189 protein-coding genes, 2 tRNA genes, 5 pseudogenes and 1 riboswitch (1 of these 197 cut by a window edge) are annotated in these 230,686 nt (G+C 70.0%); of the genes and pseudogenes, 110 read left to right on the top strand and 86 right to left on the bottom strand.

The genetic code is table 11. The annotated features are described in order from the left end of the window. On the top strand, nucleotides 1-591 hold the 3' portion of the coding sequence (locus ACFP2T_RS37585) for a hypothetical protein (protein ID WP_377430623.1). Its footprint begins 228 nt before the window's first position; the window shows 591 of its 819 coding nt (coding positions 229-819); its start codon lies beyond the left edge, outside the window; it ends in the stop codon at nucleotides 589-591. 19 nt (nucleotides 592-610) lie between these two features. On the opposite strand, the gene ACFP2T_RS37580 is transcribed toward ACFP2T_RS37585, so the two are convergent. The 3 genes from ACFP2T_RS37580 to ACFP2T_RS37570 all read right to left on the bottom strand — a co-directional run bounded on the left by ACFP2T_RS37580 (nucleotide 611) and on the right by ACFP2T_RS37570 (nucleotide 6,262). Then, nucleotides 611-1,969 (bottom strand): hypothetical protein, encoded by a 1,359-nt coding sequence (locus ACFP2T_RS37580; protein WP_377430620.1) that lies wholly within the window; start codon nucleotides 1,967-1,969, stop codon nucleotides 611-613. 106 nt (nucleotides 1,970-2,075) lie between these two features. Further along, the gene (locus ACFP2T_RS37575; RefSeq protein ID WP_377430618.1) at nucleotides 2,076-5,858 is read right to left on the bottom strand and encodes an NACHT domain-containing protein; all 3,783 of its coding nucleotides are present in this window, start codon (nucleotides 5,856-5,858) and stop codon (nucleotides 2,076-2,078) included. Nucleotides 5,859-6,019: 161 nt separating this feature from the next. Then, the gene (locus tag ACFP2T_RS37570; RefSeq protein WP_377430615.1) at nucleotides 6,020-6,262 is read right to left on the bottom strand and encodes a helix-turn-helix domain-containing protein; all 243 of its coding nucleotides are present in this window, start codon (nucleotides 6,260-6,262) and stop codon (nucleotides 6,020-6,022) included. Between the two features lie 316 nt (nucleotides 6,263-6,578). On the opposite strand from ACFP2T_RS37570, the gene ACFP2T_RS37565 reads away from it, so the two are divergent. Both ACFP2T_RS37565 and ACFP2T_RS37560 read left to right on the top strand, forming a co-directional pair. Further along, the gene (locus ACFP2T_RS37565) at nucleotides 6,579-7,721 is read left to right on the top strand and encodes a hypothetical protein (protein WP_377430613.1); all 1,143 of its coding nucleotides are present in this window, start codon (nucleotides 6,579-6,581) and stop codon (nucleotides 7,719-7,721) included. A 219-nt stretch (nucleotides 7,722-7,940) separates the two neighbouring features. Then, entirely contained in the window at nucleotides 7,941-9,149 is a 1,209-nt protein-coding gene (locus tag ACFP2T_RS37560) for an ImmA/IrrE family metallo-endopeptidase (RefSeq protein ID WP_377430611.1), read from the top strand. Here the strand turns inward: ACFP2T_RS37560 and ACFP2T_RS37555 are convergent. The 10 genes from ACFP2T_RS37555 to ACFP2T_RS37510 form a co-directional block, all read right to left on the bottom strand. Next, nucleotides 9,146-9,916 (bottom strand): hypothetical protein, encoded by a 771-nt coding sequence (locus ACFP2T_RS37555; protein WP_377430609.1) that lies wholly within the window; start codon nucleotides 9,914-9,916, stop codon nucleotides 9,146-9,148. The genes ACFP2T_RS37560 and ACFP2T_RS37555 overlap by 4 nt on opposite strands. Before the next feature lie 14 nt (nucleotides 9,917-9,930). After that, on the bottom strand, nucleotides 9,931-11,496 hold the full coding sequence (locus tag ACFP2T_RS37550) for a PD-(D/E)XK nuclease family protein (RefSeq protein ID WP_377430606.1): 1,566 nt from the start codon (nucleotides 11,494-11,496) through the stop codon (nucleotides 9,931-9,933). 565 nt (nucleotides 11,497-12,061) lie between these two features. After that, complete coding sequence (locus ACFP2T_RS37545) at nucleotides 12,062-12,970, bottom strand: helix-turn-helix domain-containing protein (protein ID WP_377430604.1); 909 nt, start codon at nucleotides 12,968-12,970, stop codon at nucleotides 12,062-12,064. A 59-nt stretch (nucleotides 12,971-13,029) separates the two neighbouring features. Next, on the bottom strand, nucleotides 13,030-13,287 hold the full coding sequence (locus ACFP2T_RS37540) for a hypothetical protein (protein ID WP_377430603.1): 258 nt from the start codon (nucleotides 13,285-13,287) through the stop codon (nucleotides 13,030-13,032). Between the two features lie 581 nt (nucleotides 13,288-13,868). Further along, the gene (locus ACFP2T_RS37535; RefSeq protein WP_377430601.1) at nucleotides 13,869-14,807 is read right to left on the bottom strand and encodes a hypothetical protein; all 939 of its coding nucleotides are present in this window, start codon (nucleotides 14,805-14,807) and stop codon (nucleotides 13,869-13,871) included. Nucleotides 14,808-16,006: 1,199 nt separating this feature from the next. Beyond that, nucleotides 16,007-16,732 carry a hypothetical protein gene (locus tag ACFP2T_RS37530; RefSeq protein WP_377430598.1) on the bottom strand — a complete coding sequence of 242 codons (726 nt, stop codon included), beginning with the start codon at nucleotides 16,730-16,732 and terminating at the stop codon, nucleotides 16,007-16,009. A gap of 515 nt (nucleotides 16,733-17,247) precedes the next feature. Next, entirely contained in the window at nucleotides 17,248-18,528 is a 1,281-nt protein-coding gene (locus ACFP2T_RS37525) for a hypothetical protein (RefSeq protein WP_377430595.1), read from the bottom strand. Continuing rightward, on the bottom strand, nucleotides 18,525-18,782 hold the full coding sequence (locus ACFP2T_RS37520; RefSeq protein WP_377430593.1) for a hypothetical protein: 258 nt from the start codon (nucleotides 18,780-18,782) through the stop codon (nucleotides 18,525-18,527). Before ACFP2T_RS37520 ends, ACFP2T_RS37525 begins: the two co-directional genes overlap by 4 nt. Before the next feature lie 4 nt (nucleotides 18,783-18,786). After that, the gene (locus ACFP2T_RS37515) at nucleotides 18,787-19,344 is read right to left on the bottom strand and encodes a hypothetical protein (RefSeq protein WP_377430590.1); all 558 of its coding nucleotides are present in this window, start codon (nucleotides 19,342-19,344) and stop codon (nucleotides 18,787-18,789) included. Between the two features lie 26 nt (nucleotides 19,345-19,370). After that, entirely contained in the window at nucleotides 19,371-19,622 is a 252-nt protein-coding gene (locus tag ACFP2T_RS37510) for a YbaB/EbfC family nucleoid-associated protein (RefSeq protein ID WP_377430588.1), read from the bottom strand. 748 nt (nucleotides 19,623-20,370) lie between these two features. Between ACFP2T_RS37510 and ACFP2T_RS37505 the strand changes: the two genes are divergently transcribed. The 7 genes from ACFP2T_RS37505 (at nucleotide 20,371) to ACFP2T_RS37475 (ending at nucleotide 26,118) form a co-directional block, all read left to right on the top strand. After that, nucleotides 20,371-21,027: a Cap15 family cyclic dinucleotide receptor domain-containing protein gene (locus ACFP2T_RS37505; RefSeq protein ID WP_377430586.1), complete on the top strand. Its 657-nt coding sequence runs from the start codon at nucleotides 20,371-20,373 to the stop codon at nucleotides 21,025-21,027. A 78-nt stretch (nucleotides 21,028-21,105) separates the two neighbouring features. Beyond that, nucleotides 21,106-21,531, top strand: a complete 426-nt coding sequence (locus ACFP2T_RS37500) for an HIT family protein (RefSeq protein ID WP_377430583.1) — start codon at nucleotides 21,106-21,108, stop codon at nucleotides 21,529-21,531. 87 nt (nucleotides 21,532-21,618) lie between these two features. Then, a complete protein-coding gene (locus ACFP2T_RS37495; RefSeq protein WP_377430581.1) occupies nucleotides 21,619-23,178 on the top strand; it encodes a PEP-utilizing enzyme in 1,560 nt (519 codons plus the stop codon). A 5-nt stretch (nucleotides 23,179-23,183) separates the two neighbouring features. Next, a complete protein-coding gene (locus ACFP2T_RS37490; RefSeq protein WP_377430577.1) occupies nucleotides 23,184-23,987 on the top strand; it encodes a PEP/pyruvate-binding domain-containing protein in 804 nt (267 codons plus the stop codon). Between the two features lie 21 nt (nucleotides 23,988-24,008). Next, a complete protein-coding gene (locus ACFP2T_RS37485) occupies nucleotides 24,009-24,551 on the top strand; it encodes a histidine phosphatase family protein (RefSeq protein ID WP_377430574.1) in 543 nt (180 codons plus the stop codon). Nucleotides 24,552-24,833: 282 nt separating this feature from the next. Further along, nucleotides 24,834-25,397, top strand: coding sequence for a DUF6444 domain-containing protein (locus tag ACFP2T_RS37480; RefSeq protein ID WP_377430572.1), 564 nt, complete (start codon nucleotides 24,834-24,836; stop codon nucleotides 25,395-25,397). Between the two features lie 70 nt (nucleotides 25,398-25,467). Further along, the gene (locus ACFP2T_RS37475) at nucleotides 25,468-26,118 is read left to right on the top strand and encodes an IS66 family transposase (RefSeq protein WP_377430570.1); all 651 of its coding nucleotides are present in this window, start codon (nucleotides 25,468-25,470) and stop codon (nucleotides 26,116-26,118) included. 414 nt (nucleotides 26,119-26,532) lie between these two features. Here the strand turns inward: ACFP2T_RS37475 and ACFP2T_RS37470 are convergent. The 3 genes and pseudogenes from ACFP2T_RS37470 to ACFP2T_RS37460 form a co-directional block, all read right to left on the bottom strand. Next, a pseudogene (locus tag ACFP2T_RS37470) lies at nucleotides 26,533-26,883 on the bottom strand (transposase); the annotation flags it as partial. 235 nt (nucleotides 26,884-27,118) lie between these two features. After that, nucleotides 27,119-27,964, bottom strand: a complete 846-nt coding sequence (locus tag ACFP2T_RS37465) for a hypothetical protein (protein ID WP_377430568.1) — start codon at nucleotides 27,962-27,964, stop codon at nucleotides 27,119-27,121. Nucleotides 27,965-28,077: 113 nt separating this feature from the next. Next, entirely contained in the window at nucleotides 28,078-28,542 is a 465-nt protein-coding gene (locus ACFP2T_RS37460) for a hypothetical protein (protein WP_377430565.1), read from the bottom strand. Between the two features lie 172 nt (nucleotides 28,543-28,714). Between ACFP2T_RS37460 and ACFP2T_RS37455 the strand changes: the two genes are divergently transcribed. The 4 genes and pseudogenes from ACFP2T_RS37455 to ACFP2T_RS37440 form a co-directional block, all read left to right on the top strand. Next, nucleotides 28,715-29,125: a hypothetical protein gene (locus ACFP2T_RS37455; protein WP_377430562.1), complete on the top strand. Its 411-nt coding sequence runs from the start codon at nucleotides 28,715-28,717 to the stop codon at nucleotides 29,123-29,125. Nucleotides 29,126-29,184: 59 nt separating this feature from the next. Further along, a pseudogene (locus tag ACFP2T_RS37450) lies at nucleotides 29,185-29,565 on the top strand (ComEC/Rec2 family competence protein); the annotation flags it as partial. A gap of 274 nt (nucleotides 29,566-29,839) precedes the next feature. Further along, a complete protein-coding gene (gene holA / locus ACFP2T_RS37445; RefSeq protein WP_377430559.1) occupies nucleotides 29,840-30,814 on the top strand; it encodes a DNA polymerase III subunit delta in 975 nt (324 codons plus the stop codon). Next, nucleotides 30,811-31,236: pseudogene (locus ACFP2T_RS37440) on the top strand (hypothetical protein); the annotation flags it as partial. The gene holA and the pseudogene ACFP2T_RS37440, both read left to right, overlap by 4 nt. A gap of 798 nt (nucleotides 31,237-32,034) precedes the next feature. Here ACFP2T_RS37440 and rpsT read toward each other — a convergent pair. Both rpsT and ACFP2T_RS37430 read right to left on the bottom strand, forming a co-directional pair. After that, nucleotides 32,035-32,301: a 30S ribosomal protein S20 gene (gene rpsT, locus ACFP2T_RS37435; protein ID WP_192771709.1), complete on the bottom strand. Its 267-nt coding sequence runs from the start codon at nucleotides 32,299-32,301 to the stop codon at nucleotides 32,035-32,037. A gap of 152 nt (nucleotides 32,302-32,453) precedes the next feature. Further along, nucleotides 32,454-33,437, bottom strand: a complete 984-nt coding sequence (locus ACFP2T_RS37430) for a phosphotransferase family protein (protein WP_377430556.1) — start codon at nucleotides 33,435-33,437, stop codon at nucleotides 32,454-32,456. Nucleotides 33,438-33,720: 283 nt separating this feature from the next. On the opposite strand from ACFP2T_RS37430, the gene lepA reads away from it, so the two are divergent. The 4 genes from lepA to ACFP2T_RS37410 all read left to right on the top strand — a co-directional run bounded on the left by lepA (nucleotide 33,721) and on the right by ACFP2T_RS37410 (nucleotide 37,609). Next, nucleotides 33,721-35,601, top strand: coding sequence for a translation elongation factor 4 (gene lepA / locus ACFP2T_RS37425; protein ID WP_377430554.1), 1,881 nt, complete (start codon nucleotides 33,721-33,723; stop codon nucleotides 35,599-35,601). Continuing rightward, nucleotides 35,598-36,146 carry an NUDIX domain-containing protein gene (locus ACFP2T_RS37420; protein ID WP_377430551.1) on the top strand — a complete coding sequence of 183 codons (549 nt, stop codon included), beginning with the start codon at nucleotides 35,598-35,600 and terminating at the stop codon, nucleotides 36,144-36,146. Before lepA ends, ACFP2T_RS37420 begins: the two co-directional genes overlap by 4 nt. Before the next feature lie 75 nt (nucleotides 36,147-36,221). Then, nucleotides 36,222-36,509: a GlsB/YeaQ/YmgE family stress response membrane protein gene (locus ACFP2T_RS37415; protein WP_130461060.1), complete on the top strand. Its 288-nt coding sequence runs from the start codon at nucleotides 36,222-36,224 to the stop codon at nucleotides 36,507-36,509. Between the two features lie 296 nt (nucleotides 36,510-36,805). Further along, nucleotides 36,806-37,609, top strand: coding sequence for a hypothetical protein (locus ACFP2T_RS37410; RefSeq protein WP_377430548.1), 804 nt, complete (start codon nucleotides 36,806-36,808; stop codon nucleotides 37,607-37,609). Nucleotides 37,610-37,921: 312 nt separating this feature from the next. On the opposite strand, the gene ACFP2T_RS37405 is transcribed toward ACFP2T_RS37410, so the two are convergent. The 3 genes from ACFP2T_RS37405 to ACFP2T_RS37395 all read right to left on the bottom strand — a co-directional run bounded on the left by ACFP2T_RS37405 (nucleotide 37,922) and on the right by ACFP2T_RS37395 (nucleotide 40,824). Further along, the gene (locus tag ACFP2T_RS37405; protein ID WP_377430547.1) at nucleotides 37,922-38,833 is read right to left on the bottom strand and encodes a phytanoyl-CoA dioxygenase family protein; all 912 of its coding nucleotides are present in this window, start codon (nucleotides 38,831-38,833) and stop codon (nucleotides 37,922-37,924) included. A 233-nt stretch (nucleotides 38,834-39,066) separates the two neighbouring features. After that, nucleotides 39,067-39,927: a hypothetical protein gene (locus ACFP2T_RS37400; RefSeq protein ID WP_377430544.1), complete on the bottom strand. Its 861-nt coding sequence runs from the start codon at nucleotides 39,925-39,927 to the stop codon at nucleotides 39,067-39,069. A gap of 111 nt (nucleotides 39,928-40,038) precedes the next feature. Next, on the bottom strand, nucleotides 40,039-40,824 hold the full coding sequence (locus ACFP2T_RS37395) for an enoyl-CoA hydratase family protein (RefSeq protein WP_377430541.1): 786 nt from the start codon (nucleotides 40,822-40,824) through the stop codon (nucleotides 40,039-40,041). Nucleotides 40,825-40,841: 17 nt separating this feature from the next. On the opposite strand from ACFP2T_RS37395, the gene hemW reads away from it, so the two are divergent. After that, on the top strand, nucleotides 40,842-42,065 hold the full coding sequence (gene hemW, locus ACFP2T_RS37390) for a radical SAM family heme chaperone HemW (RefSeq protein ID WP_377430539.1): 1,224 nt from the start codon (nucleotides 40,842-40,844) through the stop codon (nucleotides 42,063-42,065). Between the two features lie 82 nt (nucleotides 42,066-42,147). Here hemW and ACFP2T_RS37385 read toward each other — a convergent pair whose 3' ends face one another. Further along, nucleotides 42,148-42,777 (bottom strand): DUF4870 domain-containing protein, encoded by a 630-nt coding sequence (locus ACFP2T_RS37385; protein ID WP_377430537.1) that lies wholly within the window; start codon nucleotides 42,775-42,777, stop codon nucleotides 42,148-42,150. A 278-nt stretch (nucleotides 42,778-43,055) separates the two neighbouring features. Between ACFP2T_RS37385 and hrcA the strand changes: the two genes are divergently transcribed. From hrcA to ACFP2T_RS37370, 3 genes are all read left to right on the top strand, one after another. Continuing rightward, a complete protein-coding gene (hrcA, locus tag ACFP2T_RS37380) occupies nucleotides 43,056-44,078 on the top strand; it encodes a heat-inducible transcriptional repressor HrcA (RefSeq protein WP_377430534.1) in 1,023 nt (340 codons plus the stop codon). Nucleotides 44,079-44,145: 67 nt separating this feature from the next. Beyond that, nucleotides 44,146-45,282: a molecular chaperone DnaJ gene (gene dnaJ, locus ACFP2T_RS37375; protein WP_377430762.1), complete on the top strand. Its 1,137-nt coding sequence runs from the start codon at nucleotides 44,146-44,148 to the stop codon at nucleotides 45,280-45,282. Between the two features lie 116 nt (nucleotides 45,283-45,398). Next, the gene (locus tag ACFP2T_RS37370; protein WP_377430532.1) at nucleotides 45,399-46,142 is read left to right on the top strand and encodes a 16S rRNA (uracil(1498)-N(3))-methyltransferase; all 744 of its coding nucleotides are present in this window, start codon (nucleotides 45,399-45,401) and stop codon (nucleotides 46,140-46,142) included. A 49-nt stretch (nucleotides 46,143-46,191) separates the two neighbouring features. Here ACFP2T_RS37370 and ACFP2T_RS37365 read toward each other — a convergent pair whose 3' ends face one another. Beyond that, nucleotides 46,192-48,684 carry a beta-glucosidase family protein gene (locus tag ACFP2T_RS37365; protein WP_377430529.1) on the bottom strand — a complete coding sequence of 831 codons (2,493 nt, stop codon included), beginning with the start codon at nucleotides 48,682-48,684 and terminating at the stop codon, nucleotides 46,192-46,194. Nucleotides 48,685-48,776: 92 nt separating this feature from the next. Beyond that, a complete protein-coding gene (locus ACFP2T_RS37360; protein ID WP_377430526.1) occupies nucleotides 48,777-49,538 on the bottom strand; it encodes an SDR family NAD(P)-dependent oxidoreductase in 762 nt (253 codons plus the stop codon). 125 nt (nucleotides 49,539-49,663) lie between these two features. Here ACFP2T_RS37360 and ACFP2T_RS37355 point away from each other — a divergent pair, with 125 nt between their 5' ends. From ACFP2T_RS37355 to ACFP2T_RS37320, 8 genes are all read left to right on the top strand, one after another. After that, nucleotides 49,664-50,014 (top strand): histidine triad nucleotide-binding protein, encoded by a 351-nt coding sequence (locus ACFP2T_RS37355; protein WP_377430524.1) that lies wholly within the window; start codon nucleotides 49,664-49,666, stop codon nucleotides 50,012-50,014. A 133-nt stretch (nucleotides 50,015-50,147) separates the two neighbouring features. Further along, a complete protein-coding gene (locus ACFP2T_RS37350; protein ID WP_377430522.1) occupies nucleotides 50,148-51,545 on the top strand; it encodes a serine hydrolase domain-containing protein in 1,398 nt (465 codons plus the stop codon). A 180-nt stretch (nucleotides 51,546-51,725) separates the two neighbouring features. After that, nucleotides 51,726-52,787, top strand: coding sequence for a PhoH family protein (locus ACFP2T_RS37345; RefSeq protein ID WP_377430519.1), 1,062 nt, complete (start codon nucleotides 51,726-51,728; stop codon nucleotides 52,785-52,787). Nucleotides 52,788-52,805: 18 nt separating this feature from the next. Further along, on the top strand, nucleotides 52,806-53,273 hold the full coding sequence (ybeY, locus tag ACFP2T_RS37340) for an rRNA maturation RNase YbeY (RefSeq protein ID WP_192771691.1): 468 nt from the start codon (nucleotides 52,806-52,808) through the stop codon (nucleotides 53,271-53,273). Then, nucleotides 53,273-54,700, top strand: a complete 1,428-nt coding sequence (locus tag ACFP2T_RS37335; protein WP_377430516.1) for a hemolysin family protein — start codon at nucleotides 53,273-53,275, stop codon at nucleotides 54,698-54,700. Before ybeY ends, ACFP2T_RS37335 begins: the two co-directional genes overlap by 1 nt. Continuing rightward, a complete protein-coding gene (locus tag ACFP2T_RS37330; RefSeq protein WP_377430514.1) occupies nucleotides 54,693-55,088 on the top strand; it encodes a cytidine deaminase in 396 nt (131 codons plus the stop codon). The genes ACFP2T_RS37335 and ACFP2T_RS37330 overlap by 8 nt, the downstream gene beginning before the upstream one ends. Then, entirely contained in the window at nucleotides 55,085-55,981 is an 897-nt protein-coding gene (gene era, locus ACFP2T_RS37325) for a GTPase Era (RefSeq protein ID WP_377430511.1), read from the top strand. The genes ACFP2T_RS37330 and era overlap by 4 nt, the downstream gene beginning before the upstream one ends. Nucleotides 55,982-56,177: 196 nt before the next feature. Beyond that, the gene (locus ACFP2T_RS37320; protein ID WP_377430508.1) at nucleotides 56,178-57,416 is read left to right on the top strand and encodes an acyltransferase family protein; all 1,239 of its coding nucleotides are present in this window, start codon (nucleotides 56,178-56,180) and stop codon (nucleotides 57,414-57,416) included. On the opposite strand, the gene ACFP2T_RS37315 is transcribed toward ACFP2T_RS37320, so the two are convergent. Further along, nucleotides 57,397-58,191, bottom strand: a complete 795-nt coding sequence (locus ACFP2T_RS37315; protein WP_377430505.1) for a DUF4097 family beta strand repeat-containing protein — start codon at nucleotides 58,189-58,191, stop codon at nucleotides 57,397-57,399. The two genes, ACFP2T_RS37320 and ACFP2T_RS37315, sit on opposite strands and share 20 nt — an antisense overlap. Nucleotides 58,192-58,382: 191 nt before the next feature. On the opposite strand from ACFP2T_RS37315, the gene recO reads away from it, so the two are divergent. The 4 genes from recO (at nucleotide 58,383) to ACFP2T_RS37295 (ending at nucleotide 62,877) form a co-directional block, all read left to right on the top strand. Continuing rightward, nucleotides 58,383-59,222, top strand: a complete 840-nt coding sequence (gene recO / locus ACFP2T_RS37310) for a DNA repair protein RecO (protein ID WP_377430502.1) — start codon at nucleotides 58,383-58,385, stop codon at nucleotides 59,220-59,222. Between the two features lie 8 nt (nucleotides 59,223-59,230). Beyond that, nucleotides 59,231-60,043, top strand: coding sequence for an isoprenyl transferase (locus tag ACFP2T_RS37305; RefSeq protein ID WP_377430499.1), 813 nt, complete (start codon nucleotides 59,231-59,233; stop codon nucleotides 60,041-60,043). Nucleotides 60,044-60,337: 294 nt separating this feature from the next. Then, on the top strand, nucleotides 60,338-60,598 hold the full coding sequence (locus tag ACFP2T_RS37300; protein WP_377430497.1) for a hypothetical protein: 261 nt from the start codon (nucleotides 60,338-60,340) through the stop codon (nucleotides 60,596-60,598). A 332-nt stretch (nucleotides 60,599-60,930) separates the two neighbouring features. Further along, complete coding sequence (locus tag ACFP2T_RS37295) at nucleotides 60,931-62,877, top strand: serine/threonine protein kinase (RefSeq protein WP_377430494.1); 1,947 nt, start codon at nucleotides 60,931-60,933, stop codon at nucleotides 62,875-62,877. Nucleotides 62,878-63,003: 126 nt separating this feature from the next. On the opposite strand, the gene ACFP2T_RS37290 is transcribed toward ACFP2T_RS37295, so the two are convergent. After that, complete coding sequence (locus ACFP2T_RS37290; RefSeq protein WP_377430491.1) at nucleotides 63,004-63,189, bottom strand: CGNR zinc finger domain-containing protein; 186 nt, start codon at nucleotides 63,187-63,189, stop codon at nucleotides 63,004-63,006. On the opposite strand from ACFP2T_RS37290, the gene ACFP2T_RS37285 reads away from it, so the two are divergent. After that, the gene (locus ACFP2T_RS37285) at nucleotides 63,177-64,517 is read left to right on the top strand and encodes an MFS transporter (protein WP_377430488.1); all 1,341 of its coding nucleotides are present in this window, start codon (nucleotides 63,177-63,179) and stop codon (nucleotides 64,515-64,517) included. The two genes, ACFP2T_RS37290 and ACFP2T_RS37285, sit on opposite strands and share 13 nt — an antisense overlap. Nucleotides 64,518-64,583: 66 nt before the next feature. Here the strand turns inward: ACFP2T_RS37285 and ACFP2T_RS37280 are convergent, their stop codons facing one another. From ACFP2T_RS37280 to ACFP2T_RS37270, 3 genes are read right to left on the bottom strand one after another with little or no spacing between them, the layout of a single operon-like run. Beyond that, a complete protein-coding gene (locus tag ACFP2T_RS37280) occupies nucleotides 64,584-65,384 on the bottom strand; it encodes an energy-coupling factor transporter transmembrane component T family protein (RefSeq protein ID WP_377430485.1) in 801 nt (266 codons plus the stop codon). Beyond that, nucleotides 65,381-66,853, bottom strand: coding sequence for an ABC transporter ATP-binding protein (locus ACFP2T_RS37275; RefSeq protein ID WP_377430483.1), 1,473 nt, complete (start codon nucleotides 66,851-66,853; stop codon nucleotides 65,381-65,383). Before ACFP2T_RS37275 ends, ACFP2T_RS37280 begins: the two co-directional genes overlap by 4 nt. Nucleotides 66,854-66,898: 45 nt before the next feature. Beyond that, nucleotides 66,899-67,489, bottom strand: a complete 591-nt coding sequence (locus ACFP2T_RS37270; RefSeq protein WP_377430481.1) for an ECF transporter S component — start codon at nucleotides 67,487-67,489, stop codon at nucleotides 66,899-66,901. A gap of 75 nt (nucleotides 67,490-67,564) precedes the next feature. Next, a riboswitch (TPP riboswitch) is annotated at nucleotides 67,565-67,670 on the bottom strand. A gap of 231 nt (nucleotides 67,671-67,901) precedes the next feature. Here ACFP2T_RS37270 and ACFP2T_RS37265 point away from each other — a divergent pair. The 8 genes from ACFP2T_RS37265 (at nucleotide 67,902) to ACFP2T_RS37230 (ending at nucleotide 76,165) form a co-directional block, all read left to right on the top strand. Then, nucleotides 67,902-68,897, top strand: a complete 996-nt coding sequence (locus tag ACFP2T_RS37265; RefSeq protein ID WP_377430760.1) for a permease — start codon at nucleotides 67,902-67,904, stop codon at nucleotides 68,895-68,897. 73 nt (nucleotides 68,898-68,970) lie between these two features. After that, nucleotides 68,971-69,732, top strand: a complete 762-nt coding sequence (locus tag ACFP2T_RS37260; protein ID WP_377430479.1) for a TIGR03943 family putative permease subunit — start codon at nucleotides 68,971-68,973, stop codon at nucleotides 69,730-69,732. Nucleotides 69,733-69,744: 12 nt separating this feature from the next. Beyond that, nucleotides 69,745-70,494 (top strand): sugar isomerase domain-containing protein, encoded by a 750-nt coding sequence (locus tag ACFP2T_RS37255; RefSeq protein WP_377430477.1) that lies wholly within the window; start codon nucleotides 69,745-69,747, stop codon nucleotides 70,492-70,494. Between the two features lie 280 nt (nucleotides 70,495-70,774). Then, nucleotides 70,775-71,287 carry a DUF6328 family protein gene (locus ACFP2T_RS37250; RefSeq protein ID WP_377430474.1) on the top strand — a complete coding sequence of 171 codons (513 nt, stop codon included), beginning with the start codon at nucleotides 70,775-70,777 and terminating at the stop codon, nucleotides 71,285-71,287. Between the two features lie 592 nt (nucleotides 71,288-71,879). Continuing rightward, a complete protein-coding gene (locus ACFP2T_RS37245; protein ID WP_377430471.1) occupies nucleotides 71,880-72,461 on the top strand; it encodes an RNA polymerase sigma factor in 582 nt (193 codons plus the stop codon). Then, complete coding sequence (locus ACFP2T_RS37240; protein WP_377430469.1) at nucleotides 72,458-74,353, top strand: EAL domain-containing protein; 1,896 nt, start codon at nucleotides 72,458-72,460, stop codon at nucleotides 74,351-74,353. Before ACFP2T_RS37245 ends, ACFP2T_RS37240 begins: the two co-directional genes overlap by 4 nt. A gap of 194 nt (nucleotides 74,354-74,547) precedes the next feature. Next, nucleotides 74,548-75,261, top strand: a complete 714-nt coding sequence (locus ACFP2T_RS37235) for a hypothetical protein (protein ID WP_377430466.1) — start codon at nucleotides 74,548-74,550, stop codon at nucleotides 75,259-75,261. After that, nucleotides 75,254-76,165 (top strand): serine hydrolase, encoded by a 912-nt coding sequence (locus ACFP2T_RS37230; RefSeq protein ID WP_377430464.1) that lies wholly within the window; start codon nucleotides 75,254-75,256, stop codon nucleotides 76,163-76,165. Before ACFP2T_RS37235 ends, ACFP2T_RS37230 begins: the two co-directional genes overlap by 8 nt. A 95-nt stretch (nucleotides 76,166-76,260) precedes the next feature. Here the strand turns inward: ACFP2T_RS37230 and ACFP2T_RS37225 are convergent, their stop codons facing one another. The 3 genes from ACFP2T_RS37225 to ACFP2T_RS37215 all read right to left on the bottom strand — a co-directional run bounded on the left by ACFP2T_RS37225 (nucleotide 76,261) and on the right by ACFP2T_RS37215 (nucleotide 78,537). Further along, entirely contained in the window at nucleotides 76,261-77,178 is a 918-nt protein-coding gene (locus tag ACFP2T_RS37225; protein WP_377430461.1) for a CU044_5270 family protein, read from the bottom strand. Next, entirely contained in the window at nucleotides 77,171-77,785 is a 615-nt protein-coding gene (locus tag ACFP2T_RS37220; protein WP_377430459.1) for an RNA polymerase sigma factor, read from the bottom strand. The genes ACFP2T_RS37225 and ACFP2T_RS37220 overlap by 8 nt, the downstream gene beginning before the upstream one ends. A 140-nt stretch (nucleotides 77,786-77,925) precedes the next feature. Further along, on the bottom strand, nucleotides 77,926-78,537 hold the full coding sequence (locus ACFP2T_RS37215; protein WP_377430456.1) for a TetR/AcrR family transcriptional regulator: 612 nt from the start codon (nucleotides 78,535-78,537) through the stop codon (nucleotides 77,926-77,928). Nucleotides 78,538-78,711: 174 nt separating this feature from the next. Between ACFP2T_RS37215 and ACFP2T_RS37210 the strand changes: the two genes are divergently transcribed. Continuing rightward, nucleotides 78,712-79,815 carry an aldo/keto reductase gene (locus ACFP2T_RS37210; RefSeq protein WP_377430454.1) on the top strand — a complete coding sequence of 368 codons (1,104 nt, stop codon included), beginning with the start codon at nucleotides 78,712-78,714 and terminating at the stop codon, nucleotides 79,813-79,815. Between the two features lie 93 nt (nucleotides 79,816-79,908). Here ACFP2T_RS37210 and ACFP2T_RS37205 read toward each other — a convergent pair whose 3' ends face one another. From ACFP2T_RS37205 to ACFP2T_RS37195, 3 genes and pseudogenes are all read right to left on the bottom strand, one after another. Beyond that, on the bottom strand, nucleotides 79,909-80,763 hold the full coding sequence (locus ACFP2T_RS37205; RefSeq protein ID WP_377430452.1) for an Rv0361 family membrane protein: 855 nt from the start codon (nucleotides 80,761-80,763) through the stop codon (nucleotides 79,909-79,911). A gap of 560 nt (nucleotides 80,764-81,323) precedes the next feature. After that, on the bottom strand, nucleotides 81,324-81,512 hold the full coding sequence (locus tag ACFP2T_RS37200) for a DUF397 domain-containing protein (protein ID WP_377430449.1): 189 nt from the start codon (nucleotides 81,510-81,512) through the stop codon (nucleotides 81,324-81,326). After that, a pseudogene (locus tag ACFP2T_RS37195) lies at nucleotides 81,503-82,131 on the bottom strand (helix-turn-helix domain-containing protein). Before ACFP2T_RS37195 ends, ACFP2T_RS37200 begins: the two are co-directional and overlap by 10 nt. 410 nt (nucleotides 82,132-82,541) lie before the next feature. On the opposite strand from ACFP2T_RS37195, the gene ACFP2T_RS37190 reads away from it, so the two are divergent. After that, entirely contained in the window at nucleotides 82,542-84,542 is a 2,001-nt protein-coding gene (locus tag ACFP2T_RS37190; RefSeq protein ID WP_377430447.1) for an acyl-CoA dehydrogenase family protein, read from the top strand. Between the two features lie 25 nt (nucleotides 84,543-84,567). Here the strand turns inward: ACFP2T_RS37190 and ACFP2T_RS37185 are convergent, their stop codons facing one another. The 6 genes from ACFP2T_RS37185 to ACFP2T_RS37160 form a co-directional block, all read right to left on the bottom strand. Next, entirely contained in the window at nucleotides 84,568-85,515 is a 948-nt protein-coding gene (locus tag ACFP2T_RS37185) for an aldo/keto reductase (protein WP_377430444.1), read from the bottom strand. A gap of 108 nt (nucleotides 85,516-85,623) precedes the next feature. Further along, nucleotides 85,624-86,238 carry a hypothetical protein gene (locus ACFP2T_RS37180; RefSeq protein ID WP_377430441.1) on the bottom strand — a complete coding sequence of 205 codons (615 nt, stop codon included), beginning with the start codon at nucleotides 86,236-86,238 and terminating at the stop codon, nucleotides 85,624-85,626. Nucleotides 86,239-86,386: 148 nt separating this feature from the next. Continuing rightward, entirely contained in the window at nucleotides 86,387-87,427 is a 1,041-nt protein-coding gene (locus ACFP2T_RS37175; RefSeq protein WP_377430439.1) for a hypothetical protein, read from the bottom strand. A gap of 367 nt (nucleotides 87,428-87,794) precedes the next feature. Beyond that, nucleotides 87,795-88,259 (bottom strand): hypothetical protein, encoded by a 465-nt coding sequence (locus ACFP2T_RS37170; RefSeq protein WP_377430758.1) that lies wholly within the window; start codon nucleotides 88,257-88,259, stop codon nucleotides 87,795-87,797. Next, nucleotides 88,234-88,914, bottom strand: a complete 681-nt coding sequence (locus ACFP2T_RS37165) for an RNA polymerase sigma factor (RefSeq protein WP_377430436.1) — start codon at nucleotides 88,912-88,914, stop codon at nucleotides 88,234-88,236. Before ACFP2T_RS37165 ends, ACFP2T_RS37170 begins: the two co-directional genes overlap by 26 nt. After that, the gene (locus ACFP2T_RS37160) at nucleotides 88,907-90,157 is read right to left on the bottom strand and encodes a S8 family peptidase (RefSeq protein WP_377430433.1); all 1,251 of its coding nucleotides are present in this window, start codon (nucleotides 90,155-90,157) and stop codon (nucleotides 88,907-88,909) included. Before ACFP2T_RS37160 ends, ACFP2T_RS37165 begins: the two co-directional genes overlap by 8 nt. A gap of 255 nt (nucleotides 90,158-90,412) precedes the next feature. Between ACFP2T_RS37160 and ACFP2T_RS37155 the strand changes: the two genes are divergently transcribed. Further along, complete coding sequence (locus ACFP2T_RS37155; protein ID WP_377430430.1) at nucleotides 90,413-93,025, top strand: CHAT domain-containing protein; 2,613 nt, start codon at nucleotides 90,413-90,415, stop codon at nucleotides 93,023-93,025. Between the two features lie 57 nt (nucleotides 93,026-93,082). On the opposite strand, the gene ACFP2T_RS37150 is transcribed toward ACFP2T_RS37155, so the two are convergent. The 6 genes and pseudogenes from ACFP2T_RS37150 to ACFP2T_RS37125 form a co-directional block, all read right to left on the bottom strand. After that, a complete protein-coding gene (locus ACFP2T_RS37150; protein WP_377430428.1) occupies nucleotides 93,083-93,490 on the bottom strand; it encodes a Fur family transcriptional regulator in 408 nt (135 codons plus the stop codon). A 47-nt stretch (nucleotides 93,491-93,537) separates the two neighbouring features. Further along, on the bottom strand, nucleotides 93,538-93,837 hold the full coding sequence (locus ACFP2T_RS37145; protein ID WP_377430426.1) for an ArsR/SmtB family transcription factor: 300 nt from the start codon (nucleotides 93,835-93,837) through the stop codon (nucleotides 93,538-93,540). A gap of 250 nt (nucleotides 93,838-94,087) precedes the next feature. Then, nucleotides 94,088-94,963, bottom strand: a pseudogene (locus ACFP2T_RS37140) (metal ABC transporter permease); the annotation flags it as partial. A gap of 151 nt (nucleotides 94,964-95,114) precedes the next feature. After that, nucleotides 95,115-95,876 carry a metal ABC transporter ATP-binding protein gene (locus tag ACFP2T_RS37135; RefSeq protein ID WP_377430424.1) on the bottom strand — a complete coding sequence of 254 codons (762 nt, stop codon included), beginning with the start codon at nucleotides 95,874-95,876 and terminating at the stop codon, nucleotides 95,115-95,117. 22 nt (nucleotides 95,877-95,898) lie between these two features. Continuing rightward, nucleotides 95,899-96,879, bottom strand: coding sequence for a metal ABC transporter substrate-binding protein (locus tag ACFP2T_RS37130; protein WP_377430421.1), 981 nt, complete (start codon nucleotides 96,877-96,879; stop codon nucleotides 95,899-95,901). 117 nt (nucleotides 96,880-96,996) lie between these two features. Continuing rightward, nucleotides 96,997-97,254, bottom strand: coding sequence for a hypothetical protein (locus ACFP2T_RS37125; RefSeq protein ID WP_377430419.1), 258 nt, complete (start codon nucleotides 97,252-97,254; stop codon nucleotides 96,997-96,999). 96 nt (nucleotides 97,255-97,350) lie between these two features. Between ACFP2T_RS37125 and ACFP2T_RS37120 the strand changes: the two genes are divergently transcribed. From ACFP2T_RS37120 to ACFP2T_RS37110, 3 genes are all read left to right on the top strand, one after another. Beyond that, a complete protein-coding gene (locus ACFP2T_RS37120) occupies nucleotides 97,351-97,692 on the top strand; it encodes an antibiotic biosynthesis monooxygenase family protein (protein ID WP_377430416.1) in 342 nt (113 codons plus the stop codon). A gap of 387 nt (nucleotides 97,693-98,079) precedes the next feature. Further along, complete coding sequence (locus ACFP2T_RS37115) at nucleotides 98,080-98,553, top strand: hypothetical protein (RefSeq protein WP_377430756.1); 474 nt, start codon at nucleotides 98,080-98,082, stop codon at nucleotides 98,551-98,553. 225 nt (nucleotides 98,554-98,778) lie between these two features. After that, nucleotides 98,779-100,158: a glycine--tRNA ligase gene (locus ACFP2T_RS37110; protein ID WP_377430413.1), complete on the top strand. Its 1,380-nt coding sequence runs from the start codon at nucleotides 98,779-98,781 to the stop codon at nucleotides 100,156-100,158. Here ACFP2T_RS37110 and ACFP2T_RS37105 read toward each other — a convergent pair. Further along, nucleotides 100,128-101,168 (bottom strand): type IV toxin-antitoxin system AbiEi family antitoxin domain-containing protein, encoded by a 1,041-nt coding sequence (locus ACFP2T_RS37105; RefSeq protein ID WP_377430411.1) that lies wholly within the window; start codon nucleotides 101,166-101,168, stop codon nucleotides 100,128-100,130. The two genes, ACFP2T_RS37110 and ACFP2T_RS37105, sit on opposite strands and share 31 nt — an antisense overlap. 210 nt (nucleotides 101,169-101,378) lie before the next feature. Here ACFP2T_RS37105 and dusB point away from each other — a divergent pair, with 210 nt between their 5' ends. Beyond that, on the top strand, nucleotides 101,379-102,482 hold the full coding sequence (gene dusB / locus ACFP2T_RS37100; protein WP_417629219.1) for a tRNA dihydrouridine synthase DusB: 1,104 nt from the start codon (nucleotides 101,379-101,381) through the stop codon (nucleotides 102,480-102,482). A 106-nt stretch (nucleotides 102,483-102,588) separates the two neighbouring features. On the opposite strand, the gene ACFP2T_RS37095 is transcribed toward dusB, so the two are convergent. Beyond that, nucleotides 102,589-104,328 carry a beta-N-acetylhexosaminidase gene (locus tag ACFP2T_RS37095; RefSeq protein ID WP_377430406.1) on the bottom strand — a complete coding sequence of 580 codons (1,740 nt, stop codon included), beginning with the start codon at nucleotides 104,326-104,328 and terminating at the stop codon, nucleotides 102,589-102,591. Between the two features lie 383 nt (nucleotides 104,329-104,711). Here ACFP2T_RS37095 and ppdK point away from each other — a divergent pair, with 383 nt between their 5' ends. Next, the gene (gene ppdK / locus ACFP2T_RS37090) at nucleotides 104,712-107,420 is read left to right on the top strand and encodes a pyruvate, phosphate dikinase (protein WP_377430404.1); all 2,709 of its coding nucleotides are present in this window, start codon (nucleotides 104,712-104,714) and stop codon (nucleotides 107,418-107,420) included. A 46-nt stretch (nucleotides 107,421-107,466) separates the two neighbouring features. On the opposite strand, the gene ACFP2T_RS37085 is transcribed toward ppdK, so the two are convergent. After that, nucleotides 107,467-108,810, bottom strand: a complete 1,344-nt coding sequence (locus ACFP2T_RS37085; protein ID WP_377430401.1) for a putative Ig domain-containing protein — start codon at nucleotides 108,808-108,810, stop codon at nucleotides 107,467-107,469. Nucleotides 108,811-108,985: 175 nt separating this feature from the next. Further along, a complete protein-coding gene (locus tag ACFP2T_RS37080; protein ID WP_377430399.1) occupies nucleotides 108,986-109,492 on the bottom strand; it encodes a roadblock/LC7 domain-containing protein in 507 nt (168 codons plus the stop codon). A 435-nt stretch (nucleotides 109,493-109,927) separates the two neighbouring features. Here ACFP2T_RS37080 and ACFP2T_RS37075 point away from each other — a divergent pair, with 435 nt between their 5' ends. The 5 genes from ACFP2T_RS37075 (at nucleotide 109,928) to ACFP2T_RS37055 (ending at nucleotide 115,226) form a co-directional block, all read left to right on the top strand. Beyond that, the gene (locus ACFP2T_RS37075; RefSeq protein ID WP_377430397.1) at nucleotides 109,928-110,281 is read left to right on the top strand and encodes a VOC family protein; all 354 of its coding nucleotides are present in this window, start codon (nucleotides 109,928-109,930) and stop codon (nucleotides 110,279-110,281) included. Nucleotides 110,282-110,304: 23 nt separating this feature from the next. Beyond that, the gene (locus ACFP2T_RS37070) at nucleotides 110,305-111,546 is read left to right on the top strand and encodes a deoxyguanosinetriphosphate triphosphohydrolase (protein WP_377430753.1); all 1,242 of its coding nucleotides are present in this window, start codon (nucleotides 110,305-110,307) and stop codon (nucleotides 111,544-111,546) included. A 140-nt stretch (nucleotides 111,547-111,686) separates the two neighbouring features. Further along, nucleotides 111,687-112,811 carry an NAD(P)/FAD-dependent oxidoreductase gene (locus ACFP2T_RS37065; protein ID WP_377430394.1) on the top strand — a complete coding sequence of 375 codons (1,125 nt, stop codon included), beginning with the start codon at nucleotides 111,687-111,689 and terminating at the stop codon, nucleotides 112,809-112,811. 14 nt (nucleotides 112,812-112,825) lie between these two features. Next, nucleotides 112,826-114,172, top strand: a complete 1,347-nt coding sequence (locus ACFP2T_RS37060) for an amidohydrolase family protein (RefSeq protein WP_377430392.1) — start codon at nucleotides 112,826-112,828, stop codon at nucleotides 114,170-114,172. Between the two features lie 19 nt (nucleotides 114,173-114,191). Then, a complete protein-coding gene (locus ACFP2T_RS37055; RefSeq protein ID WP_377430389.1) occupies nucleotides 114,192-115,226 on the top strand; it encodes a LacI family DNA-binding transcriptional regulator in 1,035 nt (344 codons plus the stop codon). Between the two features lie 16 nt (nucleotides 115,227-115,242). Here the strand turns inward: ACFP2T_RS37055 and ACFP2T_RS37050 are convergent, their stop codons facing one another. The 3 genes from ACFP2T_RS37050 to ACFP2T_RS37040 all read right to left on the bottom strand — a co-directional run bounded on the left by ACFP2T_RS37050 (nucleotide 115,243) and on the right by ACFP2T_RS37040 (nucleotide 118,933). Beyond that, nucleotides 115,243-115,785 (bottom strand): hypothetical protein, encoded by a 543-nt coding sequence (locus ACFP2T_RS37050; protein ID WP_377430386.1) that lies wholly within the window; start codon nucleotides 115,783-115,785, stop codon nucleotides 115,243-115,245. Nucleotides 115,786-115,907: 122 nt separating this feature from the next. Next, nucleotides 115,908-117,392, bottom strand: coding sequence for a hypothetical protein (locus ACFP2T_RS37045; RefSeq protein WP_377430383.1), 1,485 nt, complete (start codon nucleotides 117,390-117,392; stop codon nucleotides 115,908-115,910). 14 nt (nucleotides 117,393-117,406) lie between these two features. Then, on the bottom strand, nucleotides 117,407-118,933 hold the full coding sequence (locus ACFP2T_RS37040; protein WP_377430381.1) for an alkaline phosphatase D family protein: 1,527 nt from the start codon (nucleotides 118,931-118,933) through the stop codon (nucleotides 117,407-117,409). A 169-nt stretch (nucleotides 118,934-119,102) separates the two neighbouring features. On the opposite strand from ACFP2T_RS37040, the gene ACFP2T_RS37035 reads away from it, so the two are divergent. The 3 genes from ACFP2T_RS37035 (at nucleotide 119,103) to ACFP2T_RS37025 (ending at nucleotide 122,858) form a co-directional block, all read left to right on the top strand. Beyond that, on the top strand, nucleotides 119,103-120,377 hold the full coding sequence (locus tag ACFP2T_RS37035) for an NAD(P)/FAD-dependent oxidoreductase (protein WP_377430379.1): 1,275 nt from the start codon (nucleotides 119,103-119,105) through the stop codon (nucleotides 120,375-120,377). A gap of 168 nt (nucleotides 120,378-120,545) precedes the next feature. Then, nucleotides 120,546-121,241 carry an SDR family NAD(P)-dependent oxidoreductase gene (locus ACFP2T_RS37030; RefSeq protein ID WP_377430377.1) on the top strand — a complete coding sequence of 232 codons (696 nt, stop codon included), beginning with the start codon at nucleotides 120,546-120,548 and terminating at the stop codon, nucleotides 121,239-121,241. 9 nt (nucleotides 121,242-121,250) lie between these two features. Continuing rightward, nucleotides 121,251-122,858: an MFS transporter gene (locus tag ACFP2T_RS37025; RefSeq protein WP_377430375.1), complete on the top strand. Its 1,608-nt coding sequence runs from the start codon at nucleotides 121,251-121,253 to the stop codon at nucleotides 122,856-122,858. 39 nt (nucleotides 122,859-122,897) lie between these two features. On the opposite strand, the gene ACFP2T_RS37020 is transcribed toward ACFP2T_RS37025, so the two are convergent. Together ACFP2T_RS37020 and ACFP2T_RS37015 are read right to left on the bottom strand one after the other, a co-directional pair. Beyond that, nucleotides 122,898-124,385 (bottom strand): cation:proton antiporter domain-containing protein, encoded by a 1,488-nt coding sequence (locus tag ACFP2T_RS37020; protein WP_377430373.1) that lies wholly within the window; start codon nucleotides 124,383-124,385, stop codon nucleotides 122,898-122,900. A 175-nt stretch (nucleotides 124,386-124,560) separates the two neighbouring features. Next, complete coding sequence (locus ACFP2T_RS37015; RefSeq protein WP_377430370.1) at nucleotides 124,561-124,785, bottom strand: potassium transporter TrkA; 225 nt, start codon at nucleotides 124,783-124,785, stop codon at nucleotides 124,561-124,563. Nucleotides 124,786-124,938: 153 nt separating this feature from the next. Between ACFP2T_RS37015 and ACFP2T_RS37010 the strand changes: the two genes are divergently transcribed. The 25 genes from ACFP2T_RS37010 (at nucleotide 124,939) to ACFP2T_RS36890 (ending at nucleotide 160,308) form a co-directional block, all read left to right on the top strand. Beyond that, on the top strand, nucleotides 124,939-125,781 hold the full coding sequence (locus ACFP2T_RS37010) for a siderophore-interacting protein (RefSeq protein WP_377430367.1): 843 nt from the start codon (nucleotides 124,939-124,941) through the stop codon (nucleotides 125,779-125,781). A 104-nt stretch (nucleotides 125,782-125,885) separates the two neighbouring features. Continuing rightward, nucleotides 125,886-127,763: a DNA primase gene (dnaG, locus tag ACFP2T_RS37005; protein ID WP_377430365.1), complete on the top strand. Its 1,878-nt coding sequence runs from the start codon at nucleotides 125,886-125,888 to the stop codon at nucleotides 127,761-127,763. Nucleotides 127,764-127,771: 8 nt separating this feature from the next. After that, complete coding sequence (locus ACFP2T_RS37000; RefSeq protein WP_377430751.1) at nucleotides 127,772-128,305, top strand: hypothetical protein; 534 nt, start codon at nucleotides 127,772-127,774, stop codon at nucleotides 128,303-128,305. A gap of 125 nt (nucleotides 128,306-128,430) precedes the next feature. Further along, a complete protein-coding gene (locus ACFP2T_RS36995; RefSeq protein WP_377430364.1) occupies nucleotides 128,431-129,363 on the top strand; it encodes an ABC transporter ATP-binding protein in 933 nt (310 codons plus the stop codon). A gap of 1 nt (nucleotide 129,364) precedes the next feature. Beyond that, a complete protein-coding gene (locus tag ACFP2T_RS36990) occupies nucleotides 129,365-130,177 on the top strand; it encodes an ABC transporter permease (RefSeq protein WP_377430362.1) in 813 nt (270 codons plus the stop codon). An 88-nt stretch (nucleotides 130,178-130,265) separates the two neighbouring features. After that, nucleotides 130,266-131,075, top strand: a complete 810-nt coding sequence (locus ACFP2T_RS36985; RefSeq protein WP_377430360.1) for an ABC transporter permease — start codon at nucleotides 130,266-130,268, stop codon at nucleotides 131,073-131,075. Between the two features lie 151 nt (nucleotides 131,076-131,226). Continuing rightward, a complete protein-coding gene (locus tag ACFP2T_RS36980) occupies nucleotides 131,227-132,180 on the top strand; it encodes a YihY/virulence factor BrkB family protein (protein ID WP_377430358.1) in 954 nt (317 codons plus the stop codon). Nucleotides 132,181-132,346: 166 nt separating this feature from the next. Further along, nucleotides 132,347-133,525: an ROK family transcriptional regulator gene (locus ACFP2T_RS36975; RefSeq protein WP_377430356.1), complete on the top strand. Its 1,179-nt coding sequence runs from the start codon at nucleotides 132,347-132,349 to the stop codon at nucleotides 133,523-133,525. Between the two features lie 49 nt (nucleotides 133,526-133,574). Continuing rightward, entirely contained in the window at nucleotides 133,575-135,185 is a 1,611-nt protein-coding gene (locus tag ACFP2T_RS36970; RefSeq protein ID WP_377430353.1) for a sugar ABC transporter ATP-binding protein, read from the top strand. A gap of 54 nt (nucleotides 135,186-135,239) precedes the next feature. Beyond that, nucleotides 135,240-136,376, top strand: a complete 1,137-nt coding sequence (locus ACFP2T_RS36965) for an ABC transporter permease (protein ID WP_377430350.1) — start codon at nucleotides 135,240-135,242, stop codon at nucleotides 136,374-136,376. Between the two features lie 129 nt (nucleotides 136,377-136,505). Continuing rightward, on the top strand, nucleotides 136,506-137,582 hold the full coding sequence (locus ACFP2T_RS36960) for a substrate-binding domain-containing protein (RefSeq protein WP_377430348.1): 1,077 nt from the start codon (nucleotides 136,506-136,508) through the stop codon (nucleotides 137,580-137,582). Nucleotides 137,583-137,636: 54 nt separating this feature from the next. Beyond that, a complete protein-coding gene (locus ACFP2T_RS36955; protein WP_377430748.1) occupies nucleotides 137,637-138,818 on the top strand; it encodes a Gfo/Idh/MocA family protein in 1,182 nt (393 codons plus the stop codon). 878 nt (nucleotides 138,819-139,696) lie between these two features. Further along, nucleotides 139,697-140,866 carry an inositol-3-phosphate synthase gene (locus ACFP2T_RS36950; protein ID WP_377430345.1) on the top strand — a complete coding sequence of 390 codons (1,170 nt, stop codon included), beginning with the start codon at nucleotides 139,697-139,699 and terminating at the stop codon, nucleotides 140,864-140,866. Continuing rightward, on the top strand, nucleotides 140,850-141,749 hold the full coding sequence (locus ACFP2T_RS36945) for an SCO3242 family prenyltransferase (protein ID WP_377430343.1): 900 nt from the start codon (nucleotides 140,850-140,852) through the stop codon (nucleotides 141,747-141,749). The genes ACFP2T_RS36950 and ACFP2T_RS36945 overlap by 17 nt, the downstream gene beginning before the upstream one ends. Beyond that, on the top strand, nucleotides 141,746-142,723 hold the full coding sequence (locus ACFP2T_RS36940) for a sugar phosphate isomerase/epimerase family protein (RefSeq protein WP_377430341.1): 978 nt from the start codon (nucleotides 141,746-141,748) through the stop codon (nucleotides 142,721-142,723). The genes ACFP2T_RS36945 and ACFP2T_RS36940 overlap by 4 nt, the downstream gene beginning before the upstream one ends. A gap of 61 nt (nucleotides 142,724-142,784) precedes the next feature. Continuing rightward, nucleotides 142,785-143,408 carry an EboA domain-containing protein gene (locus tag ACFP2T_RS36935; RefSeq protein ID WP_377430339.1) on the top strand — a complete coding sequence of 208 codons (624 nt, stop codon included), beginning with the start codon at nucleotides 142,785-142,787 and terminating at the stop codon, nucleotides 143,406-143,408. After that, entirely contained in the window at nucleotides 143,408-144,301 is an 894-nt protein-coding gene (locus ACFP2T_RS36930) for a TatD family hydrolase (RefSeq protein WP_377430337.1), read from the top strand. The genes ACFP2T_RS36935 and ACFP2T_RS36930 overlap by 1 nt, the downstream gene beginning before the upstream one ends. Beyond that, the gene (gene eboE, locus ACFP2T_RS36925) at nucleotides 144,301-145,521 is read left to right on the top strand and encodes a metabolite traffic protein EboE (protein WP_377430336.1); all 1,221 of its coding nucleotides are present in this window, start codon (nucleotides 144,301-144,303) and stop codon (nucleotides 145,519-145,521) included. Before ACFP2T_RS36930 ends, eboE begins: the two co-directional genes overlap by 1 nt. Beyond that, on the top strand, nucleotides 145,514-146,923 hold the full coding sequence (locus ACFP2T_RS36920) for an alkaline phosphatase family protein (RefSeq protein ID WP_377430334.1): 1,410 nt from the start codon (nucleotides 145,514-145,516) through the stop codon (nucleotides 146,921-146,923). The genes eboE and ACFP2T_RS36920 overlap by 8 nt, the downstream gene beginning before the upstream one ends. After that, complete coding sequence (locus ACFP2T_RS36915; protein WP_377430332.1) at nucleotides 146,920-147,987, top strand: polyprenyl synthetase family protein; 1,068 nt, start codon at nucleotides 146,920-146,922, stop codon at nucleotides 147,985-147,987. Before ACFP2T_RS36920 ends, ACFP2T_RS36915 begins: the two co-directional genes overlap by 4 nt. Nucleotides 147,988-148,293: 306 nt before the next feature. Further along, the gene (locus ACFP2T_RS36910; RefSeq protein WP_377430330.1) at nucleotides 148,294-151,191 is read left to right on the top strand and encodes a PQQ-dependent sugar dehydrogenase; all 2,898 of its coding nucleotides are present in this window, start codon (nucleotides 148,294-148,296) and stop codon (nucleotides 151,189-151,191) included. A 75-nt stretch (nucleotides 151,192-151,266) separates the two neighbouring features. Continuing rightward, nucleotides 151,267-153,402: a ThuA domain-containing protein gene (locus tag ACFP2T_RS36905; RefSeq protein ID WP_377430328.1), complete on the top strand. Its 2,136-nt coding sequence runs from the start codon at nucleotides 151,267-151,269 to the stop codon at nucleotides 153,400-153,402. Between the two features lie 497 nt (nucleotides 153,403-153,899). After that, a complete protein-coding gene (locus tag ACFP2T_RS36900) occupies nucleotides 153,900-156,791 on the top strand; it encodes a PQQ-dependent sugar dehydrogenase (protein WP_377430325.1) in 2,892 nt (963 codons plus the stop codon). A gap of 143 nt (nucleotides 156,792-156,934) precedes the next feature. Then, nucleotides 156,935-159,013, top strand: a complete 2,079-nt coding sequence (locus ACFP2T_RS36895) for a ThuA domain-containing protein (protein WP_377430745.1) — start codon at nucleotides 156,935-156,937, stop codon at nucleotides 159,011-159,013. Between the two features lie 287 nt (nucleotides 159,014-159,300). Then, the gene (locus tag ACFP2T_RS36890) at nucleotides 159,301-160,308 is read left to right on the top strand and encodes a sugar phosphate isomerase/epimerase family protein (RefSeq protein WP_377430323.1); all 1,008 of its coding nucleotides are present in this window, start codon (nucleotides 159,301-159,303) and stop codon (nucleotides 160,306-160,308) included. A 167-nt stretch (nucleotides 160,309-160,475) separates the two neighbouring features. On the opposite strand, the gene ACFP2T_RS36885 is transcribed toward ACFP2T_RS36890, so the two are convergent. Continuing rightward, nucleotides 160,476-160,859: a hypothetical protein gene (locus ACFP2T_RS36885; protein WP_377430320.1), complete on the bottom strand. Its 384-nt coding sequence runs from the start codon at nucleotides 160,857-160,859 to the stop codon at nucleotides 160,476-160,478. A gap of 271 nt (nucleotides 160,860-161,130) precedes the next feature. On the opposite strand from ACFP2T_RS36885, the gene ACFP2T_RS36880 reads away from it, so the two are divergent. The 6 genes from ACFP2T_RS36880 to ACFP2T_RS36855 all read left to right on the top strand — a co-directional run bounded on the left by ACFP2T_RS36880 (nucleotide 161,131) and on the right by ACFP2T_RS36855 (nucleotide 168,094). After that, nucleotides 161,131-161,203, top strand: a tRNA-Asn gene (locus ACFP2T_RS36880). Between the two features lie 147 nt (nucleotides 161,204-161,350). Next, complete coding sequence (locus ACFP2T_RS36875; protein WP_377430317.1) at nucleotides 161,351-163,525, top strand: MMPL family transporter; 2,175 nt, start codon at nucleotides 161,351-161,353, stop codon at nucleotides 163,523-163,525. Between the two features lie 35 nt (nucleotides 163,526-163,560). Beyond that, nucleotides 163,561-164,859: an FAD-dependent oxidoreductase gene (locus ACFP2T_RS36870; protein ID WP_377430743.1), complete on the top strand. Its 1,299-nt coding sequence runs from the start codon at nucleotides 163,561-163,563 to the stop codon at nucleotides 164,857-164,859. 230 nt (nucleotides 164,860-165,089) lie between these two features. Continuing rightward, nucleotides 165,090-165,163 (top strand) — tRNA-Ile (locus ACFP2T_RS36865). Nucleotides 165,164-165,245: 82 nt separating this feature from the next. After that, the gene (locus ACFP2T_RS36860; RefSeq protein WP_377430314.1) at nucleotides 165,246-166,583 is read left to right on the top strand and encodes a helicase-associated domain-containing protein; all 1,338 of its coding nucleotides are present in this window, start codon (nucleotides 165,246-165,248) and stop codon (nucleotides 166,581-166,583) included. 152 nt (nucleotides 166,584-166,735) lie between these two features. Further along, nucleotides 166,736-168,094 carry a DUF2786 domain-containing protein gene (locus ACFP2T_RS36855; protein WP_377430312.1) on the top strand — a complete coding sequence of 453 codons (1,359 nt, stop codon included), beginning with the start codon at nucleotides 166,736-166,738 and terminating at the stop codon, nucleotides 168,092-168,094. Nucleotides 168,095-168,395: 301 nt separating this feature from the next. Here ACFP2T_RS36855 and ACFP2T_RS36850 read toward each other — a convergent pair whose 3' ends face one another. After that, nucleotides 168,396-168,812 (bottom strand): hypothetical protein, encoded by a 417-nt coding sequence (locus tag ACFP2T_RS36850; protein WP_377430307.1) that lies wholly within the window; start codon nucleotides 168,810-168,812, stop codon nucleotides 168,396-168,398. A 184-nt stretch (nucleotides 168,813-168,996) separates the two neighbouring features. On the opposite strand from ACFP2T_RS36850, the gene ACFP2T_RS36845 reads away from it, so the two are divergent. Then, nucleotides 168,997-169,563, top strand: coding sequence for a Uma2 family endonuclease (locus ACFP2T_RS36845; protein ID WP_377430304.1), 567 nt, complete (start codon nucleotides 168,997-168,999; stop codon nucleotides 169,561-169,563). A gap of 410 nt (nucleotides 169,564-169,973) precedes the next feature. Here the strand turns inward: ACFP2T_RS36845 and ACFP2T_RS36840 are convergent, their stop codons facing one another. Next, nucleotides 169,974-171,668, bottom strand: coding sequence for a hypothetical protein (locus ACFP2T_RS36840; RefSeq protein WP_377430302.1), 1,695 nt, complete (start codon nucleotides 171,666-171,668; stop codon nucleotides 169,974-169,976). Between the two features lie 411 nt (nucleotides 171,669-172,079). Next, a complete protein-coding gene (locus tag ACFP2T_RS36835) occupies nucleotides 172,080-172,640 on the bottom strand; it encodes a DUF6624 domain-containing protein (RefSeq protein ID WP_377430300.1) in 561 nt (186 codons plus the stop codon). Between the two features lie 452 nt (nucleotides 172,641-173,092). On the opposite strand from ACFP2T_RS36835, the gene ACFP2T_RS36830 reads away from it, so the two are divergent. The 5 genes from ACFP2T_RS36830 to ACFP2T_RS36810 all read left to right on the top strand — a co-directional run bounded on the left by ACFP2T_RS36830 (nucleotide 173,093) and on the right by ACFP2T_RS36810 (nucleotide 180,865). Continuing rightward, on the top strand, nucleotides 173,093-173,818 hold the full coding sequence (locus tag ACFP2T_RS36830) for a hypothetical protein (protein WP_377430297.1): 726 nt from the start codon (nucleotides 173,093-173,095) through the stop codon (nucleotides 173,816-173,818). Continuing rightward, a complete protein-coding gene (locus ACFP2T_RS36825) occupies nucleotides 173,815-174,633 on the top strand; it encodes a HoxN/HupN/NixA family nickel/cobalt transporter (RefSeq protein ID WP_377430295.1) in 819 nt (272 codons plus the stop codon). The genes ACFP2T_RS36830 and ACFP2T_RS36825 overlap by 4 nt, the downstream gene beginning before the upstream one ends. 13 nt (nucleotides 174,634-174,646) lie before the next feature. Continuing rightward, nucleotides 174,647-179,635: a carbohydrate-binding protein gene (locus tag ACFP2T_RS36820; protein WP_377430292.1), complete on the top strand. Its 4,989-nt coding sequence runs from the start codon at nucleotides 174,647-174,649 to the stop codon at nucleotides 179,633-179,635. Between the two features lie 124 nt (nucleotides 179,636-179,759). Further along, nucleotides 179,760-180,011, top strand: coding sequence for a hypothetical protein (locus ACFP2T_RS36815; RefSeq protein ID WP_377430288.1), 252 nt, complete (start codon nucleotides 179,760-179,762; stop codon nucleotides 180,009-180,011). 338 nt (nucleotides 180,012-180,349) lie between these two features. Continuing rightward, nucleotides 180,350-180,865 carry a hypothetical protein gene (locus tag ACFP2T_RS36810; RefSeq protein WP_377430286.1) on the top strand — a complete coding sequence of 172 codons (516 nt, stop codon included), beginning with the start codon at nucleotides 180,350-180,352 and terminating at the stop codon, nucleotides 180,863-180,865. Nucleotides 180,866-180,925: 60 nt separating this feature from the next. Here ACFP2T_RS36810 and ACFP2T_RS36805 read toward each other — a convergent pair whose 3' ends face one another. After that, the gene (locus tag ACFP2T_RS36805; RefSeq protein ID WP_377430283.1) at nucleotides 180,926-181,552 is read right to left on the bottom strand and encodes a TetR/AcrR family transcriptional regulator; all 627 of its coding nucleotides are present in this window, start codon (nucleotides 181,550-181,552) and stop codon (nucleotides 180,926-180,928) included. 39 nt (nucleotides 181,553-181,591) lie between these two features. Here ACFP2T_RS36805 and ACFP2T_RS36800 point away from each other — a divergent pair, with 39 nt between their 5' ends. Next, nucleotides 181,592-182,302, top strand: a complete 711-nt coding sequence (locus ACFP2T_RS36800) for a hypothetical protein (RefSeq protein WP_377430281.1) — start codon at nucleotides 181,592-181,594, stop codon at nucleotides 182,300-182,302. Nucleotides 182,303-182,401: 99 nt separating this feature from the next. Here the strand turns inward: ACFP2T_RS36800 and ACFP2T_RS36795 are convergent, their stop codons facing one another. From ACFP2T_RS36795 to ACFP2T_RS36750, 10 genes are all read right to left on the bottom strand, one after another. After that, on the bottom strand, nucleotides 182,402-183,280 hold the full coding sequence (locus ACFP2T_RS36795) for a 3-hydroxyacyl-CoA dehydrogenase family protein (RefSeq protein ID WP_377430278.1): 879 nt from the start codon (nucleotides 183,278-183,280) through the stop codon (nucleotides 182,402-182,404). Nucleotides 183,281-183,341: 61 nt separating this feature from the next. Beyond that, on the bottom strand, nucleotides 183,342-189,689 hold the full coding sequence (locus ACFP2T_RS36790; RefSeq protein ID WP_377430276.1) for an amino acid adenylation domain-containing protein: 6,348 nt from the start codon (nucleotides 189,687-189,689) through the stop codon (nucleotides 183,342-183,344). Next, entirely contained in the window at nucleotides 189,686-190,726 is a 1,041-nt protein-coding gene (locus ACFP2T_RS36785) for an HAD-IIIC family phosphatase (RefSeq protein ID WP_377430273.1), read from the bottom strand. Before ACFP2T_RS36785 ends, ACFP2T_RS36790 begins: the two co-directional genes overlap by 4 nt. 11 nt (nucleotides 190,727-190,737) lie before the next feature. Then, nucleotides 190,738-191,868: an acyl-CoA dehydrogenase family protein gene (locus tag ACFP2T_RS36780; protein WP_377430270.1), complete on the bottom strand. Its 1,131-nt coding sequence runs from the start codon at nucleotides 191,866-191,868 to the stop codon at nucleotides 190,738-190,740. Further along, entirely contained in the window at nucleotides 191,852-192,136 is a 285-nt protein-coding gene (locus ACFP2T_RS36775; RefSeq protein WP_377430268.1) for an acyl carrier protein, read from the bottom strand. The genes ACFP2T_RS36780 and ACFP2T_RS36775 overlap by 17 nt, the downstream gene beginning before the upstream one ends. 68 nt (nucleotides 192,137-192,204) lie before the next feature. Next, complete coding sequence (locus tag ACFP2T_RS36770; RefSeq protein WP_377430265.1) at nucleotides 192,205-193,197, bottom strand: 3-oxoacyl-[acyl-carrier-protein] synthase III C-terminal domain-containing protein; 993 nt, start codon at nucleotides 193,195-193,197, stop codon at nucleotides 192,205-192,207. 2 nt (nucleotides 193,198-193,199) lie between these two features. Then, nucleotides 193,200-198,956 (bottom strand): condensation domain-containing protein, encoded by a 5,757-nt coding sequence (locus tag ACFP2T_RS36765; RefSeq protein ID WP_377430263.1) that lies wholly within the window; start codon nucleotides 198,954-198,956, stop codon nucleotides 193,200-193,202. A 488-nt stretch (nucleotides 198,957-199,444) separates the two neighbouring features. Continuing rightward, on the bottom strand, nucleotides 199,445-200,854 hold the full coding sequence (locus ACFP2T_RS36760) for an LPXTG cell wall anchor domain-containing protein (protein WP_377430260.1): 1,410 nt from the start codon (nucleotides 200,852-200,854) through the stop codon (nucleotides 199,445-199,447). Nucleotides 200,855-201,156: 302 nt separating this feature from the next. Beyond that, on the bottom strand, nucleotides 201,157-202,098 hold the full coding sequence (hemC, locus tag ACFP2T_RS36755; protein ID WP_377430258.1) for a hydroxymethylbilane synthase: 942 nt from the start codon (nucleotides 202,096-202,098) through the stop codon (nucleotides 201,157-201,159). A 32-nt stretch (nucleotides 202,099-202,130) separates the two neighbouring features. Beyond that, nucleotides 202,131-202,820, bottom strand: a complete 690-nt coding sequence (locus tag ACFP2T_RS36750) for a TetR/AcrR family transcriptional regulator C-terminal domain-containing protein (protein WP_377430255.1) — start codon at nucleotides 202,818-202,820, stop codon at nucleotides 202,131-202,133. A gap of 125 nt (nucleotides 202,821-202,945) precedes the next feature. Between ACFP2T_RS36750 and ACFP2T_RS36745 the strand changes: the two genes are divergently transcribed. Then, on the top strand, nucleotides 202,946-203,662 hold the full coding sequence (locus ACFP2T_RS36745; RefSeq protein WP_377430253.1) for a DUF4386 domain-containing protein: 717 nt from the start codon (nucleotides 202,946-202,948) through the stop codon (nucleotides 203,660-203,662). Between the two features lie 58 nt (nucleotides 203,663-203,720). Here ACFP2T_RS36745 and ACFP2T_RS36740 read toward each other — a convergent pair whose 3' ends face one another. Continuing rightward, on the bottom strand, nucleotides 203,721-205,358 hold the full coding sequence (locus tag ACFP2T_RS36740; RefSeq protein ID WP_377430251.1) for a DUF4153 domain-containing protein: 1,638 nt from the start codon (nucleotides 205,356-205,358) through the stop codon (nucleotides 203,721-203,723). A gap of 19 nt (nucleotides 205,359-205,377) precedes the next feature. On the opposite strand from ACFP2T_RS36740, the gene ACFP2T_RS36735 reads away from it, so the two are divergent. Further along, complete coding sequence (locus ACFP2T_RS36735; protein ID WP_377430249.1) at nucleotides 205,378-205,518, top strand: hypothetical protein; 141 nt, start codon at nucleotides 205,378-205,380, stop codon at nucleotides 205,516-205,518. Nucleotides 205,519-206,175: 657 nt separating this feature from the next. Here ACFP2T_RS36735 and ACFP2T_RS36730 read toward each other — a convergent pair. From ACFP2T_RS36730 to ACFP2T_RS36720, 3 genes are all read right to left on the bottom strand, one after another. After that, entirely contained in the window at nucleotides 206,176-207,780 is a 1,605-nt protein-coding gene (locus tag ACFP2T_RS36730; RefSeq protein ID WP_377430246.1) for an MFS transporter, read from the bottom strand. A 56-nt stretch (nucleotides 207,781-207,836) separates the two neighbouring features. Continuing rightward, nucleotides 207,837-208,187, bottom strand: a complete 351-nt coding sequence (locus tag ACFP2T_RS36725) for an ArsR/SmtB family transcription factor (RefSeq protein ID WP_377430243.1) — start codon at nucleotides 208,185-208,187, stop codon at nucleotides 207,837-207,839. Nucleotides 208,188-208,260: 73 nt separating this feature from the next. Continuing rightward, the gene (locus ACFP2T_RS36720) at nucleotides 208,261-208,647 is read right to left on the bottom strand and encodes a VOC family protein (RefSeq protein WP_377430240.1); all 387 of its coding nucleotides are present in this window, start codon (nucleotides 208,645-208,647) and stop codon (nucleotides 208,261-208,263) included. A 205-nt stretch (nucleotides 208,648-208,852) separates the two neighbouring features. On the opposite strand from ACFP2T_RS36720, the gene ACFP2T_RS36715 reads away from it, so the two are divergent. Together ACFP2T_RS36715 and ACFP2T_RS36710 are read left to right on the top strand one after the other, a co-directional pair. Continuing rightward, on the top strand, nucleotides 208,853-209,764 hold the full coding sequence (locus ACFP2T_RS36715; protein ID WP_377430237.1) for a LysR family transcriptional regulator: 912 nt from the start codon (nucleotides 208,853-208,855) through the stop codon (nucleotides 209,762-209,764). A 100-nt stretch (nucleotides 209,765-209,864) separates the two neighbouring features. Next, complete coding sequence (locus ACFP2T_RS36710; RefSeq protein WP_377430234.1) at nucleotides 209,865-210,482, top strand: DUF6000 family protein; 618 nt, start codon at nucleotides 209,865-209,867, stop codon at nucleotides 210,480-210,482. A gap of 68 nt (nucleotides 210,483-210,550) precedes the next feature. Here the strand turns inward: ACFP2T_RS36710 and ACFP2T_RS36705 are convergent, their stop codons facing one another. Continuing rightward, nucleotides 210,551-211,975, bottom strand: a complete 1,425-nt coding sequence (locus ACFP2T_RS36705; RefSeq protein ID WP_377430231.1) for a YibE/F family protein — start codon at nucleotides 211,973-211,975, stop codon at nucleotides 210,551-210,553. Between the two features lie 167 nt (nucleotides 211,976-212,142). Continuing rightward, complete coding sequence (locus tag ACFP2T_RS36700) at nucleotides 212,143-212,973, bottom strand: class II fructose-bisphosphate aldolase (protein WP_377430228.1); 831 nt, start codon at nucleotides 212,971-212,973, stop codon at nucleotides 212,143-212,145. 97 nt (nucleotides 212,974-213,070) lie between these two features. On the opposite strand from ACFP2T_RS36700, the gene ACFP2T_RS36695 reads away from it, so the two are divergent. From ACFP2T_RS36695 to ACFP2T_RS36680, 4 genes are all read left to right on the top strand, one after another. After that, entirely contained in the window at nucleotides 213,071-214,453 is a 1,383-nt protein-coding gene (locus tag ACFP2T_RS36695; RefSeq protein ID WP_377430226.1) for an FGGY-family carbohydrate kinase, read from the top strand. After that, nucleotides 214,443-215,264, top strand: a complete 822-nt coding sequence (locus ACFP2T_RS36690; RefSeq protein WP_377430223.1) for a DeoR/GlpR family DNA-binding transcription regulator — start codon at nucleotides 214,443-214,445, stop codon at nucleotides 215,262-215,264. Before ACFP2T_RS36695 ends, ACFP2T_RS36690 begins: the two co-directional genes overlap by 11 nt. Beyond that, nucleotides 215,261-216,229 (top strand): 1-phosphofructokinase, encoded by a 969-nt coding sequence (gene pfkB, locus ACFP2T_RS36685; RefSeq protein WP_377430221.1) that lies wholly within the window; start codon nucleotides 215,261-215,263, stop codon nucleotides 216,227-216,229. The genes ACFP2T_RS36690 and pfkB overlap by 4 nt, the downstream gene beginning before the upstream one ends. Nucleotides 216,230-216,330: 101 nt before the next feature. Continuing rightward, complete coding sequence (locus ACFP2T_RS36680; RefSeq protein WP_377430218.1) at nucleotides 216,331-217,353, top strand: DUF72 domain-containing protein; 1,023 nt, start codon at nucleotides 216,331-216,333, stop codon at nucleotides 217,351-217,353. Here ACFP2T_RS36680 and ACFP2T_RS36675 read toward each other — a convergent pair. Further along, nucleotides 217,275-218,216: a threonine/serine dehydratase gene (locus ACFP2T_RS36675; protein WP_377430216.1), complete on the bottom strand. Its 942-nt coding sequence runs from the start codon at nucleotides 218,214-218,216 to the stop codon at nucleotides 217,275-217,277. The genes ACFP2T_RS36680 and ACFP2T_RS36675 overlap by 79 nt on opposite strands. Nucleotides 218,217-218,324: 108 nt before the next feature. On the opposite strand from ACFP2T_RS36675, the gene ACFP2T_RS36670 reads away from it, so the two are divergent. After that, nucleotides 218,325-219,047 (top strand): MBL fold metallo-hydrolase, encoded by a 723-nt coding sequence (locus tag ACFP2T_RS36670; protein WP_377430214.1) that lies wholly within the window; start codon nucleotides 218,325-218,327, stop codon nucleotides 219,045-219,047. Nucleotides 219,048-219,426: 379 nt separating this feature from the next. Beyond that, entirely contained in the window at nucleotides 219,427-219,954 is a 528-nt protein-coding gene (locus ACFP2T_RS36665) for a DUF5994 family protein (protein WP_377430212.1), read from the top strand. A gap of 22 nt (nucleotides 219,955-219,976) precedes the next feature. On the opposite strand, the gene ACFP2T_RS36660 is transcribed toward ACFP2T_RS36665, so the two are convergent. After that, nucleotides 219,977-220,150, bottom strand: coding sequence for a hypothetical protein (locus tag ACFP2T_RS36660; RefSeq protein ID WP_377430209.1), 174 nt, complete (start codon nucleotides 220,148-220,150; stop codon nucleotides 219,977-219,979). Nucleotides 220,151-220,691: 541 nt separating this feature from the next. Between ACFP2T_RS36660 and ACFP2T_RS36655 the strand changes: the two genes are divergently transcribed. Continuing rightward, the gene (locus ACFP2T_RS36655; protein ID WP_377430207.1) at nucleotides 220,692-220,976 is read left to right on the top strand and encodes a lipopolysaccharide assembly protein LapA domain-containing protein; all 285 of its coding nucleotides are present in this window, start codon (nucleotides 220,692-220,694) and stop codon (nucleotides 220,974-220,976) included. Nucleotides 220,977-221,041: 65 nt separating this feature from the next. Here ACFP2T_RS36655 and ACFP2T_RS36650 read toward each other — a convergent pair whose 3' ends face one another. The 6 genes from ACFP2T_RS36650 to ACFP2T_RS36625 form a co-directional block, all read right to left on the bottom strand. After that, complete coding sequence (locus tag ACFP2T_RS36650; RefSeq protein WP_377430204.1) at nucleotides 221,042-223,225, bottom strand: MMPL family transporter; 2,184 nt, start codon at nucleotides 223,223-223,225, stop codon at nucleotides 221,042-221,044. Nucleotides 223,226-223,372: 147 nt separating this feature from the next. Next, complete coding sequence (locus ACFP2T_RS36645; RefSeq protein ID WP_377430201.1) at nucleotides 223,373-224,215, bottom strand: DUF4097 family beta strand repeat-containing protein; 843 nt, start codon at nucleotides 224,213-224,215, stop codon at nucleotides 223,373-223,375. A 72-nt stretch (nucleotides 224,216-224,287) separates the two neighbouring features. Then, entirely contained in the window at nucleotides 224,288-224,812 is a 525-nt protein-coding gene (locus ACFP2T_RS36640) for a toxin-antitoxin system HicB family antitoxin (RefSeq protein ID WP_377430198.1), read from the bottom strand. Between the two features lie 220 nt (nucleotides 224,813-225,032). After that, complete coding sequence (locus tag ACFP2T_RS36635) at nucleotides 225,033-225,653, bottom strand: hypothetical protein (protein WP_377430196.1); 621 nt, start codon at nucleotides 225,651-225,653, stop codon at nucleotides 225,033-225,035. Between the two features lie 57 nt (nucleotides 225,654-225,710). Further along, a complete protein-coding gene (locus tag ACFP2T_RS36630) occupies nucleotides 225,711-226,367 on the bottom strand; it encodes a response regulator transcription factor (protein ID WP_377430194.1) in 657 nt (218 codons plus the stop codon). Next, entirely contained in the window at nucleotides 226,364-227,509 is a 1,146-nt protein-coding gene (locus ACFP2T_RS36625) for a sensor histidine kinase (RefSeq protein WP_377430191.1), read from the bottom strand. Before ACFP2T_RS36625 ends, ACFP2T_RS36630 begins: the two co-directional genes overlap by 4 nt. A 218-nt stretch (nucleotides 227,510-227,727) precedes the next feature. Here ACFP2T_RS36625 and sigJ point away from each other — a divergent pair, with 218 nt between their 5' ends. Beyond that, nucleotides 227,728-228,624, top strand: a complete 897-nt coding sequence (gene sigJ / locus ACFP2T_RS36620) for an RNA polymerase sigma factor SigJ (protein WP_377430188.1) — start codon at nucleotides 227,728-227,730, stop codon at nucleotides 228,622-228,624. 18 nt (nucleotides 228,625-228,642) lie between these two features. Here the strand turns inward: sigJ and ACFP2T_RS36615 are convergent, their stop codons facing one another. Continuing rightward, nucleotides 228,643-229,839, bottom strand: coding sequence for an NAD(P)/FAD-dependent oxidoreductase (locus tag ACFP2T_RS36615; RefSeq protein ID WP_377430186.1), 1,197 nt, complete (start codon nucleotides 229,837-229,839; stop codon nucleotides 228,643-228,645). A 292-nt stretch (nucleotides 229,840-230,131) separates the two neighbouring features. On the opposite strand from ACFP2T_RS36615, the gene ACFP2T_RS36610 reads away from it, so the two are divergent. Then, the gene (locus ACFP2T_RS36610) at nucleotides 230,132-230,605 is read left to right on the top strand and encodes a hypothetical protein (protein ID WP_377430741.1); all 474 of its coding nucleotides are present in this window, start codon (nucleotides 230,132-230,134) and stop codon (nucleotides 230,603-230,605) included. Nucleotides 230,606-230,686: the final 81 nt, after the last annotated feature.

Raw genomic sequence — 230,686 nt, 5'->3', positions numbered from 1 at the left:
CTGGCTGACCGGCGCGAGTACGTGCACCGGAACGAACCCTTGGCCGTCGCCGAGGTCACCCAAGCTCTCAACCTGGTTCTCGCGGCCGAAGGCTTCGAGGTCGCTCACAGCCAGGGACGACCCCTTGTACGCCCCTACAAGCCCTCGACGGATCAGGAGCAGGATCCGCCAGACGTCGTGCTCCACGTGTCGATGACAGACCTGGTGCGCGACCCAGATCTCGCCGCCGTGCTTGAGAGCCGGCTGACCGAAGCACGCATCTGCGATCGCAACGGAGCGTACGCGAGCGCGATCATCATGCTCGGCAGTCTCCTCGAAGGAGTGCTGCTCGATGCCCTAAAGGCCCGCATGCCCAACCCTCCGCGTCCACTCGACAGATGGGGCCTGCACGACCTCATCGAGACCGCGCACAAGGAAGAGTGGATTCAGGCCGATGTGCATGGCTTCGCGGGCAAACTACGCGAGTACCGCAACCTGGTCCATCCGAACGCGCAGCTGAAGATCGGTCACGCACCGGACCGCGACACGGTGAGCATGTGCTGGCCGGTTATCAACGCGGCGCTAAACGACCTTGCAGCGACGGCAACCTAGTCCCCGCAGTGACTCGAAGTTACGGGCGGCGTTGTGGCGGCATTGCCGACGGAACCAGAACCGTCCAATGTCCGTTGCCCAGCCCGGTCGACTCTCGGTGTTCTGCGACGCCAACGATCGTCGCGACCTCGCCGGACACATAGCGCACCTGGGCGATACGATCCGCGTTTAGAGCCGCCTGAAGGGCCATGACGGGGACGATCGGAGCGTCGCCATTGGGGTCCATTGCGGTCGTGCTGCTGGTGTTCCCGATCTCTGTAATATGTAACTCGACGACCTGGCGATTGACGGCAACTGAGGTCACGCGAGCAGCCCGATGCGGCGAGGTGGCGACCAGCAGGTTCGATGCGCGATCCGCCACCTTTAGGAGGTCGACCAGGCGCCGGCCTTGTTCAAGCTCAAGCTGATCGGTATAGCGCTTTATCGCCTCGTCGCCCGTCACCAGGTGAATCTGGCCCTTGGGCTGACCGAGCGTTACGAGGCGGGCAACAATTTCCTCCGGGTAGGGATTCACCACTTCGACCGTCTTGGCGCCAGCGGCAAGGGCATCGGCGAGCATGCCCGAGGTCACCAAGTCCGTAGGCGGGATGGAGTACCCTACCAGCGCGATTCGATCAGCTGCTTGCAAGGCCTCGGCTGCGGAACGCCACAACTCGCGCGCAATAGGGTTAGTATAGAAAGCCGATTTGGCCGCTGCTGGTGGCACGATGTACGGCTCGCGGCCGGGGAGTTGTCGACGGCGTTGCTGTTCGTCGACAGCTTTGGCAGTTCCCCATGTACCCAAATCGTCGCGACGGCTGATAGTTGCCCCTGAACTGTCGTTCTGAACCCAGTACGAATCGAGCGAACCGTGAAGCTTCAGAAGGCGGAAGGTAGCAGCGCCGCGATCAACGATCCATCCGCTGCGGTGGAGAGACGGCGGGATCTCTTGAACTACATTGAACGGCTTGGCGAACCCATGCTCCTTCCAGTCACTGAGCATCAGGTACGGAGCGGTCCGTTCGACCAGCGTGTCATAGTTAAACGTGATCGCGGTTGTCCGGGTTGCATGCAGCAAACCGACAAGGCGCTGTAGCCACCATGGCGGTTTGTCACTCAACACTGCTAGCTCGCGCTCTTGCAACAGTCGGTGCAACTCGGCGGCGATTTGCAGGAACAGTCCATAGTTCGTAGCGTTCTGGGCGGGAGTGAGGTCCGGTTGTGGTTCAGCGAGCCGTGACAGCCAAGCCTCGAAGTAGCCACCCGTGAAGGCACGCGGCATCCGGGTGGAAACTTCTGCGACCCTGCCGCGAATGAGGTTACCCAGCTCGTCCGTTAAGGGCATTTTAGGCGAGATGGCGTATGAAAAACCGGCGCCAAGAACAAGAACGGTCCGCACCTTACTCCCTGCCACTAGGTCGCGATGTTCTGGTTTACTCTACCGCCGGAAAGGTATGGGCAGAAGCCCGGCTGGGAGCATGCCCAGTCGCCCTAAGCCGGGAGGCTCAGGTAGGCCAACTAATGTCAAGTACGAACGGCCGGACTTGGTATCGCGGCGCGACGACATCGGCCAATTGCTGCAATTCGTCGACGAGTCGCTCCTTGCTTGGGTGAACCTTGCTCCACTTGGTCGGGCGCTGGTCGCACCGCACCCAGTACACGAGGAAGACGCCGTGTTGGAGACCGTCGGCCTCCAGGTAGCGCTGGACGAGCTGGTCCTGCAACCCCGTGAGCAACTCACGGTTGCCGACGAGCTTGGCTTCAACGACAACGCGAGCGGCGGCGACGGGTGCGGTCGCGGTGGAGGCGCTCACCGTCAGATCGATGCGCGTGCCGACACCAGCTATCTTACGGCGCTCTACCTGGATCTCCCGGTCGATGAGGCTGCCGCCACCGAGGCGCTCCATGAATCGGCGCCGGACCCAGTCGGAGACGTCATCCTCGCTGGCCGGCTTCTTGCCGTCGGACGACCACAACTCGCGGAAGCCGCCGGTGCGCGAGAGATAGTGCTGCAACTCGCCGAGATGATCCTGAACAACCTGGAGTAGGTCCCCAGCGCCGCGGATGAGCCGTACGTCCGAACGGCCCAGAAGATCCAGCAGCTGAGCGGGCATGGGGCGAGCGAGGGTGCTGTCGGCCACCACCTGCCGTGCTCGACGCAAGTGCTCGCCGATGAACTCCCGCTCGATCGGCGAACGGCTCGTGGCGAGTAGCGTCAGGTCAGTGACGAGGCCACGCATGGACAACAGCTGAACGGTGACGTTCCGGAGCCTGGCCGTGTCGTGCTCGGGGCTATCGCCCCAGTAGCTGGTCAGGGGAGGATCACTGTCGAAGGGGAAGCGGTCGAATAGCAGCCGAGCGAGTCTGGCAAGCCGTCCGTCGTCCAGCCGCTCCGGATCCAAGCCTTGCACCCGGGCGAGGAGTGTGCCGCGATCCGCCACGTGCTCGGTGAGCTGGTCGACCAGGGCCTCCGGCTCGACTGCGGCCAGGTGACGCCGCGCCTCGCGCGCAAGCATGGATCCGTCGTCGACCGCTAGATCCCGGCAAGCTTCCGTCGCTGACGCTGGTGCATGTTCCACCAGGAAGTTGAGCACGCTGACATTCTGGTCGTCGGCGTATCGGCGCTGTCTGAGGTGTTCCATCAACACCGGAACAAGCTCCGGTAGGAAGACCTCGTAGAGCGGCGATGGGCTCCACTCTTCGCGGAGCTCAAGGACACGTCGGAGGGTTTCGAGGATGGCAGCCCTCGCTGATGCTGGCGCGAGTGCGACCAGGGTTTTCAACAGCTCTCTGCGGTCGTGGGCCCAGGCGCCAGCGATGACCGGGGCCCAGGTGGACCAGACTGCCGATGGAACGGCGCCTAGGCGGCCGGGGTCATGTTTGGCGAGTGTGGTCAGCAGGTAAGTCCCGGACCAGTCACGCAGAACAGCCCGAGTTACCTTTGCCTTGCCGAGCCATTCGTCGGGTGCCGGCTTGTGCGTCAGGACGTACCGAAGACCAAGATCGAGGACCTCCTTGCGGTCGTCTTCGTCCAGTAAGGACCAGCCTGGCCGTTCGGTTAGGTCGCAACTGCACCACGAAGAGCCCGTGGTAGCGAGCGCCAGGCTGACGAGCCACCAGGCGGTGACGTCATCCTGCGCACGGGAGATCGTTGTCTTCAGTTGCTCGTGCGCCTCTCCGTCGGCATCGCTTTCTTCTTGATCCTCTTCGTCATCGTTTGGCTCTTCGGGAGTAGCAGCGGCCTTTGCATTGAGCTGGTGAAGGCACTTGACCAGCACATCCTGGGCCTTCGTAAGAGGTGATGCGGCCTGGTCTAGTAGCCAGGCGATATCGCTCTCGGTTATCAATCCCGTACGGATCAAGAGGTACCACTGAGGTTCGTCAAGCCGTTCGGCGACCGCGATGGCGACACGCCTGCGCCGAACGTCGTCCTGCGCCCACGGCCATGGCCGGCGTAGGCGGAAAACCAGGCGGATCAGGGCTTCCGCCAGCGCGTCGCCTACCGCGAGGTCATCGGAGAAGGCGAACGCCCGCTCGACGGTACGCACGGCCAGCCGATCGAAGTGCCGATCCGTACTCACGGTGCCCGCTACTGCGGCGACTGCCCACGCCAGCACCTCCGGCAGATCGATTGCTGGCACCCGACCGACGAAGTCTTCGAGGAATTTCTGGTAATGGCCGATGAAGCGGGGGTTCCTGGGCGGCGTCAGCAGCGCGAGCAGTTCGGTCGTTGCGAGGGCCTGCGGGTAGAGCCCGTCGAGCAGTCCGGCGCGGAGTTCGTCATCCGGGTCTGCCTGTTCGTCGAGCTCCAGCCGAGACCGCAGGGCCGATCGCTCGACGTCGGTCCCCAGCTCGGTGACGACGGCGATTGCGGTTCGACGGGCCCAGGGGAGCCACCGCGGGTTGAGCGCCATCGCGAGCGCCTCCGAGGCGATGGTCGTCACCTGCCCGGCGAGCGCGAGCCGGCAGACCCACCACACCTCGGCAGGGTGTTGCATACCGGTCGCCACGTGCTCGCTGAGTTGACGTTCAAGGTCCGGATGAACGAGCGCAGATAGGTCTAGCCCCCGCTCAGGACGGATGTTTGCTGCTTGCGCGTTCGACAACAACGCTGTGACGACGGCCTCGCGAGCGGCCGGTGGCAGATCGACCTCCGACTCCGCCAGCGCCAGCGCGTTGGCCGGCATCAGCATGTCGGTGAGATCGGGCCGCAGGGCTACCAACCACGCCGCGATGCTTGACATGGCCTGGGGAAGGACGCCGTCTGCCAGGCCGAGCAGCACCGCGAGCTGGGCGCGCACTGGTGAGCGGTCCGTCACGTACCTCGCTGCTAAGTAGTCGGCGTACTCCTGGTGGCGGAAGGCGACGGTCTTGTCGGACACAGCGTCAAACAGCGCGCTCGCCACGACTTCCTCGTACACCTCGCGGCCAATAGTCGCGTCCGGCCGGTCCGGCTCGGGTCGTGACGGTAGATCGGAGATGGCGAGGATCGAAGAGGCGGGGTCCGTACGGAAGGCAAGACGGCCTGCCCCGCAGAACACAGTGATCGCGGCCAGCCTCCCCGCCGCTCGCCGCCGCAAGTCCGCTGGAACCCGGAGGGGCGGGCGTTCGTCTTCCCGTTCCGCGAGGAGACGAGCGACCTCGTATTCCAAGGCATCCACCCGTCGGGCCGGAAGGCGCCTCTGCTCTTGCCATCGCTTGGCCGCAGCCACAAAGTGCAGGAGCGAGCCGCTTAGCCGACTAGGCCCGGTCGTAATGATCGCATCGAGGAAGTCCTCCTCGACCTTGATCGAGGCCAGCAGTTGCCGGGCTGCGTCGCGAGTGAGTGGCAGGAGCCGCAGCTTGGTGATGGGAGGGAGCGCGGCGCCGTTCCAGGCGGCCGGACGGCAGGCGAGACGCCATCTAACGCTCTGGGCTTCCGGCCTGGACATTTCCCGACCCAGCACTCGAAACAACCCAGATTCCCCGGGGACGGCCTCGTCGAGCGCATCGAGGTAGATGGGCCTGCCTGTGGCGACTGCCTCGGCCACGACCTGGCCAATCTCTGCCTTCTCTCGGTCACGCAGATCGACCACGCAACCGTCCTCGTACGCTCGCAGTTCCTTCAGGACCGTAGACTTGCCCACGCCACCCGAGGCGAGGAGGACGAAGCTCTCTGAGCTTCCGGCCAGGTCCCTCACCAAGATGATGCCTGTCGTGCCATCCAGGTCGAGGAAGCCTTCCCGGTCCAAAGGGATGTCCTCGTCGTTGGCATGCTGGACGTGTCGATCAACAGAAGGGGTCGTCAACGCGGGTCCTTCGGGCCGAGGTTGCTCCCAGTCTAGAGACCCGCCAGCGCGACAACTGACTACCCACGCACGCCCAAACGTCAGGCCCTCCAGGTGGGGCGTGTCGGTCCCAAAGGATCACAATTCAGCGGGACGATCAAGCTCTGAGACTGAATGGCCCGTCAGCCGGTTGGCCGGCGTAGTCCTCGAACCAGCTCCGCCGGATCGATCTCTAGACCGGTAGCCAGCTTCAAGAGGTTGTGCAGGCTGATGTTTCGTCTCCCGCGCTCGACCTGCCCGACAAAGGTCCAGTGGAGGCCGGCCTTGTCGGCCAGTTGTTCTTGGCTCAGCCCAAGCTCGTGCCGGCGAGCGCGCACGCGTTCGCCAAACTTCTGGGCTGGTTCGGATATGGGCTGATTTGCCATGGCAGCCCAACTTCATACGTCTCAAGCGCCTAGATCCAGAGACGATGCGTCCCATGACTATGCGTCCCATGACGCTGCGTCCTGCTACTCTCGCTGCGCGGCCGCTCTGCAGTACTCGAAGGAGGTGGCGCGTATGAGCATCCAAACCGGTGGAGAAGACGGCGGGGGCGGCACCGGCGGCTAACGCCAAGCTGCCCAGGGCTACGTGCCTGCAGGCAACAATCACGAGGACCCCGTGCTGCGGCCGACGCACGGGGTCCTTCGTCTCGGCCGCAACTGGGCGGCTTGACCGGGTTGCTATACTTGATCATGAAACATGAACAATCTGCTTGACCGCCTCTACCGGACCAAACTCGTATTGCTTGCCACTCTGTGTACAGGTGCTGGAGCCGCGCTTCTCCTGCTGGCGAGTTCGGGGGACGGCGGCGTGGCCTGGCTCAAGCGCCTCCCTGTGAGCGACTTCGGCTCGGCGTTGCTTACCACCGGTCTTGTAGCCATCCTGTTCGAGTACGTCGACCGGAAGGATGGCGAGACGCGGGCTGCTCGGCGGTTGCGCCAGGTCTTGGCCGATGAGGCGCCGGCGATCCGTGACGCCGTCGTTGATGGTTTCGCTTTCGAGCCGCAGCGGCTCGCGAACGTGGCCTCGCCTGAGACTCTCGACCGCATCATCGGTAACTGTCTCACTGCCCGGGTCGGCAACTCTGCCTTGGCGACCGACACCTACGCCGATATTCGAGAGCAGCTCCTGAGGGCGGCTGAGTGCTGGTACGACCTGCAGGTCTCCGTCGCGCTTGCGCCCTGGATGCGGGGGCCGGCCTCGGGCAGAGGGGCGATGCTCGTGGCCACGGTGCGCCATGAGTACAAGGTGGTACCACCTATAAAGCCGGTGCTCCGCTTCGCGAGCGCGTCCCACCCTGATCGCTACCGAGAGTTGCTACGCGATCCCTCCGTGGCTAAGGCGTGGTACTTCGAACCATTGCGAGGACTCGACGCTGCGTCGTTGGAGGCTTTCCGCCTTGTGCAGTTCACCGCGGACGGCAGGCCGCGCCGGCTACGCCACGCGATGCACGATCAGGGACACTCCTACAGAGTGACCCTCGGCAAAGATCTCGCGAACGACTCGCGTGAGGTTGCCATCAGCTACACCTACCAGGCGCTGGTGCAGCGCAGCGGCCACCTCTTCCATCTGGACATTGCCCGCCCCACGAAGGGGCTGAAGGTGGAGTTCTGGTACGGCGGCTGCGGCATCCGGCACGTCAACGTCCTTGACTACGTTTCCAGTGCTCAGCAGCCGCGCATCAGCCGGTCATCGGCGTCCGCGTCATCGCCGTCCGTGGCGGTGAGCTTCGATGGATGGGTGCGCCCGAAGGCAGGAGTGGCCTTCGTATGGGTGTTGGAAGACGAGGTCAGTCCATCCACTGGGCCGGCCTGCGTGGTCCCTTCAGTCACAAGCAGGTAGAGGTGCCGCCCCAGATAACGCCTAAACCACGACAAAGTAAGTTAACGATCATTGCTCTTGGGTATTGTGCATGTGCACGTGCAGGCAGTGCGAGGAAGTTGCGGTTCAGCGGTATGGGCGAACACTGAGGGTGATTTTGTCGTACGGTGCGGGTAGGCTTGACATCAAAGCCGTTATTGACCAACTACCACACGTGACCGCTGGGACGCAGAGGTAGCGATGAGTCAGGTTGAGGGGTTGCCGGAGTGGGCGGAACGCCTGCGGGAAGCGCTTGCCGTCAAAGTGGAATCGGTTGATCAGCTGTACGGGAAGCTCGGCCTACCGGCCAGTGGTGGCTGGCTCGCAGATGCATTGGCTGGGCAGGTTGAACCACGCCGACAGCAGCTAGCCCAGCTGGCGGTATTCAGCGGCATACCGCTCGCGGTCTTGGTCGGTGATGTTCCGGTGCGGAACCTGGCCGTTGCCCTTAGATCGAGCGTGGATGTTTCGATCGACGAGGTCAGTGCGGCGAGCCGTCGTGCCGAGGACGCTCTGGCTGACTTGGGCCTTCTCCTTTCTTGGTATCCGCAGGAGGCGGCGCGAACGAGCGCTGCGGCAGCCCGCGCTCGACGTGCAGTGGCCCGCGATCCTTATGAAAAGCACGCCGCTATCCGCACTGCTGAAGGCTTCCGAGACTTGTTAGGCATCGAGGACGAGGAGCCGGTCGGCGACCTGGCAGAGCTCCTCGAAAGCCTTGGGGCGGCTGTGGTCTTCGAGCCGATGCCGAAGGCGATACAAGGCATTACGGTACGCGACACGTCCCGGGATGCCTGGCAGGCGGTCGTAGTTGTAAACAGTGATACCTGGTGGGGTCGTCAGCGATACACATTAGCTCACGAGCTTGGCCACCTACTCTATCGGGACGACCAATCATTGTTCATCAACCAGAAATCTTATGATGAGCAGGATCTAGTCGAGTATCGTGCCGAGATATTTGCACGCCATTTCCTGGCACCCGATGCTGCGGTACGTGAGTTCTGGTCGGAGCATGGGCCGAGGCGGGCCGTCGATGGCCTTGGTGTTCCGCTCGCTAAATTTATGATGCACTTCGGCTTGAGCAGGCAGGCGAGCGTGCGGACATTAGTCGAAGTCGTAGGCGTTCCGCGCGACCGGTTGGTGCCCTACACCTTCCCTGGTTGCAGCATCGAGCAGATCATGCGTCAGGCTCGTCTTGGGGCCGAGTGGGATCAGCAGCGCATGTCCCAGCACCAGCCCTCTGCATCGAATTGGATGCTTTCCATGGTTCTTGACGCGTATCGTCAACGACTGGTCGGCGTCCGAGTAGTGGCTCGGGTCTTGGGACGCCCAAATGAGGTCCTGGCGGTCGAGCAGGAGCTGCAGGAGCAGGGATACGGCGCGGGTGGCGGCTCGCTACAGTCGCAGGGTTAGGTGAGGGCGTCGCACTTGAGGCAGATGGCATCGGCCGACACGCATGCCAGGTCAGCAACTTCCGTCGGTCGCGCTCCCATCGGAACGCCCGAAAATTCCTGGGTGTAACTGAACATCTCGAACGCTTCTGATGGCTGGTATTTTCCGGCGCATACGAGTTCGGTGAGTACGTGTCCAAAGTGTCGAGCAGGGACCTCGTATGCCTCGGCGATAAGACTTGCGTCGCCGTCGTTCGTGAGGAAAATCACCTTGTTGCCTTCTCGCGATCGCTGCACACACAGCGCGATCGACATCGCCTCGCCGAGGTGAGATCCGACCGCGACATCCTTACCGTTACGCTCGGCAAGTTCTACCAATTGACGGTGCACCTGATCGAAGATCCTGGCATCGCAGGCCTCGCTCGGCTCGATGACGCCGATCCCGGCATCCAAAATGTGGAACTGCGCCGTCCTAGCAGTCGAATACAGACGGCCGTCCTTCGTGTAGCCGCCGCTGGGGCTCGCCAGTCGACGAATCTCGTCCTCAACGCAATCAGCGATCCGTAGCCGCCCGGAGTAATGGTTTGCGAAGTGTACGATGCACGTCTGCCTACCGCACACGCAGAGCAAGACACCGGCATCTGCGAAGACCACGGATTGGGGCAGCCCTCGCCGCGGGATGTCAGGGCTGAAGGCATGCCGGCGCTCCGGCATGGTCGAAGCCGGGGGAACGCGGTTGATGCGTGGGGGCATCATGCGGGGTGATGGTTTGTTCAGCTCCGTTGACACCACGTCTCCCTTCGTCAGGCAAAGACGGGAGCAGCCGGTAGCGAGGCAGCGGCGCCGGTCGGCCGGTGGGCCCAATCGTCCCGTGACACACACCAGCGGCGGACTGAGCACTGGGTACATCCGGCGCTCGGCTGCGGGCTCCAGGTTGTGTCGGCCAACCACCGTCGACCGAGACGACGGATCCGGCCTCGCGCTATCGCCATGAGCTCGGGATCGTCAGTTGAGTAGGTGTGTACCACCGCCCCGTGGGGGGAGAGCAGTTCGAGCTGCACCTCGCCCCGCGTCGCCCCGAAGTGCCGGGCAACGCCAGCATCGAGCGCGACGAGTCCCCACGAGACTGCGAGAAACCAACTGAAGATGGCGTCCCGGTCGGCCTCCGGAAGTGCCTGGACGGTCTTGACCTCGCGTATGACGAGCCTGTCACCCTGCAACCAGGTTGCGTCTGCCTTGGTGGCGATCACGACGTCGGCCGCACTGTCAAAGGCGTAGAGGGTCCGCTCCGAGACGAAGTGCCCGATCCCCTCAGCCAAGTGAGGACAGACTGCAGCGTGCGAGCGCAGGAAGCTGTGGGCAAGCTCGTAGTCCCGTGGATCAAGGACGTCAGCGCCTACGAGGGGCATGCCCCTCTCTGGTGCTGGTAGGTCCTCGGCCGTGCAGGCCTGGCCGCGCGCGTGTGCTGCCACCAGCCAGCGGTGGACTGCCCGCCCTCGTCGCTGAAACTCGCTTCCCTCTTCATCTCGAGGCAGATGGGCCTCGTGCTCCATGTACCACCGAGAGGGGCACTGGTCATGCAGCTCAAGATCCGAGGCTGAGAGTGACCTCGTCCAAGGGCCCCGCCCCTTCGACTGGAGGAAGCCCGGTAGCGCGATCAGGGCGTCACAAACGCTCGTTGCCCTACAACTGGAACAGTCACGACCGGGGCGGTACGAGCCGCCCTCGACCACGGCGAGCGCCGCCTCCCGGCCGTGGCGCTCGTAGAGGTTGTCAGCTTCTTCGGGAGTGATGCCCTTTAGGACGTGGGACTCGATGCCGTCATGCAAGCCGATCTCGGTGACCCAAATGCGTTGGACGGGCTCGCGGACGAGACGGCGGGCGGCCACCCGGGCGGCGATGTACGCCCAGGCCGTGATCTGCTTACGCGCCGGGGTGGTCCGAAATCGCCGGACCTCACGGACGCCTCCTGGCCCGTCGTAGACCGTCCCCCAAAGGGCAAGGGTCGCGTTGGGCTTCTCCTGGATCTTCATCCAGGACTCGACGAAGCGGAGACGGCCCAGCTGCTCCTGGCGCGCCTCGTGGTAGGCGTAGTACTGCTCAAGGGCGTGCTCCAGGAAGCGCCGCGCTCCGTCGTGCTGGTCGACGAAGGCCCGCTTCTCCAGCTGGACCGCCTCGTCGATAGCAACACCCCTGCTCAGATGCCGTTCCACTCGCTCAATGGCCGACATCAACGCCTTGAGCATGAACGGTCCGTCTCGAACCGCCCAGTCGCCTGTGTCGGGCTTGGTCTTTGGCCTGGCCTTCAGGGCCAGGTGCAGACGGCAGGACTGCTCCCGCATAACGCTCTCGGCGTCCGTGGCGCCCACGCGATAAACCTTTGCGTCGCGCCGGAGGGGTATCCCGGGGTTCCAGTCCAATGCCTGATCCTGCCTCGCTCGTCGCTGTCGCAGACAGCAACTGCAATCGTGCGCAGGCTATTCCCCGGTTCACCTGCATCTTCGCCAACGGGTCGATTCTAGACGGTGCTGTGAATGTTCGGGCTGGCAACAATTCACGCAGATCTAAATACCGATCTGATCCTGCCTACGTGACTCTATCCTGTGGGTCAAACACCTTGGGTGTGCGTGTTTCATGGCTTTGCTGCCCGGCATAGGCGCTGCTCAGGCCCAGTCTCGTCGTGAATGGTTTGGCCGCGATGTGATGTATAACGAACTGGTGTTCGCGATGCGCCCACAGTGGACTTAGTACGTTTGTTCTAACTCGATGGGCATCGGGTGTACAAGAAAGTGCATCCATCGACCTCCGGGGTACACGGCGTCCGTTGTTGGCGTTGCGATGATGGTGGTGGTTGTAGATAACTTTCATTCGCTGTCTTCCGGGCGGCACATTCAGCCACATCGGCGGAAAGGTGTTGACAATGGATGTCGCCCCCTACCCGCCGCTCGTCGGTCGCATGAGGTAGAGCATGATCAGAACCATCACCAAGATGGCAGCAACCACGACTGCGCGCTGCCCGGCGCTCATCGCGCTCCAGTCAAAGCTGGTACGAGGAACGCCTCGAAGCCCTCGTCGCTTCTCGTCCGCCGCGTCATTCCGACTCGATGCTCGGCTAGGCGCTTGCTTGATCAGGGCAACTGACTGGCCAGAGTCTGTTGTGTCTCCGGCTGCGGATGTCGGTGTGACTCCCTCCGAAGGTCTCTCCGACTCGGACGGCTCGTCACCGAACGCGGCGCCGACGGACCTCGCCGGCTGCTTCCTGGCGTTGAGCGCATGCCAGACTTCCAGCCAGACCGCCTGCTGCTGGTCATCAAGGCCGACTGCGCGCATGAAGCTCGTCACGATCCTCCGCCCGGGAAGCGTGGTGCGCTTCAGCGCGCTGCAGAGCGTCGATGCAGCGAGCGGGCGCGGGTACTCCTTGGCGATGACCCCAATATCGCGATAGGTCAGGCCGGACCACTCGCGTAGCCGGTCAAGCGCCGCGTTGTACTCCGCTGGTGTCGTAGCGTCCAGGGGATTGGGCGGATCCACCCCCTGGTCGCGAGCCGACGACCTGTGGATAGCTCCTTTGGCCTCGCTCGCGGTGGCCTTGGCAAGGCTGTTGCGGCGGGCAACCCAGGTCTCGGGGTCGTCACCGCACTCCTCGACGATCGCCCTGACCAGCGCCGCCGACGGAAGGTGCCGGCCCTGGCATGCGCCGTACACCGCGCTCTTTGAAAAGTGCCTGCTCTTGGCTATGACGCCGTAGCTCTTCCCCGCTCGTTGACGCAAGAGGCTCAGGTCGTTCCCAAACCTGGCCACGTTGTCGTCCGGGGTGCCTGCGGTAGTGATCTGCTTTGACATCGTTGTCTCCGCTGGTCCTGGCCCCGGACTCTTGCCGGAGTCCGGGTCCAGGACCGAGCTCAGCCCTCCTGCTTTCGAGGCCTGAGTCGGGCAGCCACACCGCCGGCGACGGCAACAAGCGGGACGATCACCAACGGTTCCACGCCCACGGAGACCAGCAGCACGATGAAGATCAGTACGACAATCAGTACCAGGATCACGGCGGGGTATCGCCGCGGCCAGAGGACGCAGGCGAGCACGAAGCAGCTCAGTAGACCAACCAGTGCCAGCGCCGCCCAGGTGGGCACGTCAGGCGGGTTGAACTCTGTGGGCGCCAACAAGACTCCTTTGTGGTAGGGGTGAGGGAGGTCGGGTCGCCGCCCTCGCCCAATCAATTGACCGGTAGTCCCCGGACGCACGATCTGTGCGGCTCCCCGTGAATAGGAATAGCAAGGTGGACACTCGCGGGCTAGCTACTCTGCGTTCGCAAACACCTGTACGAGTCGTTCGGAGACTTTTGACCTGTTTGCCCGACAGGTGCCCGAACGTAGCTGCCTGAACGAGTGGAACAGAACCCGTGCACGGTCTGCCCGTTCGATTCGGGTGTTCCGAACACACGGTGTAGACCTCGCGTCCGCTTCCGGAGGTCGGGGTGAGGGCCAACAATGTTGTTAGGATCCGCAGGACCGACGCTGCTCGGGCGGCCGCCACCTCGCGGCGGCGGTGCCTCGTGTGGAAAGGCCGGCAGACGTCAGGGCTGGCTGCTGGCCCCCGCTGAGCGGACGTTTGGATATAGCCGCGCTGTGCTCCACATGGAGTGTTGGCTAGGCGAGGAAACGCCGCGCGCGTGCGGCAATGGAAGCTGTTACTGATCATGATTAAGCTCCCGATACACCTGCGACTGCTGCCAGGGGACCTATCAGAGCGAAAGCCCGCGCAGGCTGGCCTCCACCACTCGGACGACGAGGAGGAGCAAGGCCACCGTGAGTACGGCGCCGGCGGAGATGACCAGGAAGCCGCGATGCCTTGACCAGTAGGATCCGGTGTCTTCGGATTCCGGGCTTTCGGGCGCTGCTGCAACTCCGTCGTCAGCTGCTGCTTCCTCTTCTGGTTGGACCGCCTGGCGCGGCTCTCGGTTTGGCTCCTTGTCGCACCCCTCCATGATCAACATAAGCTGGTATCTCGCCTGGATCTCTGCATCGTTCAGCCGGCGCCAATGGCGACACCACTCCACCAGGTCAGCCGCACTTCCCCCACAAGCAGCCACAAGGCGTTCGACCTCCCGTAGCGTCGGGCGGTTCGGCTGCCTGAGCAGGCATCGCACTTGGCTCGGAGGCAGCGTGCCGTCGCTTGCCGGCACTGGCTGGTACTTCGGTCGCGGCATGTTCATCCGCTCGATGAGCGTCGCCGTGTCGAGTTGTTGCCGTGTCGCTATCGTGTCGAGCGCGTCGACGAGCTCCTCCATTGTGGCGAGACCGGCGAGTTCGAGGTCGGGAAGCCGTGGTCCTTGTGGCGTTTGTGCGTCGACGGCAGCCGCAATGTCGGACACAGGCAGCGGTGGGGGAGAGGTCGTCAACTTCCGCAGCTCGACCGCTCGTTTGGTTGACTCCCAGCGAGTTCGCCAGTGTGCGAGCTCTTCGTCCGTCGTGCCGCACGCCAGCACGTAGGCTCGCATGCATTCCCAGGTCGGCAGCTTGTCCCCACGATCTGCCTGGGACAGACCGGTGTGGCTGAAGTTGCCCCGCTTTCCCATGAGCCGGTATGCCGGATCTCCGGCGTTACGACGCAGTGTCCGAAGCTCCAGGGCTAGCGTCGCTGTGGGGCCTTCGGCGATGATCGGTTTCTTGATGCGTCCCATCACTGGCCCCCACACACGTCCGGACTGCTGCCCGAGGGCGTGCCAGCCGGTACGAGCCATGGTGGTGTAGCGCTGGTGGCTTTGCGTAGCGAGAGGGAGCAGAGCCGCCCGTCGGAGCGCATGCCTGGCGTGGCGTAGAGCCTCGGCGTTGCCCCTTCCAGGTCCGCCCTGCCAACGGGCGTGAGGCTGTGGATGGTCATCCGGGCTTGAGCAGCCCGGGATTTTGGGGGAGGTCCGTCTCCCTGCCTTGGACCGGCAGCTTTTCGACGGTCGGGGTTCATGCTGTCGTCCTTCTGGCCTCGTGCGTTGGTGCAGGGCCCCCCGCTCCCGGAAGATTCGGGGGGCCCGTCCGCGGGTTCAGCGGTCATGGGGGCAGGTGGTCGAGCTCTGTTCTGGTTCGCTGGAACTCACCAGGAGGTCGACCCACGTGCCGGGTGAATCATCGCACTTCATCAGTGCGGTTACCTCTGTATGTGACCCCCCTCGGCCAACGCTTTTTTGTTCACGATCAAAAGCATGATCTTGGGGAGCTTGTCAGGGCGACATTGTGAACAAAATCTTGGCAGACCAGGGTCGGATTGTTCACGGCCATTGAGCAGCGCAAACGTCGCGGTCACCGTCCCGTCGCAGATCGAAGCGGCTTCTAGGGGTTGCGTCCTAACCAAAACGCCCGTTACCTAGAGGCCTGTCGCGCGTTCAGTGTCTGGGGACACGTTGAGTAATTGCGTGATCACTGAACTCCGATACGGCCTCGGAAGGGTTCAGCGGTATCGGAAGTAAGGAGGGGGTCCCTCGCTGGAACGGGGGACCCCCGCTTCCGCCTTCCGTCATAACTTCTCATCGATCAGCCAGGATACGCCCTACTCCGCCGTAGGCGCGCTCGATTCTTTGGTCGGGCTTCGGACTTCTCTCGTATGCGCAATCGTGCGTACTTGGTATTGAAACGGAGCGGTTCCGTGCAGGCGTAAGGAATGGTAAAGACTCTTACGCAATTCGGTTTGGCCAGAAATGAGGAGGTGTTGAACGATTGGAAGCGCTCCCAGGAGGGTTGTTAAGTGGCCCCGCCGGAACCTGGGTCGGTGATCTTCGGTGGAAGAGTCGTTGATCATGCAGACCACAAGGGTCCTGTTGTTTTGTGGAGTCGCTGAGGCTCGGCGAACGCGTTACAAGAGCAAGGGACGTTGGCGACCACCTGTGGGTCACGATGGGACGCGGTCGGTCGTCGCCCTGTCCTCGGTCGCGTCCTGAGTATCGCCGTCGACGGCCGGCGGTGCGGACCCTTGTGGAACGACAACCACGGATGGATGGCGAGGCCGGCGACGGTAAGCAAGAGTGCCGAGCGCTGACCACCACATCGTGGTAACACCAACTGCCAGCCACTCGCCGGGCCTCGCTGTCTCCGACCAGACCATGCCTGCTGTTCCGAGGCCGAAGACCACCCATCCGATGCGGGCGCCGATCGTGCCGGCAAATGCCAGAATCAGTAGAGCGGCGCCGGAGACGAGCCACGCCAGCCACAGCACGTCGGCGTTGATGGGCAGGGTGAGGGACCGTTCGTTGATGTAGGCCCGAACAGGGTCCGCCACAACGGCGATGAAGCCCTCGGCAGCCATCCAGTCGATGCCGTCGTCGGTCCAGCCGGCGATCGCGCCCACCGAAGCGGCCAAAAGTGGGATCACGACGTACCCGACGAGGAGCAGGACAATCCCACCGATCACGAAGGCCAGCCACCCTGGCGGCCAGTTGGGCCGGCTTCGATCTGTCGCCTCGTCCCACAGGTGGCGACCGAGCTGCTCCACCGCCTCGGCAAACTCGCTCCAGCGCCGCCGAACAGTGTTGTTTCCGGTGGACCGCGGAGGTTCGTCCGTTGACAACCAAGCCTCCATCTGGCTGACAGTGATGGGTACCTCTACGTAGAGTGCCACGCCGAATGAGTTTCATGTGCCCCGCCGGCTGCCCGGTCCCTCCTCGGGGGAGAGTGGGTCGGGCCTGGCGCAGGGTTAGAGCCCTGGTCTGGCGACTTCGGGACGCGTCACGCTCGGCTCGGAGGTTCACGTCCATCGCGTCGGACCTCCGCCATCGGCCCCAGGTCAACACGACGCGCGCCCGTCCCGACCGTGATTCGGCCGGCGACACGACTGCAGCCTCAAACCACGGAGAGCCGTCGACCGGCATAAAGGTCGCACTGAAGGCGGACCTCCGGTCTTGGGCAGAGATGGACCAGTGTCCGCGACTTGTCCGTTGACGCGGATGCGCGACGAAGCCTTACTGGTCGTGGCTGCCTTACGAACGAGCAGACCCGAGGTGGTGCGGGTAGTCGGTGCTCGCCGACGCCACCCGGACTCGGGTGGTGGACGACCTGATCATCCGGTTCGCCTGCGAGTTCGAAGCCGACCTCGCGGCCGAGGAGGGCTTACTGATGAAGCTGGGTCCCTGCGATTCAAGCTGTCGGGACGCGGCTGCCGGGTCTCCAGCCGTTACCGCGCCACTCATTCGACGGGCTCGCTGGGGGTTGCTTGAGGGCGTGGTTGTTATCGCTGAACTGTGGCGCTCGGTCGATCACTATCTCGGTGACAGACAAGGTGGTCTGAGCCTTCTGGGCCGCCGACTCCCAGCTTGTGATGAGGGATTTGGTTAACGCGGTGACTGCGTTGGCCAAGGCCTCCAGCGGCTTGTCGACGGACTTGCTGAGGCTTCCCGCCACCTCGTTGTATGCCTGAAGTTGCGCCGAGATGATCTTTATGTGCTCAAAGCCGAGGTTCGCGAATGCCAACTGTAGACGGTCAAGGGTTACGGCTGCTTTCACGCCTTCGTCGCCGAGCCAGCGCAGATTGTCCGAAACAGACCCGTAGTAGTTGCCCAGACTCCCGGCGTAGACGACGTACGAGCCGGCGGCGCCAGGCGATGACCAGTACTGCTGCAGGTCCTTGATCTGGCTGCTCAGGTTGTCACGAAGGGCCTGGTAAGCGTTGGCGCCGTGTTTGAGCAAATTGGCGCGGTTACGGATGACTCCGGGCCAGGTGGAGTTGGCCTGGTCGATGAGCTCGAGGCTCGATTCGGCAGGGGCAAGCCCCCATTGCCGGACGATCGCCTCGGCGGTAGCCAGCTCGTTGCCCCACTGGCTGATGAACCTCTTGAGCATGCGGTGGCCCTCGGTCAGAAACTCGGCCTGCAGCAGACCCTGTGGGGTCTTCGAGAGGTCAGCGCCCTGGGGTAACGCAGCTTCACTGACGATCGAGCCGTCCTTCCACAGCAAGTTCAGGTCGTGGGCGTCGGGCACGCCGTCGGGAATGTTCAGCGCGTAAGTGCCGCCGGTGTAGCGGGCCGGGGCGTCAAGGTGGCCCCCTGGCCGGGCAACACGGCCGGGTGGCTGTTTCACGCCGTCGATGAAAGGCATGAGTGGGGTGCCTTGCAGAGTGGAGAAGTCCGAGGCGACCTTGATGTCGGTGTCGGCGTAGTTCGCGGCCACCTGATACAGAGTTTCGCCGACGTCACCGAAGCGTTCACTGGCGAGGCCCGCTTCCTTGACCCGCTCGTCGCAGGCCCCAGCCCACTCCGTCCTCCACTTCTGTACCCAGTCCATCGGGCCCCAGGCGTTGTCGGGGACAGCACCGACGTGCCGGACGTAGTGGCCGATGGCGTCGCAGGCCATGGCATCGCTGTAGCGGCCACTGGCGTGCCGGACCAGGGCGGCGGTTTCAACGGAGAGTGTCCCGTTCACAGGTTGCCACCCCACCGCTGGAAAAGCCGCTCGGAAGTCCGTGAGTAGTCGTGCAGCGCGGCGGTCAGGGCGCCGTGCACCTCGTTGGTGAGTTCCTTGTGGGTGAGTTGACCGAAGGCGCCCCGTTCGATCAGGACGTTGATCTCGCCCCTGTCGTCGCGCTGCACCTCGACATACCCTCGTGGAGAGCGGCCGCGCACCGGGTGGGCGTCCAGCTCGGCCCGGAAATGTTCGTACTGGCTTCGCATGGTCATGTCCTCACAGCATCGCGATCAGTCGCTGGGCCAGGTCGTCGGTCTTCTGCTCGGCGGTGGTGCGTAGGCCGACGTCAGTAGCGTCGGGGTCCCACCACTGCACCCGTACGCGGATGTACGAGTTTTGTGGGAAGCCCACCAGGGTCGCTGACCCGCTGTGCACGCTGTTCGGCTCGTAGCAGAACGTGCCCTGCGGCACCGAGGGTGCGGGCCGCTTCAGGCCCTCGCATTCGTAGCTGGAGACAAAGGTCTCCCCCCACTTCTGCAGCGGCACGCCTTCGTACGGGTCCGTGTCGGGTCGAACCGCGATTACCGTGGCGGAGGCGATACCCGGCGCGGTGATCGGCTCAGGCAGCGCGAATGGACAGTTGATCTCGGTCGGCGCGAGATTGCTCCGCGACGGTGGCTGGACCTCGGGCCGACTCATACCGAGTGACGTCAGCACCGGCGCCAAGGCGTCACAGGTCGGCAGCGACTTGTCGTGTGTGATCGGCTTCGGCCTGTCCGGCCGGGGCGAGCAGGCGAGGAGCGAGGCGACCGCGAGCCCCACCGCGAGTAGCACGCCTGGCAGCCTGCTGCACGCGGTTGTCACCATGCCGCTTGCGCTTCGTCGACGGCCTGTGCGATGGCGCGTGCCTGCGTTTGTTGGAACGCCGCGATCGCGATCCTTGCTGCGCCAGCGATCTGGCGGGCAAGCTCGGCCTCCGTGTGCGTAAACCGCACCTCAGGATCAAGCTCGACCTCCAGTTGACCCCGCCCGCTCAACGTCAATGTCACCGACCGATCCGGCGACCGCCCGACCGCGCGCATCGCGTCGTAGGTGTCGGCAATGGACCCCACGTGTGTTCGCCCCCTGTCAACGAGCTCCCAGCCGTCTCAACTTTCACTACCCGGCAGCCTGACTACTCTCCCCACCGATGTCGTGACGCTGAGCACTGGTTTGAGGATAGACATCGATGACACAGCCGCGCGACCCCCGCCCGCTACGACAGCGGACGAATCTGAACCAGGCCTATAGGAAACCTGCCTAGTCCAAACCCAGACTGCACGGCCTGTGACAACGGCGGGATGTCACATAGAAGGCTTTAGCTTGATCTTCAAGGCCTGTGTAGGCGCGGCTGGGGCGACCGTTGTCGGTACAGCGCGTGTGTACGGCACATTGGCGGTTGGTCGAGCGGTTACGTACCGTGGTCGCCTCGGTGCCGCTGCCGCAGCCCGATGACGGCAGGATCGAGGCGATGTGCTGGCTGCCGCGGGCACACACCTCGCCAGAGCGGAACTGTGTAACGGCCACGGGCGGGCAAGGACAACACCGACTGCCGGGCTGGCAACGCTCCTGCCCATAGGTGCGACATGACCTTGGTCAATGCTTCGACACGGTCAGATTGTCGCGATCGGCGAATGTCGCAGAGAAGGCTATGTCGGATCATGGACAGTTGGGGTGCTCACGGCATTGGCTTCACGAGCATGCCGTCATACTCGGCACCACTACTTCTGGTGCAACGAGGTAGAGAGCTACACCGTTACTGGTTGGCGCGAGTATGAAGTCTCTGCACAACCTTGACTTGACAAATTTAGGGGTTGAGCTTTGGTTCCCAAGCGGAACATCTACGCAGCTTACTTCGTCACTTACGCCCTAGCTGCCGGCGTTCATTATCAACTAACACATGGGTTCGGCACGCCCTTCTCCGGGGTTCGCGCTCTAACCTCGGCAAGTTTCTCAATTGGCCCCGCCTTCCTCGGAGTCCTTTCCTTTGACCGATACCTCTGGAGATTCAAACCCAGCCGAGCCGTATTTGGTATAGAGGTACCCTTTATATCGGGACGTTGGATTGGCTACGTGAGATCCACGTATACCGACCATAAGGTAGAACATCCGGTAGTACTGGAGATTTGGCAGACGCTCTCGTCTGTAGACGTCTGGTACTACGATGAGAATGCCGTAACACATAGTCTGATATCGGGATTCGTGCGCCCTGGCAACGGGGGCCCCGTTCGTCTCTACAGCATCTACTTCAACCAGCCGATCACCACACAATACGCAACGTTGCATGCCCACAACGGCGTGATGGATCTGGTGGTTGATCGATCAGAAACACGGATAACGGGGACGTATTTCAATAACCCGCATCAACGGAAGACCTATGGTGAAATTCGTCTGACGTTACAGCAAAGAAGGCATCTGGGACATTTTCAAGATTCGACTCCAGGGCAAAAGGGAAAAGAAACGGCTAGCTCTGGATAGGGCGATTGTTAATCGGCTAGAATAATGGTAAATTACTAACTGATATGTGTGCCAAGTGTTTGAGAAATGAGGTGAAGAATGGGTGAGATCAGAGAGAAGTTTGACCTAGATGCTTTGAGGGCCGGCACCTTTTTTATAGAAACGGATCTCAACATCTACAGTCGAAGGTTAGTCGGTGAGCCCATCCCCGGCTCCGGAATAATCGTGCCGAAGCGCCACGCAAAAACCGTCTTCGAGCTCACTCGGGATGAATGGCTAGATACACTAGATTTATTGCGGAGGGCAAAAGATAGCCTGGCTGAAGAGTTTCAGCCAGACGGGTACACCATTGGCTGGAACGTCGGATTCGTTGCCGGTCAAACTGTACAGCAGGCACACCTCCATTTGATCCCGAGGTTCGACGATGAGGTTAAAAGCGGGCTTGGTATACGTTACTGGGTTCGTGAGGGTAATCGTCGCCAGAGCCAAGAGGAAAGACGAGATGAGGCGTCGCCACGAGCGTAGGGTCAGTCAATCAGTCAACCATCATTGCAGTTCGTCGTCTGCGAGGTGCATGTACGGCACTCACTAGTTTGATTGGGGAGGGTGAGAGTGACTCTTGTTCCAGAAGTCGGGACGGATTGGATACTGGGCTCAACCAACATTGATGAGGACTTGCATTACTCCTCGTACTTCCTGAGGGCCGCGACTGGGAATTTCGGGAAGGATCGTACTAGGTACGAATCACTCGTTTCCGTCTATAAATCAACGACAGAGCATTATTTTGTGCGGGTGACGGAGGCTGAGATCATTGCCCGACGTGAGATAGAACTAGTTCTGACGGACTCCTCTGACCTTGGCGCAAGACTATTCGAACTACAGGACAGGATAAAAGGTCTTGAGAGATTCGGGCGCAAGTTTTCGTCCGTCTCACACGGCGGATTCAACTCCAGATCTGATGGAGTTGACTTCTACCGGGAGAATGACAAGAGGCTACGGAGACTTTACGCGCTTGCGCGAGTGCCCGAAGTTCTTGATCGTGGGAAGCCGTGGATGACGAACTACCTACGTGAGTATGTTGGCCGACGTGTCAGTGAGGATCCGAACTCGGAAGTGGTAACCCAGGTTTTTCTTAACCATGTTCTTCCTCGGCAACCTGCGATGTCCGTGCGCCGTCTTTTGCGTCGCAAAGATTACGATCTTCTGGTCCGGTCGGTATCAGAATCAGATCTAAGCAACGAAGATATTGAGGAAATTTCCCGCAGCCCTGGCCTCGCCCACCAGTTCATGGACCCTGACTCGCTCTCGCGCATAAAGATCCTATCGGAGGAGATCAGCTATCTTTCGTACCACGGGTACACAAGGCGAACCCTGCCGACATTTGATGAGTTCCTGCAGCGGTTTGTGCAAGAGGTAGTCCGTGCCAGACGGCTTGGTGATTTGACAGTCGGACTTCCGGCACAGCTTCGGGAAGGAAGTAAACTCCCAAACTTTGAACCAGATCCTCCCCACGTGATGCTATTCAACATGTATCGACGGATCTCTGATCTTAAGTTGCGTAGGCGCATGGCGCAGCTTCGGCTGTTTCCTGCGCTGGACGATTTCTTAAGATTCGCTGCGGAATTTATGGGCATTAGGGAGCGTGCTCTTCGATTCGCGCTGCCCGAGGAGCTGATCGGGCTCCTGGCTTGCCCCTCTCGCAGCCTGTTAAACGAGTTGGTTGAACGGTCTAGAGGCTGCGTCGTTGCGTGGGATATCACAGGATGGCGCATAGAAACACAGCCGGAAGCTCTTGGCCGTTGGACTGAGCATGCGGCCCAGGTGGAGGACGGGCCGGGAGGAACAGACTTACAAGGTGAGCCGGTCTACCCGGGAATCGTGCGAGCTAGGTGTGTGCTTGCGGACCGAGGCAGCGTTAGCCCTGGAAACAGGTTCGACGCAGAAAGCTTTGTTCTCGTCAGCGAAGCAACGGAGCTCGACATGCTCGATGTAATGCTGTCTGCGAGTGCGATTGTAACAGCCCGAGGAGGCGTTACTTCTCATGCTGCGACGATTTGCCGCGAGCTTGGCATCCCAGCTGTCGTGGGCGTCCGAGGAGTCACGGATCGCGTTCGGCCGGGTATGATACTGGAAGTAGACGGGGGTCGCGGAACCGTGAGCATTGTAGGATAGGCGAAATGGCATCCGAATCGCAGTCCTACGTCGCCGATCTCGCGTCACATCTAGAATCGCACCAGTACGGAGCAAAGGCATCAAACCTCTCGGTGCTAGCTACTTCTGGGTATCCGGTTCCGTCGGGTATAGCTTTGTCTGTGGCAGGGGCAAGGGGATTTGGTGCTACTGCGGAGGCGAGCACGCGTGAGGCCGTGCTTGCAGAAATCTGCGCTAGCAGTTTCTTTGAATCGCTAAAGTCCGGTGCGGATTGCCTGATTGTTCGAAGCTCCAGCCCTGAGGAGGACGGCGTGAGATCTAGCTATGCGGGCATTTTCCGCTCCGTACCCGGCGTTCCGCCGGACCGCCACTCATTAGCGAGGGCCCTTGATGTGTGCGTCGGAAGCGCAACCTCAGATTCGGCCGAGCTTTATCGGAGAGCTGTAGGATCTAGGCAAATTGGTCGTTTGATGGGTGCAGTTGTGCAATCAATGGTAGACGTTAAAGCCAATGGTGTGATTTTTACGGACGTGCGCTCGAGTATTGGCAATGTGGTGTTAATAGAGTACAACATAGGAAAGTTGTCAACAGTTGTCTCGGGGATGGAGGTTCCAGGGCGTTGTGTCATTAATCGCGCAAACGGCCGTTCTGTCGGATCGTCGCATACTTGCGATTCTTCGATGGGAACGCTTACTTCTGACCTGTTCGCCCTGGCTATTCGAATTGAATTCCAGATGGGAGGGCCGCAGGATATCGAGTGGGTCTACGATGGACGCTCGGTCTGGGTTGTTCAGTCCAGGCCCATCACGCGCGATGTTTTCATTCGCTAGTGATGGCTGGAGGGTTCTGCGGTGATCGCCCTGGTCTATTTCGTTCACGGCACGACAGTGGATAATGAGAATGGCGTTGCAACCGGCTGGCGTCATGGCGAGTTGTCTGCGAAAGGATTGAGCGAGTCCTGTGCTTTAAGTAGGGTCGTATCAGGCTCAACATTCAGTGCGATTTACAGTTCTGATCTGAGACGGGCTCTGAAGTCTGCCACGCTCGTCTTCGGCGACCGATATGACATATTCCCTGACGGGCGGCTCAGGGAATGTGACTATGGTCAAATGACGGGGTCACCCGTCCGCCTGATTCAGAGTGTCATGGTTGATTCTATTAGTAGACCTTTTCCCGGGGGAGAGAGCTACAAAAGCGTCGAGGATCGAGTTGCGCGCTTCCTTGAAGACCTTATTCGAAAATGGAGGACCGGTAGGATTGGAATGGTTGGACACCAGGGGCCTCAGCTTGCCTTGGAGGTCTTGCTCCAGGGCAAAAGTTGGGAGCAAGCTATCGATGAGGACTGGCGTAGGTCAGGCGATTGGCAGCCAGGTTGGGAGTACTCTCTGGCGTGAGTCACCCATGAAGACAGTGCTCTTGGGATCATTGCCACAGCGACCACGTCAATTTCCTCAGGGTTGGTCTCTGCGCCATCAACCGGCAAGGCGGATAGACAAAGGGTGGCGCTCGGACGGATCGGCCGGATGCGTCTTATAGTGTTGGCGACGAAATCCGTTGTTTGCGGTATTGAAGGATCTCGCCGCCACGGACGACAGCACTACATCTGTACGTATTCAGCTTGAGATGAGCCGGCGGCCGGTAGTCCACTCTGGTTGATCGGCTGGCATGATCATGGTGTGTCGTCCGTGCCGCGTGTCCCGCCCTCGTATGAGGAGCTGTTGGCGATGCTGGTTGAGCTGCGGGAACGGGTGGATCGACTGGAAGCCGAGAACGTGGAACTGCGGCGCCGGCTGGGGTTGAACTCGTCGAACTCGTCCAAACCGCCGTCGTCTAATGGGCTGGCGGGGCCACGTCCGCAGCCGGGCGAGAGCAAGGGCAGCGGTAGACGGCGAGGTAAGCAGCCGGGTGCGCTGGGATCGACGTTGGAGTTGGTGGCCGACCCGGATCAGGTGGTGGAGCATCGGCCGCAGCGGTGCGTCAACCCGGCCTGTGGGGCAGGACTGGCCGATGGCCGCGAGTACGGGCGGCAGCGCCGGCAGGTGGTGGAGCTGCCCGAACGCCGGCCGCAGGTCACCGAACACCGGCTCGTTGCGGTGCGGTGTGCCGGGTGTGGGCAGGTCAGCGAGCCGGCGGTGCCGCACGGGTGTCTGGCCGGGTGCAGTACGGCACAGGCGTCAGGGCTGCCGCCGTGTATGCCCGGGCGGCGCAGTTCCTGCCGTACGGGCGGGTCGCCGCGCTGATTGGTGGTCTGCTCGGGGTGGGTGTGTCGACCGGGTTCGTGCACCAGGTGGTCACTGAGGAGCACGTCGGGTGGAGGGCCGGTCGGCGGCCGATATCGACGCCGGTGGGGTGCTGCCCGGGTTCACCGGCGCCCTGGTGCGTGACGGCTACGCCGCCTACCGGCATCTGACCGACGCCGAGCACGCCTGGTGCGGGGCGCACCTGATCCGCGACCTGCGCGGCGTGCACGAGCAGGATCCAGCCGGCCAGGAATGGGCCGAGGTGATGGCCGGCACCCTGCTGATGGCCAAGAAGATGACCGAACAGGCCGTCGCCGCCGGCCGCGACGCGCTCACCACCGACGAGGTCAGCCACATCCGGGCCTGCTATGCCGGGGCGGTCGCCTACGGCCGCCAGCAGAACCCGCCTGACCGCGACGGCAAGCTGTCCCGCGCCGGCACGCTGGTCGAACGTTTCGCCACCCACCGCGACACGATCCTGCGGTTCACCGTCGATCTGGCCGTGCCGTTCACGAACAACCAGGCAGAACGCGATCTACGCCCGGTCAAGCTCCAGCAGAAGATCTCCGCGACCTGGCGCACCCTGCAAGGACTGGCCGACTTCGCCACCCTGCGTTCCTACCTGTCTACCGCCGCCAAACACGGACAGGACGCCCTCGACGTGCTCAAGCAGCTATTCACCACCGGGCCGTGGTTGCCCCAACCGGCTGTCTCAAGCTGAATACGTACCTACATCTGACCAGGTGCTTGAGACCCCTGGTCGTCGAGCATTGCAACCGGGCCAGTCGGGCCAACCCGGGCAGCGGGTTCCCGGTGTACCGGGCGGCACCAGGCGATCACGCGGGCGGCCTCACGGTTGCTTCCGTGAACAGGGCTGGAGCCTGCTCTGCAATGGTGCACGACGGGGTCCAGGACGTCTTCTACCGGCCCCGGGTCTTCGTCGAACCGATGCCAGGCACGAGAGGTCGCTGCGTTGCCTACGGCAGCGGCTCGGCGAGTTGGTGAAGTGTGCGAACTGTCTCGTCGCGGAACCAACGAGGTGCACCAACCTGCGCCCATGGTGCATGCCCAGTGACGGCTTCGGTGATCTGGCTGACGAGACGAATCAGCCGCCACTGCTTCAGATCTTGAAAGGTTAGGTTCGGGGTGGTTCGGGTTCGAGGGTCATGCCGGTTTGGGCGAGGAACCCGGCGGCGAAGTCGGGCCGGTTCTGGATCTGGCGCAGGCGTCTGTTGACGGTCCGGGCGAGGTGGTCGACGCCGTGTGCGGTGAGGTTGGCGATCCGGCGTTTGAAGTGGGACCACACGCCTTCGGTGGGGTTGAGGTCAGGGGCGTAGGCCGGTAGGCGGATGACGGTAAGCCAGTCCCGGGTGTCGATGAGCGCACGCATGGTCTTGCTGACGTGGGTGTTGAGGTTGTCCCAGCACAGCACGATCGGTGCGCCCAGTGTGTGGTGCGCGGCGTCGAGCAGGGCGATGTAGTCGGCTGCGGTGAAGCTTGAGCGTTCGCCTTGACGGCCGCGGTGGCGATAGTGGTGAGGAGCAGCTGGATGCGGCGACGTCGAGTAGCAAGCACGAGAGCCTCCCGAGGCTTTGGGGTACGAAAGTCGTTAACATCCTCGATGGAGGTTACCCTGCTGTAACGGCTAGACAACCGAGCGTTGACGTGTGCAGAGAGGGAAACGCCAATGAGTGGCTTCGGTCGATGACGTACGGAGACTGTCACAACCGTCTGCTGCTCCAGCGTTCTAGGATCCGCGTTAGGTAGGCGGACGAGAAGTGGTCCTTGTACCGCGCGGCTGCGCCGAGTGCGAAGGCGGCATCCACGAGCTGAAGCGCAACTTCGGACGACACGAGGTCGCTCCTCAGCGGTGGGGGCAATTCGGCTGACCGACGGCTGGACACCTTAAGAGCAAGCGGCCGAGCGCGCGCAAGCTCCGGTTTCCAACCCGGGAGGGGTCCGTGGTCATCCCGTCCGAGGTGGTAGCAGGCAAGCGCGTCGACCCAGGCGCGCAACTGCGGTAGCTGGCGGTGCTTCACTTGGTCAAGTTCGTCAAGTAACCGATCATTAAGCGATCCGTCGACTGCGAATCGGTAGAGCGCGGTCTGCGGGTCCCATTGCAAATGAGCAGCGATAAGGCGGGCGATGGGTGCCTTGATGCTCCCTCCTTTGTGTCGTGCTTGGGCGATGCCCCGCTCTATGAGGCAGATGTCGGCCGCCGCCGGATGAGAGGTAGCGAACATGAGGCTGGCGGGGTAGCGGCCAATCGCCGTACAGGGACCGTCGATATCCCTCCATCGCACTTGTACGTCGGCACCTGCCGCCTTCGGGCCGGTGGACATTGGTTCGGTCGCGACGACGTGGACTGGGCCTAATGCTGGCTCGATGACGAAGTCACCGCAGGCCAGTTTGCCGGCGGCACGGGACACGAGCCTAAAGCGGGGCCTGAGCTGGCCGTTGGTGTCATGTGCCAGGCGTGCGAACGGGTTGATGGCCTCGTGCGCCTGGTAGCCGTGGACCGTTGCTGCGGGTTGTATGACCTCCTTCGCGTTTTCGTTGTGCTCCATGGACTGTTCCTGTTTAGAGTTGCTATGTAATTCCGTGCGGGTGGCGCCATTGTCGGGGGATAGCCGCACTGCGGTGGGGGCCAGAGAACCGCCGTTCGATGTGGTTCGTCTGCTCAGCGCGGTGGCTGGGGGCGGATGCGTGCACGGATCGCAGCACCTTCGGCCGGATCGATGGCGACTCGGCCCCCGATGACAAGCTGCTCTTGCCGATCCGCCCACGCAGACCAGCGGTCGTAGACCTCGCGCTCGTCAGTGCCGGCCGCAGCGGCAACCTCGGCAATGGAGGCGCCGGCTGCCAGGGCGCGGTGCATCATCAGGGGCTGCCAGCGCGACCACCAGGCGACGACGGCGGAGGAGAGGGCCAGTTCGGCCAGATCGTGGAGGCGGTCTCGCTCGCCAGAGCGGTAGCGGCTGGCGTGGTCGTGAAGTTCTCGAAGGAGTGCGTACGCACCTCGTGCCTCCGCATCGGCGAAGGTTTGGGGCGTGTCTGTGGGGCTTTCGGCGCAGGGGGCGGTCTGGGATGTCCCGCGGGTAGTGATCTTGCTCCCGGCTCCTCTCGGTCGGTGGGTCTGTTCCATAGTGCATGGTTCCTGTTTAAGTTGGTTGTCGTACCGGCTTCTCGAAGTCCTTCCCCTCACGCCGTACCGTCTGCTCCCGAAACTGGCCGCCGTCGGTGTCACGACCGAAGGCGGAGCGGTGAGCTGACCAGGCTTGCGGGACGGCTAGGGTGGGCTGGTGGCTGGACTGAGCGTGACCGTGCAGGAGACCCTTGTTGGCGAAGGTCTGGCCGCCGGCTGCTTGAGCCTCGGCGTCTCGGCAGTCACCACCGACTTCCAGAGGCTCAATTCGTCGTTCGCCCGTACCTGGCCCGCGTTCCCGCCGGCGGGAACAATGTTCCGGGGTATCAAGGCCACACTGGTGCGCAACGACATCCGGCGCATCCTCGACATGAGTTCGGAGCGTCGATCCCACAACGCCGCCTGGGAGAACCGGGGTGCGTGGTGGGTGCCGTACATCAGCCAGGACGGCTGGAAGCCCGACGACGTCACCGACCTCATCGCGGAGGGCCACGGCATCCCGGCTGGCCTCTGGACATCGCTGGCCGAGGCGTTTGTGACAGCGCTCGGTGATGGACATGTGCGGCGGGTCGACCAGGAGTAGACGCGCATGAGCAGGTCGAGCCGGTGCCGCTCTTGTTCATACCTTCGGCGTGGTATTGCTCCGTGGTGCTGCGCGCCGAGGTGCGTGGCACGAGCATTGTGCTGACCGGGGACGCGGAGACCGAGGAACAGCGGGCGTTGCTCGACCGGTTTCCGGTCAGCGCGTTCCGGGCCGAGGTGGTGAAACTCGCCCACCACGGATCCGCGTACCAGGAGCCGGCGTTTCTCGACGCGGTGCGGCCGGCGGTGGCACTGGTGCCGGTGGGGGTCGACAACGGATACGGGCATCCCAATCCCGGGGTGCTCGCCCGGCTGGTCCGGTCCGGTGTCCGAGTGTTGCGGACCGACACCGACGGGGATGTGGCGGTGGTCAGGGTCGGCGGTGGCCGACTCGGGGTTGCGGTGCGGGGGCTGGAACCGGGTACCTCGTCGAGGCGGTGAACGACCGTCACCGACGCCGACCCCCGTCGGAAATGAGGCTTCCGGTCGCGAACGCCGGGCCGAAATCGGGGCCGATGATGGGCGTCTCCAGCGCGCCGCGCGTCCCCGGTAGACGGTGGTCCGGTGGGTGCGGGTGCGGGCCGGATCAAGTGCGGCGGCAACGAAGAATGTCGGGGTTAAGGTAAATGTCTGGATTTGCGCTTAGTGCAGGGTCAGCCGCAGCGAGCGGGGTGACCAGGCCCGATGGGCACTCGCCGCATGCGACGATGACCTAGTGACCCCCGTCAGCCTCGCTTCCGTCCTACTCGTCCTCGGCGACGAGGAACTGCTTGCCACCCGGGCGATCGCCGGTGCGGTCGACGCGGCCAAGGCCGTCGATCCGGGCGTCGACGTGCATGATCACGAAGCGGGGGCGTTGAATCCGGGGGAGATCGCCGAACTGCTCGGCCCGTCCCTGTTCGGCGGTCGGCGGGTGCTGATCGTCCGGGCCGGACAGGACGCCCGCAAGGACCTGGTCGCCGCCCTGCTGTCGTACGCGAAGAATCCCGACCCGGAGGTGCACCTGGTGGTGGCGCACGCCGGTGGGGCGAAGGGCAAGGCGTTCGCCGACGGACTGCGGGCGGCGGGCGCGGAGGTCGTACCGGCGACGAAGCTGAAGGGGCACCGCGACCGGGTCTCGTTCGTCCGAGACGAGTTCCGGCGTGGCGGTGGACGGTGCACCGAGGACGCGGCCGAGGCGTTGCTCGCAGCGGTCGGGAACGATCTGCGCGAGCTCGCCTCCGCCTGCTCGCAACTCCTCGCCGACACCGACGGGCGGATTGGTGCCGACACGGTGGCCCGGTACTACCGGGGACGTGCGGAGGTGAGCGGGTTCACGGTCGCCGACGCGGCGATGGCCGGTGACCTGCCCGGGGCCCTGGAGGCGCTGCGCTGGGCGCTGCACGTGGGCGTGGATCCGGTCCCGGTCGCCGACGCGATCGCCGACGGGGTGCGGACGGTGGCCCGGGTCAGCTCGGCGGGCCGGGGCAGCGCGTACCAGTTGGCGAGCAGCCTCGGCATGCCCGCGTGGAAGATCGAAAAGGCGCAGCGGGTCGGCCGGGGCTGGTCCCCGGAAGGGCTCGCCGACGCGATGTACGCCGCCGCCGAGTGCAACGCCGCCGTCAAGGGCGGCGCCGACGACCGGGGATACGCGTTGGAACGTGCCGTCGTCGCGGTCGTGGCCGCCCGCAAGGCGAGCGTTTCGCGATGACGTCGGCAGCCGCCATGTCCGTCGAGGAGGAGCGGTTACGCCCGTTGTACGCCAGGGTGCTGCGACTCCGACACGTCGATCCGGGCGGAACGCTGTGTTTCGTCTTCTTCGAGGGCACGGTTTCGCTCGGTCTGCTGCTCGCCCTGGCAGAGCTGGTGAGCTGGTGGGGGGTACTCGTCCTGCCGGCAACCGTCGCTGTCATGGTGAAGGTCAACGACGTGGTCGCCGCCGCGGTGGTGCGGTCGGCGGCGCGGGTGCCCGCACAGGAACGCGAGCGCTTTCGCCGGGAGATCCAGCCGGCGGTGGGACGGGCCCGCGTACCGCGGCAGATGGTGACCGAGCCGGGTCAGGGCGTTCCGCTGACCGCTGTCGGCTCCGACGGGGGCGACGGCGCAGGCCCGTCGTCCGGTACGCCCGATCCGGATCGTCCATCCCCGAACCGGCCCGATCCGGCGGCTCGCCCGCTGGGCATGAGCGCGGCGGTCTGGGCGCGGCTGGGACGTCACGGCCGATGGGGGTACCGGCCGGATAAGGATCTTCGGCCCCGGCCGACCGTGGACATCCCCAACCGCTCCCGCCGCCAGGACGCGGACCGGGTCCGGACCTCGGACCCGTCCAGGCAGCCCGGCAGGAACGCCGGATCGCCCGGTGTCCCGCCCCGTCCCAGCCCGACCCCGATCCCGGGGCGAGCGGCCGAGCGGTCGAATGCCGGCGAGCGGTCGAGTACCGGCGTGGCCGAGCGGTCGAATGCCGGCGAGCGGTCGAGTACCGGCGTGGCCGAGCGGTCGAATGCCGGCGAGCGCGCCAACGCCGGTGCGGCCGACCGGGTGAACGCCGGTGACGCTACGGCCAGTCGGAAGAAGGGGGCTGGCCGGGCCCAGGCCGGAGCGGCACAGAGCCAGCACCCACAGGGCCAGCAGCAGATCGAGTCCCCACCCGGAACCGGAGGCGGCAAGCCGTTGAACCGGGGGCCGAGCGAGCGCCTGGACCAGCGGCCGGTCCGGCGTTGGCTGGTCCGGTTGGATCCGACCGACACCGTCCGGCAGCGCGGACGCCAGTCGGCCAAGCGTCGCTACGAGTGACTGACCCGCGGCCCTGCCGAAGCGCCCTACCGGTACGGCCCTGCGGAGCGGCTCATCGGTACGGCCCTGCCGAAGCAACAACGGATGGCCCCCGAGCCAGTCGGCTCGGGGGCCACGCGTCAGGTGTGTGGTGTTACGTCAGGCGGAGAGCGACTGCAGCCGCTTGGCGATCGCAGACTTGCGGTTCGCCGCCTGGTTCTGGTGGATCACGCCCTTGCTGACCGCCTTGTCGAGCTTGCGCGAGGCGTCCCGCATGAGCTCGGTCGCCTTGGTGGCGTCTCCGCTCTCGCTGGCCTCGTTGAACTTGCGGATGGCGGTCTTCAGCGACGACTTGACCGACTTGTTGCGCAACCGGCGCTTTTCGTTCTGCCGGTTGCGCTTGATCTGGGACTTGATGTTCGCCACGCGACAGCCTCGTCCTGGTAGCTAGCTCAGCCTGGTAGCTAGGGTTTCCGTTTGCTTTGATGCGCGGCGCGACGATGCACGTCACAACGCAGCCGTGTCGGCACGCGCGAAGAGCTACGTTACCAGGTAGCCGGGTTCGAGGCCAAAACGGCTCATCTCCATCCCTGCCGCTCGGCCAGCCAGCCGAGCGACATCTCTCCACTCCACCGCTGGTGTGCCCGGATGTGTGGTGAGCCGGTGCTCGGCCCGGCCGCAGCGCGTACCAGCCAGTATCCGGAGAGCGCGGCGAGCGCGGCGTCCAGGCCGTCGGCCGGTGCGTCGGACGCCGCCGGGTGGCTTCCGAACAGCTCGTCGGCGTCGAGCCCACTGGCGTACGCGGTGACCAGGAGACCGGCCAGGTCGAACCAGGCGGGCCCGAAGCAGAGCCACGTCCAGTCACAGAACCAGGCGGTGCCTGCGGCGCTGAGCAGGACGTTGTCGACCCGGAGATCGCCGTGGATCATGGAGGTGCTCTCGGTGTACCCGGGCAGCCGCGCCTCCAGGGCGGCCAGTTCGGGTAGCCGGTGCCGGGCGACGTCGGGCAGGTTCGGCAGCGTCTCGCGGCCGGCGGCCAGCTCTCCCCACCAGGCGAGATCGGCGCGGACCAGTTCGTCGAGCCGGGGCGCACCGAGCGCGACCAGGCCGGGTGGGGGCTTCCGCAACGCGTCGGCGACGGTCGCGTACGCCGCCAGGGTCGCATCCAGTTCCGCCGGCACCCAGGGAAGACCGGGCATTCGCCCGTCGATGGCGTCCAGACAGATCACGAAGTAACCGGCCGCGGTGAGCGTCCAGCGCGGCCGGGCGACCGCGAGTTCGGCCGGAAGTACGGCGGTGATCGCGGCTTCCCGCGCGTACCAGTCGCTCAGGTGTCGCTGGTCGATCAGCGACGCCGCCTTCACGAAGACCCGGTCCCCGGCCACGGTCTGTAGTACTGCCGCGAACCCGCGGGTGAAGCCGCCACCGGCGGTGCTCGCCCAGTTGACCCTGGCCCCCAGGCGGGCGGCGATCGCGGCGCGCAGTTCGGTCGGGAGGTCGGCCCAGCCGGGCCGTACGGCGGTGGCGTCGTACGGTCGGGGCGGTACCGAAATGGCGGCCATGCCGACAAGTCTGCCCTGGCCCGGCTGCCGTACCCGGTCAACGGCTCGCCGAGCGGTGCCGGATCGGATCATCGGTGATGGGCACGGAGCCGAGTGGGGTGCTGACCGGTTCGCAGTGCCGCGCCGACCCGTTCGGAGGTGGGCGTCGAGTCGGGTGGTGACCGATTCGGTGCTGGGCCGTGACCGAACTCGCGGTGGTGATCCGCCGGCCACGGCCGGGCGCCCCCGGACGGCATGGGAACATAGAAGGCCCATTGTCGTCAGCCAAGCAGAACGGACCGCCGTGCCACCGACGCCCGACCCCGGCGCGAACCTTCCTGGTGCCACCGACCCCGGCCGCATCCGGAACTTCTGCATCATCGCCCACATCGACCACGGCAAGTCGACGCTGGCCGACCGGATGTTGCAGCTCACCGGTGTGGTCGACCCACGGCAGATGCGCGCCCAGTATCTCGACCGGATGGACATCGAGCGGGAACGCGGCATCACGATCAAGAGCCAGGCGGTCCGCATGCCGTGGACCATCCGCGAGGGTGACCGGCAGGGCGAGCAGGCTGTGCTCAACATGATCGACACCCCGGGGCACGTGGACTTCACCTACGAGGTGTCCCGGTCGCTGGCCGCCTGCGAGGGCGCCATCCTGCTGGTCGACGCCGCGCAGGGGATCGAGGCCCAGACCCTGGCCAACCTCTATCTGGCGATGGAGAACGACCTCCACATCATCCCCGTGCTCAACAAGATCGACCTGCCGGCCGCGCAGCCGGACAAGTACGCCGAGGAGCTGGCACACCTGATCGGCGGTGACCCGAGCGACTGCATCCGGGTCTCCGGCAAGACGGGTGAGGGCGTCGAGTACCTGCTCGACGAGATCGTCCGGCAGTTCAAGCCGCCGGTCGGCGACGCGGCCGCGCCGGCCCGCGCCATGATCTTCGACTCGGTCTACGACGTCTACCGGGGCGTGGTGACCTACGTCCGGGTGATCGACGGCCGGATCGAGGCCCGCGACAAGATCAAGATGATGTCCCTCGGCACGGTGCACGAGCTGCTGGAGCTCGGCGTGGTCTCTCCGGAGATGGAGAAGGCCCGGGCGCTCGGGGTCGGCGAGGTGGGTTACCTGATCACCGGGGTCAAGGACGTCCGGCAGTCGCGGGTCGGTGACACGGTCACCATCAACTCCCGGCCGGCGTCCGAGGCCCTCGGTGGGTACAAGGACCCGAAGCCGATGGTCTACTCCGGCCTCTACCCGATCGACGGCTCCGACTACCCGGCCCTGCGGGACGCGCTCGACAAGCTGAAGCTCAACGACGCGGCGCTCAACTACGAGCCGGAGACCTCGGCGGCGCTCGGCTTCGGCTTCCGCTGCGGCTTCCTCGGCCTGCTGCACCTGGAGATCATCGGTGAGCGGCTGGAGCGCGAGTTCGGGCTCGACCTGATCTCGACCGCGCCGAACGTGGTCTATCGGGTGGCCCTGGAGGACGGCACCGAGGTGACGGTCACCAACCCGAGCGAGTACCCGACCGGCAAGGTGGCCGAGGTGTACGAGCCGGTGGTCCGGGCCACCGTACTGACCCCGAACGACTACGTCGGCGCGGTGATGGAACTCTGCCAGGGGCGGCGCGGTTCGCTCCAGGGGATGGACTACCTCTCCGCGGACCGGGTCGAGCTGCGCTACACACTGCCGCTCGGCGAGATCATCTTCGACTTCTTCGACCAGCTCAAGAGTCGTACCAAGGGCTACGCCTCGCTCGACTACGAGCCCTCCGGGGAACAGCGGTCCGACCTGGTGAAGGTCGACATCCTGCTCAACAGCGAACCGGTCGACGCGTTCAGCGCCATCGTGCACAAGGACAAGGCGTACAACTACGGCGTCTCGATCGCGGCGAAGCTGCAGAAGCTGATTCCCCGGCAGCAGTTCGAGGTGCCGATCCAGGCGGCGATCGGCAACCGGGTGATCGCCCGGGAGACCATCCGGGCGATCCGCAAGGACGTGCTGGCCAAGTGCTACGGCGGTGACATCACCCGGAAGCGGAAGTTGCTGGAGAAGCAGAAGGAGGGGAAGAAGCGGATGAAGATGGTGGGCCGGGTCGAGGTTCCCCAGGAGGCATTCATCGCGGCGCTCTCCACCGGTGACTCCGGCGACGGCAAGGCGGGCGGCAAGAAGTGACCCCCCGGGGGTACGGCCCCAGCGCCTCCTTCTGCCCCCGGTGCGCGACCCCGTTGCCGGCACCCGCTCCGACGACCTGCGCTGGATGTGGGTACCAGCTCTTCGTCAACGCCCGCCCCACGGTGGGACTGATCGTGCTCGACCAGGATCCGACGGCCCGGCCACCCGACCCGGCGGGACCGCGCTTTCTCGCGCTCCGGCGGGCGGCGGAGCCCATGATCGGCCGGTGGGAGACGCCGGGGGGATTCTGCGACGGCTGGGAGCACCCGGCCGAGGCCGCCGTGCGGGAGGCCCGGGAGGAACTGGGCGTGGAGGTCAACCTCGGTGACTTCGTCGGGATGTACGTCGGAAGCTACGAGTTCCAGGACGAGGTCCTGCCGGTCCTCGACAACTTTTTTCTGGCCACCCTGGGAGCCCCGGAGATCGTGCTCGACCCGACCGAGTCCACCGAGCTGACCTGGTTCTCTCTGGCGGATCCGCCCCCTCTGGCCTTCGGCACGATGGATGCGGCGATCCGGGATGCCGCGCGACGTCTGCGCCACTAGGTCGGTTTGAGTTTTTCCCCCTCCGGGAATCTAGCTGTCACCACAACAACGTGACGGATCTGAAGGAGGACGGCCGTGGAACTCACCGTCTGGGGTATCATCACCGCGCTCATCGTCGGCCTCGTCATTGGCGCACTCGGTCGTCTCGTCGTACCGGGCCGCCAGGACATGCCGATCTGGTTGACCATGCTCATCGGTGTCGGTGCCGCACTGCTCGGCACGGTCATCGCCCGGGCCGCCGGCATCGCGACCGCGACGCCCGGCATCGACTGGACCGAGTTGCTGATCCAGGTTGTCCTGGCTGCCGTGGCGGTGGCTCTGGTCGCCGGAGTCGGCCGCCGTCGGCGAGTCAGCCGCTACTGAGCACTCCACTTCCCAGCAACGGGGGGCGCCGGCCGACTCGGTCCGGCGCCCCCGTGCTTGCCCGGACCTCCCGGGTCCGACCGCCGATGGTCCCGCTTGCGGTACGTGTCCGGTATCGGGTCTGGCGCACGTTGCCCGGAGCCGCTAAATTCACGACGGTCATACGATCGGATGATCGGCCGATCAGGTGGTCGGTGCCACCTAGAGTGGTGATTATGATATTCACATTTGCGCGAAATGATCTTAGATGTTACGCTCCGTAAGTGTCCGCGGAATCTTTACCGGGAAGCACTAGGGTGTCACACCAACAGCTTTCGTACCGGCACCCCAAGGCGGCGCTGTACCTTGAGGTGTACACGCCGCTGGTCGAAGTGTGGTTCGAGACACTGCGAGATTCCTTCGCGCTGACGGAATTGCGCCGCGCCGCGCCGGGTCGCGATCTTGTCGATAACCTGCAAAGGCTGGACCTGCTATTCCGCGATCTGGTCGACGGCCTCTTCGCCCGACCGGGCACGATTCTGGATCATGCGATCGCGGTGGTGGCCGAACATCGGGACGCCGTCGTCTGGGAAGACCAGATGGTGCCGGCGCCCGGCGCCGACGCTACGGAACTGGCGGCCTCGCTGCGGCACAAGTTCAAGCGCAACATCAGCCTGGCGATGCTGGAGGCGTTGATCTGTCTGGAGTCCGCGCTCGCGTACGGGCGGGACACCGTGGGTCTGTCCGGCCAGGCGCTGGAGACGACCCTCCGGGCCAGCACGCCCCTGCTGGCGAGCCTGTCCGTCCTGCACGACGAGCAGGAGATGGTCCGGATGCGGCACCTCACGGGTGACCCGAGGGAGATCCAACATCCGCGGTTCACCGTTGCGGACATCGCCGGAGGCGCCTTCCGGATCGCGCCGGACAAGTTCCGGATCGTCGGCCCGGAGGGGCAGCGGAAGATCCGGTTCGCCAGCGTTCCGCCCAGCGGGCTCGTGCCGTCGACTCCGACGATGAAGTGCCCGGCGCACCAGTTGACGAACGACAATGGCCAGCGCTTGAACGACGAGTTGTGGGATCTTCTCGTGGATATCTACCGGCTCTCCGGCCGGTTGACGTAGTCAGTTGGACACCGGCGCGAGCGTCGGTGGGAACGTGAATCAAATTGGCCGTCAGTCACGTTCACGGTCGGCGTGCCCAGTTGGCCGCCGACTCGCCGGATCTGTCGTCGCAGCGTGTGGGGCGAGAATCGGATCACGAAAGAATGCCGCGATCAATATCGTCGTCGGGGCCCGATCGGAATTATCGGCGACGTGGCGAGAATTACCCAGGGTTAAAGGATGCTCCGGCGTACGTACCGGCCCTGTCCATTGCCGTGCGACAGGGCCGGTACGTCGGGCCGGTTCAGCGGTCCCGGGAACCGCCTCGGTGGATCAGCGCAGCCAGGGGATGCTGCGGTCGAGCAGACCCCGCTCCTTGAGTTCCTTGCGCAGCGGGATCTCGTCGTCCACGTAGCCGTTCCAGTTGATGCCCCAGTAGTTGGCCGTGTGCGTACCCTCGCCCAGCAACTGGCGCTGGACGGGCGTGCGGTTGGCGTACCACTGGCCGTCCTTGTCCGGGTGCAGCTCGTCCAGCGGACGGATCCACCGGTAGGTGTAGCCGACGAAGAGCATCTTGCGGGTGATGTTGGACAGGTTCGTGGACCGGGAGTGCCACTGCCGCCGGTCGAAGATGAACGCGTCGCCGGGGTTGGCGGTGATCTCGACGGTGCCCTCGGGATCGGGGTTCTGCACCGACAGGTCGGCCGGGCGCGGCAGCGAGTTCCACAGGTGGCTGCCCGGGATCACCTTGGTCGCACCCCGGCCCTTCTCCGACAGGTCGGAGAGCACGTAGGCGACCTTGAGCGAGAACATCGGCCGGGGCAGGTTCGGGTCCATCGTCTCGGGATCCGAGTTCTGCCGGTAGCCGTCCTGGTGCCAGCCCCAGTACGGCTTCTCCGGCTCCAGGGCCGGGGGCGTGACGTCCAGGTGGTTGTGGTGGGTGTAGATGTTCCATCCGGCCAGGCCCCACATGTAGGGGAAGGCGATCGGGTGGGTGAGCAGCTCGCCGAAGAGCTCGTCCCGCTCCAGGAAGCCCAGCAGGTGCAGGGTGCCGTCCTTGGTGGTGTTGCCGGCGGCCTTCTCCTCGGCGTAGACCCGGTCGACCGCCTCCTCCAGGGCCGCGCGGTGATCCTCGGTCAGGACGTTGCGGAGCAACATGAACCCCTGCTCGTGGAACTCCTTGCGATCCGTGTCACTGATCGGCTCGTATCCGGTCCGGCCGCCGTAATCGAACACCGTGTCCATCCCCTCCCCATAAGGGTGAAACTCTTTCTGAGCACACAGGCTGCCGATCCTAACCCTCCCGGCAAGAGCCCGACCCGGGCGCTGCGCCGGCGGATCGGCGAGGGCCATTCGGCGGTACGGAGGGAAGTGAGAGCTTGACTCAGCGTGACAGGTGCCCTGGATAATCGGGGTGAAGCTGCCGGTATGACCGTTTGTGCAATCACTGCGGGTTAGCGAAAGTCGCCAGCCGCCGTTCAGTCGCCGAAGACCTCGGCGATCACCTGATCCGGCGTGCCCGAGGAGCCGCGCACCTGCGACCAGGTGCCGTCGTCCGCCGTCCACTCCAGGTTGGCGAACCGGACCGTCTTCACCCCGTGGTCGTCGGCGTGCGACACGAGCCAGTGTGCGTAGCGCCAGCCCACCCGTACGTCCGCGATCGGTACGGCCAGACCGGTCAACTCCGCCGGGACCGACGTCTCCAGGCGGCCCCAGTCGAGCTTCAGGCCGGCGGTCAGGGCGGCGGCCGCCGCGTCACCGCGCATCGCGGGCTCCCGGCCCACGGTGCAGGCCACCGCGCCGGTGGCGTTGCCCAACAGCGCCCGGGTCAGCACGGTCGACTCGTCCGCCCACTGCTGGTATGCCCGGGGGTAGGCCGAGCGCTGTACCTTCTGCGCCGCGTCGGTGATCTCCATCCGCTCCCAGCCACGGACCTTGCGGAGCGCGTTGTAGAACTTGGTGGCGGCGTAGCGGGGGTCACGGATCTGTTCCGGCGTCCCCCAGCCCTGGCTCGGCCGTTGCTGGAAGAGCCCGACCGAGTCCCGGTCACCGCCGGTCAGGTTGCGTAGCCGGGACTCCTGGAACGCGGTCGCGAGCGCCACCACCACGGCCCGCTCGGGCATCTTGCGCCGGATGCCGACGGCGGCGATCGTCGCCGCGTTGGCCATCTGTTCGGCGTTGAGGGCGACCCGACCGTCCGCCTCGACGACACAGCCGCGCGCGGCGTTCGGCAGGGGCAGGTTGTGCCCGAACTCGCGGGCGCTCAGGTAGACACCGAAACCGGCGACCGCCGCCAACGCGACTCCCGCCGCGACCATCGCCCGAGTCCGCACCGCCACCCCCTGTTCGATAGTGCGACACAGCCTACTTCGCCCAGTCGTAATCTTCGGCACACCAGGTGCGGAACGCCGTATCCGGCCCGGAATGTGCCTTACGGCCGCCCAGGGAACTCAGCTCCCGGGTACCCATCGGGGAGGCCGTTTCTCGCCGAACGCGGCGACGCCCTCCCGACCCTCCTCGGAGTGGAAGTACCGGGTCGACAGTTCGGTCAGCTCGGCCAGTCCGGTCCGGAAGTCCTGTGCCGGCGTACGACGCAGCAGTTCCTTGGCGCCGGCCAGCGCGCCCGGTGCGCCCCGGACCAGGGCGAGGCAGTACGAGGCCACCGTCTCGTCGAGCGCCTCCGCCGTCGTGACCGTCGTGACCAGCCCGATCTCGGCCGCCCGGCGCCCGTCGAAGACGTCCCCGGTCAGGTAGAGCTCCGCTGCCGCCCGGGGTTGCAGTCGGGGCAGCACGGTCGACGAGATGACCGCCGGAACGACCCCGAGCCGTACCTCGGTGAAGGCGAACGTCGCCTCCTGGGCACAGATCGCGATGTCGGCCGCCGCGACCAGACCGACCCCACCGGCCCGGGCCGGGCCGCCGATCCGGGCCACCACGGGCTTCGGGCACTCCCAGATCGCCGCCAGCACGTCACCCAGCATCGCCACCGGCACGGTGCCGTCCCGGTACGCCGCCGCCGTCTCCTTCAGATCCGCGCCCGAGCTGAAGACCGGCCCGGTGTGCGAGAGCACCACCACCCGGACGGTGTCGTCCGCGGCCGCGGTGGCCAGCCCGGCGAGCAACTGGGTCATCAGCGGGGTGGAGAGCGCGTTCCGGTTGTGCGGGCTGTCCAGGGTGAGAGTCGTCACTCCGTGCGTGGTCGACGCCCGGACGAGCGCATCGGGGGCTGAGGTCATGCCGGCACACTAGTCGTATGCCTGGTGTGCTCCCAGAGGGTGAACCCGTACCCGTCGACGGCTCGCTGCCCGACGCCGCGCGCGCGACAGTGGGCGCGCGGGGGTTCGGCGTCTACGTCCACGTGCCGTTCTGTGCGAGCCGCTGCGGCTACTGCGACTTCAACACGTACACCCCGGGCGAACTCGGCGGGAACGCGGACCGGGACGGCTACGTCGACCAGGTCCTCGCCGAGCTGACGTTGGCCGGTCGGGTGCTGGGGGACCGGCCGCCGGCCCGGGTCGACACGGTCTTCGTCGGCGGTGGCACACCCACCCTGCTCCCCGCCGACGATCTCGCCCGGATCCTCGACGGCATCGATCGGCTGTGGGGTCTGGCCGGCGACGTGGAGGTCACCACCGAGGCGAACCCGGAGTCGGTGACCCGGGAGTCGTTGAAGGAGCTGCGGGCCGCCGGGTACAACCGGATCTCCCTCGGCATGCAGTCGGCGGCGCCCGGAGTGCTCGCGATCCTCGACCGGCGGCACACCGCCGGCCGCGCGATCCAGGCGGTCGGGGAGGCGCGGGAGGTCGGGTTCGACCACGTCAACCTGGACCTGATCTACGGAACGCCGGGGGAGAGCGCGGACGACTTCGCGGCGTCGCTGGCGGCGGTGATCGACGCCGGGGTCGACCACGTCAGCGCGTACGCCCTGATCGTGGAGGACGGCACCCGGTTGGCGGCCCGGATGCGGCGGGGCGAGCTGCCGTACCCGGACGACGACGTCGCGGCGGACCGCTACCTGGCCGCGGAGCAGGCGCTGTCCGGCGCGGGTTTCTCCTGGTACGAGGTGTCCAACTGGGCCCGGACGCCGGCCGCGCGGTGCCGGCACAACCTGCTCTACTGGGCTGGCGGGGACTGGTGGGGCCTCGGTCCGGGCGCGCACAGCCACGTCGGTGGGGTCCGCTGGTGGAACGTCAAGCATCCGGCGACGTACGCGGCCCGGCTCGCGGCGGGGACGTCCCCCGGCCAGGCCCGGGAGCTGCTGTCGGCGGCGGACCGCCGGGTCGAGGACGTGATGCTGCGGCTGCGGTTGGCCTCCGGCCTGCCGTTGGCGGCCCTGGACGACGCGGGTCGGGCGGGTGCGGCCGGTGCCCGCGACGCCGGCCTGCTGGCCGGGACGGAGTACGACTCGGGCCGCGCCGTCCTCACCCTGCGGGGGCGACTGCTCGCCGACGCCGTCGTCCGGGACCTGCTGCCCTGACTGCCCCCGCCCCCTTGAAGTCGGCGGTGGCCCGTGCCGGAGCCGGCACGGGCCACTTCGAGGTTCGTACGGGTGCGCGGGGTTACTTGACCATGCGGATCGTCATCGGATAGTGGTACAGCACACCCTCGTTGGCCTTCATGCCGGCCATGATCGAGAAGATGAGCACCACGAGCCAGGTGATCAACGGCAGGAAGAACAGGATCCCGAGCGAGCACATCGCGATGATGACCGCGACGATCGAGGCGATGCCCCAGGTGATCTGGAAGTTGAGCGCCTCGACGGCGTGCGCCCGGACGGTCGGCGACTCGTTCCCCTTCGCCAGCATCGCGACCAGCGGGGCGATGAAGCCCACGACGATCCCGCCGAAGTGGGCGATCAGGGCCCAGGTCTTCTCGTCGTTGGTGGCGTAGCCGGCCGGGGCGCCGTACTGGCCGCCCGGTGGCGGGTAACCACCCTGTGGATAGCCACCCTGGGGGTAACCGCCCGGCGGGGGATAGCCACCCTGGGGGTAGCCGCCCTGCGGGGGATAGCCGCCCTGCGGCGGGTACGCGCCGCCGCCCGAGGTCGGCGGGGGGTACGCGCCGCCGCCGGAGGTCGGCGGGGGATATGCGCCGCCGCCGGAGGTCGGCGGGGGAGCGCCCGGCGAGTACGGGTCGTGTGGCGGACCACCCGGGCCGTAGTCTCCGGGAGGGCGAGGTGGTTCAGTCATGGGGGTCACGGTAGGTGCCCGGATCAAGTGACGCCAGCCACGCTCACGGTCGGATCTGGACAATAGCCGACCGTACCTGTTAGGTCTGCCGGGGTAGGGTGTCCGGGCAAGCCTGTTGTCCGGGCTCAGGCAGCCCTTCCAAACGATCATCGCGTCCGGTGCACCTTGGTCGTAGACTGGCACTCGCTACAGTCGAGTGCCAGGGAAACCGTGGCCCGACCGTCGTGGCCGCCCCGGTCGTATCGGTGCCGGGGCCGGGACGTCGCAGGGAGGTGAGGATGGGTCTCGACGACCGCAAGCTCGACGTGCTGCGCGCGATCGTGGAGGACTACGTCGCCACCCAGGAGCCGGTCGGCAGCAAGGCGCTGGTCGAGCGCCACCAGCTCGGGGTCTCCCCGGCCACCGTCCGCAACGACATGGCCGTGCTGGAGGAGGAGGGCTACATCCGGCAGCCGCACACCAGTGCCGGCCGGGTGCCCACCGACCGTGGCTACCGGCTCTTCGTGGACCGGCTCTCCCGGGTCAAGCCGCTCACGCCGGCCGAGCGCCGGGCGATCGAGCGCTTCATGATCGGCGCGGTCGACCTCGACGACGTGGTGCACCGTACGGTCCGGCTGCTCGCCCAGCTGACCCGGCAGGTGGCCGTCGTGCAGTACCCGAGCCTGGCCCGATCCTCGGTGCGGCACCTCGAACTCGTGCCGATCTCCACGACCCGGCTGATGCTGGTCATGATCGCCGACACCGGCCGGGTGGAGCAGCGCCTGGTCGAACTGCCCGCGCCGATCACCGCCGACGACGTGACGGACCTGCGCCGGCTGGTGAACGAGCGGCTCGGCGGCCAGAAGCTGGCCGAGACCCCGCCGCTGGTCCAGGCGCTGATCGACGAGGTGGCGCCGGGCCTGTGTCCGGCGATGACCACCCTCGCCACCGTGCTGATGGAGACGCTGGTCGAGCGGCACGAGGAGCGGATCGCCCTGGCCGGCACCGCCAACCTGGCCCGAGGGGGACTGCTCGACTTCCAGGGTTCGCTGCGACCGATCCTCGAAGCGCTGGAGGAGGAGGTCATCCTGCTCAAGCTGATCGGTGAGGTCGAACCGAACACACTCCAGGTCCGGATCGGCGACGAGAACGAGATAGACAATCTCCGGGCCACCTCGGTGGTCAGCACCGGATACGGTCCGGGGACGACCATCGTCGGGGGTCTCGGCGTGTTGGGTCCGACCCGGATGGACTACCCAGGCACCATCGCCACGGTGCGGGCCGTGGCACGCTACGTCGGCGACGTGCTGGCGCAGAACTGACCACCAAACCCACCCTGAGACGACCGGCGGACGGTAACGCGAGACAGACATGAGGACACGGAACGCAGTGGCCAAGGACTACTACGGGATTCTCGGCGTCAGCCGGGACGCCTCCGACGACGAGATCAAGCGTGCCTACCGGAAGTTGGCGCGGCAGTACCACCCGGACGTGAATCCGGATCCGGAGGCACACGAGAAGTTCAAGGACATCAACGCCGCGTACGAGGTCCTCTCCGACGACCAGAAGCGGCAGATTGTCGATCTTGGTGGGGACCCGCTCGCTCCGGGCGGCGGCCCCGGCGCGGGCCCGGGTGGTGCCGGGGGGCCGTTCGTGGGCTTCCAGGACATCATGGACGCGTTCTTCGGTGCCGCCGGTGGCGCCCGGGGACCACGGCCGCGTACCCGGCCCGGTGCCGACGCCATCCTGCGGCTCGAACTGGACCTGCCGGAGACGGCGTTCGGGGTCGAGGCGCCGATCGCGGTGGACACCGCCGTGCTCTGCACCACCTGCTCCGGAGCCGGTACGGCGGCGGGCACCCACCTCGCCACCTGCGAGGCGTGCGGCGGGCGGGGCGAGGTGCAGTCGGTGCAGCGCACCTTCCTCGGCCAGGTCGTCTCGTCCCGGCCGTGCACCGTCTGCCAGGGCTACGGCACGGTCATCCCGCACCCCTGCCCCACCTGTGCCGGCGACGGCCGGGTGCGGACCCGGCGTTCGCTCACCGTCAAGATCCCGGCCGGGGTCGAGGACGGCATGCGGATCCGGCTGGCCCAGCAGGGTGAGGTCGGCCCCGGTGGCGGTACCGCCGGCGACCTGTACGTGGAGATCCACGAGCGACCGCACGACGTCTACTCCCGCAAGGGCGACGACCTGCACTGCCGGGTGACCGTTCCGATGACCGCGGCGGCGTTGGGCACCCGGCTGACCATCAAGACCCTGGACAGCGACGAGCCGGTCGACGTCAAGCCGGGGACCCAGCCGGGCTCGACGCTGCGGCTGCGGGCCCGTGGCGTTCCGCACCTGCGTGGCACCGGCCGGGGCGACCTCTACGTCCACCTCGACGTCCGGACGCCCACCAAGCTCGACGCCGACCAGGAGCGGATGCTGCGGGAGTTCGCCAAGACCCGGGGCGAGGAGGTCGCCGAGCTGAGCAAGCAGGGCGGCTTCTTCTCCCGGATGCGCGACGCCTTCAACGGCCACGCCTGAGCACAGCCGGTGGACGGCCCGCCGACCGCGACCGGACAACCGGTCCGGCCGGCGGGCCGCTCCGGTGTCGGGCCACTTCCCGGCCACGGAACTCCCGGTGAGCTAACCTGCTCGCCGTGAGTGCGCCGTTGTTCCTGGTCGAGTCGCTACCGTCCGATGACGTCGTCACCCTCGACGGCCCGGAAGGGCACCACGCCGCGACCGTACAACGACTGCGTACCGGTGAGGAGCTGCTGCTCGCCGACGGGCGCGGCGGCACGGCCAGCGCCGTCGTCACCGCCGTCGGCCGGGGCACCCTGACGGCCACCGTCACCGCCCGGCGGTACGTCGCTCCGCCCGACCCGAGGCTCGTCGTCGCACAGGGCATCGCCAAGGGCGATCGGGCCGAGTTGGCCGTACAGGCGATGACCGAGGTCGGAGCGGACGAGATCGTGCCCTGGGCGGCCGAGCGGTCGGTCGCGCAGTGGCGCGGGGAGCGGGGTGTCCGGGCCCGCGAGCGGTGGGTGGCGACCGCCCGGGAGGCGGCGAAGCAGGCTCGCCGGGCCTGGTTGCCGGTGGTGTCCGGAACTCCGGCGGCACCGGACGAGTCGACCCGGCTGGTCGCCCGGCGGATCACCGAGGCGGCGGCCGGTTTCGTCCTGCACGAGGAGGCGGACCTCCGGCTCGCCACAGTGGACCTGCCGACGACCGGCGGGATCGTCCTGGTGGTCGGCCCCGAGGGTGGTGTGTCGCCAACCGAACTCGGCACGTTGACCTCGGCCGGGGCGGTCCCGGTACGGCTCGGCACCGAGGTGCTGCGGACCTCGACCGCCGGGGTCGCCGCGCTGTCCGTACTCTCGGCCCGCCTCGGCCGCTGGTGAGGCTGATCGCTGGTGAGACCCGGCCGCCGGTCGAGGGACCTGTCCGGGATCAGGGATCAAGAAGATCGAGGTCGGCGGTCAGCCGGAGGTCGGCGACGCTGCGGGCCGCCTCGACCCGGTAGCCGCCGGTCCGGGTCCGCCAACCGTCCGCCGTCCAGACCTGTGCGGTACGCGCCGGCAGGGGCACCCGAACGGTCACCGACTCGCCGGGAGCCGCCTCGACACCGGCGAAGCCGGCGAGCCAGCGGATCGGCCGGTCCGGCTCGGCGACGCGCGGGCCGACGTACACCTGCACCACCTCGCGGCCGACCCGACGGCCGGTGTTCCGGACCGTGACCACCGCGACCGGCCCGTCCGGCCCGGTCTCGACGGTCAGCGACCGGTAGTCCCAGTCGGTGTAGCCGAGCCCGTGTCCGAACGGGAACAGCGGTTCGGCCCGCCAGCCGCGATAGCCGACGAAGATCCCGTCGGAGTAGTCGAGGACGTCGTCCACCGGAGTGGTGTCCAGCGCCGGGCAGTCCTCCGCCCGGCGCGGCCAGGTGGTGGGCAGCCGCCCGCCCGGCTCGGCCCGACCCAGCAGGACGTCGGCGAGTGCGGTGCCCGCCTCCTGACCGGGGAACCAGGTGAGCAGGATCGCCGCCACCTCGTCGGCCCAGGGCATCAGCACCGGGGAGCCGGCGTTCACCACCACGATGGTCCGGGGATTGGCCGCCGCGACCCGGAACACCAGCTCGTCCTGCCGACCGGGCAGGGCCAGCGACGTCCGGTCGAACCCCTCCGACTCCACCTCCTCGGTGGTGCCGACCACGACCACCGCCACGTCGGCGCCGGCCGCCACCCGGACCGCCTCGTCGAGCAGCGCCGCCTCGGCCGCGTCGCCCTGGCCCGGAACCGGGCCACCGTGACCGAGGGTGAACGAGACGTACCCGGCGCGGCCGTCGACCACCCGTCGGGTCAGCCGCACGTCGACTGGCTCGCCGGCGCGTACCGGCACGTCGAAGCGGCGCTCGACCGAGGAGGGGAAGACCGCGTCGGGACCCTCCGCCTCGTCGAACAGCGGGCCGTCGAAGAGTTCGGCGTCGTCCAGGGTGAGGGTGAACAGCCCGGAACCGTCGATCGCGAGTTGATGCGTGCCGCTGGTCATCGGGGTGTACCGGGCGGAGAGTTCGATGCTGGCCAACTCAGCCGGCCGGATCCCGTCCGGCAGGTCACCCATCCAACGCACCGTCGCCCGGTCCAGCTCCGCCCGGTAGAGCACCCGGCCGTCGGCCGCCCGCAGGGTGGCGGTGATCGGAGTCCACTGGACGCCACCGGCGGCCGGCAGTCGGCGCCGGGGGTCGGCGCCCACCGCGTACCCGATTTCGACGTCGGGAAGCGCGGCGGTCAGGCCGGCGAGCGGCGAGATCGCGTGCGGCGGCGCGACGAGCGCGCTGCCACCGCCCTGGATCCGGGCGTCGTCGGCGAGCGCGCCGAGCACCGCGACCCGGCTCAGCCCGCTGGCGTCCAGCGGCAGCAGGTCGCCGCCGTTGCGGGCCAGCACGAACGACCGGGTCGCCACCTCGTGGGCCACGGTGGCGCCGTCTCCCGCGCTGGGCCGCTCGCCCGGGTCCACCGCCGGGGGTACGCCGTCGAGCAGCCCCAACCGGCCCGCGAGCCGGAGTACCCGGCGCACCTTGTCGTCGACGACCGCCTCGGCGACGGTGCCGTCGCGTACGGCGGCGACCAGTGCCGCGCCCCACGGATCGCCGGCGGCCGGCATCACCACGTCGAGCCCGCCGTTGGCCGTCGCCGCGGTGCTCCGGGCGGCCGTCCAGTCGGACACGACGACCCCGTCGAAGCCCCACTCGTCCTTGAGCAGGTCCCGAAGCAGGCCGCCGTGCTCGGTCATGGTGCTGCCGTTGACCCCGTTGTACGCCGCCATCACCGCCCAGGCCCCGGCGGCGACGATCCGCTCGAACGGAACGAGGTAGATCTCCCGGAGCGCCCGCTCGGAGACCCGCACGTCGACGGTGAACCGGTCGGTCTCCGAGTCGTTGGCGACGAAGTGCTTGACGGTGGCGCCCACCCCCAGGTCCTGGACGCCGGTCAGGTAGCCGACGCCGATCTCGGCGGTGAGCAGCGGATCCTCGGAGTAGCACTCGAAGTGGCGTCCGCCCAGCGGGCTGCGGTGCAGGTTGACGGTGGGGGCGAGGAGCAGGTGGATGCCCTTGCGCCGGCACTGCGCACCGAGCAGCCGACCGGCGCGGCGGGCCAGCCCGGGATCCCAGGTGGCGGCTAGCGCGGTGGGGCTGGGCAGCGCGACCGACGGATCGTCCGGAGTCCAGCGGACCCCGCGAATCCCGATCGGACCGTCCGACATCACCAGCGAGTCGAGACCGATCTCCGCGATGGCGGGCAGGGTCCAGAAATCCTGGCCGGACAGCAGCCGTACCTTCGTCTCCAGGTCCAGTGTGGCCAGCGCCCGTTCGTGCACCGCCTCGTCCCGGCCGATGGCCGTTCCGTCCCCGCCCGGCACCGTCTCGTTCCGCCGACCGACCGTCATCCCGCACCTCCGCTGGCCCAGATATCGATCATCCTGCCAGCAGTGTCCGTTCGGCGTGATCCGTCGGACCCGCACCCGAGCCCCGCGCGGGCTCAGGTACGCAGGTAGGAGGCGCCGTTCAGGTCGACGATGGTGCCCGAGGCCCACTCCGCCTCGGGCGAGGCCAGCCAGTGCACGGCGGCGGCGATCTCCTCGGGCCGGGCGACCCGGTTGAACGGGCTCTGCGCCCGGATCGCGTCGCCACGGGGTGCCTTGAGATGTTCGTTGGTCATGTCGGTCTCCACGAAGCCGGGCGCGACCGTGGCCACCGTGATGCCGTACGGGGCGAGGGCGACCGCGAGCGACTGGCCGAGCGAGTTCAGCCCGGCCTTGCTGGCGCCGTACGCCGGCTGGGTCGGCTCGCCCCGGAAGGCGCCCCGGGACGAGACGTTCACGATCCGCCCGCCCCTGTCCCGCAGGTGGCGTGCGGCGCACCAGATCGTGTTGGCCACGCCGAACAGGTTGACGTCGATCGTCCGGTGCCACTGCTGCTGCCACTGCTCGTAGGACTGGTCGAAGATCGGGTGCGCGTCGTCCGCCGCACCGAACACCCCGGCGTTGTTCACCAGCACGTCGAGCCCGCCGAGCCGGGCGGCGGCGTCGTCGACCATGGCCTGCACGGCGGCCGGGTCGGCCAGGTCGGCCTGGACCACGATGTGCCCGTCGCCGGGCAGTGCCGAGGCGAGCTGCTCGGCCAACGGTGCGGAGTCGCGGTGGTGCACCGCGACCCGGTCTCCGCTCTCGGCGAACGCCGTCGCCACCGCACGCCCGATCCCTCGGGACGCCCCCGTCACCAGTACCGCTCGTCCAGTCATCCGATCATGATGCCGGGGCCGCGCCGCGATCCGGCACCCGGCCCTGCCGCCCGTGCCGCCCCCGCGATCGGGCCACCCGGCCCGCCGGCCAACGAACCGGCCCGGCGCACCCTACGATTCCGGGGATGGAAATCGACTGCCTCTTCTGCCGGATCGTCGCGGGCCAGATTCCCGCCACCGTCGTCCGGGAGACGGACACCACGCTCGCCTTCCGGGACATCAACCCACAGGCGGCGGTGCACGTGCTGGTGATCCCGAAGGAGCACTACGCGGACGTGGCGACGCTGACCCAGGCCGACCCCGCGCTGGCCGGCGACGTCCTCGGCACCGCGGCGGTGGTGGCCGAGACCGAGGGGCTGCTCGCCGACGGCTTCCGGTTGATCTTCAACACCGGTCAGTTCGGCGGCCAGGAGGTCTTCCACGCGCACGCCCACGTGCTCGGCGGCGAGCCGTTGGGCCCGATGCGCGCCCGCTGAGCCACCCACCCGCCCGGCCTCCCTCCCACCCGCCCGGCCACATCCCACCTCCCTCCCTCCCTCCCTCCCACCCGCCCGGCTACCAGGTCGACGACCAGGCGATATCATCGGCGATCTTGGTGAGGGGGCAGATGTGACCGAGGTGAGCCGACAGTTCGAGCGGATGGTCCGGCAGGCGCAGGTGGAGTCGCGGATACCCGCGGTCTCCGTCGCGCTGTACCGGGCCGACCGCGCGCCGTGGACCTGCACGGTCGGGTCCAGCGGCGGCGCCGCACCACTCGACGAGCGGACCACGTTCCGGATCGGTTCGGTCACCAAGACCTTCACCGCCGTACTCGTGCTCCAGTGCCGCGACGAGGGGCTGCTCGACCTGGACGACCCGATCGGGGCCCACCTCGACGTGCCCGAGCACGGCGGGCTGACCGTACGCCGGCTGCTGTCGCACACCTCCGGCGTGCAGCGCGAGCCGTACGGCGACGTGTGGGACACCCTGCACACCCCGCAGCTCGACGAGTTCCTCGCCGACCTGGCCCGGGCCGAGCGGGTGCTACCCCCGGCCCGGCGGTTCCACTACTCCAACCTCGGTGCGGCGCTGCTCGGCCAGGCGGTCGCGCGGATCCGTGGCGGAACCTGGGCGGAGGTGCTCGCCGACCGGGTACTCGGCCCACTCGGGCTCTCCGACACCAGCCTCGCCCCGGGGCCGGAGTCGGCGACCGGGTACCTGGTGGACGCGTATTCCGACCACGCCCGGCCGGAGCCGAACACCGACCTCGGCGCGCTCGGGCCGGCGGCACAGCTCTGGAGCACCGCCTCCGACATGGCGCGCTGGGCGGCGTTCCTGGCCGACCCGGCGGCGCTGGACCCGGCCGGCGCGGTGCTCCGGCCGACCACCCTCGACGAGATGCGCTGGCCGCTGACGGTCACCGACGAGATGCTCTGGACCGCCGGTTTCGGGCTCGGCCTGATCCTGGTGCCCCAGGGTGAGCGGTCCAGCCGGGGGCGGTCGGCCGGCGGTGAACGGGTGCTGCACGTCGGCCACGACGGCGCCATGCCCGGCTTCCTGGCCAGCGTCTACGGCCGGCGCGGCGGCGCCGGTACGCCGGGCGCGATGGGATGTGCCGTGCTCGGCTCCTCCGGCACCGGGGTCGCGGTGAACGAACTGTCGCACCAACTCCTCGCCGCCTCGGCCCGGGACGACCCCGCCGACATCGCGCCCTGGACCCCCGGCGAGCCCGCCCCCGAGCCCTACCGGGGACTGCTCGGCCGCTGGTGGGGCGAGGGCTTCGAGTACGTCTTCTCCTGGCACGACGGCACCCTCCAGGCCCGCGGCGCCACCGACCCGCCCGGCCGCCCCCCAGCGATCTTCGAACCCCTCCCCGACCACCCCGACCACCCCGACATCCTCCGCACGATCTCCGGCCGCGAAACCGGCGAACTCCTCCGCCTCACCCGCCACCCGGAACACGGCAACGTGATCAAGATGCACTGGGCGACCTACCGCTTCACCCGCTCCCAGGAGACGTTTGGGTGAAAGGAAGGGCCCCTTCTTATCGCTTTTTGTATAAGAAGGGGCCCTTCCTAACCGCCGGGCGGAAATGGGCAGCGTGCCGTCGGCGTTGAACGGATACGATGACTACAACGTCAGCACGTTGCGCCACCAGGCGCGGCGCCGAGATCGGAAGCAGGTGGCACAGGGCCCCGGGCCCGACCTATGACCGGTACCCCACCCCCCGGGCAGCAGACCCGGGTGCAGACCAGGATCACGGTTCCAGACTCCAAGATCATGGTTAATCTGCTCGGCGCGGGCGACGAGATCCTGCGACTGATCGAGCGGTCGATCAGCAGTGACGTGCATGTCCGGGGCAACGAGATCACCCTTACCGGTGCCCCCGGGGACAACGCGTTCGCCGAGCGGCTCTTCACCGAGCTGCTTGAGTTGATCGAGAAAGGCGAGACACTGACCACCGACGCCGTCCGGCGTACTCTCGGCATGATCGAACAGGGCACCACCGAGCGCCCCGCCGAGGTGTTGACGCTCAACATCCTGTCCCGGCGCGGGCGCACGATCCGGCCCAAGACCCTGGGTCAGAAGCGGTACGTGGACGCGATCGACGGCAAGACGATCGTCTTCGGCATCGGGCCCGCCGGTACCGGCAAGACGTACCTGGCGATGGCCAAGGCCGTCCAGGCGCTCCAGGCCAAGCAGGTGAACCGGATCATCCTGACCCGGCCGGCGGTCGAGGCCGGCGAGCGGCTCGGCTTCCTGCCCGGCACCCTGCACGAGAAGATCGACCCGTACCTGCGCCCGCTCTACGACGCGCTGCACGACATGCTCGACCCCGACTCGATCCCGAAGCTGATGGCCGCCGGGACGATCGAGGTCGCGCCGCTGGCCTACATGCGCGGTCGTACCCTCAACGACGCGTTCATCATTCTCGACGAGGCGCAGAACACCACGCCCGAGCAGATGAAGATGTTCCTCACCCGGCTGGGCTTCGGCTCCAAGATCGTGGTGACGGGTGACATCACCCAGGTCGACCTGCCCGGCGGAACGACCAGCGGACTGCGGGTGGTACGCGACATCCTGGAGGGCGTGGAGGACGTGCACTTCGCCCAGCTCTCCAGCTCCGACGTCGTGCGTCACCGGCTGGTCAGTGACATCGTTGACGCGTACGCCCGCTGGGACGCCGAGCGCGAGGCCCAGCAGGGCCAGGGCGTACACGCCGTACCAGGCCGTACCGCCCATGGCGGCCGCGCCGGCCGTCGCCGCTAAGTGCATCAGGGGAACCAGTTGTCCATCGAGATCGCCAACGAGTCGGGTACCACCGTCGACACCGACGCGGTGCTCGCCGTCGCCCGGCACGCCCTCGACGAGATGGGTGTGAACTCACTCGCCGAGCTGTCGGTGCTGCTCGTCGACGTCGAGTACATGACCGAGCTGAACCACCGCTGGATGGGTGGGGACGGCCCCACCGACGTACTCGCCTTTCCCATGGACGAGGGCAGCGTCGATCACGGGCCGGGCGAGGTGAACGGCGGTGAGCCGGCGCTCCTCGGCGACATCGTGCTCTGCCCCGAGGTGGCAGCCAAGCAGGCCGCGGCGGCCGGGCACTCGTCCGACGACGAGCTGCACCTGCTGACCGTGCACGGCGTACTGCACCTGCTCGGGTACGACCACGCGGAGCCGGAGGAGGAGCGGGAGATGTTCGCGCTACAGGCGCGGCTCCTCGACAGCTGGCGCGCGACGCGGGCCCAGTGATGCCTGGTCACTTAGCGGCGCTGCCCGCGTCCCTGGCATCCGCCGGTGCGCCCGGCGGCCTACCCGATCTCCAGTTGCTGTTCTTCGCCGCCGGACTGGTGGTGCTCGCCGGGATCTTCGCGATGGCCGACGCCGCGCTCGGCGCGGTCTCGCCGGCCCAGGCCGGTGAACTGGCCCGGGACGGCGTACGCGGCGCACGTACCCTCCAGATCGTCGCGACCGACGCGGTCCGGCACATCAACCTGCTGCTGTTGTTGCGGCTGCTCTGCGAGCTGACCGCGACCGTCCTGGTCGCCCTGGTCGCGGTCGACACCTTCGGTGCGGGCTGGACCGCGGCCCTGGTCACCGCGGGCGCGATGACGGTGGTCAGCTTCGTGGTCGTCGGCGTGGCGCCCCGGACCATCGGCCGGCAGCACGCCTACACCGTCGGCCGGGTCACCGCGCCACTGGTCCGCTGGCTCGGCCGGGTGCTGAACCCGCTCGCCTCGCTGCTCATCCTGATCGGCAACGCGGTGACGCCGGGCCGTGGCTTCCGGGAGGGCCCGTTCGCCACCCAGGTCGAGCTGCGGGAGCTGGTCGACCTGGCCGAGCAGCGCGGCGTGGTCGAGCACGGCGAACGGCAGATGATCCATTCGGTCTTCGCGCTCGGTGACACCATCGTCCGCGAGGTGATGGTGCCGCGTACCGAGATGGTCTGGATCGAGGCGCACAAGAAGCTGCCCCAGGCGCTGCTGCTCTTCCTCCGCTCCGGCTTCTCCCGGATCCCGGTGATCGGGGAGAGCGTGGACGACGTGCTCGGGGTGCTCTACCTCAAGGACGTGATCCGGCAGACCCAGGGCGGCGACGCCAGCGCCGACGACCGGGCGGTCTCCGACGTCATGCGGACCGCGACGTTCGTCCCCGAGTCCAAGCCGGTCGACGACCTGCTCTCCGAGATGCAGGCGGCCCGTACCCACATGGTGGTCGTCGTCGACGAGTACGGCGGCACCGGTGGGCTGGTCACCATCGAGGACATCCTGGAGGAGATCGTCGGCGAGATCACCGACGAGTACGACGTCGAGCGCCCGCCCGTCGAACGGCTCGACGACGGCGAGGTGCGGGTCACCGCCCGACTGCCGGTCGAGACTCTCGGCGAGCTGTTCGACGTCGAACTCCCCGCCGACGAGGTGGAGACCGTCGGTGGGCTGCTCGCCCAGGCGCTCGGCCGGGTGCCGATTCCCGGCGCCGCGGCGGACGTGGGCGGGCTGCACATGATCGCGGAGGGCACCACCGGCCGACGTAACCACATCGACTCCGTACTGGTCCGCCGGGTGACCGAGGCCGACGACCGGGACCGTCCGACCCATACCGACCCCGAGCTTCGGGGTACCCAGTCAACTCGGGAGCAGCACTCCCGGTCCGAGGAGAGGCAGCCCGCCGATGCCTGAGTCGTCCCCCGTACCGGCCGCACCGGCCGGGCGCCATGCCCCGTCGGCGACGGTCGACCTGACCGCCGAGGACGCCAAGCTGGTGATCCTGGCCCGAGGCGCCCGTGGCCGGATCGGTGCGGTCGAGGGAGCGGCGGTGCGGGACCAGGACGGCCGGACGTACGCCGCCGCAAGCGTTTCGCTGCCGTCGTTGACCATCACCGCGTTGCAGCTCGCGGTCGCCTCGGCGGTTGCCGCCGGGGCCACCCGGCTGGAGGCCGGTGCGGTGGTGACCGAGGCCTCGACGCTGGACGGGGCTGGCCACGCCGCCGTACGGGACCTGGCGAGCGACGCACCGATCCACGTCGCCGCCCCGGACGGCACCCTGCTCGGCACGGTGCAGGAGTGACGATCCGCCAGGTCGCCGGTTACCGGGCGGGGTTCGCCTGTTTCGTCGGGCGTCCCAACGCCGGCAAGTCGACGCTGACCAACGCCATCGTCGGCCAGAAGATCGCCATCACCTCCAGCAAACCGCAGACGACCCGGCACGTGATCCGCGCGGTGCTGCACCGGCCGGACTCGCAGCTCGTCCTGGTGGACACGCCGGGCCTGCACCGGCCGCGTACGTTGCTCGGCGAGCGCCTGAACGACCTGGTCCGGCAGACCTGGAGCGAGGTCGACGTGATCGGGCTCTGCATCCCGGCCGACGAGCCGATCGGGCGGGGCGACCGGTTCATCACCGGCGAGTTGGCCGAGCTGAAGCCGACGGTGCTGGCCGTGGTGACCAAGGCCGACCTGGTGGACAAGAAGCGGCTGGCCGAGCAACTCCTCGCGGCCACCGAACTCGGCGAGTTCGCCGAGGTGGTCCCGGTCAGCGCGGTCTCGGGGTACCAGGTGGAGACCCTGGTCGACGTGATGACGAAGTACCTGCCCGCGTCGCCGCAGCTCTATCCCGACGACATGCTCACCGACGAGCCCGAGCAGATCCTGGTGGCCGAGCTGATCCGGGAGGCGGCTCTGGAGGGGGTTCGGGACGAACTGCCGCACTCCATCGCGGTGGTGGTCGAGGAGATGATCCCCGAGGGCGGGCTGACCAAGATCTACGCCGATGTCTACGTGGAGCGGTCCAGCCAGAAGGCGATCGTGATCGGGGCCAGGGCCAGCCGGCTCAAGGATGTCGGTACCCGGGCCCGCCAGCAGATCGAGGAACTGCTCGGCACCCGGGTCTACCTCGACCTGCACGTGCGGGTGGCGAAGGACTGGCAGCGGGATCCGAAGCAACTCCGCAAACTCGGCTTCTGACCGCTGAGCGGCAGTCGGCTTCGCTTTGACCGCTGAGCGGCAGTCGGCTGCTGAGCGCAGCCGACTGCTGACTCTCGGCGATTTGCCGCAATTTTGCGGAACGTTCACCTGCGAACGCTCGGTAGGGCGGTTCCGCGAGCGGCCGTAAGGGGTAGGAAGGCTTCCGGAAGATCCCCTCCGGCACAGATGCAGGCTGATGCGAAACCGGTATTTTGATCTACTTCGATTCCTTGCGATCGTCCGAGTCGTCGTCTATCACGTCACCGGCTGGGCCTTTCTGACGCTTGCGTTCCCTGCCATGTCGGTGATGTTCGCGCTCGCCGGGTCGTTGATGGCCGCCTCCTGCGACCGTTGGGGCACGGCGGCGATCGGCCGCCGGCTGCGCCGCCTGCTTCCGTCGCTGTGGCTGGTGGCGGCACTCTTCGTACCGGCGATGCTGCTCACCGGGCTGCCGGTGTCCTGGCGGCTGGTGTTCTGGGTGGTGCCGCTGGCCGATCCACCGGTCAACGCCTGGGGTGCGCTGACGCTGAGCGTGATCTGGTACCTGCGCGACTACCTGTGGTTCGTGCTCGTCTCTCCGCTGGCCCGCTGGCTGTTCCGGCGCTGGCCCTGGCCCACCCTGCTGGCGCCGTACCTGCTGCTGTTCGTCGTCGAACTCGGCTATCCGGGCGCGCCGGCGGTGCTCCGGGACTTCGGGCTCTACTTCGGGGCCTGGCTGCTCGGGTTCGCCCATCACGACGGGATGCTGCGGCGGCTGTCCCGCCAACTGCTGGTGTCGCTCGTGGTCGCGTCGGGGGCCGCCGGAGCCGCCTGGATCTTCACCCACCCGGGGCCACGCGGTTACGACCTGAACGACATCCGGATCGGCAACGCCCTCTGGTCCGCCGCGTTCGTGCTCCTGGTGTTCGGACTCGCTCCCACGGCCGCCGCCTGGGTCGACCGGCGAGCGCAGGTCGGCCGCGCGGTGACCGTACTGAACAGTCGGGCGTTGACCGTCTACCTCTGGCACATGCCCTTCGTGATCGCCCTCGACCCGCTGCTGTCCGGAATCGGCCTGCGGCACTCCAGCACGGCCGGGCTGCTGGCCCGGCTGGCCGGCGTCGCGGTCCTGGTGACGATCGCGGTCATGGCGTTCGGCTGGGTGGAGGACCTGGCGGCCCGGCGGCGACCCTGCCTGCTGCCCGGCGGCGCCGGGCAGGTGCGGAGCACGACGTCGCCGATCGCCCCGTCCCGAACCGTCGCGGCCGGACGTGCGGCGGCGGAAATGCGGGTACCGGCGGGGTCGGGTGCGAACACGCCGGCCCCGGACGTCCGCTCGGTGGCGCAGCGCACCCGGATCCCGGGGTCGGGTGCCGCGCCGCCCGTCCCGACCCGCCGGGGGAGTGGGAAGGCGTCATCCAGGACGGCCGGCGGAGTCAGTTCCGCCCGATGGTGATGTCGCCACTGCCGGTCCGCACGTCGAGTGTGGCGGTCGCGGTGGGGTTGTTCGGCACCGTGACATCGGCCGAACCCGAGTCGGCGGTCGCCCGTACCTGGTAGTCGCCCGTGGGCACGAACAGGTCGACCGATCCGCTCGACGCGTGGGCCCGGACCGATGCCGCGGCGGCGAGGGTCAGCGTGATGTCGCCGGATCCCGTTTCCGCCTGCACCTTTCCGGCGCCCAGGTCGTGGCCGTCGATCGATCCGGAGCTGGCGCGCGCGGAAACCTCGGCCGGCACCCGGACGAGGCTGATGTCCCCGGATCCGGTCTGGGCCCGTACCTTGCCGCTCGCGTCGGTCACGTTGATGTCGCCGGAACCGACCTCGAGGTCGACCTCCGACACCGCGGTCAGCGTGATGTCGCCGGACCCGTTCTCGCCGCGTACCGCCACGCCCTCGGGGGCGAGGACGTCGTACGACACTCCACAGTGCCGGCCGCAGTCGGTGTCCAGGAACAGCTTCGTGCCCTCGATCCGATAGGTGTTCCCGGTCGGCTCGGCGCCACGGTACTGCACCACCCGCTCGATCCGGACGTTCGTCACCGCTCCGGTCCGCACCACCACGTCGCCGGACCCCGGGACGATCTCGATTTCGGTGATCTTGACATCTTCGGTGCGGTCGAAGGTGAGTCTCTGCTCCGCCAGGCCGTCGCAGGCGGACAGGGCGATCAGGGCGATCAGGGCGGCCGCGCCTGCCATGGCAGAGTTGGTGACGGTCCGGGAAAGCAGCATGTCGGAAGGCTATGCCGGTGCGGGCCGGACAGGCATCCGGGCGCCCCACCGACTGACCCCGACCCTGACCCTGAGGTCGGCTCAGGGTCTCGACTCGGGGTCGACCGCACCGACCAGGCCGACCGCGCCGCTCAGGCGACCAGGCCGACCGCGCCGCCTCCGCCGGTCGGCGAGCAGGGAACAATGGGCAGATGCCCGGTTACCGCCGACAGCTCTACCGCGACGACGCGGTGGTGCTGCGTGTGCAGAAGCTCGGCGAGTCCGACCGGATCATCACCCTGCTCACCCGGCGGCACGGCCGGCTCCGGGCCGTCGCCCGGGGGGTACGCCGGACCACCTCGCGGTTCGGAGCCCGACTGGAGCCGTTCGGCCACGTCGACCTGCAACTCGCCGGGGACCCGAAGGGTGAGCTGGGCAGTTCCCTGCACAGCGTCAGCCAGGTCGAGGCCATCCAGTTGTACGGCAAGGGGCTCGTCACCGACTATCCCCGCTACACCGCCGCCAGCGCCATCGCGGAGACGGCGGAACGGCTCACCCCGGTGGAGCGTGAGCCGTCGCTGCGGCTGTTCCAGCTCACCCTCGGCGGACTGCGGGCACTCGCGGACGGGGAGCACGCCAGCACCCTGGTGCTCGACGCGTACCTGCTGCGCGGGATGGCGCTGGCCGGCTGGGCGCCCGCACTGGTCGCCTGCGCCGTCTGCGGCACGCCGGGGCGGCACGGCGCGTTCTCCGTACCGGCCGGGGGGTGTGTCTGCCCGGACTGCCGGCCGCCCGGCGCGGCCCATCCGGCCCCGGCCACCCTCGACCTGATGGCCGCGCTCGTCTCCGGCGACTGGCGGGTCGCGGACGGTGCCGAGCCGCCGCACCGCCGGGAGTGCAGCGGGCTGGTCGCGGCGCACCTGCAATGGCATCTGGAGCGGGGGTTACGCTCGTTGCCGCTGGTCGACAGGGGTTCGGGCGGCGAGCGTGCGGAGCGGGCACGACACGTCCCGCAGCCGGGCGCGACGGACGTAGCGAAGGAAGCGCAGTGATCCGATCGATGACCAGGGGAGATCGCCGGCAGCCGGTGCCGCCGACGCCGCATCCGTCCGGGGCCCGGCCCCCCGCGCTGCCCACCGAGGCGTTGCCCCGGCACGTGGCCGTGGTGATGGACGGCAACGGCCGGTGGGCAAAGGAGCGCGGACTCCCCCGGACCAAGGGGCATGAGCAGGGCGAATCCTCCCTGTTCGACACCATCGAGGGCGCCATCGAACTCGGCATCCCGTACCTGTCGGCGTATGCCTTCTCGACCGAGAACTGGCGGCGTTCGCCCGACGAGGTGCGCTTCCTGATGGGCTTCAACCGGGAGGTCATCCGGCGGCGTCGGAACCAACTGGTCGACCTCGGGGTCCGGGTCGTCTGGTCCGGTCGCGCCGGCCGGCTCTGGAAGAGCGTGATCTCGGAGTTGCAGACGGCCGAGGAGATGTCCCGGGGCAACTCGACGTTGACCCTGCAGTTCTGCGTCAACTACGGGGGCCAGGCCGAGATCGCCGACGCCGCCGCCGCGATCGCCCGGGACGTCGCCGCCGGCAAGGTGAATCCGGACAAGGTCAACGAGAAGATGATCTCGCGGTATCTCTACCACCCGGAGGTGCCGCCGGTCGACATGTTCCTCCGGCCGTCGGGGGAGCAGCGGATCTCCAACTTCCTGCTCTGGCAGAGCGCGTACGCCGAGTTGATCTATCTGGACACTCTCTGGCCGGACTTCGACCGCCGACACCTCTGGTACGCCTGCGAGCTGTACGCGCAGCGGGACCGGCGGTTCGGCGGTGCCCTGCCCAACCCGGTCGCGCCGGAGCCCTCGCGCCACTGACGGACAGCAGCCGACGATCGCCTCGCTGCCTCGCTGCCTCGCTGCCGGCGGTCGGAAATCGGGTGCGTCCGGTCAGGAGTGGGGCTATGGTGGGCGACATGCGGTACTGATTCCCCTTCATCCGAGCCGACCCGCCCCGCCTCCGTGCGGCGTGGGTGTGAGCGCTCCGGGAGTCCGTACCCTTTCTGCCTTCTTTGGCGATACCTCTGGTGACCGGACTTCCGGGGATCCCTTTTCCAGCGCGCCACTGCCGCTGCGAAAGCAGGGGCGGTCCCGACCAGGAGGAGAGCCCGTATGGCTGCCAAGCGAAAGTCCAGAAGTGCCACCCGATCCCGATCCACCGAATCGGGTTTTGCCGCCCGCGCCGCCCGGCAGGATGCCGAGACGGTCGAGCTGGCCGCGCCGGTCGTGCTGCCGGGCGACGACGCCGGGGCGGACCACCAACCCCCGGCGCCGAAGGCCGGTCCCGTGATCCGAGGCGGCGGCCAGTTCACCGGCGTGGGCCGGGGACGCGGCTCCTCCGCGTCCCGCCGGTACGCCTTCCGGCGTAGCTGAATCGCGCCCCGTTTCCGCCTGGCGGGGTCGGCTCGACTGCCGACCCCGCCGGCCGGATCCTTCCCGGCCCTGCCGGACGGAAGCGGGACGGTTCCTCCCTGGCCCCGCCGGACGGAAGCGGGACGGTTCCTCCCTGGCCCCGCCGGACGGAAACGGAACGGCTTTCCCGGCCGAACCTGCGTGCGGGCTGGGGCTGGCGCAAGTGGACCCGCGAGCCGAATCGCCTCGGTGGCCGTCAATCCCGGGCTGCCGACGGCAGCGGTCCAATGTGATACTTACCCGACTTCCGACCATGGGGTGGCTGGACTGCGGGGCAGTGGGGGCGAATCGGGATGACGGGCGACGTCGCGGGGGTAGAGCCGCTCCGGTCCACGGATCCGCGGCAGCTTGGCCCGTGCGAACTGCTCGGGCGGTTGGGCGAGGGTGGCATGGGCACGGTCTACCTGGCCCGCCTGGCCACCACCGGCCGGATGGTCGCGGTCAAGATGATCCGTCCCGATCTGGCCCACGACGCCGAGTTCCGTCGACGGTTCCGGGGCGAGGTCAAGCGTGCCCGGCAGGTGCCGCCGTTCTGTACGGCGGAGGTGCTCGACGCCGACCCCGACCACGAGCCGCCCTACCTGGTGGCCGAGTACGTCGACGGCCCCAGCCTGGCCAGCGTCGTGGCAGATCGTGGTCCACTCACCTCGGGCAACCTGCACGGGCTCGCGGTCGGCATGGCGACCGCGTTGACCGCGATCCACGGTGCCGGGGTGATCCACCGAGACCTCAAGCCGAGCAACGTGCTGCTGCCGCCGGGTAGCCCGAAGGTCATCGACTTCGGCATCGCCCGGGCCATGGCCGGGACCGGGGCCGGATCCGGTACCCGGACGGATCAGCTGGTCGGCACCGCCGCGTACATGGCGCCGGAGCGGTTCGAGTCCGCCAGCAAGAGCGTCCTCACCCCAGCCGCAGACGTCTTCGCCTGGGGTGCGGTGGTGGCGTACGCGGGCACCGGGCGTACACCGTTCGCCGCCGAGACCCCGGCGGCGACCGCCGTACGGATCCTCACCCAGGAACCCGACCTCGAGGGCCTGGACGGTCCGCTGCGGGAACTGGTCGAGCTGGCCCTGGCCAAGGAACCGGGAGAGCGACCCGCCGCGCGCGAGTTGCTGGACCGGTTGCTGGGCGGTGGACCGGAGCGGTCGGGTGCGCTGGCGTCCGCGCTCGCCGGGCAGCCCGATCTGCTGGCCGCGGCCGAGCAGGCGCAGGCGGTCACGGAGCAGCGACCGGTGGCCGAGACCGCGCTGGGCGTAGAGCCGCACCCGGACGACGAACCGGGGCAGGCCGCCACCCGACAGGACAGCCCGCAGGTCCGTGCCGCCGCCCGTACCGGCGCACCCGTCCTGGCCGGTCGGTCGGGTCCGGCGCGGACCACGGCCCCGGGGACCCCGGTCGCTTCGCCGGGATCCCCGGCCGGGCCGGAGCGGCGGAACCGGGTACGTCGGTGGCGTCGGACCGCCATTGCCCTGGTGGCTCTCGTCGGCCTGCTCGGCGGGGGTGTCGTGGCGGGCTACGCCACCGATCTCCTGCCGTTCACGGTGGTGCGGAATGTCCAGCCGAACGTGTCGCCGGGTCTACTGGCCAACGCCGGTACGAGTCCGTCGGCAACCGGGGCCGGCGCACCGACTGCTCCGGTCCCGTCCGGTCAACCCGGCGAGACGCCGTGGGCCGGTAGGGTGGTGGTGGACGACCCGCTCACCGTCTCGTCGTTGTGGGTACCGAAAACGGACGAGACGCATGAGGTCAGGTGCGCGTTCGACAACGCCATGGTGGTGACGAAGCGCAGCAATGGGCCGTACCGGTGTCGGGGGCCGGTGAGCACCTGGCTGGATGTCCGGGTGGAGGTCGAGGTCACCCTGGTGGAGCCGGGCAGTTGTGCCGCGATCTGGGTCCGGTTCACCGACAAGGCCGGCGGTCACGCGTTGCAGATCTGCGCGGACGGTTATTACCTGGTGGCGCACGGAATCGACAGTGAGAATGCGGCGACTCCGGCCGGCACCTACGAGTTCCCGCCCGGACGGACGTTGAGCGCCGGCACTCCGGTCCGGGTCGGCATCGTGGCCCGGGGTGAGGAACTGGAGTTCTACCGGGACGGGGAGTTCGTCGGCCGGGCGCGGGACGCCAGGCCGATCGCCGGGCGGGTGGTACTCGGGGTCTTTCCCAGGACCGACAACGGCTCCGAAAAGCCGCTGTACAAGGTCGAGTTCCGGAACATCAAGATCGAAACACCGGCCTGACGGCCGCGATCGCCACCGGTCAAGCCACTTTGTCGAAGTAGCGGTTGGCGCGCGGCACTCGGTCGGCAGTCGTGCCGTGGCCAGGGCGCTGCGGTCGGCCGTCGCGCCGCGATCGGCCACCGCACCTCAGTGTCGCGAACCGTTGCGGCTCTGGTCGAGGAACAGCCAGGCGCAGCCGCTGTCGGCGGGCGGGCAGGTTCGCGACTGGCGTAGGTCGACCGTCCGAAGTAGCTCGACGGCGTGCTGGGTGAGCCGGTCCGGGATCAGCAGTGCGGCGGGATCAACGAGAGGACGACACCATGACCGACCCATCACGGCGACTCTCCGCGACGTCCGACCGGCGGGCGGTCGGGGCGCTGACCGCGCTCTCGGTCGCGGCGTTCGGCTACGTGACCGCCGAGATGCTGCCGATCGGACTGCTCACCGTGATGGCCGCCGACCTCGACCGGTCCCGGGCCGAGATCGGGCTGCTCGTCACCGGCTACGCGGTCGTGGTGGTGACCGCGTCGGTTCCGCTCGCCCGGCTCACGCAGCGGGTCCCCCGCCGGATGCTCTTCGCCGGAACGCTCGGCGTCTTCGCCGCCGCGATGCTGGTGTCGGCGCTGGCCCAGAGCTATCAGGTCCTGTTCGTCGCCAGGTTGCTCATCGCGCTGACCCAGGCACTGTTCTGGTCGGTGGTCGTGCCCACTGCCGCCAGCCTCTTCGGCCCTGAGGTCCGGGGCAGGGTGGTGGCGCGGATGGGTCTCGGCCCCGCACTCGGCCCGGTGCTCGGCGTACCGGTGGGCACCTGGCTCGGCCAGCAGGCCGGTTGGCGGGCCGCGTTCGCCGTACTGGCCGGAATCGGGCTGGTCACCTGTGCCGTGGTCACCGCACTGCTGCCCGCCGGGCCACCGCCACGTGGCGCTGCCGCGCGCGGAAGTGCACCGGACCGCCGCAGGTACGCCTTCCTCCTGTTCGCCACCGCGGTCGGGGTGACCGGGACGTTGACCGTCCAGACGTACATCACCCCGTTCCTCGTGGACGTCAGCGGGTTCGCGGCGGCGACGCTCGGCCCCCTGCTGCTGATCGCCGGTCTCGCCGGCCTCGGTGGCACCCTCGTGGTCGGCCGGTTTCTCGACCGGCATCCCTGGGCGGCGATGGCCGCACCACTGCTGCTGATCACGGCAGCGTTGCTCGGGCTCTACGCTCTGGGACAGTTCAAGGTGCCCACGGTGGCCCTGCTGGCGGTGGCCGCCGCGGCCTTCAGTGCCCTTGCCGTCGCAGTGCAGTACCGGGTGCTCCAGGTCGCGCCGGTCAGCACCGACGTCGCCTCGGCCGGGGCCGGCTCCGCCTTCAACGTCGGTATCGCGGCGGGTGCCCTGCTCGGCGGAGTTCTGGTCGAGGGTGCCGGGGTACGTCTCGTGGCGCTGGCCGGGGGACTGCTCACCGCGATCGCCGCCGTCATCCTGCTCGCGGAGCTGCGGCCGACCGCGTCCGACGATCTGGTGCACCGCACGCGCCCGGCCGAGCCGGCGCCACCACCGGAACAATCCGCACGGCGACGACTCGGCTGGCCGGTGGCGGTGGGTGCCGGGCGGGGACGGGGTCCCCGGAGTACGGCACCGTCGGCCCGACCGGCCCACCCCGTCCGTTCCCGATGAGCTGACCGTGCCCATGAGCTGGCCGTGCCCACGACCTGGCGGCGACGATGAGCCGGTGGCGACCGGTCAGCCGACCAGCGGCCGGAAGGTGCCGAGCGCGACGCTGACCGCGAGGGCCCCGGCGGCCAGCGCGGTCGCACCGACGATCAGGGCGGCGTCGGCGCCGCCGAACCGCTGACGCCGGGCAGAGGTACGCGGCGAGCCCGAGTCGAAGCCCCGGGCGTCCATCGCGGTGGCCAGTCGGGTACCCCGGCGGATCGCGCCGACCAGCAGCGCGAACGCGGTCGAGCCGAACAGCCGCATCCGGGCCAGCGGGTTGCGTCCGGCGTCGATTCCCCGGGCCCGCCGGGCCATGCTCAACATCTGCCACTCCAGCGCGAGCAGCGGTACCAGGCGGAACGCGGCCAGCGCGCCGATCGCGAATCGGGGTGGAGCCTTGACGTTCTGGATCAGCGCGTCGGTCAGGTCGGTGGGGTCGGTGGTCGCGAATACCAGTACGCCGGGCAGCGCCACCGCGATCACCCGGAGTGCCATCCCCAACGCCGTGACCAGCACACCGGTGGTGACCAGGACCGGTCCGACCTGCAACAGCGTCGGGCCGGTCCGCTCGGCGGCGAAGAGCACCAGGGTGCACAGGATGCCGAGGGCACTGAGCAGCAGTGGCCAGGCCCGCCGGGCCAGTGCCGGATACCCGATGCCGAACAGGGGCACCACGGCCAGCTCGAATCCGATCGCGACCGCCGGCGCGACCGGATCCACCGTCGCGATCAGCGCGATCGAGACGACCAGCGCGGCGGCGAGCTTGGCGACCGGATTGCGCCGGGCCAGTGGCGCGTCGGAGGCCGCGATCGGCTGGTAGGGGATCATCCGGCCCGCCGGGCGGGTCCGTCGAGGGATCCGCTCGGGCCGGTCACCGGGCCGGCGCGGTCGCCGAGCGACACCGTCCGGTCGGCCAGCGCCGCGACGAAGTCGGCGTCGTGGGTGACGGTGACGATGCCGTGCCCGGCGTCGCGTAGCCCGGCGAGCAGGTCGACCAGCTCGATCCAGGTGCGCCGGTCCTGGCCGAAGGTGGGCTCGTCCAGGATCACCAGCCGGGGCGCGGTGGCCAGCGCCGTCGCCACGCTCAGCCGTCGCGCCTGGCCACCCGACAGGGTGTACGGGTTGGCTCCGGCCAACTGGTCCAGCCGAAGCCGGTCCAACAGCTCGTCCACCGTGGACTTCACCGCCGGCTCGGGCTGACCGATCCGCCGTGGCCCGAGCGCCAGCTCGTCGAAGACGGTGCTGCTGACGAACTGGTGCTCCGGGTCCTGGAACACGGAGCCGATCCGGCTGGCCAGTACGGGCGCCCGCCACCGGTGCGGTGCCGTGTTGGCGTACCGTCCGGCGAGTGCCCCGGTGGCCGACAGCCGGCCGGTCCCGGGTCGGAGCAGGCCGCCGAGCAGCAGTGCCAGGGTGGACTTGCCGGTGCCGTTGGGACCGAGTACGGCGAGCGCCTCGCCGGCGCGTACCCGGAGGTCGGTCGGGGCCAGCCGGGGTGCCAGGCCGAGCCGCTCGGCGGCGAGCAGGGTGTCGCCGGCCGGGGCGAGCGCCCGCCGGGGTGCCGGCGGCGGCCCCGGAACCCAGACCCCGGCGGCGGCCAGTGCCGGACCGTGCGCCGCGAAGACCGCCTCGGGGGACCCGTCGGCCCGTACGCCTCCACTCGGCTCCAGTACCACGACCCGGTCGACCAGCGGCAGCGCCTCCGACACCCGGTGTTCGACCAGGATCAGTGTGCTGTCGGCGTCCACCGCCGTCGCGACCGCGTCGCGGACCAGTGCCGCGCCGGCCGGATCCAGGTTGGCGGTCGGCTCGTCCAGCAGCAGCAGACCGGGCCGGAGCGCGAGTACGCCGGCCAGGGCGAGCCGCTGCTGCTCGCCACCGGAGAGTGCCGCCGTCGATCGGTCGAGCCCATAGGGAAAGCCGACCCGGTGCAGCGCGCCGGAGACCCGGGGCCAGATCTCCGGCGCCGGTACGCCCCGGTTCTCCAGCCCGAACGCCACGTCGTCGCCGGCCCGAGCCATCACCAACTGCGTCTCCGGGTCCTGGAAGACGATGCCGACCCGCTCCCGGCCCTTGCGGGGGTCCAGCCCGTCGATCTCGACGGTGCCCTCCTGCTCTCCGGAGTCCTCCGCGAGCAGCCCGGCGAGCGCGGCCAACAGGGTGCTCTTGCCGGCTCCGGAGGCGCCGAGCAGTAGTACCCGTTCGCCGTGCTCGATCCGCAGGTCGACGTCACGGACCGCCCAGGCCCGCCGACCGGCGTGCCGCCACCCGAATCCGCGCAGTTCGACCGCGCTCACCGCAGCACCGTTTCGACCGTGTCCCCGTCCGCGCTCCGTCGCCGGTCAGACGGCGGTACGTTCGCGGCCGGCGGGGAACCGGTCCAGTACGCCGGTCTGGGCCAGGGCCCGGGTCAGGACCCAACTGCCGGCCCCGGCGATGACGGCGGCGCTGACCACCGTGATCAGGAAGACCGGGAGCCGGAACGAGTCGAAGTCGAGCTCGGAGTAGTAGCGCCACTGGTCGAAGAGCGCGGCGACGAGCCCGGCGAGGGTGCCGGATCCGACCGCGACCGGCAGCCGGAAGGAGCGATAACGGACGGCGAGGAAGGCCGCCTCCGCGCCGAGGCCCTGGGCGAGTCCCTGCATGATGGCGACCGTGCCCCACTGGCTGCCGAGCAGTACCGAGACGAACGCCGCGACGAACTCGCAGTACAGCGCGGCGCCGGGCTTGCGGATCACCAGCCCCCCGAGTACGCCGGGCAGCAGCCACACGCCGTAGATGACCGCCTGGGCCGGCGGGAAGAAGGTGAACGCGCCCTCGGTGGCACTCCAGACCATGTTCCAGGCCCAGAAGATGACTCCGAACGCGACCGCGATGACCGACGCGACGACGATGTCGACCGTGCGCCATCGGGTGTTGCTGGATTGCTTCATGATCTTGCCTCCCAGTCGCGCAGCGAACCAGGTAGGACGCACGCCGCAATCCGGAGGGCCCGGACTGCGGCGCGGCTGGAGACTCGACCGAACTCCCTGCGCTGGCATTACCCAGATCAGGTTCGAGGGTCTGCGGGTGTGACCCGCACTCTCAGCGCTGTGCGCTCCCCTGTCGGATGTGCAGTTGTTTCGCAGACGCTAGCACCGGATCGGGCAGCGCCGATAGCGGCGGGGCAGCCAGATGTGGTCGTCGACACCCTGTGCCGGGTTAGGCTGGGTGGCCCAGTTTCGCCACCGATCCGCCTGTTTAGGAGATGTCGTAGCCGTGACCGTGCCGGACCGGGTCACCGCTCGGGATGCCCGGTCGGGCGACGATATCGGCACCACCCTCCCGCCGGTCGACGACGCACCGCTGCCCGACCCGGAGGTGGCCGGGCGGCCCCGTCGGGGGCGGTTCGGTGACCAGGTCGGCTCGGTCGAGGTGCTCGCCGGGCTGCTCATCCTGCTGGTCGTCTTCCGGGGACCGGTGGCATCGGTCATCTCCACCCCGCGGTTGCAGACCTGGACGACGGTCTTCGTCTCGGTGATGGTGCAGGCGGTGCCCTTCCTGGTCTTCGGGGTACTGCTCTCCGCCGTCATCGCCGTCTTCGTACCCCGGTCGTTCTGGGCGCGGGCGCTGCCCCGGCATCCGGCGCTCGCCGTGCCGGTGGCGAGTGCGGCCGGCGTCGTGCTGCCCGGCTGCGAGTGCGGCTCGGTGCCGATCGCCGGGTCACTGATCCGGCGTGGGGTCACCCCGGCAGCCGCGTTGGCGTTTCTGCTCGCCGCTCCGGCGATCAATCCGATCGTGCTGGCGGCGACTGCGGTCGCCTTTCCGAACAACCCGGAGATGGTGGTCGGACGCGCCGTGGCCAGCCTGATCGTCGCTATGATCATGGGATGGCTCTGGTTGCGGCTCGGCCGGGCCGACTGGCTCCGGCTGCCCCACCGCCCCGAGCTGGACGACCTGTCGAAGGGCCGTGCCTTCTGGGCGGCGGTACGGCACGACGTCGTGCACGCCGGCGGGTTCCTGGTGCTGGGTGCGATGGCCGCGGCCTGCATCAACGTGCTGGTGCCCGAGCGGTGGTTGCAGACCCTCGCCGACAATCCGGTGCTGTCGGTGCTCGCCCTCGCCGTACTGGCGGTGTTGTTGTCGATCTGTTCCGAGGCCGATGCCTTCGTAGCGGCCTCGCTGTCGCAGTTCTCGCTCTCCGCCCGGCTGGCGTTCCTGGTCGTCGGCCCGATGGTCGACCTCAAACTGATCTCGATGCAGACCGGCGTCTTCGGCCGCCGGTTCGCGGCCCGGTTCGCCCCGGCGACGTTCGTCGTCGCCGTACTGGTGGCGGTCGGCGTGGGAGCCGTGGTCCTGTGAACCGCGGCCCTGTGATCCGTGGTTCTGTGAACTGCGGTCCTGCGATCCGTGGCGCCGTTGTCGGGGGCGCGCGGTGAGCCGGCAGGCGCAGGCGGTGGTGCTGCTGCTGCTCGGCGGCTCGGTGCTCAAGGCCAGCTTCACCGACGTCTACCTGCGGTACGTCAAGGAGGGGCTGCGCCCGTTCCTGATCGTCGCCGGGATCCTGCTGGTGGCCTGCGCGGCGATGACGCTCTGGTACGACCTCCGGCGCCGGGGGCCGGACGGGCACGGCTCTGACGGGCAGGACGGGCCGGACGGGCACGGCTCTGGCGGGCAGGACCACGATGGGCACGGTCACCACGAGCCACGGGTGGGCTGGCTGCTCATCCTGCCCGTACTCGGACTGCTGCTGATCTCGCCACCGGCCCTCGGGTCGTACGCCGCCGGGCAGGCCGGGACCGCGCTGACCGGTCAGGAGACCGAGGAGTACCCGCCGCTTCCGGAGGGCGACCCGGTGCGGATCACCCTGTTGGACTATGCGGGGCGGGCCATCTTCGACCAGGGCGTCACGCTGCACGACCGTCGGGTCCAGCTCACCGGATTCGTCGCGCCCGGACCCGACGGGGAACCGATCCTGGCCCGGATGATCCTCTCCTGCTGTGCCGCCGACGGCCGCCCGATCAAGCTGGGCATGTCCGGGGACGTCCCGACCGGGGTGCCGGCGGACACCTGGGTCGAGGTGGTCGGCCGGTACACCACGCGGCTCGGCAAGGATCCGGTGAGCGATGTGGACATTCCCTATCTCGAGGTCGAGTCGTGGCGGCGGGTCGCCCCGCCGAAGCAGCCGTACGAGTGAGTCGGAGGATTCGTGACACTGAGCGCGCAGGGCTATCTCGACGTGGTGACCGAGACGATCGGGCGGGTGGCGGCCGGCCAGCGGGAGGGTGTACGTCTGGCGGCCGACCTGATCACGGCGGCACTCCGGACCGGGGGTGTGGTGCAGGCGTTCGGCACCGGGCACTCGGAGGCGTTGGCCATGGAGATCGCCGGTCGGGCGGGCGGGCTGGTGCCGACGAACCGGATCGCGCTACGAGACCTGGTACTGCGTGGTGGTGAGTCGGTCGAGATCCTCGGTCCCACCCTGGAGCGGGATCCGACGGTGGCGCACCGGCTCTACGAGCTGTCCCCGATCGACCCCCGGGACGTCTTCGTGATCGCCTCGAACTCGGGCGTGAACGGCACCATCGTGGAGTTCGCGTCGCTGGTGAAGGAACGTGGGCACGGCCTGATCGCGATCACCTCCCGGGAGCATTCGGACGGGGTGCCCTCCCGGCATCCGTCCGGGCGGAAACTCGGTGACGTGGCCGACGTGGTCCTGGACAACGGCGCCCCGTACGGCGACGCGACTCTGCCGCTGCCCGGTGGCGGTGCGGTCGGCGCGGTGTCGTCGATCACCGCCGCGCTGCTCGCCCAGCAGATCGTGGTGGAGGTGGTTCGTCGGCTGGTCGAGGCGGGGGAGACGCCGCCGGTCTACCTCTCGGCGAACATCCCGGACAGCGACGGGCACAACAACGCCTTGGAGGCCCGGTACGCCGGGCGGATCCGGCGGGGCGCCTGACCGGGACGCCGGAAGGCGGATGCCCGGGTCGGTTCAGGGCGGGATGACCGGGCCGGTTCAGAGCGGGATGATCCATGTCGTCCGTGATCTCGCGCAGCAGTGCGGGATCCCGCCTGTCGTCCGGCGAGCGCGGGATTTGACGGCCGGGTGACCCGGCCGGAGCAGACTGCGTGGTGGTGACACCCGGCGAATTCGCCTCGCGTTTCATGTTCGGCCGCACTGGGCAAACTGCTTCGAACTTCGATCGGGATCGGCCCGATCGGTGGCGGGAGGTGCCCGGGTGGCCGTGGAGACCGAGAAGCAGCGTTGGCAGCGGAACTTCGCCGACCTGTTGCAGGAGTTGCGGGTGGCGCAGACGGGGGTGCAGATCCTCTTCGCGTTCCTGCTCACCCTGCCGTTCAGCAACGGCTTCCCCAGGGCCACGGAGTTCCAGAAGGACACCTATGTCGTCGCGCTGCTCGCCGCCGCCGCCGCCACGGCGCTGATCATTTCGCCGGTCGCGTTCCACCGGGCACTGTTCCGGCAGGGGCGCAAGCCGGAACTGGTCCGGTACGCGCACAGCATGGCCACCGGCGGCCTGGCATTCATGCTGATCTCGATGGTCAGTTCGGTGCTGCTGATAACGGACTTCATCCTGCCCCGCCCGGTGGCGTTCGTGCTCAGTGGGCTTACCGGCGTGTGGTTCCTGACCTTCTGGGCCGCCCTGCCGTTCATGCGCCGCAACTGGGCCGAGGACGAGGATGACGAGGACGACGACGACCTTCCGGACCGCGACGTCCTGCCCCGCTCCTGAATTGGGCCTGGAATTACTCTCTGCAATCCATACTGGACAGTAGCCGTAGTCCGATGATCGGCTTGTCTACGATGTCTGATCGACTGAAGTCGCCCAGCTAGACAAGGCTTTTTTGATCATTGCCATCTTCGCCTCAGCGGGTCGCCCCCTACGCCGACGCCCTTGACGGAGAGTTATACGCGGCACGGTAACTACGGATGGCGAGAGGCGAGGATGGCAGATTTGCTGGGGGGGCTGTCGACCGGGAGTTCGGTGGCAGCGGCCGTGGTGGGCCTGATCGGGGGATTAGGGCTCGGAGGTTTGCTGCGCGGCTACATCCGACACCGGACGCGGATGCAGTCTGAGCGGGAATGGTCGGCGCGGACCCAGGCCCGGACCACGGGTCTGATCCGGCTTGCCGGCGGTGCGCAGGCGGACGTACGGATCGACGAGCGGGACCGCGACGGACACCGCATTGTCGAACTCCGTGGGCTGGAACCGCACGGATCCCGTCGAACAGACGGGAGCAGGGCGGCATGAGCGAGCGTTGCGAGCGGATCGGCTGGCTCGGGGTCCAGACTCATGACGACGCCGAGCGCGGCGAGGTGGCGGCATGAGAAGTGGGGACAATGCGATGGCGCGGGCCGAGTCGGCCGCCCGGTTGGGGGACCGGGGGCAGGCGGAGCCGGACCTGAGCTTCGAGGAGTTCTGTCAGCAGAACATCGTGCAGGTCGAGCGCTTTCTGTCGAGTCAGTGCGCGGACCGTGGGCTGGTCGAGGATGCCGTACAGGAAGCCTTCATCACCGCCCGGGACAAGTGGGAACAGATCCGCGACTACGAGAAGCCACTGGCCTGGATGTACAAGACCGCGCGGTACAAGCTGCTGGTCCTGCGGCGGCGCTACCGCCAGGACGTGGTGCTGGGCCTGGACGAGGTGCCGCCGGAACGCCTCGCCGAGCCGGCCGACTCCGCGGAGGCGCGGGAGTTGCTACGGGGCTGGTTGCCACAGTTGCCGCCGCGTCAGGCGGAGGTCTTCACGATGGCCTTCGACGGCTGGTCCGATCTGGAGATCGCCCAGGTGCTCGGGATCGCCTACAACACGGTGCGCGCCTACCGGCAGGAGGCTCGGCGCCGGTTGAAGGAACTCGCGCAGGAGGCGGGATTCGATTCGCCCGCCGGAAGGGGGCGAGGATGAACCTGGACGACATCCTCGCGCTGGCCTCGGACCAGACGCTCAGCCAGTTGGAGCGGGCCCGGGCCCGACGGGCCACCCGCCGGGTCCAGCAGGAGTACCAGCGCGCGGTCTCCGAGGGCCGGGACCTGATCGACGACATCGACGTACGGGATCCGCTCGCGGCGGACGTCGAGGAGGCGGCCCGGATCAGCCGGGCGGCCCAGCTCGCCAAGCTCGGCACCCTCACCTGGGTACGGGCCAGCGAGGAGCTGAGCTGGTCGGACGAGATGTCACTGATCTTCGGCTACCCGCCCGGAACGGTCCGACCCTCGATCCGGCTGCTGACCCGGCTGATCCATCCCGACGACGCCGCCGAGGTACGCCGAACCGTCGAGGCCGCGTGGCGGGAGCGCACGGTCAAGGAGACGACGTACCGGGTGGTGCGCCCGGATCGGGTCACCCGGTACGTGCACTGCTACGTCGAGTTCGTCGTCGACGGGGACAACCGCCCGTACGGCATCGTCGTCACCGGGCAGGACATCACCGAGGTCGAGTTGGCCCGGCAGGAACGGGTCCGGTTGGCGCGGCGTCGGGAAACCGTGCAGACGGAACTGGCCGGGCGTGACCCGGCCACGGGTCTGCTCAGCCGACAGCGGTTCGCCGACGAGATCGACACCGCGCGGCGGGGCGGATCCGGCGTACTGCTGGTGGTGGCCGTCGAGCCGGTGGCTCCGGCGGTCGGCACCGGCACGGACGACCAGGACCGGCTCGCCTCGGCGGTGGCCACGGTCGTCCGTCGGGCCGCCCGGCGCGCGGACGTCTGCGGCCGTACCGGCTCGGGCGAGTTCGGTGTGCTGATGCACCGGACGACGCTCGACTCCGCCACCGCGCTGGCCGAGGTCATCGTGGCGGGTATCCGGAACCAGTCCTTCCTGGTCGGCCAGGCCCGAGTGCGGCTCGACGCGGCCGGCGGCCTGGTCCGGTACCAGGGCCGGGACGAGACCCGGGGGATCGACCTGCTCGTCGACGCGGAGACGGCCTGGCGGCGGGCCAGGGAGACCGGGGTTCCGTGCGTGGCGCTGGACCAGCCGGCGCCCGCCGACGAGCGCCGGGAGATCTGCCGGAACCGGGTCCGGGCGTACCTCGCCGACGACCGGCTGACCCTCTACACCCAGCCGATCCTGGACATGAGGCTCAACCAGATCACCCGGCAGGAGATCCTGCTCCGGTTGGTGGACGACGGCGGCAAGGCGTACTCGGCGTCGACCCTGCTCGGCGACGCGGAGCGGATCGACGAGGTGCTGCCGATCGACAGGTGGGTCATCGACCGGACCATGGAACTGATCGCGCGGGGCGCGCACACCTCGCACTATCAGGTAAACCTGTCCAGCCGGTCGCTCGGGGACCCGCACCTGCTCGAGCACGTCCAACGCAGTCTCCAGCACTACGACGTCGATCCCGGCCAGCTGACGTTCGAGATCACCGAGACGGCACGGATCGCGAACCTGACCGAGGCGCACAACTTCGCGCACGGGATCCGGGAGATCGGCTGCCAACTCGCCCTCGACGACTTCGGGTCGGGATACGTCCCGTTCGCCTTCCTCACCTACTTTCCGGTGGACCTGGTGAAGGTGGGCGGCGAGTTCATCTCCGGCATCCAGGACTCGGCGGCGAACCGGACCATCGTGCGGTCGATCGTCGACATGTGTCGGGCGCTCGGCATCCGTACCGCCGCCGAGCACGTCGAGGACGAGGCGACGATGAACCTGCTCCGCGACTACGGAGTGGACTTCGCCCAGGGATACCTGGTCGGCAAGCCGAAGCCGGTCAACACTCCGCACCGACCGGTGTCAGCCCCGACCGAAGCCGACTACACCGACCCGGAGCGGGGATTGCGGGCCGCTACGGGATAGCCCGGGGGGCCGGGGGAAGGGACCGGCTGGGCCAGTCATCCGCCCGCCAGCTCGACGGGCCCGAAAGGGCACCTGGTCGAGCCGGGGCGGCGAGTGGCCCAGCCGGTCCGCCGGGGGGCACCGAACGACCATCCCAGCAGGGAGTATTCCCACGCCATGCAACGACTCCACCCGCTCGCGGTGTCGTATGGGGCGTGACGAGTCGAGTAGGGCCGCCGCTGGCAGCGGCAGACAGGCCGGGGCGCATCCGCCTTCGGGTCACGGCGTTTCTGCTGCTGGCGCTGTGGGGAGTCGCCGTTGCGACCGCCGGATGCGCTCGGGACCAGGCGCCAGGATCCGAGGGTACGACGGCAGCGCCGGTTCCGGCGCAGCGGACCGGGTCCACCGGAACGGGCTCGCTCGACGCGGCTCTCCTCCCGTCCACCTGGCTCGGGGCAGGATGGCGGGAGGGCCCGACTCCGCCGGAGGAACCGCCCTGGCCGTGGTTGCAGGCCGACTGCCCGACGTACCGGAACGAGGACTATCCGGCACAGGGGTACCGACGGGACGCGGTGCAGCGCCGCTTCCATCACGCACAGTCGAGCCTGACCGCGACGCACGTCGTCGAGGCGTACGAGCCCGGCTGGGCGGCGCGGGCGATCACGGATGTGCGGCGGGTCGTCGGGACCTGCGCGGAGTATCCGGTCCTGGGCGGAGCCCTCTCGTTCGCCGTTGTCGAGGCGGACTTTCCGGCCGAGGACACGCTCCTCGTCCGAGGACGGATCGAGTCTCCCGGGGCACCGGACAGGGTCACGCTCTTCGTGACCGTACGCCGTGGGGACCTGCTCTCGACGCTGAATTTTCCGGACCCGACGGACGAGCAGGCGGCGTACGCGGCGGCGACGAAGCTGGGCGATCTCCTTGGCTAGCCGGCGCGGGCTGGGCCGGCGGGAAGTTCTCGTCTCGGCCGCCACCACACTGGCGGGACTCGGTGTGCTCGGCACCGGGCTGGCCCGGCGGTGGGCGGACGGGAGCGCCGCCACCCCGGTCCCGGGACCGACCGCGACGCCGGCCCGGCCCAGCCCGACCCCGGACCACCAGGCCATCGCGCGGGCGCGCGTCGAGAGGTACCTGAAGGGGGTCGGTGGTCGGGTCGGATTGGCCGTGCGGGACCGGGTGACGGGCCTGGAACTCACCGTCGGCGCCCGGCGGTTCCAGACCGCCAGCATCGTCAAGGTCGACATCCTCGCGACGCTGCTGCTGCGGAGGCAGGCACAGGGGCGCGCACTCAGCCAGGCCGAGCGTCAGCTCGCCCGATCGATGATCGTGGTCAGCGACAACGACGCGGCGAGCAGCCTGTGGCGGACGATCGGCTACCGCGCCGGACTTTCCGCCGCGAACCGCACGTTCGGGCTACGGGAGACGACGCCGAACTCAAGCTGGGGGATGACGACGACCACCGCCGCCGACCAACTTCGGCTGTTGGCGTCGATCATCGGCCCGACCGGTCCGCTGGACGGCGACGGTCGTGATCTCCTGCTCGGCCTCATGCGTCAGGTGCACCGGGACCAGCGGTGGGGGATCACCGCGGCGGCCGGCGCGGAGAGCACCGCGAGCTACGTCAAGAACGGTTGGACGACCATCGACGCGGACCAGGGGCGCTGGCTCGTCAACAGCGTCGGACGGATCACCGAACCGGGGCGGGACTGGCTGATCGCCGTACTCTCCGACCGGCATGCCAGCCAGTCGGCCGGGATCAAGCTCGTGGAGCGGGTGGCCCGGTACGCGCTGACCGAGCTGCGCGCCGTACCTCCGGCGGCAGCGGACTCCTGAGCCGCTCCAGGGGATCGGGCGGGGGATGTCCGCCGCGGACCGACGGGAGAGCCGGGCGGGCCGCCCCGTGGCGGCCCGCCCGATGGGTACGGGGGTCAGCCGGTCTGCCCGACCTTGTCGACGACGGCGAGGGCCAGTACCGCCGACGCTCCCGAGACGCCGAGGAAGGCGTAGCTCTCGGGATCGAAGACGAGGACCATCTCGCCTGTTCCGCCCGTTGACGGCCAGGCGATTCCGATGCCTGGCCGTCCCGCGCCGTCCGTGACGTTCTCGACGGCGCGTAGACCCGTCACCGTCGCTGCGGCCTCGTACAGCGCGGCCCGCGACTGCGGTCGCAGGTAACCTCCGGCGAAGTAGTACACGTCCTTGCCGGCGGAGTTCACCGAACCCGGCTCGCCGCTGCGATGCTCGGCGAGATAGGCCCCCATCGCCGCCGCGTCGGTGGGCAGGTCGGAGCGGTACCCGGGTTCCGGTGTGCACGGCTCGGTCTGACCCGGAAGCACCTGGCCGCCCTTCACCACGGCGGCCCGCCCGTTCCGGCAGCCGGGAATGACGGCATCGGCAGTGCCGTCGGCGGAGGTCGTTCTCACCAGGCCGTCCCTGGTCCCGTTCACCGACATCCAGCTCTCCCGCAGGTCCCGGCCCTCCTGGCTGCGCGTGTAGATGAACTGGTCCGGGCGAGGGGTCGTGTCGGGCAGCCGGAGCGCCGCAGCCGCCGCGTTCCGCAGCACCTGGCCGGCGTCGGCCCGGGCGGCAGGCACGTCACCGCCGACCTGGTCGGGAGCGAGCACGAGTACCGAGACGATCGCCGCCGCGACACCCGCCGCCGCCACTCCGCCGAAGACGAACCGCCGGCCGCGGCGGGCCCCGCGTCGGATCGTCGCGGGCGCAGCGGGCGTGACGGGCGTACCGGTCATCGCGGCCAGGAGCCGGTCACGGGCCGGCGCCAACTGGTCGGAGGATGCCAGCGGGACCTCCTGACCCACCTGCTGGAGCAGTCGCAGATCATCCATTGCTCAGTGCCTCCTCGATCGTGCTGGTGGAGTCGCCGCCCAATTCCGCGCGGAGCAGCTTGCGGGCGCGGTTGAGTCGTGACCGGACGGTGCCGACCGGGATCGCCAGCGCCGTGGCCACCTCGTCGTAGGTCAACTCCTCCCACGCGACCAGCAGCAGTACATCGCGGTCGCCGGTGGAGAGCCCGGCCAGAGCACCGAGCAACACCTGGCGCAGCGACTGCGCGGTCACCACCGTGGCGACCCGGTCGGCGTGCGACGCCTCGCTCGGCGCCGGGACGTACGCCTGCCGCAGCCGGTATTCGCGCTCTTCCTCGCGCCGGCGCTGACCGACGACGTTGGTGGCGATCCCGTACAGCCACGGCCGGGCATCGGGGTGGGCGGTGTCGAACCGCTCCCGACGACGGAACGCCGCCAGGAACGTCTCGGCGACCAGGTCGTCCGCGACTCCGGCACCGAGCCGCCGCGCCAGGTAGCGATGGATGTACGGCGCATGCCGGTCGAAGATCACCGCGAAGCTCTCGGGATCCCGCACGGACCGCTCGATGACCGCCGCGTCCGTCAGCGTACTGACGTCGACAGCCTTGACCCGTCTTAGACGATTCATGCACGACCTTTCGCGGAGCAGGGCATCATCGCCTGTTATCCGCAGGCCGTAGGGAAACAGTTCACGACCCGGATCCGGTGCCAGCGTGCAAGGGCTGGCGGGCGGTCAGTCGGCGGTGAGGTCGCGGCGTCTGTCGCCGTTCACGAACGACCCGATGCCGTCGAGAGTCGCCGGCTGGCCCGGAGGTTGTCGATGCCCACGTCGAGCGCGGCCTCAAGATGCGTTATCCGGCCGGTCGCGAGCATCACCACCACACCGCCCTGGATGCCTGCGAGCAGGGCGGCTGACGTCTGGTCGGCGTCGAGTCCGGGGTCGACCTCGCCGATTCCCTGCATGTGTCGGATTCCCGCGCTGATCTCCGCCTGCCAGGTGCGGAGCAGCTCGGTGACCACGGCCTGTGCGCCGGGGGTGCTGCGGCCGAGGTGCGCGACGAGGCCGTTGAGCGGGCAGTCCATCCCCTGGCCGAGATAGCGGGCGACCACCCGGTCCCGCCAGGCCGTCCACGCCGGCCAGGAGGTGAGGTCGCCGAGCTGTGGCTGCTGGTCGGTGAGCACCCGGTCGGCCTCGTACCGGGCGACCGCGAGGAGCAGCTCGTCCTTGCCGTCCGGGAAGTAGTGGAAGAGCTGGCTCTTGCTGGTGCCGGTCCGGGCCCGTACGTCGTCGAGGGTGGTTGCCGCGACTCCGCGCTCGCGGACCTCCGCCGCCGCCCCCTCGATGATTCGTTGCCGGGTCGCGGCGCCTTTCTGGGTCAACGTCCTATCCATGCCGTCCCGTCCCCTTGGACTCTCCGGTCCATTCTACGGGCTCCGTCACTCCAGTTTTTGGACTTGCCGGTCCACTTTTTCCGGCGCAGGGTTGGGGACCGGCGGCCCACTCCCGGGCCGGCCGGACGCTCGGGCGACGAGCATCCTCGAAGGAGCGCGTTCATGAACGACTATTACCTGCTCGGCCGGTCGGGGCTTCGGGTGAGCCGGCTGGCCCTGGGCACGATGAACTTCGGCACCGCCGGCTTCCACGCCGCATACGGCAAGACCGAAGAGCAGGCCGAGCCCATCTTCCGGGGCTACCTGGAGGCGGGCGGCAACTTCGTCGACACGGCGGACTTCTACACCGCCGGGGAGAGCGAACGCATCCTCGGCCGGTTGATCGCGTCCGCCGGGGTTCGGGACAAGATCGTGCTGACCAGCAAGTTCACCAACAGCATCGACCCGGCCGATCCGAACGCCAGCGGCAACGGCCGCAAGCACATCATCCGGGCGCTGGACGCGACCCTCCGCCGGCTCGGCACCGACTACCTCGACCTGTACCTGCTGCACACCTGGGACCGGATCACCCCCGTCGAGGAGGTCGTACGTACCTTCGACGACCTGGTACGCGCCGGCAAGATCCGGTACGCCGGCCTGTCCGACGTCCCCGCCTGGTACGCCGCCCGTGCGCAGAGCCTCGCCGAGGCGCACTCGGGGACGCCGATGATCAGCCTCCAGTTGCCGTACTCGCTGATCGCCCGGGGCGTCGAACCGGAGTTCGTACCGATGGCCCAGTCTCTGGGGTTGGGGTTGACCGCGTGGAGCCCGATCGGTGGCGGGCTGCTCACCGGCAAGTACCGGCGGACCGGCGACGGCCTGTCCGGCGACGGCCGGCTCGGTGCGCCGGGCGGGTACCAGCGGCCGATCGGCGAGCAGGAGTGGCGGGTGATCGACGCGCTGGAGGGTGTGGCAGCCGAACTGGGCCGGAGCATGGCCCAGGTGGCGATCAACTGGGTGGCCAGCCAGCCCGGGGTCGGGTCGGCGATCATCGGGGCGAGCAGCCCCGAGCAGTTGGCGGGCAACATGGCCGCACTCGACTTCGAGATCCCGGCGGAGGCACGCCGCCGACTCGACGAGGCCAGCGCCGTGCCGCTGGTGGGGCCGTACCCGATGTTCACGCCCGAATACCAGTCCTGGATCGTCAGCCCTGGCCTCGGCATCGGCGACAAGCCGGCCGGCTACGCCCCGCCGATCTGGAACGGCGTCGCCCGGCCGGTCGCCTGACGCCCTCGCCGGCTCCTCCGGTTCGCTCCGTGCATGAGGAGCCAGGACAGGATTGCCAGGCCGGTTTCATCCGACCCGCCTTGAATCAGCGGTTCAGTCTCCCGTGCCAAACGCACTGCAAACCTTCCAGCCGTCTTCGTTGACGAGCCCAAAATTCCCCTCCAGCGTCTCCGGGGAACGGTCGGCATCCGTTTCGCCTTCAAGCCTGAATTCGATGCGTACGGTAGCGTGACTGCCCGATCTTACTTCGTCGACAATCTTCCAGGAAATCTCGGCACTTGCTAGATCCTCTCGGTCGGACATGATCTCGTTCTCGTCATACTCGCCAAGCATGGCTGCACACGTGTACGACTTCATCCGAGTGATGTCAGACGCAAATGATGCTTCGAGAAACGAGTCGACGACCTCGCTGGGAGTTTCGATAACCGCATCCACGGCAGCCACCCCGACGGCGAGTGCGCCGCCGAAGTAGAATAGCGTGGCCACAATAATTGCGACAATTCCGCCGGTGTTGATCCTGGTCGACCTGACATGGGTAACAATGGCGCCGGCCCCGGCGAGGATGCTGTTCTTGTTGCTGAGAGGCCCAGTAGCAGAGAGATTGATGTTCCCGATGGCGGTAGCACCCGGTCCGATTGCGCCCTGGGTGGTCGAGCCCATCTGGTCGAGGAGGTCCTGTAGCTGTCTTCCGAACTCGGGGTCGCGGCGCACCTCGTCGCCGACGGTCTGCGCCAGCTGATCCACCCGGTCGGCATCAGCGGGAGCGGCTTCGAGGGCATCGAGCGTTCGCGCCCCCAGTGGGGTGGCGCGAAGCCTGGCTGCCGCAAACTGGTAGATCATAGCGGCGGCGTTACTTCGGGCCTGATCGGCGACGAGGCTGCCTAAGCCCTGGAGTTGCCCAGCCATTACGTTTGCCACGCTCGCGCCCAGCTCAGCAATGTCCATCATGAGGAGACCGTTCACCAGAGGGGTGGAGATCGGAGCCCCACCGTAGCGGTACAAGGCAAGCCAATGCGACCCCCGTCTCCCTGCTGGTCTGTCGGATTTCTATCGCTCGGATAGAGCGCTCGGTGGATCGTGGAGATCTTCCTGGATGCGGCAGGTGTTGTGCCAGAGGTATTCGCGGCAGCAGCCAATGGTATTTGCGGCAGCAGCCAATGGTATTTGCGGCAGCGGGCGGTGATCCGGCTGATCTGCCGGGTGATAAAAGATCATGATGTGCACCTGCATGGCCGCCGAACGGCCGAACTCCCACCGTTCACCGACGGGGAAGACCTCGTCGCGTTGAACGCAACCGGCGCCTTCCGGAGGATGTGGACCAGGTCGGTCAGGCGACTCAGGCCGCGTGGACAACGGAACGCGGGCAGGACAGGTCGATAACGAAGCTTTCGCGCTGGGCAGTGCGTCCTTGTCGACCGCTGTCCTACCGGGAGCTTCGCCCTACTCGGAGCAGCGACACGCCGCTCTCACCTGCCAGCTCACGTGCCAGGAGCGCGATGAGAACGGTTTCAGTGGGTGCCGACGGTGTGTACGAAGGCGCGCCAGGCGTCGGGGGAGAAGGTGAGGATCGGCCCCCGGCGGTCCTTGCTGTCGCGCACGTGTACGGCGTCGGAGAGGTTGTCGGCCACCTCGACGCAGGTGTCGCCGCCGTTGGAGGAGCGGGTGGAGGTGCGCCACCGGGCGTTGCTCAGGTCCATGTCTTCACCGCTTCCTTGAGCAGGTCGAGGGACTGCGAGCGCGGCAACGCCTCGCTGCGGACGCATTCCCACGCCTCTTGCAGGCTATCAATCTCGTCGGCACGACCAGCAGGTCGACGTTTGGCAACTCGGCCATCGCGATCAGGTGGTCGAGCTGCTCCCGCATGATCGCCGGGGTTCCGATCAGCCGACCCAGCACGGTGGCGTCCAGCACCGCGAAGAGCTGCACCGGCATCTCCCGGGTGAGGATGGCCTGCCGTTCCAGCCGGACGGTGACCCGGCGCTCGATCTCCTGCTCGGTGAGCCGGCTGCCGGCGGCGATCACCGTCCGGGCGTACGCCTCGGTCTGCAACAGTCCCGGCACCAGGTTCGGCTCGAACGTCCGCAGCACGCGGGCGTTCCGTTCGGCGTCCCGCCACGAGCGGAACCACTGACCGTCCCTGGTGGCGACCCGGAGCAACTCGACGAAGAGGCCGCCGGTGTCAAGCTCGCGGTCCGCCAGGGCCAGGTAGCGGAAGTCCAGCGGGCGGGTGCCGGTCTCCACCGCGCTCACCAGGGAACCGGAGAAGTTGATCCGCCGGCCGAACTGCTCCTGCGACTGGCCGGCGGCGACGCGCATCCGGCGGAGATGCGCCCGGATGAACTCGATCAGCGGGGCCGCGACCGGTCGCTCGCCCTGTTGGTCCTCGCGAGCCTGGCCATCCTGTTCGTCCACCATCCCCCCTCGCCGCCCCGGCACCGTTCCGCCGGCGCCGGTAGCTACCTCGGTCGATTCCTGGACGCACCGTAGTGATTCCTGCCCGGACAGTGAAGCCCCTGGCGACATCCGTGGCGAACTCCAGGACCCTCGTGGAACGGGACCCATCTCATGTAGACGGCTGACCGACCGAAGACATATTTGGTGCTACCGGCGGGTAACAAATCGGCGTAGCGTTGTCCGCACGGACGCAGGAGCGTTAGGAAGGGCCCCTTCTACAACAGAAAACGATAAGCGGGGGCCCTTCCTTACATCCCCCCGAGGAGGTTGCCGTGACCACGACAGAGCGGAACACGCCGGCGGCGGGCGGGTCGGACGGAGCCGGGCCGAGTGGGTCGGACGGAGTCGGGCCGCTGCCGAAGGAGGCCGGTCAGGTCACCGAACGGGAGGCCCGGCAGGTCGCCGAGGCGGCCCGGGAGTCCGAGTGGGGCAAGCCGAGCTTCGGCAAGGAACTCTTCCTCGGCCGGTTCCGGCTCGACCTGATCGACCCGTGGCCGACCGCTGATCCCGAGCGCGCCGCCAGGGCGGAGGAGTTCCTCGGCCGGCTCGGGGCGTACGTCCGGACCGAAGTGGACGGTGCGGCGATCGAGCGCGACGCGTACATTCCCGACGAGGTGTTCCAGGGGCTCGCCCGGCTCGGCGCCTTCGGGATGAAGATCGACGAGAAGTACGGCGGCCTCGGCCTGTCGAACCTGCACTACTGCCGGGCGTTGACGCTGGCCGGCTCGGTCAACCCGTCGATCGGGGCGCTGCTGTCGGCACACCAGTCGATCGGGGTGCCGCAGCCGCTGAAGATGTTCGGCACCGACGAGCAGAAGCAGCGCTTCCTGCCCCGGCTGGCCGCCGGTGAGGTCTCCGCGTTCCTGCTCACCGAGCCCGACGTCGGCTCCGACCCGGCCCGGCTGGGCACCACCGCCGAACCGACCTCCGACGGCACCGGCTACCGGCTCAACGGGGTCAAGCTGTGGGCCACCAACGGCAGCGTGGCGAACCTGCTGGTGGTGATGGCCCGGGTGCCGAAGGCGGAGGGCCGGCGCGGCGGGATCACCGCGTTCGTGGTCGAGGCCGACTCGCCGGGGATCACCGTCGAGCGGCGCAACGCCTTCCTCGGACTGCGCGGGCTGGAGAACAGCCTGACCCGGTTCTCCGACGTGCTCGTACCCGCCGAGAACGTCATCGGTGGCGAGGGACGCGGGCTGAAGATCGCCCTGACCACGTTGAACACCGGACGGCTCTCGCTGCCGGCGATGTGTGTCGGCGCCGGCAAGTGGTCGCTGAACGTGGCCCGGGGGTGGGCCGCCGACCGGGTCCAGTGGGGTCGGCCGGTCGGCGAGCACGAGGCGGTGGCCAGCAAGCTCGCCTTCATCGCCGCCACCACGTACGGCATGGAGACCATGCTCGACCTCTGCTGCCTGCTCGCGGACGACGACACCAACGACATCCGGATCGAGGCGGCGCTGGTCAAGCTCTACGCCAGCGAGATGGCCTGGCAGATCGCCGACGAGCTGATCCAGATCCGGGGCGGGCGCGGCTACGAGACGGCCGACTCACTGGCCGCCCGGGGCGAGCGGCCGGCGGCCGTCGAGCAGATCCTGCGCGACCTGCGGATCAACCGGATCTTCGAGGGCTCCACCGAGATCATGCACCTGCTCATCGCCCGGGAGGCGGTCGACGCCCACCTGTCGGTGGCCGGCGACATCATCGACCCGGAGGCCGAACTGGGCCGCAAGGTCCGGGCCGGCGCGAAGGCCGGTGCGTTCTACGCGAGGTGGTTGCCGTCGCTCGCGGTCGGTCGCGGCCAGAACCCGAGCGGGTACGCCGAGTACGGTGCCCTCGCCGGCCACCTGCGGCACGTCGAACGGTCCTCCCGGAAACTGGCCCGGTCGACGTTCCTGGGGATGTCCCGCTGGCAGGGGAAGCTGGAGCGCAAGCAGGGCTTCCTCGGCCGGATCGTCGACATCGGGGCGGAGCTGTTCGCGATGTCGGCGGTCTGCGTACGGGCCCACGCCGAACGCCAGACCCGGCCGGAGGGCGTCGAACTGGCCGACCTGTTCTGCCGGCAGGCCCGGGTACGAATCGCCGCACTGTTCCGGGCCCTGTGGGAGAACACCGACTCCGTCGACGTGTCGGCGGCGAAGCGGATCCTCGCCGGCCGGTACGCGTTCCTGGAGCAGGGTGTGATCACCCCGGCCGACGACCACCCGTGGGTGGCCCCCTGGCAGCCCGGCCCCTCGACCGCCGAGGACGTACGCCGTCGCATCCCACCGGCCTGAGCCGGCGTCGGCACCGTGTGTTCGTTTACCAGCGCCAGAACTCCTTCGGAGCGGTGAGCGGAGCCAGGGTCTCCCACAACTCTTCCGGGATGTCCCAGGTGGCCAGCCGCGCGGTCTCGGCGATCCGTTCCGGGCGGGAGACGCCGACGATGGTCGAGGTGATCCGGGGGTCGCGGGTGGAGAACTGCAGCGCCGCCGCCGCGAGCGGTACGTCGTGCGCGGCGCACGCCTCCTCCATCGCCCGGATCCGGCGCAGCACCTCGTCGTCGGCCTGTCGGTAGGCGTACTTGGTGAAGGTGGCGGGGCCCTTGGCCAGTACGCCGCCGCCGAACGGCGCCCCGTTCACCACGCCGACGCCGAGCGACACCGCCTCGTCGAGCAGGTCCCCGGCCGACCGGTCCACCAGGGTCCAGCGGTTGTGCGTGATCAGTGCTGTGAAGACGCCGGTACGCAGGTATCGCGCCATCAGGTCCACCGGGCCGCCCGCCACGCCGAGCTGCCCGATGACGCCCTCGCGTTGCAGGGCCAGCAACGCCTCGACCGGCCCGCCCGGCGCCATCCCCTCCTCGAAGCTGATGTTTTCCGGATCGTGCAGGTAGACCAGGGGCAGTCGGTCCAGGCCCAGCCGTTCGAGGCTGCCCTCGGCCGACCGGCGGACCTGCGCGCCGGAGAAGTCGCCGGTCTCGAAGTTCCGGTCCACTTTGGTGGCGAGCACGAAGCCGTCCGGTACGCCACCGATCCGCGCCAGGGCGGCACCGATCCGCTGCTCACTCTCCCCGTCGCTGTAGCCGGCGGCGGTGTCGAGGAAGTTGAACGGACCGGTGAACGCGGCTACCGCGGTCTCGGTGCCGCGTTCGGCGCTGACGTCGTACCCGAAGAGGTCCGGCATGCTGCCCAGGGGGCCGCCGCCGATGCAGACCGGCGTGACCAGCAGGCCGGTCGCACCCAGCGGGCGGCGGGGAAATTCGATCACCGGCCCATTCTCGTGCACCCGGACTCGCCCCCACCTCGGGGTAGGCGGTGATCACCACGTGGGCGCCGCCTGCCGACCGCGTCGACGAGGTCGGCTCGACCGGGTTCGTCAGCGTCGTACGGCACCGGGTCGTAGGCCGAGAGTCCGCAGTTCCAACGCGGCGAGGGCTTCGACCGCCGCGTCGTCGCCGCGCCGCCACGCCTGCGCGACATCCGGGTCGATCCGGGTCAGCCGGTGCAGCGGTTGGGTGGCCAGCGCCCGCAGCGCGAGCAGGTCCCGCCCGGCGGGCGCGGCCCGCAGTGCCCGGGCGGCACCGGCCCGGCGCATCCACCGCAGCCGCAGGGGCAGCCAGCCGAGCAGTACCAGTCCCAGGGGAAAGACCAGCAGGGCAAGGGAGAGGGCGAGCGCCAGGTCGCCGACCAGTTCCTGCTGGTCCCGGCCGGCGTCGGCCATCGCGCGGGCGGCGTCGGCGGCCCGGTCGAACGGGGCGGTCAACTCGTCCCCGACCACCGGTACCTGGTCGAGCTTGCCCCCGGCGTCGGCGAGATTGTCCGCCAGCCCGCTGCCGGCGCCCTCCAGTTTCTGTCCGGGTACGGCGAGTTTCTGGATCAGGTCGTGCAGCCCCATCGCGGCCCGGATCCAGAGGTAGATCCAGGCGACCACGAACAGGTCGGTGAGGAGTTGACGGGCGGCGGTCGGAAGACGATCGGCGTAGATCCGCATGCCGGTCAGGGTGCCACGGGCCGACGAGCGGCGCCGGCCGCGAAAGCGGCTGCGGGACGGGCATCCGTCCGCGTGGTCCGGGCGGGGGCGCAAGAGTGGGCCGGAGGCCGGGGATCCCCTCCCGGCCTCCGGCCCACCGTCCCCCTCCTTACCCCCGGCCCGGCACGATGGTGTAGTCCACCCCGCCCACCACGAACTTCTCGCCGCCTTCGCGGGCCGGCCCGACCTGCAACACCTGGAGCACGTACGGCTTCTGAAGCGCCTCGCCGGCGGCGAAGCTCAACTGGAGGACCGGACGCTCATCCGGATTGATCAGCAGATCCTTGATCTGTGCCCGGTTCGGATCGACCTCGACCTGGTTCCGGCCGATCACCTTGACGCCGTCACCTGCTCGGCCCGCCTTCACCCACCGCTCGAACAGCTCCGGGCCGAGGTCGACCACGATCCGCACCCCCGGTACTTCCTGCTCCACCGGCCGGAACACGAGGTCGAAGTTGGCCGGCTCCCGAAGCGCGTTCGCCAGTGCGTACGGCCGGACCGTGGGCGATCCACCCGACGTGGCCGGAACGGTGTTGGCGTTCTTCCAGACGAGGTTGTTGTTGTACTGCGTGTTGATGGACGTCGAGGTGCCCTCGAAGCTCATCGGATCGGTCGCCGACTCCCAGCGGAGCAGGAGGCAGAAGTGGCCGATGGACGGCACGTTCGGCCACGCGATGGAGGTGACCGTCTCACCGGGCGCCACCACCAGGCTGCTCGCGCCGATCGGGGTCCAGTGCGCCGGCCAGTTCGCCCCGCCACCCGAGGTCGTGTAGTACGCACGCAGAGTGCCGCTGCTGGTGCCCTGCCCGTACGGGCCCGGGTTCCGGAGCTTCGCGAAGATGTAGCTCGTCGACCCGACGACCGGGTTCGTGCTGCTCGCACACTCGATCGCGGTGGGGCAGATCTTGACGTCCGGGCTGTTGAAGAAGGACGAATAGATCGCGCCGTGCGGCTCGTAACCGACGTCGGACGCGGTGTCCTTCAGGTAGACATCGGTACGCTCGGACACCGCCGCGCCCGTGTCCGACCCGGTGCCGGTGGCGCCGCCCAGGGCTGCGCCACTGGTGGAAACCGTCATCAGGGTCGCCAGTATCGCGCCGAACAGCAGTATGACGGCTCGTTGCAGGCGTGGACCAGCAGTGGAGGTCATGGCAGGTTCTTCTCCTCGGGTACTGGGGACGGTGAATGGCGAGGAGCGCTCTCGCTGAGGCCGGCGAAAGAACTGTATGTCAATGACTGGAGACAATGGAACAGGCGAAAAATTTGATTGCCGTGCGTGCCCGCATTTGCCAGGGAGGGGGTTATTCTCGAATGCGGTGTAATGCGAATGGATAAAATGCACGACTATTTGTATCAACGAGGCCCCGGTCGTCCTCCTGTACGGCCGCGTGTTTCCGGGCGTGCGGGGACGCGGTTCGCGCCTCCCGAGGAGGAGGTACCGACCACCCGGGTCGGTTCGGCGCCCGGTCGAGGATGCCGGTCGGCCGGTGCGGCAGCTCAGGTAGCGGCGGACCGCTCTACCGGAGCGAGACCCAGTCGGTCGCCACCGCGTACTCCGGAGTCCGCGCGTGCAGCTGGACCGGACCGGACGGGGGCGGACCCAGCGAGAAGAAGCCGACCGGATCCACCGGCACCTCCTCGTACGGGCCGTGTCCGGTGCGGGCGACGACCCGGCCACCCCGGGCCGGCGAGAGCTGGCCCACGATGCCGTTCCCGGTCACCTCGATCGCGACGACGACCGGGCCGGCATGGAACGCGAGAGTACGGGTGGAGCCGGCGGACCGGGTGAGCCCGGCGGGCTCGGCGTCACACGCCGAGTCGAAGGTCAGCTCCGCGATGGCCAGCTCGGAGTCCACGGTCCGCCAGGCGAACGCCGCGTAGGCGGCGGTCAGGAACTCCTCGGGTGGCGGTCCCACGGCGCGCAGGGCCTCGCCCAGCTCGCTCAGCAGGACGTTGTCATCGACCGGCGGCCACGGCTCCATCGTGCTCACCTCCGCTCCCGTGCGCGCCCGGGGGCTCCCCGACGAACGGAGCCAGCGCGGGACAGTTCCGCAGCTTGCGCAGACACCGGGCCTGCGAGGGGCCGATGCTGCCGATCGGCATGCCCAGCCGCTCCGCGATCTGCCGGTAGCTGCTCGGGGGATCGGCGACCAGCAGGGACAGCAGGTCCCGGCAGCGTGCCGGAAGCTGACCGAGTGCGTCCCGCAGCGCCTGCTGGCGTTCCGTCCGGAGCAGGTCCTCGTCCGGCGCGGTGGAGTCCGCCAGCAGGAAGACACCGATCGGCCCCGGGGCGGCGTCGTCGTACGGATCGAACGGCTGGATACGCCGCCCGACGCGGAGCAGCCGGTAGCACTCCCGTCGGGTGGTGGTGGTCAGCCAACTCGCCAGCGCCGCCGGCTCGCGTACCCGGCCCAGGTGCTCCACCAGGCGCAGCCAGACGGTCTGGTTCACGTCCGCCGCGTCGGTCCGGTTCAGCCGATGCGCCCGGATCACCGACAGCACCAGCGGGGTGTATCGGCGGACCAACTCGGCCCAGGCCAGTTCGTCACCGTTCGCGGCGGCGGACACCAGCCCGACCAGGGTCGGGTCCGCTGTCCGGACGCCCTCGGCCGGGCCGTCGTCGGGATTGTCAGTCAACGAGTACGCCGTAGTCGGGGTGCCACTGGGGGTTGCCGAGCAGCACCAGTCGGGCCTGTTCGGCGTCGAGCCCGCCGGCGCTCATCAGGGCGGCCAGCCGGCCCGAGACGTGCGCTGCCGCGAAGGAGGTGCCGGCCCAGTCGGCGAACCCGGAGAACAGCCGGGCGGGCCGTCCGGGCAGCAGCAGCCGACCGTCGACGTACGTGCTGGTCCGCTCGCCGACGGCGCACGCGTTCACCCAGGACCCGAAGCCGCTGTACGACGCGGGCGTGATGCCGGTCCCACCTCGGCTGACCGCCGCCACCGCCAGTACGTCCGCCAGCGCCGCCGGCCAGGTCGGCCGGTTGGCGCCGGTGTTGCCGGCGGCCGCCACGACGACGCGGCCCTGCGGTTGGCCGGCCAGGATGTTGACCAGCGGCAGTGGCGGCAGGTCGTCCTGGGTGACACAGCCCAGTGACAGGTTGACGACCGACACCTCCGGGCCGAGCCCGGCCAGCGCGGCCACCAGCATCTCCTCGTCACCGAGGCCGGTGGGGTCCAGCGCCTGCTCCGGGTCGAACCGCACACCCGGCGCGGCCTGCCGGACCACTCCGGCGACGAAGGTGCCGTGCCCGCCCTGTAGGCCGAGCACGTCGGTGTACAGGTACAGCGGGTCCTCGTCGTCGGCCTGCGGCAGGTAGCTGCCGCCGAGCCACTGTGGATGACGGGTGGCGGCCAGCCGCCAGACCCCGGTGTCGCAGATTCCCACCGTCACCCCGGCGCCGTCGCCGCCGTGTGCCGGATCCGGCTCGGGCAGCGCGGCGGCGGCCTGCGGCGGGCCTCCCGGGTTGCCCATGATGTTGCCGTAGCCCACCAGCACGTGATGCGGTTGCACCCCGGGGACCGGCTGGTTCGGCCACTGCCGCGGGTCACGCAGTTTCGTCACGACGGACGGCACGTCGGTTTCCCGGTCGAAGCGCAGCCGGGTGACACCGGCGAACTCACCACCCCGGGTGACCTGGTACCCGAGGCTCGACAGCCTGGCCGTCACCCGTTCGGTGTCCGCGTTCGCCACCAGCAACTGCCGGGGGCGGTAGAGGAACTCCCGACCCGGCACCTCGTGGCGGCGGACGTTGCGGTCGGCCGCCACCGCCTGCTGAAATGCCTGCTGGTACGCGCTGTCGTCGTCTTTGTCGGCGGCGGCGGGCGCCGCCCGCAGTCCGGCGCCCAACGGTGCCGTGGCGGCCAGCACGGACAACGCCATGAGACGTCGACGAGACAACCGACCGATCGGGCGCGGCGCGACGGGAGGGTCAGACGGCACCGGTCCTCCAAATGGTCGGGAGAAGTGTGGTCGACGGCAGCAGTCGACTCTCGAACATTCCCTGGTGACGCCGATTCTTTTCCTCGGATAGTCGATTGTCAATAATTAGTATCCGACACGTCGGCCGGAAATCGCCCCGTTCCGCGAGACCCGCGAAGATTGACCCGAGGTCATTTATCGGGGACCCTGTCTGCCATGGGCGAGAGCGCCGGTCCCGCTGCTCCCACGGCCCAGACCGCCCTCGACGCCGTTCAGCGCTATCCGCGCGAGGCAATCATGCTCGGGCGACGGGTGCTGACCACCGGGCATCCCGACCCGGATGAGCGCTCCACCGCCGAGCGGGCCATCGGGTTGGCCCTGCGGGAACTCAACGACCTGCCGGGTGCCCTGCGGCACCTGCGTCGCGCGCTGCGGGCCGCCGAGTCACCCCGGGTGGCGGCGCTCGCGGAGATGAGCCTCGGCTACGTGCTCGCCAACGCCGGACGTACCGCTGCGGCGCTGGCCGCGGTCACCTCGGCGTTGCCCCGGCTGACCGGCGCCGACGCCGGGCGGGCCCGGATGCAGCGGGGCGTGGTGTTGCACTACCGCGGCCAGTTCGACGAGGCGGTCCGGGAGTACGGGATCGCGGTGGACATCGCCCAACGCGAGGGCGACCTGCTTCTGGAGGCACGCGCCCGGAACAACCGAGGGCTGCTCAACGCGCACCGGGGCGCGAGCCTGGGCGTCGACGACGACCTCGGCCCGGCCGCCGCCATCTTCCAACAGCTCGGTCTCGACCTGGCCGCCGCCGACGCGCGGTGGAACATCGGCATCGCGGCGAGCCACGGTGGCGACGTACCGGGGGCGCTGCGCCGCTTCGCCGCCGTCGAGAGGGAGTACGGCCGGCTCAAGGTGCCCCGACCGGCGCTGCTGCTCGACCGGTTCGAACTGCTGCTCTCCGTGCCACTGCTGGACGAGGCGGTCGAGGTGGCCAGCATCGCCGTACGGGAACTGCGGCGCCGTGGGATGGCCTCCGACCTCGCCGAGGCGCTGCTCGCCCGAGCCCGGGCCGCGCTGCTCGCCGGTGACCTGGACACCGCCACCGAGGCGGCCGCCGCGGCGCGGGCCCGGTTCCGCCGCCAGGGGCGCCGCACCTGGGCCGCCTTCGCCCGGCACGTCGAGTTGCGCGCGGAGTTCCGACGCGGGAGCCGCTCGGCGGCGCTGCTGGCCGCGATGGTGCGTACCGCCGACCAGCTCGACGCCACCGGATGGCCGGACCCGGCCCTGACCACCCGGATCGAGGCCGCCCGGCTGGCCACCGCGCTGGGCCGTACCGGTCGGGCGGTCGCACTGCTGGAGGTCGCCGCCCGGGCCCGCCGGCGTGGCACGGCGTCGCGGCGGGCGCAGGGCTGGTTCGCGCTCGCGCTGTCGCGGCGGCTCGGCGGGGACCAGCGGGGCGGCGCCCGCGCGCTGCGGCGCGGATTGGCGGTGCTCGACGGCCACCGGGCCGCGCTGGGCGCCACGGAACTGCGCGCGCACAGTGGCGCCCACGGACAGGAGTTGGCGGCCGAAGGGCTGGACCTCGCGATCAGCTCCGGAACGCCCGCCCAGGTGTTGGCCTGGACCGAACGGTGGCGGGCCAATGCGCTCCGGATGCGCGCCGTGCTCCCGCCGCAGGACGCCGGACTCGCCGCCGCCCTTGCCGAGCTGCGCATGGTCAGCGGCGCGCTGGAGGAGGCGCTGCTCGCGGGTCGGCCGGTGCACGCGCTGCGTCGTCGCCAGACCTGGCTCGAACGGCACATCCGGGAGCTGGCCCGAGGCGTGGACGGCGGCGGCGGGCTGCTGGCGCCACCGGGTGTCCGTACCCTCGGCCAGCGGCTGGGCCGGGCCGTACTGGTGGAACTCGTGGCCCACGGCGAGCGGCTCCGGGCGGTGCTGGTCCGGGACGGTCGGGCGACCCTGCACGACCTCGGCCCGCTCCCGGCGGCGCTGCACGCGGCCCGGCTGCACCGGTTCGGCCTGCGCCGGCTGGTCGTCACCGGGGACACCCCCGACGCGCGGGCCGGGGTCGCGCACGCCGCGGCGGCCCTGGACCGGCAGCTGTTCGGACCGTTGCGAGCACGTCTGGCCGATCGTCCCCTGGTGATGGTGCCGATCGGAGCGTTGCACGCCGTACCGTGGGCGGGACTGCCGACCTGCGCGGGACGTCCCGTGACGGTGGCTCCGTCGGCGACGGCGTGGCTGCGCGCCACGCACCGGGCGGTGCCGGACGGACCGCCGCTGCTGGCCGCCGGCCCGCGCCTGCCTGCTGCCGACACCGAGGTACGTCTGCTCAGCCGGGTGCTGCCCGGTGCGCGCCTGCTCGCCGTCGACGGCGCGACCGCCGAGGCGGTGACGACCGCGCTGAACGGGGCCCGGCTCGCACACATCGCTGCACACGGGAGATTCCGGGCGGACAACCCGCTCTTCTCCACGCTGGAGCTCGCCGACGGACCGCTGACCGCGTACGAGTTGGAGCGGCTGCCCCGACCGCCCGGCTGTGTCGTGCTCTCCGCCTGCGACTCGGGGTTGTCCGGCGTACGCCCCGGCGACGAGGTGATGGGGTTCACCTCGGTGCTGCTGGCCCTCGGTGCCAGCAGCCTGATCGCCAGCGTGCTGCCGGTGCCGGCGGACCTGACCACCGAGCTGATGCTGGACCTGCACCGACGGATGGATGCCGGCGCCCGGCCGGCGGCCGCGCTCGCCGCCGCCCAGCGGGGGTTCGCCGCCTCCGACGACGGGTCCGCGCAGGCCACAGCGGCGGCCTTCGTCTGCTTCGGTGCAGGCTGAGCAGGGCTTTGACGCGGCGGAACTCACCGGCCGGCGCGGTTCGGCGGCGGATCCGGCTCAGCGGCGGGCGCAGTCCGGGCAGGTGCCGAAGATTTCCAGGGTGTGGCTGACGTCGGCGAACCCGTGTTTGGCGGCGACCCGCTCGGCCCAGCTCTCCACCGCCGGCCCCTCCACCTCGACCGTACGGCCACAGGCCCGGCAGACCAGGTGGTGGTGGTGTCCCTCGCTGCATCGGCGGTAGAGGTGCTCACCGCCCGGCGGACGCATCACGTCGATCTCGCCCGCGTCGGCCAGCCCCTGAAGGGTGCGGTAGACGGTGGTCAGCCCGACCCGTTCGCCCCGGCTCCGCAGCATCGCGTGCAGGTCCTGGGCGCTGTGGAAGCCTTCCACCTCGGCGAGCAACGCGCTCACGGCGGTCCGCTGGCGGGTGTTGCGCAGGGCCGTTCCGCTGTCTGCCGTCGTCATGTCACCCTCCCGCTGCGTCGCGCCTGATGCCTGTCCCGGGGGGCGCGTCATGTGGCCTCTCCTGAGTGGCTGACCGCGTCCGCCACGATATGCGCGATGTGCTCGTCGACCAAGGCGTAGGCGATTTCCCGACCGCGTCGGGAGCCCCGGACCACGCCCGCGCCGCGGAGTACCCGCAGGTGTTGCGAGACCAGCGGCTGCGGCGCGCCGAGCTGCTCGACCAGTTCGTGTACGCATCGCTCGCCGCCGGCGAGTTCGCTGACGATGGCGAGCCGGATCGGTGCGGACAGGGCACGAAGCAGCTCTCCAGCGCCGGAAAAGGCCTCGTAGCCGTTCGTGCTCGTCATCCCGTAACGGTAACCAATGTTAACCGCGTACTGCCCGGCGGTCGGTGATCGCAAGGTCAAGTCCCCCGTCGCGTCAGCCTTCCCGCAGCACACCGACCGGCCGCGCCGGCCCCGCACCCGGAGCGGCTCCGCCGGGTCCCGTCGGCAGCGGCTCGGCCGGGTCGCGGTCCACCGGCGGCTCGTCCGGCCGGGCCCGGTCCGCCGACGCGCCGGTAGGCCGGGTCGCGACCGGGTGCGGCGCCGCCCGCCGGGCGGATTCCAGCACCACGTCGCACGGCTCCACCTGGGGAGCCGATTTCGGTACGGCTCTCCGCCGGCCCAGTGCCCGACGCAGCGACACCCCGACGGCGACCACCAGGAACAGCCCGATCGCCAGGATCACGATGGTGGCCCCGAGCGCCGTGTTGGCGGTGCCGGCCAGCCACACCCCGGAGCCGGAGGCCAGCAGGCCGAGCCCCATCGCGGACAGCATGGTGCCGAGGAAGCCCCGGGTGAAGAGTTGCGCGGTGGCCACCGGCACCACCATCAGGGCGCTGATCAGCAGCAATCCGACCGCGCGCATCGCGATGGTCACGGTCACCGCCGTGGTGACCGCGAGCAGCAGGTTGAGCGCCCGGACCGGCAGGCCGGAGACCCGGGCGTACTCCTCGTCGTGGGAGATCGCGAAGAGTGCCGGTCGCAGCGTGATCATCGTGGCCAGCACCACCACCGCGAGTACCACGATCACCACGAGATCCTGCGGCGACGTGGTGGTCAGCGAGCCGAAGAGGTACGCCATCAGGTTGGCGTTGCTGCGGCTGCCGGAGAGCCCGACCAGCATCACCCCACCGGCGATCCCGCCGTAGAAGAGCATCGCCAGCGCGACGTCGCCGGAGGTGCGACCGCGTTCCCGGATCAGCTCGATGGCGACGGCGGCGACCGCCGCGACGATCACCGCCATGAGCACCGGGGACCGGTTGAGCAGCAGGCCGACCCCGACGCCGGTCAGCGCGACGTGCCCGATCCCGTCGCCGATCAGCGACATCCGCCGCTGCACGAGGTAGATGCCGAGCGCCGGCGCGGTCAGCCCGATCACCAGGGCGCCGATCAGGGCCCGGATCATGAAGTCGTACTGGAAAAGGCTCACGACCCCTCCTCGCTGCGCTCGTCGGCGTCGTGAGCTTGACGACTGAGCCGGCTGATTCGCTCGCTGCGCTCGCTCATGACCCCTCCTCGCTGCGCTCGCTCATGACCCCTCCTCGCTGCGCTCGCTCATGACCCCTCCTCGCTGCGCTTGTTCATCCGCCCCACATCCCGACCGACTCCTCGGGCGCGTGCGGGTGGACGTGTTCGTGTCCGGGGGCGGCGTGGTGACCGGCCGGCTCCGGTACCGCGCCGTCGTGCGCGATCTCCCCGTGGTGTACGACCACCGCACGGGTGATCAGTGCGGAGAGTGGGCCGAGTTCGTGGGCGACCAGCAGCACCGTTCCGCCAGCGGCGACGAACCCGCGCAGTGCCTCGGCGAACGCGTCCTGGCTGGCCGAGTCGACCCCGGCGGTCGGCTCGTCCAGGATCAGCAGCTCCGGCTGGCCGGCCAGCGCCCGCGCGATCAGGGTGCGCTGCTGCTGGCCCCCGGAGAGAGTGGCCACCGGATCACCGGCCCGGTCCGCGAGCCCGACCGCGCGTAGCGCCTCGGCCACCGCCGTCCGGTCGGCGCTGCCCGGTGGGCGCAGTACGCCCCGTCGGGCCAGCCGGCCGGAGGCGACCACTTCGGCGACGGTGGCCGGTACGCCGCTGCCGGCGCCGATCCGCTGCGGCACGTACCCGATCCGGGACCACTGCCGGAACCGGCGCTGCGGGGTGCCGAACAGCGTGACGGTGCCGGCCGAGAGGGGCACCAGGCCGAGGATGGCCCGGATCAGGGTCGACTTGCCGGACCCGTTCGCGCCCAGTACGGCGACCACCTCACCGGTCGTCACCCGCAGTGAGACGTCCCGGAGCACGGGCCGGTCGTCGTAGGCGACCACCCCGTGCTCCACGGAGACGACAGCGTCCGTCATGGTGTCCCCTCGCTCCGCTCGGTCATGAGCATCCCAAGGCGGTCTTCAGGGTCTGCAGGTTGGTGCGCATCACCGAAAGGTAGTCGCCGGTACTGCCCGGTTGCAGGCCCTCGATCGGATCCAGCACCTCGGTCTTCGCCCCGACCTCCCGGGCGATGGTCTCGGCGACCTTCGGGCTGACCAGGGTCTCGAAGAAGATCGTGGTGGCGCCGTGCTCCCGGGCCTCGGTGGCGACGTCGGCCAGCCGCTGCGGGGCCGGCTCGTCCTCCGGGGTGAGGCCGGAGATGCCGATCTGCTCCAGTTGGTAGCGCTGGGCCAGGTAGGCGAAGGCGGTGTGGCTGGTCACCAGTTCACGCCGCTGGCAGGTCTTGAGGCTCTGGGCGTACTCGGAATCCAGGGCCTCCAGGTCGGTACGCAGCGCCTTGGCCCTGGCGGTGTAGTCGGCGGCCCGGTCCGGGTCGACGGAGCCCAGCCGATCGGCCAGCTTGTCGCCGATGCTGGCCAGTCGGGTCGGGTCCAGCCAGACGTGCGGGTCCTTGCCGCCCGCGCCCTCCGCGTGCTCCTCCTCGGCACCCGCCGCCTCGCCCGTGTGCTCCGCGCCCTCGCCCTCGTGCTCGTGTCCGCCGGCCGCCGCGTCCAGCAGCGGCTGCACGGTCGCCACGTCGAAGGCCCGGTCGCCGCCCTGCTGTTCGACCGCCTCGTCCACGCTCGGCTGGAAGCCGGCGAGGTAGATCACCAGTTCCGCGTCGCTGACCTGGCCGACCTGGCCCGGGTTCAGTTCGAGGTCGTGGGGCTCGGCGCCCGGCTTGGCGAGGTTCGTCACCCGGACGGCGTCTCCGCCGACCCGCTCGGTGACGAACTGGAGGGGATAGAAGGCGGCGACGACGTCGACCCGGTCGGGATCGGTGCCGGCGTCGTCGGCGGTGCAGGCGGCGGCGCCGGCCAGCGCGAGCAGGCCGGTGGCGGCGACGGCCACGGTACGGAGGGCGGAGCGGATCAGCATGTCATCCACTCTCCGCGACAATGAGAATGATTGTCAAAAACGCATGCTTGCATGAGAGCGCTTCACGTCATGGTTCCCGGCTCGGTGGCTTGGTTGCTCGGTGGCTCGGTGGCTTGGTCAGAGGATCTTCGTCAGTGCGGCGGTGAACAGGAGAGCCAGGACCACCAGCCGGATCGTCCGGGTGGCGGGGGTCTGCACCGGCCAGGTGGTCACCAGTAGGGCGCCCAGGCCGACGGCGAGCGCCAGCAGCAGCGCCCCGCCGATGATCCCCGGTGCGAAGAGGGCGACCAGGACCAGCACCAGGACGCCGAGGAACACCGACGTCGGGTTGGCCCTTGCCAGGCGGACCAGCAGAACACTCTGCGTACGCTGCATCCCACAGACTCTACGAGATATCGATTCTCCGGCCGGTGAGCTGTCGTGCGCGACACCCCAGCACCCCGGCCGACCGACGATGGGAGGAAGCACCCGGTGCTCGTCACGAACCGGTTCGTGGTCGCGGAGGACGCCGCCCCGGCCTTTACGGAGCGGGCCCACGCCGCGCTCGCCGCGCTCGCCGCCCGGCCTGGCTACCGTCGTGGCCAACTGCTGCGGGCCCTCGACGACCCGAGCCACTGGTGCCTGATCACCGACTGGGAGTCGGTCGGCACCTATCGCCGGGCCCTCGGCGCCTTCGACGTCAAGATCCACGCCACCCCGCTGCTCGCCGAGTCGCTCGACGAGCCATCCGCGTACGAGGCGCTCGCCACCGCCGAACCGGACGGCCCGGTCGAAGTCACGCCGAGCGACCGGGCCGCTGACTCCGGCCGGTGATGCGCCGGGCACTACCCTTGCCCCATGACCGTTCCCGGACCGCCCGGTGGGCCGGCGTCCTACCCCGGGCCCGCCATGGCCGACGGCCCGACCCCCGCTGACGTACCCGGCCCGTCCGGCGTGCCCGCCCCGCCCGGCACACCCGGACCGCCTGCCGCGTACGGCCCCCCTGGCGGTCACGAGGCGCCCGCTGGCCATGGCCCCTCTGGCGCTGGCCACGGCGGGCCCGGTGGTTACCCGGCCCCCGCCGGCTACGGGCAACCTGGCGCCGGCTACGGGCAGCAGCCCGGCGCCGGCTACGGCACACCTGGCGCCGGTTACGGTGCGCCCGGTGGGTACGGGACGCCGCTGGCGCTGCCGTACGGCTTCGGGCCGGTGCCGCCGGGCGTGCCCGCCCCGCCGCCCGGCCCCGGTGCCGCGCCACCGTTCGCCGCACCACCCTCCGAGGGGCGCGGAATACGGATGTGGCTCGGGATCGGGGTGGCCGCCCTCGCCGTGGTGCTCTTCTGCGGAGGCGGCGGAGCGGCGCTGGTCGGACTGCTGGTCTCCGGCTCGGAGGCGCTGAACGAGCAGGCCAGGACGGTGGTCGGCGAGTACCTTGACGCGATCGACGACGAGGAGTTCAGCAAGGCGTACAACCTGCTCTGCGACTCCGCCCAGCAGCAGGAGTCGCCGGCGGAGTTCCAGCGTCGGGTGAGCGCGGAGCCGGAGATCGCCTCGTTCCAGGTCGGCGACGTGTCGCTCACGACCGAACTGAGCGTGCCGGTGGACGTGACCTACGCCAGCGGCGGTCAGGACAATCTTCGGGCCCTGCTCGACCAGGACTCGGCCGGCGGCCTGAAGGTCTGCGACATCAGCTAGCCATGTCCGGTTCGGCGGCAGATGGGCGGCCGGGCGCTGGTGGTGCGACTCCGGACGTGGAGTAATCTGCTGGGCTCGGGGGCGCTGGTGACCGTACCGTTCCTTGTGCACGGCGCCGACCCACCCGGGCCCGGACGCCGTCGGTGCCCACCGCCCGCGACCGTTGTCCCTGTTGACCGTCCAGACCCTGTCCCCGCCGGCCGCCAGCCGGTGTAGGAGGTAACCATGCCAGCCGACCGTATCGACGCCGTCGTCAGTCTCGCGAAGCGTCGAGGCTTCGTCTTCCCGTCCAGCGAGATCTACGGGGGCACCCGGTCGGCCTGGGACTACGGTCCGCTCGGCGTGGAGCTGAAGGAGAACGTCCGGCGCCAGTGGTGGCGGACCATGGTGCAACAGCGGGACGACATCGTCGGCCTGGACTCGGCGGTCATCCTGTCCCGGGACGTCTGGGCCGCCTCCGGCCACCTCGACGCGTTCGTCGACCCGCTGACCGAGTGCCAGTCCTGCCACAAGCGGTTCCGGGCCGACCACCTGGAAGAGGCGTACGCGGAGAAGCACGGTCAGCCGCCGGCCTCGCTCGCCGAGCTGAACTGTCCGAACTGCGGCAACAAGGGCACCTTCACCGAGCCGAAGATGTTCAACGGCCTGATGAAGACCTACCTCGGCCCGGTGGAGAGCGAGGAGGGCCTGCACTACCTGCGCCCCGAAACCGCCCAGGGCATCTTCGTCAACTACAACAACGTCGCCGCCTCGGCCCGCAAGAAGCCGCCGTTCGGCATCGCCCAGACCGGCAAGTCGTTCCGCAACGAGATCACCCCGGGCAACTTCATCTTCCGGACCCGGGAGTTCGAGCAGATGGAGATGGAGTTCTTCGTCGAGCCCGGCACCGACGAGGAATGGCACGAGTACTGGCTGCGGGAGCGCTGGAACTGGTACCTCGACCTCGGCCTCTCCGAGGAGAACCTGCGGTTCCTCGAGCACCCGAAGGAGAAGCTCTCGCACTACTCGAAGCGGACCGTGGACATCGAGTACCGCTTCCGGTTCGGTGGCACCGAGTTCTCCGAGCTGGAGGGCATCGCGAACCGTACCGACTTCGACCTCTCCACGCACAGCAAGCACTCCGGCGTCGACCTGTCGTACTTCGACCAGGAGAAGCAGGAGCGCTGGGTGCCGTACGTGATCGAGCCGGCCGCCGGCCTGACCCGGGCGGTGCTCGCCTTCCTGCTGGAGTCGTACGACGAGGACGAGGCGCCGAACACCAAGGGTGGCGTCGACAAGCGGACCGTGCTGCGTCTCGACCCGCGGCTCGCCCCGGTGAAGGTGGCGGTGCTCCCACTGTCCCGCAACCCCGCCCTCTCCCCGAAGGCGAAGGATCTGTCCACAGCACTCCGCAAGCGCTGGGCGGTCGAGTTCGACGACTCCCAGGCGATCGGCCGCCGCTACCGCCGCCAGGACGAGATCGGCACCCCGTTCTGCGTCACGGTCGACTTCGACACCCTGGACGACAACGCCGTGACGGTCCGGAACCGGGACACCATGGCCCAGGAGCGAGTCTCCCTAGACCAGGTCGAGCACTACCTAATCGAGCGCCTCCCCGGCTGCTGAGGTGTAAGGAAGGGCCCCTTCTTATCGTTTTCTGTAGAAGAAGGGCCCCCTACTAACACCTCGCAGCGGGCGCCGGATGCCCGGCGGGACCGGTGCGCGTCCTCCACCAGGCGACGGACGCGTTCCGGTTCCCGCCGGATCTGACTCGGCGGGAAGTGCAGGATCAGCACTCCGTACCGGCTGAGTTCGTTGTGCCGGTCCATGGTGCGACGCCAGTCGGCCGGTGCCAGGTGGAACTCCTGCGAGTCGACCTCCAGCGCGATCGCGGCGTCCGGTAGGTAGCCGTCCGGGGTGGGCAGGCGTGAGCCGTCCGGGCCGAGCAGCCGGGGATTCCAGATGATCTCGGGAAGTACCCGGCTCGCGGACAGGCAGGCCCGAAGCTCCGCCTCCGGCGACGACCGTACGCCGTGCAGGACCTCCGCGAACGCCTGCCTGACCAGCGCCGTCCGGCTCCGGCCGGCGCGGATCACCTCCTCGTCGAGGGCGTGCAGATCGGTGAAGTCGCGCTGGATCGCCTCCGCCATGACCGACCGCACGGTACGGAGATCGCGCAGTCCCCGGCAGGCGTCGACGACCGCGCGTGCGGGTGAACAGATCTGGTAGAGGCCGGCGTCGCGGGCGTGCTCGTCCAGCGCGAGAGCCCGCCACACCACCACGTGTCCGGCCGAGGCGCGGCGCGTTCCGTGGGGCACGAGCAGGTGCATCCGGTCCACCTTCGGCGCGTAGCGGAACCCGTACCAGTTCAGGGCCGCCGGTCCGGTGAGCTGCCCGCCTCGCCCCACGTAGAGGGCGGCGGCGATGCGGCGTTGCTCGTCGGTGAGCGTGCCGCTGACGAGCGCGTACGTGGCCGGCAGGACGCGTTGCCACCGACCGCGGCGGGTCTGGCGGTACATGTGCATGTCGTCGATACCGACGGTGAGTAGCTGGCGCCGTGTCACGATGTGCTGTTGACGGTCGGCAAGTTCCTCGATGTCCGGTCGTGGATCACGGGGTGCGCTGACTGTGGTCATTGGTGCAGGCTGCCCGGGGTCACGTACCTTGGCAGGGCCGTTTGTCGAGGCTGTGGATAACCAGGGGTGCTGTGCACAACGCACCGGGATCGCGGAAGGTCTGCTATGGGTGAGCTGTTAAGAAGGGGCCCTTCTTCTACTGAAAGCGATAAGAAGGGGCCCTTGCTTACACGCTCATTGCGGTTGGGGCGGGATGAGGTGTGGCCGCCGGTGGTGTTGGCGCCGATGGCGGGAATTACGAATGTCGCGTTTCGGCGGCTTTGTCGGGAGCAGGGTGGCGGGCTGTACGTCTGCGAGATGGTCACCACCCGGGCGCTGGTGGAGCGGAATCCGAAGACGCTGCGGATGATCGCGTTCGGTGGCGACGAGCGGCCGCGCAGCCTCCAGCTCTACGGGACCGATCCGGCGGTGACCGCCGCGGCCGTGCGGATGGTGGTCGAGGAGGATCTCGCCGATCACATCGACCTGAACTTCGGCTGCCCGGTGCCGAAGGTGACCCGGAAGGGCGGCGGGGCGGCGCTGCCGTGGCGCCGCCGGCTGTTCGCCCGGATCGTCGGGGCGGCGGTGCGGGCGGCCGCGCCGGCCGGGGTGCCCGTGACGGTGAAGATGCGCAAGGGCATCGACGACGACCACCTGACGTACGTCGAGGCCGGTCTCGCCGCGCAGGAGGCCGGTGCGGCGCTGGTGGCCCTGCACGGGCGTACGGCCGCGCAGCGGTATTCCGGCACCGCGGACTGGGACGCCATCGGCACGCTGAAGCAGGCGCTGGACGTGCCGGTGCTGGGTAACGGGGACATCTGGGAGGCCGACGACGCGCTCGCGATGGTGGCGCACACCGGGGTCGACGGCGTCGTCGTCGGCCGGGGCTGCCTGGGGCGGCCGTGGCTGTTCGCGGATCTGGCGGCGGCCTTCGACGGCCGTTCCGAGCGCCGGTTGCCGGACCTCGGGGAGGTGGCCCGGACCATGCGCCGGCATGCCGAGCTGCTGGTCGACTGGTTCGCCGGGGGAGACCGGCCGGACACCGCCGAGCGGGACGGATGTGTGGACTTCCGCAAGCATGTGGCCTGGTACCTGAAGGGCTTCCCGGTCGGCGGCGAGCTGCGTCGGGCCCTGGCGATGGTGAGCGGTCTGACCGAACTGGACGATCTGCTGGGCAAGCTCGATCCGGCCGAGCCGTTTCCGGTCGAGACGCTCGGCCAGCCCCGGGGCCGGACGAACTCGCCGGGCAAGGTCTACCTGCCGGACGGCTGGTTGGCGGACCGGGACAGCGACGAGGTGCCGGCCGGTGCCGAAATGGCCGATTCCGGCGGCTAGGCCACCGGGCGCCGCAGGCCCGCCGGTCGACGAGGCGGACGTCGTCGACCGGGTGGTCAGCCGGATCTGGCCGGCGCGCCGGGCCGGTTCCCTCGGTCGAGGTCGATCAGGTGATGGGCACCGGCTGGTCGTCGGCGGGCGGCCCGCTCTCCGGTGCCGCCGGCGGCGTACCGGGGACGGAGGCCGTGGCACCGGCGGGCCGGGGCTCGGGTACGACCGGAGCGCCCACCCAGGGCACCTCGGGCGAACGGTGGAAGGTGATCCCCGCCGTACTCCACCGCGCGCCCTGGCCGGCCAGCCTGACCCGGAAGTCCGCCCAGTCGTGGGTCGACGCGGGTGACCAGCCGAGTTCGGCGATGGCCGGCAGCCGGGGAAACGTCATGAACTCGACGTCGCTGACCGTCCGGATCGTCTCCGTCCACAGTGGTGCCTCGACGCCCAGCACCGCCTCGGCGGGCACCCCGGCCAGGTAACTGCCGGGATCCCAGTCGTACGCGGCACGGACCTCGACGAGCCCGGCCCAGTCCTTGCCGAGCGGGGTCGCCTCGGAGTACTTCATGTCGAGATAGGTCCGGTTGCCGGGGGAGAGCACCAACTTCGCGCCGCTCCGCACGGCGGCGGCCACCACCGGATCGTCGGTCGACGTGCCCCAGTACTGGACGACCCGTCCCGCGCTGTGCTCGGCCACCGCGAGCTGGTGCCAGCCCAGGACCCGCTTTCCGTGCCCGGTGACGATCCGCTGGACCCGGTTCATGAAGCGGGTGTAGTCGGCCGAGCCCAGGGTGAACGCCTCGTCCCCGCCGACGTGCAGGTACGCGCCGGGGGTCAGCGCGGCCACCTCGCCGAGTACGTCGTCGACGAACCGGTACGTCCGCTCGTTGTCGACGTCCACCGCGCTGAATCCCACGTCGGTGCCGGTGTACTCCGGTGGCGCCTCGCCGCCCGGGGCGAGTTCCCCGTACGCGTTCAGTGCCGCGTTGGTGTGTCCGGGCAGGTCGATCTCGGGTACGACGGTGATGTGCCGGGCGGCGGCGTACGCGACGATCTCGGCGTACTCCTCGCGGGAGTAGTAGCCGCCGGGGCCGCCGTCCACCTCGGTGGCGCCGCCGACGGTGGTGAGTCGGGGCCAGGAGTCCACGGCGATCCGCCAGCCCTGGTCGTCGGTGAGGTGCAGGTGCAGGTGGTTGAGCTTGTACCGGGCCAGGTGGTCGATGAACCGCAGCACGTGCGGTACGGCGAAGAAGTGCCGGGCCACGTCGAGCATCGCTCCCCGGTAGCCGAACCGGGGGTGGTCGGAGATCACGCCGCCGGGGATCGCCCACGGGCCCGGTTGGCGCCGTCCGGCCTCGATCTTCGGCGGCAGCAGTTGACGCAGCGTTTGTACGCCGTAGAAGAGCCCGGCGGCGGTCCGCGCCCGGACCACCACGCCGGTGGCGCCGATCTCCAGCCGGTAACCCTCGGCCGGCGAGCCGTCCCGGGCGTGCCGTTCCCCGGCCAGCCCCTGCCCGTTCCCGGTCAGCAGGAGCGAGATTCCGCCCGGTGCGTCGGCCGGGCCGGCGGGGACGATCGGCAGCGGATAGCCGGTGGGGCGGCGGAGCAGGTCCGCCAGGTAGCGGCCGACGGCGGCGGCGTCCGGACTGGCCGTGGTCCGGATCGTCGTGCCGGGGGTCAGGATGAACTCGACGCCGCTGGCCGGTTCGACCCGTACCGGGGCCGGTAGCACGTCGGCGAGTCGGGGCGGGGTGTCGCCGCCGGTGGAAGCGCGGGTGGACCGGGACTGAAAGGTGGCAGGTCGCACGGCAGATCTCTCCGGGGGGAGCCGCAGGTGATTCCGGGCAAATTTCATGAAACGTACGTTCGAAATGGCCCCGTGTCAAGGGTTGGTCACCCTGTGGTACGACCGATCCGGGACTCAGAGTTTGTCAACGGTGCGGACCCGGCGTTATTCCGAAGGCGTCGCCGACTCCGTGGCGAATGTCACTGCCCGTCGGACCGCCGTGCTCTCGGTGACTGATCATGTTCGTGGGATCGCTCCCACAAAACCTCCCGAACACGTACAGGGTTCACGGCTGTGCACATTGTCACCGAATGGTCCCAAGGCACCCGTGGGTCGCTTAGCCTTCGCCCACCAGTAGCCAGCGTTTTCCCTGGTACGAGAAACCGTCTCCTGGGTACGTACAGGGCGGCTAAACCTTCGTTCAGTGTCGAACGGCGCGCGTGGGAGGCTCCGTGGCATCGCAGCAGACGTCGGAACACAAGTACGTATACGACTTCACTGAGGGCAACAAGGACCTGAAGGACCTGCTCGGCGGCAAGGGCGCGAACCTGGCCGAGATGACCAACCTGGGGCTGCCCGTACCCCCCGGATTCACCATCAGCACCGAGGCGTGCAAGGCGTACCTGAGCACCGGAGCGCAGCCGGACGGACTGGCCGAGGAGATCGGCGCCCACCTCTCCGCGCTGGAGGAGGCCATGGGCAAGCGCCTCGGCGAGCCGGCCGATCCGTTGCTGGTCTCGGTTCGCTCCGGCGCCAAGTTCTCCATGCCGGGCATGATGGAGACGGTGCTGAACGTCGGGCTCAACGACGCGAGTGTCGAGGGACTCGCCGCCCAGGCCGGTGGCAACGAGCGATTCGCCTGGGACTCCTACCGCCGCCTGATCCAGATGTTCGGCAAGACGGTGTGCGACGTACCGGGCGAGGAGTTCGAGCACGCGCTCGATCGCGCCAAGCAGGCCAAGGGGACGACCAACGACCTGGACCTGGACGCGGGCGACCTGCAGGCGCTGGTCGACGCGTACAAGACGATCTTCACCAAGCACACCGGCCGGGACTTTCCGCAGGCGCCCCGGGAACAGCTCGAACTCGCCATCAACGCGGTCTTCGAGTCGTGGAACGCCGATCGGGCCGTGCTCTACCGCCGGCAGGAGCGGATTCCGGCCGACCTCGGCACCGCGGTCAACGTCGTCGCGATGGTCTTCGGCAACCTCGGCGCGGACTCCGGCACCGGGGTCGCCTTCACCCGCGACCCGGCCAGCGGCGCACAGGGCCTCTACGGCGACTACCTGGCCAACGCCCAGGGCGAGGACGTGGTGGCGGGGATCCGCAACACCGTCCCGCTCCAACAGCTCGAAGAGCTGAACAAGCCGGCGTACGACGAACTGCTCGCCATCATGGCCCGGCTGGAGGAGCACTACCGGGACCTGTGCGACATCGAGTTCACCATCGAGCGCGGCAAGCTGTGGATGTTGCAGACCCGGGTCGGCAAGCGCACCGCCGCCGCGGCGTTCGTGATCGCCGCCCAGCTCGTCGACGAGGGACTGATCGACCTCGACGAGGCGCTGCACCGGGTGAACGGCGCACAGCTCGCCCAACTGATGTTCCCCCGGTTCAAGCTCGGCCCCGACCTGACGCCGGTCGCCCAGGGCATCGGCGCCTCGCCGGGAGCGGCGGTCGGCAAGGTGGTCTTCGAGGGGAAGCGGGCGGTCGAACTGGCCGACGCCGGCGAGGACGTCATCCTGGTCCGCCGGGAGACCAATCCGGACGACCTGCCCGGCATGATCGCCTCGCGGGGCATCCTCACCTCGCGGGGTGGCAAGACCAGCCACGCCGCGGTGGTGGCCCGGGGGATGGGCAAGACCTGTGTCTGCGGCGCCGACGCCTTGGACGTCAACGTCCGCGAGCGGCAGTTCACCGTGGACGGCCAGACCGTCCGCGAGGGCGACGTGGTCTCCATCGACGGCACCACCGGAAAGATCTACCTCGGTGAGGTGCCGGTGTGGCCGTCCGAGGTGGTCCGGTACTTCGAGGGCAGCGTCGGGCCGGACGAGGCGGACGACGCACTGGTGGCCGCCGTACACCGGATCATGACGCACGCGGACGGGCAGCGGAGGCTGCGGGTCCGGACGAACGCCGACACCGGTCCGGACGCGGCGCGGGCCCGGCGGTTCGGTGCCGAGGGGATCGGGCTGTGCCGGACCGAGCACATGTTCCTCGGCGACCGGCGCGAGCTGGTCGAGCGGCTGATCCTGGCCCGGACGGACGACGAGCGGAAGGCCGCGCTGGCCGACCTGCTGCCGTTGCAGCGGGCGGACTTCGTGGAGATCTTCCGGGAGATGGACGGCCTGCCGGTCACGGTACGGCTGATCGATCCGCCGCTGCACGAGTTCCTGCCCTCGCTGGAGGAGTTGGCGGTGCACGTCGCGGTCGCCCACGAACGCGGCGAGCCGGCGGCCAAGGACGAGGCCATGCTGGACGCGGTACGCCGGATGCACGAGCAGAACCCGATGCTGGGCCTGCGCGGGGTCCGGCTGGGGCTGGTCATCCCCGGCCTGTTCGCCATGCAGGTACGGGCGATCGTCGAGGCGGCAGTGGAGTGCGCCCGGGACGGCGGCGATCCCAAGCCGGAGATCATGGTGCCGCTGGTCGGCGCGGTGCAGGAACTGGAGACGGTACGCACCGAAGCCGAGAAGATCATCGCGGAGGTGACCCGGGAACAGGCCGTCGAGGTACTGATCGGCACGATGATCGAGGTTCCCCGGGCCGCACTGACCTCCGGTCAGATCGCCGAGGCGGCCGAGTTCTTCTCCTTCGGCACCAACGACCTGACCCAGATGGGCTGGGGCTTCTCCCGGGACGACGTGGAGGGGGCCTTCTTCTGGCGGTACCTGGAGCTGGGCATCTTCGGGATCTCGCCATTCGAGTCGATCGACCGCGACGGGGTCGGCCGGCTGGTCCGGATCGCCGCCGAGGAGGGCCGGGCGGCCCGCCCGGGGCTCAAGCTCGGGGTCTGCGGCGAGCACGGCGGCGACCCGGACTCGGTCCACTTCTTCCACGAGGTCGGGTTGGACTACGTCTCCTGCTCACCGTTCCGGGTCCCGGTGGCCCGGCTGGAGGCCGGCCGGGCCGTCATCGAGACGGCCGGCTCCGACAGCCGCTGACCCTTGCGTCGTAGCCGGCCGGGACGCCGCTCGTCGCCCGGCCGGCTCAGGCGTCCAGTTCCGAACGGCTCCGCCGGACGCGACCCAGGACGACGAGGATGCCGCCCGCGCCGATCAACACCAGTGCCAGCAGCACGCTGGCGCCGAGGTCCGATCCGGTGACGGCCAGATCGGACGGTGGCGCGGTCGTCGCCGTCGGGGTGGGCGTGGGGGTCGCTGTCGGCGTGGGGGTCGGGGTCGGCGACGGCGACGTCAGCGGGTCGACAACGAGCGTCACCTCCTGGGTGTCGCTCGTCACGTCACCGGCGGCCGTCACCGTGAAGGTGAAACTGCCCGCTTCCTCGGGGGTGCCGCTCAGCAGACCGTCGGTCCTCAGGGTGAGCCCCTCGGGCAGGTCGCCGTCGGAGACGCTGAACCTGAACTTGCGGTCACCGGTGGCGGTGAACGTGAACGAGTACGACTCGTCGACCTTTCCCCGGGGCGGCTCGCCGGAGGTGATGACGGCGTTCGGCAGCACGGCGACGATCGTGATGCTCTGGTCGACGTGGAAGCCGCCGCTCCCATCGGTGATCCGGACGACGAAGGTGTAGGTGCCCGGCTCCTCCGGCCCGCCGAGAATGTCCCCGGCCGGCCCCACGGTCATGCCCGGTGGCACGTCACCCGAGAGAACCCTGACCATGAACGGCCCGCTCGCGCCCGAAGCCTCGATCCGGTAGCCGGAGTAGGTACCGCCGATGTACCAGGGCGACGGCGGGACGAACGTGGGCACGAGCACCGGTGCCACCACCTCGATGGTGACGGTCTGCTCGGCGAAGAAGCCGAACCGGTCGGTGGCCCGGACCACGAACGTGAAGGTGCCCGCCCTGGCCGGTGTCCCGCTCAGCATCCCCGATCCCGACAGCGTCAGGAACGGCGGCGGGTCGCCCGACGCGATCGAGAAGTCGTACGGGCCGCTGCCGCCCGTGGCGTAGAAGAAGTGCACGGGGTAGGGCTCGGAGCCGACCACCCGGGCGGCGGGGAGTTCGGAGGTGAAGGTGATGACCGGGGCGAACACCTCCACCGTGACGCTCTGGTCGGCGAAGTCGCCGCTCGGCGCCCCGGTGGCCCGGACGGTGAACGAATAGCTGCCCAGCACGGTCGGCACGCCGGAGAAGACGCCGGCCGCCGACAGTGTCATGCCCGGTGGCAGGGTCCCGGACGCCAGCGCGAAGCGGATCGTCTCGTCGCCGGTCGCGGTGAAGGTGTGCGTCGGGTACCGCTGCTGGATGGTGGCCGGGGAGGGCGGCGGGTCGGAGGTGAAGGTGATGGTCGCGGCGGCTGCCGGCCGCGCCGTACCGAGGAGGATCGTCAGGAGCAGTGACAGGATGACGATGGGCCGCAGCGTCTTCATCGCACTTCCAGATCTCCGGTCGCAGGGGCGGTCGACGCTTCGGCGGATCCTCCGGACGGGGCGGCGTTCCCCTCGCCTGGTGCCCTCAAATGCGACCGCGCTGCCGATCATTCCACATCGGTGCGACCACCGGCGTCCCCGCGATTTCCCGATCGGCCAGGAACAGGAGCGGTGATCACGGGCGGCCGGGCGAACGCCATCCGCCCGACTCCGACCAGAGCCCGGCGGGCAGGGCGGCCATCGGCGTACGGGTGGCCAGCGGTGCGTCCGGATCGGTGGTCGGCGGAATCGCGGTGGCCACCGTCGGCTGCCGAACCGCGGCCCAGAGCGCGCCGAGCCGGTGGGCGGCCGGCCGGGCCTCGGCGTGCAGCCGGGCCAGGTCGGTGCCCGGGGCCACCACGACGGTCAGGATCGCGTCGTCGCCGGCCGGATAGGTGACCACCCAGCCCTCGGCGCCCCGGACGACGAACTCGCGCAACGGGCCGTGTCCGACGGACTGGGCGAAGCGGTCGCCGATGCCGACGCTCGCCGCGGAGAGCGCGGCGATGTGGTGCGGATCGACACCCGGCAGGTCGCTGGCGACCAGCAGCCCGTCGACCGCGGCCAGCAGGGCGCCCGATATCTCCGGCACCGCTCGCCGCAGCCGGTGCAGTTCGGCCAGCAGGGCGGCGTCAGTATCCACTGGTCTCTCTCCTTAGCATCGGTCGGTGCCGATTGGCTTGCTTCACCCCGTCGCTCCGTGCAGGTACGACCGTCTGCGTCACGCCACCGCGTCACGCCGTCCGGGCTGTCGCCACGCCGTCAGGATCTTCTTCACGTCGTCGCGTCGTGTCGCGCGCCATTGCGCCATGTCGCCTGGCGTCGGTCCCGGTCGCCGAGGCTCTGCGCCTTCACCTGGTAACCATCCGCCTTCGGCACGCTACACCGAGCCATGTCAGGGCGCGGCCCCATGACCATCGGCAATTGTCCGGCAACTCTCGGCTGTTCGGCTGTTGTGCCTGGCAGCGGGGATCAATCGCGTAGAGTGTCGGGCGTTTGTTGACGCGCCGCCCCGGGAACCCGGGCGTAACCTGGTCGACACGCGAACTTCGTTTCCCTCGTAACGGAGGTGTGGCCCATGGGCAGCGTGTGGGAGAACCTGGTGGTCGACGCCACCGATCCGGCTCGGTTGGCGCGGTGGTGGGCGGAGGCGCTCGGCTACCAGATCGTCAACGAACTGCCGGACGAGGTGGAGATCCGCCGGTCCCCGGACGCGCTGCCCGGCCTGGTCTTCGTGCCGGTGTCGGACGGCAAGGAGGCGAAGAACCGCCTACACATCGATCTTCGCCCCGCCGACCAGGAGGCCGAGATCGAGCGACTGGTCAACATGGGCGCCCGGCACGTCGACGTCGGGCAGTCTCCGGACGACACCTGGACGGTCCTGGCCGACCCCGAGGGGAACGAGTTCTGCGTTCTCGTCCAGCGGAGTTGACGCCAGGGGTGGACACCGGCGGCGTGGCCGGCCAGCCCGACGCGGAGCGCCTGGTGGCCGAGCAGGCGAAGGACAGCGGTTACGGACGGAGCCCCTACCAGCGGGACCGGGCCCGGGTACTGCACTCGGCGGCCTTCCGTCGGCTGGCCGCGAAGACCCAGGTGCACACCGCGGGCACCGACGACTTCCTCCGGACCCGGCTGACCCACTCGCTGGAGGTCGCCCAGATCGCCCGGGAGATGGGTGGCCGGCTCGGCTGCGACCCGGACATCGTGGACGTCGCCGGGCTCGCGCACGACCTCGGTCACCCGCCGTTCGGGCACAACGGGGAGTCCGCCCTGGACGTCCTGGCGCAGCGCTGTGGCGGCTTCGAGGGGAACGCCCAGACGCTGCGCGTACTGACCCGGCTGGAGGCCAAGGTGCTCGGCCCGGACGGAGCCTCCGCCGGCCTCAACCTGACCCGGGCATCGCTCGACGCGACCTGCAAGTACCCCTGGCCGCGCCGGCCCGGACAGCCCAAGTTCGGGGTGTACGCCGACGACGCCGACACCTTCGCCTGGCTGCGCCGGGGCGGACCGGGCGGCGACGCGCGGTGCCTGGAGGCCCAGGTGATGGACTGGGCCGACGACGTCGCGTACTCGGTGCACGACGTCGAGGACGGCATCCACGGCGGCTATCTGAGGCTCCGGCTCCCGCCGCTGCGCACCGATCCGGAGGAGCGGGCCGCGCTCTGCGCCGACGTCGCCGGGCGGTACTCGACGGAGTCGGCCGACGCCCTGGCCGAGGTGTTGGTGGAGTTGCTCGACGATCCGGTGCTGGCGCCACTGGTCGACTACGACGGCAGTCATCGGGCGCTGGCCGCGCTCAAGGCGACCACCAGCGTGTTGACCGGGCGCTTCGTCGCGGCGGCGGTGGGGGCCACGCAGGAGCGGTTCGGCGTCGGCCCGCTGCGCCGGTACGCCGCCGACCTCGTCGTACCCCGGCGGATCCGGGCGCAGTGCGCCCTGCTCAAGGGGATGGCACTGCGGTACGTGATGCGTCGGCCGGGCGCACAGGGCTGGTACGAGCGGCAGCGGGAGATCCTGACCGAACTGGTGGAGGTGCTGGCGGCCCGCGCGCCGGAACCACTGGATCCGGTCTTCGCGCCGCTGTGGAAGGCCGCGCCCGACGACGCCGCCCGGCTGCGGGTGGTGATCGACCAGGTCGCCTCGCTGACCGATCCGGCGGCGGTGGCCTGGCACCGGCGCCTCACCGCCGCCGCCTGACGCCAGCGCGTGGCTCGGGGACTGTTGACTGCGTCGAGTCGCTTGTCTAGCTTGTAACTAGTTACCTGTAACTAGTTACATCGATGCGGACGAACACCTGCGGAGCACCGACCTCGGGGAGAGGATGGAGGCGGATCAGCATGGCCGAGCACGTGGTGGTGATCGGTGCCGGTGTCTACGGGGCGGCGGTGACCGCCTCGCTGACCCGGCGGGGTGCCCGGGTCACCGTCGTGGACGCCGGTGAGCCGGGAAGCGGCACCTCCGGCGCGACATTCTCGTGGACCAACTCCTGTGGCAAGCAGCCCCGGACCTACCACGATCTCAACGTCGCCGGCATGGCGGCGCACCGGAAACTGGCGGCCGAGGTACCGCACGGCGACTGGTACCACGAGGGCGGCAACCTGGAGTGGGCCGCCGACGACACCGGGCGTGCCGAACTGCGGAAGAAGGTCGACGGCGTCCTCGAATACGGGTACGAGGCGCGCTGGCTCGACCGGGCGGAGGCCGTACGCCTCGAACCGGACGTCGACCCTGCCGCGCTCCCGGCGCACGAGATCGCCTTCTTCCCGCGCGAGGGCTGGATCGAGCCGACCCGCCTGATCGGCCACCTGCTCTCGGACGCGGTCGCCCGGGGCGCCGAACTCGTCCGGAACGATGCCGTCACCGGTCTGGAGGTGACCGCCGGGGCGGTACGCGCGGTCCGGCTCGCCTCGGCACGGCGGCTCGCCGCCGATCACGTCGTCAACTGTGCGGGGCCGCATGCCGGCAGGATCGCCGCGCTCGCCGGGCTGACCCTGCCGATGCGCAACACCCGGGGCGTGCTCGTATACACCTCGCCGGTCGCGGTCTCGGTCTCCCGGGTCATCCACGCCCCGCACGTCCACCTGCGTCCGGACGGCGCCGGACGGTTGCTGCTGCACAGCGAGGAGAGCGACGGTGCGGCGCAGCTGTCCGAGAGCGGGACGATCGAGGTCGAGCGGTCGGCGGTCGACAAGGTGGTCGAGGCGGCCCGCGCGCTGTACCCGGGGATCCGGGCCGGGACCGTGGAGAGCGTCCGGGTGGGTGAACGGCCCATCCCCGGCGACGGCCTACCGGTACTCGGACGGGCGGTCGGGTTGCCCAACTTCCACTTCGCCGTCTCGCACAGCGGCGCGACCCTGAGCGTGCACGCCGGTGACCTCGTCGCGGCCGAGGTGCTCGGCACGGACCACGGCGACGCCCTGGCCGCGTTCCGGTTCGAGCGGCTCGCCCCGGCGACCCGCTGACGGGCGGCGGAACCGTGCGTACGACCGTGCTGCACGACGGCGTCCTGGTCGACGGCCGGGGTGCGGACCCGCGACACGGGGTCGACGTCGTCGTTCGGGGGGACACCGTCCGCGAGATCGTCGCGTCGCGACCGGCCGATTCCTACGGCACGGTCGACGAGATCGTCGACGCGAACGGAATGCTGGTGATCCCCGGTCTGATCAACCACCACACCCACGGTACCGGGTACGTACCGCTGTTCCCCAGCGGGCATTCGGGTCTGCCGCACGCGCAGGTGCTGGCCAACCTCGACCGGCACCTGCTGGAGGGGACGACGACGGTGCTCTGCGTGGACGGCTTCGTCACCGCGCAGGCCCTCGCCGGCACCGGTGGCGCCCACCCGATCAACCTCAGGTTCGCCTCCTGCAACATCCCGTCCTGCCTGGCGGCGGCGACCATCGCCGACGGGAGCGGCCTCACCGAGGCGCACCGCGGATTCACCGCGCGGCAGGCGGTCGGGGCCGGCGCGGTCGCGCTCGGCGAGATCGGGGCCGGGCACACCCTCGGCGGGGGCGGGGCCAGTTACCTCTACATCCCGGCCGAGATCGCAAGACGTACCGGCGTGACGATCACACCCCGGCAGGCGAACGACCTGAAGATCGCGGTGCTCGGCCGGCACATCTCGGCGTCGGCGTTCGATCCGGCCGCCGTCGAGGAGGCGCTCGCGGGCGCGGGGCTGACCGGCAGGCTGTCGGTCGCCGACGTCCGCGAGATCGTCTCGGGGATCGTGCTGCCGGCCTTCGACATCGCCCTGTCCGGCATCGCCGAGGCGGCCGAGCAGGCCCGCGCGTCGGGCGTGCCGGTGCTGGTGCACAACGCGGCGGCCTCGATGGCCCAGGTCGCCGCCGTCGCGGGAACCGACGTGACGCTGATCGCCGGGCACTCGAACCATTCCAGCTTCGTCCTGCGGGAGGCCGTCGCGCACGCCGAACGGCTGAAGGAACGGGGTGCGATCGTCGACGTCTCCACCCTGGACACGTTCGGAGCCCGGCGGCTCACCACGGGGCCGGAGCTGCTCTACGCGATGTTCGCCGCCGGAGTGGTCGACACGATCTCGACCGACTACGCGGGCGGTCACCACGACCCGATCCTGCTGGCGATCGACCGGGCGACCAAGGCCGGCGTGCTGAGCCTCCCGGCAGGGGTGGCGATGGCGACCGCCAACGTGGCGGACGCCATCCCGGGGCTGGCGCCCCGGCGGGGCCGGGTCGTACCGGGCGCGATCGCCGACCTGGTGGTGACGGACCCGGCGCAGCTCGACCACGTACGGACCGTCATGATCGGCGGCGAGATCGTCGTCCGGAACGGTGTGCGTGACTGATCGGAGGGGGTCGGTGTCCATGGCGAAGCGAGCAACGATCGGCGACGTGGCCGCGTACGCCGGCGTCTCCACGGCCACGGTCTCCCGGGTACTCAACGGTGGCGCCGTCGCCGAGACGACGGCCAGCAGGGTACGGGAGGCGGTAGCCCGGCTCGCGTACACGCCCAACGCGCTCACCAGGAGCATCTTCGCCGGCCGCGCCAGCACGATCGGGGTCGTCATCCGCGATCTGAGCAGCCCCTTCTATCTCGACCTGATCCGTGGCATCGACGAGGTCGCCGCCGCCAACGACAGTCTCGTGCTGCTCACCAACACGTTCCGGCAGATCGACCGGGAGGTCGCCCAGGTGCGGGCGATGGACGAGCAGCGGGTACGGGGGCTGATCGTGACGACCGGCGAGACGGCCGACAGCCGTACCCGGCGGATGGCCGAGAGCGGCGCACCGTGTGTGGTCGTCGCCCGTACCGTGCCGGACCCACCGCCCGGGGTGCACTCGGTCAGCCTGGACGACGCCGAGGCCGGTCGGCTGATGGCCGCGCATCTGACCGGGTACGGGCGGTCGTCCGTCGGAGTCGTCACCTCCGGGCGCCGGCCCTCCCAGCTCGAGCGCACGGCGGGGCTGCGGCAGGCGCTCGCCGAACGCGGTCTGCCGCTGCCCGAGGACGCGGTGACCGTCGCGGAGAGCGAGACGGAGGTGAGCGACGCGGTGGGTTCGCTACTCGCGCGGGCCCGGAACCGCGACCGGCCGCTGGACGCGGTCGTCTGCACCACCGGCCGGCTCACCGTCGCGGTCCACTCGGCACTGACCGCCCGGGGCGTCGCCATCCCCGACGACGTCGCGTTCCTGACCATGGACGACTTCTCCTGGGCCCCCGCGCTCGGGATCACCGTGATCGCCCAACCCTCGTACCAGATGGGCCGACGGGCGGCCGAACTCGTCGTCGAACGCCCCGGTGAGCCGGTCACGCTCGTCTTCGCGCCGACGCTGGTGGCCCGCACCTCCTGCGGCGAGGGCCCCACCTCCTCCCGCGACCACCGGTTCCCGGACCGATGATCGCGGGAGGCGGTGGTTAGTTGAACGGGTTGTCGTAGAACGCGCCGTTGCTGACGTACCTGGCGGTCGAACCGTCGAAGTGGATGCCCTCGATGCCGACCGTGAGGTTCTGGATCACCCCGCCGTACGCGTAGGCGCCGCTGATCGTCCCGGACATGCCGTGGCCGCCGCCGCAGCTCTCCGGGCGTCGCTGGTCGTCCTGGTTCGAGAAGCTCTGGTGCGGGGCGCCGTTCACGCCGATCCTGACGTTCGGGACCGTGTAGCTCGACTGGCGGCACAGGACCAGCGACAACAGGTAGTGCGAGTTCCCGTCGTCGAACTGGACCGTTCCGACGACCCGGCCCACCCGGTACTCGTAGCCGTTCGAGTAGCTGCGCAGTTGGAGGTCCACGGTCAGCGGCGCACCCCACGCCGCGTGGGCCGGCGCCGCCGTCAGCGAGGTCATGAGGAGCGTCGCGGCCAGGGCGGCGAGGGCGGTGGTGAGAAGCCTGGTCAGGCGACGACGCATTGTGCTGGTGGGGGCCATCGGCGTGCTCCATTCATCGATGAGTTTGAACATCGTGGGTAGCTTCGCCGACCCTGCTGGACTCCGACTGGACGCCGACTGGACGACGGCGGCCCCGGCCGCCGGGCCTCGCGCACCGTCGGGGGTGCGGCGAGCGGCAGCCGGAGCCACTCGGGTTACCAGCCGGAGTTCGAGCCGTCCACCCCCAGGATGATCTGGTCGAACAGGTTGCCGTCGTTGTCGTCCGTGTAGCAGACGCTGATCTCTCCCCACGGGGACGAGGTCAGCGCGATCTGCTCCTGGCGACCCGCCGTCGTCTGGCCGAGCACTCCGGCGGGCAGCCGGCCGGTGCCCGTACCGTCCGGGTTGAAGCCCCGGGCCGCGATGTCCTGGCTGGCCGTCTGGACCGTCCAGCCGACCACCGTGTTGGCCTGGTCGTCGATTCCGACCGTGGGAGCGACGGCGCCCGTACCGGAGGACGCCTCGACGTCGTCGTGCCGGGCGGTGCCGGTACTGCTGAACGACCGGCTCCACACCCCGGGGGTGCCGGTGTGGTCGGACTCCCAGGCGACGCCGAAGTCGCCGTTGAAGTTGGCCGCCACCGCCGGGCGCCGCTGCTGGCCGCCGGACGCCGAGTTGGCCACCCGCCGGGACAGGTTCACCGCGCCGTTCGACCGGGCGAACCGGGCGAGGCCGATGTTGAAGCTGGCGTTGGCGTCGGCGTCCTCGTCCCAGACGACGACCGCGTCACCGGAGGCGGACACCGCCACGTCCGGGCGGTGGTGCGTGCCGGTCGCCTGGCTCACCAGCACCTCGTACGCCTTCGTCGTGTTGCCGGTGTAGCCGGCGGCCCGGATCGTGGCCGGCAGGGTGCCCTGGATGTCCTCCCAGACCACGGTGAACCCGACGGCGGTGGCGCTGTTCGGCACGCCGTCCGGGTCGACCGACACCTTCGGCCAGAGCTGCTGACCGTCGGCGGAGGCGTTGGCCCGGCCCGAGGCGAGCACGGTGCCGGTCGGCGACACCACCCGGTACGGGACGTTGTAGAAGCCGTTGCCGTCGGGGTCGTCCGCCCAGACCACCACGGCGTTGCCCCGGTCGTCCAGACCCACGTCGGGGGTGACGTGCCGCCAGGCGGTTCCGGCGGTGCCACCGGCGGAGAGCTTCAGCTCGTACACCGGCGTGCCGTTGTTGAAGACCCGCAGGTAGATCTCCGAGTGCGTGTCGTCCTCCGGCGCGGTCGTGTCCCGGTCGTCCTCCCAGACCACGGCGACCCGGCCGTTGCGGTTGGCGGCGATGGCCGGAACGTCCTGGTCTCCGGTGGCGACGCTGTTGGCGGTGGTCCAGGTGACCGGCACGGCCGCCGCGGCCAGGCCGGTGGCCAGCGGCACCGCCGGACGGCCCGGCGCCGAAGTGGCCGGGCTGGTGGGCGTCGGCTTGGCGGGCGTGGGAGTTGCCGGGCCGGTGGGGGCCGGCTTGGTGGGCGTCGGAGTCGTCGGGCTGGTGGGGGCCGGGCTGCTGGGCGTGGGAGTTGCCGGGCTGGTGGGGACCGGGCCGGTGGGCGGCGGCACCGCCGGGGTGGCGGGAACCGGCGTCGCCGGGCCGGCCGGCAGGGAGATCGCGAGTAGGGACGTGACGAGCAGCGAGGTGATGGCGGTCATCCGGGCACTCCTGTTCAGACGGCCTGGAGGCCGGGCCGGCCATCGGCGATGACGAACGAACCGACAGTGGAAACCGGGGCGCCGTGCTCGGTGACGCTGGCCACCGCCCGGAAGTCGGCCCGGAGCTGGGTCCGGCCGATCGTGGTACGCACGTAGCCGCGCCGGTTGGAGAAGAACCTGATGTGCGGGTTGATGCTGGCGTTCGGGATCGCCGTGTCGGCGGATCCGTTGCCGCCGGAGGAGATCGAGGTGCACACCAGTTCGGTGCCGATGGTCGCCGAGGCCGGGTTGGCGTAGTCCGCCTTCAGGTCGTTCGCCCACGCCTGGTGGACGTCGCCGGTCAGCACCACCGGGTTGCGTACGGCGCGCTGGGTCCAAGCCTGCTGGACCCGGGACCGGGAGGCGCGGTAGCCGTCCCAGGAGTCCATGCTGGCCGCCCCGGCCGCGTCGAGCTGCCGGGCGAAGAAGACCTGCTGACCCATGATGTCCCAGGTGCCGTAGTGCTGGGCCAGGCCGTCGAGCAGCCACGCCTCCTGGGCGGCTCCGGTGAGCGTACGGCTGGCCAGGTCGGCGTCGGCGCAGACCTTCCGACCGTCCCCACAGGCCTGGTCGTCCCGGAACTGCCGGGTGTCGAGCATGTGGAAGGTGGCGAGCTGGCCCCAGCGGATCCGGCGGTAGAGCGAGATGCTGTTCCCGACCGGTGCGGAACTGGGCCGCAGTGGCAGGTTCTCGTAGTACGCCCGGTACGCCGCGGTGCGCCGGGCGGTCCACTGCGCGGCGGTCAGTGCCGGGGTGTTGTTCTCCCGCACCGTGCCGGCGTAGTTGTTCTCCACCTCGTGGTCGTCCGGGACCAGCAGCCACGGTGCCGCCGCGTGCGCCGCCTGGAGGTCCGGGTCGGACTTGTACTGGGCGTACCGGCGGCGGTAGTCGGCCAGCGAGACGATCTCGGCACCGACGTGTTCGCGTACCGAGCCGGCGGAGGTGGCGTCCTCGTAGAGGTAGTCCCCGAGGTGCAGGACGAGGCCGGGGTTGTCCTCGGCCAACCGGCGGTACGCCGTGTAGTAGCCGGACTCGTAGTGCGCGCACGACGCGAAGGCCATCACCAGGTCCCGGCCGAAGCTGCCGGTCGCCGGCGCGGTCCGGGTACGCCCGACCGGCGAAACGTGCCCCTGGGCCCGGAACCGGTAGAAGTAGTCGGCGTCCGGGGCGAGCCCGCCGGCGACGACGTGCACCGAGTGCGCGTCGGCGAAGCGGGCCGCGACCGACCCCGAGGCGACCAGCGTGCTGAACCGCTCGTTGGTGGAGACCTGCCACTCGACGGTCACGTCGGCGTTGGCCATCCCGCCCTGTCCGTCGGCGTTCAGCGGCGACGGGGCGAGCCGGGTCCACAGGACGACGCTGTCCGGCGCTGGTTCACCGGAGGCAACGCCCAGCTTGAAGGGGTAGGGGGCGGCGGCCAGGGCGGTCTGCATGGGAACCGCCACGGCACCCACGGCCCCGAGTCCACCCAGGACGAAGATGCGGCGGTTGATCTTCCTCATGGCCGGTAACCCTGGAGGGCGTGTGTAAACGGGGCAAGCATCGACGAGGAACGCCTGATGACGGCGGAGTGTCGCATCGAGGTGAGCAAATGGGAGCCGGCCCGGCGGTGTGCAACTGCGTGGATCGACCAGGTGTGATCAAGGGGGGCGACAGGGCAAGCTGACGGGCATGACCCAACCGAGCGAACTTACCTTCGTGATCGTCGGTGCCTCGTTGGCCGGAGCGAAGGCGGCCGAGACACTTCGCGCCGAGGGCTTCGTCGGCCGGATCGTGCTGGTCGGCGAGGAGATCGATCGACCGTACGAGCGGCCGCCGCTGTCCAAGGGCTACCTGCTCGGCACGGAGCCGAGGGAGAAGGCCTTCGTACACGACGCGGACTGGTACGGGCAGCACCGGATCGAGCTGCTGCTGGGGCGTCGGGCCACCGACCTCGACCCGAGTAACCGGACGCTCACCCTGGACGGCTCCGAGCCGCTGCGCTACGACAAGCTGCTGCTCGCCACCGGCTCCCGGGTCCGGACCCTCGACGTGCCCGGTGCCGACCTGCCCGGAGTCCGGTACCTGCGCAGGATCGAGCAGTCCGACGAGCTGGGCGCGGCGCTCCGCTCCCGCGGGTCGGTGGTGGTCGTCGGCGCCGGCTGGATCGGCCTGGAGGTGGCCGCCGCCGCCCATACCCACGGCTGCCCGGTCACGGTGGTCGAGAAGGACGAGCTGCCGTTGCGGCGGGTGCTCGGCGACGAGGTGGCGGCGATCTACCGTGACCTGCACCTGGCCCACGGGGTGGACTTCCGGTTCGGTACCGGGGTACGCGAGTTCCGTGGGCGGGACGGCCGGCTGACCGGCGTGGTGCTCGACGACGGCACGGAGCTTCCCGCCGATCTGGTACTGGTCGGCGTGGGCATTGACCCGGCCACCGAACTGGCCGAGGCGGCCAAGCTGGAGGTGGACGACGGGATCGTCACCGACGCCGCCCTGCGGACCGCCGATCCCGACATCTACGCCTGTGGCGACGTCGCCGCCGCCTACAATCCGCTGTTGGCGACCCGGCTGAGGGTCGAGCACTGGTCGAACGCCCGCAACGGCGGTCCGGCCGCGGCCCGGTCGATGCTCGGCCAGCCGGTCGAGTACGACCGCGTCCCGTACTTCTTCACCGACCAGTACACCGACACCCCCTCGCTCGGGATGGAGTACCGGGGCCACGTCGGGCCGGACGGTTACGACCGGGTGGTGTTCCGGGGCGATCCCACGGTCCGTTCGACGGCCGATCCGGAGTTCATCGCATTCTGGCTCCGTGCCGACCGGGTGCTGGCCGCGATGAACGTCAACCGTTGGGACGACGGCGAGCCGCTGGAGGCGCTGGTCCGGGCCGGCCACCAGGGCCGGTCCGTCGATCCGGACCGGCTGACCGACCCCGGGGTGCCGTTGACCGACCTGCTGCGCTGATCCGGGCATCGGGACCAGTCGGGCCCACTCCTGCTGAAACACCCGGCCGGCGATCGGGATCGGGCATTCCGATTGCCCGATCCTGCCGCACGCCCCGCTCCGAGGTGGAAACCTCCTTGGTAGGGCGTTTGTTGACCGGGAGCCGCGGACAGGAACTGGAGTGGGCCTATGAACCCCAGGACATTCGTGGTCGACGGCGGCACCAGCGGGCTCGGGATGGAGGTGGCCCGGATCCTCGCGCCCGAACACCGGGTGGTCATCCTCGGCAACATGCCGGCGGAGGTGTCCCGGGCCCGGGACGAGCTGGGCTGTGACGGCATCGTCTGCGACGTGTCCCGCAGCGAGCAGGTCCGGGACACCCTGGCGGAGGTCGTCGTCCGGTACGGCCCGATCGACGGCCTGGCCCACTGCGCCGCGATGTGGGCCGGCGGCAGGCTGGAGGAGATCTCCCCGGAGACGATCCGCGGAGCGGTCGAGGTGAACGTGCTCGGCACCGCGTTCCTGTTGCACGAGGCGCTGATCCGGATGCGGGAACAGGGGTACGGCAACATCGTCTACGTCAGCGCGCTGGCGACCGAGGTGCCCCGGCCCGGCATCCCGCTCTACCGGGCCACGAAGAGCTTCGGCACCAGCCTGGTCGAGTCGTTGGCCGAGGCGCAGGGGACGAACAGCATCAAGGTGATGGAGATCCATCCCGGCCCGATGCACACCAGGCTGCAGGAGCGGGTCGGTGCCGATTTCCTCGACACGATCTTCGCGCTGCCCGAGCAGGTGGCCACCGAGGTGGTCCGGCTGCTGCTGCTCGGGGCCGACGACCTCTACGTCTCGGGCCAGAAGGTGCTGCGCGCCGACGGACGTTGGTAACCGGCTCCGATGGTCAGCGCCGGGCCGGCTTCCGCCGAGCCACCCCCCTCGGCGTGGGCGCCACTGCGGGTGGCGACCTACCGCAACCTGTGGGTGGCGATGCTGGTCGCCAACATCGGCACCTGGATGCAGACCGTGGGTGCCCAGTGGCTACTGATCGACGAACGGAACGCCTCCACCCTGGTCTCGCTGGTGCAGACCGCCAGCATGCTGCCGATCCTGCTGCTCGCGCTGCCCGCCGGCGCCCTGGCGGACACGCTCGACCGGCGACGGCTGCTGATCGCCGTACAGTTCTTCATCGTCGGGGTGGGGGTGGCACTGACACTGCTCACCGCGACCGGGCGGATGCCCCCGGCGCTGCTGCTCACCCTGACCTTCGCCTTCGGGGTCGGCCAGGCGCTCACCCTGCCGGCGTGGGCCGCGGTCATTCCCGACCTGGTGCCGCGCAACCTGTTGCAGTCCGCCTCCGGGCTCGGCTCGATCAGCGTCAACGTGGCCCGTTCGGTCGGCCCGGCGCTCGCCGGCCTGCTGATCGCCTGGACCGGCGTTCCGCTGGTCTTCGCGCTCAACACCCTGGCCTTCCTGTTCTTCGCGTTCGTCCTGATCCGCTGGCGGGCCGGTAGCGCACGCTCGGTCGAGGTGCCGGAGCGGTTCACCGCCGCGTTGCGGGCCGGCGGCCGGTACGTCCGGCACTCGCCGATCGTGCAGCGGCTACTGCTGCGGGCCCTGCTCTTCCTGATCCCCGGCAGCGCGTTGTGGGCGCTGCTGCCGCTGGTCGCCAGCCGGCAACTCGGGCTCTCCTCCGGCGGGTACGGCGTCCTGCTCGCCGCCCTCGGTGTCGGTGCGGTCGCGGGCGGGCTGGTGCTGCCCTGGGTACGGTCCCGGCTCTCGCCGAACCAGTTCCTGCTGATCGCCGGAATGGCGTACGGGCTGGCCATGCTCGTGGTGGCGCTGGTCAAGATCGAGGCGGTGGTGCTGATCGCGCTGGTGCCGGCCGGCCTGGCCTGGGTGACGGTGCTGTCCAACGTCAACGCCGAGATCCAGCTCTTCCTCCCCGGCTGGGTGCGCGCCCGCGGGCTGGCCGTCTACCAGGTGGCGTTCGCCGGCGGTCAGGCGCTCGGCGCGCTGGCCTGGGGCATCGTCGCGGACGCGTCGAGCCTGGTCATCGCCCATGTGGCCGCCGCCGTGCTGATGATCCTCGGCGGGCTGACCGTGCGGATGTGGCCGCTGCCGGACCTCCGCGCCGTCGAGCGGGACCCGGCGACGCACTGGCCGGATCTCGACCTGGTGCACGAGCCCGACCCGAGCGTCGGGCCGGTGATGGTCGTCCTGACCTACACCGTCCGGGAGGAGCACCGGGAGCGGTTCGTGACGGCCATGGAGGAGGTCCGGGCCGCCCGGCAGCGCACCGGGGCGATGCGCTGGGGCCTGTTCCGGGAGGGCGAGTCGGCGGACCTCTTCGTCGAGATCTACGAACTGGCCTCCTGGGACGAGCACCTGCGGCAGCACGGTGGCCGGTTGACCAAAGCGGACCAGGCGGCCGAACTGCGGGCGCTGGAACACGCCGACGGGATACCGCAGGTGAGTCACCTGCTGCCGGCCGAGGCGAACCCGTAATTCGGGCTGCCGGCCGAGGCCAACCCGTGGTTCGGGGGTTCAGGACTCGTCGGCCGGGCGGGGTCCGATCGGCTCGCGGACCAGCGCCCCGTCGAGGTAGCAGTACCGCCAGTCCTCGCGTGGTTCGAGCGAGCGGATCAACGGATGCCCGGTCTCCTCGAAGTGCGCCGTCGCGTGCTTGTTGGTGGAGTCGTCGCAGCAGCCGACCGCGCCACAGGTCAGGCAGAGGCGGAGGTGTTCCCAGCGGTCGTCGGTCTCCACGCACTGCGGGCAGACCTCGGCGTCGGTCTCGGTGATGTGTATCCGGTCCCCGTGCGAGCAGGCCGTGCTCATCGTCTCCTCGCGGACGTACCGCCAGCGTGACCGGAGGAGCTGGTCCGGGATCACCCGAGCGAGGTAGCGGGACTGGGCCGCGAACATCGGGCTGAGTACCGCCAGGATCAGCACGTACAGCGCGACGAACGGCCCGATCCGGGGGTTCAGCCCGGCGGCCAGCGCCAGGGTGGCCAGGATCAGCGAGAACTCGCCCCGGCCGAGCACGGTCAGCCCGACGTTGCTCGCCCCCCGCTGGTTGAACCCGAAGAGCGAGCCGGTGATGAGCCCGGAACCGATGTTCACGACGATGGTGATCAGCACGGCGATGGCCACCGGCACCGCCACCGAGCCGAACGCGCCGACGTCGATGCTGAGTCCGAAGGCCACGAAGAAGATCGCGGCGAAGACGTCCCGGAGCGGGAGTACCAGCCGTTCCACCCGTTCACGTACGGCGGTCCGGGCGACGACGAGCCCGATCATCAGTGCGCCGATCGCGTCGGAGACGCCGACCTCGGCCGACAGCCCGGCCACCAGCACCACCAGGCCGAACATTCCGATGGCGAGCAGCTCGTCCTCGTGGCTGCCGATCAGCCAGCCGACGGCCCGGGCACCCCACTTGGCGACCACCACCAGCAACAGCAGGTATCCGAAGCTCACCCCGATGTGCATCGCGATCTCGGCCGGGGAGCTGGCGCCGGCCAGGATCGGGGAGAGCAGGGCCAGGTAGAAGGCGAGGAACAGGTCCTCGATCACGATGATGCCGAGGATGATCGGGGTCTCGGCGTTGGCCAGCCGGCGCAGTTCGATGAGCAGCTTGGTGGCGATCGCCGACGACGAGATGCCCAGCGCACCGGCGATCACGAAGGCCTCCGAGGTGCCCCAGCCCAGGCTGAACCCGAAGGCCAGGCCGGCGCTGACGTTCAGGCCGATGGAGCAGGCCGCGGCGATGAAGAGCCGCCGCCCGCTGCCGAACACCTGCTGGACCGGGAACTCGACCCCGAGGTTGAACAGCAGCAGCACCAGTCCGACGGAGGCCAGCAGGGCCAGGTCCTCGGGGTGTTCGATCAGCACCGGACCGGGTGTGGCCGGCCCGAGCACGATCCCGGTCAGCATGTAGAACGGGATACTGGGCAGGCCCATTCGGCGCCCCGCGCGGGCCACCAGACCCGCGATCAGGACTATGGCGCCGAACCCGATCAGATCAGCGTGCATCACGTCTCCCACCAGGTGTCGTGCCGGTGGCCTGGCGTACCGGGCCCGGGTGCGGCGGCGTCGGGGCACCGCCGGGACTTCGGCGCGGTGGTGCCAGGGGTCGAGGGCGTCGGCGGGTCAGGCGGATGCCCGGGGTGGAGCGGGACGGTCGGGCGCGACGGCGGAGCCGGTGGCGTCAGGCGAAGAAGGTGCCCGAGAGTACGGCACCGACCTTGCGGGACTGTTCCTCGCTCAGCTCGATGACCGCGGTCGGTTCGTCGGACCGCGAGTTGAAGACGTACAGGTCCCGGGTGCCGTCGCGGCGTACCACCACCGAAACCCGGTCGCCGCCGTGCCCGAGATCGATGTCATACCGCTTGCCGATGCCCGGCAGCTCCTGCACGTGTACGCCCTGGCCCATGACCCTCTCCCCAGTGAATCGACCATTTCACGGACGAACTGACCGTTGCGACCGAGCGGCGTCGGCGGTTCGTGGCAGCCAGCCTACGTCGCCGACCAACTGAAAAGCGGGCCCCGGTCGCCGGACCGGAGCCACTTAGGCTAGCCTAATCTAATGGCGGATGGTAAGAACGGGACCGGGGTCAGGTACGCCACCGTGCTGCGTAAGCGGTGGCTCACTCCGCACATGATCCGGGTGGTGCTCGGCGGGGACGGGTTGGCCGGCTTCACCGCGGACACGTACACCGACCACTACGTGAAGTTAATCTTCCCGCCGGCCGGCGTCGACTATCCCGTGCCGTGCGACCTGGACCTGATCCGCCGCGAGTGGCCGCGTGAGCAGTGGCCACGGATGCGGACGTACACCGTCCGGGCCTGGGACGCGGCGGCCGGGGAGTTGACGCTCGACTTCGTGTACCACGGCGACGAGGGGCTGGCCGGGCCCTGGGCCGCCCGGACCCGCCCCGGCGACCAGATGCTGTTCCGGGGCCCCGGCGGCGGGTACGCCCCGAACCCGGCGGCCGACTGGCACCTGCTGGTGGGTGACGAGAGCGCCCTGCCGGCGATCGGCGCGGCGCTGGAGCGGCTGCCGCACGGCGCCCCGGCGCGGGTCTTCGTCGAGATCGCCGGGCCGGCGGAGCAGCAGCAACTGACCACCGCCGGAGCCGCCGAGATCGTCTGGGTGCACCGCGACGGTCGGGTCGTCGGGGAGGCCCTGGTCGAGGCGGTACGGGCGCTCGCCTTCCCGCCCGGCGCGGTGCACGCCTTCGTGCACGGGGAGGCGAACTTCGTCCGGGAGTTGCGCCGGATGCTGCGGGTGGAACTCCGGGTGCCGCAGGATCAGCTCTCCATCTCCGGCTACTGGCGTCGGGGCGACGACGACGAGAGCTGGCGCTCGTCCAAGGCCGAGTGGAACCGGCTCGTCGAGGCGGAGGAGACGGCGGCGGCGGTCCGCTGAGCCGAGCCGCGTCACCCCGGCCGGAAACCCGGGCCCGCCGGCACACCCCCTTCGCCGAGGAGATCAGTCCGGCAGGGCAGGATGTACGCCGGAGGGGGTGACGGATGGCTGGTCGGATCCGGGACGAGGACATCGCGGTGGTGCGGGAGCGCACCTCGATCGCCGACATCATCTCCGAGACCGTCACGCTCAGGTCCGCCGGTGGGGGCAACCTCAAGGGACTGTGCCCGTTCCACGACGAGAAGACCCCGTCGTTCACGGTGGCACCTGCCCGAAATGTGTATTTTTGTCATGGGTGTGGAGCCGGCGGGGACGCGATCAAGTTCCTGATGGACGCCGAGCACCTGACCTTCGTCGAGTCGGTCGAACGGCTCGCCGACCGGGCCAACATCCAGCTCCGGTACATGGAGGCCGGGCCGGCTCCGGTCCGGCAGCAGCAGGGCCAGAAGCAGCGCCTGGTCGCCGCGCACGCCGCCGCCGCCGAGTTCTACGCCGGCCAGCTCGGCACCGCCGGAGCCCGCCCGGCCCGGGAGTTCCTGGCCCAGCGCGGCTTCGACCGGACGGCCGCCCAGACGTACGGCTGCGGTTTCGCCCCGGACGCCTGGGACCCGCTCACCAAGCACCTGCGGCAGAAGGGCTTCACGGGGCAGGAACTGGTCACCGCCGGCCTGTCCCGCGAGGCGCGGTCGGGCTCGCTCATCGACCGGTTCCGGCGCCGGCTGCTCTGGCCGATCAAGGACCTGGCCGGCGACGTGATCGGGTTCGGGGCACGCAAGCTGTTCGACGACGACGACGGCCCGAAGTACCTGAACACCCCCGAGACGCCGCTCTACAAGAAGTCGCACGTGCTCTACGGCATCTCGCAGGCCAAGCGGGAGATCGCCCGGCAGGGACGAGCGGTGATCGTCGAGGGCTACACGGACGTGATGGCGTGCCATCTGGCCGGCGTACCGACCGCGGTGGCGACCTGTGGCACGGCGTTCGGCGCCGACCACATCACCGTGCTGCGCCGGCTGTTGATGGACACCGACGCGGTGGCCGGCGAGATCATCTTCACCTTCGACGGGGACGCCGCCGGTCAGAAGGCGGCACTGCGGGCCTTCGAGGACGACCAGCGGTTCGTCGGACGTACCTTCATCGCGGTCAGCCCGGACAACATGGACCCGTGCGACCTTCGGCTGGCAAAGGGCGACCTGGCGGTGCGTGACCTGGTCGCCCGGCGGGAGCCGCTGGTCGACTTCGCGCTGCGTCACATACTCAACCGGTTCGACCTGGACACCGTCGACGGCCGGGTGGAGGCGATGCGCCAGGCGGCGCCGCTGGTGGCCAAGCTCAAGGACCGGGAGAAGCGCCCCGAGTACGTCCGCAAGCTGGCCGGCGATCTCGGCATGGAGATCGAGCCCGTGCAGCGTGCCGTGCTGAACGCCGCCGCGCAGTCCGGGGCCGGTCCGACGCGCCGGGGAGGCGCCCCCGAACCCGCCCCGGCTGGCCGGCGCGTGCCGGTGGTGGACAACCCGCAGTCGATGGTGGAGCGGGAGGCGCTGAAGCTCGCCCTCCAGGTGCCGGTGCTGGCCGGGCCGATGTTCGACGCACTCGCGCCGGAGTCGTACCTGAATCCCGTACACCAGGCGGTCCGGGCGGCGATCGAGGCGGCCGGGGGCGCGGCGTCGGCGACCGCCGGTGCGGTCTGGATCGAACGGGTCCGGGACGCCTGCGGCGACCTGGGCGCCGCGGCGCTCGTCGGCGAACTCGCCGTGGAACCGCTGCGGATCGACGCCGAGCCCGACCCGCGGTACGTCTCGATCACCCTGGCCCGACTGGAGTGGGGCGCGGTCACCAACCGGATCCGGGACCTGAAATCGAAGGTCCAGCGGGTCAATCCGGCGGCCAACAAGGACGAGTACTTCACGCTCTTCGGGGAGCTGCTCTCGCTGGAGCAGCACGCCCGAGCCCTGCGCGAGCAGGCGATGGGGGGTCTGTAGCCGTGGCACTGTTCAACCTGTTCTCCCGGGGGCGGCGGCTGCCGGCCGACCGCCGTCCGGTGGCGCTGGACCGGGACGAGCGGGTACTCGACTGGGCCAAGGTGGCCGACGGCGACGAGATCGTGGTGGTCACCGACCGGGGGCTGTGGCTGCCGGGCGATACCGCGCGGATCGGCTGGCACGACGTCCACAAGGCGGTCTGGTCGGGCCGGGACCTGGCGGTCACCTCCGCCGACCCGGTCGAGGAGCGGGCCGACTACCGGGTGGTCGCCGACGGGCCGGTCCGGACGTACCTGCTCGTCGATCCGGGTGACGTGCCGCACCAGGTACGGGCCCGGGTGACCCGCTCGGTGGCCTACACCGCCCATCACCGGCTGTCCGGCGGCGGCCTCCGGATCGCGGCCCGTCGGGTACGCGGCGTCGACGGTCTGACCTGGACCGTCCGGTACGACCCCGGCACCCCGATCGGCGACGACGCGGTGGTCGAGGAGACCGACCGCCTGGTGGCGGCGGCCCGCTCCGCCACCGATCCCGACCTGTGATCCCCTGCCTCCTGAGCGCGATCTCCTGAACCCGGACAACCTCGTGCGCGGCCCGGCGCTCGCGGAGGCTGCCGGCAGCCGGAAACTCGGTGGACGTGTCGGACCAGGCGGTTAGGGTCGACGCCGTGGCGAGCGACGGTGTTCTCATCCAGGCCCGAGGGCTGGTCAAACGGTTCGGAGACTTCACCGCCGTCGATGGGATCGACGTCGAGGTGCGGGCCGGGGAGGCATTCGGCTTCCTCGGGCCGAACGGCGCCGGCAAGAGTTCGACGATGCGGATGATCGGCTGTGTCTCGCCACCGACCGGTGGCGAGTTACGGATCATGGGCATGGATCCCCACCGGGACGGGCCGGCGATCCGGGCCCGGCTCGGGGTCTGTCCGCAGTTGGACAACCTCGATCCCGAGCTGACCGTCCGGGAGAACCTGACGACCTACGCGCGCTACTTCGGCATCCCGCGCCGGGTGGCCCGGGAGCGGGCCGCCGAACTGCTGGACTTCGTGCAGCTCGCCGAGCGGGCCGGCAGCAAGGTGGAGCCGCTCTCCGGTGGCATGAAGCGCCGGTTGACCATCGCCCGCGCGCTGGTCAACGAGCCCGACATCGTGCTGCTCGACGAGCCGACCACCGGGTTGGACCCGCAGGCCCGACATCTGGTCTGGGAGCGCCTGTTCCGGCTCAAGCAGCAGGGCGTCACGCTGGTGCTGACCACCCACTACATGGACGAGGCCGAGCAGCTCTGCGACCGGCTGGTGGTGATGGACGGCGGTCGGATCGTGGCCGAGGGGTCGCCCCGGACCCTGATCGAGCGGTACTCCACCCGTGAGGTGGTCGAGCTGCGCTTCACCGCCGACACCCAGGAGGACTTCGCCGGCAAGTTGGCCGGTCTCGGCGAGCGGATCGAGGTGTTGCCGGACCGGATCCTGCTCTATGTCACCGACGGCGACGCGGCGGTGGCCGGCGTGCACGACCGGGCGTTGACCCCGGCCAGCGTGCTGGTCCGGCGGAGCAGCCTGGAGGACGTCTTCCTGCACCTCACCGGCCGGACGTTGGTGGACTGACATGTCGCTCGCGGACGCCCTCGCGCCGCCCCGCCCGAGGACCGGGCTGGTCGGCCGGTTTCCCGCCCTGGCGGTGCTGGAGTACAACCTCGTCGCGTACCGCCGCACCTGGCGGGCCGGCGTGTTCTCGTCGTTCCTGCTGCCGTTGCTCACGATGGTCGGCTTCGGGGTGGGTGTGGGCGCCTACGTCGACGCCGGAGTAGGTGGCGTCTCCTACCTCGACTTCATCGTGCCGGGGCTGATCGCCTCGACCGCGTTGCAGGTGGCGGTGGGCGAGTCGACCTGGCCGGTGCTGGGCAACTTCGAGTGGATCAAGACCTACTTCGCCCAGGCGGCGACGCCGTTGCGGGTGGCCGACATCGTCGGCGGCCAGCTCGCCTTCGTGCTGTTCCGGGTGCTCGCCAGCAGCCTGGCGTTCATCCTCGTCGCCGCGCTGTTCGGGACGCTGCACTCGGCGTGGGCGTTGGCCACGCCGCTCCTGGTGCTGCTGATCGGGTTCTCGGTGGCGCCACCGGTCTTCGCCTACACCGCGTCGATCCGCAGCGACAGCTATCTGGCGATGCTGTTCCGGTTCGCGGTCATCCCGATGACGCTCTTCGCCGGGGTCTTCTTCCCGGTCGAGTCGCTGCCGGCCGTGCTGCGCTGGCTGGCGTACGCGTCGCCGCTGTGGCACGGCGTCGACCTGTGCCGGGCCGCCACCCTCGGCGTCGCGCCCGCCTGGTCGGTTCCCGGTCATCTGCTCTACCTCGCCGCGTGGGGCGTCGTCGGCTGGTTGCTGGCCCAGGCGCGGTTCCGCCGCCGGTTGGTGATCTGACCGCCGCCGTCCGGTGCCGGCCCCATCCGTGGCCAGCCCCGCCCGGGTAGTTGTTCCGCCGTCCGTCCCTGACCGAAGGAGAGGTTCCGTGGTCAGTATCGTCCTGCCTCGACTGATCGGTTTCGAGACAGCGGCCCGCCGTTCCGTCTCGGTGGCCGAGCGGAACATCGCGGCGCTGCGGTCCGCGTACTGGGTCGTGCTGATCTCGGGCTTCTTCGAGCCGTTGCTCTATCTGCTCTCCATCGGCGTCGGGGTGGGGGCACTGGTCGGCGACCTGACGCTGCCCGGCGGCGAGGTGGTCTCCTACGCGGCGTTCGTGGCGCCCGCGATGCTCGCCTCCTCGGCGATGAGCGGCGCGCTGGCCGAAACGACATTCAATTTCTTCGGCAAGATGAAGTACATGAAGCTGTACGACGGCATCCTGGCCACCCCGGTCAAGCCGTTCGAGATAGCGCTCGGTGAGCTGGGCTGGGCGATGCTGCGCGGCACCGCCTACTCGGCGGCGTTCCTCGCCATCATGGTGGCGCTGGATCTGACCAGTGCGGTCCGGGCGCTGGTCGCCTTTCCGGCCGCCGTACTGGTCGGGTTCGCGTTCGGCGCGCTCGGGATGGCGCTGTCCACCTTCATGCGGAGCTGGCAGGACTTCGACCTGATGGGTTCGGCTCAGTTCACCCTGTTCCTGTTCTCCGGGACCTTCGTACCCGCCGAGGCGTACCCGTCGGTGCTGCGCTGGGTGGTCGAGGTGACCCCGCTCTACCGGTCGGTCGAGCTGATCCGGGGCATCTCCGTCTCCGGCGGCGGATGGAGCCAACTCGTGGACGTGCTCTATCTGCTCGGGCTCACGGCGCTCGGTCTGGTCGTCGCGGGGCGGCGGATGGGTCGACTGCTCTGCAAGTGAGCTGGTTGGGCCGACGGGTGCCCCGGCAACGACTACCTTCGGTAGTGGGAACCGTACCCGGTCGGCCGGCGACAGCCGTGCCCTCCGCGCGGTCGACGAGGCCGGGTGAGCGAGGCCGGGTGAGCGAGGCCGGGGTGAGCGAGGTGGCCGGGTGAGCGAGGAGCGGGGAATCGAACACCCGGGCCGGCTGTCCAGGGGCTCCTGGTGGAGGGTGCTGCGGCGGACCTTCCGGGAGGCGCGGGCGGACGACGTCACCGACTGGGCGGCGGCACTGACCTACTACGGGGTGTTGTCGCTCTTTCCGGCCCTGCTGGTGCTGGCCTCCGTGGTGGGCCTGCTCGGCGACTCGGCGGTACGCGGAGTGCGGGACGTGGTGCGGGACGTCGTACCCGCGCAGTCCGCCCGGGACATCCTGCTGGGCGGGATCACCCAGGTCCAGGGCAGCACCGGCACCGCCAGCCTGGTCGCGGTGCTCGGCATTGTCGGGGCGTTCTGGACGGCGTCGGGCTACATCGGCGCCTTCGTCCGGGCCGCCAACGCGATCTACGACGTACCGGAGGGGCGCCCGCTCGTCCGGACCCTGCTGCTGCGGATCGGAGTCACCGCCCTGGTCGGCCTGCTGGTGCTGGTCAGCCTGGTGATCCTGGTGTTCAGTGGGCGGCTCTCCGCGCAGGTCGGCCGGCGGCTCGGCGTCGGTTCGGCCGGGGTGGCGGCCTGGGACATCGGCAAGTGGCCGGTACTGCTGCTACTGGTCAGCCTGACGTTCGCGGTCCTCTACTGGGCGACACCCAACGCGCGGCAGAGCTTCCGGTGGATCAGCCCGGGTGGGATCTTCGCCGTGCTGCTCTGGGCGGTGGCCTCCGCCGGTTTCGCGCTCTACGCGGCCAACTTCGCCTCGTACAACAAGACGTACGGCTCGCTGGCCGGCGTGGTGGTGTTCCTCGTCTGGTTGTGGCTGTCCAACCTGGCCATTCTGCTCGGCCTGGAGTTGAGCGCGGAGCTGGAACGGGAGCGGACGATCCAACTCGGCGGCCCGCCGGATCGAGAGCCATTTGTCCCGCTTCGCGATGATCGCAAGCTCCGCAAGCGGGGTCACGGCGAGTGACCAGGCCCTTTCCTTGATCAACAGCTAACTTTCGTCCGTAGAGACAAAAGTTAGCGTCAGATTGGATGAAGCTCTAGACATCGACTCCGGAAGGCTCCTACTGTGTCGAGCACAACGCGCTTGCGTTGCCTCGAGATGAACGTGAGCCTGACGGAGGTGACTCTCTGTGCGCACCCCGGAAGCGCTACACCTCCGACTGCTGCGGCTGCTGCGCGACGAGGGCGCGGTGTCCAGGGCCGAACTCGCCGACCGCCTGCAGATTCCCCGACCTCGCCTGATCGCCGAACTCGAGCGGCTGGTCGGCCTCGGTTACGTCGCGGAGGCGGGACTCGCCGCATCCCGGGGCGGGCGGCGTTCCACGCTGGTCGAACTCAGCCCCGACCTGCGGTTCGCCGCCGTCGACCTGGGCGCCAGCTCGATCGACGTCGAGGTGGTCAACGGCCGGCTGGAACCGATCGCACACTACGCCGAGGCGGTCGACATCCGCTCCGGCCCGAAGGCCATCCTGCAACGCGTCAACGAACTGCTGCAGAAGGCCAAGGTCGACGGGGCGTACGAGCGGCTGCACGCCGTCGGGATCGGCGTACCGGGGCCGGTGAGCTTCCGCGACGGCGTACCTGTCTCACCCCCGATCATGCCCGGCTGGGACCGTTTTCCGGTCCGTGAGCTGCTGACCCGGGAGCACGGCTGCCCGGCGGTGGTGGACAACGACGTCAACATCATGGCCATCGGCGAGCGGCACGGCGGCGTGGCGCACTCGGTGGACGACTTCCTGTTCGTCAAGATCGGCACCGGCATCGGCTGCGGGATCTACCTCTCCGGTGAGGTCTACCGGGGTACGGACGGCTGCGCCGGCGACATCGGGCACATCCAGGTCGACTCGCACGGTCCGATGTGTTCGTGCGGCAACGTCGGCTGCCTGGAAGCCCTGTTCAGCGGCGCCGCGCTGGCCAAGGAGGCCGGCGTGGCAGCCCGGAGCGGCTCCTCACCGGCCCTCGCCGAGCGGCTCACCGCCGCCGGCTCGGTCACCGCGCTCGACGTCGCCGAGGGTGCGATCGAAGGCGACGTGACCTGCATCCGACTGATCCGCGACGGCGGGCGTCGGGTCGGTGGCGTGCTCGCCGGCCTGGTCAGCTTCGCCAACCCGTCGATGATCGTCATCGGGGGCGGACTGGCCCAGCTCGGCCACATCCTGCTCGCCGAGATCCGCAGCGTCGTCTACCGGCGTTCGCTGCCGCTGGCCACCGGCAACCTCCCGGTGGTCCTCTCCGAACTCGGCCCGCGTGCCGGAGTCACCGGTGCGGCCGTGCTCGCCACCGACGTCGCATTCGGGGAGGCGTCATGACCCGGGCGGAGCGAGCACCCGTCATGACCGAGCGCAGCGAGGAGAGGCCATGACCGAGAACAGCGAGGAGCAGAACCCGGCCGTCGCCGGGGAGGCCACCGAGCCGCAGCCGTTGCTGGCCGCACCCGCCGACACGGTGCCGGGCGAGGTCGTACTGCGCCTCACCGACGTGGTGAAGACCTTTCCCGGCGTACGGGCCCTGGACGGCGTCCAGTTGGAGGTACGGGCCGGCGAGGTGCACTGCCTGCTCGGGCAGAACGGCGCCGGCAAGTCGACTCTGATCAAGGTGCTCTCCGGCGCCCACCAGCCCGACTCGGGGCAGGTGGAATGGCTCGGCCAGCCGACCACCTTCGCCAACCCGCAGGCCGCGATGAAGGCCGGCATCGCCACCATCTACCAGGAACTCGACCTGGTCGACGACCTGTCGGTGGCGGAGAACGCCTTCCTCGGCCACGAGCCGCGCACGCTCGGATTCGTCCGTCGGGGATACATGGCCCGGCGGACCCGGGAGATCCTCGCCCGGCTCGGGCACGCGGAGATCCCGGCCCGCCGGATGGTGCGCTCGCTGCCGGCCGCCGGCAAGCAGGTGGTCAGCATGGCGCGGGCACTGTCGCACGAGGCACGGCTGATCATCATGGACGAGCCGAGCGCGGTGCTGGCGCACGACGAGGTCGGCAACCTGTTCCGGATCATCCGGGAGCTGACCGCCCAGGGCATCGCGGTCATCTACATCTCGCACCGGATGGAGGAGATCCGCGAGATCGGCGACCGGGTCACCGTACTCAAGGACGGCCGTACCACCGCCGCGGACCTGCCGGCCCGGACCACCCCGACCCGCGACCTGGTGAGCCGGATGACCGGCCGGACCATCGAGTACGTCTTCCCGGACCGCCCGACCGCCGAGCCCACGGGCGAGGAACTGCTCCGGGTACGCGAACTGAGCCGCGAGAGAGAGTTCGCCGACGTCTCGCTGACCGTGCACAGTGGTGAGATCGTCGGCATCGCCGGCCTGGTCGGTTCGGGCCGCTCCGAGCTGCTGGAGACCATCTTCGGCGCACGCCGGGCGCAGGCCGGCACGGTGTCGATGGCCGGGCGCCCGCTGCGCCCCGGCAGCGTCGGTGCCGCCGTCCGAGCCGGACTGGGCATGGCACCCGAGGAGCGCAAGAGCCAGGCCCTACTGCTCGGCGAACCCATCTACCGCAACGTCACGCTGGCCACCTTCACCCGCTGGGCCCGGCTCGGTTTCACCAACGCGGGCCGGGAACGGAGCGAGGCGGCGGCGGTGGCCGACCGGTTGGACCTGCGCCCCCGGGACGTACGTCGTCCGGTGCGGACCCTCTCCGGCGGCAACCAGCAGAAGGTTGTGGTCGGGCGTTGGCTGCTCGGGAACACGAAACTGCTGCTGCTCGACGAGCCGACCCGAGGCGTCGACGTCGGTGCCCGGGCGGAGCTGTACCAGGTGATCCGGGCGTTGGCCGCCCAGGGCGTCGGCGTACTGCTGGTCTCCAGCGAGGTGCCGGAGGTGCTGGGCCTGGCCGACCGCGTACTGGTGATGCGGGAGGGCCGGGTGGTCCGCGAGGCCCCGGCCGGAGAACTCGACGAAGACACCGTGCTCGACCTCGTGATGGCGGGGTCGCTGATGGAGGGCACGCCAGCATGAGCGAGCGGAGCGAGGCGTCGGCATGAGCGAACATACAGCGGAGTGGAGGTCGGCATGAGTGAACGTACCGAGACCGCCGTGCCGGCCGGTACGGCACCGGACCTGCCGGCGCAGTCGTCCCCGGTGTCGCCCGCACCGGCCGATGCCGGGCACGGCGCCCCGGGGGTCGGGAAGGCGTCCGGCCTGAGCGGTCTGTGGAACGGCGACGCGGGTGAGTCGATCCGGCGCAACCTGGGCCTGGTCGGGGTGCTGGTGGCACTGATCGTCATCGGCATGATCACCCGGCCCGACCTGTACGGCAACATGAACTGGGTCGGCGACAACATCATGTCGATCCTCACCCTGGCCTCGGTGGTCGGCGTGGTGACGGTCGGAATGACCTTCGTGATCATCGGCGGCGGCATCGACCTCTCGGTGGGTGCGATCGTCGCGCTCGCCGGAGTCTGGTCCACCACGGTCGCCACCCAGAACTTCGGCGCGGGCGGAATGATCTTCACTTCGGTGCTGGTCGCGACCTGCGTCGGCTTGATCAACGGCCTGCTGATCTCGTACGGCCGGCTGGTGCCGTTCATCGCCACCCTGGCGATGCTGGTCGCTGCCCGGGGCCTGGCCGCCGAGATCTCCGACAAGCAGACCCAGGTCTCCAACAACGAGACCATCAACAGCATCGCCAGCGCCCGGCCCCTGGGCATTCCGCTGCTGGTCTACATCCTCGCCGCGGTGGTGGCCGCCGGCTGGGTGCTGCTCAACCGCACCACGTTCGGGCGGCGTACGGTCGCGGTCGGTGGCAACCCGGAGGCGGCCCGACTGGCGGGAATCAACGTCAAGCGGCACACCCTACTGCTCTACGCGCTCTCCGGACTCTGCTGCGGAATCGCCGCCGTCATGCTGACCGCGCAGGCGAACTCGGCCCAGGCGGCCATGGCCAACCTCTACGAACTCGACGCCATCGCCGCCGCGATCATCGGCGGAACGCTGCTCAGCGGCGGCCGGGGAACCATCATCGGCTCCCTGCTCGGCGTGATCATCTTTGCCACCATCACCAACCTGTTCGCGATCAACGGCCTGTCCACCGAGGCACAGAACATGGTCAAGGGCGGAATCATCGTCGCCGCCGTACTGGTCCAGCAGTTCCGGTTCAAGTCCGTCACCCAACTCTTCGCCAGAAACAGGCTCACCTCCAAGAGCTGACACACCGCACGAGGTTCCCCCGGGGCGGCCTCCGCCACCGACGGCCGGACAACCGGTCAGCGGCGGAGGAGTGATCGCCGGTTCAACCACATCCCACCCCCCACTGAAGTCGAATATCAGGAGGTCGTCATGACCCAGCACGATCCGCTCCGGCCGGTGCGTGACCTGTCGCGCCGCCGGTTGCTGCTCGGCGGGGCCGCGGTCGGCGCGGGCGCCCTGCTCACCGCCTGCACCAGCAACGAGGCCGACCCGGAGGACAACGGCCAGGTCAAGGCCGCGGACAGCTCGGCCAACCCGAACAGCGCGCCCGGCAAGAAGGTGGTCATCGGATTCTCCTCTCCGGCGGCGGACCACGGCTGGACGGCCGCCATCACCAAGAACGCCGAGGCGCAGGCGAAGCTCTACACCGACGTGGAGTTCAAGGCGGTCGCGGCCGGTGCCGACGCCGCCGCCCAGCGCGCCACCCTATCCACGCTGATCTCGCAGAAGCCGGACGTGATCGTCCTGCTACCGCACGACGGCAAGGAGTTGAACGCCTTCGGCCTGGAGGCCATGGCGGCCGGCATCCCGGTGGTCAACCTGGACCGGGCGTTCCCGGACGCGCTGGCCTACCGGCTCCAGATCAAGGGCGACAACTACGGCATGGGCGTCTCCGCCGGCCGCTACATCGGCGAGCAGATGAAGGCCAAGGGCATCGCCAACCCGATCATCGGCGAGATCGCCGGCATGGACGAGCTGGAGCTGACCAAGGAACGGTCCGAGGGCTTCAAAGCCGAGCTGGCCACCTTCGGCTTCAAGGTGGAGAACCGGCGGGCGGCCCGGTTCACCGCGGACACCGGCCAGGCCGAGGCATCGCAGCTGCTCCGGGCGCTGCCGAAGATGGACGCGCTGTGGAACCACGACGACGACCAGGGCATCGGCGTGCTCGCCGCGATCAAGCAGGCGAACCGGTCCGAGTTCATCATGGTCGGCGGCGCCGGCTCGAAGGCCGCGATCGACGCGATCGCCGCGGACAACACGGTGCTCAAGGCGACGGTCACCTACAGCCCGTCGATGGCCTCCTCGGCGATCTCGCTGGCCCGGCTCATCGCCCAGGGTCGGGGCATGTCCGACCTGGTCGAGTTGCAGGTCCCGAAGGAGATCACGTTGGCCTCCGAGACCATCACGAAAGAGAACGCGAGCACGTACAGCAAGCTCGGGTTCTGACACACCGGGGGGAGACCCACCTTGTCCACTGAAGAAAAAGAACTGCGGGTCGGCATGGTCGGCTACGCGTTCATGGGCGCCGCGCACTCACAGGCGTGGCGCACCGTGAACCGCGTCTTCGACCTGCCGGTGCGGGCCCGGATGGCCCTGATCTGTGGCCGGAACGAGTCGAAGGTCGCGGACGCGGCCGGCCGGCTCGGCTGGGACGGGCACACCACCGACTGGCGTGAGCTGATCGCCCGGGACGACATCGACATCGTCGACGTCTGCACCCCCGGCGACAGCCACGCCGAGATCACGATCGCGGCGCTGGAGGCGGGCAAGCACGTACTGTGCGAGAAGCCGCTGGCCAACACGGTCGAGGAGGCTCGGGCCATGGTCGCCGCGGCGGCCAAGGCGCAGACGGTGGGCGTACGGGCCATGTGCGGGTTCAACTACCGCCGCGTCCCCGCGGTCAGCCTGATGCGGGAGCTGGTCGCGTCCGGCCGGCTCGGCGTGATCCGGCACGTCCGTGCGGTCTACCTGCAGGACTGGATCACCGATCCGCAGTTTCCGCTGGTCTGGCGACTGCAGAAGGACAAGGCGGGGTCCGGTGCGCTCGGCGACATCGGTGCGCACATCATCGACCTGACCCAGTTCGTGACCGGCCAGCGGATCACCGGGGTCAGCGCGATCACCGAGACGTTCGTCAAGGAGCGTCCGCTGCCCGCCGAGTCGAGTGGACTGGCCGCCTCGGCCGACGGCGCCGCCGGTGCCGGAGCCACCGGGCAGGTCACCGTCGACGACGCGGCGGTCTTCGTGGCCCGGCTCGACGGCGGCGGACTGGCGACCTACGAGGCCACCCGGTTCGCGACCGGCCGGCGGAACGCCCTCCGGGTCGAGATCAACGGTTCGCTCGGCTCGGTGGCGTTCGACCTCGAACGCCTGAACGAGCTGGAGTTCTTCGACGCCACGGAACCCGGTGTCGAGCAGGGCTTCCGGCGGATCCTGGTCACCGAGGGCGACCACCCGTACATGGCGGCGTGGTGGCCACCGGGGCACATCATCGGCTACGAGCACTCGTTCACGCACGAGTTCCGCGACTTCCTCGCGGCGCTCGCCAGCGGATCGGATCCGACCCCCTCGTTCGCGGACGCGCTCCAGGTCCAGCTGGTCCTGGACGCCGTCGCGCGATCGGCGGATCTCGGCTCCTCCTGGACCGAGGTGGAGCCGGTGCCCGCGCCGGTCTCCGCGTAACACGTAACGCACCGAACCGGCGTACGCCGGCTTCCCGCCCGCCGGGCGCGGAGCCGGCACCGCCGGAGGCAGTTGTCCATCCGTCGGGGTGGACCGACCCGCAGGTGGGCCGGTGCTTCCCGACCCGAGAGCTTTCCGGAGTGACCGGCGAGGGTCCGGCCGCGGTTGCGCCCCGCGATCGGATCGAGGTCCCTCCGGAGGGTGTACGCCCGCACGCCGGAGCCCGTTCCGGTGGGTGGTGCGTACGGCAGATGATGCGGCCGTCCGGTACGGCCGGACCGGGATTCCCCGGTCGTGCCGGACGCCGGAACTCCGGCCAGGACGAACCCTCGACCAACGGCACACCCCCGCACACCACCCCCACACCTCCCACCCCCGCACACACCCCCACCCCCACGTACCACCCGAGCGGCCCGAGCGGCGCCCGGCCGGCACCGCCGGCCGCGAATGCGACGCCGGGAACGTCGGGCACCCCGCCGGGTGCCCCGCCGCCGGAGCAGACCACCCATCCACCGTCCTTACACAGCATTGGGACAACTGAACAAGGACAGCTTGCGACCGGAGCCGGCAGCGTACGGCTGGCCGGTCGCCAGTGGAGAACGGGGGAGGCAGGACCGAGACGCCGACCGGCCCTGCCTACCAAGCCCCGTCCGCCCGCCCGGTCACGGACCCGGGCAGCGTCGTTGCCGCCGACTCCGGCGCTGCTCAAAGGGATGTTCCACCGCGACGGTCGGGCGGACGGGGCGCTTTTCACTTGATCACGGCAAGATGTCCCGATAGACGGATTCGGCGAACGATCCGGCAGTTGCCCGGTTCACCGCCGTACATCCCGGACCGGTGTCGCGAGGCCCGATCCGGCACCGGAGGGAGGAGCACTCATGCGTACAGGTGTCTGGCTGGTGGGCGGGCGTGGTTCGGTGGCGGTGACCAGCACGGTCGGGGCGCTGGCCCTGCGGGCCGGTCTCGCCGAGCCGACGGGCTGCGTGACCGAGCTGCCGGCCCTGCGCGCCGCGGCCCTGCCGGCACTGGCCGACCTGGTCTTCGGTGGACATGACGTGGTCAGCACTCCGCTGACGAAGAAGGCCGAGGCACTGGCCGAGGCCGGTGTGCTGCCGGCCCGACTGGTGGCGGCGCTGACCGAGGAACTCGGCGCGGTCGAGGCGGAGCTGCGCCCGGCGCCGACCGGTGAGCGCCAGGCGTCGGTGATCGAGGCGATCGTCGCCGACCTGACCGGTTTCCGGGAGCGGCACGGGCTGGACCGGGTGGTGGTGCTGAACGTCTCCTCCACCGAACCGGTCCCGGCGCCCCATCCGGCGCACGCCGACCTGGCCCAACTGGACGCCGCGCTCGCCGTCGGCAGTCCGCTGCCGGCCAGCTCCGCGTACGCGTACGCGGCCTTCACGGCGGGCTGTTCCTACGTGGACTTCACCCCGTCGACCGGTGCCCGACTGCCCGCCCTGGCCGAACTGGCCCGCCGGGTCGGTGTTCCGTACGCCGGGCACGACGGCAAGACCGGCGAGACGCTGGTGAAGTCCGTGCTGGCGCCGATGTTCGCGATGCGCAACCTCAAGGTGCGGACCTGGTCCGGGCTGAACCTGCTCGGCGGCGGGGACGGCGCGAACCTGGCCGAGCCGGCGGCGAACGCGGCCAAGTCGGCCAGCAAGCAACGGGTGCTCGGCGAGACACTGGGCTACCTGCCGCAGGGCAACACCCGGATCGAGTACGTCGACGACATCGGCGACTTCAAGACCGCGTGGGACCTGGTGACCTTCTCGGGCTTCCTCGGCACCGCGATGCGGATGGAGTTCAGCTGGCACGGCTGCGACTCCGCGCTCGCCGCGCCGCTGCTGCTCGACCTCGCCCGGTTGACCGCCGCCGCGCACCGGGCCGGTCGCACCGGCCCGCTGACCGAGCTGGCGTTCTTCTTCAAGGATCCGCTCGGCGAGGTGCCACACGCGCTCGCCGAACAGTGGGGCACCCTCTGCGCGTTCGCCCGGGGACTGGACGCCGACCGTACGGAGGGATCCCCGGATGCCGTCGCTCGCTGATCTGGCCGAGTTGGTCCGGGCGCCCGCCGCGCTCTCCGTACCCGGGGACGTGGTGGCGGGTGCCGCCGCCGCCCGGGCGCTGGACCAGCGCGTGCCGGGGCTGGCCGCGGCGTCGGTGCTGCTCTACTGGGGAGGGATGGCCGCCAACGACTGGGCGGACCGCGAACTGGACGCCCGGGAGCGGCCGGAGCGGCCGATTCCGAGCGGGCGGGTCTCGCCGGGGCTCGCCCTCGGTGTCTCGGCCGGGCTCACCGCCGCCGGGGTCGCCCTGGCCGGCCTGACCGGGGGTCGCCGGGCGCTGGCCGTCGCGGTGCCGCTGGCGGGCACGATCTGGGCGTACGACCTGGTGGCCAAGAACACCTCGGCCGGGCCGGCGGTGATGGCCGCCTGCCGTGGCCTGGACGTGCTGCTCGGGGCGAGCCAGGGGCGTGCCGTCCGGGCGGTGCCGGCGGCGCTGACCGTGGCCGCGCACACCTACACGGTGACCGAACTGTCCCGGCGCGAGGTCTCCGGCGCCTCCCGCGCGCTGCCGGCCGCCACCCTGGCCGGAACCGCCGCCGTAGCCGCCGCCGCGATGTCCGCCCGCCGTTCCGGTCCGGATGCCGGGCAGCGGACCGCTCCCGGCTCCGGGTCGGGCTGGCGGGCGCTGGTGCCGGCAGCGCTCGCCGGCTGGTACGGGTTGCAGTACGGCACTGCCCAGGCCCGGGTGGCCGCCGATCCGCAGGCGTCCCGGGTACGGGCGGCGGTCGGCGCCGGCATCACCGGACTGCCGGCCCTCCAGGGTGCACTGGTCGCGCGGGCCGGTGCGGCGGTGCTCGGGGTCGCGGTGGCCGCCGCCGCCCCGCTCGGCCGCCGGCTGGCCCGGAAGGTCTCCCCGACATGACCACCGCCCCCGCCTCCGGCCTGCGATTCGGGTACGGCACCAACGGCTTCGCCAACCACCGGCTCGACGATGCGCTGCGCGTGCTGGCCGACCTCGGCTACCAGGGGGTGGCGCTGACCCTGGACCACGACCACCTGGACCCGTTCGGCCCCGACCTCGCGGCCCGGGTGGCGGCCGTCGGCCGGCGGCTGGCGGAGTTGAACCTCGGGGTGGTGATCGAGACCGGGGCCCGGTATCTGCTCGACCCGTGGCGTAAGCACGCGCCGACCCTGCTGCACGACGACTCCGCGCTGCGGGTCGAGTTCCTCCGCCGGGCCGTCGCGATCGGCGCCGACCTGGGTGCCGAGGCGGTCTCCTACTGGTCCGGAGTACGGCCGACCGGGGTCGATCCGGCGACCGCCTGGGACCGGCTGGTGGCCGGCTGCGCCGAGCTGGTCGACGTCGCCGACGACGCCGGGACGGTGCTCGGCTTCGAGCCGGAGCCGGGCATGCTGGTGGCCGACATCGCCGACTGGCAGCGGCTGCGGACCGCCCTCGGCGCCCCACCGCACTTCGGCATCACCCTCGACATCGGACACTGTCGCTGCCTGGAGCCGCTGCCGGTGCCGGACTGCGTCGAGCAGGTCGCCGCGCACCTGGTCAACGTGCAGATCGACGACATGCGGCGAGGCGTTCACGAGCACCTGGAGTTCGGCACGGGAGAGATCGACTTTCCGCCGGTGCTGCGGGCCCTGTCCGACGCCGGCTACGCCGGGCTGGTCGCCGTCGAACTGCCCCGGCACTCGCACGCCGCGCCGACGGTGGCGGCGCGGTCGATCGAGTTCCTGCGGGCCGCCGAGGCCGCCGGCCGGGCCGCACCAGGTCCGACGACCGGAGCAGCCGGCCGGGCGGCACCAGGTCCGACGACCGGAGCCGCCGGCACGCCGGTGGCCGCCGTCCCGGACCGGGCCACGGCATCGGGGCCACCGGGCTGACGACCACGAACGGGGGAACGCGACCACCGACGGAGCTGACACCTAGGCCTGGGGAGGACCGATGGAACCGGAACCGGAACGACTGCGGGCGGCGCTGGAGGCCGTGGCGGACCAGCGGCTGCCCGATCGGGGCTGGCTGACCGAGGCGCTGCGCCGGGTCGAGAGCGAACCGGCGGCGATCGGCCGGCTGTTCGCGTCGGCGGGCCGCAGGTGCGGCCGGGGACCGCTGCCGGAGCTGCCCGACTGGACCGCCGACGACGCGGCCCGGGTACTGCTGCTCACCGCGCTGCCATCGGCCGAGGTGACCGGCGAGGTCGAGGCCCTCTACCGGTACGGCGACGGAGCCGAGAAGCGGGCGGTGCTGCGGGCGCTGCCGATGCTGCCGATCGGGGACGCCGGAGTGCCGCTGCTGCACGACGCGATCCGGACCAACGACACCCGGCTGGTGGCCGCCGCACTGGGCCCGTACGCCGACCGGCTCGATCAGGCCGCCTGGCGGCAGGCGGTGCTCAAGTGCGTCTTCACCGGGATCCCGCTCGCCGTCGTGCACCGTCTCGACGAGCGGGCCGACGGTGAACTGGCGACCATGCTGGCCGGTCTCGCCGAGGAACGCCGGGCGGCGGGGCGGGACATGCCGGCCGACGCGACCGCGCTGCTGGACCGACTGAGCACTAAGGAGGCCTGATGCGGATCTTCGACCCGCACATCCACATGACCTCGCGGACCACGGACGACTACGAGCGGATGGCCGCCGCCGGGGTACGTGCCCTGGTGGAGCCGGCGTTCTGGCTCGGGCAGCCGCGCACCAGCGCCGCCTCGTTCACCGACTACTTCGACTCGCTGGTCGGCTGGGAGCCGTTCCGGGCCAGCCAGTTCGGCATCCGGCACCACGCGACCATCGCGCTGAACCCGAAGGAGGCGAACGACCCGCGCTGCCGGGAGGTGCTGGCGCTGCTGCCCCGCTACCTGGACAAGGACGGCGTGGTGGCGGTCGGCGAGGTCGGGTACGACTCGATGACGCCGGAGGAGGACGAGGTCTTCGCCGCCCAGCTCGCCCTGGCGGTCGAGCACGAGCTGCCGGCCCTGGTGCACACCCCGCACCGGGACAAGGCCCGGGGTACCGAGCGGAGCCTGGCGGTGGTCGCCGAGTCGGGCCTGGACCCCGGCCGGGTGGTGATCGACCATCTGAACGAGGTGACCGTCGGGCTGGTCCGGGACACCGGCTGCTGGCTGGGCTTCTCCATCTACCCGGACACCAAGATGTCGCCGCCGCGAATGGTCGAGCTGCTGCGGACGTACGGGACCGAGCGGATGCTGGTCAACTCGGCCGCCGACTGGGGCCGGTCGGATCCGCTGCTGACCCGGGTCACCGCCGACGCGATGCTGGCGGCCGGGTTCGACGAGGACGACGTCGACCGAGTGCTCTGGCGCAATCCGGTCGAGTTCTACGGCCAGTCCGGCCGGCTGGAGCTGGGCGACGAGCTGGGCGACGGCACCGCGGACGGCACCGCCGACGAGCCGCCTCCGGCCGCCGCGGGCACCTTCGAGGGGAACTCGATCCTCCGGGGTGGTAGCTGATGCGGCTGCGGCACGCCGACGGGCAACTGGTGCACCTGAGCTACTGCACCAACGTGCATCCGGCCGAGGACCTGGCCGGGGTGATCGGACAGCTCGACACGTACGCGGTGCGGATCCGGCAGCGGCTCGACACCGACGTACTCGGCCTGGGGTTGTGGCTGGCCGCGCCGGTCGCGGCCGGGCTGGCCGCCGACCCGCAGGCCCGGCGCCGGCTCCGCGCCGAGCTGAACGCGCGCGGGCTGGAGGTGGTCACCCTCAACGGGTTCCCCTACCAGGCCTTCCAGGCGCCGGTGGTGAAGCAGGCGGTGTACCAGCCGGACTGGACCACCCGGGAGCGGCTGGTCTACACGCTGAACCTGGCCACCATCCTGGTCGACCTGCTGCCCGACGACGCCGTCCGGGGCTCGGTCTCCACCCTGCCGCTGGCCTGGCGGGAGCCCTGGGACGAGCGGAGCTCCGCTCGGGCGGCCGGGGTGCTCGCCGAGCTGGCCAACGGGCTGACCGAGATCGCCTGGCTCTCCGGCCGGGCGGTCCGGGTCGGGTTCGAACCGGAGCCGGGCTGCGTGGTCGAGTCCACCGCACAGGCGGTCGCCGAACTGTCCCGGGTGGACACCGACCGGCTCGGCATCTGCCTGGACCTGGCCCATCTCGCCTGTGCCTGGGAGGACCCGACACAGGCGCTGGCCCGGCTGCGTACCGCCGGGTTGCCGGTGGTGAAGGTCCAGGTCTCGGCCGCGCTGGCCGCCGCCGACCCGGTTGCGGCCGTGGACACTCTGCGCGGGTACGTCGAACCGCGCTTCATGCACCAGACCCGTGCCGAGTCCTGTGCCGGGGCCACCGATCCGGCCGATCCCGCCCACGCCGCCGACGACCTGGACGAGGCGTTGGACGCCGAGCTTCCGGGCGCCTGGCGGGTGCACTACCACGTGCCGTTGCACGCCGTGCCCGCCCCGCCGCTGGAGTCCACGGTGCCGGTGCTGCGGGACGCCCTGCGGGAGCTGTTCACCGGGCCGGTCGCCGGCTGCGACCACCTGGACGTCGAGACGTACACCTGGGGGGTGCTGCCGGCGGCGCAGCGCCCGGGGTCGGACGAGGAACTGGCCACCGGGATCGCCGCCGAACTGGCCTTCGCCCGCGACGAACTGACCGCGTTGGGGCTGACCCCGGCCCCGGCCGGACCGACGGCACCCACGCCGCTGCTGAGGAGGCGCGATGGCTAATCCACTTGTCGTGATCGACGTGGTCGGGCTGACCCCCCGGCTGCTCGCCCACATGCCCCGGCTCCGGGCCCTGGCCGACGCCGGCTGCCAGGCCGAACTCGGCACGGTGCTGCCGGCGGTCACCTGCTCGGCCCAGGCGACGTTCCTCACCGGCGCGCTGCCGTCCGAGCACGGCATCGTCGGCAACGGCTGGTACTTCCGCGACCTGGGCGAGGTGTTCCTCTGGCGGCAGCACCACGCGCTGATGGGCGGGGAGAAGGTGTGGCAGGCGGCCCGCCGGGAGCGCCCGGACTACACCGTGGCCAACGTCTGCTGGTGGTACGCGATGGGCGCCGACGTGAACTGGACGGTGACGCCCCGGCCGATCTACTACGCGGACGGGCGCAAGGAGCCGGACTGCTACACCGACCCGCCGGAGCTGCACGACGAGCTGACCGGAAAGCTCGGCGGCTTCCCGCTCTTCACCTACTGGGGGCCGGGCGCCGGACTGCCGTCCTCGGCGTGGATCTGCAAGGCCGCCCAGCAGGTGATGGCCGACCACGACCCGGACCTGACCCTGGTCTACGTCCCGCACCTCGACTACGACCTGCAACGTTTCGGTCCGTCCTCGCCGCAGGCGGTGGCGGCGGCGGTAGCCCTGGACGAGGTGCTGGGCCCGCTGCTGGACGCCGCCGCCGCCCGGAACGCGACGGTGGTGGCGCTCTCCGAGTACGGCATCACCGAGGCTTCCCGGCCGGTGGACGTCAACCGGCTGCTCCGCTCGGAGGGGCTGCTCCGGGTCTACACCCAGGACGGGATGGAGTACCTGGACCCGTGGACGTCCCGGGCGTTCGCGGTGGCCGACCACCAGATCGCGCACGTCTACGTCAGGGACCCGGCCGACGTGCCGGCGGTGGCGAAGCTCTGTGCCGGGCTGCCCGGGGTGGCGCAGGTGCTGGACGACGCGGGCAAGGCCGCACACGGGCTGGACCACGAGCGCTCGGGCGAACTGGTGCTGGTCGCCGAGCCGGACGCCTGGTTCACCTACTACTACTGGCTGGACGACTCCCGCGCCCCGGACTTCGCCCGGCTGGTGGAGATCCACCGCAAGCCCGGGTACGACCCGGCGGAACTCCTCTTCGATCCGGCGGCGCCGGGAGCGGCCAAGCGCCGGGCGGCGGTGGCACTGGCCCGGAAGAAGCTCGGGATGCGCTACCTGATGAGCGTGGTCGGACTCGACGCCGGGGCCCGGGCGATCCGCGGCTCGCACGGCCGACTTCCCGCCGATCCGGCGGACGCCCCGGTGCTGCTCTGCTCGGACGCCTCGGTGGCCCGGGACCGGTACGCCGGCACCGAGGTCAAGGGACTGCTGCTGCGGCTGGCCGGGCTGGCCGGAGCGGGTGCCACCGGAGCCGAATCATGACCGCGACGGTGCCGGACGTCGATCTCGGCGCGCTACGGAAGCGCTTCGACGCTCAGCTCGCCGCCTTCCTCGACCGGCAGGATCCGGACTGGCCCGACGGGGCGCCGCGCGGCGTCTTCACCACGCTGAACCGGTTCGTGCTGGCCGGCGGCAAGCGGCTCCGGCCGATGTTCTGCTACTGGGGCTGGCGTGGCGCGGGCGGCGTGGACGGCACCCCGATCGTGGCCGCCGCGGCCGCGCTGGAGCTGTTCCACGCCTTCGCGCTGATCCACGACGACATCATGGACGGCAGCGACCGGCGTCGGGGCGAGCCCTCGGTGCACCGGCTCTTCGCCGACCTGCACGCCCGGTCGGCCTGGCGCGGCGACCCGGCCTCGTACGGGCGGAGCACCGCGCTGCTCTGCGGCGACCTCTGTGCGGCGTGGGCCGACCAGCTGTTCCACGAGTGTGGGCTGACCCCGGAGGAGGTGCACCGGGGCTACGGCGTCTTCGCCACCATGCGTACCGAGGTGATCGCCGGGCAGTACCTGGACCTGGTCTCCGGGGTGGGGGACGGGTCGGTGGCGAGCGCGCTGACCGTGATCCGGATGAAGGCGGCCCGCTACACCGTGACCCGGCCGCTCCAGATCGGCGCCGCGCTGGCGGCCGGGTCACCGGAGTTGCTGGCCGCGCTGGCCGAGTTCGGCGATCCGCTGGGTGACGCGTTCCAGCTCCGCGACGACGTGCTCGGGGTCTTCGGCGACCCGGCACTGACCGGGAAGTCGGTGCTGGACGACCTGCGCGAGGGAAAGCCGACGGTGATGATGGCGCTGGCCCGGGGCAGTGCCAACCGGGCCCAGGCGCTGCGGTTGAAGGACCTGTTCGGCAATCCCGACCTGGAGCCGGCGGGCGCCGACGAGTTGCGCGGGATCATCGTCGAGACCGGTGCCCTGGACCGGATCGAACAGATGATCAAGGTACGCACCGACGCCGCGATGGCGGCGCTGGCGGTCGCCCCGATCTCCCCCGAGGCCGACGCGGTGCTCGCCACGCTGGCCGCCGAGGTCGTGGACCGGGAGAGATAACCCGCTCCCGGCTCACCGGCACCGGAACTTTTCACGTGATGAACGAAAGTTCGCGGTAGTCGGGGCGAAAGTATAGACACATCGACACGAAGAAATTAGTGTCTTGCCCAGCACAGAGTTGTTACGTCGAGGTAAACCACGGCGCGGTTAACCCATCGACTGGCGACCTCCGTACTGGCGCACCCGCGTCGGCGGCGGTCGCAGCTTGGGCGGAACGGCGTCCCCCGGGCGGATCTACCCCGACGGCATCTGGCGCGACGGCGCGCGCCCTGCCTTGCCACACCTGGTTAGGACGGGAGTGCACGAATGTCTTCAACCGACCATCCACATTGGACCGACCATGGTCGCTGGACCAGTCGACGGCAGGGGTTCGGCCGGCGACGGTGGGCGACCGGTGCCGCGCTGCTGCTCGCCGCGACCGCCGTACCGGCGGTGCTCGGCCCCACCGCCCCGGCCGTGGCGCACCCGATCACCGCCGCCGACTTCCAGCAGGTCACCCTGGCCCGTGGCGTCGCCGAGGTGGGCGAGCCGATGACGATCGCGGTGCTGCCGGACCGCTCGGTCCTGCACACCGCCCGCAACGGCACGCTCCGCCGTACCGATGCCGCCGGCAACACCGCCGTGCTCGGCACCCTGCCGGTCTACACCCACGACGAGGAGGGCCTGCAGGGCGTCGGCGTCGACCCCGGCTTCGCCACCAACCGGCAGATCTACCTCTACTACGCCCCGCCGCTGTCCACTCCGGCCGGCGACGCGCCCGCCAACGGCACCGCGGCGCAGTTCGCACCCTTCGCCGGGGTCAACCGGCTGGCCCGGTTCACCCTGAACGCGGACTTCACCCTCAACACGGGCAGCCAGGTCACCGTGCTCGACGTACCGGCGGACCGGGGGATGTGCTGCCACGTCGGCGGGGACATCGACTTCGACGCGGCCGGCAACCTCTACCTCTCCACCGGGGACGACAGCAACCCGTTCGAGTCCGCCGGCTACTCGCCGATCGACGAGCGGACCAACCGCTATCCCGCGTACGACGCGCAGCGTTCCGCCGGCAACACCAACGACCTGCGGGGCAAGATCCTGCGGATCAAGGTGAACGCCAACGGGACGTACTCGATCCCGGCCGGGAACCTGTTCGCACCGGGAACCGCGAACACCCGGCCCGAGATCTACGCGATGGGCTTCCGGAACCCGTTCCGGATGAGCGTGGACAAGGCCACCGGGCACGTCTACGTCGGCGACTACGGGCCGGATGCCGGCACCACCAACGCCAACCGGGGCCCGAGCGGGCAGGTCGAGTTCAACCGGATCACCTCGCCCGGCAACTACGGCTGGCCGTACTGCACCGGCACGAACACCAGCACCGAGACGTACAACGAGTGGACCTTCCCGGACGGGCCGGGTGCGGCGAAGTACAACTGCACCGGCGGACCGACCAACAACTCGTTCCGGAACACCGGCCAGGGCACCCTGCCGGCCGCCCGCCCGGCCTGGATCCGGTACGCCGGTGACGCCGGCACCCCGACCGAGTTCGGCGGCGGTTCCGAGTCGCCGATGGGCGGCCCGGTCTACCGCTACAACGCCTCGAACCCGTCGACCACGAAGTTCCCGGCCTCCTTCGACGGCCAGTTCTTCGCCACCGAGTTCGGCCGGGGCTGGATCAAGCCCATCCACGTCAACGCCGACGGCACCCGTGGCGCGATCGACACCTTCCCCTGGGTCGGCAAGCAGGTGATGGACTCGGCGTTCGGGCCGGACGGCTCCTACTACGTGCTCGACTACGGCACCGGCTACTTCAACGGCGACGCCAACTCGGCCCTCTACCGGTTCGACTACGTCGGCAGCGGCAACCGGGCGCCGATCGCGGTCGCCAGCGCCAACCCGACCTCCGGGACGGCGCCGCTCACCGTCACCTTCTCCTCGGCCGGCTCCTCCGATCCCGAGGGTGGCGCCCTGACGTACTCCTGGGCGTTCGGCGACGGCACCACGTCGACGGCGGCCAACCCGACGAAGACGTACACCGCGAACGGCAACTACACGGCGACGCTGACCGTACGCGACCCGGCCGGGGCCACCGGCACCGCCAGCGTGACCGTCGGAGTCGGCAACACCGCCCCGACGGTGACCATCACCGCGCCGGCCAGCGGCCAACTGGTCGCGTTCGGCGACGCCGTGCCGTTCCAGATCACCGTCACCGACCCGGAGGACGGCACCATCGCCTGCTCCCGGGTCAAGATGACGTACGTGCTGGGCCACGACACCCACGGCCACCAGATCACCTCGGCCAACGGCTGCTCCGGCACCCTCACCATCCCGGTCGACGGCGAGCACGACGACGCGGCGAACATCTTCCCGATCTTCGACGCCGAGTACACCGACAACGGCGGGGTCACCACGCACACCCAGCACATCCTGGCGCCGAAGCACCGGCAGGCCGAGCACTACGGCACCTCGTCCGGGGTGGCGAAGTTCGCCAAGGCCACCGCCGAGGGCGGGCAGACCGTCGGTGAGATCAACAACGGCGACTGGATCGCCTTCCAGCCGTACCGGCTGAACAACGCCACCTCGTTCACCGCCCGGGTCTCCTCGGCCGGCGCCGGCGGCACCCTCCAGGTCCGGACCGGCTCGGCCACCGGCACCGTGATCGGCTCGGCGACCGTCCCCGTCACCGGGAGCTGGGACACCTTCACCACCGTCACCGGAAGCATCGCCAACCCGCCGGCCGGGACCACCACGCTCTACCTGACCTTCGCCGGCTCCGGCACCGGCGCCCTGTACGACCTCGACGCCTTCACCTTCGTCACCGGCGGGGGCGGCGGTGGCGGCGGTACCGGCCCGATCGTCGGCCTGGCCGGCAAGTGCCTGGAGATCGACGGCGGAGCCACCGCCGACGGCAGCCAGGCACAGATCTCGACCTGCACCGGCACCCCGCGCCAGACCTGGACGGTGAGCGGCCAGACGCTGCGGGCCCTCGGCAAGTGCCTGGACATCTCCGGCGCCGGCACCGCCAACGGCACCAAGATCCAGCTCTGGACCTGCAACGGCACCGCCGCCCAGAACTGGGCCCCCCAACCCGACGGCACCCTCCGCAACCCCGCCTCCACCAAGTGCCTAGACGTCTCAAACAACAGCTCCACCGACGGCCAGGACGTGCACCTCTGGGACTGCATCTCCACCGCCGCCAACCAGAAGTGGACCCTACCCTGATGTAAGGAAGGGCCCCTTCTTATCGCATTTTGTATAAGAAGGGCCCCTTCCTAACCCCCCAAAGGGAGAGCGAAGATGCGCAGACGACTTCTCCGGTCGATCCTCGGCGTCGCCACCACCACGTTGGCGGTACTGGCCTGCACGACCGTGCCGGCCGGGCCGGCCAGCGCCGCCGACGCCCCGTACGACGTACTGGTCTTCTCCAAGACGGCCGGTTTCCGGCACGACTCGATCGCCGCCGGCACCCAGGCGATCCGCGAACTCGGCGCGGCCAACAGCTTCACCGTGACCGCCACCGAGGACGCGGCCGCGTTCAGCACCGCAAACCTGGCCCAGTACGAGGTGGTGGTCTTCCTCAACACCACCGGCGACGCGTTGAACGCCGCTCAGCAGAGCGCGTTCGAGTCCTACATCCGCAGCGGCAAGGGGTACGTCGGGGTGCATGCCGCCGCCGACACCGAGTACGACTGGCCGTTCTACGGCAACCTGGTCGGGGCGTACTTCGCCTCGCACCCGGCGATCCAGCAGGCCAACGTGAAGGCGGTGGACCGGGGGCACGCGGCAACCGCCCACCTGCCGCAGACCTGGACCCGGACCGACGAGTGGTACAACTACCGCACCAACGCCCGGTCGACCGCCCGCGTGCTGGCGACGCTGGACGAGTCGTCGTACTCCGGTGGCGGGATGGGCGCGGACCATCCGCATGCCTGGTGCAAGACGTACGAGGGTGGCCGGTCCTTCTACACCGGCGGCGGGCACACCCAGGCGTCGTACGCCGAGCCGGCCTTCCGGGCGCACCTGCTCGGCGGCATCCGGTACGCGGCCGGCCGGTCCAAGGCCGACTGCCGACCGGAGTCCGGCTACAGCACCCTCTACAACGGCTCGACCACCGGTTGGTCCCAGGCCGGTCCGGGGAACTTCACCAACTCCGACGCCACGCTGACCTCGGTCGGCGGGATGGGGCTGTACTGGTACAGCGCGAAGCAGTTCACGTCGTACTCGCTGAAGCTGGACTGGCGGCTGGCCGGCGACGACAACTCGGGCATCTTCATCGGCTTCCCGCCGTCGAGTGACCCGTGGTCGGCGGTCGACAACGGCTACGAGATCCAGATCGACGCCACCGACGCGGCCGACCGGACGACCGGCGCGGTCTACACGTTCAAGTCCGCGGACATCGCGGCCCGGGACGCGGCGCTCAACCCGCCGGGCGAGTGGAACACCTACGAGCTGCTGGTCGAGGGGGAGCGGCTGCGGATCTACCTCAACGGTGCACTGATCAACGACTTCACCAACACCAACCCGGTGCGGTCATTGGCCGGGCACATCGGGATCCAGAACCACGGCACCGGCGACGACGCCTCGTTCCGGAACATCCGGATCAAGGAACTCGGTGGCGGACCGGACCCGGACCCGGGTACCAACACCACGGTCCAGGCCGAGGCGTTCAGCGCGCAGAGCGGGGTCCAGGTGGTCGGCAAGGCCGGTGCAAACGGCGGCTCGACGATCGGGTACCTCGATCCGGGTGACTGGGTGGCGTACAACGGGCAGAACCTGACCGGGGTCAGCTCGCTGCGGGCCCGGGTCGTCTCCGGCGGTGCCGGCGGCACCCTCCAGGTCCGGACCGGTTCGCAGACCGGCACGGTGCTCGGCACGGCGACGATCTCGAACACCGGCGGCTGGGAAAGCTACGCCGAGGTGAGCACCGCGCTGTCCGGGGTGCCGAGCGGCACCCAGAACCTGTACCTGACCGTCGCCGGTTCCGGCACCGGGCTGTACGACGTCGACGAGTTCACCCTGGTGCGCTCGACCTCCGGCGGCGGCGGTTCCGGAACCGGTCCGGTCGTCGGGCTGGCCGGCAAGTGCCTGGAGATCGACGGCGGGGCGACCGCCGACGGCAGCCAGGCGCAGATCTCGACCTGTGTCAGCGGCTCGGCCCGACAGACCTGGACGAGGACCGGTCAGACGCTGCGGACCCTGGGCAAGTGCCTGGACGTCTCCGGCTCCGGTACGGCGAACGGCACGAAGATCCAGCTCTGGACCTGCAACGGCACCGGGGCGCAGAACTGGGCTCCCCAGTCGGACGGCACCCTGCGCAACGCGTCGTCCGGAAAGTGTCTGGACGTGTTGAACAGCAGTTCGGCGGACGGCCAGAACGTGCACCTGTGGGACTGCGTGGCCAACACCGCCAGCCAGAAGTGGACTTTGCCCTGAGATGAGCGGGCGGCGGCCGGGCGCGTGACCCCCCACCACTGTGGCGCGCCCCCGCCGCCCGCCCTCGTCCCGGTCCCGGCTCCTGCCGTGATCACCCGATGGCAGCCCCGCCTCCTTGGCCCGGGAGGCGGGGCTGTCTTGGTCCGCCCGGCACCGCCTGGATGACGGCTGGGGTGGTCGGCGCGGGTAGTGCCAGTTCGGCCGCGTTATCGATGCTTTTCCCCATATCGACAGAAGTTCGCGCTGACGCAACAGAAGGTATAGACACATCGACACCTTCGAATTACTGTGTCGAGCAAAGGTCATACCTATTACGTCACGGTAACCGGCGGCGCGGTTAACCCACGACAACGATCAGCGTGCCGGTTTGCCCATCGGCCGAGGGTCGCGGCTTCGCGGGAGGGCGACCTCCCGGGGAGAGATCCACTCCGACGGCATCCGGCGCAACGGCGAGCGCCCTGCCTGTACGCACCTGTTCAGGACGGGAGTGCACGACCATGTCTCCACCTCACCACCTCCAACCACCCAGCGGCCCCCGGCTGGGTCGAGCCCGCACGACGAGGCGCCGGTCCTGGGCCACCGGAGCCGCGCTACTGCTGGCCGCGACGGCCGTACCGGCGGTGCTCGCCCCGGCGGCCCCGGCCATGGCACACACGATCAACGCGGCCGACTTCCAGCAGGTCACGCTCGCCCGCGGCCTCGCCGAACTGGGTGAGCCGATGTCGCTCGCGGTGCTGCCGGACCGTTCGGTCCTGCACACCGCCCGCAACGGCACGCTGCGCCGGACCGACGCCGCCGGCAACACCTCGGTGATCGGGAACATTCCGGTCTACACCAACGACGAGGAGGGGTTGCAGGGCGTCGGGGTGGACCCCAACTTCGCCAGCAACCGGTACATCTACCTCTACCATGCCCCACCGCTGTCCACGCCGAGCGGCAGTGCCCCGGCCACCGGCAGCCAGTCGCAGTTCGCGGCGTTCGCCGGGGTCAACCGGCTGTCCCGGTTCACCCTGAACAGCGACTACAGCGTCAACATGAGCAGCCAGGTGGCGGTGCTCGAGGTGGCGACGGACCGGGGGATGTGTTGCCACGTCGGCGGGGACATCGACTTCGACGCGGCCGGCAACCTCTACCTCTCCACCGGAGACGACAGCAACCCGTTCGAGTCGTCCGGCTACACCCCGCTCGACGAGCGGACCAACCGCTACCCCGCGTACGACGCGCAGCGTTCCGCCGGCAACACCAACGACCTGCGGGGCAAGATCCTGCGGATCAAGGTGAACGCGAACGGGACGTACTCGATCCCGAGCGGGAACCTGTTCGCACCGGGCACCGCGAACACCCGACCCGAGATCTACGCGATGGGTTTCCGCAACCCGTTCCGGCTCAGCGTCGACAAGGCCACCGGCGTCGTCTACGTCTCCGACTACGGCCCCGACGCCGGCTCGACCGACTCGAACCGGGGGCCCAGCGGGCAGGTCGAGTTCAACCGGATCACCTCGCCCGGCAACTACGGCTGGCCGTACTGCACCGGCACGAACACCAGCGCCGAGACGTACAACGACTACACCTTCCCGAGCGGGCCGAGCGGGTCGAAGTTCAACTGCACCGGCGGCCCGACCAACAACTCGTTCCGGAACACCGGCCAGACCACCCTGCCGCCGGCCCGCCCGGCCTGGATCCGGTACGCCGGTGACTCCGGCAGCCCGTCGGAGTTCGGCGGTGGCTCCGAGTCACCGCACGCCGGCCCGGTCTACCGGTACGACGCCAACAACCCGTCGGCCACCAAGTTCCCCTCCTCCTTCGACGGCCAGTTCTTCGCCACCGAGTTCGGCCGGGGCTGGATCAAGCCGATCCACGTCAACTCCGACGGCACCCGGGGAACCATCGACTCCTTCCCGTGGAGCGGCAAGCAGGTGATGGACTCGGCGTTCGGCCCGGACGGCGCGTACTACGTGCTCGACTACGGCGCCGGCTGGGGCAACGGGGACGCCAACTCGGCGGTCTACCGCTTCGACTACGTCGGTGGCGGCAACCGGGCGCCGATCGCGATGGCCAGCGCCACCCCGACCTCCGGGACGGCGCCACTGACCGTGGCCTTCTCCTCGGCCGGCTCGGTCGACCCGGAGGGCGGCTCGCTGACGTACTCCTGGAACTTCGGCGACGGCACCACCTCGACGGCGACCAACCCGACGAAGACGTACAGCGCGGACGGGCAGTACACGGCGACGCTGACCGTACGGGATTCGGCCGGCGCGACCGGCACCGCCAGCGTGCCGATCAACGTCGGCAACACGGCGCCGACGGTCACCGTCAACGCCCCGGCGTCCGGCCAGGTGGTGGCGTTCGGTGAGGCGGTGCCGTTCCAGGTCACCGTCACCGACCCCGAGGACGGCACGATCGACTGCTCGCGGGTCAGGATGACCTACCTGCTCGGGCACGACAGCCACGCCCACGAGATCACCTCCACTACCGGCTGCTCCGGCACCATCACCATCCCCGTGGACGGCGAGCACGACGACGCCGCGAACATCTTCCCGGTCTTCGACGCCCAGTACACCGACAACGGCGGGCTGACCACGCACAACCAGAGCGAACTGGCGCCGAAGCACCGGCAGGCCGAGCACTACGACACCTCCTCCGGAGTCGCCAGGTACGCCAAGACCCCGGCCGAGGGCGGCTACACCGTCGGCGACATCAACAACGGCGACTGGATCGCGTTCCAGCCGTACCGGTTGAACAACATCGGCGGATTCACCGCCCGGGTCTCGTCGGCCGGCTCCGGCGGCACCATCCAGATCCGGACCGGCTCGGCCACCGGCACCGTGATCGGCTCGGCGACCGTCCCCGTCACCGGTAGCTGGGACACCTTCACCACCGTCACCGGCACCATCAGCAACCCTCCGACCGGCACCACCACGCTCTACCTGACCTTCGCCGGCTCCGGCACCGGCTTCCTCTACGACCTGGACGCCTTCGACCTGACCACCGGCAGTTCCAGCGGCTCGGGGACCGGTCCGATCGTCGGACTGGCCGGCAAGTGCCTGGAGATCGACGGTGGCAGCACCGCCGACGGTGCGCAGGCACAGATCTGGACCTGCACGGGTTCGACCCACCAGACCTGGACCCGCAACGGTCAGACCCTGCGCACCCTCGGCAAGTGCCTGGACGTCAACGGCAACGGCACCGCCAACGGCACCAAGATCCAGCTCTGGACCTGCAACGGGGGTGCCGCCCAGAACTGGGCCCCGCAGTCCGACGGCACCCTCCGCAACCCGCAGTCGGCCAAGTGCCTGGACGTCTCCAGCAACAGCTCCACCGACGGCCAGAACGTCCACCTCTGGGAATGCATAGCCGGCGCCGCCAACCAGCGCTGGACCCTGCCCTGACGTGAAAGGAAGGGCCCCTTCTTATCGCTTTTTGTAGAAGAAGGGGCCCTTCTTAACCGCCCACGAGGAGAGCGACAATGCCCAGACGAGTGTCCCGCCCCGACCGGAAGCCGACCCGTTCCTTCCTCGGCGTCGCCACCACCATGCTGGCGGTGCTGGCCTGCACGACCGTGCCGGCCAGCCCGGCCAGCGCCGTCGACGCCCCGTACGACGTACTGGTCTTCTCCAAGACCGCCGGGTTCCGCCACGACGCGATCCCGGTCGGGATCCAGACCATCCAGCAACTCGGCGCGGCGAACAACTTCACCGTGACCGCCACCGAGGACGCGGCCGCGTTCAACACCAGTAACCTCGCCCAGTACGAGGCGGTGGTCTTCCTCAACACCACCGGCGACGTGCTCAACTCCACCCAGCAGAGCGCGTTCGAGTCCTACATCCGCGGCGGCAAGGGGTACGTCGGGGTGCACTCCGCCGCCGACACCGAATACGACTGGCCGTTCTACGGCAACCTGGTCGGGGCGTACTTCGCGTCGCACCCGGCGATCCAGCAGGCCAACGTGAAGGTGGCGGACCGGGGGCACGCGGCAACAGCCCACCTGCCGCAGACCTGGACCCGCACCGACGAGTGGTACAACTTCCGGACCAACCCCCGGTCGACCGCGAAGGTGCTGGCGACGCTCGACGAGTCGTCGTACTCCGGCGGCGGGATGGGCGCGGACCATCCGCACGTCTGGTGCAAGACGTACGAGGGCGGCCGGTCCTTCTACACCGGCGCCGGGCACACCCAGGCGTCGTACAGCGACTCGGCCTTCCGGGCGCACCTGCTCGGCGGTATCCGGTACGCGGCCGGCCGGTCCAAGGCCGACTGCCGACCGGAGTCCGGTTACACCAGCCTCTACAACGGCTCGACCACCGGCTGGTCCCAGGCCGGTCCGGGCAGCTTCAGCAACTCCGACGCCACGCTGACCTCGGTCGGCGGGATGGGGCTGTACTGGTACAGCGCGAAGCAGTTCACGTCGTACTCGCTGAAGCTGGACTGGCGCGTTCCCGGCGACGACAACTCCGGGGTCTTCATCGGCTTCCCGTCGTCGACCGATCCGCAGTCGGCGATCGACAACGGGTACGAGATCCAGATCGACGCCACCGACAGCTCGGACCGGACCACCGGCGCGATCTACGGCTTCCAGGCCGCGGACAGCACGGCCCGGGACGCCGCGCTCAACGCGCCGGGCGAGTGGAACGGCTACGAGCTGCTGGTCGAGGGGGAGCGGCTGCGGGTCTACCTGAACGGCGTACTGGTCAACGACTTCACCAACACCGACCCGGTGCGGTCGCTGGCCGGGTACATCGGGATCCAGAACCACGGCACCGGCGACGACGCCTCGTTCCGGAACATCCGGATCAAGGAACTCGGCTCCAACCCGGATCCGGGTACCAACACCACGGTCCAGGCCGAGGCGTTCAGCGCGCAGAGCGGGGTCACCGTGGTCAGCAAGTCCAGCGCCGTCGGCGGCGCGCTGGTCGGATACCTCGACCCGGGCGACTGGGCCGCGTACAACGGGCAGAACCTGACCGGGGTCACCTCGCTGCGGGCCCGGATCGCCTCCGGCGGCGCCGGCGGCACCCTCCAGGTCCGGACCGGTTCGCAGACCGGCACGGTGCTCGGCACGGCGACGATCTCGAACACCGGCGGCTGGGAAAGCTACGCCGAGGTGAGCACCGCGCTGTCCGGGGTGCCGAGCGGCACCCAGAACCTGTACCTGACCGTCGCCGGTTCCGGCACCGGGCTGTACGACGTCGACGAGTTCACTCTGGTGCGCTCGACCTCCGGCGGCGGCTCCGGCACCGGACCGATCGTCGGGCTGGCCGGCAAGTGCCTGGAGATCGACGGCGGCAGCACCGCCGACGGTGCGCAGGCACAGATCTCGACCTGCACCGGCTCGGCGCGGCAGACCTGGACGGTGAACGGCCAGACGTTGCGGGCCCTGGGCAAGTGCCTGGACGTCAACGGTTCCGGCACCGCCAACGGCACCAAGATCCAACTCTGGACCTGCAACGGGGGCACGGCGCAGAACTGGGCACCCCAGTCGGACGGCACCCTCCGCAGCCCGTTGTCCGGGAAGTGTCTGGACGTGTCGAACAACAGTTCGGCGGACGGCCAGAACGTGCATCTCTGGAGCTGCCTGTCCGGCGCTGCCAACCAGAAGTGGACCCTGCCCTGAGCTGAGCGGGAAGCCCCGCCTCCGGGCCAGGGAAGCCCGCCTCTCGATCGGGAGGCGGGGCTTCCTTGGCCCGCCCGACACCGCCTAGAGTGGTCTCGGCGATCCTCGGTGATGGCCGGCGACCGGGCGGGAGGCGCAACCTGCCCGGCAGAGGTGCGAGTACGCACGTGCCGGTGTCGTCGCCGGGGGAGTTTCGCCACCGTCCCGGACGGTCACCCTCGCCCCGGTCCACCGGCGCCACATCCGGCGCAGTCGCGAATCCCGCGTGATCAACAGGGAGAAAGACCATGGCGCGACCCATCACGCTCTTCACCGGCCAGTGGGCCGACCTACCGTTCGAGGAGGTGTGCCGGCTCGCCTCCGAATGGGGCTACGACGGGCTGGAGATCGCCTGTTGGGGCGATCACTTCGAGGTCGACAAGGCGCTCGCCGACGACTCGTACGTCGAGCGCAAGCGGGAGACGCTGGCCAAGTACAACCTGAAGGTCTGGACGATCTCCAACCACCTGGTCGGGCAGGCGGTCTGCGACCACCCGATCGACGAGCGCCACCAGGACATCCTGCCGGCCCGGATCTGGGGCGACGGGGAGCCGGAAGGGGTCCGGCAGCGGGCCGCCGAGGAGATCAAGGACACCGCCCGCGCGGCGGCGAAGCTCGGGGTCAAGACCGTCGTCGGGTTCACCGGCTCGTCGATCTGGCACACCCTGGCCATGTTCCCGCCCGTCCCGCCATCGATGATCGAGAAGGGGTACGAGGACTTCGCCAACCGGTTCAACCCGATCCTCGACGTCTTCGACGAGGTCGGCGTACGGTTCGCGCACGAGGTGCACCCCAGCGAGATCGCGTACGACTACTGGACCACCAAGCGGACCCTGGAGGCGATCGGGAACCGCCCGGCGTTCGGGCTCAACTGGGACCCGTCGCACTTCGTCTGGCAGGAACTCGACCCGGTGAACTTCATCTTCGATTTCGCCGACCGGATCTACCACGTGGACTGCAAGGACGCGAAGGTGCGTACCGGCGACGGGCGCCGGGGCCGGCTCGCGTCCCACCTGCCCTGGGCGGACCTGCGCCGGGGGTGGGACTTCGTCTCCACCGGGCACGGCGACGTGCCCTGGGAGGACTCGTTCCGGGCGCTGAACGCGATCGGATACGACGGCCCGATCTCGATCGAGTGGGAGGACGCCGGGATGGACCGCCTGGTCGGTGCCCCCGAGGCGTTGCAGTTCGTCCGCCGACTGGCGTTCGACGCCCCGAGCGCGGCCTTCGACGCCGCGTTCAGCAGCAAGGACTGAGGCCGAGTTTCAGCAGCAAGGACTGAGGCCGAGTTTCAGCAGCGAGCACTGAGCCCGCGTTCAGTAGCGGGGACTGAGACTCACCGCGGGGTCATGGACGGCGTGAAGGGGTCGGCCCGGTATCGGGCCGACCCCTTTCGTCCAGCACGGGACCGGGTGTGCCTCGGTCAGAACGTGGTGCCGTTGGCTCCCGATCCGGATGCCGCCGCCCGCGAGGCGGGCGTCGTCGCCGAACCGGATGACGCGGTCTTCTTGCCCGATCCGACACCCGAGTCGGCGTAGGTGCCGCCGTCTCCGGAGCCCAGTTCGGCGGACCCGCCGCTGCCCGTACCCAGTTTCTCGCCCAGCCGGGTGTGGCTGAGTCGATCCTTGCCCTCGGTGTAGAGCCGGTTGGCCTGGGCCTGAGCCACCCCGGCCGCTTCCTGCACCGTCGGGTGGTCGAGGACCTGACGGCCCTTGAGGACCAGTTCCTCGTACCTCTCCCGGCCCGCGCGGGCGCCCAGGACGAAGCCCACAGCCAGCCCGCCGACGAACCACAGCTTTCCGCGCATGACGGCTCCTTTCCATGTCTGACGCGGTCGAGTGCCCCCAGGTCTTTCCGGTAGGCGACCGTGTCGCGCCTGCGTTGTCTGTCCCCAAGCCGGTACCCATCCTCCACCGATGTCATGCCTGGTTGGGGCCCGCATAGCGATTTGTCCGGATATCTGACAGGTCGTGTCGTCGGGTCACCTCGGGCAATAACCCAGTAGCCCGGCACCCCCACATGTCCTGTACTCTTGTCCCGTCGCACGGCGCCGGAGATCCAGTGCCGGGCCAAGGCGATCCCCCGTAGCTCAATTGGCAGAGCAGCCGGCTGTTAACCGGCAGGTTTTTGGTTCGAGTCCAAACGGGGGAGCTTTCCCAACATCCCGCCCGCCGACCCTGTCGGCGGGCATCGTCATATCTGGGGTCTGCCCGGCCTGCGGCGTTCTGCCCGCTGCCCGGCGGAACCCGTGGATGTGGCCGGCCGCCCGACAGGCGGCGCAAACGGGGTGGGTGGGAGATGGCGGGGTCGCGGAGCCGGATCGTGCTGCTGCTCGCCGCCGTGCTGGTAGTCGGCTGGCTGGCGGTGGGTGTCGTGTCGGCGCCGTACGCGGGCCGGCTCAGCGAGGTCGCCACCAACGACAACGCGGCGTTCCTGCCGGCCGACGCCGAAGCCACCCACGCCGAAGAACTCGCCGCCGGATTCGTCGACCGGGAGACCATTCCCGCCCTCGTCGTCTACGCCCGGGACAGCGGGATCACCGACGCCGACCGGCAGCAGGTGGCCGCCGACGCAGCCCGGTTCGCGGCGGTCCCCGGCGTCGTCGGTCCACTGCCACCGCCGATACCCAGCGAGGACGGCCAGGCGCTGCAGGTGATCGTGCCGGTGGACAACACGGAGGACGACCAGACCAGGGCCGTGGTCATGGAACTGCGCCGGATCGCCGGCCACGGGCGGGACGACGGCCAGACGGTCGTGGTCGGTGGCCCGGCCGGCCTGCTCGGCGACCTGATCGAGGTCTTCTCCTCGATCGACGGGCCGCTGCTGCTGGTCACCCTCGGTGTGGTGCTGGTGATCCTGCTCGTCGTCTACCGCAGCCCCATCCTGTGGATCATTCCGCTGCTGGCCGCCGGCCTGTCGTACGCACTCGCCGCGCTGGCCGTCTATTTCCTGGCCCAGGCCGAAGTGATCATGCTGAACGGGCAGGCGCAGGGCATCCTCACCGTGCTGGTCTTCGGCGCCGGCACCGACTACGCCCTGTTGCTGATCGCCCGCTACCGCGAGGAACTGTGCCAGCACAAGAACGCCGTCGAGGCGATGCTCGCCGCCTGGCGCGGTGCCGCCCCGGCCATCTTCGCCTCCGGTGGCACCGTCATCGCCGGCCTGCTCTGCCTACTACTGTCCAGCCTCACCTCCAACCAGGCACTCGGACCGGTCGCCGCGGTCGGGATCGGCGCCACCCTGGTCGTGATGCTCACCTTCCTGCCCGCGCTGCTGATGATCGGTGGACGGTGGGCGTTCTGGCCGCGCTCGCCGTACGTCGAACACGCCGCGTCGGTCGGCCGGCTGTGGAAGCCGATGGCCCACTTCATCGCCCGGCGGGCCCGGCTGGTCTGGGTGGTCACCACCCTGATCCTGATCGGGCTCGGCTTCGGCCTGACCCAGTTGGGTGCCACCCGGCTCGGCCAGACGGAGCTGTTCACCCACCGGACCGACTCGGTCATCGCCCAGGAGGTGATCGACCGGCACTACCCCGGCGGGCTGGGCAGCCCGGTCACCATCTTCACCCCGGTCGGTGCCGCCGACCGGGTCACGGTGGCGGCCCAGTCCGTACCCGGCGTGGCCGAGGTGCATCCGCAGCCGACCGGGGACAGCAACGGCACCGATCCCGGAGGCTCGACCGGCCCCGGTGCGGGACCGGGCACGCCGGGCGGTGCCGCCGCCGAGCCGAAGGTGGTGGACGGCCGGGTCCAGCTCCAGGCCACCCTGACGGCGTCGGCCGACAGCGAGCAGGCGGAGGAGACGGTACGGCGGTTGCGGGTCGCCGTACACCGGGTGCCGGACGCTGACGCGGTGGTGGGCGGCTTCACCGCGATCAGCGTGGACACCGCCGACGCGTCGACCCGGGACCGCAACGTCATCATCCCGGCGGTACTCGGGGTGATCGCGGTGATCCTGGCCCTGCTGCTCCGGGCACTGCTCGCGCCGGTGGTGCTGATCCTCACCGTCGTACTGTCGTTCCTGGCCACCCTCGGGTTGTGCGCACTGCTCTTCCAGTACGTCTTCGGGTTCCCCGGCGTCGACGCGTCGTTCCCGTTGTTCGCCTTCGTCTTCCTGGTCGCACTCGGGATCGACTACAACATCTTCCTGATGAGCCGGGTCCGGGAGGAGTCCGTCCGCCGGGGCACCCGGGCCGGGGTGCTGCGCGGGCTCGTCGTCACCGGTGGAGTCATCACCTCCGCCGGCATCGTGCTGGCCGCGACCTTCTCGGCGCTCGCCGTACTGCCCCTGGTGATCCTGATCGAACTCGGGGTGGCGGTCGCGCTCGGGGTGCTGCTGGACACCATCGTCGTACGCTCGCTCCTGGTGCCGGCCCTGACCTACGACATGGGGTCCGCGATCTGGTGGCCGTCCCGGCTCTCCCGCGAGCCGAACCATCCCGGCCGGGGATCATCGGCGACACCGGGTGAGTGAGATCGTGTCCGGCCGTGAGTGAGACCGTGTCCGACCTGCCGGCGGAGACCGACGTGGTGATCGTCGGTGGCGGCCTGGCCGGGCTGGCCGCGGCCCGCCGGATGCACCGCGCCGGTACGCCCTGGCTGCTGATCGAGGCCGCCGACCGGCTCGGTGGCCGGGTCGCCACCGACGCCGTGGACGGCTACCTGCTCGACCGCGGATTCCAGGTCGTGAACACCGCCTACCCTCGGCTGACCGCCCTGGTGGACGTCGCCGCACTGGACCTCGGGCTGTTCACGCAGGGGGCGCTGGTGCGCCGGGGCGAGACGCTGCACCGGATGGTCCATCCGGTCCGGGATCCGCTCGGCGCGGGCCGTACGGTCCTCACCGGCCTCGCGGACGCCGCCGGCCTCGGCCGGGCCGCTCAGGTCCCCGGCGTACGCAAAATCAGTAGCGTGGGGCGGGCAACGGACCGACTCCGGCTGGCCGCGCTGGCGGTCCGCTGCGCGACCTCCCCGGTGGACCGGCTACTGGCCGCTCCCGAACTGAGCACCGAGATGGAGCTGCGCCGGGCCGGTCTCTCCGACCGGATCATCGAGGAACTGCTCCGGCCGTTCCTGTCCGGGGTGTTCGGCGAGCGGGAGCTGACCACCTCCAGTCACGTCTTCGCCATGATCGTCCGGTCCTTCGCCCGGGGACGGATCGGCCTCCCGGCGGCCGGGATCGGTGCCCTGCCGCAGGCCGTCGCGGATCCGCTGCCGGCGTCGCTGGTGGCGTTGGGCGTCTCCGCCTCGTCACTCCGGCGGGGATTTGTACGCACCTCGGCCGGCGACGTCCGCTGTCGAGCCGTGCTCGTGGCCACCGACCCGGTCACCGCGAGCACCCTGTTGCCGCCCCTGCGCCGGGTACGCATGCACACGCTGAGCACGTACTACCACTCCGCCGTCGAGCCGCCGATCGACGAGCCGATCCTGCTGCTGGACGGGGACCGGCGAGGACTCGTGGCGAACACGGTGGTGGTCAGCCACGCCGCGCCGACGTACGCTCCGGCCGGGCGGCACCTGATCGCCAGCTCGGTGGCCGGTCCGATGGTGCCGCCGGAGTCGCTGGTCCGCGCCGAACTGAGTCGGTTGTACGGCCGTTCCGTCGACGGCTGGGACCATCTGACGACGGTGACGGTGCCGGGCGCGCTGCCGGCGGCACCGGCGCCGCAGGGGGGCCTGCGCAAGCCGGCGGCGGTGGGGGAGGGGATCTTCGTGGCCGGAGACCATCGGGCGAGCCCGTCGGTGCAGGGCGCCCTCGCCAGCGGGTGGCGTACGGCCGGCGCCGTTCTCCGGTATCTGGGCGGCTGAGCGTACGCCGAGCGTGGCTGCGTGTGGGTGCGTGGCCGCGCGGCTGCCGGGCGCCTACCGCTTGCGCTGGCTGTCGCTTGGCGGCACCTCGATGTCGATCCTGGTTGCTATTCTCGCCGTGCCGGGGCGCCCTCCGTCTGCTGACAGGGGGAACTCGATCTTCGTGGGTCGGTCACCGCATGTCGGTGGCCGGTCGGCGACGCAGCGGGTTAATATCCCCGCGCCGGCAGGGGGCGGTAGCTCAGCAGGTTAGAGCAGGGGACTCATAATCCCTCGGTCGCGGGTTCGAGTCCCGCCCGCCCCACTGATGATCTTATACGCGAACCGTCCCTCCGCCGTGATCAGCCGATGGTCTGTCTGCGGCGGGGGGTGAATAGGATCGCCGTATGTCTGAACTGGCGGCCGTCCTGGTCGACCGCCGCCCTGAGGCGGACGAACTGCGCCTGACCGAGCGTCATGTGTTGGCTGACGTGCACGCCGTGCTGCGGCTGTGTGACTCGGGGCGGTTGCGCTGCAGTGACAAGACCCGACGACCGGCTGCGACCAGTGTCGTTTTGATCGCCGATACGCTGTCGGGCGGCGACTTCTATCCGGACGAGGCGATCGCCGCGTACGCCTGGCCACTGCTCGTGCAGGCCGGCGGCCTGGCCGATATCGGGGGCGGGAAACTTCAGCTGACCGCCCGGGGCCGGTCGGCACTCGGGAAGCCGGCTGCGGAGGTCATCAGGGGGCTGTGGCGTTCCTGGAACACCAAGGCGGTGCTCGACGAGCTGAGCCGGGTCGAGCACATCAAGGGCCAGCGCGCCACCAACGTGCTGACCTCGGCGAAGACCCGGCGGCAGCGGGTGTCCGCGGCGCTGGCCACCTGCCGGCCCGGTGTCTGGGTCGAGGTGGATGATCTGTTCGCCTCGATGCGTGGTAGGGGCCTGTCGCCGACGGTCGCGCGCAGCGACCGGGCGCTGTGGAAGCTGTACCTGGTCGATGCCCAGTACGGCAGTCTCGGCTACGCCGGGTTCGGTGCGTGGGAGATCCTGGAGGGCCGGTACACCCTTGCGGTCATCTTCGAGTACGCAGCCACGCTGGGCCTCGTCGACGTCGCCTACGACGAACCGGCCGGTGCTCGTGACGACTACCACGGCAACTGGGGCGCCGACGACCTCGACTACCTGAGCCGCTACGACGGGCTGCGCGCGGTGCGGCTCACCGGGCTCGGCGCGTACGCCCTCGGCCTGACCGCGTCGTACCGGGCGCCGGCAGACGCAGCACCGATTCGCAACCTGAAGGTCTTGTCCAACCTCGATGTGGTCGTCACCGGTGAGCTGAGCCCGGCCGACCGCCTTGTCCTCGACGGCTATGCGAAACGGACCACCGAGCGGGTCTGGACGCTCACCGCGGAGACCGTACTCGCCGCCGTGGCCGCCGGTCGCAGCGTCGATCAGCTCCGCGACTTCCTGGTTGGTCGCATGGCGCAGCCAGAGCTGCCCGCGATCCTGCTGGTGTTGCTCAACGACGTGACCGCCCGCGCCGGGCGACTACGCGACTTGGGTCAGGTGCGCCTCATCGAATGCGCCGATCCGGCACTGGCCGCACTGATCCACCACGACCGCCGGCTCCGGCCGCTCTGCACGGCGATCGGTGAACGGCACCTCGCCGTCACGACGGAACAGGAACCGGCCTTCCGCCGGGCGCTGCAGGCGCTGGGTTACGCCTTACCCGTCGGATGAGCCCGGACTGACGGGCGATCTCTGCCGACACTGCGAGTTCGGTAGCCGCGTCGTTGTGCCGACACGCTGCCATCGTCATCGAGCCGTGGGTTGTCTGCTGGTCCGGGTTGGTAACGTCCGTGGTTTGGTGTCGTCGGGTCGGGAGGAGGCCGATGGGGAAGAACAGTCGTGTACGACACAAGGCCAAGCGGAAGGCCGCGGAGGCGGCTCAGCGTCGAAGGGCTGTCGGGCCGCCCGGCCCCGGCGACCCGCTGGGCCTGTTCGGCGCGCCACGTGTTCCGTCTCAGCGTCAGCTCGCGGAGCAGATCATCGACCAGGCGGTCCACGCCCAGCACCGCGAAGAGACGGCCGAGCTCGGTCGCTGCCGCGCCCTGCTGGCCGCCGGCCCCGGCGGTACCACCGGCATCCAGGTCGTCAACCGGGCCTTGTTGGCCTCCCTGCTCCGCGAGGTCGAGCATGCGTGGCGGCGTGGCTGGCAGCCGGCCGAGCTGGTACGGGTGGCCCGCCGCGAGTGCACCACGCGTCACGGCCGGCTCATGGTCGATGCCATCGCGGCGCAGATGCGCAGCTATTCCACTGCGACTGTCGACCGGCGGTGGCAGTCGCAGTTGGCTGCCCTCGACGCGCAGGTGTGGTGGGATCACGACGACCACTATGTGGCGGTCTGGGGTGAACGGCAGGGCCTCGACCGTGCCGGCATGATCACCACCATCATCGAGGTGCTTCATCTGCTCGCGACGCTGCCGCCGATCGAGCCGGTCGGCCCGATGCCCGGCGCTGCCAGGTCCGACGCGGTGACCCAACCGGCGGACCTCGATCAGCGGATGCTTGATCGGGTCCGGGCGTTGCTGGCCAAGGCGGAGTCCACCGACTTCCCGGAGGAGGCCGACGCGTTCACGGCAAAGGCACAGGAATTGATGGCCCGTCATCGCATCGATCACGCCCTGCTCGTCGCCACGACGGGTGAACGCGACCAGCCGGTCACCCGCCGGGTGAGCATCGACAATCCGTACGAGGCGCCGAAGACGCTGCTGCTGCAGGTCGTTGCGGAGGCCAACAACTGTCGGGCGGTGTGGATGAAGCGGTTCGGATTTACCACCATCGTCGGCTTCCCGGCCGACCTGGAGTCGACCGAGCTACTGTTCACCTCGCTGCTCGTGCAGGCGACGAGGGCGATGACGCAGGCCAAGCCGAGCACTGACAAGTACGGGCGCAACACGACCCGCTCGTTCCGGCAGTCATTCCTGACCGCGTACGCGTCGCGGATCGGCGAACGGCTCAGCGCCACCACCGAGGGGGTGGACCGGGAGATGACCGCGTCGGCGGGCGCCGCCCAACTGCTGCCCGTGCTCGCGGCGCGCGACGACGCGGTGCGCGATGCCTTCGAAGAGCAGTTCCCCGAGCTGACACAGCATGCGACGGCCATCAACAACCGAGAGGGCTGGGCATCGGGCCGGGCCGCAGCCGACCGGGCTTCGCTGCACGAGCGGCAAGCGGTCGCACACGACTGATCAGCTGCTGTGTCATACCATGACGGATGGCACAGATTTGACTCGAAGCCTGCGGGCGGCCGGGCGGTGGCTGTGGCCCAGACGAGGCTTGCGGGAGCTTCCGGGCGACGGCGGATCAGGCTTAGTGAGCACCCCGCGTCCGTGACCTGGTCAAACGTACTGGTAGTGGATCACCGGCCACTTGGATTTGCGGTTCGCGCGGCGACGCGTCCGGCCCACATATGTCCCATTCTCCTCTGGGACTTGGACCGGACGATCTCATTGGTGGTGGACGGCGCATCGCTCGCCTGCGGTGGAACCGTCAACGGCGGCGATAGCGTTCGATGAGTTGGCCGTCCTCGGCGCAAAAGAATCGCCAGCCGTTGGTCTCAGGGCGTTTGCGGGCCGGGTTGAGGTGGCGGACCGTTTCGACAGCTGCCTGGCTGGGGGACTTGAAGGTCCGTACGAGGTCTGAGTGAGGTGCTTCGGTGATTCGGAGCCTTTCCGAATCGAGATCGAGGTAGCCGGTGACGCGTCGTCCCAGGTAGGTCGCGGTCACTTTGATCTCATCCTGGCGCTGCTCGGACGCCGACGGCTCGTGCTGGGGATTGTCCGAGGCGGGCGCTTGGTTGGACGTGCCGAACACGCGATCGACCGCTTCTGTCAGTGACACCCCTGCAATCTTGGCTGCGAAGGCCAACTTCTCGTATGCGGCATCGCTGAACTCGACCGTGGGCATGCGGCGCCTCCCTCTAGGTTGCCTAACCTACCTATAGAGAGCTTGACGCTACCTAGGTGTTGTGTCAAGGTGCATCCAGGCCAGCAGACCGAACCGCACACACGGCGGCGCCGGTTGTTGTCGCGCGGGTAGGCGTTGACATGGCACGCTTGGGGCAGCATCCGCCGAGAGGTGAGGCGATCCGATGAGCGTGACAGTGCTGGAGCACCCGGGACCGTGGAGCGAGGACGAATACTTCGCGCTTGGCGAGACCCCGAACCGGATTGAGCTGATCGATGGGAGCTTGTGGGTGAGTCCCGCGCCGAGTAAGCGGCATCAGCACATCGCGCTCCTGCTTGCTATGGGACTCTACGCGCCGGCTAAGCAAGCCGGACTGCTGGTCCTGCAGGACGTCAACCTCCGGCTGGTCAGTGGCCGCATATTGCAGCCGGACATCGTCGTGGCCGATACCGACGACGTCGGCAACACGGTTGAGGCCGTCGAGGTCAAGCTTGTCGCCGAAGTGGTATCGCCAAGCAACGCCGGAACGGACAGACTGCTGAAGCCACAGCTGTATGCAGCGGCCGGGATTGGCTGGTATCTGCGGGTGGAGCAGCCGCAGGACTCGGTCGAACTGCACCTTCAGAGACTGGACGGCGACCACTACGTTCCGTACGTCGTGGCAGGTTCCGGCCAAGCGCTCGCTTCGGACGAGCCGTTTCCTTTCCGGGTCGAAGTAGCGTCTCTGTTAGACCACCGCCGCCGTGACTGACACCCTGGATGTTCGGCCTTGGTTGATAGAAGGTCTGGACACGTACACAAGGATCTCCGATCCCGCCCCAGGTCAGTACCTCGAGTTCACACGAGGTGCCTCACACCATCCTGGCCAAGAGAGGGCCGACTGCGGAGAAGGTGGCTGAGTCGACTACTCGCACCCATCGACCTCGCCGCGCCCGTACCCCTCACAGCAGTCCGCCCAATGCGCGCACACTCGCAGCTCGAACCCTTGCCGGAGGCTCCGGGCGGCGGCGGATGCGGTTCGCGCGGCGACACGTCCGTCCCACCAGCAAAAACACAAGACGTGGCGCGAGATCATCCGACTTCCAGCCGGCTTGTTCAGGGTCGGACACGGTGGGTTGCCCTCGGGCCGGCGGCAGGAAACCGCCGACCCGAGGGCCCGGATCAGGACACGACGAGCGTGGTGGTGTTGGCCCGCCCGTACGACCGGATCACGATCTCCGGCGCCCACTCCCGCTCGGTGAAACGCGGGAAGTGCCAGCCGGCCGGCGGCCGGGTCTGGCCCAGCGTCACCGACGACACCCGACCGGTGGTGGTCAACGTCAACGTGCGCCCGGACGGGTGTGCGAACGTCAACCGGGTGCTGTCAGCGCCGCCGGACGTGAGCTGCCAGTCAGGGTCGAGGTGCCAACTCTGGCGCCACAGTGATGCGGCCGGAAAGTCGTCGCTGACGATCATCTGGTTGACGTCGCGGTTGACGTTGATGTTCCGGGTGTGGGCGATGCCGTACACGGTGTCGCCGAGGTTCCAGGCGTGTGCCGGCGCCTGCACCTTCGAGCTGGTGATCGACGCGTACGCCGAGCCGGTAACGGTACGACCGTCCGGGATCGCGACATTGTGGGCCTGCGGGCTGTTCTGGTAGGCGTGGTACGGGCTGGTCGAGTCGTATGAGTAGCGACCCGGGCCGACGAGCACCCGCACGCCCCGCGTACTCCAGGTGACACCACCGGCGCGGTCGTGGTGTCCGTGCGCCCGCCGGCCCGGCCCGTAACGGACCGTGTAGTAGTTCGCCGCCGGATCACTCCACGACCAGCGGCCGACCACCCAACCGGCCTGGTCGTCGCGCAACACCCGCTCCGTCCACGACGCCGGTCCAGGCCGGCCGGGCTGCTCGTCCGAGTCGCCGATCTGGACGATGCCACCGTCGGGCTCCGTCATCCACGAGTACGACGCCAACGCCTTGTCGACGATGGTACGGATCTGCGCGGCGTCGTCTTCGTAGCCGGCCTGTCCGGCGAGTACGTCTGCGGCGTATCCCCAGAGGACCGCGTTGACCTCCTGGTACATCGACGACTGCTCCCAGGAGATGCCGATGTTGGAGAACGACTGCGACGACTCGCTGACCATGCGGGTTCGTGCGGTCTGCTGCCACGCTGGCCGGTCGATCAGGGCGGCGGCGTAGGTCAGTTCGAGGTTGGACATGAGTCCGTGGTTGTGGATCGAGAACCCCGGTGGGCCGTAGTAGCGGGAACCGAGCAGCACCCGGGCGTCCGCCTCCATCGCCGGCACCAGTTGTGGGTCGCCGGTCAACGCGTACAGGCAGCTACCGACGCCGAGGCGGCGGGTCGCGGCTGCCTCGTCCCACCCGTACTGGGTCGTGTTCGGGTCCGGGTTCTGCTGGTAGAAGGCAAGGTACTGGCCGACGATCGTCGCGAGGGACTCGTCCTGGTCGTCGAGGACGGCGCGGTACGCGAGCGGCCGGATCCAGCCGAGGCTTTCGAAGTACAGCCGCCACGTCACGTTCAACTCCGGCGGGGTGCGCCACCACGATGCCGGTATCTGCCCGACGGTGAACACCGGCGCCGGCGGCATACTCACCAGGATCGGCTCGCCGTCCGGGACGGGCTCTGCGGCGGGATTGCCGCACCGGGCGTCCGCTTCGGGGGACACCGGGGAGCGGCCGTGCTCGTCGGGCTTCGGCGGAGCGAACCGGTCGCGGATCTCGGCCGGGGTGTCGATCGTCGCCGGGTCGATCGGCAGGATGTGCGGGTCGTCGGCGGTGGCGGGCGACGCGTGGAGTATCACCGCGGCGAGCGTTGCCACCAGAATTCCGGCAACGTGCGGGACTTTCGGTTTCATCGGCACATTACAGCTCACCGACATCGGCTGGAGTAGCGCCGGTCGGGCAGGATTGCGGCAGTCAAGCGGCTGAGTGAATGGCCTGTTTCACGGCTTGGAGCACGTTTCGGCGTGACTTATAACCCGAACGACCATTGTCTCACCCGGCGGTTGAGGGCGGGCCGCACGTTCGACCAGACCACGGATGACCACAGACGAGTTCGTGCCCTGTCGGAGCGCCTCAGCCTCAACCCAGCGGGACGCGTCTTCGGGTAGCCGGATCGAGTGGACAACCGTCGCCGGCCGGGGGTGTGCTCAACCTCGGTACCACTCCAGTCCCGGTCTTCGAGTGCCCTGAAAGCACCTTCACGGCTGGCCATCGGGATCCCCCTTCACCATTCTTCGAATGGTGTCGATTTCCTCGCGGTCGAGTTACCGGCCGCCGCCTTGGTACATCTCCCGGACACGGGCTACGTTCTCTTCCAAGGTGTCGAGTCCCACCGCAGCCCGACGCTCATCCACGCTCTCTGGATCCTCAATCGGGAAGGGCTCATGGCCCGCCCCCTTTTCACAAAACTGGGTGCCGTACACCTGCGGCTGGCCCTGGATGATTCTCACACGGTCGTCCAACAGCGCGATGTTCGAGAGCTTGACCTCTCCCGGCCCGGCCTCCTTCATCATCCCCAGGCAGCACGTCATGAAGTCGAGGTCATCGGCGGCGTGCTGGGCCAGGAGCCACGCCGCTGACGATGCCTCGACTCCGACCTTCGACACCGTAGGCCAGCCGATCTCGGCGATGATGTTCTTGAGGCGTGCCGTGTTGACACGGTCGATCTCCGCATCCCAGGTGGCCGTGCCGATGAGGAAACGGGTTCGCATCTGCTCGTCTGCATCGGCCATGGCTAGCAGCTCGGCCGCGATCTGCGGGTACTCGGCGGGCGGGTTGCCGATCAGCTGCGAGGCGGTCAGGTGGAGGCCGTCAGGGTTCGTCATGAGCTGTCCTCCGAGAGTCTCGACCTGGGCGGGGGATAGCCGATCATGAGTGCATCGTGGTGCCTCCCTTCCCATTCTGCCTGGTCAGCACGTATTAGTTTTCGGAAAGGTCCCCATCGACGACGTTGTCGCTGGTGGTCGTTCGAGAGGGCGTCGGGTGTGTACCTGACGGCAGGCATCGTGGCCGCTCTGGTGTTCGATCCAAGCGATCGCGCGGCCTGGACTACGAGGAGGTGTCGGCGCGTGGGTTCGTCGGCAGCGGGTTGATCAACTAACTGTTCACGTCGACATTGCCTGCTGATCACTGGGGTGGGCCTCCGGGTTCGCGCACGCCCGGCAGAGTGCCTACCCGATCGCGCCTTCAGCGCGCCGCAGACCGTACACCCGGAGCGTTGTCCTTGCCCCCACACGGACGTCGGCCGCGCCGTAACCGAATAGGCGCCCTCGCGCTGTTGGCGTTCGCCGTGGTCCTGTTCGGCGCGCCCGCCCCGGCCGAGGCGCACCCGTTCGGGGATCCACAGACCATCGCCATCATGCCTGACCAGGACCGCCCCGATGTCGTACACGTCCGCTGGAAGGTCGGCGGGCTCGACGACCTGACCCTGCTCGGGATCTCGCTCGACCTGCTACCGCGAGACCGGGTGATGCTCGACGGCGCGGTCTTCTACCAGGACTCGGACGCGGCGGCGCTCGCCACCTCCGACCGGTTCACCGCCTACCTGCTGCGGCAGATCACGGTCAGCAGTGGCGGACGGGCGTGCGCCGGTTCCGTACAGCCACCGAGCGACCTGGCCAGGACCGGGGCCACCGTCGACTACACCTGCCCCGGCCCGGTCGGCACGGTCGCCGTCGCGGTCCGGACGCTGACCGACCTGAATCCGGCGTACCGGACGCTGGCCATCGGTCCCGGCGGCGCACGCGCGGTGTACGAGTCGGGCAGGGACTCGCACGACTGGGCGCTTGACAAGACGGCGGCGCTGGCCGGCGTACCCGGAGGAACGTCGGCCACCGGCACCCCGGAACAGCAGCTCGGACGCAGCGCCGCCATCCAGCTCGGCGTCGTGCTCGGCGGAATACTGCTGGTCGCGGTCGGCGGGCTGGTGCTGTTCCGCCGGTCGACCCGCCGCCGCCGGGTCGCCGAGGCGCTGCCGAACGCGCGTCCCGGGCAGCTCGGATGAGCGCAACCGCCGTCATCCAGGCCGCCGCCATCTCCGACCGGCTACAGAGCCTGGTCTCCGCACCGGGCGTACCGCCGCTGGCGTTCGCGCTCGCGTTCCTCGCCGGGGCAGGCCATGCGGTGGCGCCGGGGCACGGCAAGAGCCTGGCGGCGGCGTACCTCGTCGGCTCGCGCGGCAGGATCCGCGACGCCGCCTGGCTGGGCGGCTCGGTGGCGGTCATGCACACGCTGTCGGTCCTGGTGATCGCCCTGGCGTGGACGTTCCTGTCCCTCGCCGACGTCATCCGGATGCCGCAGCTCACCACCTGGCTGGAACTGGTCGCCGGCCTGCTGGTGGTGGCCACCGGCCTCTGGCTGGTACGCCGCCACCTGCACGCCGCCGCCCACCCGCACCGGCACGCCCACCCGGACCAGCACTCGCACTCACATGGCCACGACCACGACCACGACCACGGCCACCCGCACAGCCATGCCCATGACCACGGCAAACGACCCGGGCTGGTGCTGCTCGGCATCTCCGGTGGGCTCACGCCGTCCCCGGCCGCGTTCCTCGTGCTGGTCACCGGCCTGTTCATCGGACGCGCCGGCTTCGCCCTGCTGCTGGTCCTGACCTTCGGCATCGGGATGGCCGTCGTCCTGTTCGGCGTCGGCCTGCTCGCGATCGCCGGCAACTCCGTCGTCGTCCGGGGCGCGCGCTCGCACGCCCTGCTGCGCCAGGCCACCCGGGTGGCCCCCGTACTCGCCGCCGCCGGCATCACGGTCTTCGGCATCGGCCTCACCACAGTCGCGGCGATCCACCTCACCGCTGTCACATAAGGAGAAACCCCCAATGACGCACCAATCGCGGGTGGGCGCCAGACGCTTGCGCGCGCTCTGGCCCGTACTCGTGGTCGCACTCGTCGCCGCGACCGGGCCGGCGCTGGTCCCGACGGTGGCGGTGGCGGAGGAACCTCCGCCGCCGGCTGCCGCCGGGGCGCCGAGCCTCAACCTGACCGACGGGCAGACCCTCGACGGCACGGTCACCGTCACCGCCGAGCCCACCAGCGAGGACGACTCGGTAGTCAGCCTCACCGTCGACGGTGATCCGATCGACGCCGACAAGACCGCCGGCACCGCACGCTTCGGCTTCGACATGGGCGGCAACGGCACCGAGGCCCGCTACCGCAACTACCTCACCGTCAACGGCCGCACCGCCGAGGCGGACCGGATCTACTTTCCCACCATCCCGGGCGGGAACAGCGGCAGCCTGGCCTTCCCCGGCGACTGGCTGCGCTCCGGGGTGAACACCGTCACCGTGCACGCCGGCGCGGCCTGGGTCGACACCACCAACACCAGCGCCATCGGCTACGAGCAACTCCCGTACGGCGAGGGCGGCCGTTGCCCCAACTACGACGACTTCCCGCTGAGCAGCATCAACCTCAGCCTGCTCGGCGTGGTTGCCGACGGCGAGCAGAACCTGTTCAGCTACAACTTCGGCGACGGCACCTGCGGCAGTGGCCGGAACCTGCTGACCCAGGATCTCACCTTCGTCGTCTCCGGTGAGCCCGGCAGCACGGCCGGGTTGAGCACCCGCCTCGACACCACCAAGCTCGACAACGGCCGGCACACCATCGCCGCGACCGCCCGGTCGGGCGCGAAGCAGAGCGTCGCCGTCGAGGTGAACAACGCCGCGCCCGGGGCGGCGAAGCTGACCCCGGCCGACGGCGCGCTCGTCCGGGGTACCCGACCGGTGATCGCCGCGCTGCCGAACGGCAGCACGGAGAGCGTCGAGTCGCTGGCCATCGACGGCCGGTCCGCCGAGAACGCCGAGACGCTCGCCGCCGGTACCGCGACGCTCGGCCTCACGGTCGAGGCCGGCAACTCGGTCGAGGCGAAGTACCACAACTACGTACTGGTCAACGGGAACCGGGTCGAGCTCGGCGGCGACTACGCGGTGAGCGGCGCGGCGTACGTCGGCCTCGACTTTCCGGCCCGGTTCCTCCGGCCCGGGGACAACGTCGTCGAGGTCAAGACCGGTGACTACAACGGCAGCGCCAACGGTGCGACCTGCCCGAACCACGACGACTTCCGGCTCACCCGCAGTTCGGTGAGCCTGGCGCTGAGCACGCCGGGGACGGTGACGCCCGGTACCACGTACCTGGTCACCACCGCCGGCGGGGCGGTGACGAAGACGGCGACCACCGACGCCTCGCTCGCGCTCGGCGACGGGACCTGCGGTGCGAACAAGGAGGCGGAGTTCCACTTCACCGTCGACGGCGCACCGACCACCCGCACCATCGACACCCTCGGCAGCGGCGGCGACGCCCACCTGAAGGTCTTCGTCGGCGGCAACGGCGCCGACAACGGTTTCGACAACAAGGTGCTGGTGAACGGCATTCCGCTCGACCTCGGTGTCTGGGAGAAGGAGGTGGCCGATCTCGCCTTCCCGAACGAGTGGCTCGTCCCCGGCGTCAACGTGCTGGAATTCGTCGCCGGCAGCGACCACGGCGGCGACAAGCCGGGCGGCTGCGACAACTACGACGACTTCACCCTGCGCGACTTCCAGCTCGCCCCGGTCGCCGGGAAGGCGACCCAGCTGACCAGGATGATCGCCGGGACCACCGTCACCATCGGTTCCACCAGCTACCCGGTGGGATCGCCGGTGACCGTCCACATCGGCGACGGCACCTGCGGCAGCAGCCACAACGCCGCGCTGGACAAGACCGTCCTGTTCGACGTCACCGCCGAGGACGGATCCGCGCTCCGGGCGCTGGGCAAGCGGGCGGACGTCGACACGACGGCGATCGCGGACGGCGCGCACACGATCAAGGCGACCGTCGGCGACAAGACCTCGACCCGGCAGTTCACCGTCGACAACACCGCGCCGGTAATCGAGAGCAGCGTCCCGGCGCAGGGCCAGCGGCTGACCGCGACCGTCGCGCTGGACATCAGGGTCAAGGATGCCACCGGAGTGGCCGGTACGCCCGCCATCACCCTGGACGGCAAGGCGGTCGCCCAGGGCGACCAGATCGGCCACGGCCTGCCCGCCGGCAACCACACCCTCGCGGTGACCGCGACCGACACGCTCGGCAACTCGGCCACCCGCGAGGTGCACTTCACCAGCGCCAGCATCCCGGACGTCCCGACCGAGCTGGGCGCTGCCGTGACCGGCGGCAACTCGCCGTCGGCCACGCTCTCCGCGAAAATCCCCGGCGAGGACGGCGTACCGCTGACGGCCACCTTCACCAAGGCGGACCTGGTGGTTCCGACCGCGGGCTACCAGGGCGAGGCGTCGGCCGTTCCGACCACCCTCGACGTCGCGCACGACAAGGGCGTCGACGTCGGCTCGCTGCGCCCGCTCGACGGCCGGACCATCGACACCCCGTCCAGCCGGGACGTGGTCTTCCAGCGGTACGACGTGAAGCTCGGGGCCACCACCGAGACGCCGATCCTGCGCTGGGAGGGTACCGCCGACCCGAAGCGGGTGGTGGCGCTGCGGGTCTGGGATCCGGCCGCCAAGAAGTGGGTCGTGCTGACCAGTTCCCGTGGCCAGGCCGGACACAGCACCGTACTCACCGCGCCACTGAGCCCGGAGCACCGGGACGGCGGCACCGTGCACGTGCTGGTCACCGGCGAGGACCCGTTCGCCGACGACCTGTCCCCGCGCGACTCGTCCGCGCAGAACGACAAGGACCGGTTCGAGGACCCGGCCTCGTACGACTTCGCGCTCGCGCACTTCACCGACACCCAGTACCTGAGCGAGGGCGCGGCCGGCGGCACGTACGACGACTTCGACGGCCGGGCGGAACCCTCGGACATCCAGACGGCGGAGGAGCAGGCGATCTTCACCGCGGCGTACCGGGAGCAGACCCAGTGGATCGCCGACAACGCGGCGGGTCGCAAGATCGCGTACACCGCGCACACCGGTGACGTGATCGAGAACGACTACTACGACCCACTGGCCAAGAACCCGGACGGCTCGTTGCAGCGGCCCGGCCTCAACGAACAGGTCGAGCGGGAGTTCGAACGCGCCTCGAGCTACCAGCGGATCCTCGACGACAAGGGCGTGGTGAACCAGGTCATCGCCGGTAACCACGACAACCAGCTCGGTGCCGAGACCGGCCCGAACTCCCGGTTCAGCCGGACGTTCGGCGCCGACCGGTACTACCAGGTGGCCGGGGGATGGCCGGCGGGCGCCGAGTATCACGCCTGGGACGAGGTGGCCAAGGCCGATGGCAGCGTCACGCCCGGCAAGGACAACCAGAACAACTACGTACTCTTCTCCGCCGGCGGGCTGGACTTCGTCGCCGTGGGCCTGTCGTACGGGGTGACGCCGGACGAGGCCCGCTGGGCCGACTCGGTCTTCAAGCGGTACTCCGACCGCAACGGGATCCTGCTCTCCCACGACTACCTGAAGCCGTCGACCAACCCCGACGGCCGGGGTGCGGCCTTCTCCGCGCCGGACGGCTCGCCGCTGTACAAGCTGGTCGTGGAGAACAACCCGAACGTCTTCCTGGTTCTCGCCGGGCACGAGCACGGCGTCGGCACCAACCTGAAGACGAAGGTCGGCGTGACCGTGACGCACGACGTGGTCGAACTGCTGGCGGACTACCAGTTCTACACGGTGTCCGCCGGTGAACTCTGGCCCGACCTGGTCGACGCCGCCGGCAACATCGACCTCAACCGGGACGGCAAGCCGGACCACAAGTCCACCGACCGGTTGCAGTTCGGGGCGAGCTTCCTGCGCCTGATGCAGTTCGACGTCGACCGCGCCGAGATGCACATCGACACGTACTCGCCGCTGCTGGAGAACTTCGGGGCGACCGAGTACGACATCCGGGCGGACGGCAGCCAGACCACGCCGCGGTACAACGGCGCGGAGGACAACCTCACCCTGCCGGTCGACCTCACCACCCGGAAGACCTCGTTCTCCACCGACTCGCTGGCCGCGTACGTGCCGTCCGGCGTGGTCGGGACGGACGAGGTGACCGCTGACGGCACCGCCACGGTGAACTGGGCCGGACTCCTGCCGGGCACGTCGTACGCCTGGATCGTCTCGGCGCGCAGCGCTGACGACGGCGTGGCCGTGGCGCAGCCGGCCGTGTTCCGTACCGCCAAGGGGGCGCCGACGGTGACCGTCACCTCGGCCGCGACGGACTGGGGCACGGCGGCGAAGGTGACGGTCAAGGTCACGGCCGGCGCCGCACCGGTTTCCGGCACGGTGGAGTTGCGCGAGGGCAGCACGATGCGCGGCTCGACCACACTGTCCGGCGGCCCCGCGACGTTCACCCTGCCGGTCGGGCTCGCACCCGGCGACCACACGCTCACCGCGTCGTTCACCGGAAGCGAGTACCTGGACCCGGCACAGGGCACCGGCACCGTGACGGTGAAACTGCCGCCGGCCTGGAGCGCGTCGAAGGTCTACAACAGCGGTGACAAGGTCAGCTACCAGGGCAGGGTCTACTCAGCCTCCTGGTATGCGAAGAACCAGAAGCCGGGTGACCCGAACGGCCCGTGGCAGGAACTGGCCATGACCGAGGACGGGCTCACGATCTGGACGGCGTCCCGGATCTTCAACGCCGGTGACATCGTGGTGGACGACGGCAAGAGGTTCCGCGCCCGCTGGTACACCCGGAACCAGGCACCCGGCGATCCCAACGGCCCGTGGGAGGAGATCGCCCCGCCGCCGCCGGACGGCAGCCCGGCGGCCTGGACGCCCACGACCGTGTACGGTGCCGGCGACCGGGTCGCGTACCAGGGCCACGTGTACGAGGCCCGGTGGTACACCCGCAACCAGGCACCGGGTGGACCCAACGGCCCGTGGAAGTTGATCAGATAACGGACAGCGCGCGACCGGCCCGGGACCGCGCCACCACGCCGCTATCGTCGGCGTGGTGGCGCGGCTCCTGGTCGTACGGCGGCACACTGACAAACCCGTGGGCCGGAACAAATGGAGGCGATCAGTGCAGCGCGTCGTCCGGTGGAACATCGACTTCTTGGTCAAGAGCGCATGGAAGATGCCTCACGGCACGTGGAACGACCTCGACCAGGGCCACGTGGCGTACTTCGACGTCGACGCCGAACAACTCGCCAAGGTGTCGCCCGCGCTCCGTGAGGCTCTCACCCGCAACGGGCAACTTGGCCAGATTGTTGATCACACTTATTCCGTTGTCGGCGGCAACAGGATCATGACCTTTGTGGTCGAGTTCCGGTGAGCGTACGCCAACTGGACGAGCCCGGCGCCGCACTGGTGGCGCCGGGCTCGATCGTATCGGCCAGGGAGGCCGTCGAGCCCTCGGTGGGCCCTCCGCAGCGTGTTGACTGGGCCGTGGCGTACGTTTCCGACGACGGCGGCGCCACCCACGGCGAACTGGCCGACGAAGCCATCCCTACGCAACGATGCAGAGCAGATCGACCTCGGTGCTCGGCCGATCAGAGTTATCGGCCACTCTGCCCCGTCTCACCTAATTTGGGTGTTTGTGGTGTTCCGCGAGATTCGGGTATTGCCAGACGGTACGCAGATCATCAGCGCGTGGCGAGAGAAGGAGCGACCATGACCGACCAGATCCGCGCCGCCCACCTACCCGACGGCAGCGTCGTCTCCAGCGCCCACACCACCTACCTCAAGGACCATCCGTCAGAGACCGACGCATGGCGCGGCACCGGCGGCGGGCATCACGGAGACTGGGAGGTCGACAAGGCGTTGGCGGGCGGCGCCGAAGTGCTGCGGGTAGGCGACAGGTCCATTCAGGTCGTGGCTGGCGCGCGGTGGGGAAACCTGACCGTCCCCGAGCGGGCCGCCCTCGACGCCTGGACGCGGGGGAGCGCCGACACCAACGGCATGCTGTACGCCGTCCGACACGCCCTGGCCGTCGAACGGAACGCCGTCGGGCCGCCGTTGGCTCCGGACGCCCGGGAACGTCTCGCCCGGCACCTGTACCTGACCGCCTCCGGCAACGCCGACGCCCAGCCCCACTGGGACCACGGCGTCGACCAGCCCGTCGACCGTGGGCCGTGGCTGGCGGAAGCCGACACGATCCTGGCCGTCGTCAGGGGTGACAAGGCATAGCCGTCGTGGTGTCGGCGCTGCGCGCCATCCCGTCTCCCCGGTGAGCGCCGGTGGGCACCCTCAGCTCAGGAGTTCGCGGGTCAGGACCTCGGTCCACCAGCGTTCGACCTGATCGGGTTGCCAGCCGCGTTCGTCGGTGAGGGTGGTGTAGACGTCGATGTTGCAGATCGCCGCGTAGATGTCGACGGCCTTCGGTATGCCCAGTCCTTCGCGGAGTAGGCCGTCGGGCCAGGACGAGAACACCTGGATCCTGGTTTCGTCGGCCCGCCGACGGCCCTCGCGGTAGATGGCTGCCAGCACCGGTTCGGAACGGCCCGCCTCGCGTACGAGTGTGATCACGTCACCGGCGCGTTCGAAGAGGCGCCGGTCGTACGCGGCCATCGCCGCGAGCTGCCCTTCGGGATCGTTCTCGGCGCCCTCCAGGTCGGCGAGCGTCTGTGCCGGATCGGCGGCGAGATTGGCCGCATCGGCGAGGGCCCGGGTCAGCCCGGTCTTGTTCCCGTACGTCGCGTAGACGGTCGGCACCGAGACTCCGGCCTCGCGCGCCACGTCACGTACCGTCGTCGCCGCCCAGCCCTGGGAGACGAACAGCCGACGGGCGGCGTTGGCGATCTCGCCTCTGGTCTCTGCCGCTTGAGCGGCGCGGCGCAGCGAGTCGTACCTGCGCCTGCCTGTCTCGGCACTCATGGCTTGCCCCTTTTGCTTTCCGCACATTACATTCAATATATGTCACGTAATCTCGGCGCCGGGTGGAGCACCTGGCCGTTCTCCCGGACCGCCGGGCTCGCCGGACTCGGCTTCGCCCTCCTGATCGTCTCCGTCAACGCCTTCCTGGTGCCAGCCGGCCTGCCCCACACCGGTGCGGAGACCGGCGACGTCGTCCAGTTCTTCACCACCCAAAAGGACACCGTCGGCGTCGCGTCGGCACTCGCGCCGATCGCCTGGGTGCTGGCCACCCTGTTCGGCGCCGGCGCGGTCTCCGTGCTGTGGCGATCCGACCGCGCGCAGGGCACAGCCTGGTCCCTGGTCGGATTCGCCGGGGTGATCCTGCAGAACATCACCTTCACCGGTGTGATGGCCACCCGGCTCGCGCTCGCGTCGACGACCGCGCAGGACAGCAACACGGTCGCCGGACTCTGGGCGCTGCACGACGCGCTGTTCGTCTTCAACGGCACCTTCCTGGCGCTGGCCATGACGGGCCTGTCCGTCAGCGGACGACGCGCCGGCCTGATCCGTCGTTGGCTCGGCGGGATCGGCCTGCTGGCCGCCGTACTCCAGTTCGGCTCGGCCGTGCTGAGCCCGCTGGTCATCGACGACCCGGGACCGGTCGGTCTCCTCGGCCTCGTCGGCTGGCTGATCTGGGTCGTGTGGATCGTCGCCTACGGCCTCACGCTGATCCGCCTGACACCCGTCGCCCAGTCAGTTGACACCGCCTAGCCGTACCGGCCCTGATCGCCCCGTCGCAGGTCACCACGCCCGCCGGATACCGGGGTCGGCCGGGCGTCGGAGGCCCCGTCGGCGGCGGGCGGGGTGCGCTCAGTAGGTGTGGAAGCCTGCCCCGCTCTTGCGTCCGGTCCGGCCGCCGTCGACCAGTTCCACCAGCAGCGGGCAGGGCACGAAGCGCGGGTCTCCGGTGTGGTCGAGCAACACCGCCAACGTGTCGACGACGGTGTCCAGACCGATGAGATCGGCGGTGGCCAGTGGGCCGGTGGGATGCCCGAAACAGTCACGGAAGATCTTGTCCACGACCGCCGGCGTGGCGGTGTCCTCCGAGACGACGGCCGCGGCTTCGTTGATCATCAGCATCAGCACGCGGTTGGTGACGAACCCGGGCGCGTCGGCCACCACGATGGGCTCCTTGCCGATGCTCCTCAGCAGGTCCACGGTGCTCTCCAGGGTGGCCGGGCTGGTTTCCGGCGCTGTGATCACCTCGACGGCGCGCTTGATCGGGGCCGGATTCATCAGGTGCGTACCGAGAACCCGGTCCGGGCGCCCGGACGCCGTACCCAGGCGGGCGATCGGGATGGCCGAGGTGCACGACGCCAGTACGGTCTCGGCCGGGCAGATCCCGTCGAGCCGGCGGAAGATGTCCTCCTTGAGCGGCGTCCGCTCCGGGGCGCACTCCACCACGAAGCCCGCATCCCCCAGGTCGTCCAGGTCGCCCGTGCACCGCACCCGCGAGATCACCTCGTCGAAGTCGACGCGCTTCCGGCCGCTGAGTGCGGACAGTCGCAGGCCCTGGACCAGGCGCCGGGGCACGCTCGCGCGGGCCGGCGCGGACGGTTCGACCACCGTCACGGCATGGCCGGCCTCCGCGAAGCACTGGCCGACGCCCACCCCCATCTGGCCGGCGCCGACGACGCCGATCACCGGCAGGGTGGTGCCGGTCCGGGCATTCGCCACCTCGCGCGTCATCTCGTACCTCCGTTTCGCTCTCGGTCCGCCCCCAGGGCCGGCCCGTCTCGGCCGGCCCGTGCTAGAGCTCGTAGCTGTCCTCGTCGTCGACCGGGACGAGCCGGTACCGGTCGACCAGCGCGGCCATCGCCTCGACGGTCGAGTGCTCGAACAGCAGCGCGAGCGGCACCTCCGTCCCCGCCAGCCGGGCCAGTTCGTTGCGCAGCGGGATCAGGCTCATCGAGTTCCCGCCGGCGTCGAAGAACTTGTCCCGCACGCCGATGTCCGCTTGCCCCAGCACGTCGCACCAGACCCGGTGCACGGCACGCTCGGCGTCGGTGCGTGGCCCGCGGTCCACCGGTCGGCTCGGGCCGGGCAGCGCGGCCCGGTCCAGTTTTCCGTTCGTCGTCACGGGAAGCCCTTCCAGGACCATCACGATCGGCAGCATGTAGTCGGGCAGCCGGTCGGCCGCGAAATCCCGCAGCGTGCCCGGGTCCACCTCACTACCGGCGGCCGGCACGACGTACGCGACCAGGCACCGGTCTCCGGGCCGGTCCTCGCGGGCGAGGACGGCGACCTGCCCGACGGTCGGATGGGCGGCGAGCACGGCCTCGATCTCGCCGGGCTCCACCCGGAATCCGCGGATCTTCACCTGTGCATCCGCCCGCCCCACGAACAGCACCTGACCGTCGGGCGCCCAGCGCACGAGGTCGCCCGTGCGGTACATCCGCTCACCCGGCCCGGCGAAGGGGCAGGCCACGAAGTGTCCGGACGTCTGGCCCGGCCGCCCGACGTACCCCCGGGCCAGGCCCGGGCCGGCGATGTACAGCTCGCCGGTCACCCCGACGGGAACGGGCTGGAGATGACCGTCCAGCACGTACACCCGGGCGTTGTCGATCGGGCGGCCGATCGACGGGGCGGCGTCGTCGGGCCGGATCCCCGCCTCGACCACGCCGGCCGTCGTCATCACGGTCGCCTCGGTCGGACCGTAGGTGTTGCACAGCCGCGCCGGAGTCGCCCATCGGCTCGCCAGGGCCGCGGTCAGGCGTTCGGCGCCGACCACCCAGTTCGTCACCCCCCGTACGGTGGCCGGGTCCAGCACGCCCAGCAGGGTGGGGACCACGCTGGCCACGCGGACGTCGGCCGAGCGGATCATCTCGACCAGCGTGTCCGGGTCACCCCGCTCCTCGTCCGTCGCTATCGCCAGGGTGCCGCCCGCGGCGAGCACGACGGCGATGTCGAAGACGGCCGCGTCGAAGCTGAAGGAGGCGAACTGCAACGCCACCACGCCCTCGGCCGCACCGAGCAGGGGCCGCATCGCCTCGGCCAGGTTCACCAGGCCGCCATGGGCCACCGCCACGCCCTTCGGGCGGCCGGTGGATCCCGACGTGTACGTCACGTACGCGACCTGGCGCGGGTCTACGGGCGTACCCGGCGAGTCGGCCGACTCGGCCGCGATCGCCGCCGCCGAGTCCTCGTCCAGCACCACGGGCCGGGCCGGGCCGAGCGACAAGCCCGCCAGCGTCCGGGCCGCCGCGAGCAGCACCACCGCCCCGCTGTCGGCGAGCAGGTAGCTCAGCCGGTCCGCCGGATAGTCCGGGTCGAGGTAGGTGTACGCCGCGCCGGCCTTCCAGACGGCCATGATCGCGACCACCAGCCGCACGCCGCGCGGCAGGCACAGACCCACCACGTTCTCCCGATCCACCCCGACCGCCGCCAGGTACCGGGCCAGCCGGTTCGCCTGGGCCTCCAGCTCGCCGTAGGTCAGAACCTCGGCGCCGCACCGCACCGCCACCGCGTCCGGCGACCGCGCCGCGCGGGCCGCGAACAGGTCCAGCACCGTACCGGGTGGAATCGGCCGGGCGGTGTCGTTCCAGCCGACCGTCACCCGGGACCGCTCGGGCTCGCCCAGTACGTCGATCCGGCTGAGGTGGATACCCGGATCGGCCGCCACCCGCTCCAGCACCCGGCCGAAGCGCTCGGCCAGGGCCGCCGCCGTCGGCGCGTCGAACAGGTCGGTGGCGTACAGGATCGTGCCGTCGATCCCGGCCGGGCTCGCATCGTCGGCGCGCCGCTCTACCAGGTCCACGGCCAGGTCGACCCGGGCGGCGAGCGGTCCGGCCCGCAGCGGACGGACCTGGAGCCCCGGCAGGTCCCACCGGGCCGGTGTGCCGGCCTGCACCGCGAGCAGGACCTGGAACAGCGGGTTGCGGGAGAGCGAGCGCGCCGGATTGAGATCCTCGACCAGACGCTCGAACGGCAGGCCCTGATGCGCGTACGCGGCCAGGTCCGCCCGGCGCACCCGGGCCAGCAGCTCCGCGAAGGACGGGTCGCCGCTCAGGTCGGTGCGCAGCACCAGCGTGTTGACGAAGAATCCGATCAGCCGGTCGAGGGCCGCGTCGCCCCGGCCGGCGACCGCCGTACCGATCGGGATGTCCGTGCCCGCCCCCATCCGGCAGAGCAGGACCCCCAGCGCGGCCTGGGCGAGCATGAACATCGTCACCTTCTCGCGCCGGGCCAGCTCCACCAGCCGGGCATGCGCCCGCGCGTCCAGGCGGAACGCGACCGACTCGCCCCGGAACGAGGACACGTCCGGCCGGCGCCGGTCGGTCGGCAGCGTCACCTCCTCGGGTACGCCCGCCAACGCCCGCCGCCAGTACCCGAGCTGCGCGCTGACCACGCTGTCCGGATCGGAGAGGTCGCCCAGCACCCGGCGCTGCCACAGCGCGTAGTCGGCGTACTGCACCGGCAAGGGTTCCCACTGCGGGGCGTTCCCCGCCAGTCTGGCCGCATAGGCGGTACTCACGTCCCGGGCCAGCACCTCGATCGACCAGCCGTCCACCGCGATGTGGTGCGCCACGACCAGCAGTACGGCGTCCGACGGGCCCAGTTCGAGCAACCACACCCGCCACGGCAGCTCGGTGCAGAGGTCGAAGCCGCGGTCCGCGTACCCGGCCAGCTCCGCCGCCAGCCGGTCCTCGTCGGTCCGCACCACCAGCAGCGGCCAGCGCCCCGACGCCCCCGCGAGGATCCGCTGGTACGGAACCCCGCCGGCCTCCGGGAAGATGGTGCGCAGGCTCTCGTGCCGGTCCGCTACGTCGCCCAGCGCCGCCTCCAGCGCCGCCACGTGCAGGTCGCCGGAGATCCGCAGCGCGAACGAGACGTTGTAGACCCCGCTCCGTACGCCGTCCAGGCGGTTGAGGAACCACATCCGCTCCTGCGCGGACGACAGCGGCACCCGGTCCGGGCGGGACATCGGCGCGAGCGGCACCGCCGGCTCGCCGCCGGCTTCGTCGAGGAGACGGGCCACTCCCGCCACTGTCGAATCGACGAACAGGTCACCCACGCTGATTTCGGCCTGGAACGTCGCCTGTATCCGGGCGATCAACCGCATGGCCAGCAGCGAGTCCCCGCCAAGGTCGAAGAACGACTCCTGGGCGCCGACCCGGGCCAGGCCCAGCACCTCAGCGAACATCTGGCACAGCAGTTCCTCCGCCGCCGACTCCGGGCCGCGCCCGTGGCCCGCGAACTCGGGCGCCGGCAGCGCGGCCCGGTCCACCTTGCCGTTCGGCGTCAGCGGCAGCGACGGCAGCACCACGAGCGCGGCCGGGACGAGGAAGTCGGGCGCGCGGGCGGCCACGTACCCGCGCAGCGCCACGGTGTCCACCGGTGCTCCGGCGGCCGGAACGACGTAGCCGACCAGGCGGATGTCTCCCGGACGGTCCTCCCGGGCGACGACGGCGACCCGGTCCACGGACTCGTGCGTGGCGAGAAGCGCCTCGACCTCGCGCGGCTCGACCCGGAACCCGCGGACCTTCACCTGCTCGTCCGCCCGTCCGGCGAACAGCAGCCGGCCCCGGTCGGTCCACCGCGCCAGGTCACCCGTGCGGTACATCCGGCCGCCCGTTCCGCCGTCCGTCCCGCCGCCGTCGGGCCCGCCGACGGGACAGGCGACGAAGCGCTCGGCGGTCAGGGCCGGCTGGTGCAGGTAGCCCCGGGCCAGTCCCGGGCCGGTCACGTAGACCTCGCCGGTGACGCCGGGTGGTACCGGCCGGAGGAACTCGTCCAGCAGCAGCACCCGGGTGTTGGCGATCGGGCCCCCGATCGGCACCGTCCCGTCGTCGACGTCCTCCGGCAACGGCTCGCTCATCGTGGCGCACACGGTCACCTCGGTCGGCCCGTACGCGTTGACCAGCCGCCGGCCCGGCGACCACCGGGCCACCAGCGCCGGCGGGCACTCCTCCCCGGCCACCACGACCGTCGCCACCTCGGCAGGCAGGTCCGGCACCGACGCCAGCACGGACGGTGGCACCGTCACGTGGGTCACCCCGAACTCCCGTGCGGTCGCGCCCAGCGATCCGAGCGGCGGCAGCCGGTCCGGTCCCACCAGCACCAGACAGGCCCCGGACAGCAGTGCCATGCAGAATTCCGACACCGCCGCGTCGAAGCTGGGCGAGGCGAGCTGCAACACCCGTGATCGCGGTCCCACCTCGCACTGCTCGATCTGGGCGGCCGCCAGGTTTCCCAGCCCGCGATGCGTCACCAGCACGCCCTTCGGAGCACCCGTCGACCCCGACGTGTAGATCACGTACGCCGGGTCGTCGGGCCCCACCGGGCTCTCGGCGGCGCTCAGACGACGCGCGGACCGTCCCGCCACCGTGGGCTCGTCCACGACCAACCGCAGGCGGTCCGGCGGGACCAGGCCCGCCGTCGCCGGGGAACACACCACCACCGCCGGATCGGCGTCACCGATCACGAGGCCGATCCGCGCCGCCGGGTACGCCGGGTCGACCGGCACGAAGCCGGCACCCGCCTTCGTCACGCCGAGCCATGCCGTCGCGAGTTCCACCGACCGTTCCAGCAGCACCCCGACCAGGTCGCCGCGCCCGACTCCCAGGGACACCAACTCCCGCGCCAGACGATTCGCCGCCCCGTCCAGTTGCGCGTACGTCGACGACCGCCCGTCGCCCAGCACCGCCACCGCGTCCGGAGTGCGGTCCACCTGCGCCTCGAAGAGCCGGCCCAGCGGCGCCAGCGGAACCGGCCTGGCCGTGTCGTTCCACTCGTGGAGCACCCGGCTGCGCTCCGCCTCGGCGAGCAGGTCCATGCGGCCGATCCGGGCGTCCGGATCGGCCACCATCCGGGTAAGTACCCGCACCAGGCGGTCGACGATCCGCTGGGCGTCGTCCCGGTCGAACAGATCCGGTCGGTAGTTGAGCCGGAGGTCCAGGCCGTCCGCTGGAATCACGGTCAGCGAGAGCGGGTACTTCGCCATCTGCCGCCCGCCCAGCGCGGTGAACCTCAGGCCGCCGGTGCCGGACCTGCCCCGGGGGTCGCGCGGGAAGTTCTGGAAGACCACGACGGTGTCGAAGCGGGCCCCCGGCCCCGCCACCCGCTGTATGTCGGCGAGGCCCACGTACTGGTGGTCCAGCAGCGCCGCCTGCTCCTGCTGGACCTGCACCAGCAGGTCGGCGACGCGTTGCGCCGGGTCGAACCGCACCCGTACCGGCACGGTGTTGAGGAACAAACCCAGCATCGTCTCCAGGCCGGGAAGATCCGTCGGGCGCACCGCCGTGATCGCAGCGAACACCACGTCGCGGCGGCCGGTCGCGCTACCCACCAGGATCGCCCAGGCGACCTGGACGACGGTGTTGACCGTGAGGGAGTACCGGCCGGCCAGGTCGCGCAGCGCGGTGCCCAGTTCCCCGCCGACGGCGGCGAAGACCGAGCCGGCCAGGGCGGCCGGCGCGTCAGCACGGTCGGCGGCGGGCGCGATCTGGGTCGGTTCCGTCGCGCCCGCCAGCGCCTCCCGCCACACCCGCAGGGACGCGTCGCGGTCCTGACCGGCCAGCCACACCAGATACTCGCGGTACGAGGTCACGGGGGGCAGCGCGGCGGTGCTGCCACCCGCGTCGTACGCGGACCACAGCTCGCGCATGAGGATCGGCAGCGACCAGCCGTCCACGAGGATGTGGTGCAGGGTGAGGATCATCCGATGCTTCTCGGGTGCCAGCCTGACGAGTGACACCCGCAGCAGCGGCGGCGCGGTCACGTCGAACGGCTGGGTGGTCGCCTCGACGGCCAGCCGTTCGGCCTCGGCCGTCGCCGCGTCCTCGGCGAGCCCGCCGAGGTCGGCCTCGTGCCACGGGATGTCCAGCCGGCGGGCGATGACCTGCACGGGTCGCTGCCTTCCGGCGAGCTGCCGGAACCCGGCCCGAAGGCTCGCATGCCGGTCGAGCACCGCCTGCCACGATGCCCGCAGCACGGCCGGGTCCAGCGGTCCGTCCACGGCCGTGACGAACTGCGCCGTGTACATGGTGGTCGTCTGCTCGTCGTACACGGTGTGGAAGAGCAGTCCCTCCTGGAGCGGGGACAGGGGCCAGATGTCCTCGACCGGGGTCTGGTTCGGCGGACGGTCGACGACCGTCATGACGCCGGTCCCGTGGACGTGACCACCCGGACGTGGGCGGGCGGCGGGGGCAGGCACCGTCCGGGGGGATAGGCCAGCAGCAGCCGACCGCTGTCGTCCTCGATCGGTTCGAAGCCCGCGAAGCGCAGGGTGACCAGCATGACCCGGTTCTTCCCGGTGGCGACGAACCGGGCCAGCGGCCGTAGGCCCCGGTCGACGGCCGACCGCATCACGTGGTGGAGCAGCACGGCACCGGCACCCCGGGACATGACGCGGCACGACATCAGCAGCAGGTGCAGGACGGCGTCGGCGCCGCTGAGGTGGGTGACCGACAAGCCGATGGTGCCGTAGTCGCCGAACCGGTCCCGCAACCGCGCGACCAGCACCTCGTACTCGGGTGAGTCGACGAGCGCCCGCAGCTCGTGCTCGTCGAAGGTCACGCCGGTCGTGTTGAGCTGGTGGGTACGAACGGTGAGTTCGTGGGCGCGGGCGAGGTCGTCGTCGGTGGCGTGACCGATCGTCATCACCAGGTCGAGCGACGCGAGGAACTCGGCCGAGGTACCGGCGAAGCGTTCCTGCGCGGCGGCGCGCGCCCCGTCGGCCTGGTACATCTGGCGGCGTGCCGCCGACTCGTCGGTGATGAAGGCGGGGCGGAACTCCGGCAGGTCCGGCAGCTCGGCGATGCCGGTGGACCGGTAACACCGCACCTCGGGATGCGCGGCGGCGACCTCCGCGAGTTCCACGTCGTCGTTGTCGACGAAGGCCATCGTGTCGAGTCCGATGTTCAGCCGCTCGGCGATCCGGCCCACCGCCTCGGACTTGGCACCCCAGCCGATCTCCACGGCGCAGAAGTACTCCGCGAGCCCGTGCGTGGTCAGGTGGGCGTGGGAGAGGTCGCGGTCGCCCCGGCTGGCCACGGCGTGCAGGATCCCCCGCTGGTCGAGGGTCCGGATCGTCTCGACCGCGAACGGAAGGGGGGTCGCCGGATCGCCCTCGATGACCACGCCGTTCCAGACCGTGTCGTCCAGGTCCCAGATGACGCACTTGACCTTCTGCATGCCCCGTCCCCTCACAGCGTCCGATCCGGGCCTGCCGTGCGGAGCGCGAACTCTCCGATGTCGAGCTCGCCCACCTCGCGGGAACCCTCGATGATCTGCATGATCTTCGCGTCGCGGAAGAACCGGTTCACCGGACTGTCCGACCCGCAGCCGGCCGCGCCGAGCAGCTGGACCGCGTCCTGGCTGACACTGGCCGCCGCGGCGGCGCCCGCGTACTTGGCCACCACGGTCTCCGCCGTGGCCGACGGTGCCCGCCGCTCCCGTAGCCGGGCGGCGTGCGCGCAGAGCTGCCGCGCACCCGAGGTCGCCACGTAGGCGCGTCCGAGGATCGCGCGTACGAGCTGGTGCTCCGCCAGCCGAACGGTGCCCTGCACACGCCGCGCCGCGTGCTGTACGGCATGGTCCAGGCATGCGGTGGCCAGGCCCACGCAACCCCAGGCGACGGTGTGCCGCCCGTGGTCGACGGCGGTCGCCGCCACGTGGGACAGCCCGAATCCCGCCGGTGCGACGAGGTTGTCCCGCGGCACCCGGACATCCTCGAACCGGATGTTCGCGAGCTGGGCGGCCCGCAGGCCCAGGGGGTCCGTGATCGGCTCGACCACCACGCCGGGCCGGTCGGATTCGACCAGTACGGCCACCGGCAGCCCGTCCTGGCGACCGAACACCAGGAACACGGTGGCGAGCCGCCCGAGGCTGACCCAGAGCTTGCGACCCCGTACCACGACATCGTCGCCGTGACCCCGCACGGTGGTGCTCATCGCACCGAGGTCGCTGCCCGCGCCTTCCTCGGTGGCCGCGAACCCGGCGATGTTCTCGCCGCTCGCCAACGTCGGGAGCCAGGCCGACCGTTGCGGCCCGGTTCCCCAGCGGAGCAGGGCGGCGGCCACCATGCCCTGCACCGTGACGAGGCTGCGCAACGCACTGCACACGCCGCCGAGCGACGCGCACAGCTCGCCGAGGTCGTGCTGGCCGAGGTCGGCGCCGCCGTACCGCCGGGGGAGGTCCGCGGCGAGGAACCTGCCGGTCGCCATCGTCTTGACGATCGTGGCGGGCAGCCCGCCGGCCCGATCCCACCCGCCCACATCGGCTCGGACGGAATCGACGAAGCTGGTGACGTCCACGGTGTCAGCCGTCCCGGGCATCCGGCGAGACGGCGGCGCGCTTGCGTCGGACGAACGCGGCGATCCGGCCGGCGGTCCGGAAGTTGTCGATGTCGAGGTCCTCGACCTCGACCTCGATGCCGAACCGCTGCTCGACCCGGGTCACCAGTTCGACCGCCTGGATCGAGTTGACCAGGCCCTCCGCGATGTAGTCCTGGTCCTCGGCGAGCGCCATGCCGCCGGTCGCGGCGGACAGAAACTCCAGGATCTGCCGGGTGATGTCGTCACTGGACACCTGCCGGATACCCATCGCGCCTCCCTCGTCTCGCCCTGCATCGCCTCGCCGTACCGGCCCCGCTCGCCCGACGGGTGGGCCGGCTACAGGCAGATCGTTCTGTTGTCCGGGGCGTGGTGCTCGACGAGCATCGCGCTCCACGCCGCCGCCGGGCTCATGTTCAGGACGACGGCGCGGCCCCCTTCGGGCAACTCGCCGCTGTCGATCGCGGTGCTGAGGTTCAACAGCGCGTCGTTGGGTCCGAGGTGACCGTTCTCCCGCAGGTTGTCCAGACATCCGTCGGAGATCTTCACCCCGAGGGACTCCCCGATGACCCGTAGCGCCGCGGTGGACAGGTTCTGGCCGACGTAGCACGAGATGTCGTCCTGGTCGACGCCGTTGCGCTCCAGCAGCCTGCGGTTCAGCGCGGCGATCCGCTTCCTCGACTCGACGGCCAGCGAGAACGTGTACCGGGGCAGGTCGGCGCACACCTCGCGCCAGTCCTGCGGCGGGTTGCCGCGGTAGTCGACCTGGAACAGATCCCAGTAGGCACCGTTCGTCTCGAGCAGGATGTCCCGTACCCGCAGCGGCCCCTCCCGGGAGACGACGACCGCCTGCCCGCTGTCGCCGTTGACCGTCACCGGGTGCCGGTACCGCCGGGACGCCACCGGCCTGCTGCCGTGCGCGACGAGGATGTGCGAGATCTCCGGGTCGGCGGCCAGCAGCCCCCGCGCGGTGAGCAGCGCCGGAACGATCGACGCGCAGCCGAGCCCGCCGATGGAGAAGGCCCAGGCCGCGTCGGCGCCCAGCGCCGCCTGCAACCCGGTTGCCTCGGAACTCGCGAGCGTGCCGGGCGCGCGGGCCTCGACGAGGATCACGCCGTCGAGCGCGTGCGGGCTGAGCCCGGCCGTGGCCAGCGTCTGACGACCCGCGCGCACCGCGAGGTCCACCGTGCTCAGTTCCTTGTCGACGGTGACCCGCTCGATGCCGAGGGCCAGGCACAGCGTCCGTTCCCCGTCGCCGAGGTCGGCCAGTTCCGGCAGATCGGTGAGGAGGACGCGGTCCGGCAGGTACGTGGCGACGGCCGCCAGCGACATGGTCACCTCCCACCCCCCGCCTCGATCTGGTCCAGTTCGTCCTGACTGAGTTCCACGAGGGGGAAGTCCGAGGGGACGTGACCGCCCGCGGTCGGGTCGGTGGCGTGGCCGGCCAACCCGACGAGCATCGCCGCCCACCCCTCGCACAGCTCGCCCAGTGGGCCTTCCGCCAGCAGGTGCTCCGGCGCGGACAGGGACAGGTGCAGTTGCGCTCCGCCCAGGGTGTCCCGGACGACGCCGACCGCCTCGATCGCGTGCGCGACGGGCACCGTCCCCGCCAACTCCCCGCCCAGGTCGAGCAGCCGCCAGGGATCCACCCCGTCGCCGATGATCGCCCCCGCGTAGCGCAGGCCGATCGAGGGAGTGGGCAGGCCCGCCAGGCGGCGGCCCGCGTCCGGAGCGAGGTGACGCAGCAGCCCGTATCCCAGCCCGTTGCCGGGAACCGCCGCGAGTTGCTCCCGGGCCCGCTTGACCATCCGGCCGGCGGTCGGCCCACCGGCCCGGATGTCGGCGAAGTCCGCGTCGCCGAACTCCAACCGCACCGGGTGCGTCGCGGCGAACCAGCCCACCGTGCCGGAGGTGTCCACATCGCCCGCCAACGGTTCCCGGCCGTGCCGCTCGACGTCGACCAGCACCGGCCCCGCGCCGTCACCGCGCGTCGCCCGCCACTCGGCCGCCGCCGCCGCGAGCGCGATCAGCAGGACGTCGCCGGTCTCGGCGTGGAAGGCGTCCGGCACGCGGGTCAACAACTCGCCGGAGACGCCGTACGGCAGCGCGGCGGTGACCCGACGGAGGGTCGAGGTGGTGTCGCGACGCGGGTCGAGGGGCCGTCCGCCGGGCGGCGGCTCGCCCGGTGCCAGGATCCGCTCCCAATCCGGCAGCTCCGCGACCAGATCCGGATCGGTGGACCGTCGGGCCAGCGCCCGTGCCCACCGCCCGAAGGACGCCTCGATCCGGGGCGGGGCGGGCGGGTCGCCGTCCCGCACCGCCGTGTACGCCGCAGCCAGGTCGGGTAGCAGGACGCGCCAGGAGAGGAGGTCGACCACCAGGCCGTGGACGACCACCACCAGTCGGCCCTCGACGTCGGGTCCACGGTCCAGCCACACCAGTTGTGCCGTGACGCCGTCCCGTGGGTCGAGCCGGCCCGCCGCCGCCCGGCCATGGGCGGCGACCGCGTCGGCGAGCGCATCCGGGGACAGACCAGCGGCGTCCACCCCGCGAACCCATGCCCGCACGCTGTCGATCGCCGGCGCGGACGGTTCCGCCACCTGAAGCGACCACGAGGCCGGGTCGTGCTCGTCGGCGCGGAGCAGCCGGGACCGCAGCATCTCGTGCCGGTTGACCAGAGCCAGCACGGCGGCGCCCAGGGCGTCGAGGTCCAGGCCGGCGGGGGTCGCGACCAGCGCGGAATGCGCGAACACGGCGGGCATTCCCGCCCGCTCGGCGAACTCGCGCATGGCCGGGGTCAACGGGATCGGCCCGGCGTCGTTCTCGGGTACGACCGGCGCGTCGGTCCCGGGCCGTTGGGCCACTCCCGCCAGTGCCGCAGGGGTCCGGTGGGTGAACACCTGCTGTCGGGTGATCAGCAGCCCGGCCCGCCGGGCCCGTGCCACCAGTTGGATGGACTTGATGGAATCGCCGCCCAGGGCGAAGAAGCCCTCGTCCGCACCGACCCGCTCCCGCCCCAACAGGTCCGCGAAGAGCGCGCACATCACCTCGGCCGCGTCGGTTCGCACCCCTGTCGGCGTCGGGTTCTCCGTCCGGGGCCGGCTGCCGGCCAGGGCCTCGCCGGGCGAGGTCTCGGCGGGCGGGGTCTCGGCGGGCGGGGCCTCGCCGGCCAGGGCCTCGGCGGGCGGGGCCTCGCCGGCCAGGGCCTCGACGGGCGGGGCGGGAGCCGGCCCGGCCACCGTCGCCCCGGGACCGCCGCCGGCCCGCACCAGGTCCGGGCCGGCGATATCTCCGATCGCCGTACCCGGGTCCGTCATCGCCGCCGCGACCAGGGCCGGGTACCAGGCGGCCAGGCGCTCCGCCGTGGCCCGGTCGAACAGGGCGGTCGCGTACCCGACGTCGCCGATCATCGGCCCGGTGCCGTCGTCGGAGATCCCGAACGACAGGTCGAACTTGGCCGTGCCGGGCGCGACGTAACCGATGTCGGTCCCGGCGTAGCGGGAGAAGCCCAGCTCGCCCAGCCCGCCGGTGTACGGCAGCACGTTCTGGTACGTGTAGCTCACGTCGAACAGCGGATGCCGGGCCAGGTCCCGCTCGAAGTCCCCGGCCGAGAGGATCTTGCCGAGCGGTACCTCCTCGTGGTCCAGCACCCCGGCGACCGTACCCGCGCAGCGCTGGACCAGTTCGTCGAACCGCAGGTCGGCCGTGACCTGGGTGCGGAACGGCAGCACGTTGTTGAAGTAGCCGACGAGGTCGTTGGCGGTGGGGTGGATACGCCCGGAGGTGGCGACCCCGATGCACACGTCGCCCTGCCGCGTCCAGCGGTAGATCAGGACGTCGAGCACGGCCAGCATGGTGACGAAGGCCGTCACCCCGTTGCGCCGGCTGAACTCCCGGACCCGGTCGGCCAGCTCGGCCTCGATCACCAGGGTCAGGCCGTCACCCGCGTACGACTGGACGGCGGGGCGCGGGTGGTCCAGGGGCAGTTCCTCCCGGTTCAACCCGGCCAACTCGCTGCGCCAGAACTCGAGGCCGCGCCGCAGTCTCGGTCCGGTCAGTCGGGCGCGATGCCAGGCGGCGAAGTCCAGGTACTGGACGGTCAGCTCGGGCAGCCGTGCCGGGACATCCTCCGTACGTGCCCGGTAGAACTCCGCGAGGTCCCGCATGAACACGGTCGGCGACCAGCCGTCGAAGACGATGTGGTGGAAGACCAGCACCAGCACGTGATCGTCCTCGGCCCGCTTGATCAGGGTGGCCCGGAAGAGCGCATCCTCGGCGAGGTCGAACGGGGCCACGACCGTCTCGTGGATGAGTGCCCGCACCCGCCGGTCGCGGTGGTCGTCGCCGAGCCGGCTCACGTCGACGAGCGGCAGCAGGGGCTCGGGCGCCACGGTCACGACGTACGGCGTGCCGTCCTCGTCCGTCCGGAAACAACTGTGCAGCACCTCGTGCCGCCGGGCGACGTCGGCGAGTGCGTCCTGGAGCGCCGCCACGTCCACCTTGCCGGTCAGGTGCATCGGGCCGGGGATGTTGTACAGCGCGCTGTCCGGGTTCACCTGGTCGAGGTACCACAGGGTCTCCTGGCCGAAGGACAGCGCGGGACGCCCGTCGCGGGGAACCCGGGTGATCGCCTGCTCGGTTTCCGCACCGTCGCCGGTGCCGGCGGCCCGCTCGCCGAGCAGCTCGCCCAGCCGTACGGCCAGGGCGCTGACCGTGCGGCACGCGTAGAGGTCGGCGAAGGTCACCGGTACGCCGAACCGCTCGCCGAGCGCGCGGAGCACGCCGACCCCGACCAGCGAGGTACCGCCGAGCATGAAGTAGTCCGAGTCGGGCCCGAGCCCGGTGATGTCCAGTTGTTCCGCCCACACCTCGGCGACCCGTCGTTCGATCTCGGCCCTGTCGGGACGGTCGGTGGGCACCTCCCGAGGGGCCGGCGCGGCCGGCATGTCGGGGCGTCGCATCGTCGGACGGGACGTGGGCCAGCAGGGGGTCGGCTCGAACGGGTACGTCGGCAGCTCCACCCGCGCGATGGCGGCGTCCCGGTAGTAGCGGTCCCAGTCGATCGCGGCGCCGCGCGTGTACAGCTCGCCGACGTGGTCCAGCAGGCTCCGACGCGACCCGTCCCCGGCCAGGTCGACGATCGGCAGCTCCGGTGCGAGTTCACGGATCTCCCGCGCCAGCACCCCGCCGGCGCCCATCTCCACCGCGATCGTGTCCGTACGCGAGAACCCGGCCACGACGCGTCGCAGTCCGTCCCGGTCGAACTCCGCCGAGATCCCGCGCGCGGCGGCATCGGCGGCGGCATCGGCGAGCGACAGTCGACCGCGGGCCACCCGGGTCACCAGGTTGCCCGCACCGGTGCCGACGAGGCTGACGTCCGCGCCGGTCAACAGGCCCAGCGCCTCCGCGACCCGGTAGAGGGCGTACTGCCGGGCGACCAGCGCGCTCGCCGGGTCGGATCCGGCGTTCTGCTCACACTCCACGGGGATCAGGCCGGGACAGTCGGCACGCAGCCGGGACCAGACCACGTCGTCCACGAGCGCGTCCCCCGAGAACAGGAGCACCAGCCGGGGCGAATCGGGGGCGGAGCGCTCGGGTGGGTCCGCGGACCGCAGCGCGCAGGCCAGCTCCGCGGTCGTCGCGGCGGTGAAGGCCAGCCGGTACGGATGGTCGTCGCGGCCCCGGTTCAGCACGTGCGCCACCGACCGGATGGAATGGCCCGTGTGTTCGGCGAAGTCCAGCAGCCGCGCGCAGTACCGTTCCAGCGCCCGCTGCGACCTGGCCGACACGGTGACGAGTTCGGCGGTCGCCCCGGCGTCCGGGTCCTCGCGTACCGGGACCGCCTCCTCCAGCACGACATGCGCATTGGTGCCGGTCAGGCCGAGACTGCTCACTCCGGCGCGACGAGGGACGCCGTCGGGTACGACCCAGGGCTCCTCGACGACGTTCGGATACACCGGCCCGGTGAAGTCGATCAGAGGGTTGGGCTCCCGGAAATTGATCATCGGATAGCGGGTGCCGTACCGCAGCGCCGCTATGACCTTGAACAGGCCCGCGATTCCCGCCGCGTTTCCCAGGTGCCCGATGTTCGCCTTGACCGACCCGATCGGACAGTGCCGCTCCGTCACGCCTGCCTCGATGAAGGCCCGCCGCAGCGCGTCCACCTCGACGACGTCTCCCAGTTGGGTCCCCGAGCCATGGCACTCGACGTAGCCGACGGTCGTCGGGTCGACCCCACCGTCCCGCCACGCCTGAGTGATCACGCTCGCCTGCGCCACCTGGCTCGGTGCCGCCATGCTCGCGGCACGGAAACCGTTGTGGTTGACCGCGATGCCCTTGACCACGGCGAACACGTTGTCGCCGTCGGCGACTGCGCGGGAGAGCAGTTTGACGACGAGCACACCCCCGCCCTCGCCACCGGACAGCCCGTCCGCGTCCACGTCGAACGGGCGGCACACCTGGTCGCGGGACTCCAGCCCTGGCAGGGGATTGAAGTCGGCACGCCGTTGCATGCCCGGGATGAGCGTGACTCCACCGACGACCGCGAACGGCAGGCTGCCGGCGCGCAACATGCCGACCGCCAGGTCGAGGGCCGCCAGCCCACTGCTGCACGCGCTGTCCACCACCAACGCGGGCCCGCGAAGATCGAACAGGTAGCTCAGCCTGGCCGCCAGCGATGCCCCCGACGACCCGAGCAGGGAGAGTACGTCCCGCTCGGTGTCCATCGGCCCGAACCACATGCCGCCAGCCAGGAACACCCCCGCCGCCGATCCCCGCAGCGCTGCTGGCGCGTACCCGGCCGACTCGATCGCCCGGTGGGTAAGTTGCAGCAGCAGCCGCTGGTGGGGATCCATCCGTTCGGCCTCCCGCCGGGGAATGCCGAAGAACTCGTGGTCGAAGAGGTCCACCCGATGGAGATAACCCATCAGCAGATATTCGTCGTCTAGTTCGCCGCCGCCGTTGCGCACCCTGTCGTCGCTCGGTCGCACGACGCTGTTGCGGCCCTTCTGCAGGTTGGCGTGAAAGGATTCCAGGTCCTCCGCGCCGGGAAAAATCCCGGACGCCCCGATGATCGCTATATCGTCCGTCATGCCTTATCCCCCTTCGGATGACGTCCTGATTAATCCCGGGAAGCTCCTCTAAGCGGTTGGATCAGATTTCTCGGTCGGGTCGGGACGGTGCGTCCATGCCGGTCGTGGCGACCACCCAGTCGGGCATGGCGACATTTCCTGACGGGAGGCCGTGTCGGTCCGGCCGTTCGCACGAAGCGCGCGACTCCACCTCCCCGTCGCGCCGACGGTAACGCCCGACGTCCAAGATCGGGTACGGGTCGGGTCCACGGTTGGACACGGCTCGGTCGGGGTGGGCGATGCCGGAACCATGTCCAACATCTCAGATTTTTACGGACTCCACCGGAGGCAACGGGGACTCGGACCCGGCTACCTTCGGGCCAACCGGCGGGCTGTTCCGCCGTCCCGTTACGACGCCGACAACGGCGGGTGCGACCCCTGCCTGCGAACCATGGGTCAATCCATGGCAGCCAGAGGCCGCACCCGCCGTACCGATCAGCCGTCCAGGGTCAGCGCCGTACCGCCCGGCGCCGACGGGTCAGGTAGACGAGGGCTAGTCCGGCGAGGAACAACGCCACGCCGACGCCGGCGAAGGCGATGGTGTTCGCGCCGGTGAGCGCCAGCCCGCCGCCCGAACCTCCCGCGTCGGTGTTGGGAGCTTGTGGGGCCGCGCCGACGGTCGTCCTGTCCGCCGCCGGCTCGGTGGCCGCGGCTGCCGGACGGGCGGTTCCGTTCGGAGACTTCTCCGGAGCTGGCTTCTGTCCGCCGGATGCCTGCCCGTTGCCTGGCTGCTCCTCCTGCCCGGGGGACTCGTCCTCGGGCTGCTCGGCGGGGGGTTCCTCGCCGCCGGGGTTGTCGGCGGGTGGCGCCTCGGTCGCGGGTGGCTCGTTGGCCGGTGGCGCCTCGGTCGCGGGTGGCTCGTTGGCCGGTGGCGCCTCGGTCGCGGGTGGCTCGTTGGCCGGTGGCGCCTCGGTCGCGGGCGGCTCGTTGGCGGGTGGCGCCTCGGTCGCCGGCGGCTCCTCGTTGGCCGGCGGCTCCTCGGCAGCCGGCTGGACCTGGATGCGGACGGAGTCGAGCGCGGGGATCTGGTTGGCGCGCTGCATCATCGGGATGCGGTGTGAACCATCGCCGGCCCACGCCGAGCACTGTGCGAGACCCTCGGGCAGGCCCGGCACCTGGACGATCACCGAGTCCGGTTCGTCTCCGCCGTTTCCGTCCTCCGTCGCGACGAAGAAGGCCGGGATCGGAGCGGGATCCGCTGCCTGCCTGGTGCTGCTGAGCATCCGGCACGCGGTGTGGAAGTGGCCGCGTACCAGGCCGTCGTCGTTGAGCAGGGACGTTTCCCGGTAGTAGCCGCCCTGGGCGGCGGGCAGGAACCGGTCACGGACGAGGTTGCGGGTGCTCACGACGATCCGGAACGGCTGCCCCGCTCGTACCCTCTGCGGGGCCTGGGCGATCAGCAGCGTCGGGTTCTGGGCTGCGGCAGCCACCTCGCCGAAGGCGGTCGACACGCACCGGTTCCCGTCCTGGAAGCCGGTGTGTGCCTGGAGCCTGCTGTTGTCGCAGTTGTCGCCGAGCGTGTCCAGGCCGCCACCTGGAGGGCTTGTCGGAGAGCTGCTCGCCGCCTCCTCGGGGCTGTCCTGCTCCTCGCATTCCACTGCGGACGCGGACGGCGTCGTACCGTCCGGGGTGGGACCGCCCGGGGTCGCGCCCTCTTCGCTCGCACCGTCGGGGTCCGACGTACCGGCCGACGCCGGGGGCGTGGGCTTGCAGGTGGGGGCGGCCTGCTGGGTCTCCGCGTTGGAGACCTGTGTGACACCGACCAGGCCACCGAACACGGCAAGGGCGGCGATCACGGCAAGGACCCGGCGGCGCGGGCCGGGATCGGCGGAGGCGCGACCGCGCTCTGACCGTCGCATGTGTACGAACCTCCCAATACTCCCGCGCTGCGACCTCGGAGCGACGGGTTTCTGCTTGCGTCACGGACGACCGTCTTCCGGCGGCTGGCCGATCCGTAGGCCCAGGTGGGCGTCGCGCGGGCCGTCCCGCACGCCGCATGCACACCGTAGGGACCGGTGTATCGGTGAATCAAACTCACATCGCAGAAATGCGGTTCTCTTGAACCGCAGATAATGGAAACTTATGGTGCGGCCGGTTGGCCTGCCTGCTGACCCGCAGAACGGCGAGGTGCGCAGACTTTCGTCTGATCGCCAGCGGTCGGTCAGACCGACCCGTGGGCAGGTAGGTCGAGGAGGTCACGGGCGCCCTGCCGGAGCAGGGCCGCGGCGACGGAGGTCCCGAGGGTGATCGGGTCCGCCGCCCATTCGTGCACGTCCAGCACGGTTTTACCGTCGAGGCTGATCACCCTCGCCCGGAGGCCGAGGCGCCCGTCGGGTTCGGTGCGGGCGAGCGCGGCGATCGGGGAGTGGCAGTTGCCCTGCAGGATGTGCAGCATGGTCCGTTCGGCCACGGTCTCCTGCCGGGCCCGCGGGTCGCCGAGGCTGGCTGCCAGGTCACGGGTGCTGGTGTCGTCTTCCCGGCATTGCAGGACCAAGGTCCCGGAGCCGACGGCCGGGACCAGCGTGTCGACGTCGATCGGGTGGGTGATCCGGGCGGCCTGCCCGATCCGCTCCAGCCCGGAGACCGCGAGCAGCAGTGCGTCGTACCTGTCGCCGGCGTCGAGCTTGCCGAGCCTGCTGTTCGCGTTGCCCCGGATGGCCACCGGCACCAGGTTCGGCCAGTGCAGGGCCAGCTGTGCGACCCGCCGGACCGCGGAGGTGCCGATCCGGGTACCGGTCGGCAGCTCGTCGATCCGCAGCCCGCCCGGGTGCACGAGGCAGTCCCGGACATCGTCACGGGCCAGGTAGGCGGCCATCACCGTGCCGGCTGGTGCCGGCCGGTCCCCGGGGACGTCCTTGACGCAGTGCACCGCCAGGTCCACTTCTCCGGCGACCAGGGCAGCGTCCACCTCCTTGGTGAACGCCCCCTTGCCGCCCAGCGCGGCCAGGTCACCGTGCCAGCGGTCCCCGCTGGTCGACATCGACATCACTTCCACCGTGACGTCGGGGTGCCGGTCGGCGAGCATCGCGCGGACCCGCTCGACTTGGGCGAGGGCCATCGGGGAGTTGCGCGTACCGATGCGCAGCAGGCGGGAGTCGGACATACCGGCGAGGGTAGTCGCCGTGGTGACCTGCCTCAGTCGCGGGCGCGTTCGAGTCCGTCGAGGAGCAGGTCGAGTGTGAACTCGAACTCGACCTGGCTGTCGCACCAGCCGAGCGTGGGATCGGACACGTCGTGGGCCTCGGTCGCGATCATCGCGGTCAGGGCAGGCAGGGCCTCGGCCATCGCGGCCAGATCCTCCTCCGCGACCTCGACGTCCGTCTGCCCGCCCGCAGAGGCGGGGCGGAAGATCTCCTGGGCGAACCCCAGGGCCAGGCTGCCGAACGCGTGTATCGCCCGGTGGGCGATGCGATAGGAGAACCCGCCGCCGATCAGCGTGGCGACGATCCCGTCGTAGTACGCGTACACGCTGGCCGGAATGGTGGGGCGCGAGCCGAGCAGCGCGGGGGCCCATGGGTGACGCAGCATGACCTCTCGCGCCGCGAGGAACCGCTGTCGCAATGCGGCACGCCAGTCCTCGTCGACGCCGGTCGTACCGGTGCGACGGACCGCGACCTCGATCTCGCCGATGACGGTGTCGGCAAGGCCGTTGAGCAGGCCCTCCTTGCCCGGTAGGTGGTAGTAGAGCGACATCGCCTCGACACCGAGTTCGGCGGCGAGCCGACGCATGGTCAACGCCTGGATCCCCTCGGCATCCGCGAGTGCGACCGCCGTCGCCAGGGCGCGTTCGCGGCTCAGCGGCACCCGAGGATTCTTCGTTCCCATTCGCCTCCCATCCTTGCGATCACCTTACATTGTATGGTTACCTTACGTCGTAAGGCAGAACGTGATTCCGGTCAGCCGATAGCGAGCAGCGCAGTCCACAGCGCACGAAGGCGAAGGAGCCACCCATGCACCCCCTGATCCGTACCGCCCGGGCGACCGGGCTGCTCTATCTCGGTCTCGCCCTCACCGGCGGACTCGGGTTCCTGCTCGTCCGTTCGCAACTCTTCGTAACCGACGATCCGCACGCGACCCTTGCCCGACTGGTCGAGCACGAGTCCCTCGCGCGCGTCGGGATCGCCCTCGAACTCCTCGTCGTTCTCACCCAGGCACTCACCGCCGTCTGGTTCTACCGGCTCTTCCACACGGTCGACTCCATCGCCGCCGGCAGCATCGCCGCCTTCGGCATGGTCAACGCCATCGCCATTCTCGGCAGTGCGGCTCTGCTCGGGACGGCGATCGAGGTCGCACTCACACCCGTCGGCGACGCGGCCGTCACCGTCCAACTCATGTACCTCGTCAGCGGAAACCTGTGGACGGTGGGCGGGGTCTTCTTCGGCCTGTGGCTCATCCCGATGGGCTGGTGCGTGCACCGCTCGGGCTGGATGCCCCCGATCCTCGGCTGGCTCCTCATCGGGGGCGGCGGCGGCTACGTACTCAGCGCGCTCGTCGGGTACCTCGCTCCCGGGGCAGGAGTGGTCGCCGACGCCCTCGTCATTCCCGCGACCGTGGGCGAGTTCTGGATGATCGGCTACCTACTCGTCCGTGGCGTACGCGCGCAGGCGCTCCCCGAAGCGCCGCGCGGTACGACGGTCTCGCCGCTCTCGACGGGGTCGCCCGTCTGACCTCCCCGGCGGGCCGGTCGCGTCGCGTCCGGCTGGGCAGGGGAGGGCAGGTGGGACGTCAGCGGCGCTTGGGTAGATCGAACTGGTCGGCGGCGCGGCAGTCACGCTGCCCGCCGATCGCGTTCGGCCCGATCCGGTCGAGCGCCTCGCGTGCCCGGACGCGGCCGAGGTTCCAGGCGTACCACGGATCCGGTTCGGCCAAGTCGTCGGCGATCCAACTCAGTGTGCAGCGGCGTACCGGATCGGGCAGGTGGCTCAGGGCCGGTGTCGCGTCGGCGGAGAGCGCCCGCAGGTACCAAGCGTCGATCTTGCCGGTCTCCTCGTATCGGGCGATGTTGCGCTGGGCCGCGTAGTCCTCGGGGTTGAGCACGGCCAGACCCAGCAGCATTACCACCGCGAGCCCCACGGTCAGGCGGGGGATCCAGGCCCCCTGCCACCGGATTCCGGCCGCCATGATCATCAGGAACACGACCCCGAGCGCCAGTTCGAGCGCCATGACGAAGATACGTTCGCCGGTGAAGCTGTAGACCTGCTGGTAGGTGTACATCCGGGACAGCGCCGACACCACGATGACGACGCTGAGCGTGCTGAGCAGGCCGAGCAGTATCCGCAGGAGAAGGCGCTCGGCCGGACGGTCGCGCCGCGCCCAGCGGGTCACGCCGGCCAGCACCGCCAGCGTCAGCAACGTGACGGCGAGCAGTTGCCAGAAGCCACTGCGGGCGTACTCGGCATAGCTGAGACCCGTGGTGCGCAGTACGTGCCGCTGGCCGCCGAAGAGAACGGTGAACTGCACCGCGACGAAGCCGACGAAGAGAAGCGTCAGACCGGCGATGGGCGGGGCCCACTCGACGATGCTGAGACTGCGTCGACTCGGCTTGTCTACCGTGGACAGGTCAGGAGGGGCGGACAGCGTGTACGTCGCGGCGACCGTGATCAGGCCACCTACGGCCAGGAGAAAGAGCAGCCGGAACACCGCGCCGGCATTGATCTCGGGCATGAGCGCGCCGAGGGCCGCCGAGAAGGCGACGTCGGCCGACGAGAGGAGAGCGCCGAAGACGATCAGCACGACCACGGTGGCCGCCACCGAACCCGTGATCCGCCGGGTCATCCCGGCATTCTCGGTGGCCTGGACGTGCCGACTTACCCACGGCAGTCCACGGAAAGCCGCGAACGGCGCCGCCACCAGGCTGAACAGGATAGAGCGTACGAACCGGCCACCCACGATGGCCAGCGCCGCGCAGCCCAGCGCGCCGAGGACGCAGAATGTCACCAGCCACCAGGCATTGCGGAACGCGAGAACCGAGAGCAGCGCCAGGGCCGCGGCCGCCCATCCGGCGCGGGTCCACCGCTCGACGCGTGGTAGCTGGGCGGCGGGTTGCCGCACCGCCACGACGACACCGATGGTCAGGGTGAGCCAGCCGAGCAGCCAACCGATACCGGTACGGCCGAGCGGGACGAAGAATGCGAGTCCCAGCGCCCCGATGAGGACCGCGGCCGGTACGGCCCAACCTCGCGCGGGCGCTGGTCCCGGCCATCGGGTCTCGAGGAACGACGGCGGGGGCGGCGTGTGCGGAAATCCGCGGAACTGCGGGGCCGGTGCGTGGGCCGGTACTCCCGTCCAGGTCGGTTGCGATGTGAAGCCGGGTTGTGGCCGGGGCGGGGGCGCGGTGCCGGGTTGCGGCCTGGGCGCCGGCACGGCGCCGGATTGTGGTGCGGTGGTGCTGCCGGCTGACGCGGTGCTGCTGGCTGGTGTGGTGGTGCTGCCGGCTGACGCGGTGCTGCTGGCTGGTGTGGTGGTGCTGCCGGCTGGTGTGCTGGTGCCGGCTGGCGGCGTGCCGGCCGCACCCGGGGGCTGAGAGGAGAGGGCCGGCGTGGGCGGCGTGTCAGGTGACGTGTCCGGGGTCGAGGACGAACCCGCGGCGGATGTCGTCTTCCCGCCGGACACCGCGGCTGGCACGGACACCGGGGACGCCTGCGTACTCGCGACGGGGGGCTGCGTGTCCGGGACCGGTGCCGGGGCGGGCTGGGCGTCCGCTTTCACCTGCGCCGGGGACGCAGCGACCGGCAGCAACGGAATGAACACCGCGTATCCACGGGTGCCGGGCGGGATCGTGACCGGGATCGCCCAGCCGGGCTGGCCTTCCGGCCCTGGCCACACCATGGTGGGCGGCATCGGCCCGTCACCGGACGACATGACGAGCAGGCGCGGCGTGGCGTCGCCGGCTCCCTCGTCGCCCGGCACCTCGGACGCGGCAGCCTCCGGGAAGCCCGGCGCAGGTTGCGGCTCAGACACAGCGTCCTCCTCGATCAATGGTGTCGACACTGTACGGCGCACCCGCCGCCGGTTGTTGCCCCGGCTGGGGGGATCCGATGCTCACCCCGCGTGTACCGAGAAGAGAGTAGCGGCATTGGTCCACGTCACCCGCGCAACACGACACGTGCGGGGTACCGGTCCGAGGGGCCGGTACCCCGCACGTGTCGTGGAAGGCGGGTTGGTGATCGGGTCGAAGCGGCTACCGCGCGGCTGCGGCAGCCGGCCGGAAGTCCGGGCTGCCGATGGTGCCCTCGGCCGGGTTGCTGGCCGCCCGTCCGTGGTGGGGCACCAGGAGGGCGGCCAGCGCGGCACCGACGCTGGCGACGCCGAGGGCCGCGAAGCCCCACGTGTAGCCGCTCTCCGCAGGTAGCCCTCCGGGCAGGGTGTGCGCGCCGACGATGCTGGTCATCAGCGCCGCACCGACCGAGCCGCCGATGGTACGGATGTTGGCGTTCATGCCGTTGGCGACGCCGGTCTGGTGAGCCGGAACGGCCGCCACGATCAGGTTGGACATGGTCGCGAACGCCGCGCCGAAGCCGAGGCCGATGATGGCCATCGCGAGCAGGACCTCCCACCGCTGGTCGTGGGCGAGGGTCAGGATCGCGAACGCACCGATGCTGATCACAGTGCCGGCGACGAGTATCCGTTTGGGCCCGAACCGGTGCGACAGCCGTGGCGCGAGCATTCCGGACAGGAACATCGCGGCGGTCATCGGCAGGAGGATCAGCCCGGCCTGGGTGATGCTGGCGCCGAAGCCGTAACCGGCCGAGGCGGGCGTCTCCACGAAGGCGGGAAGGAATCCCATCAGGGCGTACATGCCGACGCCGAAGAGCAGGGCGACGAGGTTGGTCGTCCAGACCGCCGGCAGTCGCATCATGCGCATGTCGATGAGCGGGTTCGCGGAACGCGTCTCGACGACGATCCAGGCGGCGGCGAGGACGACGGCGGCGAGGATGAGGCCGATCACCCGGGTCGACCCCCAGCCCCAGGACGAGGCCTGGGTCAGTGGTACCAGCAGTGCGACCAGCCAGGCCGCCAGCAGCGTGGACGCGGTCCAACTGATCCGACCGGGATGACGGGTCGGCGACGGCGGGATGACGAGGTGCGATGCGACGGCGGCGACCACGACCACGATCCCCGGTAGCCAGAACAGCGCGCGGTACCCCAGGGTTCCGGTGATCGGGCCGGACAGTGTGATGCCGATGCCACCGCCGACCGCGAGCAGCGCGGCGACGATGCCGACGGACCCGGCGACGCGTTCCCGGGGAAGTTCGTCGCGGATGATGCCGAAGGCGAGTGGTACGACACCGCCGCCCGCGCCCTGGATGATCCGGCCAATCAGCATCACGCTGATGTTGGGGGCGACCGCCGAGATCAGCGAACCGACCGCGAGCGCGGTCAGCGAGATCAGCATGACGCGGTCCTTGCCGATCCGGTCGCCGAGGCGGCCGAGGATGGGCGTGAAGATCGACGCCGAGAGCAGATACGCGGTCAGCACCCAGGTGACCAGGCTCTGGGTGGTGTTCAGATCGCGCTGAATTTCCGGGAGTACCGGAGCGATCAGGCCTTGGACCAGCGCGAACGCCAGCACACCGAGAACCAGAACGACGAGGATCAGCCGCGACGAGGCACGGGCGGGCCGGTCAGATGACAGCACGGAAGTCTCCTGCGAGCACCGGGATGGGAGCGGGGCCACCACCGGCGATGGTCGCGGCAGGCCGGTACCGCCCTGGTGCGGGCGTGAGCCGGCGTGGTGGCCGAGCAAGAACAGTTCGAGAGTACTAGTACCGTCGAACTGTTGCAAGTCGCCGCACTGTTAGCTCGACATCCTGACCTGGGAAAACGCCGGCACGGCGACGATCAGGCGGGAACGGACGGAGAGGTGCATTCGTCCGGAACGGCCGCGATTTCGCCCACATTCGCCAGTACCGCATCCAGGACTCCCGGAAAACGGGCATCGAGATCGTCGCGTCGGAGAATCGGACGTAGGTAGCGTCCGTCCCGCCGCTGCTCGATGAGGCCGCTCTCGCGCAGGATCCGCCAGTGGTGACTGGCGGTCGACTTGGAGACGCCCGGGAGCAGTTCGCCACAGCTCAGCCCACCTGGCGCGTGGGCCAGGCGGGCCACCGCCCGCAGTCGCAGCGGGTTGGCCAGCGCCTCAAGGACGTTGGGCAGGCTCAACTGCTCGCGGGTGGGCTGCGGCGCGTCCATAATTCGAGTCTACTCGAACTGTCGTTCCGTGCGGAGTCGTCGCGAGCGGGGCGCGACGGGGGGGCGGACCGACCTACCCTTCGAGATCCTGCGGGTACCAGCGCAGTTCGACGGTGTTGCCGTCCGGGTCCCGTACGTAGATCGAGGTCGCGTTGCCCCGTGCGCCGAACCGGCCCACCGGTCCTTCGCGCACGTCGAAGACGCCCGACTCGACCACCTCCGTCCAGTCCAGCGGCTCGACGACCAGGCAGATGTGGTCGACGTTCGACTCGCCGCGAGGGCGCTGGACCAGGTCGATGATGGTCTCCGGAGTGACCCGTACGGACGGGAACGGGACCTTCCCCGCCCGCCACTCGGCGACGCGTACCGGCTCCAGGCCGAGTGGTCCACAGTAGAAATCCAGCGCCCGCTCGACGTCCTGGACGTTGAGTACCAGGTGATCAAAGGCTTTCACTCGCATCCGCGTTACCTCGTTTCGATGTAGTGGGCCTGGCGCAGCCAGTCGGTCTGATCGTGGGCATCCGGCCCGGTGGATGTCGCCGTCATCCGGTGTCGGCGTCGGCCCGGTCGGCCCGGTCGCTCTCCACGATCCATCGGACGGCGGCGGCCACCAAGCCATGATCGAGCTACGATCGTTGAGCCAGATTCAACGATTGGGAAGGCGCATGCTGGAGCGGCACGAGATCGAGACCTTCCTGGCGCTCGCCGAGGAGCTGCACTTCGGCCGTACCGCCGAGCGCCTGCGGGTCACGACCGGGCGGATCAGTCATGTGCTCAAGAAGCTGGAACGCCGGATCGGTGCGCCGCTGTTCGAACGCACCAGCCGGGTGGTCCGGCTCACCCCGATCGGGCGCCAGCTGGCCGCGGACCTGGCGCCACTGGTCGCCGGGATCGACGAGGCCGTAGGGCGGGCCGTCGACGCCGGGCGCGGCGTGAACGGACAACTGCGGGTGGCGTTCCTGGGCGAGTGGACCGCGCCGACGCTGCTCAAGGCCGTCAAGCTGTTCAACGAGCGGCACCCGGACTGCGAGGTCCAGGTGCACGAGGCCCAGCTCTCCAACACCCGGTCGAGCCTGCTGGACGGCTCGATCGACATCCTCTTCGCCTCGTACCCGTTCGACGGCATGGCCTGTGGCCCGACCCTGCTGACCGAGGACCGCATGTTGGCGGTGGCCGCCGCGCATCCGCTGGCCCGGGAGGAGTCGGTCTCCCTCGAAGTCCTCGCCGACCACCCCGTCGTGCAGTACCCGGCGGTCACCTCCGCGGCGTTCAAGCAGGACCGCACGCCCGACCACACCCCGTCGGGCAGGCCGGTGCCGAAGGGCCCGACCGGGAACAGCTTCTCCGAACTGCTGTCCCTCGTCGCACTGGGCAAGGGCGTCCTTCCCGTGGGCGAGCACAGCCGGCGGTACTACCCCCGCCCGGACGTCGCGTACGTGCCGATCCGCGACGTGCCGCCGATCGAACGGGGACTCGTCTGGTTGGAGACCAACACCACCACCCGGGTACGCGAGTTCGTCCGGGCCGCGACGGACACCAACGCGCCACCGAGCCGAAACGATCCCGTCGGGCCGTAGCCGTAGCCGTAGCCGTAGCCGTAGCCGGGAACGGGAACGGGAACGGGAACGCCGACCGACGCCGGTGACGGTCGGTGGAGGCGCCCGACATGATGTGCTGGTGGACCCGCTACCGCCGGAAGCCGTGACCCGTCGATACGTCATCGGGCGGCCCGAGGATGTCGGCGGTCATCCTCGCTACCTGGAGCTGCTGCACGGGAACTTCACGGCGTTGCCCGAGGAGCGGCGTGGCCCCTTTCTCCGGGCGATGCGCGACGACGCGCGCCAGATCAGCGACGCCGAGCTGGAGTTCATGCTCCAGCCCGGTGAGACGATCGATTGGCGGGCCCGGCTCACGGCGGCCTGGCTGATCGGCTTCGACCGCCGTACCCGGTTCCGGGCCGTGCTGGGCGAGCTGCTGCTCACGAGCGAACTCGTGTACGCCGGCCAGGGCTACTGCTTCGCGTTGACCCGGTTCGGGCAGCCGGAGGACGCCGCGATCCTCGCCGCGTACCTGGACCGCTACCTGCCGCGCACCGATCGCCACTACAACCAGCCGGATGCGATGGGCGGGCTGCTCCACCTCGATTACCTGCTGGGCACGGCTCGGGCGGCCCGGTTCCTCGGCCCGGACGGCCCGTGGAGCCGGTCCGCGTTCGGCGGGCGGGATCCCATGTCCCGGGCGGACCGGATGGCGTTGCTGTGTGACATCGCAGAGTGGATCATGACGACGGACTGACGGCACACCCGGCCCGGTACGGCCAACCACGGCACGACCGCGTACGACACACCGCTGGGGACAGCGCGTTACGGGCGGCGGTTGGGGTGCTGGTCGACGAAGGCCATCCAGGGATCCGCCTCCGGCGACCCGGCCGCAGCGGGCCCGGCGGTCGATGGCTCGGCCGCAGAGTGCCCGGCCGCAGCGGGCTCGGCCGCAGGTGGCTGGGGCGCAGGTGACCCGGCCACGGGTTCCGCCCCGGTGGCGACCCGTACCTCACCGGGGAGGGCCGGACCGGTGCGGTGCGGTCCCGCCGACTGCGCCGGGGCGGAGTGGTGCCGGGCGGCGAGTACCGCCGCCAGGGCGGTGGTGATCGGAACGGCGGCGATCAGGCCGATGGTGCCGACCGCGCTGCGGACGAGTTCCTGGGCGATGAGTTGGCTGGTGAGCAGTTCGCTGACCGGCGTGGTTCCGGCGGCGAACAGCAGCATCAGCGGCAGGGAGGCACCGGCGTACGCCAGCACGATGGTGTTGATGACCGAGGCGATGTGGGCACGGCCGATCCGGGTGGCGGCGCCGTAGAGCTGGCGGAACCCGTAGCCGGGATTCGCCAGGGCCAGCTCGGAGACGGTGGCGGACTGGGTGACGGTGACGTCGTCGAGCACCCCGAGGGAGCCGATGACGATGCCGGCCAGCAGCAGGCCCTGCATGTTGACCTCACCCTGGGTGATGGCGAGGTAGTTGGAGGTTTCGTCGGCGATGCCGGACAGATGGGTGGCGGCCGTGGCGATCGCGGACAGGGCCGCGGTGATGCTCAGGCTGACCAGCGTGCCGGCCACCGCGACGGTGGTGGTCATGCTGAACCCGTGCGTCAGGTACAGCACGGTGAGCATGATCGCCGCGGCCCCGACGATGGCGACCAGCAGCGGCGAGCGTCCGTCGAGGATCGCCGGGACGACGAACATCAGCAGCACCGCGAAGGTGACACCGAGCCCGGCCAGCGCGGTCAGGCCACGCCACCGGCCGAAGGCGACGACCGCGAGCGCGAACGCCGCGCCGAGCAGCCACAACTGGTGGGACCGCTGGTGATCGATGATCGAGTACGGTCGCTCGGGGCTGCCCTCCAGGTACAGCAGCACCACCTCGTCACCGGCGGCCACGGTGACGGCACCCGGCCCGGACGGGACATCGGTGGTGATCCGCTGACCGGCACCCACCCCCTCGGTCAGCGCGACGGTGACCGTGCCGCACTCGGTCGGCGCACCGGGTGGCAGTTCCTCGCCCTCGGGCAGCTCGGGGCAGGGGACGGACTCGACCGTGACGACCTGTCCGAACACCTGGGTCGGCCCGTCGACCGCCTCCGGCTCGGGCGAATCCCGTGGCCACAGCAGCGCCATCGACACGATGGTGAGGATCGCCGCCGGAATCAGCAGGGCCAGCGTCAGCCGCCGCGCCGCCGGGCTCGACGGCCGACCGGAGCGCGGCGGGTGGCTGTGGAGATGGGCGTGGCTCATAGGTGCGTCTGACGGCCTTCCTCGTGCGGACGGGCCGGCGGAAGCCGACCGGAGTGCTCCAGCCGGCAGCATGTCACGCCGAGGCCCGGTGACGGCACCTCCGGGTCGGGTCCGAGGCAACCGTGTCACAGGTACGACACCTGAGGGCGGAGCGGCGGGCGGGCGGGTCAGGAGATGGTCGTGACGAGGTGGGCGACGGTCCCGGCGACCGCCTCGCGCGCCGGGGCCAGGTACCTGCGGGGGTCGACGACCGGTCCGGCGTCGAGCTGGGCGCGGACCGCGTCGGTGAACGCCACGTTCAGGATCGTGCCGACGTTGACTTTCACGATTCCGGCCCGTACGGCCCGGGTCAGGTCGTCGTCGGGGACGCCGGACGAGCCGTGCAGCACCAGCGGTACGGCCAGCGCCTCCCGGAGCCGGACGATCAGGTCGAGGTCGAGGGTGGCGGTGCGGTCGGTCATCGCGTGTGAACTGCCCACCGCGACCGCCAGGGCGTCGACCCCGGTGGCGGCGACGAACTCGACCGCCTCGGCCGGGTCGGTGCGTACCCCGGGGGCGTGTGCGCCGTCCTTGCCACCGACCTCGCCCAGTTCCGCCTCCAACCACAGCCCGTGCTCGTGGGCCCAGTCCGCCGCCTCGGCGGTGGCGGCGACGTTGCCGGCGTAGTCGAGCGTTGAGGCGTCGAACATCGCCGAGCTGATCCCGGTGCCCCGGACCGCGTGCAGCAGGTCGCGGCTCTCGACGTGATCGAGGTGCACGGCCACCGGAACCGCGGCGAGTTCGGCCACGGCGGTGGTCGCGGCCGCGATCGGGGCGAGCCTGCCGTGGTGGAAACGCACCGCGTTCTCGCTGATCTGAAGGATCACCGCCCGGCCGGCGCGCTCGGCTCCGGCGACGATCGCCTCCGCGTGTTCCAGGGTGATCACGTTGAACGCCGCGATCGCGGTGCCGTTCGCCTGAGCCTGGTCGACCAGTTGTCCGGTGGCGGTGAGGGGCATCCGGGAACTCCGTTCGGTCTTGACAGTTTCCCAACAAAAAGCAACGATCCACATCGTTACACAAGTTGGCGAGACCGCAGCACGAGGAGGGTCCCGAGTGGGCGGTCAACTGCTGGTGGGCCTCGACGTCGGCACGACGGCGAGCAAGGCCGTCGTGTTCAGCGAGTCGGGCGAACCGGTCTCGCAGGCCTCGGTCGGCACGCCCTGGACGTCCACCGCGACCGGCGCGGAACTCGACCCGGACGCCCTACTGGCCGCCGCCCTCGACGCGCTGGCCACGGCCCTCGCCGACGCCCCGTCCGGCCGGGTCGCCGGAGTGGGCGTGGCGAGCATGGGCGAGTCCGGGGTGCTGCTGGATTCCGCCGGTCACCCGCTCGGCCCGATGATCGCCTGGCACGACACCCGCGACGAGCGCGAACTGGCCGACCTGCACGCCCGGATCGGACCGGACACCTTCGCCCGGACCACGGGCCTGCCGCTGCGGCACCAGTGGGCGCTCACCAAGCACCGCTGGCTGCGCGGCCACCATCCGGAGAGCCGGCGTGCCGTACGCCGGCTCAACGTCGCCGAGTGGGTCGTCCGGGGACTGGGCGGCCAGGAAGCCTGCGAGCAGTCGCTCGCCTCCCGTACCGGCTGGCTGCGGCTCGACGGCCGGGACTGGTGGCCGGAGGCGCTGGACTGGTCGGGGGCGAGCGCGTCGCTGATGCCCGAGCTGGTGACGGCCGGAGCGCCGCTGGGTACCGTCTCCGAGCGGGCCGGCCTGGCCCGGCTGACCGGCGCGACACTCACCGTCTGCGGCCACGACCACCAGGTCGCGGCCATCGGTGCCGGTGCGCTGCGGCCGGGCGACGAACTGGATTCCTGCGGTACGGCCGAGGCGCTGGTCCGCTCGGTCGCCCCGGGCCTGCCGCCGGAGACCGTCGCCGGGCTCGTCGCCGCCGGAGTCACCGTCGGCTGGCACGCCCTGGCCGGACGCTGGTGCCTGCTCGGCGCCACCACCGGAGGACTGGTCCTGCAACGGGTCCTCGCCGGTCTCGGCCTGGACCGGGCCGACCTGCCGGAACTCGACGCGCTCGCGAGTCGGGTCGACCCGTCCCGGCTTACCGGACGGATCGAGGACGAGGGCCGGTCGATCAAGGTGATTCCGCGGCCGAGGGCCGGTGGACCGGGGGAGAGCGCCGAGCCGGCCGAAATCTGGCGGCTGGCGTTGGAGTCGGTGACCGAGGACATCGGCGTGATCCACGACGCGATGACCTCGTACAGCGGCGCCCACAACGACCTGGTGGCGGTCGGTGGCTGGGCGCGCAGCACGGCCCTGATGCAGGTCAAGGCCCGCCGGCTCGGACCGGTACGGCGATCCCCGGTCGCCGAGGCCGGTGCCCGGGGTGCCGCGCTGCTGGCCGGGCTGGCCGCCGGGGTCTACGCCACCGCCGACGAGTTTCCCGACGCCGCCGGAACCGGACGACACGATGGCGGATGACCCTCCGGGCGCGCATGACCGCCACGCTCCGGCCGGTACGAACAGCCGGCCGCCGTACGCGGACGAGCGCAGGCAGCACATCCTCCAGGCGATGCGCAGCCGGGGACGGGTCGATGCCGCCGAGGTCGCCGGCACGCTCGGGGTCACCGGTGAGACGGTCCGCAAGGACCTGATCCGGTTGGAGCGCAACGGTCTGCTGCGTCGGGTGCACGGCGGCGCGGTCCCGGTGGAGAGCCTCTCCCACGAGCCGGCGGTGGCGGTCCGTACCGAGTTCTCGGCCGAGAAGGAGCGGATCGCCCGCGCGGCCCTGGCCCACCTGCCGACCCACGGCGCGGTGCTGATCGACGCCGGATCGACCACCGCCCTGCTCGCGGAGATGTTTCCCGGGCATGCGGAGCTGACCGTCTACACCAACGCGTTGCCGATCGCCCTGGCCCTGGTCAGCCGGCCCCGGCTGACCGTCGTCACGCTGGGCGGCCGGCTCCGGGGTCCGACCCTGGCCCAGGTCGACGACTGGGCGATCCGTGGACTCGCCGACATCAACGTCGACGTCGCGTTCCTCGGTACCAACGGCATCTCCCTGGAGCGCGGCCTGACCACGCCGGACCTCGCCGAAGCGGCCGTGAAACGGCACATGATCTCGTCGGCGAGGCGGCGGATCCTCCTCGCGGACCACAGCAAGGTCGGGCTGATCCGGGGGAACCGGCACGGGGATCCGAGCGACATCGACCTGTTCATCACCGACACCGGACTACCCGACGCGCGGCGTCGGGAACTGGAGGGCGCCGGTATCGAAGTGGAGTACGTGTGATCCTCACCCTGACCCTCAACCCCAGTGTCGACCGGACGGTGTTCGTCGACGCCCTACCCCGGGGGGCGGTGATCCGCAGCCGTCGTGGCTGGAGCGAGCCGAGCGGCAAGGGCGTGAACGTCGCCCTGGCGCTGCACCGGCACGGGCTGCCGGCCACCGCGGTGCTCCCGGTCGGTGGTTCCGTCGGCGCCCAACTGTCCGAGATGCTCGGCCGGGCGGGACTGCCGGTCCGGCAGGTCGCCGTCCGGGGCGAGATCCGCAGCAACATCAGCCTGGTCGAGCCGGACGGCACCGTCACCAAGGTGAACGAACCCGGACCCGAACTCCACGCCGACGAGACCGAGGCACTGGTCCGGGTCGTCCTCGACAACCTCGCCGACGTCGCCTGGCTGGCCTGTTGCGGCAGCCTGCCGGACGGCGTACCCGTCGGGTTGTACGCCCGGCTGGCCCGGGCGGCCCGGGACCGGGGCGTCCGGGTCGCGGTCGACACCTCCGGCGAACCGCTGCGGGCGAGCCTCGCCGGCCGCCCGGACCTGGTCAAACCGAACGCACAGGAACTCGCCCACCTGGTCGGACGACCATTGCGGACGCTCGGCGAGGTCGTCGACGCGGCGCGGGAGGTCCGGACCCTCGGTGCCGACGCGGTACTGGCGAGCCTTGGTGCCGACGGTGCCCTGCTGGTCGACGCCGAGGCGGCGCTGCACGCCGAGGCACACGTCGCGCGGGTGGTCAGCGCGGTGGGAGCCGGCGACGCCGCCCTGGCCGGGTTCCTGCACGGCGGCGGCAGGGGAGCGCCGGCACTGCGTACCGCGGTCGCCTGGGGGACGGCGGCCGTGCAGCACGAGGGCACCCTCTTCCCGGCCGCCGATCCGGACCAGAGCGTGCTGCTCCGGGCCGACTTCGACCCGGCCCGGCCGCTGCGGGACGCGGACGCCGTACCTGGACGCGCCAACCGGTCGCCGTGACGGGCCCGGACCAGGACGGCTGATCCCGGCCCGGATCCCCGCGCTGCCCGTTGCGCCGCCCGAGGTTTGGGCCTATGTGGTGGGTGGGGACAAACTATGGCATGGGCGAGATAAAGGTGGGCACGTCCTCGTGGGCGGATCGGTCGCTGCTCGCCTCGGGCTGGTATCCCCGAGCCGTCAACACCCCGGCCGGTCGGCTGGCGTACTACGCCGAGCGGTTCGGCCTGGTCGAAGTGGACACCACCTACTACGCACTGCCGGCGGTGGAGACTACGGCGGCGTGGGCGGACCGTACGCCACCCGACTTCACGTTCAACATCAAGGCGTTCAGCCTGTTCACCAGCCATCCGACCACGCTGTCCGCGTTGCCGAAGGATCTCCGGCCCGCCGGTCGGGAGGACGGCCGGGTACGCCGTGGCGACCTGCCGCCGGGGACGTACGAGGGGTTGTGGGGAAGGTTCCGGGAGATCGTCGAGCCGATCGCCGCCGCCGGCAAACTGGGTGCGCTGCTCTTCCAGTTCCCGCCCTGGATGGGCTACGGCGAGGCGGCGAAGCGGCGGATCCTCGACACCGCCGAGCGCTGCCGGCCCTGGCGGGTCGCGGTCGAGCTGCGGAACGGTTCGTGGTTCGACGGCGACAACGCCCCGGACACGTTCGGGTTCCTCGCCCGGCACGACATCTCGATCGTCAGCGTCGACATGCCCCAGGGGTACGCCTCGTCGATCCCACCGGTCCTGCTGGCCACCGCCGAGCCGGCGGTGATGCGTTTCCACGGCCGTAGCACCGCCTGGGAGGGCGGGGACAAGCAGGAGAAGTTCCGGTACGCGTACCGGGACGACGAACTGGCGCAGTGGGCGGAACGGCTCCGCGACTTCGCCCGGGAGACCAAGGAACTGCACGTCCTGCTGAACAACTGCTGCGACGGCCAGGCCCAGCGCGACGCGGCCCGGCTCGCCGACCTGCTCGGCCCGGACGTGGGCTGGTCCGCCCGGGGTGCGGAGGATCAGCCGACCAGATCGGGAGATCGGCCGAGCGGGTCGGAGGATCAGCCGACCAGATCGGCGGGGTCGGTGTTGGCGCCGCAGAGCAGGACGGCAAGGCGTTCGCCGCTGGCGGGCCGGTAGGCGCCGGAGGTGAGGGCGGCGACGGCGGCGGCGGTGCCGTGCTCGACGGCCACCCGGTAGCGGTCCCAGAGCAGCCGCCGCGCGTCGACGACCTGCTCGTCGGTGACCAGCAGGCTCCGCACGCCGGTCCGGACCGCCACGTCGTAGGCGATCGTCCCGACGCGACGGGCGCCGAGCGAGTCGGCGGCGATCCCGGACACCTCGACGTCGACCGGACGGCCGGCGGCCAGGGCGGCGTGCAGGGCCGGAGCCGTCTCCGGCTCGACGCCGACGACCCGGACGACTCCGTCGAGGGCGGCGGCCACCCCCGCCATCAGCCCGCCCCCGCCGACGGCGAGCAGTACGGTGTCCAGCTCACCGATCTGGTCGAGCAGTTCCAGGGCCAGGGTGCCCTGACCGGCGCAGATCTCGGGCTGGTCGTACGCGTGGCAGAACAGCGCCCCGGTCTCGATCGCCCGTTTGGTCGCCGCCTCGTACGCCTCGGCGTACTCGCTGCCGTGCCGGAGCACGGTGGCGCCGAGCTGCCGCAGCTTGGCGATCTTGACTGCGGGGGTGGTGGTCGGCACGTACACCTCGGCCGGCACCCCGAGGGTCTTCGCGGCGTACGCGACCGCGACCGCGGCGTTACCGCCCGATGCCGCGATCACTCCCTCGGCCGGTAGCTCGCCGGTCTCGGTCGCGGCGAGGATCCGGTTGAACGCGCCCCGCGCCTTGAAGGACCCCGAGTGTTGCAGGAACTCCAGCTTCAGCCAGAGTTCGCCGGCCGGTGCGACGAGGTCGGGTTCGACCTGGGCGACCGGGGTCGACCGGATGTGTCCGGCTGTCCGGGTCGCGGCGCTCTCGACGTCGGCACGGGTGATCAACTTTCTCCGCCCCCTCCCACTGGCACGCCGTACGGTAGCCCGGGTGCCACCGGTCGCCCGGATAATGTGTGCCAGCCCACCCGGTCCGTCCGGACCCCGAGCCGGAGGTTGCCTGCCATCGACGCCCTCAGTCCGCGGCGACTCGCCGGACGGGTCTGGCTCGTTCCCGGCGATCCGGACCCCGAGAACATTCGCGGCAGCGTCGCCGTCGTCGCCGACGATCGCGGCAGCGTGGTCGTCGACGCCGGACACAGCCCGGCACACGCCCGGGAGATCCAGTCCGCGATCCGGGTCGCCGGTCTGCCCCCGGCGAAATGGCTGGTCTACACCCACCACCACTGGGACCACGTCTGGGGCGCCTGCGCCTGGCCCGACGTGGAGATCGTCGGCCACGTCACCGGCCTGGAGATTCTCCGGCAGGAGGCTGCCCGGCCGTGGAGTCACCGTTACCTGCGCGACGAGGTGCGGGCGAATCCGCGACTGGGACCGAGCTTCCGGGCCCGTGCACTGGCCATGCAGGGCTGGGACGACTTCACGATCCTGCCGCCGACGCGTACCTTCACCGACGAGCTGACGCTGCCGACCGGCGTACGCCTGCGGCATGTCGGCGGTGCCCACGCGCCGGACTCGACGGTCGTGTTCGTGTCGGACTCGGGGGTCGCGTTGCTGGGCGACTGTTTCTATCCGCCGCCGGCGCACCTGCGTGCCCCCGACGACGGCCTCGACCTGGCGATGGTGCGTGACCTGCTCAGCGACGACTACGAGTGGTACGTCGGCAGCCACGGCGAGCCGACCACCCTGGAGCAGGCTCGGCAGTTGGTGTCGACCTGACGGCGTAGGCCGTCGGCCGACTGTCGACGTCGATCTGAGCTGGGCAGGTGTAGACTCGGGATGTCGCTCGGGACCCCGGTGGCTGGCAGTCCGCCACCTGCGGGCATCTCCCACCTGACGAGGTCACGATGACCGAGCGGATCCGGCGATCAGGCACCAGCTCGTCCCAACTCGGCGAGTGCCCACGGCACGGGGCGCGCCTGCGCGCTGTCGCCCCGCCGCCTGCCAGGTCACGTCACGTCGTCCGACCGTGACCACTTCGGCCGCCCACACAGGATCGCCTGATCGAACGTCAGGCCGGCGAACGGATACCCCCGGTTCCGTACCAGGACGCCGCCGTGACGGCGGCATCCGCCCCTCGAACACCAGGATGGTTGACATGGTCACCGCCACTCGACGCAGCACTGTCGTTCCTTCGAGCGCACCATCCGTTCCGCGACTGCGGCTCGCCTCCGTCCGGAACAGCGGGGCGGTCCTGGACGGCGGCTGGTGGCCACGTTCGTGGGATCCGGAAGCCGAACTGCCGGGGCTCGTTCTGGCCCTGTCCGAGCGCTACGGGCGGATCCGGAACGTCATAGCCAACAGTGGCGCCTGGGATGATCAGTTCCGTCGGATCGCGGTCGGCTCGGACGTGGTGCGGGTGGGTTGGTTCACCTCGCTGGATACCGCCATGGTGATCGCTACCACGGAGCGTGGCGACCAGATCGATCTGCTCGTCGTGCCGCCCGCGACCACGGCGGCGGTGGCGGAGGAGGCGATGCGCACCGCTGCCGACCCGGCGAACGTCGTACGGGCCCGGGACATCCCCGTCGCGACGCCGGCACCGGTGCCGGCGCCGAGCGGACCCGGCCGCCACCCACAGGCCGCCCGGGACGACGAGGGGAACGTCCTGAAGCAAGCCGCCTAGGAGGCGGCCGCCGCCGAGGGGTCTACTTCGCCGGCTGGTCCGCCAGGTCGGCGGGGTCGAGGCCGAGAGTCGCGAGCAGGCCCGCGTTGCGGACGGTGTCGACCCGGTCCGGCAGTTCCTTGTCGACCCAGTCGGCTCGGGCGTGCTGACCTCGGCCGTGCAGCCATTCTACGATCTTAAGTTTGTCGATTTCCATTGCTGTTCTCTCCTCGCGGATGGCCTCGGTGGGGCTGCCGTCATTCGTGTCCGGATCGCGTCCGGACGGCTGCCGGTCGCAGCCAACGGCCCGCCATGGAGCCCGATCGTCGGGTGGCGATCATCGAAGGCCCGTCGCGCCGCGCGGCCGCGGCAGCGGGGGCTGCCCCAAACAGTACGCTGTGCCGCGTGCCGACCGGCGGGTCGCGTCCGTCGGAGCTGGCGGGCGGCCGGCTGCCGCTGGCCGGGCTCGATCGGCAATCCAACGAACTCTCGGCCCGGCGGTACCCGTGCGTGCACGCGGATGTCCGGTAACCGCGATCCGCCGTCCTTTTACCGGCCGGCGGGAAACTCCGACATCCGGGGCGTAGGGCAATCTGGATCAGGACTAGGCTGGTGCTGTTCCTGGATCCCCGGCGCCTTGGGTTTACGGACTTCGCGCACCCTCGCCGAGATGAGGTCCAGCCATGACAAGGTTCATGAGTCCAGCCCGGTCGGCCGTCGGCCGAGAGCCTCCCGGGACCAACACTCGGACCCGTTCGGTGGCCCGTACCCGCGGCCTGTGGATCGCGCTCGCGGCGTCCGCGGCCATGCTGTTGCTGCTGATCTTCATCCTGCAGAACGGCCAACCATCCGACGTGCACTTCCTGGGTGCCCACGGGCAACTCCCGATGGGCGTCGCGCTGCTGCTGGCCGCCGTGACCGGGGCGTTGCTGGTGACCCTGCCCATCCTCCTGCGCACCGGGATGCGACGTGGCCTCCGCCGGCGGGGCAGCACCGACCCCGCCACGGCCGCCGGATCTTCGAACGCCGAACCGGCCCCATGATCCACGGTGTCTGCGATACGCGGTGGGCGGAGCATTTCTGCCCGCCCACCGCGTATCGCGATCGTTCAGCGGGCCGGTACGGCCGCCGACGCCGGCTCGCTGGTCGCAGTCGGCTCGGCCGACGGCGGGGCCGAGCGGATGGCGTCGCCGTGTCCGGGCCACCAGGCGGTGTGGCCGAGTAGCGCGGTGACCGCGGGGACGAGGAAGAGGGACATGACGAACGCCGACAGCACGATTCCCACCGAGACGGCGAAACCCATCTCGGTCAGGAACGACACTCCGGCGAAGAGCATCGACGTGAACGTGCCGGCGAGGATCAGACCGGCGGCGGCCACCGACGGTCCGCCGTGTTGGATCGCCAGGGCGGCGGCGGTGCGGGGATCGTTGCCGGCCCGTGCCTCCTCGCGTAGCCGGGCGATCATGAGGATGTTGTAGTCGGTGCCGATCGCGACCACGAACAGGTACAGGATGATCGGCAGCGAGAACGACAGGCCGGATCGGCCACCGACGCCCTGGAAGGCGAGGACGGTGGCACCGAGCGTGGCCATGAAGCCGAGGCCGACTGCGATCATGAGGTAAACCGGGGCGACGAGGCTGCGCAGGAGCAGGCCCAGGATCACGGCGATCAGCACTCCGGCCACGGGGAAGATCACCCACAGGTCGCGGTTGTTCGCGTCGCGGATGTCGGCGAAGACCGAACTGACCCCGCCGACCAGTGCGGTCGTCCCGGCCGGGGCCTGGTCGTGGGCCACCTGTCGCAGGTCCTCACCGGCCAGGTCGAGTGCCGAGGTCGAGTACGGGCTGGTGTTCAGCAGCAGGCTGATCTGGGCGGTCGTACCGTCCGCGCTGATGGTGGCCGGGCCGCCGTCGGGTCCGGGCATCAGGTTCCCGACGCCGGGTACCTGGGTCAACGATTGCGCGTAGCCGCTGAGTGTCGCCGGGTCGAGGCGTTGGCCGTTGTCCGCGCGTACGTAGACGGTGGTGGGGTTGAGGGCACCGGCGGGGAACCCGGCCTTCAGGTCGTCCAGGGCGCGTGCCGACTCCGTGTTGGCGGGAAGTTGCCCGATCTGGTCGTAGTCGACCTTGAGGCCGAACACACCCAGCGCGAGTACGACCATGATGCCGCCCGAGGCGAGGGCGACCACGGCCGGTCGACGTCCGGTGAACCGGCCGAGGCGTTGGAAGATGCTGCCCGCGGGGGTGCGCTGCCAGGATTTCGACGGCCAGAACACCTTGGGGCCGATGAGCGAGACGATGGCCGGTACCAGGGTGACTGCGGCGATCGCCATGACGACCACTCCGATGGCGAGACCCGGACCGAGGCTCCGGAAGCCGCCGAAGACCGCGAGCAGGAGGGCGCCGAACGCGATCACGATCGCCGCGGCGGCGGACGCGATGACCTCGCCGACCCGGCTGACCGCCGTGGCGAGCGCGTTCTTCGAGGCGTCACCGGCGCGTAGCCGTTCGCGGTAGCGGAACAGCAGGAAGACGATGTAGTCGGTGCCGACGCCGTACAGCACCACGGTGAGGATGGTCAACAGTGACTGGTCCACCTGCATGCCGAACGCCTTGACGAACAACGTGATGACCGCGCTCGACACGGCCGACACCACGCCGACGACCACGACCGGCAGGAACGCCGCGACGGGGCTGCGGTAGATGACGAGGAGAAGGCCGACGACCAGGGCCAGCGTCACGATGCTGACGACCAGCAGTGCGGTGTCGAACGCGTCCTGGTTGTCCACGATGAGGGCGACGTCCCCGGTCACCGCGGCTGACAGGCCGGAGCCGTCCAGGGCGGACTGCACCCGCTCGCGGATCGACACGACGGCGTCACCGAGCACCGGATCGGCGGGTGGGCCGGTGAGCGAGATGTTGACGAGCTGCACCTGCTTGTTCGGGGAGACGGCCTGCGGCCCGGTGACAGCGGTGCCGACCCGGTCGATGCCGGCACTCTGGAGTGTCTGGGCGAGTTGACCGACCCGGTCGGTGTCGGCAGTGCCGAGGGGCTGGCCGTCGACGCGTTTCACGACGATGGTGGCGCTCGCCCCGTCGCCCTGACCGAACGCGCGCTCCGCCAACTGCTGCGCCTGCACCGATTCGTAGCGGGAGGGCAGGAAGCTGGCCTGATCGGTGCTGACCTGGTCGGCCAGGGAAGGTGCGAAGAACGAGCCGACGAGCAGCACGAGCCATACCGCGATGACCTTCCACGGATTGAGGACGATGGCTCGCCCGAATTTCGCGAACATGTGGAAATCTCCTGTCGAGATGTCTGACCGCCGCGACGTCTACCTGTCGCGGACTGCCGATAAGTGGCCGCACAACAGCGGCATGGGATCGATTTCCTACGCGTGCCGCCGCAGACACGCGGTGGGCATGCAGGGGGCCGGGGTCGATCAGGCGCGGCGGACCATGATGTCGCCCCAGGAGGTGCTCGCGCGGACCTCGACGGTGTCGTCGTTCTCCGCGGGACTGTCGGTCGTGTCGAGCGCGTTGTGCACCCGGCCGTGCCGGGAGGTGACGTCGAGCCACGCGGCGGTGCCGCGCCGGACGCCGACCTCGATGCCGCCGTAGGAGGTCTGCAACCCGATCGATCCGCGTACGGCCTCGCCGATCCGGACGGTGCCGTGAGCGGTGCGCGCCGTCACCGAGGCCAGTGCCCGGTCGACGGTGATGTCGCCGTGGGCGGTCTTGACGTGGACGTCGTCGCCGCTCTGCCCGATCCAGCAGTCACCGGAGGAATTCCTGATCTCGGTGCTGCCGTCGATCTCGCCGATGCGTACCTTTCCGGACGAGGCGGTGACCCGGGCCGAACCGGCGACGCGTTCCACGATGACCTCGCCATGACTCGTGTCGATCTCCAGCGGCCCGGTCTGGTCGAGCCGGATCGCACCCCCGGTGTTGAACCGGCACTCGCCGAGCCGCCCCTCGGCGCGGAACGCCGCCCACGACGCCTCGGCCCGCACACTCGACCCGCTCGGCACCTCGATCGTGACGTCGAGCGCGGGGCCCCCGCCGAAGACGTAGCGTCGCCAGCTCTTCGGTGCCCTGATCATCAGCTGTCCGGCGACGTATTCGACGGTGGTCTGCTCCGCGGCGCTCACGTCGGCCCTGCTCGACTCGTTGCGGGGCCGCACCTCGACCACGGTGTCGGCACGGTCTGTCGCGGTGATCCACGCGTGGCCGACGGGAAGCTCGATCTGAACGGAAATCGGTTCTGGTGTGTCGAAAACAGGCATGGTGGTCTCCCGAAACGTGGTCGATGGACGTTGCTGCTGGTGAGAGAGGTGGAAGAGACGACCTGAACGCGGCTAACGCGCCCGGCCGGTGACCTGCTGGCCGGGTCTCGGCTGGGAATGTCCGGCCGGTCGGCGGTCGGGGTCGGCGGCGCCGATGGCGCCGGCCGCGGCTCGTACGAGCCAGGCGTTGAGCGACAGTCCGGCCTGGCCGGCGGCCTCTTCGATGCTGGCCTTGAGGTGATCGGGGAGGCGGAGGTTGATCCGCGAGGTGGCGCCGTCGTCGCCGCCGGGTGCCGGCACGGGTGCCGGTGGCGCGGCCGGAGCGGGATTCTCGTCCGCGTCGTCGACCGGTGGGCTGGCCGGCGCCACTACGAAGGTGGGCTCGCGTCCACGCAGCCGCACGTAAACCGAGCCTGGGGCGAGTTCGCGGGTGATCTCGTCGGCCGCGTCGGACAGCGCGTCGAGCAGCGTGAGCCGGGTGGCCGCCGCCAACTGCGTGAAGAGCCGCTCGGCCAGCGCCCTGCCGTCCGGATCGGCGTCCTCCGCAGCGACGGCGAGCTCGTTGCGCAGGTGCTCGACGTACGGCCTCAGGTCCATGGTGCCATCATGGCACCAGTTGGCTCACTGCGCAACCACTCTGGCTCACGACGGGTGCCACGCACGATCTCGGTGGCTCGGGCGCGACTCTGACCGGTGTCGGCACGCCACGGTCTGGGCTGGGCTGGGCTGGGCTCAGCTGACGGGCCCGGGACGACCACCTCGCGTGGTCATCCCGGGCCCGGTGTGCGTACCCCGCCGCACGGCCCTTCCGGGACCTTCACCCCCGGCTGCCGCCCGTCGGCGCGCCGCTGGCCCGCACCTGCGCCGGTTCCGGGTCAGGAGTACCCGGGGCAACTCCGCCGCGCAGCCCGGGTAGCTCCCGCAGCCCGAGGTAGAGGAAGGGCAGCAGCAGAAGCAGGTCGGCCACGTGCGCGATGGACGCCTCGCGGGTGATCCGGCTCAGCGGAAACGCGATCGCGCCCAGGCAGAGCAGTACGCCGACCGGCAGCGGCGCGGCGCGCAGCCTGGCCAGTGCCAGCCCCAGCCCGAACAGCACGAGCGGGAAGAGTGGCCCGCCGATCCAGTAGAGCGTCCAGGCGGCGAACGGATAGGCGTTCAGCAGCTCGATGGTCGTGGCGTGCGAGGCGTCGAAGAGTCCTTCGTGGATGCTCTGTACGCCGAATGCCACGCCGCCGACGGTCGCGAAGACCGTCGCCGGCAGCGCCACCGCCACGTAGCGGGGCGCGATGTTCCGAAGCCGGTCGTACAGGCCGATCAGGCCGACGAGCCAGCACGCGCAGGAGAGCGCGACGAGCGTACCGGCGGTGACTCCCTGCCGGTCGGACTCCCAGAAGAAGCCGGCGATCAGATTCAGCACCGGACCCAAGATGAGAAACATGGACCGAACGCTATGTACGGCCGAGGGCCGGCGGATCCGCCTCGGATGGACGCCCGCCTACCGCGGTCGTCGTATCCCGGCCAGCCCGCCACGGTAGGCGAACACCACCAACTGGGCCCGGTCCCGCGCGCCGAGCTTCGTCATCGCCCGGTTGGTGTGTGTCTTCGCGGTGGCCGTGCTCATGCCCAGCCGCGCGCCCACCTCCGCGTTCGAGAGGCCGTCCGCGACCAGGGTCACCACCTCGCGTTCCCGCGCGGTGAGCGCGTGCAGGCCCGGTACCTCCGGGCCGCTGGCGTAGGCCGCGATGAGCCGGCGGGTCACCTCCGGGGCGAGCAGCGCATCACCGGCCGCCACCACCCGGACCGCCCGGCGCAGCTCGTCCGGCTCCAGGTTCTTCAGCAGAAAGCCGCTCGCGCCGGCATGCAGGGCCGCGTACACGTACTCGTCCAGCTCGAACGTGGTCAGTACGACGACCCGGACTCCGGGCAGCCGGTCGTCGGCGAGGATCCGCCGGGTCGCGGTCAGCCCGTCGGTGCCGGGCATCCGGATGTCCATCAGTACGACGTCCGGTCGGTGCGCCCGGGTCAACGCGATGGCCTCGTCCCCGTCGGTGGCCTCGGCGACGACCTCGATGTCCGGTGCCCGCTCCAGGAGTACCCGGAAACCGGCCCGGACCAGTGTCTGGTCGTCCGCCACCAGCACCCGGACGCTCATCCCGGCAACCATCCTCGGACTAGGAAGCCTCCGTCGTCGGCCGGGCCCGCCCGCAGCCAGCCGCCCAGCCCGGTGGCGCGTTCCGTCATGCCGCGCAGGCCGTTGCCCTGCGGCTCGGCGGCGCCCCGGCCGTTGCCCTGTGGCCCGGTGGTGCCTCGGCCGTTGCCCTGTGGTCCGGCGGTGCCCCGGCCGTCGTCGCGGACGGTCAGGCAGAGCCCGTCGGGGCGGTAGCCCAGGCGTACCTCGATCCGCTGGGCGTCGGCGTGCCGTACCGCGTTGGCCACCGCCTCCTGCACGATCCGGTAGGCGGTGGCCTCCACCGCCCGGGGCAGCGGGCGCGGTTCGCCGTCGTGCCGCATCACCGCACCGGTCGCGGCGACCAGCGCGGGCAGCCGGTCGAGGCCGGGTGCCGGCGGTTCCGGTCCGGGGGCGCGGGTGCCGTCCCGGAGTACGCCGACCGCGGCGCGCAGTTCCGCCAGCGCCTCCCGGCTGGCCTGCCGGACCGTCTCCAGGGCCGCCCGCGCCTGCCCCGGATCGTCGTCCAGCACCTCGGCGGCCACCCCGGCCTGCACGCCGACCACGGCGAGGGTGTGCGCGGTGACGTCGTGCAGTTCCCGGGCGATCCGGATCCGTTCCTCGACGACCCGGCGTTCGGCCGTACGGTCCCGCTCGGCGGCCAGCATCGCCAACCGGAGCCGCCGACTCCGGACAGTCTCGCCGAGCAGCAGTGCCGCGCCGAACACCACCGTCGAGCTGTCCAACGTCGCGTCCAGCGGTCCGGCACCGGTCACCACGATCCGTCCCTGAAGGTCCAGCACGATGAACAGGCCGGCGAGCACCAGACCGAGCCGACGACGCGGGGCCACCGTCACCGAGTACAGGGCGACCCAGACCGGCGCCGCCGGTGCGCCACCGGGATACCGGGACACGTGGTAGGCCAGGAACAGCCCACCCACCACGGTCAGCACCCCCGCTGGCCACCGCCGCCGGGCGAGCAGGGCCGCCGCCATCGCCAGCCCGAGGCCGTACGCCCAAAGGTCCGGCGCCCGGTCGCCCGGCTCCACCGCGACCACCGCGATCCGGTACGCCGTCAGCCCGCCGACGACCGCCACGATCCCGGCGTCCACCGCCCACCGCCTCATCCGGCCACTGTACGGAGCACGGCATCCAGGGACGTACCACGAACGTGGTAGCCACCGGCCGGACCACCCGACCCGGGTACCGAAGCCGGGCGCCGAAGCTGGGCGCCGAACCCGGTGAACCCGCGACTGTCGGCGGGCGGGCCTTGCCGGCGTCGGTAGGGTGAGCCGGATCGGACCGGAACACCACGGTCGGCGGTCGATGCGCGGGGAGGGATCTGGTGGTCGGCGCGGCAGTGGTCGAGGATCCGGAGCCGCTGCGGATCTTCACCGAGCAGCGTGGCCGGCTGCACGCCGTCGCGTACCGGGTGCTGGGCCGGTTCACCGATGCCGAGGACGTCGTCCAGGAGGCGTGGCTGCGGTGGAGTCGGGTGGCCGTCGCGGACGTCGCCGACCCGGAGGCGTACCTGGTCCGGGTTACCACCCGGCTGGCGATCGACCGGTTGCGCAGCGCGCAGGCGCGCCGTGAGTCGTACGTCGGGCCGTGGCTCCCCGAACCGATGCTGACCAGTCCGGACGTCGCCGAGAACGTGACGTTGGGCGAGACCGTCTCCTCCGCGATGCTGTTGCTGCTCGAAGCGCTGTCCCCGCTGGAGCGGGCGGTCTTCGTGCTCCGCGAGGCGTTCGACTACTCGTACGCGGAGATCGGCGAGTTCGTGGGCCGGAGCGAACCGTCGGTACGCCAGACCGCTCGCCGGGCCCGCGAGCACGTCGAGCGGCAGCGCGTCCGGTACGACACCGACCAGGCGACCCGGGCACTGGTGACCGAGCGGTTCGTCGCGGCCTGCTCCGGCGGCGATCTCGCCAGCCTGATGGACGTGCTGGCGCCGGACGTCGTACTGGTCAGTGACGGTGGCGGCCTGGCTCCGGCGCCGCGTAAGGCGATCTCCGGCCTGGACATGGTGGCCCGGGCCCTGCTGACCTTCGCGGGCCGGATGCCCGAGGATCCGGCGACCGACGTCGTGTCGTTCAACGGCGGCCCCGGCATCGTGGTCAGCTCCGCCGGTGTCCCGGTCGCGGCGGTCAGCCTGCACCTGGTGGACGGCGTCGTCAGCGCCGTCCACCTGGTGAGCAACCCGGAGAAGCTGGTCGGGCTGCGCGACTTCCGGGCCCGCTGACCGCCGTACCCCCGATGGTCAACTCCCGGCGTCCGCGGCTCGGCGCGACACCGCCCACAGCGGCACGCTCAGCCAGCGGGAGAGCCGGAACGTGGCGGTGGGGCTGCTGCTGACGATCTCCTTGTAGGTGATCGCCAGGCGTCCGGCCAGGTACCAGCGGCTCGGTGTGTCGTCCGGTCGGGTGAACTGGATGACCGCGTCCCGGCGGCCCAGGCAGACCGGCTGGTGCAGGTAGCCGAACCGGAAGGGCCGGGCCGCCCGGCCACGCAACCGCCGGCCGATGCCGTCCGCGGCGTGCGCCCCGCTGGGAATCCCGCTCTGGCAGGTGCCGTGCAGCATCCCCCAGGGTGCCGGGATGGCGGCGGCGTCGCCGATCGCGTACACCGAGGGATGCGAGACCGACCGCAGCGTCGGGTCGACCACGATCCGTCCGTGTCCGTCGACGGTGAGCCCGGCCTCGGCGGCGAGCGGCGGTGCGACGAAGCCCGTCGTCCAGAGGCAGGCGTCGACCGGCACCCGTTCCCCGTCGGCCAGCTCCACCGCGTCCGGCCCGATCCGGACGATGTCCACTCCGGTACGTACCTCGATGCCGAGCCGGTGCAGTGCCCGGTCGAGGTGGGCGCGGGCCCGGTCGCCCATCATCGAGCCCGGAGCGTCGCGGGTCAGCAGCACGACCCGCAGTCCCGGACGGCTCTCCGCGATCTCCGTCGCCGCCTCGATCCCGGTGAGGCCGCCGCCGCAGACCGCCACGGTGCCTCCGGCGCCGCGTCCGGCGAGTTCGGCCAGCCGCGCGGCGAGCCGGGTCGCCGTGGCGGGGCTGTCCAGGGTGTACGCGTTCGCGTCCGAGCCGGGCACCCTCGTCGTGTCGGCGACGCTGCCGATCGCGTACACCAGGGTGTCGTAGCCGAGCCGACGGTCACCGTCGGCGGTGTCCAGGTGCAGTTCGCGCCGTTCCAGGTCGATCCGGGTGGCCCGGCCCGGCAGGAACTCCACCCCGGTGCCCCGGATCAGGTCCGGGATCTGGTGTTCGGCGAGCCGCTGCCCGGCGGCGATCTGGTGCATGCGCAATCGCTCGGTGAACCGCTGCGACGGGTTGACCAGGGTGACCCGGCCGCCGTGCCGCCGGGTCCGCCGGGCCGTCCGGATCGCCGCCAGCATGCCGGTGTAACCGGCGCCCAGGACGACGATCCGGTGCCCGGTCAGCTTCGGTGTCATGACGTTCCTCCTGCTTCCGCTGTCGATCTACTTCCGGTGTCCGGTCGTCCACTTCCGGTGTCCGGCCGTCACACCACGGACGGCGGCGCTTCGACCGGCGTGAGCCGTACGCCCTATGACCTGAGTCACCCGGGGTCCGTCCGACGTACGGAAGTGGTTGGACAGGTCGCCCGCCCGTTCCGGCCGGGCTGACCGCGTACTTGACCCTCGACCCGGTCGAGGCCCGAGCATCGTCGGAGCAGCAGAGCCGACCGCGTGGGAGTGCAGAGTGGGACAGGACGTCGACGAAACCATGGCGAGCATCGTTGAGGCCGTCGAGTGGGGCCGGACCGGCCGGGCCGGGGCGGCCCGGGAGCGGCTCACGACACTGTGGGAGGAGATCGGCCCGACCGGTGATCCGTTCCACCGGTGCACCCTGGCCCACTACCTGGCCGACCTACAGGACGATCCCGCCGACGAACTCCGCTGGGACCTGCGGGCACTCGAAGCCGCGGACACCCTTACCGACGAGCGGGCCCAGCGCTACCACGCCAGCCTGGCGGTCGCGGCGTTCCGTCCCTCGCTCCAGCTCAACCTCGCCGAGGATTACCGCAAGCTCGGTCGGCCGGACCGGGCCAGCGAGCATCTCGCCCTCGCCCGGGAGAGCCTTCCGACGCTCGGCGACGACGCGTACGGCCAGATGATCAGGGACGCCGTCGAGCGCCTCGGCGCCACGCTGGCCCTGGATTCGACACCGGTCGGGCAGGAGGTTCCGGACCGGGCCTGACCGCGAGGCGCCGGCCGAGGCGGTACGACGAAAGGGCCAGCCCCGTCCGGGGCTGGCCCTTCCTCGTCGTGCTGGTGGTGG

Origin of the sequence: Plantactinospora solaniradicis (assembly GCF_042658085.1) — a bacterium.
Taxonomy (GTDB): Bacteria; Actinomycetota; Actinomycetes; order Mycobacteriales; family Micromonosporaceae; genus Plantactinospora; species Plantactinospora solaniradicis.
This window is presented reverse-complemented; position numbering and strand designations above follow the sequence as displayed.

What these genes read in the sequence shown, in the direction of transcription:
- ACFP2T_RS37570 (WP_377430615.1), bottom strand. Translation starts at nt 6,262, where the DNA reads ATGGCAAATCAGCCCATATCCGAACCAGCCCAGAAGTTTGGCGAACGC.
- ACFP2T_RS37565 (WP_377430613.1), top strand. Translation starts at nt 6,579, where the DNA reads ATGAACAATCTGCTTGACCGCCTCTACCGGACCAAACTCGTATTGCTT.
- ACFP2T_RS37560 (WP_377430611.1), top strand. Translation starts at nt 7,941, where the DNA reads ATGAGTCAGGTTGAGGGGTTGCCGGAGTGGGCGGAACGCCTGCGGGAA.
- ACFP2T_RS37545 (WP_377430604.1), bottom strand. Translation starts at nt 12,970, where the DNA reads ATGTCAAAGCAGATCACTACCGCAGGCACCCCGGACGACAACGTGGCC.
- ACFP2T_RS37535 (WP_377430601.1), bottom strand. Translation starts at nt 14,807, where the DNA reads ATGGGACGCATCAAGAAACCGATCATCGCCGAAGGCCCCACAGCGACG.
- ACFP2T_RS37520 (WP_377430593.1), bottom strand. Translation starts at nt 18,782, where the DNA reads ATGACCATGCGAAGCCAGTACGAACATTTCCGGGCCGAGCTGGACGCC.
- ACFP2T_RS37500 (WP_377430583.1), top strand. Translation starts at nt 21,106, where the DNA reads ATGGGTGAGATCAGAGAGAAGTTTGACCTAGATGCTTTGAGGGCCGGC.
- ACFP2T_RS37490 (WP_377430577.1), top strand. Translation starts at nt 23,184, where the DNA reads ATGGCATCCGAATCGCAGTCCTACGTCGCCGATCTCGCGTCACATCTA.
- ACFP2T_RS37465 (WP_377430568.1), bottom strand. Translation starts at nt 27,964, where the DNA reads ATGGAGCACAACGAAAACGCGAAGGAGGTCATACAACCCGCAGCAACG.
- ACFP2T_RS37460 (WP_377430565.1), bottom strand. Translation starts at nt 28,542, where the DNA reads ATGGAACAGACCCACCGACCGAGAGGAGCCGGGAGCAAGATCACTACC.
- ACFP2T_RS37430 (WP_377430556.1), bottom strand. Translation starts at nt 33,437, where the DNA reads ATGGCCGCCATTTCGGTACCGCCCCGACCGTACGACGCCACCGCCGTA.
- ACFP2T_RS37405 (WP_377430547.1), bottom strand. Translation starts at nt 38,833, where the DNA reads ATGGACACGGTGTTCGATTACGGCGGCCGGACCGGATACGAGCCGATC.
- ACFP2T_RS37395 (WP_377430541.1), bottom strand. Translation starts at nt 40,824, where the DNA reads ATGACCTCAGCCCCCGATGCGCTCGTCCGGGCGTCGACCACGCACGGA.
- hemW (WP_377430539.1), top strand. Translation starts at nt 40,842, where the DNA reads ATGCCTGGTGTGCTCCCAGAGGGTGAACCCGTACCCGTCGACGGCTCG.
- ACFP2T_RS37385 (WP_377430537.1), bottom strand. Translation starts at nt 42,777, where the DNA reads ATGACTGAACCACCTCGCCCTCCCGGAGACTACGGCCCGGGTGGTCCG.
- hrcA (WP_377430534.1), top strand. Translation starts at nt 43,056, where the DNA reads ATGGGTCTCGACGACCGCAAGCTCGACGTGCTGCGCGCGATCGTGGAG.
- ACFP2T_RS37365 (WP_377430529.1), bottom strand. Translation starts at nt 48,684, where the DNA reads ATGACGGTCGGTCGGCGGAACGAGACGGTGCCGGGCGGGGACGGAACG.
- ACFP2T_RS37360 (WP_377430526.1), bottom strand. Translation starts at nt 49,538, where the DNA reads ATGACTGGACGAGCGGTACTGGTGACGGGGGCGTCCCGAGGGATCGGG.
- ACFP2T_RS37355 (WP_377430524.1), top strand. Translation starts at nt 49,664, where the DNA reads ATGGAAATCGACTGCCTCTTCTGCCGGATCGTCGCGGGCCAGATTCCC.
- ACFP2T_RS37345 (WP_377430519.1), top strand. Translation starts at nt 51,726, where the DNA reads ATGACCGGTACCCCACCCCCCGGGCAGCAGACCCGGGTGCAGACCAGG.
- ACFP2T_RS37335 (WP_377430516.1), top strand. Translation starts at nt 53,273, where the DNA reads ATGCCTGGTCACTTAGCGGCGCTGCCCGCGTCCCTGGCATCCGCCGGT.
- ACFP2T_RS37330 (WP_377430514.1), top strand. Translation starts at nt 54,693, where the DNA reads ATGCCTGAGTCGTCCCCCGTACCGGCCGCACCGGCCGGGCGCCATGCC.
- ACFP2T_RS37320 (WP_377430508.1), top strand. Translation starts at nt 56,178, where the DNA reads ATGCGAAACCGGTATTTTGATCTACTTCGATTCCTTGCGATCGTCCGA.
- ACFP2T_RS37315 (WP_377430505.1), bottom strand. Translation starts at nt 58,191, where the DNA reads ATGCTGCTTTCCCGGACCGTCACCAACTCTGCCATGGCAGGCGCGGCC.
- recO (WP_377430502.1), top strand. Translation starts at nt 58,383, where the DNA reads ATGCCCGGTTACCGCCGACAGCTCTACCGCGACGACGCGGTGGTGCTG.
- ACFP2T_RS37305 (WP_377430499.1), top strand. Translation starts at nt 59,231, where the DNA reads ATGACCAGGGGAGATCGCCGGCAGCCGGTGCCGCCGACGCCGCATCCG.
- ACFP2T_RS37300 (WP_377430497.1), top strand. Translation starts at nt 60,338, where the DNA reads ATGGCTGCCAAGCGAAAGTCCAGAAGTGCCACCCGATCCCGATCCACC.
- ACFP2T_RS37295 (WP_377430494.1), top strand. Translation starts at nt 60,931, where the DNA reads ATGACGGGCGACGTCGCGGGGGTAGAGCCGCTCCGGTCCACGGATCCG.
- ACFP2T_RS37285 (WP_377430488.1), top strand. Translation starts at nt 63,177, where the DNA reads ATGACCGACCCATCACGGCGACTCTCCGCGACGTCCGACCGGCGGGCG.
- ACFP2T_RS37290 (WP_377430491.1), bottom strand. Translation starts at nt 63,189, where the DNA reads ATGGGTCGGTCATGGTGTCGTCCTCTCGTTGATCCCGCCGCACTGCTG.
- ACFP2T_RS37280 (WP_377430485.1), bottom strand. Translation starts at nt 65,384, where the DNA reads ATGATCCCCTACCAGCCGATCGCGGCCTCCGACGCGCCACTGGCCCGG.
- ACFP2T_RS37270 (WP_377430481.1), bottom strand. Translation starts at nt 67,489, where the DNA reads ATGAAGCAATCCAGCAACACCCGATGGCGCACGGTCGACATCGTCGTC.
- ACFP2T_RS37245 (WP_377430471.1), top strand. Translation starts at nt 71,880, where the DNA reads ATGAGAAGTGGGGACAATGCGATGGCGCGGGCCGAGTCGGCCGCCCGG.
- ACFP2T_RS37240 (WP_377430469.1), top strand. Translation starts at nt 72,458, where the DNA reads ATGAACCTGGACGACATCCTCGCGCTGGCCTCGGACCAGACGCTCAGC.
- ACFP2T_RS37225 (WP_377430461.1), bottom strand. Translation starts at nt 77,178, where the DNA reads ATGGATGATCTGCGACTGCTCCAGCAGGTGGGTCAGGAGGTCCCGCTG.
- ACFP2T_RS37220 (WP_377430459.1), bottom strand. Translation starts at nt 77,785, where the DNA reads ATGAATCGTCTAAGACGGGTCAAGGCTGTCGACGTCAGTACGCTGACG.
- ACFP2T_RS37210 (WP_377430454.1), top strand. Translation starts at nt 78,712, where the DNA reads ATGAACGACTATTACCTGCTCGGCCGGTCGGGGCTTCGGGTGAGCCGG.
- ACFP2T_RS37205 (WP_377430452.1), bottom strand. Translation starts at nt 80,763, where the DNA reads ATGATGGACATTGCTGAGCTGGGCGCGAGCGTGGCAAACGTAATGGCT.
- ACFP2T_RS37200 (WP_377430449.1), bottom strand. Translation starts at nt 81,512, where the DNA reads ATGGACCTGAGCAACGCCCGGTGGCGCACCTCCACCCGCTCCTCCAAC.
- ACFP2T_RS37180 (WP_377430441.1), bottom strand. Translation starts at nt 86,238, where the DNA reads ATGCGGATCTACGCCGATCGTCTTCCGACCGCCGCCCGTCAACTCCTC.
- ACFP2T_RS37175 (WP_377430439.1), bottom strand. Translation starts at nt 87,427, where the DNA reads ATGACCTCCACTGCTGGTCCACGCCTGCAACGAGCCGTCATACTGCTG.
- ACFP2T_RS37170 (WP_377430758.1), bottom strand. Translation starts at nt 88,259, where the DNA reads ATGGAGCCGTGGCCGCCGGTCGATGACAACGTCCTGCTGAGCGAGCTG.
- ACFP2T_RS37160 (WP_377430433.1), bottom strand. Translation starts at nt 90,157, where the DNA reads ATGGCGTTGTCCGTGCTGGCCGCCACGGCACCGTTGGGCGCCGGACTG.
- ACFP2T_RS37155 (WP_377430430.1), top strand. Translation starts at nt 90,413, where the DNA reads ATGGGCGAGAGCGCCGGTCCCGCTGCTCCCACGGCCCAGACCGCCCTC.
- ACFP2T_RS37150 (WP_377430428.1), bottom strand. Translation starts at nt 93,490, where the DNA reads ATGACGACGGCAGACAGCGGAACGGCCCTGCGCAACACCCGCCAGCGG.
- ACFP2T_RS37145 (WP_377430426.1), bottom strand. Translation starts at nt 93,837, where the DNA reads ATGACGAGCACGAACGGCTACGAGGCCTTTTCCGGCGCTGGAGAGCTG.
- ACFP2T_RS37135 (WP_377430424.1), bottom strand. Translation starts at nt 95,876, where the DNA reads ATGACGGACGCTGTCGTCTCCGTGGAGCACGGGGTGGTCGCCTACGAC.
- ACFP2T_RS37130 (WP_377430421.1), bottom strand. Translation starts at nt 96,879, where the DNA reads ATGCTGATCCGCTCCGCCCTCCGTACCGTGGCCGTCGCCGCCACCGGC.
- ACFP2T_RS37125 (WP_377430419.1), bottom strand. Translation starts at nt 97,254, where the DNA reads ATGCAGCGTACGCAGAGTGTTCTGCTGGTCCGCCTGGCAAGGGCCAAC.
- ACFP2T_RS37110 (WP_377430413.1), top strand. Translation starts at nt 98,779, where the DNA reads ATGCCAGCCGACCGTATCGACGCCGTCGTCAGTCTCGCGAAGCGTCGA.
- ACFP2T_RS37105 (WP_377430411.1), bottom strand. Translation starts at nt 101,168, where the DNA reads ATGACCACAGTCAGCGCACCCCGTGATCCACGACCGGACATCGAGGAA.
- ACFP2T_RS37095 (WP_377430406.1), bottom strand. Translation starts at nt 104,328, where the DNA reads ATGAAATTTGCCCGGAATCACCTGCGGCTCCCCCCGGAGAGATCTGCC.
- ACFP2T_RS37085 (WP_377430401.1), bottom strand. Translation starts at nt 108,810, where the DNA reads ATGAAGACGCTGCGGCCCATCGTCATCCTGTCACTGCTCCTGACGATC.
- ACFP2T_RS37075 (WP_377430397.1), top strand. Translation starts at nt 109,928, where the DNA reads ATGGGCAGCGTGTGGGAGAACCTGGTGGTCGACGCCACCGATCCGGCT.
- ACFP2T_RS37065 (WP_377430394.1), top strand. Translation starts at nt 111,687, where the DNA reads ATGGCCGAGCACGTGGTGGTGATCGGTGCCGGTGTCTACGGGGCGGCG.
- ACFP2T_RS37055 (WP_377430389.1), top strand. Translation starts at nt 114,192, where the DNA reads ATGGCGAAGCGAGCAACGATCGGCGACGTGGCCGCGTACGCCGGCGTC.
- ACFP2T_RS37050 (WP_377430386.1), bottom strand. Translation starts at nt 115,785, where the DNA reads ATGTTCAAACTCATCGATGAATGGAGCACGCCGATGGCCCCCACCAGC.
- ACFP2T_RS37045 (WP_377430383.1), bottom strand. Translation starts at nt 117,392, where the DNA reads ATGACCGCCATCACCTCGCTGCTCGTCACGTCCCTACTCGCGATCTCC.
- ACFP2T_RS37040 (WP_377430381.1), bottom strand. Translation starts at nt 118,933, where the DNA reads ATGAGGAAGATCAACCGCCGCATCTTCGTCCTGGGTGGACTCGGGGCC.
- ACFP2T_RS37035 (WP_377430379.1), top strand. Translation starts at nt 119,103, where the DNA reads ATGACCCAACCGAGCGAACTTACCTTCGTGATCGTCGGTGCCTCGTTG.
- ACFP2T_RS37030 (WP_377430377.1), top strand. Translation starts at nt 120,546, where the DNA reads ATGAACCCCAGGACATTCGTGGTCGACGGCGGCACCAGCGGGCTCGGG.
- ACFP2T_RS37025 (WP_377430375.1), top strand. Translation starts at nt 121,251, where the DNA reads ATGGTCAGCGCCGGGCCGGCTTCCGCCGAGCCACCCCCCTCGGCGTGG.
- ACFP2T_RS37020 (WP_377430373.1), bottom strand. Translation starts at nt 124,385, where the DNA reads ATGCACGCTGATCTGATCGGGTTCGGCGCCATAGTCCTGATCGCGGGT.
- ACFP2T_RS37015 (WP_377430370.1), bottom strand. Translation starts at nt 124,785, where the DNA reads ATGGGCCAGGGCGTACACGTGCAGGAGCTGCCGGGCATCGGCAAGCGG.
- ACFP2T_RS37010 (WP_377430367.1), top strand. Translation starts at nt 124,939, where the DNA reads ATGGCGGATGGTAAGAACGGGACCGGGGTCAGGTACGCCACCGTGCTG.
- dnaG (WP_377430365.1), top strand. Translation starts at nt 125,886, where the DNA reads ATGGCTGGTCGGATCCGGGACGAGGACATCGCGGTGGTGCGGGAGCGC.
- ACFP2T_RS36990 (WP_377430362.1), top strand. Translation starts at nt 129,365, where the DNA reads ATGTCGCTCGCGGACGCCCTCGCGCCGCCCCGCCCGAGGACCGGGCTG.
- ACFP2T_RS36970 (WP_377430353.1), top strand. Translation starts at nt 133,575, where the DNA reads ATGACCGAGAACAGCGAGGAGCAGAACCCGGCCGTCGCCGGGGAGGCC.
- ACFP2T_RS36965 (WP_377430350.1), top strand. Translation starts at nt 135,240, where the DNA reads ATGAGTGAACGTACCGAGACCGCCGTGCCGGCCGGTACGGCACCGGAC.
- ACFP2T_RS36960 (WP_377430348.1), top strand. Translation starts at nt 136,506, where the DNA reads ATGACCCAGCACGATCCGCTCCGGCCGGTGCGTGACCTGTCGCGCCGC.
- ACFP2T_RS36955 (WP_377430748.1), top strand. Translation starts at nt 137,637, where the DNA reads ATGGTCGGCTACGCGTTCATGGGCGCCGCGCACTCACAGGCGTGGCGC.
- ACFP2T_RS36950 (WP_377430345.1), top strand. Translation starts at nt 139,697, where the DNA reads ATGCGTACAGGTGTCTGGCTGGTGGGCGGGCGTGGTTCGGTGGCGGTG.
- ACFP2T_RS36945 (WP_377430343.1), top strand. Translation starts at nt 140,850, where the DNA reads ATGCCGTCGCTCGCTGATCTGGCCGAGTTGGTCCGGGCGCCCGCCGCG.
- ACFP2T_RS36940 (WP_377430341.1), top strand. Translation starts at nt 141,746, where the DNA reads ATGACCACCGCCCCCGCCTCCGGCCTGCGATTCGGGTACGGCACCAAC.
- ACFP2T_RS36935 (WP_377430339.1), top strand. Translation starts at nt 142,785, where the DNA reads ATGGAACCGGAACCGGAACGACTGCGGGCGGCGCTGGAGGCCGTGGCG.
- ACFP2T_RS36930 (WP_377430337.1), top strand. Translation starts at nt 143,408, where the DNA reads ATGCGGATCTTCGACCCGCACATCCACATGACCTCGCGGACCACGGAC.
- eboE (WP_377430336.1), top strand. Translation starts at nt 144,301, where the DNA reads ATGCGGCTGCGGCACGCCGACGGGCAACTGGTGCACCTGAGCTACTGC.
- ACFP2T_RS36920 (WP_377430334.1), top strand. Translation starts at nt 145,514, where the DNA reads ATGGCTAATCCACTTGTCGTGATCGACGTGGTCGGGCTGACCCCCCGG.
- ACFP2T_RS36915 (WP_377430332.1), top strand. Translation starts at nt 146,920, where the DNA reads ATGACCGCGACGGTGCCGGACGTCGATCTCGGCGCGCTACGGAAGCGC.
- ACFP2T_RS36910 (WP_377430330.1), top strand. Translation starts at nt 148,294, where the DNA reads ATGTCTTCAACCGACCATCCACATTGGACCGACCATGGTCGCTGGACC.
- ACFP2T_RS36905 (WP_377430328.1), top strand. Translation starts at nt 151,267, where the DNA reads ATGCGCAGACGACTTCTCCGGTCGATCCTCGGCGTCGCCACCACCACG.
- ACFP2T_RS36900 (WP_377430325.1), top strand. Translation starts at nt 153,900, where the DNA reads ATGTCTCCACCTCACCACCTCCAACCACCCAGCGGCCCCCGGCTGGGT.
- ACFP2T_RS36895 (WP_377430745.1), top strand. Translation starts at nt 156,935, where the DNA reads ATGCTGGCGGTGCTGGCCTGCACGACCGTGCCGGCCAGCCCGGCCAGC.
- ACFP2T_RS36890 (WP_377430323.1), top strand. Translation starts at nt 159,301, where the DNA reads ATGGCGCGACCCATCACGCTCTTCACCGGCCAGTGGGCCGACCTACCG.
- ACFP2T_RS36885 (WP_377430320.1), bottom strand. Translation starts at nt 160,859, where the DNA reads ATGCGCGGAAAGCTGTGGTTCGTCGGCGGGCTGGCTGTGGGCTTCGTC.
- ACFP2T_RS36875 (WP_377430317.1), top strand. Translation starts at nt 161,351, where the DNA reads ATGGCGGGGTCGCGGAGCCGGATCGTGCTGCTGCTCGCCGCCGTGCTG.
- ACFP2T_RS36860 (WP_377430314.1), top strand. Translation starts at nt 165,246, where the DNA reads ATGTCTGAACTGGCGGCCGTCCTGGTCGACCGCCGCCCTGAGGCGGAC.
- ACFP2T_RS36855 (WP_377430312.1), top strand. Translation starts at nt 166,736, where the DNA reads ATGGGGAAGAACAGTCGTGTACGACACAAGGCCAAGCGGAAGGCCGCG.
- ACFP2T_RS36850 (WP_377430307.1), bottom strand. Translation starts at nt 168,812, where the DNA reads ATGCCCACGGTCGAGTTCAGCGATGCCGCATACGAGAAGTTGGCCTTC.
- ACFP2T_RS36845 (WP_377430304.1), top strand. Translation starts at nt 168,997, where the DNA reads ATGAGCGTGACAGTGCTGGAGCACCCGGGACCGTGGAGCGAGGACGAA.
- ACFP2T_RS36840 (WP_377430302.1), bottom strand. Translation starts at nt 171,668, where the DNA reads ATGAAACCGAAAGTCCCGCACGTTGCCGGAATTCTGGTGGCAACGCTC.
- ACFP2T_RS36835 (WP_377430300.1), bottom strand. Translation starts at nt 172,640, where the DNA reads ATGACGAACCCTGACGGCCTCCACCTGACCGCCTCGCAGCTGATCGGC.
- ACFP2T_RS36825 (WP_377430295.1), top strand. Translation starts at nt 173,815, where the DNA reads ATGAGCGCAACCGCCGTCATCCAGGCCGCCGCCATCTCCGACCGGCTA.
- ACFP2T_RS36820 (WP_377430292.1), top strand. Translation starts at nt 174,647, where the DNA reads ATGACGCACCAATCGCGGGTGGGCGCCAGACGCTTGCGCGCGCTCTGG.
- ACFP2T_RS36810 (WP_377430286.1), top strand. Translation starts at nt 180,350, where the DNA reads ATGACCGACCAGATCCGCGCCGCCCACCTACCCGACGGCAGCGTCGTC.
- ACFP2T_RS36805 (WP_377430283.1), bottom strand. Translation starts at nt 181,552, where the DNA reads ATGAGTGCCGAGACAGGCAGGCGCAGGTACGACTCGCTGCGCCGCGCC.
- ACFP2T_RS36800 (WP_377430281.1), top strand. Translation starts at nt 181,592, where the DNA reads ATGTCACGTAATCTCGGCGCCGGGTGGAGCACCTGGCCGTTCTCCCGG.
- ACFP2T_RS36795 (WP_377430278.1), bottom strand. Translation starts at nt 183,280, where the DNA reads ATGACGCGCGAGGTGGCGAATGCCCGGACCGGCACCACCCTGCCGGTG.
- ACFP2T_RS36790 (WP_377430276.1), bottom strand. Translation starts at nt 189,689, where the DNA reads ATGACGGTCGTCGACCGTCCGCCGAACCAGACCCCGGTCGAGGACATC.
- ACFP2T_RS36785 (WP_377430273.1), bottom strand. Translation starts at nt 190,726, where the DNA reads ATGCAGAAGGTCAAGTGCGTCATCTGGGACCTGGACGACACGGTCTGG.
- ACFP2T_RS36780 (WP_377430270.1), bottom strand. Translation starts at nt 191,868, where the DNA reads ATGCCCGGGACGGCTGACACCGTGGACGTCACCAGCTTCGTCGATTCC.
- ACFP2T_RS36775 (WP_377430268.1), bottom strand. Translation starts at nt 192,136, where the DNA reads ATGGGTATCCGGCAGGTGTCCAGTGACGACATCACCCGGCAGATCCTG.
- ACFP2T_RS36770 (WP_377430265.1), bottom strand. Translation starts at nt 193,197, where the DNA reads ATGTCGCTGGCGGCCGTCGCCACGTACCTGCCGGACCGCGTCCTCCTC.
- ACFP2T_RS36765 (WP_377430263.1), bottom strand. Translation starts at nt 198,956, where the DNA reads ATGACGGACGATATAGCGATCATCGGGGCGTCCGGGATTTTTCCCGGC.
- ACFP2T_RS36760 (WP_377430260.1), bottom strand. Translation starts at nt 200,854, where the DNA reads ATGCGACGGTCAGAGCGCGGTCGCGCCTCCGCCGATCCCGGCCCGCGC.
- hemC (WP_377430258.1), bottom strand. Translation starts at nt 202,098, where the DNA reads ATGTCCGACTCCCGCCTGCTGCGCATCGGTACGCGCAACTCCCCGATG.
- ACFP2T_RS36750 (WP_377430255.1), bottom strand. Translation starts at nt 202,820, where the DNA reads ATGGGAACGAAGAATCCTCGGGTGCCGCTGAGCCGCGAACGCGCCCTG.
- ACFP2T_RS36745 (WP_377430253.1), top strand. Translation starts at nt 202,946, where the DNA reads ATGCACCCCCTGATCCGTACCGCCCGGGCGACCGGGCTGCTCTATCTC.
- ACFP2T_RS36725 (WP_377430243.1), bottom strand. Translation starts at nt 208,187, where the DNA reads ATGGACGCGCCGCAGCCCACCCGCGAGCAGTTGAGCCTGCCCAACGTC.
- ACFP2T_RS36720 (WP_377430240.1), bottom strand. Translation starts at nt 208,647, where the DNA reads ATGCGAGTGAAAGCCTTTGATCACCTGGTACTCAACGTCCAGGACGTC.
- ACFP2T_RS36715 (WP_377430237.1), top strand. Translation starts at nt 208,853, where the DNA reads ATGCTGGAGCGGCACGAGATCGAGACCTTCCTGGCGCTCGCCGAGGAG.
- ACFP2T_RS36705 (WP_377430231.1), bottom strand. Translation starts at nt 211,975, where the DNA reads ATGAGCCACGCCCATCTCCACAGCCACCCGCCGCGCTCCGGTCGGCCG.
- ACFP2T_RS36700 (WP_377430228.1), bottom strand. Translation starts at nt 212,973, where the DNA reads ATGCCCCTCACCGCCACCGGACAACTGGTCGACCAGGCTCAGGCGAAC.
- ACFP2T_RS36690 (WP_377430223.1), top strand. Translation starts at nt 214,443, where the DNA reads ATGGCGGATGACCCTCCGGGCGCGCATGACCGCCACGCTCCGGCCGGT.
- ACFP2T_RS36680 (WP_377430218.1), top strand. Translation starts at nt 216,331, where the DNA reads ATGGGCGAGATAAAGGTGGGCACGTCCTCGTGGGCGGATCGGTCGCTG.
- ACFP2T_RS36665 (WP_377430212.1), top strand. Translation starts at nt 219,427, where the DNA reads ATGGTCACCGCCACTCGACGCAGCACTGTCGTTCCTTCGAGCGCACCA.
- ACFP2T_RS36660 (WP_377430209.1), bottom strand. Translation starts at nt 220,150, where the DNA reads ATGGAAATCGACAAACTTAAGATCGTAGAATGGCTGCACGGCCGAGGT.
- ACFP2T_RS36650 (WP_377430204.1), bottom strand. Translation starts at nt 223,225, where the DNA reads ATGTTCGCGAAATTCGGGCGAGCCATCGTCCTCAATCCGTGGAAGGTC.
- ACFP2T_RS36645 (WP_377430201.1), bottom strand. Translation starts at nt 224,215, where the DNA reads ATGCCTGTTTTCGACACACCAGAACCGATTTCCGTTCAGATCGAGCTT.
- ACFP2T_RS36640 (WP_377430198.1), bottom strand. Translation starts at nt 224,812, where the DNA reads ATGGACCTGAGGCCGTACGTCGAGCACCTGCGCAACGAGCTCGCCGTC.
- ACFP2T_RS36635 (WP_377430196.1), bottom strand. Translation starts at nt 225,653, where the DNA reads ATGTTTCTCATCTTGGGTCCGGTGCTGAATCTGATCGCCGGCTTCTTC.
- ACFP2T_RS36630 (WP_377430194.1), bottom strand. Translation starts at nt 226,367, where the DNA reads ATGAGCGTCCGGGTGCTGGTGGCGGACGACCAGACACTGGTCCGGGCC.
- ACFP2T_RS36625 (WP_377430191.1), bottom strand. Translation starts at nt 227,509, where the DNA reads ATGAGGCGGTGGGCGGTGGACGCCGGGATCGTGGCGGTCGTCGGCGGG.
- ACFP2T_RS36615 (WP_377430186.1), bottom strand. Translation starts at nt 229,839, where the DNA reads ATGACACCGAAGCTGACCGGGCACCGGATCGTCGTCCTGGGCGCCGGT.
- ACFP2T_RS36610 (WP_377430741.1), top strand. Translation starts at nt 230,132, where the DNA reads ATGGCGAGCATCGTTGAGGCCGTCGAGTGGGGCCGGACCGGCCGGGCC.